The organism is Labrys sedimenti, assembly GCF_034424805.1.
Classification (GTDB): Bacteria; Pseudomonadota; Alphaproteobacteria; order Rhizobiales; family Labraceae; genus Labrys; species Labrys sedimenti.
Genome location: NZ_JAXOUF010000002.1, coordinates 108855 through 335176 on the forward strand (window position 1 = coordinate 108855; position 226322 = coordinate 335176).

Annotated in this window: 219 protein-coding genes and 3 tRNA genes (1 of these 222 only partly in view); 106 read left to right on the plus strand and 116 right to left on the minus strand. The window is 64.5% G+C overall.

Features of this window, described 5'->3' with window-relative positions:
• The 5 genes from cobN to cobJ form a co-directional block, all read left to right on the plus strand.
• Positions 1–2971 (plus strand): cobaltochelatase subunit CobN (gene cobN, locus U1R88_RS06905; RefSeq protein ID WP_322430601.1); only part of this gene is annotated, 2971 nt, incomplete at its 5' end.
• The gene (gene cobG / locus U1R88_RS06910) at positions 2968–4377 is read left to right on the plus strand and encodes a precorrin-3B synthase (protein ID WP_322430602.1); all 1410 of its coding nucleotides are present in this window, start codon (positions 2968–2970) and stop codon (positions 4375–4377) included. The genes cobN and cobG, both read left to right, overlap by 4 nt.
• A gap of 77 nt (positions 4378–4454) precedes the next feature.
• The gene (locus U1R88_RS06915; protein WP_322430603.1) at positions 4455–5084 is read left to right on the plus strand and encodes a precorrin-8X methylmutase; all 630 of its coding nucleotides are present in this window, start codon (positions 4455–4457) and stop codon (positions 5082–5084) included.
• A complete protein-coding gene (locus U1R88_RS06920) occupies positions 5081–5809 on the plus strand; it encodes a precorrin-2 C(20)-methyltransferase (RefSeq protein ID WP_322430604.1) in 729 nt (242 codons plus the stop codon). Before U1R88_RS06915 ends, U1R88_RS06920 begins: the two co-directional genes overlap by 4 nt.
• Positions 5806–6555 carry a precorrin-3B C(17)-methyltransferase gene (cobJ, locus tag U1R88_RS06925; protein WP_202908466.1) on the plus strand — a complete coding sequence of 250 codons (750 nt, stop codon included), beginning with the start codon at positions 5806–5808 and terminating at the stop codon, positions 6553–6555. Before U1R88_RS06920 ends, cobJ begins: the two co-directional genes overlap by 4 nt.
• Positions 6556–6659: 104 nt before the next feature.
• On the opposite strand, the gene U1R88_RS06930 is transcribed toward cobJ, so the two are convergent.
• Positions 6660–7403, minus strand: coding sequence for a cobalt-precorrin-6A reductase (locus U1R88_RS06930; protein WP_322430605.1), 744 nt, complete (start codon positions 7401–7403; stop codon positions 6660–6662).
• Between the two features lie 20 nt (positions 7404–7423).
• Here U1R88_RS06930 and cbiE point away from each other — a divergent pair, with 20 nt between their 5' ends.
• The 4 genes from cbiE (at position 7424) to U1R88_RS06950 (ending at position 11030) form a co-directional block, all read left to right on the plus strand.
• Positions 7424–8662, plus strand: coding sequence for a precorrin-6y C5,15-methyltransferase (decarboxylating) subunit CbiE (gene cbiE, locus U1R88_RS06935; RefSeq protein WP_322430606.1), 1239 nt, complete (start codon positions 7424–7426; stop codon positions 8660–8662).
• Positions 8659–9048, plus strand: a complete 390-nt coding sequence (locus U1R88_RS06940) for a cobalamin biosynthesis protein (protein ID WP_322430607.1) — start codon at positions 8659–8661, stop codon at positions 9046–9048. The genes cbiE and U1R88_RS06940 overlap by 4 nt, the downstream gene beginning before the upstream one ends.
• A gap of 153 nt (positions 9049–9201) precedes the next feature.
• Positions 9202–9963 carry a precorrin-4 C(11)-methyltransferase gene (gene cobM, locus U1R88_RS06945; protein ID WP_322430608.1) on the plus strand — a complete coding sequence of 254 codons (762 nt, stop codon included), beginning with the start codon at positions 9202–9204 and terminating at the stop codon, positions 9961–9963.
• A 158-nt stretch (positions 9964–10121) separates the two neighbouring features.
• Positions 10122–11030, plus strand: a complete 909-nt coding sequence (locus U1R88_RS06950) for a DMT family transporter (protein ID WP_322430609.1) — start codon at positions 10122–10124, stop codon at positions 11028–11030.
• A 3-nt stretch (positions 11031–11033) separates the two neighbouring features.
• On the opposite strand, the gene U1R88_RS06955 is transcribed toward U1R88_RS06950, so the two are convergent.
• The 4 genes from U1R88_RS06955 to U1R88_RS06970 form a co-directional block, all read right to left on the minus strand.
• Positions 11034–11921 (minus strand): DMT family transporter, encoded by an 888-nt coding sequence (locus tag U1R88_RS06955; protein WP_322430610.1) that lies wholly within the window; start codon positions 11919–11921, stop codon positions 11034–11036.
• Positions 11922–12269: 348 nt separating this feature from the next.
• The gene (locus U1R88_RS06960) at positions 12270–12797 is read right to left on the minus strand and encodes an SRPBCC family protein (RefSeq protein ID WP_068287874.1); all 528 of its coding nucleotides are present in this window, start codon (positions 12795–12797) and stop codon (positions 12270–12272) included.
• A gap of 110 nt (positions 12798–12907) precedes the next feature.
• On the minus strand, positions 12908–13255 hold the full coding sequence (locus U1R88_RS06965; RefSeq protein ID WP_068287875.1) for an ArsR/SmtB family transcription factor: 348 nt from the start codon (positions 13253–13255) through the stop codon (positions 12908–12910).
• 25 nt (positions 13256–13280) lie between these two features.
• Complete coding sequence (locus tag U1R88_RS06970) at positions 13281–13502, minus strand: hypothetical protein (protein WP_322430611.1); 222 nt, start codon at positions 13500–13502, stop codon at positions 13281–13283.
• Between U1R88_RS06970 and U1R88_RS06975 the strand changes: the two genes are divergently transcribed.
• Both U1R88_RS06975 and U1R88_RS06980 read left to right on the plus strand, forming a co-directional pair.
• Positions 13501–14478: an L-carnitine dehydrogenase gene (locus tag U1R88_RS06975; RefSeq protein WP_322430612.1), complete on the plus strand. Its 978-nt coding sequence runs from the start codon at positions 13501–13503 to the stop codon at positions 14476–14478. The genes U1R88_RS06970 and U1R88_RS06975 overlap by 2 nt on opposite strands.
• Positions 14479–14573: 95 nt before the next feature.
• A complete protein-coding gene (locus U1R88_RS06980) occupies positions 14574–15038 on the plus strand; it encodes a thioesterase family protein (RefSeq protein WP_322430613.1) in 465 nt (154 codons plus the stop codon).
• A gap of 77 nt (positions 15039–15115) precedes the next feature.
• Here the strand turns inward: U1R88_RS06980 and U1R88_RS06985 are convergent, their stop codons facing one another.
• The 7 genes from U1R88_RS06985 to U1R88_RS07015 all read right to left on the minus strand — a co-directional run bounded on the left by U1R88_RS06985 (position 15116) and on the right by U1R88_RS07015 (position 23692).
• Positions 15116–16156 (minus strand): heme-dependent oxidative N-demethylase family protein, encoded by a 1041-nt coding sequence (locus U1R88_RS06985; RefSeq protein ID WP_322430614.1) that lies wholly within the window; start codon positions 16154–16156, stop codon positions 15116–15118.
• A 128-nt stretch (positions 16157–16284) separates the two neighbouring features.
• Entirely contained in the window at positions 16285–17250 is a 966-nt protein-coding gene (locus tag U1R88_RS06990; protein ID WP_322430615.1) for a PDR/VanB family oxidoreductase, read from the minus strand.
• The gene (locus U1R88_RS06995) at positions 17247–17852 is read right to left on the minus strand and encodes a dimethylamine monooxygenase subunit DmmA family protein (protein ID WP_322430616.1); all 606 of its coding nucleotides are present in this window, start codon (positions 17850–17852) and stop codon (positions 17247–17249) included. The genes U1R88_RS06990 and U1R88_RS06995 overlap by 4 nt, the downstream gene beginning before the upstream one ends.
• A gap of 97 nt (positions 17853–17949) precedes the next feature.
• The gene (locus U1R88_RS07000) at positions 17950–19077 is read right to left on the minus strand and encodes an aminomethyl transferase family protein (RefSeq protein WP_068288288.1); all 1128 of its coding nucleotides are present in this window, start codon (positions 19075–19077) and stop codon (positions 17950–17952) included.
• 165 nt (positions 19078–19242) lie between these two features.
• A complete protein-coding gene (locus U1R88_RS07005) occupies positions 19243–21516 on the minus strand; it encodes a trimethylamine N-oxide demethylase (protein WP_322430617.1) in 2274 nt (757 codons plus the stop codon).
• A 65-nt stretch (positions 21517–21581) separates the two neighbouring features.
• The gene (locus U1R88_RS07010) at positions 21582–22118 is read right to left on the minus strand and encodes a flavin reductase family protein (protein ID WP_322430618.1); all 537 of its coding nucleotides are present in this window, start codon (positions 22116–22118) and stop codon (positions 21582–21584) included.
• Positions 22119–22279: 161 nt separating this feature from the next.
• A complete protein-coding gene (locus tag U1R88_RS07015; RefSeq protein ID WP_322430619.1) occupies positions 22280–23692 on the minus strand; it encodes an acyl-CoA dehydrogenase family protein in 1413 nt (470 codons plus the stop codon).
• 352 nt (positions 23693–24044) lie between these two features.
• On the opposite strand from U1R88_RS07015, the gene U1R88_RS07020 reads away from it, so the two are divergent.
• Positions 24045–25757, plus strand: a complete 1713-nt coding sequence (locus U1R88_RS07020) for a trimethylamine N-oxide permease (protein WP_068287898.1) — start codon at positions 24045–24047, stop codon at positions 25755–25757.
• A 61-nt stretch (positions 25758–25818) separates the two neighbouring features.
• Here the strand turns inward: U1R88_RS07020 and U1R88_RS07025 are convergent, their stop codons facing one another.
• Positions 25819–26451, minus strand: a complete 633-nt coding sequence (locus tag U1R88_RS07025) for a TetR/AcrR family transcriptional regulator (protein WP_425545392.1) — start codon at positions 26449–26451, stop codon at positions 25819–25821.
• Positions 26452–26517: 66 nt separating this feature from the next.
• Here U1R88_RS07025 and U1R88_RS07030 point away from each other — a divergent pair, with 66 nt between their 5' ends.
• Positions 26518–27696 carry a serine hydrolase domain-containing protein gene (locus U1R88_RS07030; protein WP_322430620.1) on the plus strand — a complete coding sequence of 393 codons (1179 nt, stop codon included), beginning with the start codon at positions 26518–26520 and terminating at the stop codon, positions 27694–27696.
• A gap of 85 nt (positions 27697–27781) precedes the next feature.
• On the plus strand, positions 27782–29080 hold the full coding sequence (locus tag U1R88_RS07035) for a hypothetical protein (protein WP_322430621.1): 1299 nt from the start codon (positions 27782–27784) through the stop codon (positions 29078–29080).
• A 25-nt stretch (positions 29081–29105) separates the two neighbouring features.
• Here the strand turns inward: U1R88_RS07035 and gcvA are convergent, their stop codons facing one another.
• Positions 29106–30020 carry a transcriptional regulator GcvA gene (gene gcvA / locus U1R88_RS07040; protein ID WP_322430622.1) on the minus strand — a complete coding sequence of 305 codons (915 nt, stop codon included), beginning with the start codon at positions 30018–30020 and terminating at the stop codon, positions 29106–29108.
• Positions 30021–30144: 124 nt separating this feature from the next.
• On the opposite strand from gcvA, the gene U1R88_RS07045 reads away from it, so the two are divergent.
• Both U1R88_RS07045 and U1R88_RS07050 read left to right on the plus strand, forming a co-directional pair.
• On the plus strand, positions 30145–30753 hold the full coding sequence (locus tag U1R88_RS07045) for a LysE family translocator (RefSeq protein WP_322430623.1): 609 nt from the start codon (positions 30145–30147) through the stop codon (positions 30751–30753).
• A 135-nt stretch (positions 30754–30888) separates the two neighbouring features.
• The gene (locus U1R88_RS07050; RefSeq protein WP_322430624.1) at positions 30889–31122 is read left to right on the plus strand and encodes a tautomerase family protein; all 234 of its coding nucleotides are present in this window, start codon (positions 30889–30891) and stop codon (positions 31120–31122) included.
• A gap of 18 nt (positions 31123–31140) precedes the next feature.
• Here the strand turns inward: U1R88_RS07050 and U1R88_RS07055 are convergent, their stop codons facing one another.
• Positions 31141–32574, minus strand: a complete 1434-nt coding sequence (locus U1R88_RS07055) for a DEAD/DEAH box helicase family protein (RefSeq protein WP_322430625.1) — start codon at positions 32572–32574, stop codon at positions 31141–31143.
• A complete protein-coding gene (locus tag U1R88_RS07060) occupies positions 32571–32813 on the minus strand; it encodes a DUF3297 family protein (protein WP_068287914.1) in 243 nt (80 codons plus the stop codon). Before U1R88_RS07060 ends, U1R88_RS07055 begins: the two co-directional genes overlap by 4 nt.
• A gap of 252 nt (positions 32814–33065) precedes the next feature.
• On the opposite strand from U1R88_RS07060, the gene U1R88_RS07065 reads away from it, so the two are divergent.
• The 3 genes from U1R88_RS07065 (at position 33066) to U1R88_RS07075 (ending at position 36193) form a co-directional block, all read left to right on the plus strand.
• Positions 33066–33263, plus strand: coding sequence for a hypothetical protein (locus tag U1R88_RS07065; protein ID WP_068287917.1), 198 nt, complete (start codon positions 33066–33068; stop codon positions 33261–33263).
• 243 nt (positions 33264–33506) lie between these two features.
• A complete protein-coding gene (locus U1R88_RS07070; RefSeq protein WP_202908468.1) occupies positions 33507–33683 on the plus strand; it encodes a hypothetical protein in 177 nt (58 codons plus the stop codon).
• A 338-nt stretch (positions 33684–34021) separates the two neighbouring features.
• Positions 34022–36193, plus strand: a complete 2172-nt coding sequence (locus U1R88_RS07075) for an anthranilate synthase component I (RefSeq protein ID WP_322430626.1) — start codon at positions 34022–34024, stop codon at positions 36191–36193.
• Between the two features lie 326 nt (positions 36194–36519).
• Here U1R88_RS07075 and U1R88_RS07080 read toward each other — a convergent pair whose 3' ends face one another.
• The 7 genes from U1R88_RS07080 to U1R88_RS07110 form a co-directional block, all read right to left on the minus strand.
• Entirely contained in the window at positions 36520–37719 is a 1200-nt protein-coding gene (locus U1R88_RS07080) for a glycoside hydrolase family 172 protein (RefSeq protein WP_322430627.1), read from the minus strand.
• 40 nt (positions 37720–37759) lie between these two features.
• Positions 37760–38602 (minus strand): carbohydrate ABC transporter permease, encoded by an 843-nt coding sequence (locus tag U1R88_RS07085; RefSeq protein ID WP_322430628.1) that lies wholly within the window; start codon positions 38600–38602, stop codon positions 37760–37762.
• Positions 38595–39491, minus strand: coding sequence for a carbohydrate ABC transporter permease (locus U1R88_RS07090; protein WP_322430629.1), 897 nt, complete (start codon positions 39489–39491; stop codon positions 38595–38597). Before U1R88_RS07090 ends, U1R88_RS07085 begins: the two co-directional genes overlap by 8 nt.
• Before the next feature lie 271 nt (positions 39492–39762).
• Complete coding sequence (locus tag U1R88_RS07095; RefSeq protein ID WP_322430630.1) at positions 39763–41124, minus strand: ABC transporter substrate-binding protein; 1362 nt, start codon at positions 41122–41124, stop codon at positions 39763–39765.
• 75 nt (positions 41125–41199) lie between these two features.
• Positions 41200–42204, minus strand: a complete 1005-nt coding sequence (locus U1R88_RS07100) for a LacI family DNA-binding transcriptional regulator (RefSeq protein ID WP_322430631.1) — start codon at positions 42202–42204, stop codon at positions 41200–41202.
• Between the two features lie 354 nt (positions 42205–42558).
• Positions 42559–43263 carry an anti-sigma factor gene (locus tag U1R88_RS07105; RefSeq protein WP_322430632.1) on the minus strand — a complete coding sequence of 235 codons (705 nt, stop codon included), beginning with the start codon at positions 43261–43263 and terminating at the stop codon, positions 42559–42561.
• Entirely contained in the window at positions 43256–43825 is a 570-nt protein-coding gene (locus U1R88_RS07110; RefSeq protein ID WP_322430633.1) for a sigma-70 family RNA polymerase sigma factor, read from the minus strand. Before U1R88_RS07110 ends, U1R88_RS07105 begins: the two co-directional genes overlap by 8 nt.
• Before the next feature lie 356 nt (positions 43826–44181).
• Here U1R88_RS07110 and U1R88_RS07115 point away from each other — a divergent pair, with 356 nt between their 5' ends.
• From U1R88_RS07115 to U1R88_RS07125, 3 genes are all read left to right on the plus strand, one after another.
• Positions 44182–44751, plus strand: a complete 570-nt coding sequence (locus U1R88_RS07115; RefSeq protein ID WP_322430634.1) for a fasciclin domain-containing protein — start codon at positions 44182–44184, stop codon at positions 44749–44751.
• 70 nt (positions 44752–44821) lie between these two features.
• Positions 44822–45439, plus strand: coding sequence for a cytochrome b/b6 domain-containing protein (locus tag U1R88_RS07120; protein WP_322430635.1), 618 nt, complete (start codon positions 44822–44824; stop codon positions 45437–45439).
• Between the two features lie 13 nt (positions 45440–45452).
• Complete coding sequence (locus U1R88_RS07125; protein WP_322430636.1) at positions 45453–46235, plus strand: molybdopterin-dependent oxidoreductase; 783 nt, start codon at positions 45453–45455, stop codon at positions 46233–46235.
• A 137-nt stretch (positions 46236–46372) separates the two neighbouring features.
• Here the strand turns inward: U1R88_RS07125 and fabI are convergent, their stop codons facing one another.
• From fabI to U1R88_RS07145, 4 genes are all read right to left on the minus strand, one after another.
• Positions 46373–47212 carry an enoyl-ACP reductase FabI gene (gene fabI / locus U1R88_RS07130; RefSeq protein ID WP_322430637.1) on the minus strand — a complete coding sequence of 280 codons (840 nt, stop codon included), beginning with the start codon at positions 47210–47212 and terminating at the stop codon, positions 46373–46375.
• 192 nt (positions 47213–47404) lie between these two features.
• Positions 47405–48631, minus strand: a complete 1227-nt coding sequence (fabB, locus tag U1R88_RS07135) for a beta-ketoacyl-ACP synthase I (RefSeq protein WP_068287960.1) — start codon at positions 48629–48631, stop codon at positions 47405–47407.
• Between the two features lie 442 nt (positions 48632–49073).
• Complete coding sequence (gene fabA / locus U1R88_RS07140; RefSeq protein ID WP_068287971.1) at positions 49074–49580, minus strand: 3-hydroxyacyl-[acyl-carrier-protein] dehydratase FabA; 507 nt, start codon at positions 49578–49580, stop codon at positions 49074–49076.
• A 196-nt stretch (positions 49581–49776) separates the two neighbouring features.
• On the minus strand, positions 49777–51150 hold the full coding sequence (locus U1R88_RS07145; RefSeq protein ID WP_322430638.1) for a caspase family protein: 1374 nt from the start codon (positions 51148–51150) through the stop codon (positions 49777–49779).
• A 309-nt stretch (positions 51151–51459) separates the two neighbouring features.
• Between U1R88_RS07145 and deoA the strand changes: the two genes are divergently transcribed.
• From deoA to U1R88_RS07160, 3 genes are all read left to right on the plus strand, one after another.
• On the plus strand, positions 51460–52785 hold the full coding sequence (deoA, locus tag U1R88_RS07150; RefSeq protein WP_322430639.1) for a thymidine phosphorylase: 1326 nt from the start codon (positions 51460–51462) through the stop codon (positions 52783–52785).
• A 1-nt stretch (position 52786) separates the two neighbouring features.
• Positions 52787–54001 (plus strand): phosphopentomutase, encoded by a 1215-nt coding sequence (locus U1R88_RS07155; RefSeq protein ID WP_322430640.1) that lies wholly within the window; start codon positions 52787–52789, stop codon positions 53999–54001.
• Between the two features lie 139 nt (positions 54002–54140).
• Positions 54141–54278: a hypothetical protein gene (locus tag U1R88_RS07160; protein WP_311940706.1), complete on the plus strand. Its 138-nt coding sequence runs from the start codon at positions 54141–54143 to the stop codon at positions 54276–54278.
• Between the two features lie 154 nt (positions 54279–54432).
• Here U1R88_RS07160 and U1R88_RS07165 read toward each other — a convergent pair whose 3' ends face one another.
• The 5 genes from U1R88_RS07165 to U1R88_RS07185 all read right to left on the minus strand — a co-directional run bounded on the left by U1R88_RS07165 (position 54433) and on the right by U1R88_RS07185 (position 59640).
• Positions 54433–54849 carry a cytidine deaminase gene (locus tag U1R88_RS07165; protein ID WP_068287989.1) on the minus strand — a complete coding sequence of 139 codons (417 nt, stop codon included), beginning with the start codon at positions 54847–54849 and terminating at the stop codon, positions 54433–54435.
• The gene (locus U1R88_RS07170) at positions 54849–55820 is read right to left on the minus strand and encodes an ABC transporter permease (protein ID WP_322430641.1); all 972 of its coding nucleotides are present in this window, start codon (positions 55818–55820) and stop codon (positions 54849–54851) included. Before U1R88_RS07170 ends, U1R88_RS07165 begins: the two co-directional genes overlap by 1 nt.
• A gap of 4 nt (positions 55821–55824) precedes the next feature.
• Entirely contained in the window at positions 55825–56997 is a 1173-nt protein-coding gene (locus U1R88_RS07175; protein WP_322430642.1) for an ABC transporter permease, read from the minus strand.
• Positions 56994–58511, minus strand: a complete 1518-nt coding sequence (locus U1R88_RS07180) for an ABC transporter ATP-binding protein (protein ID WP_322430643.1) — start codon at positions 58509–58511, stop codon at positions 56994–56996. Before U1R88_RS07180 ends, U1R88_RS07175 begins: the two co-directional genes overlap by 4 nt.
• Before the next feature lie 118 nt (positions 58512–58629).
• Positions 58630–59640 carry a BMP family lipoprotein gene (locus U1R88_RS07185; RefSeq protein ID WP_068287994.1) on the minus strand — a complete coding sequence of 337 codons (1011 nt, stop codon included), beginning with the start codon at positions 59638–59640 and terminating at the stop codon, positions 58630–58632.
• A 179-nt stretch (positions 59641–59819) separates the two neighbouring features.
• Here U1R88_RS07185 and U1R88_RS07190 point away from each other — a divergent pair, with 179 nt between their 5' ends.
• Positions 59820–60206: a methylglyoxal synthase gene (locus U1R88_RS07190; protein WP_068288004.1), complete on the plus strand. Its 387-nt coding sequence runs from the start codon at positions 59820–59822 to the stop codon at positions 60204–60206.
• 99 nt (positions 60207–60305) lie between these two features.
• Here U1R88_RS07190 and U1R88_RS07195 read toward each other — a convergent pair whose 3' ends face one another.
• Together U1R88_RS07195 and U1R88_RS07200 are read right to left on the minus strand one after the other, a co-directional pair.
• Complete coding sequence (locus tag U1R88_RS07195; RefSeq protein WP_322430644.1) at positions 60306–60773, minus strand: SRPBCC domain-containing protein; 468 nt, start codon at positions 60771–60773, stop codon at positions 60306–60308.
• The gene (locus U1R88_RS07200; RefSeq protein WP_322430645.1) at positions 60770–61144 is read right to left on the minus strand and encodes an ArsR/SmtB family transcription factor; all 375 of its coding nucleotides are present in this window, start codon (positions 61142–61144) and stop codon (positions 60770–60772) included. The genes U1R88_RS07195 and U1R88_RS07200 overlap by 4 nt, the downstream gene beginning before the upstream one ends.
• 398 nt (positions 61145–61542) lie before the next feature.
• Here U1R88_RS07200 and dnaK point away from each other — a divergent pair, with 398 nt between their 5' ends.
• The 3 genes from dnaK to U1R88_RS07215 all read left to right on the plus strand — a co-directional run bounded on the left by dnaK (position 61543) and on the right by U1R88_RS07215 (position 65761).
• On the plus strand, positions 61543–63444 hold the full coding sequence (gene dnaK / locus U1R88_RS07205; RefSeq protein ID WP_322430646.1) for a molecular chaperone DnaK: 1902 nt from the start codon (positions 61543–61545) through the stop codon (positions 63442–63444).
• Positions 63445–63655: 211 nt separating this feature from the next.
• Positions 63656–64792 (plus strand): molecular chaperone DnaJ, encoded by a 1137-nt coding sequence (dnaJ, locus tag U1R88_RS07210; protein WP_068288016.1) that lies wholly within the window; start codon positions 63656–63658, stop codon positions 64790–64792.
• A gap of 99 nt (positions 64793–64891) precedes the next feature.
• A complete protein-coding gene (locus U1R88_RS07215) occupies positions 64892–65761 on the plus strand; it encodes an SDR family oxidoreductase (RefSeq protein WP_322430647.1) in 870 nt (289 codons plus the stop codon).
• 202 nt (positions 65762–65963) lie between these two features.
• On the opposite strand, the gene U1R88_RS07220 is transcribed toward U1R88_RS07215, so the two are convergent.
• Both U1R88_RS07220 and U1R88_RS07225 read right to left on the minus strand, forming a co-directional pair.
• Positions 65964–66623, minus strand: a complete 660-nt coding sequence (locus tag U1R88_RS07220; protein WP_322430648.1) for an SH3 domain-containing protein — start codon at positions 66621–66623, stop codon at positions 65964–65966.
• Positions 66624–66763: 140 nt separating this feature from the next.
• The gene (locus U1R88_RS07225; RefSeq protein ID WP_322430649.1) at positions 66764–67486 is read right to left on the minus strand and encodes a pyrimidine 5'-nucleotidase; all 723 of its coding nucleotides are present in this window, start codon (positions 67484–67486) and stop codon (positions 66764–66766) included.
• A gap of 183 nt (positions 67487–67669) precedes the next feature.
• On the opposite strand from U1R88_RS07225, the gene U1R88_RS07230 reads away from it, so the two are divergent.
• Positions 67670–67948, plus strand: a complete 279-nt coding sequence (locus tag U1R88_RS07230) for a hypothetical protein (RefSeq protein WP_322430650.1) — start codon at positions 67670–67672, stop codon at positions 67946–67948.
• 6 nt (positions 67949–67954) lie between these two features.
• On the opposite strand, the gene argB is transcribed toward U1R88_RS07230, so the two are convergent.
• The 3 genes from argB to U1R88_RS07245 all read right to left on the minus strand — a co-directional run bounded on the left by argB (position 67955) and on the right by U1R88_RS07245 (position 71879).
• Positions 67955–68848, minus strand: coding sequence for an acetylglutamate kinase (gene argB, locus U1R88_RS07235; protein ID WP_068288044.1), 894 nt, complete (start codon positions 68846–68848; stop codon positions 67955–67957).
• A gap of 94 nt (positions 68849–68942) precedes the next feature.
• Entirely contained in the window at positions 68943–70427 is a 1485-nt protein-coding gene (locus U1R88_RS07240) for an MDR family MFS transporter (RefSeq protein WP_068288047.1), read from the minus strand.
• A gap of 195 nt (positions 70428–70622) precedes the next feature.
• Positions 70623–71879 (minus strand): cyclopropane fatty acid synthase, encoded by a 1257-nt coding sequence (locus tag U1R88_RS07245; protein WP_425545393.1) that lies wholly within the window; start codon positions 71877–71879, stop codon positions 70623–70625.
• Positions 71880–72212: 333 nt separating this feature from the next.
• Here U1R88_RS07245 and araD1 point away from each other — a divergent pair, with 333 nt between their 5' ends.
• On the plus strand, positions 72213–73211 hold the full coding sequence (gene araD1 / locus U1R88_RS07250; protein ID WP_425545394.1) for an AraD1 family protein: 999 nt from the start codon (positions 72213–72215) through the stop codon (positions 73209–73211).
• Positions 73212–73408: 197 nt separating this feature from the next.
• On the opposite strand, the gene dapE is transcribed toward araD1, so the two are convergent.
• Both dapE and dapD read right to left on the minus strand, forming a co-directional pair.
• Positions 73409–74578 (minus strand): succinyl-diaminopimelate desuccinylase, encoded by a 1170-nt coding sequence (gene dapE / locus U1R88_RS07255; RefSeq protein WP_322430652.1) that lies wholly within the window; start codon positions 74576–74578, stop codon positions 73409–73411.
• A 54-nt stretch (positions 74579–74632) separates the two neighbouring features.
• Entirely contained in the window at positions 74633–75499 is an 867-nt protein-coding gene (dapD, locus tag U1R88_RS07260) for a 2,3,4,5-tetrahydropyridine-2,6-dicarboxylate N-succinyltransferase (protein ID WP_068288059.1), read from the minus strand.
• Between the two features lie 177 nt (positions 75500–75676).
• On the opposite strand from dapD, the gene U1R88_RS07265 reads away from it, so the two are divergent.
• Positions 75677–76918, plus strand: a complete 1242-nt coding sequence (locus U1R88_RS07265; protein ID WP_322430653.1) for an aminopeptidase — start codon at positions 75677–75679, stop codon at positions 76916–76918.
• Between the two features lie 22 nt (positions 76919–76940).
• Here the strand turns inward: U1R88_RS07265 and U1R88_RS07270 are convergent, their stop codons facing one another.
• The 6 genes from U1R88_RS07270 to upp all read right to left on the minus strand — a co-directional run bounded on the left by U1R88_RS07270 (position 76941) and on the right by upp (position 82230).
• The gene (locus tag U1R88_RS07270; RefSeq protein WP_425545407.1) at positions 76941–77522 is read right to left on the minus strand and encodes a phosphatase domain-containing protein; all 582 of its coding nucleotides are present in this window, start codon (positions 77520–77522) and stop codon (positions 76941–76943) included.
• A gap of 100 nt (positions 77523–77622) precedes the next feature.
• Entirely contained in the window at positions 77623–78501 is an 879-nt protein-coding gene (locus U1R88_RS07275; RefSeq protein WP_322430655.1) for an NmrA family NAD(P)-binding protein, read from the minus strand.
• Between the two features lie 116 nt (positions 78502–78617).
• Complete coding sequence (locus tag U1R88_RS07280; protein ID WP_322430656.1) at positions 78618–79445, minus strand: helix-turn-helix transcriptional regulator; 828 nt, start codon at positions 79443–79445, stop codon at positions 78618–78620.
• Positions 79446–79525: 80 nt separating this feature from the next.
• Positions 79526–80857 carry an ATP-binding protein gene (locus tag U1R88_RS07285; protein ID WP_322430657.1) on the minus strand — a complete coding sequence of 444 codons (1332 nt, stop codon included), beginning with the start codon at positions 80855–80857 and terminating at the stop codon, positions 79526–79528.
• Positions 80857–81525, minus strand: a complete 669-nt coding sequence (locus U1R88_RS07290; protein WP_322430658.1) for a response regulator transcription factor — start codon at positions 81523–81525, stop codon at positions 80857–80859. The genes U1R88_RS07285 and U1R88_RS07290 overlap by 1 nt, the downstream gene beginning before the upstream one ends.
• A 75-nt stretch (positions 81526–81600) precedes the next feature.
• Positions 81601–82230, minus strand: coding sequence for a uracil phosphoribosyltransferase (upp, locus tag U1R88_RS07295; RefSeq protein WP_322430659.1), 630 nt, complete (start codon positions 82228–82230; stop codon positions 81601–81603).
• Positions 82231–82451: 221 nt separating this feature from the next.
• On the opposite strand from upp, the gene rpoN reads away from it, so the two are divergent.
• Positions 82452–83981: an RNA polymerase factor sigma-54 gene (gene rpoN, locus U1R88_RS07300; RefSeq protein WP_322430660.1), complete on the plus strand. Its 1530-nt coding sequence runs from the start codon at positions 82452–82454 to the stop codon at positions 83979–83981.
• Positions 83982–84195: 214 nt separating this feature from the next.
• Positions 84196–84669, plus strand: coding sequence for an MmcB family DNA repair protein (locus U1R88_RS07305; protein WP_082979737.1), 474 nt, complete (start codon positions 84196–84198; stop codon positions 84667–84669).
• Positions 84670–84683: 14 nt separating this feature from the next.
• On the opposite strand, the gene U1R88_RS07310 is transcribed toward U1R88_RS07305, so the two are convergent.
• Positions 84684–85361, minus strand: coding sequence for an alpha/beta fold hydrolase (locus U1R88_RS07310; RefSeq protein ID WP_322430661.1), 678 nt, complete (start codon positions 85359–85361; stop codon positions 84684–84686).
• A 241-nt stretch (positions 85362–85602) separates the two neighbouring features.
• Between U1R88_RS07310 and U1R88_RS07315 the strand changes: the two genes are divergently transcribed.
• Positions 85603–86109 carry an SRPBCC family protein gene (locus tag U1R88_RS07315; protein ID WP_068288080.1) on the plus strand — a complete coding sequence of 169 codons (507 nt, stop codon included), beginning with the start codon at positions 85603–85605 and terminating at the stop codon, positions 86107–86109.
• A gap of 15 nt (positions 86110–86124) precedes the next feature.
• Here the strand turns inward: U1R88_RS07315 and U1R88_RS07320 are convergent, their stop codons facing one another.
• Positions 86125–86979: a hypothetical protein gene (locus tag U1R88_RS07320; RefSeq protein ID WP_322430662.1), complete on the minus strand. Its 855-nt coding sequence runs from the start codon at positions 86977–86979 to the stop codon at positions 86125–86127.
• The gene (locus tag U1R88_RS07325) at positions 86976–87437 is read right to left on the minus strand and encodes an ABA4-like family protein (protein ID WP_322430663.1); all 462 of its coding nucleotides are present in this window, start codon (positions 87435–87437) and stop codon (positions 86976–86978) included. The genes U1R88_RS07320 and U1R88_RS07325 overlap by 4 nt, the downstream gene beginning before the upstream one ends.
• A gap of 83 nt (positions 87438–87520) precedes the next feature.
• Between U1R88_RS07325 and U1R88_RS07330 the strand changes: the two genes are divergently transcribed.
• Positions 87521–88192: a TetR/AcrR family transcriptional regulator gene (locus U1R88_RS07330; protein WP_322430664.1), complete on the plus strand. Its 672-nt coding sequence runs from the start codon at positions 87521–87523 to the stop codon at positions 88190–88192.
• A 110-nt stretch (positions 88193–88302) separates the two neighbouring features.
• Here U1R88_RS07330 and trmB read toward each other — a convergent pair whose 3' ends face one another.
• The 8 genes from trmB to miaB form a co-directional block, all read right to left on the minus strand.
• Entirely contained in the window at positions 88303–88995 is a 693-nt protein-coding gene (gene trmB / locus U1R88_RS07335; protein ID WP_322431352.1) for a tRNA (guanosine(46)-N7)-methyltransferase TrmB, read from the minus strand.
• Between the two features lie 121 nt (positions 88996–89116).
• Positions 89117–90313 carry a methionine adenosyltransferase gene (gene metK / locus U1R88_RS07340; protein WP_068288087.1) on the minus strand — a complete coding sequence of 399 codons (1197 nt, stop codon included), beginning with the start codon at positions 90311–90313 and terminating at the stop codon, positions 89117–89119.
• A gap of 204 nt (positions 90314–90517) precedes the next feature.
• Positions 90518–90931, minus strand: a complete 414-nt coding sequence (locus U1R88_RS07345) for a helix-turn-helix domain-containing protein (RefSeq protein WP_068288091.1) — start codon at positions 90929–90931, stop codon at positions 90518–90520.
• 230 nt (positions 90932–91161) lie between these two features.
• The gene (gene lnt, locus U1R88_RS07350) at positions 91162–92721 is read right to left on the minus strand and encodes an apolipoprotein N-acyltransferase (RefSeq protein ID WP_425545408.1); all 1560 of its coding nucleotides are present in this window, start codon (positions 92719–92721) and stop codon (positions 91162–91164) included.
• A gap of 47 nt (positions 92722–92768) precedes the next feature.
• The gene (locus U1R88_RS07355) at positions 92769–93908 is read right to left on the minus strand and encodes a hemolysin family protein (RefSeq protein WP_322430666.1); all 1140 of its coding nucleotides are present in this window, start codon (positions 93906–93908) and stop codon (positions 92769–92771) included.
• Positions 93909–93919: 11 nt separating this feature from the next.
• Complete coding sequence (gene ybeY, locus U1R88_RS07360) at positions 93920–94423, minus strand: rRNA maturation RNase YbeY (protein WP_322430667.1); 504 nt, start codon at positions 94421–94423, stop codon at positions 93920–93922.
• Positions 94420–95454 (minus strand): PhoH family protein, encoded by a 1035-nt coding sequence (locus tag U1R88_RS07365; RefSeq protein ID WP_068288102.1) that lies wholly within the window; start codon positions 95452–95454, stop codon positions 94420–94422. Before U1R88_RS07365 ends, ybeY begins: the two co-directional genes overlap by 4 nt.
• A gap of 26 nt (positions 95455–95480) precedes the next feature.
• Positions 95481–96917 carry a tRNA (N6-isopentenyl adenosine(37)-C2)-methylthiotransferase MiaB gene (miaB, locus tag U1R88_RS07370; RefSeq protein ID WP_322430668.1) on the minus strand — a complete coding sequence of 479 codons (1437 nt, stop codon included), beginning with the start codon at positions 96915–96917 and terminating at the stop codon, positions 95481–95483.
• A 185-nt stretch (positions 96918–97102) separates the two neighbouring features.
• Here miaB and U1R88_RS07375 point away from each other — a divergent pair, with 185 nt between their 5' ends.
• Positions 97103–98050: an alpha/beta hydrolase gene (locus tag U1R88_RS07375; protein WP_322430669.1), complete on the plus strand. Its 948-nt coding sequence runs from the start codon at positions 97103–97105 to the stop codon at positions 98048–98050.
• Positions 98051–98061: 11 nt separating this feature from the next.
• Positions 98062–98493 (plus strand): GNAT family N-acetyltransferase, encoded by a 432-nt coding sequence (locus tag U1R88_RS07380; protein ID WP_322430670.1) that lies wholly within the window; start codon positions 98062–98064, stop codon positions 98491–98493.
• Positions 98494–98583: 90 nt separating this feature from the next.
• Here the strand turns inward: U1R88_RS07380 and U1R88_RS07385 are convergent, their stop codons facing one another.
• The 5 genes from U1R88_RS07385 to U1R88_RS07405 form a co-directional block, all read right to left on the minus strand.
• Positions 98584–99954, minus strand: coding sequence for an RtcB family protein (locus U1R88_RS07385; protein ID WP_322430671.1), 1371 nt, complete (start codon positions 99952–99954; stop codon positions 98584–98586).
• Between the two features lie 213 nt (positions 99955–100167).
• Positions 100168–100710 carry a GcrA family cell cycle regulator gene (locus U1R88_RS07390; protein WP_068288114.1) on the minus strand — a complete coding sequence of 181 codons (543 nt, stop codon included), beginning with the start codon at positions 100708–100710 and terminating at the stop codon, positions 100168–100170.
• A 279-nt stretch (positions 100711–100989) separates the two neighbouring features.
• Positions 100990–101850, minus strand: a complete 861-nt coding sequence (locus U1R88_RS07395; protein ID WP_322430672.1) for a transporter substrate-binding domain-containing protein — start codon at positions 101848–101850, stop codon at positions 100990–100992.
• 150 nt (positions 101851–102000) lie between these two features.
• A complete protein-coding gene (locus tag U1R88_RS07400; RefSeq protein WP_322430673.1) occupies positions 102001–102501 on the minus strand; it encodes an SCO family protein in 501 nt (166 codons plus the stop codon).
• Positions 102502–102591: 90 nt separating this feature from the next.
• Positions 102592–103044, minus strand: a complete 453-nt coding sequence (locus U1R88_RS07405) for a MerR family transcriptional regulator (protein WP_322430674.1) — start codon at positions 103042–103044, stop codon at positions 102592–102594.
• Positions 103045–103565: 521 nt separating this feature from the next.
• On the opposite strand from U1R88_RS07405, the gene U1R88_RS07410 reads away from it, so the two are divergent.
• On the plus strand, positions 103566–105869 hold the full coding sequence (locus U1R88_RS07410; protein ID WP_322430675.1) for a tetratricopeptide repeat protein: 2304 nt from the start codon (positions 103566–103568) through the stop codon (positions 105867–105869).
• Positions 105870–105900: 31 nt separating this feature from the next.
• Here the strand turns inward: U1R88_RS07410 and pdeM are convergent, their stop codons facing one another.
• The 9 genes from pdeM to U1R88_RS07455 all read right to left on the minus strand — a co-directional run bounded on the left by pdeM (position 105901) and on the right by U1R88_RS07455 (position 114923).
• On the minus strand, positions 105901–106590 hold the full coding sequence (gene pdeM, locus U1R88_RS07415; RefSeq protein ID WP_322430676.1) for a ligase-associated DNA damage response endonuclease PdeM: 690 nt from the start codon (positions 106588–106590) through the stop codon (positions 105901–105903).
• On the minus strand, positions 106574–109240 hold the full coding sequence (locus tag U1R88_RS07420) for a ligase-associated DNA damage response DEXH box helicase (protein ID WP_322430677.1): 2667 nt from the start codon (positions 109238–109240) through the stop codon (positions 106574–106576). The genes pdeM and U1R88_RS07420 overlap by 17 nt, the downstream gene beginning before the upstream one ends.
• Positions 109241–109310: 70 nt before the next feature.
• Positions 109311–109664, minus strand: coding sequence for a hypothetical protein (locus tag U1R88_RS07425; protein ID WP_322430678.1), 354 nt, complete (start codon positions 109662–109664; stop codon positions 109311–109313).
• A gap of 71 nt (positions 109665–109735) precedes the next feature.
• Positions 109736–110089, minus strand: coding sequence for a hypothetical protein (locus U1R88_RS07430; protein ID WP_068288130.1), 354 nt, complete (start codon positions 110087–110089; stop codon positions 109736–109738).
• A gap of 141 nt (positions 110090–110230) precedes the next feature.
• Positions 110231–111187 (minus strand): class I SAM-dependent DNA methyltransferase, encoded by a 957-nt coding sequence (locus U1R88_RS07435; protein WP_322430679.1) that lies wholly within the window; start codon positions 111185–111187, stop codon positions 110231–110233.
• Positions 111188–111676: 489 nt separating this feature from the next.
• On the minus strand, positions 111677–112750 hold the full coding sequence (locus U1R88_RS07440) for a GlxA family transcriptional regulator (protein WP_322430680.1): 1074 nt from the start codon (positions 112748–112750) through the stop codon (positions 111677–111679).
• Positions 112734–113177, minus strand: a complete 444-nt coding sequence (locus tag U1R88_RS07445; protein ID WP_322430681.1) for a VOC family protein — start codon at positions 113175–113177, stop codon at positions 112734–112736. Before U1R88_RS07445 ends, U1R88_RS07440 begins: the two co-directional genes overlap by 17 nt.
• Positions 113178–113230: 53 nt before the next feature.
• Positions 113231–113506 carry a DUF4242 domain-containing protein gene (locus tag U1R88_RS07450; protein WP_322430682.1) on the minus strand — a complete coding sequence of 92 codons (276 nt, stop codon included), beginning with the start codon at positions 113504–113506 and terminating at the stop codon, positions 113231–113233.
• 346 nt (positions 113507–113852) lie between these two features.
• Complete coding sequence (locus U1R88_RS07455) at positions 113853–114923, minus strand: purine-nucleoside phosphorylase (RefSeq protein WP_322430683.1); 1071 nt, start codon at positions 114921–114923, stop codon at positions 113853–113855.
• 130 nt (positions 114924–115053) lie between these two features.
• Here U1R88_RS07455 and U1R88_RS07460 point away from each other — a divergent pair, with 130 nt between their 5' ends.
• From U1R88_RS07460 to U1R88_RS07470, 3 genes are read left to right on the plus strand one after another with little or no spacing between them, the layout of a single operon-like run.
• Positions 115054–116094 carry a ligase-associated DNA damage response exonuclease gene (locus U1R88_RS07460; protein ID WP_322430684.1) on the plus strand — a complete coding sequence of 347 codons (1041 nt, stop codon included), beginning with the start codon at positions 115054–115056 and terminating at the stop codon, positions 116092–116094.
• Positions 116091–117761, plus strand: a complete 1671-nt coding sequence (locus U1R88_RS07465; RefSeq protein ID WP_322430685.1) for a cisplatin damage response ATP-dependent DNA ligase — start codon at positions 116091–116093, stop codon at positions 117759–117761. Before U1R88_RS07460 ends, U1R88_RS07465 begins: the two co-directional genes overlap by 4 nt.
• A 2-nt stretch (positions 117762–117763) precedes the next feature.
• Entirely contained in the window at positions 117764–118042 is a 279-nt protein-coding gene (locus U1R88_RS07470; protein ID WP_068288148.1) for a DUF6460 domain-containing protein, read from the plus strand.
• 30 nt (positions 118043–118072) lie between these two features.
• On the opposite strand, the gene U1R88_RS07475 is transcribed toward U1R88_RS07470, so the two are convergent.
• Positions 118073–118858 carry an HpcH/HpaI aldolase family protein gene (locus U1R88_RS07475; protein ID WP_322430686.1) on the minus strand — a complete coding sequence of 262 codons (786 nt, stop codon included), beginning with the start codon at positions 118856–118858 and terminating at the stop codon, positions 118073–118075.
• 114 nt (positions 118859–118972) lie between these two features.
• Between U1R88_RS07475 and U1R88_RS07480 the strand changes: the two genes are divergently transcribed.
• The 18 genes from U1R88_RS07480 to U1R88_RS07565 all read left to right on the plus strand — a co-directional run bounded on the left by U1R88_RS07480 (position 118973) and on the right by U1R88_RS07565 (position 139997).
• The gene (locus U1R88_RS07480; protein ID WP_322430687.1) at positions 118973–119755 is read left to right on the plus strand and encodes an IclR family transcriptional regulator; all 783 of its coding nucleotides are present in this window, start codon (positions 118973–118975) and stop codon (positions 119753–119755) included.
• Between the two features lie 132 nt (positions 119756–119887).
• The gene (locus U1R88_RS07485; RefSeq protein ID WP_322430688.1) at positions 119888–120808 is read left to right on the plus strand and encodes a cupin domain-containing protein; all 921 of its coding nucleotides are present in this window, start codon (positions 119888–119890) and stop codon (positions 120806–120808) included.
• A gap of 45 nt (positions 120809–120853) precedes the next feature.
• Positions 120854–121801 carry a DUF6282 family protein gene (locus U1R88_RS07490; RefSeq protein ID WP_322430689.1) on the plus strand — a complete coding sequence of 316 codons (948 nt, stop codon included), beginning with the start codon at positions 120854–120856 and terminating at the stop codon, positions 121799–121801.
• Between the two features lie 194 nt (positions 121802–121995).
• Positions 121996–123309 carry an MFS transporter gene (locus U1R88_RS07495; RefSeq protein ID WP_322430690.1) on the plus strand — a complete coding sequence of 438 codons (1314 nt, stop codon included), beginning with the start codon at positions 121996–121998 and terminating at the stop codon, positions 123307–123309.
• A gap of 96 nt (positions 123310–123405) precedes the next feature.
• Positions 123406–124764, plus strand: coding sequence for an MATE family efflux transporter (locus tag U1R88_RS07500; RefSeq protein ID WP_322430691.1), 1359 nt, complete (start codon positions 123406–123408; stop codon positions 124762–124764).
• A 145-nt stretch (positions 124765–124909) separates the two neighbouring features.
• Positions 124910–126553: an ABC transporter ATP-binding protein gene (locus U1R88_RS07505; protein WP_322430692.1), complete on the plus strand. Its 1644-nt coding sequence runs from the start codon at positions 124910–124912 to the stop codon at positions 126551–126553.
• Positions 126550–127071 (plus strand): MarR family winged helix-turn-helix transcriptional regulator, encoded by a 522-nt coding sequence (locus U1R88_RS07510; protein WP_322430693.1) that lies wholly within the window; start codon positions 126550–126552, stop codon positions 127069–127071. Before U1R88_RS07505 ends, U1R88_RS07510 begins: the two co-directional genes overlap by 4 nt.
• Positions 127068–127766: an SDR family NAD(P)-dependent oxidoreductase gene (locus tag U1R88_RS07515; protein WP_322430694.1), complete on the plus strand. Its 699-nt coding sequence runs from the start codon at positions 127068–127070 to the stop codon at positions 127764–127766. Before U1R88_RS07510 ends, U1R88_RS07515 begins: the two co-directional genes overlap by 4 nt.
• 1 nt (position 127767) lies before the next feature.
• Positions 127768–129099: an NAD(P)/FAD-dependent oxidoreductase gene (locus U1R88_RS07520; RefSeq protein WP_322430695.1), complete on the plus strand. Its 1332-nt coding sequence runs from the start codon at positions 127768–127770 to the stop codon at positions 129097–129099.
• Between the two features lie 81 nt (positions 129100–129180).
• Positions 129181–130854: a peptide ABC transporter substrate-binding protein gene (locus tag U1R88_RS07525; RefSeq protein WP_322430696.1), complete on the plus strand. Its 1674-nt coding sequence runs from the start codon at positions 129181–129183 to the stop codon at positions 130852–130854.
• 222 nt (positions 130855–131076) lie between these two features.
• Positions 131077–132027 carry an ABC transporter permease gene (locus U1R88_RS07530; protein ID WP_068288182.1) on the plus strand — a complete coding sequence of 317 codons (951 nt, stop codon included), beginning with the start codon at positions 131077–131079 and terminating at the stop codon, positions 132025–132027.
• 110 nt (positions 132028–132137) lie between these two features.
• The gene (locus U1R88_RS07535; protein WP_322430697.1) at positions 132138–133028 is read left to right on the plus strand and encodes an ABC transporter permease; all 891 of its coding nucleotides are present in this window, start codon (positions 132138–132140) and stop codon (positions 133026–133028) included.
• Between the two features lie 10 nt (positions 133029–133038).
• On the plus strand, positions 133039–134361 hold the full coding sequence (locus tag U1R88_RS07540) for an NAD(P)/FAD-dependent oxidoreductase (RefSeq protein WP_322430698.1): 1323 nt from the start codon (positions 133039–133041) through the stop codon (positions 134359–134361).
• A 265-nt stretch (positions 134362–134626) separates the two neighbouring features.
• Positions 134627–136015 carry a transaminase gene (locus U1R88_RS07545; RefSeq protein ID WP_322430699.1) on the plus strand — a complete coding sequence of 463 codons (1389 nt, stop codon included), beginning with the start codon at positions 134627–134629 and terminating at the stop codon, positions 136013–136015.
• Positions 136015–137403, plus strand: coding sequence for a glutamine synthetase family protein (locus U1R88_RS07550; RefSeq protein ID WP_322430700.1), 1389 nt, complete (start codon positions 136015–136017; stop codon positions 137401–137403). Before U1R88_RS07545 ends, U1R88_RS07550 begins: the two co-directional genes overlap by 1 nt.
• 1 nt (position 137404) lies before the next feature.
• Positions 137405–138172, plus strand: coding sequence for an SDR family NAD(P)-dependent oxidoreductase (locus U1R88_RS07555; RefSeq protein WP_322430701.1), 768 nt, complete (start codon positions 137405–137407; stop codon positions 138170–138172).
• Between the two features lie 15 nt (positions 138173–138187).
• Positions 138188–139228, plus strand: a complete 1041-nt coding sequence (locus U1R88_RS07560) for a histone deacetylase family protein (protein ID WP_322430702.1) — start codon at positions 138188–138190, stop codon at positions 139226–139228.
• Position 139229: 1 nt separating this feature from the next.
• Positions 139230–139997: an SDR family NAD(P)-dependent oxidoreductase gene (locus U1R88_RS07565; RefSeq protein WP_322430703.1), complete on the plus strand. Its 768-nt coding sequence runs from the start codon at positions 139230–139232 to the stop codon at positions 139995–139997.
• On the opposite strand, the gene U1R88_RS07570 is transcribed toward U1R88_RS07565, so the two are convergent.
• On the minus strand, positions 139994–140680 hold the full coding sequence (locus U1R88_RS07570) for a GntR family transcriptional regulator (protein ID WP_322430704.1): 687 nt from the start codon (positions 140678–140680) through the stop codon (positions 139994–139996). The genes U1R88_RS07565 and U1R88_RS07570 overlap by 4 nt on opposite strands.
• 63 nt (positions 140681–140743) lie before the next feature.
• The gene (gene rhmD, locus U1R88_RS07575) at positions 140744–141922 is read right to left on the minus strand and encodes an L-rhamnonate dehydratase (RefSeq protein ID WP_322430705.1); all 1179 of its coding nucleotides are present in this window, start codon (positions 141920–141922) and stop codon (positions 140744–140746) included.
• Positions 141923–142107: 185 nt separating this feature from the next.
• Here rhmD and U1R88_RS07580 point away from each other — a divergent pair, with 185 nt between their 5' ends.
• Entirely contained in the window at positions 142108–142857 is a 750-nt protein-coding gene (locus U1R88_RS07580; protein WP_322430706.1) for an SDR family NAD(P)-dependent oxidoreductase, read from the plus strand.
• A gap of 7 nt (positions 142858–142864) precedes the next feature.
• Here U1R88_RS07580 and U1R88_RS07585 read toward each other — a convergent pair whose 3' ends face one another.
• A complete protein-coding gene (locus tag U1R88_RS07585) occupies positions 142865–143110 on the minus strand; it encodes a hypothetical protein (RefSeq protein ID WP_322430707.1) in 246 nt (81 codons plus the stop codon).
• 129 nt (positions 143111–143239) lie between these two features.
• On the opposite strand from U1R88_RS07585, the gene U1R88_RS07590 reads away from it, so the two are divergent.
• The gene (locus tag U1R88_RS07590; RefSeq protein WP_322430708.1) at positions 143240–144253 is read left to right on the plus strand and encodes a histone deacetylase family protein; all 1014 of its coding nucleotides are present in this window, start codon (positions 143240–143242) and stop codon (positions 144251–144253) included.
• 95 nt (positions 144254–144348) lie between these two features.
• A complete protein-coding gene (locus U1R88_RS07595; protein ID WP_068288216.1) occupies positions 144349–144540 on the plus strand; it encodes a hypothetical protein in 192 nt (63 codons plus the stop codon).
• 92 nt (positions 144541–144632) lie between these two features.
• Here U1R88_RS07595 and U1R88_RS07600 read toward each other — a convergent pair whose 3' ends face one another.
• The 5 genes from U1R88_RS07600 to U1R88_RS07620 form a co-directional block, all read right to left on the minus strand.
• On the minus strand, positions 144633–144869 hold the full coding sequence (locus tag U1R88_RS07600) for a hypothetical protein (RefSeq protein ID WP_322430709.1): 237 nt from the start codon (positions 144867–144869) through the stop codon (positions 144633–144635).
• A gap of 252 nt (positions 144870–145121) precedes the next feature.
• Complete coding sequence (gene nagA, locus U1R88_RS07605; protein ID WP_322430710.1) at positions 145122–146294, minus strand: N-acetylglucosamine-6-phosphate deacetylase; 1173 nt, start codon at positions 146292–146294, stop codon at positions 145122–145124.
• Positions 146291–147301: an SIS domain-containing protein gene (locus tag U1R88_RS07610; RefSeq protein ID WP_322431353.1), complete on the minus strand. Its 1011-nt coding sequence runs from the start codon at positions 147299–147301 to the stop codon at positions 146291–146293. The genes nagA and U1R88_RS07610 overlap by 4 nt, the downstream gene beginning before the upstream one ends.
• 14 nt (positions 147302–147315) lie before the next feature.
• Positions 147316–148098, minus strand: coding sequence for a GntR family transcriptional regulator (locus U1R88_RS07615; protein ID WP_322430711.1), 783 nt, complete (start codon positions 148096–148098; stop codon positions 147316–147318).
• Between the two features lie 80 nt (positions 148099–148178).
• Positions 148179–149081: a glucosamine kinase nucleotide-binding domain-containing protein gene (locus tag U1R88_RS07620; protein WP_322430712.1), complete on the minus strand. Its 903-nt coding sequence runs from the start codon at positions 149079–149081 to the stop codon at positions 148179–148181.
• A gap of 372 nt (positions 149082–149453) precedes the next feature.
• On the opposite strand from U1R88_RS07620, the gene U1R88_RS07625 reads away from it, so the two are divergent.
• The 12 genes from U1R88_RS07625 (at position 149454) to U1R88_RS07680 (ending at position 160896) form a co-directional block, all read left to right on the plus strand.
• On the plus strand, positions 149454–150710 hold the full coding sequence (locus U1R88_RS07625) for an ABC transporter substrate-binding protein (RefSeq protein WP_322430713.1): 1257 nt from the start codon (positions 149454–149456) through the stop codon (positions 150708–150710).
• Positions 150711–150802: 92 nt separating this feature from the next.
• Positions 150803–151735: a carbohydrate ABC transporter permease gene (locus tag U1R88_RS07630; protein WP_322430714.1), complete on the plus strand. Its 933-nt coding sequence runs from the start codon at positions 150803–150805 to the stop codon at positions 151733–151735.
• 10 nt (positions 151736–151745) lie between these two features.
• Positions 151746–152585: a carbohydrate ABC transporter permease gene (locus tag U1R88_RS07635; RefSeq protein WP_068288243.1), complete on the plus strand. Its 840-nt coding sequence runs from the start codon at positions 151746–151748 to the stop codon at positions 152583–152585.
• Positions 152586–152812: 227 nt separating this feature from the next.
• Positions 152813–153814, plus strand: a complete 1002-nt coding sequence (locus U1R88_RS07640; protein WP_322430715.1) for an ABC transporter ATP-binding protein — start codon at positions 152813–152815, stop codon at positions 153812–153814.
• 126 nt (positions 153815–153940) lie between these two features.
• Positions 153941–155104, plus strand: a complete 1164-nt coding sequence (locus tag U1R88_RS07645) for a M20 metallopeptidase family protein (RefSeq protein ID WP_322430716.1) — start codon at positions 153941–153943, stop codon at positions 155102–155104.
• A gap of 128 nt (positions 155105–155232) precedes the next feature.
• Positions 155233–155835, plus strand: a complete 603-nt coding sequence (locus tag U1R88_RS07650; RefSeq protein WP_068288252.1) for a helix-turn-helix transcriptional regulator — start codon at positions 155233–155235, stop codon at positions 155833–155835.
• The gene (locus U1R88_RS07655) at positions 155832–156794 is read left to right on the plus strand and encodes an ornithine cyclodeaminase family protein (RefSeq protein ID WP_322430717.1); all 963 of its coding nucleotides are present in this window, start codon (positions 155832–155834) and stop codon (positions 156792–156794) included. The genes U1R88_RS07650 and U1R88_RS07655 overlap by 4 nt, the downstream gene beginning before the upstream one ends.
• Positions 156795–156864: 70 nt before the next feature.
• On the plus strand, positions 156865–157653 hold the full coding sequence (locus U1R88_RS07660) for a transporter substrate-binding domain-containing protein (protein WP_322430718.1): 789 nt from the start codon (positions 156865–156867) through the stop codon (positions 157651–157653).
• Positions 157654–157761: 108 nt separating this feature from the next.
• Entirely contained in the window at positions 157762–158427 is a 666-nt protein-coding gene (locus U1R88_RS07665) for an ABC transporter permease (protein WP_322430719.1), read from the plus strand.
• Positions 158428–158436: 9 nt separating this feature from the next.
• The gene (locus tag U1R88_RS07670) at positions 158437–159171 is read left to right on the plus strand and encodes an ABC transporter permease (protein ID WP_322430721.1); all 735 of its coding nucleotides are present in this window, start codon (positions 158437–158439) and stop codon (positions 159169–159171) included.
• On the plus strand, positions 159168–159896 hold the full coding sequence (locus U1R88_RS07675) for an amino acid ABC transporter ATP-binding protein (protein ID WP_322430722.1): 729 nt from the start codon (positions 159168–159170) through the stop codon (positions 159894–159896). The genes U1R88_RS07670 and U1R88_RS07675 overlap by 4 nt, the downstream gene beginning before the upstream one ends.
• A 37-nt stretch (positions 159897–159933) precedes the next feature.
• Positions 159934–160896, plus strand: a complete 963-nt coding sequence (locus U1R88_RS07680; protein WP_322430723.1) for a threonine ammonia-lyase — start codon at positions 159934–159936, stop codon at positions 160894–160896.
• A gap of 44 nt (positions 160897–160940) precedes the next feature.
• Here U1R88_RS07680 and U1R88_RS07685 read toward each other — a convergent pair whose 3' ends face one another.
• The 3 genes from U1R88_RS07685 to U1R88_RS07695 all read right to left on the minus strand — a co-directional run bounded on the left by U1R88_RS07685 (position 160941) and on the right by U1R88_RS07695 (position 162165).
• Positions 160941–161093 carry a hypothetical protein gene (locus U1R88_RS07685; RefSeq protein ID WP_156771516.1) on the minus strand — a complete coding sequence of 51 codons (153 nt, stop codon included), beginning with the start codon at positions 161091–161093 and terminating at the stop codon, positions 160941–160943.
• A 584-nt stretch (positions 161094–161677) separates the two neighbouring features.
• Positions 161678–161938, minus strand: a complete 261-nt coding sequence (locus U1R88_RS07690; protein ID WP_068288273.1) for a GlsB/YeaQ/YmgE family stress response membrane protein — start codon at positions 161936–161938, stop codon at positions 161678–161680.
• A 35-nt stretch (positions 161939–161973) separates the two neighbouring features.
• Positions 161974–162165: a CsbD family protein gene (locus tag U1R88_RS07695; protein WP_322430724.1), complete on the minus strand. Its 192-nt coding sequence runs from the start codon at positions 162163–162165 to the stop codon at positions 161974–161976.
• A gap of 201 nt (positions 162166–162366) precedes the next feature.
• Here U1R88_RS07695 and U1R88_RS07700 point away from each other — a divergent pair, with 201 nt between their 5' ends.
• A complete protein-coding gene (locus tag U1R88_RS07700) occupies positions 162367–162795 on the plus strand; it encodes a septal ring lytic transglycosylase RlpA family protein (RefSeq protein WP_322430725.1) in 429 nt (142 codons plus the stop codon).
• A gap of 100 nt (positions 162796–162895) precedes the next feature.
• On the opposite strand, the gene U1R88_RS07705 is transcribed toward U1R88_RS07700, so the two are convergent.
• The 4 genes from U1R88_RS07705 to U1R88_RS07720 form a co-directional block, all read right to left on the minus strand.
• Positions 162896–162970: transfer RNA gene (locus U1R88_RS07705), tRNA-Gly, on the minus strand.
• A 153-nt stretch (positions 162971–163123) separates the two neighbouring features.
• Positions 163124–163723: a nitroreductase family protein gene (locus tag U1R88_RS07710; RefSeq protein ID WP_322430726.1), complete on the minus strand. Its 600-nt coding sequence runs from the start codon at positions 163721–163723 to the stop codon at positions 163124–163126.
• A 159-nt stretch (positions 163724–163882) separates the two neighbouring features.
• A complete protein-coding gene (locus tag U1R88_RS07715) occupies positions 163883–164374 on the minus strand; it encodes an acyl-CoA thioesterase (protein ID WP_322430727.1) in 492 nt (163 codons plus the stop codon).
• Positions 164375–164498: 124 nt separating this feature from the next.
• The gene (locus tag U1R88_RS07720; protein WP_322430728.1) at positions 164499–165524 is read right to left on the minus strand and encodes a hydroxyacid dehydrogenase; all 1026 of its coding nucleotides are present in this window, start codon (positions 165522–165524) and stop codon (positions 164499–164501) included.
• A gap of 110 nt (positions 165525–165634) precedes the next feature.
• On the opposite strand from U1R88_RS07720, the gene apaG reads away from it, so the two are divergent.
• The 11 genes from apaG to U1R88_RS07775 all read left to right on the plus strand — a co-directional run bounded on the left by apaG (position 165635) and on the right by U1R88_RS07775 (position 176841).
• Positions 165635–166027: a Co2+/Mg2+ efflux protein ApaG gene (gene apaG, locus U1R88_RS07725; RefSeq protein WP_068286796.1), complete on the plus strand. Its 393-nt coding sequence runs from the start codon at positions 165635–165637 to the stop codon at positions 166025–166027.
• A 108-nt stretch (positions 166028–166135) separates the two neighbouring features.
• A complete protein-coding gene (locus tag U1R88_RS07730; protein ID WP_322430729.1) occupies positions 166136–167242 on the plus strand; it encodes a PspA/IM30 family protein in 1107 nt (368 codons plus the stop codon).
• The gene (locus U1R88_RS07735) at positions 167239–167904 is read left to right on the plus strand and encodes an OB-fold-containig protein (protein ID WP_322430730.1); all 666 of its coding nucleotides are present in this window, start codon (positions 167239–167241) and stop codon (positions 167902–167904) included. The genes U1R88_RS07730 and U1R88_RS07735 overlap by 4 nt, the downstream gene beginning before the upstream one ends.
• 6 nt (positions 167905–167910) lie before the next feature.
• On the plus strand, positions 167911–169635 hold the full coding sequence (locus U1R88_RS07740; RefSeq protein WP_322430731.1) for a flotillin family protein: 1725 nt from the start codon (positions 167911–167913) through the stop codon (positions 169633–169635).
• Positions 169636–169956: 321 nt separating this feature from the next.
• Complete coding sequence (locus tag U1R88_RS07745; protein ID WP_322430732.1) at positions 169957–171189, plus strand: aspartate aminotransferase family protein; 1233 nt, start codon at positions 169957–169959, stop codon at positions 171187–171189.
• 2 nt (positions 171190–171191) lie between these two features.
• On the plus strand, positions 171192–172112 hold the full coding sequence (argF, locus tag U1R88_RS07750; RefSeq protein ID WP_322430733.1) for an ornithine carbamoyltransferase: 921 nt from the start codon (positions 171192–171194) through the stop codon (positions 172110–172112).
• Entirely contained in the window at positions 172109–173098 is a 990-nt protein-coding gene (locus U1R88_RS07755; RefSeq protein WP_322430734.1) for an Hsp33 family molecular chaperone, read from the plus strand. Before argF ends, U1R88_RS07755 begins: the two co-directional genes overlap by 4 nt.
• Positions 173099–173161: 63 nt before the next feature.
• The gene (gene argE, locus U1R88_RS07760; RefSeq protein WP_425545395.1) at positions 173162–174322 is read left to right on the plus strand and encodes an acetylornithine deacetylase; all 1161 of its coding nucleotides are present in this window, start codon (positions 173162–173164) and stop codon (positions 174320–174322) included.
• Between the two features lie 4 nt (positions 174323–174326).
• Positions 174327–174926 (plus strand): flavin reductase family protein, encoded by a 600-nt coding sequence (locus U1R88_RS07765; protein WP_068286773.1) that lies wholly within the window; start codon positions 174327–174329, stop codon positions 174924–174926.
• A gap of 144 nt (positions 174927–175070) precedes the next feature.
• On the plus strand, positions 175071–175496 hold the full coding sequence (gene mscL / locus U1R88_RS07770) for a large conductance mechanosensitive channel protein MscL (RefSeq protein ID WP_322430736.1): 426 nt from the start codon (positions 175071–175073) through the stop codon (positions 175494–175496).
• A gap of 145 nt (positions 175497–175641) precedes the next feature.
• Positions 175642–176841 carry a pyridoxal phosphate-dependent aminotransferase gene (locus tag U1R88_RS07775; RefSeq protein ID WP_322430737.1) on the plus strand — a complete coding sequence of 400 codons (1200 nt, stop codon included), beginning with the start codon at positions 175642–175644 and terminating at the stop codon, positions 176839–176841.
• Between the two features lie 174 nt (positions 176842–177015).
• Here the strand turns inward: U1R88_RS07775 and U1R88_RS07780 are convergent, their stop codons facing one another.
• Positions 177016–178242: a tetratricopeptide repeat protein gene (locus U1R88_RS07780; RefSeq protein WP_322430738.1), complete on the minus strand. Its 1227-nt coding sequence runs from the start codon at positions 178240–178242 to the stop codon at positions 177016–177018.
• A 405-nt stretch (positions 178243–178647) separates the two neighbouring features.
• On the opposite strand from U1R88_RS07780, the gene U1R88_RS07785 reads away from it, so the two are divergent.
• Entirely contained in the window at positions 178648–178857 is a 210-nt protein-coding gene (locus U1R88_RS07785) for a cold-shock protein (protein WP_068286760.1), read from the plus strand.
• 352 nt (positions 178858–179209) lie between these two features.
• Positions 179210–181333, plus strand: coding sequence for an ABC transporter ATP-binding protein/permease (locus tag U1R88_RS07790; RefSeq protein ID WP_322430739.1), 2124 nt, complete (start codon positions 179210–179212; stop codon positions 181331–181333).
• Positions 181334–181403: 70 nt separating this feature from the next.
• On the opposite strand, the gene U1R88_RS07795 is transcribed toward U1R88_RS07790, so the two are convergent.
• The 5 genes from U1R88_RS07795 to U1R88_RS07815 form a co-directional block, all read right to left on the minus strand.
• The gene (locus U1R88_RS07795) at positions 181404–181868 is read right to left on the minus strand and encodes an META domain-containing protein (RefSeq protein ID WP_068286751.1); all 465 of its coding nucleotides are present in this window, start codon (positions 181866–181868) and stop codon (positions 181404–181406) included.
• Between the two features lie 154 nt (positions 181869–182022).
• On the minus strand, positions 182023–182460 hold the full coding sequence (locus U1R88_RS07800) for an arsenate-mycothiol transferase ArsC (RefSeq protein WP_068286749.1): 438 nt from the start codon (positions 182458–182460) through the stop codon (positions 182023–182025).
• Positions 182461–182463: 3 nt separating this feature from the next.
• A complete protein-coding gene (locus U1R88_RS07805) occupies positions 182464–182952 on the minus strand; it encodes a UPF0262 family protein (RefSeq protein WP_068286739.1) in 489 nt (162 codons plus the stop codon).
• Positions 182953–183126: 174 nt separating this feature from the next.
• Positions 183127–184422, minus strand: a complete 1296-nt coding sequence (gene hisD, locus U1R88_RS07810; RefSeq protein WP_322430740.1) for a histidinol dehydrogenase — start codon at positions 184420–184422, stop codon at positions 183127–183129.
• 230 nt (positions 184423–184652) lie between these two features.
• Positions 184653–185093: a DUF2948 family protein gene (locus tag U1R88_RS07815; RefSeq protein WP_322430741.1), complete on the minus strand. Its 441-nt coding sequence runs from the start codon at positions 185091–185093 to the stop codon at positions 184653–184655.
• Between the two features lie 178 nt (positions 185094–185271).
• On the opposite strand from U1R88_RS07815, the gene U1R88_RS07820 reads away from it, so the two are divergent.
• From U1R88_RS07820 to U1R88_RS07830, 3 genes are read left to right on the plus strand one after another with little or no spacing between them, the layout of a single operon-like run.
• Positions 185272–186969: a thiamine pyrophosphate-binding protein gene (locus U1R88_RS07820; RefSeq protein WP_322430742.1), complete on the plus strand. Its 1698-nt coding sequence runs from the start codon at positions 185272–185274 to the stop codon at positions 186967–186969.
• The gene (locus tag U1R88_RS07825; RefSeq protein WP_322430743.1) at positions 186966–187430 is read left to right on the plus strand and encodes a c-type cytochrome; all 465 of its coding nucleotides are present in this window, start codon (positions 186966–186968) and stop codon (positions 187428–187430) included. Before U1R88_RS07820 ends, U1R88_RS07825 begins: the two co-directional genes overlap by 4 nt.
• Positions 187427–188029, plus strand: a complete 603-nt coding sequence (locus U1R88_RS07830) for a hypothetical protein (protein WP_322430744.1) — start codon at positions 187427–187429, stop codon at positions 188027–188029. Before U1R88_RS07825 ends, U1R88_RS07830 begins: the two co-directional genes overlap by 4 nt.
• Positions 188030–188088: 59 nt before the next feature.
• Here U1R88_RS07830 and U1R88_RS07835 read toward each other — a convergent pair whose 3' ends face one another.
• On the minus strand, positions 188089–188775 hold the full coding sequence (locus tag U1R88_RS07835; RefSeq protein ID WP_082979673.1) for a Crp/Fnr family transcriptional regulator: 687 nt from the start codon (positions 188773–188775) through the stop codon (positions 188089–188091).
• Between the two features lie 269 nt (positions 188776–189044).
• Here U1R88_RS07835 and U1R88_RS07840 point away from each other — a divergent pair, with 269 nt between their 5' ends.
• Positions 189045–190247, plus strand: coding sequence for a D-alanine--D-alanine ligase (locus U1R88_RS07840; RefSeq protein ID WP_322430745.1), 1203 nt, complete (start codon positions 189045–189047; stop codon positions 190245–190247).
• 124 nt (positions 190248–190371) lie between these two features.
• Here the strand turns inward: U1R88_RS07840 and U1R88_RS07845 are convergent, their stop codons facing one another.
• The 8 genes from U1R88_RS07845 to U1R88_RS07880 form a co-directional block, all read right to left on the minus strand.
• Entirely contained in the window at positions 190372–193110 is a 2739-nt protein-coding gene (locus U1R88_RS07845; protein ID WP_322430746.1) for a molybdopterin-dependent oxidoreductase, read from the minus strand.
• Between the two features lie 102 nt (positions 193111–193212).
• Positions 193213–194055 (minus strand): FAD binding domain-containing protein, encoded by an 843-nt coding sequence (locus U1R88_RS07850; protein ID WP_322430747.1) that lies wholly within the window; start codon positions 194053–194055, stop codon positions 193213–193215.
• Positions 194056–194172: 117 nt separating this feature from the next.
• Positions 194173–195120: a choline ABC transporter substrate-binding protein gene (gene choX, locus U1R88_RS07855; RefSeq protein ID WP_322430748.1), complete on the minus strand. Its 948-nt coding sequence runs from the start codon at positions 195118–195120 to the stop codon at positions 194173–194175.
• A 272-nt stretch (positions 195121–195392) separates the two neighbouring features.
• Complete coding sequence (locus U1R88_RS07860) at positions 195393–196592, minus strand: amidohydrolase family protein (protein WP_322430749.1); 1200 nt, start codon at positions 196590–196592, stop codon at positions 195393–195395.
• Between the two features lie 256 nt (positions 196593–196848).
• Positions 196849–198693 carry a monovalent cation:proton antiporter-2 (CPA2) family protein gene (locus U1R88_RS07865; protein WP_322430750.1) on the minus strand — a complete coding sequence of 615 codons (1845 nt, stop codon included), beginning with the start codon at positions 198691–198693 and terminating at the stop codon, positions 196849–196851.
• 229 nt (positions 198694–198922) lie between these two features.
• Entirely contained in the window at positions 198923–200563 is a 1641-nt protein-coding gene (gene groL, locus U1R88_RS07870) for a chaperonin GroEL (RefSeq protein ID WP_322430751.1), read from the minus strand.
• Positions 200564–200604: 41 nt separating this feature from the next.
• Positions 200605–200892, minus strand: coding sequence for a co-chaperone GroES (groES, locus tag U1R88_RS07875; protein ID WP_068286711.1), 288 nt, complete (start codon positions 200890–200892; stop codon positions 200605–200607).
• 208 nt (positions 200893–201100) lie between these two features.
• The gene (locus U1R88_RS07880; RefSeq protein WP_322430752.1) at positions 201101–201979 is read right to left on the minus strand and encodes a DMT family transporter; all 879 of its coding nucleotides are present in this window, start codon (positions 201977–201979) and stop codon (positions 201101–201103) included.
• A gap of 481 nt (positions 201980–202460) precedes the next feature.
• On the opposite strand from U1R88_RS07880, the gene hemA reads away from it, so the two are divergent.
• The 4 genes from hemA to U1R88_RS07900 all read left to right on the plus strand — a co-directional run bounded on the left by hemA (position 202461) and on the right by U1R88_RS07900 (position 206365).
• Positions 202461–203687 (plus strand): 5-aminolevulinate synthase, encoded by a 1227-nt coding sequence (gene hemA / locus U1R88_RS07885; protein ID WP_322431354.1) that lies wholly within the window; start codon positions 202461–202463, stop codon positions 203685–203687.
• Positions 203688–204018: 331 nt separating this feature from the next.
• Positions 204019–205053, plus strand: coding sequence for a glycoside hydrolase family 25 protein (locus tag U1R88_RS07890; RefSeq protein ID WP_322430753.1), 1035 nt, complete (start codon positions 204019–204021; stop codon positions 205051–205053).
• Between the two features lie 86 nt (positions 205054–205139).
• Positions 205140–205985, plus strand: coding sequence for an alpha/beta fold hydrolase (locus tag U1R88_RS07895; protein ID WP_322430754.1), 846 nt, complete (start codon positions 205140–205142; stop codon positions 205983–205985).
• Positions 205986–206020: 35 nt separating this feature from the next.
• The gene (locus U1R88_RS07900; protein ID WP_322430755.1) at positions 206021–206365 is read left to right on the plus strand and encodes an MmcQ/YjbR family DNA-binding protein; all 345 of its coding nucleotides are present in this window, start codon (positions 206021–206023) and stop codon (positions 206363–206365) included.
• A 280-nt stretch (positions 206366–206645) separates the two neighbouring features.
• On the opposite strand, the gene U1R88_RS07905 is transcribed toward U1R88_RS07900, so the two are convergent.
• On the minus strand, positions 206646–207149 hold the full coding sequence (locus U1R88_RS07905; protein WP_322430756.1) for a DinB family protein: 504 nt from the start codon (positions 207147–207149) through the stop codon (positions 206646–206648).
• A 92-nt stretch (positions 207150–207241) separates the two neighbouring features.
• Between U1R88_RS07905 and U1R88_RS07910 the strand changes: the two genes are divergently transcribed.
• Positions 207242–208144, plus strand: a complete 903-nt coding sequence (locus tag U1R88_RS07910) for a LysR substrate-binding domain-containing protein (RefSeq protein WP_322430757.1) — start codon at positions 207242–207244, stop codon at positions 208142–208144.
• 25 nt (positions 208145–208169) lie between these two features.
• Here the strand turns inward: U1R88_RS07910 and U1R88_RS07915 are convergent, their stop codons facing one another.
• The 3 genes from U1R88_RS07915 to U1R88_RS07925 form a co-directional block, all read right to left on the minus strand.
• A complete protein-coding gene (locus U1R88_RS07915; RefSeq protein WP_322430758.1) occupies positions 208170–208817 on the minus strand; it encodes a glutathione S-transferase family protein in 648 nt (215 codons plus the stop codon).
• Between the two features lie 95 nt (positions 208818–208912).
• Entirely contained in the window at positions 208913–210208 is a 1296-nt protein-coding gene (gene murA, locus U1R88_RS07920) for a UDP-N-acetylglucosamine 1-carboxyvinyltransferase (protein ID WP_322430759.1), read from the minus strand.
• A gap of 159 nt (positions 210209–210367) precedes the next feature.
• Positions 210368–210541 (minus strand): hypothetical protein, encoded by a 174-nt coding sequence (locus U1R88_RS07925; protein ID WP_425545396.1) that lies wholly within the window; start codon positions 210539–210541, stop codon positions 210368–210370.
• 100 nt (positions 210542–210641) lie between these two features.
• On the opposite strand from U1R88_RS07925, the gene U1R88_RS07930 reads away from it, so the two are divergent.
• Positions 210642–210716, plus strand: a tRNA-Thr gene (locus U1R88_RS07930).
• A 250-nt stretch (positions 210717–210966) separates the two neighbouring features.
• Here the strand turns inward: U1R88_RS07930 and U1R88_RS07935 are convergent.
• Both U1R88_RS07935 and U1R88_RS07940 read right to left on the minus strand, forming a co-directional pair.
• A complete protein-coding gene (locus tag U1R88_RS07935; protein ID WP_322430761.1) occupies positions 210967–211182 on the minus strand; it encodes a hypothetical protein in 216 nt (71 codons plus the stop codon).
• A 229-nt stretch (positions 211183–211411) separates the two neighbouring features.
• A complete protein-coding gene (locus U1R88_RS07940) occupies positions 211412–211660 on the minus strand; it encodes a hypothetical protein (protein ID WP_322430762.1) in 249 nt (82 codons plus the stop codon).
• A 216-nt stretch (positions 211661–211876) separates the two neighbouring features.
• On the opposite strand from U1R88_RS07940, the gene U1R88_RS07945 reads away from it, so the two are divergent.
• The gene (locus U1R88_RS07945) at positions 211877–213310 is read left to right on the plus strand and encodes a C69 family dipeptidase (protein ID WP_322430763.1); all 1434 of its coding nucleotides are present in this window, start codon (positions 211877–211879) and stop codon (positions 213308–213310) included.
• Here U1R88_RS07945 and U1R88_RS07950 read toward each other — a convergent pair.
• Positions 213267–214592: a hypothetical protein gene (locus tag U1R88_RS07950; protein ID WP_322430764.1), complete on the minus strand. Its 1326-nt coding sequence runs from the start codon at positions 214590–214592 to the stop codon at positions 213267–213269. The genes U1R88_RS07945 and U1R88_RS07950 overlap by 44 nt on opposite strands.
• Positions 214593–214846: 254 nt before the next feature.
• On the opposite strand from U1R88_RS07950, the gene gndA reads away from it, so the two are divergent.
• A complete protein-coding gene (gene gndA, locus U1R88_RS07955; protein ID WP_322430765.1) occupies positions 214847–216271 on the plus strand; it encodes an NADP-dependent phosphogluconate dehydrogenase in 1425 nt (474 codons plus the stop codon).
• 170 nt (positions 216272–216441) lie between these two features.
• Here the strand turns inward: gndA and U1R88_RS07960 are convergent, their stop codons facing one another.
• The 3 genes from U1R88_RS07960 to U1R88_RS07970 form a co-directional block, all read right to left on the minus strand.
• Entirely contained in the window at positions 216442–216657 is a 216-nt protein-coding gene (locus U1R88_RS07960) for a hypothetical protein (protein WP_322430766.1), read from the minus strand.
• Between the two features lie 249 nt (positions 216658–216906).
• On the minus strand, positions 216907–217161 hold the full coding sequence (locus U1R88_RS07965; RefSeq protein ID WP_068286673.1) for a hypothetical protein: 255 nt from the start codon (positions 217159–217161) through the stop codon (positions 216907–216909).
• Positions 217162–217349: 188 nt separating this feature from the next.
• Entirely contained in the window at positions 217350–217649 is a 300-nt protein-coding gene (locus U1R88_RS07970) for a hypothetical protein (RefSeq protein WP_068286669.1), read from the minus strand.
• Between the two features lie 293 nt (positions 217650–217942).
• Between U1R88_RS07970 and U1R88_RS07975 the strand changes: the two genes are divergently transcribed.
• The 4 genes from U1R88_RS07975 to U1R88_RS07990 all read left to right on the plus strand — a co-directional run bounded on the left by U1R88_RS07975 (position 217943) and on the right by U1R88_RS07990 (position 221525).
• Entirely contained in the window at positions 217943–219055 is a 1113-nt protein-coding gene (locus U1R88_RS07975) for a mandelate racemase/muconate lactonizing enzyme family protein (RefSeq protein ID WP_322430767.1), read from the plus strand.
• A gap of 16 nt (positions 219056–219071) precedes the next feature.
• Positions 219072–219941: a substrate-binding domain-containing protein gene (locus tag U1R88_RS07980; RefSeq protein ID WP_322430768.1), complete on the plus strand. Its 870-nt coding sequence runs from the start codon at positions 219072–219074 to the stop codon at positions 219939–219941.
• Between the two features lie 148 nt (positions 219942–220089).
• Positions 220090–221082 (plus strand): GntR family transcriptional regulator, encoded by a 993-nt coding sequence (locus tag U1R88_RS07985; protein WP_322430769.1) that lies wholly within the window; start codon positions 220090–220092, stop codon positions 221080–221082.
• Between the two features lie 233 nt (positions 221083–221315).
• The gene (locus U1R88_RS07990; protein WP_068286658.1) at positions 221316–221525 is read left to right on the plus strand and encodes a cold-shock protein; all 210 of its coding nucleotides are present in this window, start codon (positions 221316–221318) and stop codon (positions 221523–221525) included.
• Positions 221526–222005: 480 nt separating this feature from the next.
• On the opposite strand, the gene U1R88_RS07995 is transcribed toward U1R88_RS07990, so the two are convergent.
• From U1R88_RS07995 to U1R88_RS08005, 3 genes are all read right to left on the minus strand, one after another.
• Positions 222006–222082, minus strand: a tRNA-His gene (locus U1R88_RS07995).
• 131 nt (positions 222083–222213) lie between these two features.
• Entirely contained in the window at positions 222214–222663 is a 450-nt protein-coding gene (locus tag U1R88_RS08000; protein ID WP_068286655.1) for a phasin, read from the minus strand.
• Between the two features lie 665 nt (positions 222664–223328).
• Positions 223329–223709: a phasin gene (locus tag U1R88_RS08005; RefSeq protein ID WP_068286652.1), complete on the minus strand. Its 381-nt coding sequence runs from the start codon at positions 223707–223709 to the stop codon at positions 223329–223331.
• 183 nt (positions 223710–223892) lie between these two features.
• Here U1R88_RS08005 and U1R88_RS08010 point away from each other — a divergent pair, with 183 nt between their 5' ends.
• On the plus strand, positions 223893–226322 hold the 5' portion of the coding sequence (locus U1R88_RS08010; protein WP_322430770.1) for a PAS domain-containing sensor histidine kinase. The gene runs 603 nt beyond the window's last position; only the first 2430 of its 3033 coding nucleotides appear in the window; it begins with the start codon at positions 223893–223895; its stop codon lies off the right edge, out of view.

Here is a 226322-nt window from a genome sequence, read left to right on the forward strand (position 1 = left end):
TCACACTGCTACCTGCCTGGCGCGGCAGGCTGGCCCCCCCGCCCTTCCCCCCCCCCGCGCGGGCGGCTACTTTCTTGTGTGGCGGCAATCGCGGGGAGGGTATGGGAGCGCCGCCATCTTCTTCTACCGCTCGATCCTGCTCTCGGCCGACACCGCCCCCATCGAGTCCCTGGCGCGGGCGCTCGATGCCGAGGGCCTGGCCGTATCGGCCTTCTATGTCGGTTCGCTCAAGGATGGCGAAACCGCCGAATGGGTGCGCCGGCAGCTTGAGGACCTTAAGCCTCGAGTGATCCTCAATGCCACCGCCTTCTCGGCTCTGGATGATGACGGCGCTTCGCCGCTGGATGTGGCCGGCTGTCCCGTCCTCCAGGTGATCACCTCCTCCTCGGCGCAGGAGGCCTGGGAAGCCTCGACCCGTGGGCTGTCGGCCAGCGACCTCGCCATGCATGTCGCGCTGCCCGAGCTCGACGGCCGGCTCTCGGCCGGCGTGATCTCCTTCAAGGCCGAACGCGAGCAAGGCGCCTTCACCCGTCTCGCCCATGCCCCGCATGACGAGCGCATCGCCGCCGTGGCTGCCAAGGCCGTCGCCTGGGCGAAGCTTTCCACGAAGGCGCGGGCTGAGCGCAGGCTCGGGCTGATCCTCTCGAACTATCCGGGCGCGGATGGCCGTCTCGCGCACGCCGTTGGCCTCGATGCGCCCGCCTCGGCCCTGGCGATCCTGGAACGGCTTCGGGACGAAGGCTATGCGGTGGGTGATCTGCCGGAGAACGGCGCTGATCTGCTGGAGTTATTGGGCCGGTCTCTTCCTGGGATCGCAGGCATCCCTGCCTGCTCTTCCCAACCGTCTATCGGATCGCTTCCAAGAGCAGGCAGGGATGCCTGCGATCCCAGGGGGCTTTCCTTCCCGCTCGCGGTTTACCAGAGCTGGCTCGGCGCCCTTCCCATAGCCCTCCGCGACAAGCTGGCGGACCAATGGGGCGATCCATCAGCCGATCCCCTCTTCAGCGACGGTGCCTTTCACTTCGCGGGGCATGTCTGCGGCCATGTCGCGGTAGCGGTGCAGCCGGATCGTGGCTCGGCCCTCGATCGCAAGGGCGACCATCACTCGCCCGATCTGCCACCGCGCCATGCCTATCTCGCCTTCTATCTGTGGCTGCGCCAGGCCTTCGGCATCGATGCGATGATCCATCTGGGCACGCATGGCACGCTCGAATGGCTGCCGGGCAAGGCCGCCGCGCTCTCCGCCCAGTGCTTCCCTGAGCTGGCCGCAGGAGCCGTGCCGGTGCTCTATCCCTTCATCGTCAACAATCCCGGCGAGGCGGCGCAGGCCAAGCGCCGGCTCGGCGCCGTCACCATCGGCCATCTCACCCCGCCCTTGCGGGAGGCCGGCCTTTCCGGCGGTGCCATCGAGGTCGAGCGCCTGATCGACGAATATGCCAGCGCCGACGGCCTCGACCAGCGCCGCATGGCCTATCTCAGGCGCGAGATCATCGAGCGGGCCGTGGAGACTGGCCTTACCGCCGAATGCGGCATCGCGCCCGGCCTCGACGAGGACGAGACGCTGGCGCGCCTCGATGCCTTCCTGTGCGACGTCAAGGAACTCCAGATCCGTGACGGGCTGCATGTCTTCGGGCGCCGGCCGGAGGAGAGCGCTCATCTCCTCGATGTCCTGGCCGCCTCCTGCGGCGAGGAGGAGCGGCCGGTTCTGGCCGCACGCCTCGAAAGCTGCGGCGACAGCGAGATGGCCAGCCTTCTCGCCGGCCTCGACGGACGCTTCGTGCGGCCCGGCCCCGCCGGGGCGCCGACGCGCGGGCGCGCCGACGTGCTGCCGACCGGGCGCAACCTTACCACGCTCGATCCGCGCGCGGTTCCGACCCGCGCCGCCTACGCGATTGGATCGCGTGCGGCAGATGCCGTTATCCAGCGCTATCTCCAGGATCACGGCGACTATCCCAAAAATATCGTGCTCGACCTTTGGGGCTCGGCCACCATGCGCACCGGTGGCGACGATCTTGCTCAAGCCATGGCGCTGCTGGGTACCAGGCCGGTGTGGGACAACGGTTCCAACCGAGTTTCCGGCTTCGAGGTCCTGCCGCAGGCTCGGCTCGACCGGCCGCGCGTCGACGTGACCCTGCGCATCTCGGGCCTGTTCCGCGACGTGTTCGCCCAGCAGATCACGCTGTTCGACGAGGCGGTCAGGGCCGTTGCCGCCCTTGACGAAAGCGCCGAATGGAACCCGCTCGCCGCCGCGGCGAAGGCGAGCGGCCAGCGTCCGCTGCGCATCTTCGGCGCGGCACCCTCCGCCTATGGCGCGGGGATCACCGATCGCATCGCGCGCGGAGCCTGGGATGTCAGGGCCGATCTCGGCCGCGACTATCTCGCCGCCAGCAGCCATGCCTATGGTGCCGGCATCGAGGGCGACGCCGTGCCGTCGGTCTTCGCCGAGCGGGTCGCCTCCGCCGATGCCCATGTCCATGGCCAGGACCATCGCGAGATCGACATCCTCGACGATGTCACCTTCGCCGCCCATCAGGGTGGCTTTGCGGCGGCGCTGGAGGCGCTCGGCGCCAAGGCTGCCCTCTATCACGCCGATCTTTCCGATCCGGACAAGCCGCGCCTGCGCAGCCTCGGCGAGGAGGTCGGCCGCCTCGTGCACGGCCGGGCCGCCAGCCGGCGCTGGATCGACGGCATGATGGCGCATGGCTATGCCGGCGCCGCCGAGATGGCCAATGCCATGGATTGCCTGTTTGCCTTCTCGGCAACGGCCGGCATCGTCACCAATGCCGCCTTCGACCGCATGCACGAAGCCTATGTCGAGGACGAGGAGGTCGCGGCCTTCCTCGCTTCGGCCAATCCCGCCGCGGGCCGGGCGATCCGGGCGCGGCTGGCCGAGGCGATTCGCCGCGGCCTGTGGCAGCCGCGTCGCAATTCTGCGAGTTTTCTGCTCGATGAGGCTGGGAGGGCGGCGTGAGCGGATCGTCAGGCGAGGTCAAGGGCTGGTGCCCAGGGGCGCTCAGGCCGATGCGCTCCGGCGACGGCCTGATCGTGCGGGTGCGCCTGACCGGCGGGGACCTTACCCCCGAACGCGCGGCCGCGCTGGCCGAGGCGGCCCGGCGCTTCGGCAACGGCCTTGTCGACCTGACTTCCCGTGCCAATCTGCAGATGCGCGGTGTCAGCGACGACACGCTGCAACCGCTGCTCGACCGGCTCGCCGAGCTCGGCCTGCTCGATGCCAGCGCTGCCGCCGAACAGGTCCGCAACGTGATCGCGAACCCGCTGGCCGGGCTCGATCCGAGCGCGCCGATCGACATACAGCCTCTGATCCGGGCGCTGGAGCTCAGGCTGATTGGAAATGAACGTTTCCATATCCTGCCGGCCAAGTTCGGTTTCCTGCTCGACGGCGGCGGCGTGCTGTCGCTTGACGGTATCGAGGCCGATATCGCCCTTCGGGCCGAGGACGATGGGCATTTCCGCCTGGAAGCCGGTGGGGAGACCCTCGGATGGGTGAGGGTGGAGGAAGCCCTGGAGGCCGCCCTCGGCGTTGCCGAACGCTTCCTGGCCCTGCGCCAGCCCGACGAGCGCCGCATGCGCGATGTGGTACGGCGGTTGCTGAATGACGCGCAACAGCCTTCTCCACGAAGTGGTCTTTGCATTTCCGAAGGAAATGCATGGGGTGGCCCGACGAAGTCGGGTCGGATGGGGTGTGGTCCGTTGGCAACGCCCTTTCCGGTTGGGGTGCTGCTAGCGGACCACACCCCATCCGCCGTTGCTTCGCAACGCCACCTTCCCCACTTCGTGGAGAAGGCAGCTGCGCCCTCCCGTCTTGCCGGTCCCCACCCCGCCGGCTTCTTCACTGCCGCGGCTCCTTTCGGACGGCTCGATGCCGGCCAGCTCGAGGGCCTCGCCGCCATCGCGGCCCGGCATGGCGCGACATTGCGCCTGACGCCCTGGCGCTCCATCCTGCTGGCGCCGCTTGCCGTCGACGTCACCGCAGAGGTGTCGTCCCTTGGCCTCGTCGTCGATCCCGGCGACCCGCGTCTTGCCATTGCCGCTTGCCCCGGCAGCCCTTCTTGTCTATCCGGCGAAGCGCCGGCGCAGGCCGATGCCGCCAGGCTGGCGCCGGTGCTGGCCGGTTTCGTCAAAAAGGGAGCGAGCGTGCATGTCTCAGGCTGTGCCAAGGGCTGCGCGCGGCGCGCACCGGCTTCCATCACGCTGGTGGGGCAGGCAGGACGCTACGGTATCGCCTTCGACGCCGACAGCAAGGCGCCGAGCGAGGCGGAACCGATGTCTTTGGGCGAATTGACGGCGTTTTTGGCCAAGCGGCTACAGCATTTTCCGGAAAAGTTGAGCGACTTTTCGATTGAGAAAATGCGCTAGAACAAGGGGTTGGAGACGATTGCGATTCGATGGAAGCGCAGTTTCTCCGGTCGAGAAGAGTTTCAAGAGCAGTGACCATGTCTGAACGCGACTATATCCGTGACGGTGCCGAGATCTATCGCCGCTCCTTCGCGATGATCCGTGCCGAAAGCGACCTGTCGCGCTTTTCGGCCCTCGAGGCCCCCCTCGTCGTGCGCATCATCCATGCCTGCGGCATGGTCGAGGTCGCTGCCGATGTCGAGATGTCCGATGATCTGGTGGCGAGCGCACGCGCCGCGCTCAGAGCCGGTGCGCCCTTGCTGTGCGATTCGAAGATGGTGGCCAATGGCGTGACCCGCGCCCGTCTGCCGGCCGACAATGACGTGGTCTGCACGCTCGACGACCCGCGCACGCCGGGACTCGCCCGCGAGATCGGCAATACCCGCACCGCCGCCGCCATGGAGCTCTGGCGCGACCGTCTCGGCGGCGCCGTGGTCGCCATCGGGAATGCGCCGACAGCGCTCTACCATCTCATGGACATGATCGACCGTGGCGCACCGAGGCCCGCCGCCATTCTCGGCATTCCCGTCGGTTTCGTCGGTGCCGCCGAATCCAAGGACGAGCTCAAGGCCTGGGGCAAGGTGCCCTGGCTGATCGTGCGCGGCCGCAAGGGTGGCAGCGCCATGACAGCGGCGGCGATCAACGCGCTGGCGAGCGAAATCGAATGAGTGCCGGTCGTCTCTACGGCGTCGGCGTCGGTCCCGGCGATCCCGAGCTGATGACCCTGAAGGCGGCGCGGCTCCTCCGCTCGGTGCCCGTCGTTGCCTATTTCTGCAAGCAGGGGCAGCGCGGCCATGGCCGCACCATCATCGAGGGTTTCCTCGCCGATGACGTCATCGAGGAGAAGCTCGCCTATCCGATGACGACGGAAGTGCCCGCCGCCGATCCCGTCTATCACTCGGCCCTCGGCGGCTTCTATGACGAATCCGCCCGGCGGCTGGCCGACCACCTCGATGCCGGCCGCGATGTCGTGGTGGTGTCGGAAGGCGACCCCTTTTTCTACGGGTCCTTCATGCCGATCTTCCATCGCCTGGCCTCTTCCTACGAGACCGAGGTGGTCGCCGGCGTCTCGGGCATGGCAGGCTGCTGGACACGGGCCCGCACCCCCATCACCTATGGCGACGACATCCTCACCGTGCTGCCGGCGACGCTGGATGCGGCGGCGCTCAAGCGCCATCTCGAACTGGCCGACGCGGCGGTGATCATGAAGCTCGGCCGGCATTTTCCGAAAGTGCGTGCCGTGCTGGAGGAACTGGGCCTCGCCGCCCGCACCGTCTATGTCGAGCGCGGCACCATGGCCGGCGAGAAGATCATGAAGCTGCCGCCGGCCGATTTCACTGGCGCGCCCTATTTCGCCATGCTGCTGGTGCCTGGCCAGGGACGGCTGTTGTGACCGGTCGCGTCATGATCATCGGCCTCGGGCCGGGGCCGGCGAAATGGGTCACGCCGGAAGCCAGCGCGCTGCTCGCCGAAGCGACCGACATCATCGGCTACGGCCCCTATGTCGATCGCGTGCCGCCGAGCCCGGCGCGGCGCCATGCCAGCGACAACCGGGTCGAGGTCGACCGCGCCCGCCATGCCCTCGAACTCGCGACTGCTGGCGCTGATGTCGCCGTGGTTTCGGGCGGGGATCCCGGCGTCTTCGCCATGGCGGCGGCAGTCTTCGAAGCGGTCGAGGCGGGGGATCCGGCCTGGCGCGACCTCGATATCGTGGTCGTTCCCGGCGTCACCGCCGTGCTCGCCGCCGCCGCGCGGCTCGGCGCACCGCTCGGGCACGATTTCTGCGTGATCTCGCTCTCGGACAATCTCAAGCCCTGGTCCATCATCGAGAAGCGGCTGGTCGCGGCGGTGGAGGGCGATTTCGTGCTCGCCTTCTACAACCCGGCCTCCAAGGCCCGGCCGGACCAGATCGGCAGGGCCTTCGACGTGCTGCGCCGCCAGGCGGGCGAGCGTATCGTCGTGCTCGCCAAGGCCGTCGGCCGGCCGGACGAGGACATCATCGTGACCAGCCTGTCGGCGGTGAAGCCCGAACAGGTCGACATGCGCACGCTCGTGCTGATCGGCTCTTCGCAGACCCGCTTGATCGAGCGCGGCGATGCCGAGCCCTGGATCTACTCGCCCCGCCGGTGGGACGCGTGAGACCCTGGGATCGCGAACCTGGGATCGCAGGCGTCTCGCCTGCTCTTGGAAGCAGAATGCCTGCCCAAAAGGAAGAGCAGGCTGGAAGCCTGCGATCCCGGAAGCTATCCCTGTCGCTCGATCCAGGCCAAAGCCTCCTGCGCCGTCGCCACCGTCTCCACCTCGGCCGTCTTCGGCCGGCGCAGCAGGATGACCGGCAGGCCGAGGCGGCGCGCGGCGGCAATCTTGCCATAGGTGGCGCTGCCGCCGGAATTCTTGGTGACCAGGATGTCGATGGCCTCCTCCTGCATGAGGCGGATTTCGTCCGCCTCCGCAAAGGGGCCACGGGCAAGGATCAGCCTGGCGCGGGGCGGCAGCTCCTCCGGCGGATCGACCGAGCGCACAAGGTAGAAATGTTGGGGTGCGGCCAGGAAGGCGGGCAGTTCGAGGCGGCCGGTGGTCAGGAAGACGCGGCGCGGCGCGGGGCCGAGCGCCTGCATCGCAGCCCGCGCGTCCAGCACCTCGCTCCAGCGGTCGCCGTCGCGGGCCTGCCAGGCCGGGCGCTGCAGGGAAAGCAGCGGCACGCCCATGCGCCGGGCCGCCTCGACGGCATTGGCCGACATCTGTTCGGCGAAGGGATGGGTGGCATCGACGAGCGCGGTGACTGCATGCTTGTCGAGGAAGGCGCAAAGACCCTCGACCCCGCCGAAGCCGCCGATACGATGGGCGATCGGCGGCGGAGTGGGATTGATCGTCCGCCCGGCAAGGGACACCATGGCCGGAATGTCGGGGCGTGCGGCCAGCAGCCTGGCCAGGGCCGAGGCCTCGCTGGTGCCGCCGAGCAGCAGGACATGGGGATGGGAATGCATTGTCGTCTCTTGAGGGTCGGATGAGCCCTATCAACCACTCGGATCGCTGGCTGTCCATCGTCGGCATCGGCGAAGACGGCATGGCTGACCTGTCACCGCTGGCTGCCGCCGTGGTCGACAGGGCCGAACTGCTGGTCGGTGGCGCCAGGCATCTCGCCATGGTGCCGGAAGGAACGGCCGAAAGGCTCGTCTGGCCGAGCCCGCTGACCGATGCCATCGGCCCGATCAAGGCGGCCCGCGGGCGACGGGTCGTCGTGCTGGCTTCCGGGGATCCGTTCCTGTGGGGTGTCGGCGTCACGCTGGCGCGTTTCATCCCGCCCGAGGAGATCGCCTGCCATCCCGCGCCTTCGTCCTTCTCCCTCGCCGCGGCGCGGCTCGGCTGGGCGCAGCAGGATTGCGCCCTGATCTCGCTGCATGGCAGGCCGTTCGAGACGCTGATACCGCATGTCCAGCCCGATGCCCGCATCCTGGCGCTGACCTGGGATGGCCGCACGGCGGCCAAGGCGGCCGCCCGCCTCACCGAACTCGGTTTCGGTTCTTCCCGCCTGGCCGTGCTGGAGCGCATGGGCGGAAGCGGGGAAAAGATCCGCTCCGCCCGGGCCGAAGCCTTCGATCTCGACGGCATCGATCCACTCAACGTCCTGGCCATCGAGGTGGTTGCCGGCCCCGATGCCCGGCCACTGCCGCTCGCCAGCGGCCTGCCCGACACGTTCTTCGAGCATGATGGCCAACTGACCAAGCGGGAGATCCGTGCCGTGACCCTGTCGGCACTGGCGCCGCTCAAGGGCCAACTGCTCTGGGATATCGGCCTGGGGGCGGGGTCGGTCGCCATCGAATGGCTGCTGCGCCACCCGTCCAACCGCGCCATCGGCATCGAGGAGAATGCCGACAGGGCGGCCCGGGCGCTGGTCAATGCCGTCAATCTCGGTGTGCCCCATCTGCGCCTCGTTACCGGCGCGGCGCCGGCGGCGCTGGCAGGTCTTGATAGCCCCGACGCCGTCTTCATCGGTGGTGGCACGGGTGACGACGGCGTGTTCGAGGCCGCGTGGTCTGCCTTGCGCCCCGGCGGGCGCCTCGTCGCCAATGCCGTCACGCTGGAGAGCGAGCAGGCTCTCGCCCGGCGTTTCGCCCGGCATGGCGGCGATTTGATCCGTCTGAGCGTGGAGCGGCTGGTGCCCGTCGGCAGCATGCATGGCTGGCGCCCGGCGATGCCGGTGACGCAATGGAGCATGGTCAAGCCAGGAAATCCTGGACGATGAAGCCGTTCGTCGCCGCCGGACTCGGTTGCCGGAAAGGCTGCAAGGCCGAGGAAATCGCCGCTCTCGTCCGGTCGGCCCTCGGTGAGGTCGGCTTCGAGCTCTCCGCGCTTTCAGGCCTGTTCGCGCCCGCCTTCAAGCAGGGCGAGGCGGGGCTGGCGGAGGCTGCCACAAGCTTGGGCGTCCCACTCGTGCTGATCCCCCAGGCTGCGCTGGAGGCAGCCGAGCCGCGCGTGCTGACCCGGTCGGAGCGCGTGGTCGCCCTGACCGGCCTCGGCAGCGTGGCCGAGACGGCGGCACTCGCCGGTGCCGGCCCGCAATCCATCCTCAAGCGGGCGCGCATCGCCAGTGCGAATGCCACCTGCGCCATTGCCGTGAGAGAGGGCTGAGATGATGATATCCTGGGAGCGCGGACGTCCTCGTCCGCATCTTCCTCATGAAACGCAGCGCTTCCAAGAGCGGACGAGGACGTCCGCGCTCCCGGGAAATGCGCCTCGTCAACGGTTCCTACTTGTTGATATTTCGACTTTCGAGCCCCTGACATGACTGTTCACTTCATCGGCGCCGGTCCCGGCGCGCCCGACCTCATCACCGTCAGGGGCCGCGACCTCGTGGCGCGCTGTCCGGTCTGCCTCTATGCCGGCTCGCTGGTGCCGCCTGAGATCGTTGCGCTGGCACCCGCAGACGCGCGCGTGGTCGATACCGCGCCGCTGACTCTCGATTTGATCATGGCCGAGATCGAGCGGGCGCATGAAAAGGGCCTCGATGTCAGCCGGCTGCATTCGGGGGATCTGTCGATCTGGAGCGCGCTGGGCGAGCAGACGCGGCGCTTGCGCGCCCTCGGCATTCCCTACACCGTCACCCCGGGCGTGCCTTCCTTCGCTGCCGCAGCGGCCGTGCTTGGCAAGGAATTGACCCTGCCGGAAGTGGCGCAATCGGTGGTGCTGACGCGTACTTCCGGTCGGGCCTCGGCCATGCCGGAGAGTGAGACGCTGGAGGCCTTTTCGCAGACCGGCGCGACGCTGGCGGTGCATCTTTCCATCCATGCGCTGGCGCGCGTGGTGGCCGAGACGACGCCGCATTACGGCAGTGCCTGTCCGGTTGCGGTGGTCTTCCGGGCAAGCTGGCCCGATGAGCGCGTCGTCACCGGCACGCTCGGCGACATCGAGGCGAAGATCGCGGCCGAGCCGATGGAACGCACCGCCTTGATCCTGATCGGGCGCACGCTGGCCACCGAGGATTTTCGCGAGAGCGCGCTCTACGACACCGACTACAAGCGGCGCTATCGCGGCTTCGAGGGGTGACGAGCGGTCTTCACGCTCCCTCTCAGCGTGTCGGGCTTTGAAAGCCCCGAGAGGACGGTGCATTCCGGGTTAGATCGGCCAGAAATGTCGCGCCTGGACTATTGGATGTTCGCATTCCCGGCATTGTGGATGTCCTCTCTCCTGGTCGCGTCCTCGTCATGTCTTCCCGTGGCTCCCACCTGTTCGGTGCGTCCCTCGCCCTTGCGGCGGGAACGGTGTTTTCGTTCGGCAGCATCACCATTCGCGAGTCGCCGCATCTGGATGCCGTGCAATATCTGATCTGGCGCAGCTTCGGCCTGCTGCCGCTCGTCGTCGGCGTGGCGCTGCTGCAGGGCAAGTCGCCTCTGCGGCAGCTGATCTCGGGCGGCTGGCTGGGGCTCGGCGGCGCGTTGTGCATGACGATGATGGCGGATCTCTTCATCTTCGCCATGAAGACGACCACCATTGCCAATGCGCTGCTGTTCTCGAGCGCGGCACCGTTGATCGGCGCCATATTGGCCCGCCTGATCCTGAAGGAGCGCATCCTCGTCGCCACCTGGTGCGGCATCTCGATCGGCATCGCCGGCCTGCTCATCATGACCTGGGGGGAGCTGGGCAGCGGCAATGCGATCGGCAATCTCGCCGCCTTCGGCGTGGGCTTTGCCTATGGCCTCTATTCCATCATTGCCCGGCTCGGGCGCGACAGGGACATGTCGGGCGTGGTGACGGGCTGGGCGGTGCTGACCATCCTCACCTGCGGTGCCTTCATGGCCGTGAGAGGGATCACCATCGCCACGCCGATGCAGGAAAACGCCTATGCCATGATCCATGGTGCCGTCTTCATCGGCGGCGGCATGTATCTGCTCAATGCGGCGGCCCGGCATGTCGGCGCCGGACAACTCACCTTGCTGGCCCAGACCGAGATGATCCTCGGGCCGGTCTGGGTCTATCTCTTCTTCGGCGAGGCGCCGCGCCTGACCACTGTCCTGGGGGGCGCGGTGCTGCTTGCCGGCGTGCTCGTCGCGGCCCTCGGACGCAGCTTCGCCCGCGAGGAGGAAGCGGAGATGGCGGCCCGTGCCTCTGTGTGACGCTCAGGACGATCTCAGGCGCCAGCCCCCGAGAATGTGCCAGATCACAGCCGACAGCACGATGGCGCCGCCGACGATTGCGGCCGTACCCGGATCCTCGGCGAAAAGCAGATAGACCCAGAGCGGTGCCAGCACCACGTCGAGCGTAGAGATCAGACCGGCTTCTGCGGCAGGGATCCGGCGCGCGCCGGCCAGGAACATGAAGAAGGCCAGGGGGATCGAGGTGAAGGCGAACAGCGTGAGCACCACCCAGTCCTGCGCCGTGGCCGCCGCGGGCGAGGCGAAGGGCAGGCCCACCAGCGCCGTGAACAGGCAGCAAAATAGATTGACCGGCAGCATTTCTAGCCCCGGCCGGGCTCGCGCGACCACGGCCACGATGGCAAAGGAGCCGGCCATGCCGAGTGCCATGGCGTCGCCGAAGAGGTGGCCGGATCCGAAGGAGCCGCCCACCATCACGACCACGCCGACCAGCGCACCGGCAGAGGCGATCAGCGTGCGCCGGGAGACCCTCTCGCGCATGATCAGCCAGGCAAGGCCCGCCGCCAGGAAGGGCGTGGTGGCATAGATCACCGATACGTTGGCGATGGTGGTGTGATAGAGCGCACCGACGAAGAACAACATCGATAGCGAGGCGCAGGCCGCGATGACGATGCCGAACCAGCCGATCGAGCGGATGGCGGCCAGGCTGTCGGTTCGATGCACATAGACGAGACCGACCGCCATGTAGATCGCGCCGATCGCCGCGCGCAGCGATACGGTCGTCCAGGCGTCCACCGTGAGCATGCGGGCGAAGATGCCGCTGATGCTCCAGGCGATGGCGGAGGCGACGACGAGAAAAACACCGAGCCGATGAACGGAACGGGCGTCGGGCGAGGCGGTGATGGCGGACATCGGAAAACCGGGGGTGGGAGGACGCAACTCACATGATTTTCAGCGGCACTCCCAACGGGCCGATGAAGGTGTGATCCGCTGCAATCTCCTTGTTTCCGATGCTTCGTTCAAGGGAGGAAAGCTATCTTGAATGACAAGAAAAGCTTGATGACACAGGCGGCGCCTGCGCTATTTCTCCGCTGTCCCGGCATCCTTCGATTGCTCTCCGCGCAAGCGTGACATTGACAACTTCACCTATCCGATGGAGCGGCCGCAATCACTCAGAGGTCATCCCGTACGCAACGCAGCAGGCAGTGATGCGCCGCGTGTGGAATGGCTCTCATTGGTCTTCGCGGGATCATTCGTGACTCAGCCGGCGCTCATCTTGCTTTCGTAGTCGGCCTCGAGCCGCGTATGCAGGCCCCAGAAGCTCGGCGGTGCGTGTCCTCCGAGGCGGGCCGCGAGGATGTCGAGATGGGTGTGCCAGCCAGCGGCGACGCTGACCAGTTCGTCCCGGGTGAGCAGGCGGCTATGGGTGATGGTGATATGGGTGCGACCGAGCTCCGGCTTGAGGTCGATGCGCACCTGCGAGCCGTCCCCCCAGGCATATTCGATCAGGGTCGGCGGTTCGCAGGCGATCACACGCCCGTGCATTTCGACCGTGCCGTTCAGATGCACATATTTGGGCGGCGGCGGGTCGTCGGGCGACGACAGGTCGCCATTGCGGAAGACATGGTTGACCCGTCCGCCGGGCTGCAAGTCCATCTCACCGCCGGCCAGCCATTGCTGGCGCTTCTCGGCTTCGGTCAGGAAGGCCCAGACGCGTTCGATCTGTCCGGAAAGAACGCGTTCGATGCGCACGGTCTCGGTATCGATGATCACGCCGTAGTCGGACATGGTTCAACTCCCTGGAGTAAAGCGCTTTCATGAGCGCTTGTTTTCTCTGATGCTTGTTTTCCAGCCAATCCAACGGGATTGGCTGGAGCGTCTTTGCGACTGCTTCAGGCTCAGCTCCCTTGAGGGTTGGCGATCGCATCCGCGATCAGCAAGGCATCAAGCGTGTCGAGCCGCTGATTCCAGAGTTTTTCGTAGAAACGCATCCATTCCAGGCCGGCATGCAGAGGCCGCGGATTCAGCCGGCAGGTATGGGTGCGTCCTTCGACACGGCGTTCCACCAGGCCGGCCCTCTCCAGCACCTTGATATGCTTGGAGGCGGCGGCCAGCGAGATGGCGAAGGGATGGGCGAGTTCGCCCACCTTGCGGGGCTCGGCGGCGAGGCTGCGCAGCATGGCCCGCCTGGTTGGATCGGCCAGGGCATGAAAGACGGCGTCGAGCGGATCTTGATATTCAACCATGTGGTTGAATATCTGCCTTTGCCCGTTAATTGTCAACCAAATGGTTGACGACAGCATCGGACCCGATCTCGAAATCGGGTTCGATGCCGTCGGTTTGATCGTCGCATCGTTTTTCCGAAAACCGGCCTCCACTTTGTGGGTGATGCTCGATATTTCCGTCGCGTTCGGCACCTGGGATGTCGCGCCATGCAAAGGCGTTTCCGGCAAGGCCTTGTCTATTCGCCACCAGCAAGAGGGAGAATTCCATGGCCGCAGCAGCCAAGACGTCCGCAATCAAGACATTTGCAATCGTCGGAACCGGGGTCATCGGTGCCGGCTGGGCGGCCCGGGCGCTCGCGCACGGCCTCGACGTCGTCGCCTACGATCCGGCGCCGGGCGCCGAGGAGAAACTGCGTGCGGCCATCGACAATGCCTGGCCGGCCCTTCAGAAGCAGGGCTTGGCCGCCGGTGCCGACCGCAAGCGTCTGAGCTTCGCCAACTCCGTGGCCGAGGCCGCAGGCCAAGCCGATTTCATCCAGGAAAACGCCCCCGAGCGCGAGGAACTCAAGCAGGACCTGCTGGCGCAGATCGACGCCGCTGCCAAGCCCGGCGCCATCATCAGCTCCTCCACCTCGGGCCTGTTGCCGAGCCGGCTGCAGGCCAAGATGGCCGATCCGACCCGGCTGGTGGTGGGCCATCCCTTCAACCCGGTCTATCTCCTGCCCCTGGTGGAAGTGCTCGGCGGCGAGAAGACGTCGGCCGAGACGGTCGAGGCCGCCAAGGCCTTCTATGCCTCGATCGGCATGCGCCCGCTGCATGTCAGGGTGGAGATCGAAGGCTTCATCGCCGACCGGCTGATGGAAGCGCTCTGGCGCGAGGCGCTCTGGCTGGTCAATGACGGGGTCGCCACCACCGAGGAGGTCGACGCCGCCGTGGTGTATGGCTGCGGCCTGCGCTGGTCGCTGATGGGCACCTTCCTCACTTTCCATCTTGCCGGCGGCGAGGGCGGCATGCGCCACATGCTGCACCAGTTTGGGCCGGCCCTGAAGCTGCCCTGGACCAAGCTCACGGCCCCCGAGCTGACGGAAGAACTGATCGACCGCGTCGCTGATGGCTGCGAGCACCAGGCCGCCGGCCGCTCGATCAAGGCGCTGGAGCGCCGCCGCGACGACTTCCTCATCGAGGTGATGGCACTGGCGAAGAAGTACTGGCCGGAGGCCGAAGGGCTCGAAGGGCGGATTTGAGTTTCCGGGTGCGCGGACGTCTCGTCCGCTCTTGGAATCGGAAAGCTAGTTGGCAGGGGAGAGCGGACGAGACGTCCGCGCACCCGGAGACAGTCATGCATCTTCTCGACGAAACCGTCCGCCCGGAATGGATCGACTATAACGGCCATCTCTATGACGGCTATTACGCGGTGATCTTCGCCAAGGCCGTGGACGAGTTCCTCCCCCGCGTCGGCCTCACGCCGGCGGTGCGCGAGACGACGCGCCACACCATCTACACGATGGAAACCCATGTCCGCTTCCTGTGGGAGGTCAAGCTCGGCACGCCCGTCTCGGTGACCTGCCAGGTGCTGGACCTCGACGCCAAGCGGGTCCGCATCTTCCTGAGCATGTACGACAAGGTGCGCAACCTCGTGGTGGCGACCTCCGAGCAGCTCCTGATGTCGATCGACCAGACTGAGCAGCCGCACGCGGCGCCCTGGCTGCCGCAGAGCGTGGCAGTACTGGAGGGCCTGCTGAAAGAGCATGCCACCCTGCCGATGCCGAAGGATGCCGGTCGCAGCATCGGGATCAAGCGGTAGGCGACGGGACTGCTCTTGAAGTCAAGAGGCGGACGTCCCGTCCGCCTCTTTCTGTCCTGTGAGCGCGGTGCTCCGCCTCAATCCGGCCAGCCGCCGGGGCTGGTCTCGGCGCCGTCGTCATATTTCGACAGCCACTCCACCGCCGTGTCGCGGAAGCGGGTGAGGCCCTTATAGTCGACCAGTTCGGGCGGCAATGTCTGCAACACGCGATGGAGGCGCCGGCCCCATTTGGGCACGGTCACCAGTTCCTCCAGCTTGATCAGGTAGCAGCGGATCGGGAAGACGATGGCGTTGGAGCGCGGCAGGCGGAAGAAGGTCTGCAGTTCGACGCGCAGATGCAGCTTGTTGCCGATGTTCTCCAGCGTCAGCGTGGTGCGGTCCTTGCCCCATTTGTGATAGTTCTCGGGCGAGGTATCCAAGCGCGGATTGACCGTCATCGTCCAGTTGAGCCGCCGCGTGGGTGAGCCCTGGCGCAGGTTCAGCATGAATTTGAGAGCCCGCTCGAACACGCCGAGCTGGTGGGCCAGTGGCACAGGACCGTGCCATTCCATGAAGTTCATGCCGATGTCGAAATCGAGCGACCAGTCCGCCTGGGTGGTGACGATGCCCGCATCCATCCACAGATTGCCGTCGCGCTGGTCGAGCAGGCAGAAATCGCCCTGGGCCTGGCGGGTGATGTATTCCATCGGGCCATAGGGCAGGGTGGCGACGTCACCGTAGGTGAAGCGGTCGTCGATGCCCAGCGGCCGGTTGATCCAGTGCCACTGGTCGCCGTTCCGCTCGAGCGTGAAATGCTCGGGATAGGAGGTCGACATGCTCTCCATCAGGAGTTCGAGCAGATCCCAGCCTGCCAGCGTCATGTGGGGCAGGGATTGGCAGCGCAGCGGGTCTTCCTTGAGGACCTGCGCCCGGTCGGCCATTTCCGAGACATAGTGCTCGTCGACATCGATGGGGTGCTCGAAGACCGAGCCCTTCGGGCCTGCCGTATGCGGTTCGATATTGACCGCATACATGTAGTTGTCCTTGTCGAAGGGGAAAGGAAAGCGGCGGATCCCCGTTTCCGAATTGCGGAAGGTGAAGTCGTCGCGGAAGGTTTCCTGGCGGAATTGGATGCCCATGGTGAAGCTCCTGATCGTCGCAAAAAGTCGAACTCATCCGTCATTGCGAGCGCAGCGAAGCAATCCAGTTTTGTGTTGGGGGCACCGCCGGCCCCTGGATTGCTTCGCTGCGCTCGCAATGACGAGCATTACAGATCCAGCACCAGCTCCTTGCCCTCGAAGCGCGAGACGCAGGGCATGACCTTGGTGCCGGAAGCCTTGTCGGCGTCCGAGAGGTAGTGGTCGTTGTGCATGAGCGTGCCGTCGCAGGAGAGCACCCGCGTCTCGCACTGGCCGCAGGCCCCGCCCCGGCACAGATAGGGCGCATCGACGCCGGCCGCCTCGATCGCCTCCAGCATGCTCTGGTGCGGCCCGACCTGGGCCTTCTTGCCCGACTGGGCCAGGGTGATCTCGTAGGGCTTGCCGGAAGCCGGCGCGAGGAACTGCTCGTTGTGCAGGTTCTGCTCCGGCCAGCCTTCGTTGCGGGCGGTATTGAGAACCCACTTGATCATGCCGCCGGGCCCGCAGACATAGAGATGCGTGCCGAGGGGCTGGCGAGCGAGCAGGTCGACCAGCGGGATCGCTTCGCTCTTGGCGTCGCGATAGATGTGGATCCGGCGGCCATAGCGCTCGGCCAGATGGGCGAGATAGGCGCCGTGCTCGTCCGAGCGCACGGCATAATGCAGCTCGAAGGGGCGGTCCTCGTCGGAAAGCTGGGCCATCATCGCCATGAAGGGGGTAATGCCGATGCCGCCGGCAAAGAGCAGGTGCTTCTTCGCGCGCTGGTCCGGCGGGAATAAATTGACGGGATGGCTGATGCGGATGATGTCGCCGGGCCGGACCCTGCCGTGCAGGAACAGCGAGCCGCCGCGGCCATTGTCGTCGCGCCTGACGCTGATAGTGTAGCAGGCGGTGTCGCCCGGCCGGCTCATCAGCGAATAGGGATTGCGCCGGAGCGTGGAGCCGTCTTCCATCTCCACCACCACATGGGCGCCGCCCGAGAAATTGGGCAGGGGCGAGCCGTCGACGGGCTTGAAATGGAAGCGCTTGATCTCGGGCGTGACCTGATGGATCTCGCTGACGCGCACCTCGATCTTGGGCGTCTTGTCACTCATGGAAAGGCCTCCTCGGTCGGCGGAACGACACCGGGCTCTTCGGCGTCGATGCACACGCCCTGGAATGCGGCTATGCGGCGCGAATAATGGTCACGCACCAGCAGAGTCAGGCCGCAATGGGCACATTTGACCGGCTGCGTGCGCACGTGCTCGGTGATGCCCTTGCAATGCACGCATTGCACCCGACGTTCTTCCGAGCCGCGATGCTCGGTCTGGATGGAAAGATGGTCGACGCCGGCCTCGATCGCAAGCTTCATCGCCTGGCCGATCAGGCCTTCGGTGCCGGCCAGGTAGATCTGGGTGCCCATATGGGCGGTCGCCAGCGTCTGGGCCAGGCGCGGCAGGGCGGCGGCGATGCTCGGGCCCTCATAGAACATGTCGGGGCCGAGTGCCCTGAGCGCCTCGCCCAAATTCTTGGCGGCGGCTCCTGCGGGCACATAGATGATATGGGCCCTGTCGAGGAAGGCGGCCTCGGCCGTCTTGGCCGCGTCGAGGATCGCCTGCGCACCCTCGGCATCTGCCACGAACAGGTGCCGCTTGGCGCCGGGGCGGATGGCAAGCGTGCCATAGACAGGACGGCTCTTGATGCCGGATACGAGCATGGTTCTATCGAAACTCCAGCGCGAACGGAAACAGACGCAGCCAGGACCTGGCTATCACGTATGAGGGGCCCTCTCCCGTGGGAGAGGGCCAGGCACCTTACAGCGCCGTACGCTTCTTCTTCTCCGGATCGTCGAAGGTGATGGTGTGGGCGATGGCCGAGCACTGCACATTCTTGCCCTTGACCTCGAGCTTGGTGCCCTGCTTGGCAACGTCGACGGCCATGCGGGCGATCGCCATCGAGCGGTTGGTCAGGCGCGAATACATGCCGCAGGTGACCACCCCCACCTTCTTGCCACCGGCCCAGAGCTCGTCGCCGGCATCGAGGATCTTGTCGGTGTCGGCGAGGACGCCGAAGATCTTGAAGCGCTCCTTGCCCTTGAGGCGGTAATGCTCCTCGGCGCCGCGGAAACCGGTCTTGCCGGGGGAAACGGTGAAGGTGAGGCCGAGTTCCCACAGCGTGTCGCCGGGGCCTTCGTTCTCGAAGGGATACATCTGCGAATTGTCATAGGGGTAGAACAGCAGATAGCTCTCGACCCGGAGCCAGTCGAGCGCGGTGAAGGAGGCGGGCACGATGCCCATGCGCTTGCCTTCCTTCAGGATGGTGTCCCAGATCTCCACAGCGTCTTCCGACTTGCAGAAGATCTCGTAGCCGCGCTCGCCGGTATAGCCGGTGCGCGAGATCATCACCGGCTTGCCGAACAGAGTGGTCTGCATGTGGTGGAAATATTTGAGGTCCTTGATGCCGGGCACGTGCTTTGAAAGGTATTTCACCGCCAGCGGGCCCTGCAGCGACAGATCCTGCAAATCGTCGTCGAAGATGACGGCGACGTTCTTGCCGGCCGCATCCCGGGCCATGTCCTCGAAGCCGGTGCCGGAGCCATAGACCGTCATCCAGCTGTTGGGGCCGGTGCGGTAGAGGATGCAGTCGTCGGTGAACTTGCCGGCATCGTTGAGCACACAGGCATAGGCCGACTTGCCGGGCACGATCTTGCGCACGTCGCGCGTGGTCAGCCGCTGCAGCACCTGGTGCGAATGCGGGCCGACCAGATGGGACTTGCGCAGGCCAGACACGTCCATCAGCGCCGCCTTGGTGCGGATCGCCTCGTGCTCGTCGGCGAGGTCGGACTTGGTATAGGTCCAGGCCGTCTCCATCCCGTTCCAGTCTTCCAGGGTGGAGCCGAGGGCTCGGTGGCGGGCTGCGAGCGGCGAACGCCGCCAGGACATGACACTCATGGATGTTCCCTTCTTTGGTTTGTCATCCCGTGCGCGTCGCAGCATGAAATGATGCGATGCAGACACGGGACCGTCTGATTTTGTGGTGCCTTCTTGTCTTCGCGGTCCCGGATCTTCGTCGCGTCACGTTGTGTCGCTCCTCGTCCGGGATGACCGTTACATCCTCACCCTCGTCTTGTCGGGGTCGTAATGGGCAAAGCGCACGACCTTGGCCTTGAGGCGCTTCTGGTGGCCGTCGAGCTTGCCGATCTCGAGTTCGGTGCCGATCTCGGCCGAGCCGATGTCGACGCGGGCGAGGGCGATGGTCGCGTCGAGGATCGGCGAGCGCATGCCTGAAGTGACCACGCCGATGCGGGCGCGCCCGGCATAGACATGGTCGCCGTGATGGGCGGTCTCGCGTCCCTCGATCTCCAGGCCGACGAGCCTGCGCTGCGGCTCGGCCTTGCGCTTGACCAGGGCCTCCTTGCCGACGAAGTCACCCTTCTTGGAGACCAGCGGCACGGTGAAGGCGATGCCGGCCTCGAACGGATCGGTCTCGTCGGAGAACTCGTAATGGGCGAAGATCAGCCCGGCCTCGATCCGCAGCATGTCGAGCGCTTCGAGCCCCATGGGCACCACGCCGAGCGGCTTGCCGGCCTTGAAGACGGCATCCCACACCGCCTCGCCATCGCGGGGATGGCAGAAGATCTCGTAGCCGAGCTCGCCGGTATAGCCGGTGCGCGAGACCACGACGGCCGGGCCCTGGGCATGGCCGAGGCGACCGACGGTGGAGCGGAACACGCCGATCTCGTTGGCAGCCGGCTGGGCCGGCGGGGTCCAGATGATCTTGGCGATGAGATCGCGGCTTTTTGGGCCCTGCACGGCGAGATTGTGCAACTGGTCGGTCGACGAGCGGATCCAGACCTTGAAGCCCTTCTGCTCGGCGAGCTGGCGCAGATGCACGCCGACATAGGGATCGCCGCAGACGAGGCGGAACTGTTGTGGTCCCAAGCGGAAGACGGTGCCGTCGTCCAGCATGCCGCCATGCGGGTAGCAGATGGCGGTGTAGACGACCTGGCCGACCGAAAGCTTGGTGATGTCGCGCGTCACGGCGTAGTCGAGCAGTGCCTCGGCATCGGGGCCGAGCACCTCGAATTTGCGCAGGGCGGAGAGGTCGATCACTGCCACCTTTTCGCGGCAGGCCCAATATTCGGCCACTGCGCCGTCGGCAAGGAAGGAGTTGGCGAGCCAATAGCCGCGATATTCGACCATGCGGCGCGAAAGGGGAGCGACCTTCGAATGGAACGCCGTCTCCTTGGTGAAGACCGGAGGGGAATCGGGTGTCATGCGCGTAGCGATCGCCTTGGGGAATTCGTGATGTGCGTCATAGACGCGGACCTGGATGTCTGTGGGGTTCCAGCCATTGGCCGGGTCGATGTCGTCGGCACAGGAGGAGGCCGCGCAGGTGAGGTCGATCAGGGCGCGCATGAGCACATAGTCGCCGGGGCGCGACCAGGGCTCGTCGGCGCTGATGGTGCCGTCATGGTTGACCTGCGTGTTGAAGAAGAAATTGATCGCCGGCCAGCCGGGTCGGGGGGCAATGCCGTCCTGCGCCAGCACCCTGTTGAAGTTCTCCGAGCAGGAATCATGGCCCGGATAGCCCATGTCGTCGTAATATTTCATGGTGCAGGCGAGGCCGAAGGTGTCGTGCCGCCCGCAGGTATCCTGCACCACCTCGACCGTGGCGCGCATGCGCTGGTCGAAGAATTTCGAGAACAGGCCGGGACCTGGATAGGCGCGGCCCATCAGGGTGCGGGTGGCGGTGGCGTCGAGGCCGCATTCGATGCCCTGCTTGAGCAGTTCTGAGTCGAAAGCCAGGAAATCCGAGCATTGGCGCCCGTCAATGTCCATGATCTGGATATATTGGCCGGCCTTGACCTCGAAACGCTCGGCGGTGGCGGCCTTCACCCGGAAGTCCTGGACCGGTGTGGCGAGAGGGGCGGCGGGTTGGCTCTGCGGTGCCCGGTTCGCGGTTTCGTCGCTGCGGGCGATCTCCAGATGGAAATCGGTGGCCGGTACCACCGCATCCGCCGTCGAATCGCCGGCCGGCACGATGAGCACGCAGGTCATGTCGCGCTCGGCCGCCAGCGAAAGGGCCTCGCCCGCCGGAGCGTCGGGCCCCGAGATCAGGATGCCGCTGGCGCTGGCAAGGTCGTGGCCGGCGAGCTGGTGATGGGTGGCCGCGGCATTCTCATTGGCGGCGATCAGGCTCGCCAGCGCATCGCGCGGGGCGGCAGGATGGCCCGATGGCAGGCTCTCCTGCGCCGCGAAGGCATAGAGCAGGGCGTTCTGGCCGCCCTCCAGATCGGTCAGGCGCAGACGATCGCCCTTGCCGAGGGCGAAGACCTGGCTCGATCCGCCGGCGACGCGAAGCATTTCGGCTTCAGGCATGGCAAACCACTCCTACAGGCAAGCGAACGGGCAGGACGAGCCCGGATGATTGGTGATATGCAGTGCTACTCGGCTTCCTCGCCCAGCACCCGGTAGCGGCCGCCGAAGAAGAGCAGCGGCTCGCCCTCGACATTGTGCTCCATGTCGACCACCCGGCCGACGATGATGCGATGGTCGCCGCCCTCGTACTGGGCATGGTGCAGGCAGTCGAAGGCCGCCATGGTGTCCGGCAGGATCGGCGCTCCGAAGCGCCCAGCCGTGTAGGCCACATTCGCCCATTTGTCCTGGCTCTGCCGCGCAAAGCGGGCCGAAAGGGCGCGTTGTTCCTTGCGCAAGACGTTCACGCAGAACCCTGGGGCTTCCAGGAAGGCCGACAGGCTGCGTGCCGTGTTGGCGATGGAGAACAATACCAGCGGCGGATCGAGCGAGACCGAGGAAAAGGAATTGGCGGTGATGCCGATCAGCCCGGCGGTCGGATGGGCGGCGGTCACCACGGTGACGCCGGTGGCAAACAGTCCGAGCGCCCCGCGAAAGCGCAGGGGATCGATGAATTCCGGGACGATATCCGCTTTCGCCGGCTTTGTTGCAGAACCCTGGACCATCTTGCCTCATACCCTTACCGACGTCGGTGCTTGCGCTCCGACACCGGTATACCCCGGATTCGTTCGAATCCGGGAGGCGGCCGGAAACCATTGCCGCCTCGTCGGGGCGGAAACCGAAATGGACCGCATTTCCTGCCGGGGATTGCGTTTCCAGCCGCATCTTACGCCGTCTTCCGAATGGCAGGGGGATTGATTTCCGCCAGAAGCCGCTCGGCCAGAGCGCGCTTGGCGTCCACATCCATCTTCTTGATCTCGTTGTTGAGAACGCGCTCGTTGATCGAGGTGTTCCAATAGTCGACTGCCTCGAAGCCCAGCAGCGAGGTCTTGCCCACGAACTGGCGCAGCACCTCGTTGGTGGGGCCCATCACCCAGCCAGCCTTGGCGTCGCGCAGATAGCGCTCGATCTGCAGCTCGGGCTTGTAGCCGGTGCCGCCGCAGGCATGCAGCATCTTGTCCGAGACGGCGGCGACGTTCTTGGCGGCAGCGAATTTCAGCTGCCAGAGCCAGTGCAGCAGGCCTGCGCGCGGCAGGAAGGAGACATCGTTCTTGTGGATCGACCAGTCATTGTTGCCGGTGGCGTCGTCGAGCGCCTTGGCGATGAGGAAATCCATCGAGCGCACCACATTGGTGTCGATGATCGCTTCGCCGACGTAATCCTGGATGGTGGCGTAGTCGGCCACCCGCATGCCGACATCCTTGTGGGTCTTCTTGGTGGTATGCGCTTTGGCGATGTCGATCATGCCCATGGCGATGCCGCTCCAGCAGGCCGAGGAGCACAGCAGGAAGAAGGGATCGACCACCTCGTCATTGGAGCGGGCGCCGTCTCCGACCGGGCCGACCAGGCGGTTGCGCGGTACCACCTTGTTGACTTCCAGCGGGCCGGACTGGTTGCCGCGCAGGCCAAGGCCGTTCCAGCTGCCGGGATCGCTGGTGATCTCGTCGCCGAGGATGAGGAAGCAGGAGAGGTCGGCGTAGTTGCCGTTGAAGTTGGGAGAGGTCGTCTGCACGATATACCAGTCGGCGAAGCCGCCCGAGGTGGTCCAGGACGCCTTCTTGCGGACGTGCCAGCCTTCCTTGGTTTCCTCGACGCCCGAGGAGATCGGATACCAGAAATGCGATCCGGTCTCCGGATCGGAATAGGACAGGGTGCCGATCAGGCAGTCCTTGTCGAGACGGCGCAGGATGTCTTTCAGCGCCGCATTGTCGTGATGGCGCAGCAGGGCCGCCGCCACGGCGCCAGTGTGCATGGTGTAGCACATGGCGGTGGAGGCACAGCCATAGCGGGCGATGGTCTCCACCACCATGGCGACGCAGATGTGATTCTCGCCCTGGCCTCCGAGCTCCTTGGGCACGATCAGGCCCAGGAAACCGTGCTCGGCCAGGATCTGGAAATTCTTGCGCGGATAGGCGCGATTCCTGTCGCTCTCGACGGCGTTGGCGCGCATCTCCGTCTGGCACAGCTCGATGAGCTTGGCCTGCAATGCCTTCTGGCGGTCGGTCAGCATCCATTGCGGATCCCACTCGAAACCGAGGCCCCAGAACGGCTCATTCCCCCACATCTTGCGTGACGACATACGGGCATCCTTCGAATGGTTCGTCCCGCGCATTTTGCCTGCCCGGTGACGCCTGAAGTTTCCAGAGAAGAAACAAGTTTGTCCAGCAGGAAATTTTATCAGCCCGAATTCTTTTTGCTCGGTGGCGGTTGGAGGCCTCCAATCAGATTGCTGTCGTGCTCAAAAAATAGGCAGAAAATCCGTTATTTCCCGGGGAATCGCAGAAAACTAAGGGTTGACGCTTCCTCAGAGTGTGTCAATCTTCACTCGCAGTAAAAAAGAGAGACGGTGGGTGAAGACGAGAGCCGTCGTGGAACTCTCGCAGCCAGCACCGCCCCAGCATCCAGTGCAGTCGATCAGACCGGGGAACACAATGACGGCGACAACTGACGCAAATACGAGCGCAGGGGGCGAGAGCCAACTGCTGCGCCATATCGATTGGCGAGGAGCCTTCTGGGTGGCAAGCGGCGTGCCGCCGCTCGTGCTGTTCTCGATCGGCGGCATTGCCGGCACCACCGGCACGCCGGCCTTCCTGATCTGGACGGCCTCCATGATCATGGGCTTCATCCAGTCCTTTACCTATGCCGAAATCGCCGGCCTGTTTCCCAACAAGTCGGGCGGTTCCTCCGTCTATGGCGCCACGGCCTGGCTGCGTTACTCCAAGTTCATCGCGCCCCTGTCGGTATGGTGCAACTGGTTCGCCTGGTCACCCGTGCTGTCGCTCGGCTGCTCCATTGCCGCTGGCTACATTCTCAATGCCCTCTTTCCGATTCCCGTCTTCACGGACAGTTCACCCGAAGTCCTGGCCTATATCGCCGCTCATGCCGGCACGGCCCCGGCTGACGCCATCACGGCGGTGACGGCGGCGGCGACGCCTGCGATCCGGACCTGGACGCTGTTCAGCCACACCTTCCCGCTCTTCGGCTTCTCGCTCAATTCGGTCTTCTTCATCGGCGCCGCGCTGATGCTCCTGACCTTCGCGATCCAGCATCGCGGCATCCTCGGCACCGCCAATACCCAGAAGATCATCGGCCTGATTGTCATCATCCCGATGCTGATCGTCGGCATCGTGCCGATCATCACCGGCCAGATCAACTGGGCGAACTATTCGCCGCTGGTACCGCTCGCCACCGCCTATGCGCCGGCGCCCGGCAGCTGGAACGTCGCGGGCTGGACCCTGGTGCTCGGCGGCATGTTCATCGCCGCCTGGTCGACCTATGGCTTCGAGACCGCGGTCTGCTACACCAGCGAATTCAAGGATCCCGGCCGGGATACCTTCAAGGCCATCTTCTATTCCGGCCTTTTGTGCATGCTGCTCTTCATCCTGGTGCCCTTCACCTTCCAGGGCGTGCTCGGATTGAACGGCATGCTGGCGACTCCCATCGTGGACGGTTCGGGCGTGGCGGCGGCGATGGCCGACATGGTGCATGGCGGCGCCATCATCAGCCAATTGCTGGTCATGCTGATGATCCTGGCGCTGATCCTGGCCATCATGACCGCGATGGCCGGTTCCTCCCGCACGCTCTACCAGGGCTCGGTGGATGGCTGGCTGCCCAAATATCTGAGCCATGTGAACTCGCATGGCGCCCCGACGCGGGCGATGTGGACCGACCTCATATTCAACCTCATGCTGCTCGCCATCGCTGCGGCCGATGCCACCAGCTTCTTCTTCATCCTGGCCGTGTCGAATTGCGGCTACATCATCTTCAACTTCCTCAACCTCAATGCCGGCTGGATCCACCGGATGGACAATGGCCACATCAACAGGCCCTGGAAGGCGCCGACCTTCGTCATCGCGATCGGTGCCATCTTCGCCTATGTGAACGCCATGTTCATGGGCGCAGGTGCGAAGGTCTGGAACCCATTGGCATTGTGGGCGGGCTTGTGCACCGCCGCCCTCATCATCCCGGTGTTCTGCTATCGGCATTACATTCAGGATGGCGGCAAGTTCCCCGAGCACATGCTCGACGATCTCGGCCTCAGATCCGTCGACCTCCAGCAGAAGAAGGCGGGCATCCTGCCTTATCTCACCCTCGTGGCCGGCTTGGCCGTGGTGCTGCTGGCGAACTGGTACTTCGTCCTCTGACAAGGCCATACGGCCTCGACGACGAACGGGGCGCTTCGGCGCCCCGTTTTGTTTGAGCCGATCAGGCTCGATACCGTTCGAGCTGCGCGATGCCGAGCCGCGCGATGCCCGCGAGTTCTTCGCCGCTGGCGCCGTCCTGCGCCTGCACCGACATGCCCTGCACCAGGGCGCCGAGGAAGCGGGCGAGAGCTGCGGTGTCCGTGTCCGGCTTGAGATTTCCTTCCTTCACGCCGCGCTCCAGCCGTTCCCGGAACATGGCGAGCGCGCCCAGGCGCAGCGAAGAGACATGCTCGGCCACCGGCCTGTTCTCGCTGGCGCAGCGCAGCACGGCGGTGGAGATCATGCAGCCTCGAGGGTGTTCCTTGCGGGCATATTGGTCGGCCCAGGCGAGCAATATGCGCTCGAAGGCTCGGACCACATCCACCTCCTGTGCCAATATCTGCGGTCCGAAAGCACCGACATGGCCGCGATACCAGATCAGGGCCTCCCTATGCAGTTCGGCCTTGGAGCCGAAGGCGGCATAGAGGCTCTGCGGCGTGATGCCCATCGCCTCGGTGAGATCGGTGATCGACGCCCCCTCATAGCCGAGGGCCCAGAAGGTATGAGCGGCGGCGGCAAGCGCCTCTTCGCGATCAAAGCTGCGGGGACGGCCGCGGGGGCGTTTTTCAGCTTCATTATTTTTCACAATGTTCACTCTAGAAATATCCGAAGGCTTGCTGTATTCAGGAATGACCATTGTGATAATAGTGGATGCCTGCTCATGAGTCTTCAGCCAAATGTCGCAGCCCTTTCCGTCGATCCGTTCCTCGCCCGACTGGATGGCGTGATCGACCGGGCACTGGCCGAAAAGCGTATCGTCGGTACGGTCGTGCTCGTCGCCAGAGACGGCGATCGTGTCTATGAGCGCGCAGCCGGCCTGGCGGATCGCGAGGCCAGGCGGGGGATGGCGTCAGATACCATTTTCCTGCTCGCCTCGATCACCAAGCCCTTCGTCACGGTGGCGGCCATGCGCCTGGTCGAGCAGGGCGTGATTGGCCTCGACGATCCCGTGTCGCGCTGGCTGCCCGGTTTCCGCCCCCGCATGGCCGACGGGATCGAGCCGGTGATTCGCCTGCGGCATCTCATGAGCCACAGTGCCGGCCTGAGCTATGGCTTCCTCGAGCCGCAGGGCACGCCCTATCACCAGCTCGGCGTCTCCGACGGGCTCGACCATCATCCCGGCCTGACGCTGTCGGAGAATTTACGGCGTCTGGCTTTAGCGCCGCTCGCCTTCGAGCCCGGTGCCGCCTGGCGCTATTCGCTGGGCATGGACGTGATCGGTGCCGTGCTGGAGCAGGCGAGCGGGGAGAGCCTGCCGTCCCTGGTGCGCCGCCTGGTCACGCAGCCACTCGGCCTTGCCGATACCGGCTTCGCGGTGACGGACAGGTCCCGCCTGGCGACAGCCTATGCCGACGGCGACCCCGAGCCGCGATTGATCGAGGACGGCATGGACGTGCCGCTCTGGGATCAGGCGGTGCACTTCGCGCCGAGCCGGATCTTCGATCCTGAGGCCTATCCGTCAGGGGGAGCCGGCATGGCGGGGACGGCCGGCGAGGTTCTCGCCCTCCTGGAGGCGATCCGGCGGGACGGCGCTCCGCTGCTTCAGGCCGAGACGGTGCGCATGATGATGACGGACCAGATCGGCAGCGAAGCGCAGGGGCCGGGCTGGCGCTTCGGGCTCGGCTGGGCGGTGCTCGACGATCCCGGCTTGGCGCTGTCGCCCCAGACCAAGGGCACGATCCGCTGGGGTGGCGCCTATGGCCACAACTGGTTCATCGACAAGGAGAGTGGGCTCAGCGTCGTCGTCCTGACCAATACGGCCTTTGAAGGCATGTCCGGCGCGTTCTCGCTGGATGTCCGCGACGCGATCTATGGCGTCGAGCCTGCTCCAGCGCGGTAGCGGACACTGTAGGCGAATATGTGCATCCAGCCTTATATTCGCTTTGGGGCAGGGGATTCTCGCCTCGCAGGAGTTTGGGGCTGGCATGGGCAGTGAAACGACCCGTCCACCGGATCCGGTGGACAGGATCCATATTTTCCTGTCGCGGGAGGACGACGCCGAGCAGGACCGGGCAATCGGGGATTTTCGCGATTTCATTCGCAAGAGCATAAATGCCGCCGATCCCGTGCTCGAGATCGGGCCGAGCTACAATCCGGTGCTGCCGAAGGCGCGCGGCTTCAACGTCGAGACCGTCGACCACGCCGATCAGGAAACGTTGCGGCGCCTCTATGCGCCGCATGACGTCGATATCGCAGCGATCGAGCCGGTCGATCACGTGTGGACTGGCGGCCCGATTTCAGCCCTCGCCGGGCAGGGGCGATTCGAGTTGGTCTTTGCCTCCCATGTGGTGGAACACACCACCAATCTCGCCGGCTTTCTCGCCGATGGCCTGACCATGCTTTCCCGCAGCGGCAGACTGGCCCTCATCATTCCGGACAAGCGGTATTGTTTCGACTTCTTTCAGCCGCCGACCGATGTTGCCAAGGTCATGTCGGACCATGCAGCAGAGCGGTCGCGTCATAGTTTCGAGGCTATCTATCGCTGGGGGAGCATGATCAATGTCCTTCGAGGTGACAGGAAGGAGATGGCCTGGAGCCAGGAATGGGTGAGGGATTTCACCTTCGCTGCCGCCTTCGACCGTAGCCGCTATTCCTCTGCCGAGGCGACGGCTGGCGCATCGGACTATGTCGACAGCCACGAATATTACCTCACGCCGGCGGGACTGGCTCTCATTCTCCTGGAATTGCGCCAGTACGGAATATTGGACGCAACCATTGAGACGCTCACGCGAGCGCGGGGATGCGAATTCCTGGTCGTGCTCAGGAAAGGCTGCGGCCAGGCGCTGTCGCAGGACGGCTATCAAGCCGTGCGCCGCCGCCTGCAATTGCAGCTTCTTCGCGAACAGGCCGAGGCCTGGTCGATGTTCGGGCCGCTGGTGAAAGAGGAGGAGGCCACGGCGCCGGCAATGCCGCCCGACATGGCGACCCTCCATGCCCGAAGCCGGCATTCAGCCTCCGGTCCCTTCACGGAGGGAGCCGCCGTCGATTGGGTCAGGCACCTGCCAAGTCTGGAGGCTCATGTCTCGGAATTGGAAGCCCGTATCCGCATGCTTGAGCCTCGGATCGCAGATCTCGATACTCAAATCGGGAATCTGGCAGGCGAGAATGAGCGTCTGCAACGCATGGTGTCGATCATGCGGGGCTCTGCCAGCTGGCGAATGACGAGGCCATTTCGCACCGTTGCCGCGCAGCTAAAGCGATTGAAGACGCAGCAAGATCGCTGAAGGGGCTGGATGACCACGATGCGATCTATGGCGCGGTGCCCTGAACCATGAGAGCGGCTGCGGTCGCCTTGGCTTCCGCCAGCAGCCAATTGCGGAAGCGGCCCACGTCCAGGCGCCCGGCGACGGTGCGGGGATAGACCAGCCAGTAGCTGTAGTCGTTCGGCAGGATAAGATCGACCGGGCGCACCAGGCGGCCTTGCCGCAAGGCGTGTTCGGCCAGGAACAGCTTGCCGAGCGCCATGCCCTGTCCCTCGGCGGCGGCCTGCAGCAGATGGCCATGGTCGTCGAAGGCATGGCCCGCCGCAAGGGCGGCTTCGGGCTGGCCGGCATGACGGAACCAGCGAGACCAGGCATCCTTGGGCGTGTCGTGCAGTAGATGGCTGGCAAGCAGGTCCGGCGGCGAGCAGGGAGAAGGCAGCCCTGCTGCGATCGCCGGACTGCAGACAGGGCTGAGCATCTCCTGGGCGATCAGGTCGGCCTTGAGGCCAGGCCAGCGGCCGAGGCCCGAACGAATGCCGAGATCGAAGCGGTCCTCGGTGAAGGCGGAGGTTTCGGGTGAACTCGTCAGCTTCAGCTCGATATCGGGATGCAGGGCGCGAAAGCGCCCGAGACGGGGCACCAGCCAGCAGGCAGCGAAGGAGGGCAGCACCGTGATGCGCAGGGGACCATCGCGGCGGCCGCGCACGGTCTCGGTCACAGCCGCCAGGCGATCGAGCACCTCGCCGACTTCGGCAAGATAGGTACGTCCGGCCCCGGTCAGCCGCAAGGCGTGGCCCGCGCGTTCGAACAGCCGGACGCCCAGCCAGGTCTCGAGCTGCCGCACCTGGTGGCTGATCGCCGTCTGGGTCACACATAATTCGTCGGCGGCCCGGGTGAAGCTGAGGTGCCGGGCACCCGCCTCGAAGGCGCGGACGGCCACCAGGGGTGGAAGGCGACGCATGCTCGATGAATCCAATTCATGGAAGGGCTGAAAATAGATCGTTTTGTCCGGCCCGGAAAGTGGTGTTTCCATTGCTCCGCCGCATCGGCTGTTGCCCGGCGCGACGTGTTGAAATGAGATCGTCATGCTTGTCTGGAATGTCTGGATTCTCTTCGTCGGCTATGCCGTGCCGCTGGTCGTCAGCCCAGGCCCGGGCAACACCGTGCTGACCGCCATGGGGGCCCAATATGGCGTGCGCGGTTCCGTGCGCTTCTGGGTGGGGTTCGAGATCGGCAATCTGGCGCTCTGCCTGATCTATGGCTTCGGTCTCGGCGAGGTCGTTCGTGCCCATCCCAGTTTCGCATTCGGGCTGAAACTGGTGGGAATAGTCTATCTGCTCTACCTGGCCTGGAGCTTCTTCCGGTCGGCGAGCCATGCTGCCCGTCCGGAGCAAAAGCGCCAGCCGCATCTCGGCCTGGTCGACGGCATCCTCTCCGTCGCCGTCAATCCCAAGATCCATTCGATGGTGCTGGCGATGTTCACACAGTTCCTGGATTCCGCCGCCGGTGTCACCGGCACCGTCGTCCAGCTCACGGCCGGCTTCGTGGTGATCTCCGTGCTTTGTCACTTTCTCTGGATCTATGCCGGGGCCAGTCTGCTCGGGCGTTTCCGCTCCGAGCGTGCCCAGCGGGCCCAGGGCTGGACGTTCGGCACCTGCATGCTGCTGGTCGCGGCCTTTACGGCGATCAATTGAGGTGGTGCGGTGGCGTGACCGTCCGCCCCCGAGAGGGCGCCTCGTAACTGGTCCTGGCTTGGCCGGCTCAACCGGTCTATGAGCGCTGCTGGAAGCGTGCCCATGTTCGCCGGGCACCGGAAAGCGGAGACAGCCATGCCCCACCTCATCGTGAAGATGCTGCCCGGCAGGACCGAGGACCAGAAGCGCAAGCTCGCCGACGCCCTGACCCAGGCGGTGATCGAGACCTTGAACAGCCAGGACAAGTCGATCTCGGTGTCGATCGAAGACATTGCGGAGAGTGAGTGGACGCAGAAGGTCTACATCCCCGACATCCAGGACAAGCCGGATCTTGTCTACAAGAAGCCAGGCTACGACCCGTTCGCCTGAAGGCGGACATATCGGGGCTCAGCGCGCTTCGGCGGCTTCTTCGATCACCCCGGCGATGGCGTCGAGCATGGCGGTGTCGTCGCCGGCCATGCCGTCCATGTCGGCCATGCGGCCGATCACCGTGGCAGCGATGTTTTCCTCCACCGTGTCCTCGGCATAGGCGTAGTAGATAACGGCGCGCTGGCCGTCGCGATGGCAGCGCCCCTCGATCTGCTGGAGCTGGATGGCGCTGTGGCGCATGTCGTGCACCACCAGCGAGCGCTCGCGTTCTCCGCCCGGCATTTCGCCGCGATGAAGGGAGATCGACTCGGTGACGGTGAACACCACGGCATCGAGTTCGCCGCGCTGGAAGGCGAGCCTGACAGCCTCGTTTCGCTCGCCGCTCTGGGTGCCGTTGATGGCATCGACGCGCCAGCCATGGCCCTGCAGTTTCTCGACCAGGAAGGCGCTGGTTTCGAGGAAGGCCACGGATATGGCCACCTGCTGGCCATTGTCCATCAGGTCGTCGGCGAAATCCGCGGTGCCGGCGATGCGCAGGAGGCTGCCTTTCTGGCGAAAGCGCAGATCGGCGGCCCAGCCCGCCGCCCGCCGGGTCGAGCCGCCTGCCAGGCCGAGTTCCCGGCGGAATTCACGCCAGGTCGCCTCATAGAGGCGCCGGTTCTCGGCATCGAGCGCAGTCGGGGTTACCTCGCGCTGCACTTCGGGCCAACCCGCGATCTCCTCGGGCCGGCGACGCAGGCCGATGGCATCCTCTCCCTTGTAGAGCAGGGAGGACATGGTGCGGCGGTCGTCCTCGTTCGGCTCCCAGGACCAGTTCTTCCAGCGCCCCTTGGCGCGCCCGATCCCGAGCCGCTTCATCAGTGCCCGGAAGCCGTCGAGATCGGCGCTCAGGCCCTCGCCCTTCCGCCTGTCGCCCTCTTGCACGAGCAGGCGGGCGAGATAGGAAAGTTCATGCGGCGCCTGCCCGGCGGTGGCGCTCATATAGAGGGTGAAATCGGCCGCTGCCGCCATCTGGCGGCAGACCAGCCCCTGCTGCGAATTGGGATTGCGGATGCGATGCGCTTCGTCGATCACCACCAGCGGCCAGGTGCGTTTCGGCGTGCCGAGCTTGGCGAGCTCGTTGTTCTTGGCCCGGGTCGAGCGCTTGGTGCTGGTAGCGGGCGGCGCCATCAGCGTCTTCGTGCGCTCGAAATTCATCACGGTGACCGCCTTGGCGGGCAGGCCTGCTTGCGCCATGGTCAGGCGCCATTGCGGGATGGCGCCCTTGGGGCAGATCACCAGGATCTCCTCCTCGGGCATGGCGCTCAGCGCCAGCCAGGCCGACAGTGTCTTGCCGAGGCCGGTCAGGTCACCCAGCAGAAAGCCCGGCCGCCCGGCGCGGCGGGCGGCGAGGATGGCCTCGCTCGCCTCGATCTGGTGCGGGCGGGGGACGAAGTGGGGTGCCGGGCTCACGCCTCGTCGCGGAAATAGGGCTCGACCGTGCCCTTGAGCTTGATGGTCAGGGGATTGCCGCGCCGATCCTTGGCATTACCGGCGGCGACCCGGATCCAGCCCTCGCTGACGCAATATTCCTCGACATTAGTCTTCTCGGCGCCGTTGAAGCGGATGCCGACGCCGCGCTCCATCAGCGCCTGGTCGAAAAAGGGGCTGTCGGGATTGGCGGCGAGGCGGTCGGGCGGGCTATCGGTCATCACGTCTCTCTCATGAAGATGTCAGACGCCGGATTAGCGCCCTAGGGCCGGAATGCCAACGCCTGATGTGAATTTTATGCCCATCGGGCGTGCCTTTCGCCGCAAGGACGTCCAGAGCGTTTTGCGATTTGGTGGAATCACCAAGAATCGCAAAGACGCGTCGAATTATAGAGCTAGAGCAAAGCAGCGTTTCCGTCTAAACGCGCTTTGCTCTAAGGAAAAGCCTGATCTAACGAAACAAGGAGTGGCGCGATGGATGATCGGCCCATGAAGAAGGCCCGTATGCTCGCCGAGATCGCCAGCATCCAGAAGCAGGCCAAGGTCCTGGCGGTGCAGAAGAACCGCGGCGCCCATTACGAGCGCCTGGCCCGCGAGGCGGAAGAGCGCGTCGCCAAGCTGCGGGAATCGATCGCGGCCATCGAGGCGGAGCTCGCCGCCGCCAAGCAGTGAGGCCAATGCCATTGTCGTGGCAGCCTGCCGCAAAGCGCGGCACGACCTGCCTGCGAAGATGTCAATTGGATTGCCGATTTGTGTCAGGAATGCAATATTGCATACGTGTTAAGCGAATTGGTTAAGAACTCGCCATAATTGACTCATTAGCCATGCGAGCTATGCAATTCGGCATTGCGACGATGTATGTTGCACCGCAACATGAGAAGATGGATACTCCCTGGCAACAAAGGAGTAGTCATCATGATCTTCGCAAGCATCATTGCTTATTTTAAGGACCGCATGGCCAAGCAGGCCGAGTTCCTGCGCCTGCTCGATGAGATCAACAGCCTGTCCGACCGCGATCTTCGTGATCTGCGCGCCGACCGCATGGAAATGATCCGTCACGCTCGCCAGCAGGTCTACGGTGTGGCTGCCTGAACTCTGCCAGCCGTCATCGGACGAATTTCGAACGCGCCGCCTTCTTCCCTGAAGGTGGCGCGTTCTGATTTGAGGGGGGGCGGTCTTCGCCGCTGGCGTTGACCTGAGTTCGCAGCCTTTTCGTCGCGGGCGGCGGATTGCGCCGGCGCCGGTCGAATGCTAGCATCCCGCCATGCGCATTTCGTCTTTCTCAGCAAGCTGGTGGTGGCCCGTCTAAGCACGGACGGCCACGCATGATCATTGCTCATCTGGCCGTCCCGGGAGGGGCGGCTTTTGATTTTTTGAAGATCAGCGCAGGAGCACCCAACCCGAGACGGCCGTAACTCGGAGTTGGCTCCATGACGGACCATATCTACCACACGGCCGGCGGCATCCGCGTCCATTGCGCCTGCCACGATCTCGACTACCCCCATGACATGTCGCCCCTCGCAGAAAGCCTGGACCGGCAGCGCGGCGCGCTGTTCTCCTCGGGCTACGAGGTGCCGGGCCGCTACCGACGCGGGGATATCGGCTTTGCCGATCCGCCGCTCGCCATCACCGGCAAGGGCCGGCGCTTTCGGATCGAGGCCCTCAACCAGCGCGGTGCCTGCCTCCTCCCGGCGATCGAGGGCCGTCTGCGCCCGCTCGATCTCTTCGAGACCTTCACCAGCGGCGAACGATATCTCACGGGCACGGTGCGCGAAACCGAAGGCGGGTTTGCCGAGGAGGAGCGCAGCCGCCAGCCCAGCCTGTTCTCGCTGCTCCGCGCGGTGATCGATCTCTTCGCCGCGCCCGACGAGCCCTATCTTGGTCTCTATGGCGCCTTCGGCTACGACCTCGTCTTCCAGTTCGAGCCGATGAGCCTGACGCTGCCGCGGACCGAGGACCAGCGCGATCTCGTGCTCTATCTGCCCGACGAATTGGTCGTGGTCGATCATGCCCGCCAGCGGGCGCAACGCCTGAGCTATGATTTCAGCATAGACGGTCGTTCGACCCGCAACCTGCCCCGTGCCACCGAGCCCCAGCCCTATCGCCGGCTGGCCGGCCCGGACCTGCCGCCCGAGAGCGACCACGCGCCTGGCGAATATGCCGCCATGGTCGAACGGGCCAGGGCCGCCTTCGCGCGCGGCGACCTGTTCGAGGCGGTGCTGGGGCAATTGCTCGCCAAACCCTGCGCGGACAGTCCGAGTGCGGTCTTTCGCCGGCTTACCATCGCCAATCCCTCGCCCTTCGGAGCCCTGATCAACCTCGGGGAGGGAGAGTTCCTGGTGGCGGCCTCGCCGGAAATGTTCGTGCGGGTCGAGGGCCAGCGCGTCGAGACCTGCCCGATCTCAGGGACCATCCGCCGCGGCGCCGACGCCCTGGAGGATGCCGAGCGCATCCGCGAGCTCCTGAATTCCGCCAAGGACGAGGCGGAACTGACCATGTGCACCGATGTCGACCGCAACGACAAGTCGCGCATCTGCGAGCCCGGCAGCGTCAAGGTGATCGGTCGGCGCCAGATCGAGCTCTATTCGCGCCTGATCCACACCGTCGACCATGTCGAGGGGCTGTTGCGGCCGGGCTATGATGCGCTCGATGCCTTTCTCAGCCATGCCTGGGCCGTGACGGTGACGGGCGCGCCCAAGCGCGGTGCGATCCGCCATATCGAAGCTGAGGAGAAGAGCGCCAGGCGCTGGTATGGCGGAGCCTTTGGCTCGATCGGCTTCGACGGGGCCATGAATACCGGCCTGACGCTGCGCACCATTCGCCTGCAGGACGGGGTGGCGGAAGTCCGCGTCGGCGCCACCTTGCTGCATGACAGCGACCCGCAGGAAGAGGAAGCAGAGACCCGGCTGAAAGCCTCCGCCATGCTGGCCGTGCTGGAGGAGGGCGAGGCCGGGGCTGATCGGCTGATGGCCCCGGTCCGCAAGGACGGCCCTGGGCCGCGTCTGCTGCTCGTCGATCACGAGGATAGTTTCGTGCACACGCTGGCCGGCTATTTCCGCGCCGCCGGTGCCGAGGTCGTCACTCTGCGCCCGGCCTTGGCGCGGCAGAGGCTCGCGGATGGGGAGCCGGTGGACCTCCTCGTGCTCTCGCCCGGTCCCGGACGGCCTGAGGATTTTGCCATGCAGCGGACCCTGGCGCTTGCCTTGCTGCGGGGGCTGCCGGTCTTCGGCGTTTGCCTGGGCTTGCAAGGCATGGTCGAATATTTCGGCGGTCGGCTCGACCTGCTCGCAAGGCCCATGCATGGCAAGGCCTCGCGGGTGGAGGTCGAGGACGGCAGGCTCTTCGCCGGCCTGCCCGGCAGCTTCCCGGTGGGGCGCTACCACTCCATCCATGCCGATGAGCAGGTTCTGCCGGCGGAGCTGCGGGTTACGGCACGTGACGGCAACGGCGTCATCATGGCGGTGGAGCATGCCAGCCTGCCTCTGGCCGCCGTGCAGTTCCATCCGGAATCGGTGATGACCCGGCCGGAGATCGGCCTGCGGATGATCGAGAATGTGTTGGCGATGATCGGGGATGAGATGAGGGCAGTGGCAGCGCAGTGATTGACGGAGCGGGTGCGACCAGCCTTCTCCGGCTTCGTGGCGATCCGATTCACACATCGCAGTATCGCCAGTATATGGCGCTGGAAATCCTTCCCCGACTTGGGGGAAGGTGGCGATGCGAAGCATCGACGGAAGGTGGAGAGTGGCGCCATCAGACCTGAAGATGGCGAGATCGCGCCACTCTCCCCCACCCGACCCGGCGTTGCCGGGCCACCCTCCCCGAAGCCGGGGAGGGATTCGCGCGCTTTACTTGTCTCAGTTGAGGTGTGTGAATTCGATAGCCAGCTTAGTGGGGAAGGCTGGTTTCGCCCCATCCTGACCCGTTTCTAAGCCCCGTTCTCATTTCCCATGCGCAGGTTCCAGGTCTCGTAGGGGCGGCGGAAGGTGGGCAGGCGATCCTTCACGGCGGGCAGCGGCGCGAAGGGCTTGTGCGGCTCGGCCTGGTACCAGAACGCCACCGAGGAGAGGTCGTCCGAGCGCCGGTTGGCGTGGCCGTGCTCGATGCTGACCCGGATCGATCTGTGGAAGATCACCGGGTCCTCGATGTGCCAGCGATAGAGCGTCACCGGCTCGGTCCAGTTCGGGCCGCCGGCGGCGATGATGCCGTGATAGGGCGCGCTGTAGTCCTGCGTCGGGCACCAGGCCGTATTGAAGTAGTCCTCCGTGCCGGTGCCGTGCAAAGTGGGCGGCCAGGCATCGTTGGCGCCCGGGCTGCTCTCGCTGCGCGGCATGATCGGCTCGGCCTTGGACCCGAGGCGCGGATCGGGCTTGCGCACGGTGTCGGGGACCGACAGGCCTGGCTCGCCATCGACGAAGATCATGTCGTCGCCCTCGCCATACCAGTCCCACAGGTCAGAGCGCCGCCGCGAATAGACGCTGTAGAGCACGCCGACATAATGGCCGTGCCCCTCCGCCTCCAGGATGGTGTAGTTGTCCTTGCCATCGATAGTCTCGCCGCCGAACAGGAACTGCTCGTTGGCGAGGCCCGCCTCGTCCATGCCTTGGGGACGGTCCTGGCGATACTGGGCATGGAAGCGGCCGAGCCCCGGCTCGAGCTCTTCGTGCAGTTCGAGGTCGACATAATAGTAGAACAAGAGGTCGTCCTCGGCCTCGTTGGTGACCGTCAGCCTCATATGGCTGGCGAACGGCATCGGGAAATAGCAGTTGAAGGCCTTGCCGTCCTCGGGGCTGGCCTGCACCGGCAGGCTGGCGAAGTTGCGTGTGGCGGCATGGCCCATGCCGAAGAAATCGCCGATCGGCGTCTCGACGCTCGGATGCTCCTCGCCGTCCCAATAGGCCCGGAGCACGATCTTGCGCAGGAACAATTCGCTCTTGCAGGCGAGGGTGGCCCAGATATGGGTGACGATGCCGGCGCCGGTATGTTCGGCGATGACAACCGTCTGCCCCGGCTCGATATGCAGCCTGTCGTCGTTGCCGCCGGTGCGGTCATAGCTCGAGAAGCGGCGGGAGCGACCCTCGCGCAATTTGGCGAGGCCGCGCAGGGGCGAAAGTCCGGACTGGGTCATGCTCATCCCTCAAAAGGCTTTTTTGGAAATGGGGGGCGGCTCATTTCAGGCCGCTGGTCTTGATGGATTCGGTGATCTGGCGCTGGAACACGGCAAACAGGATCAGCATCGGTAGCGCGACGATGGTGGAGGCGGCCATCACATAGTTCCAGGCCCCGGCATATTGGCTGCGGAAATTGGCGATCGCGACCTGGACCACCCACAGGCTGGAATCGGAGGCGACGGTGAGCGGCCAGAGGAAGGCGTTCCAATTGGCCAGGAAGAACAAAATGGCCAGCGCCGCCAGGATCGGCCGGCTCAGCGGCAGCACGATGCTCCAATAGATGCGCCAGCGCCCGGCGCCGTCGATCAACGCCGCCTCCTCCAATTCGCGCGGCAGCGACAGGTAATATTGCCGGAGCAGGAAGATGCCGAAGGCGTTGAAGATCGAGGGCACGATCAGCCCGGCATAGGAATTGAGCATGCCCATCGCCCGCACCAGGATGAAGAGCGGCACGATGATCACCGGCAGCGAGACCAGGAAGGTGGAGAACATGGCGAGGAAGATCGCGTCCCGTCCGGGGAAGGTGAGCCGCGCCAGCGCGTAACCCGCCATGGAATGGAAGAACAGCGCGACGATGGTGACGACCGCAGAGACCAGGAAGGAATTGAGCAAATAGCGCAGGAAGGGAATCTCGGTCAGCACATAGAGGTAATTGCCGATCGTGGGCCGCTGCGGCACCAGATCGGGCAGGAATACCTCGGCGGGCGGCTTGAAGGAGACGACCAGCATCCACACCAGCGGAAACACCGTCATCAGTGCCAGGACGAGGCTGACCAGCATCCACAGCAGGTGTACGAGCTGGCCCGGCGGAGCGAGGGCAGGGGCGTTGCGCTCAGGCATGGTGGAAGCGCCCGCCCCGCGTCAGCCTGAACAGGATGAGGGTCACGGCCATCAATAGCGCCACCAGCAGCGAGGCCATGGCCGAGGCATAGCCGAAGGCGCCGAACTGGAAGGCCTGGCGATAGATGTAGACGATCAAAGCGGAGGTGGCGTTGGCCGGGCCGCCCTTGGTCATGACATAGATGAGATCGAAGACCTGGCCGCCGGCTGCCGCCATCACCACCGAGACCAGCACCACGAAGAAGCTGGTCGGACGTAGGAGGGGCAGGGTGATGTAGCGAAAGCGCCCGAGCGGGCCGGCGCCGTCGAGCTCGGCGGCCTCGTAATATTCGGCCGGAATGTCCTGCAGGCCGCCGAGGAAGATCAGCATGTAGAAACCCATCATGAACCAGACGCTGATGGCCACAAGGGTGAACAATGCCAGGTTCGGATCGCCCAGCAGGGAAAGCCCGGGCAGGCCGAGTGTGGCGAGGAGGCGGGAGAGGATGCCGACCTTCTCCACCAGCAGGATCTGCCAGACCATGGCGACCACCACGAGGCTGACCATCTGCGGGGCGAAGAACATCGAGCGGATCACGGTTTCGAAGCGCCCGCCGCGCTGCACCAGCAAAGCGAGGCCGAGCCCGCTGATATAGAGCGCGGGCACCAGCAGCGCGGCATAGAGCAGCGTCACCCTGAGCGAGGTCCAGAACAACGGGTCGCGCCACATGCGTGCGTAATTGGCCAGGCCGACGAAACGATAGCCGCCGAAGCCGTCGACCTCGTAAAAGCCGATGGCCAGCGCCAGCAGCATCGGCAGGCCGACGAACACGGCAAGGCCGAGGGCGTCGGGCAGCACGAAGAGATAGCCGGCGAGCGTATCGCGGCGGGCGGCGCGGGCGGATGTCATGACGCGGCTCCCGACCCGTGGATCAGGAGATCCGAATTGAGCGCGGAAATCCCTCCCCGACTTCGGGGAGGGTGGCCGAGCGTAGCGAGGTCGGGTGAGGGCGAGTGGCGAGATGCATGTTCATTTGAGCGGATGCGGCGCCACTCTCCCCCTTCCGTCATTTCTCCGAAATGACACCTTCCCCGAAGTCGGGGAAGGATATCCTGCGCCCTTTGCGGAGAGGGCTTCCTGCTTTCCATTGATTCTGATTGCGACAACACCACCCCAGCCCTCACAGGATCGGCGCGCCGCTATAGCCGGCGAGGAAGGCGTCGAGCTGCTGGCTGGCTGCGGTCGCCGCTTCCCGGGGATCGGTGCCGCCGAGCTGGGTCGCCTGGATCGCGTCGGAGATGATCTTGTAGACCTCCGGCGGCACACGCGGCTCGGCCCGCGTGCCCGGATAGATCTCCTTGGAGAACAGGCCCATCCTGCCGGCCTGGAAGGCGGCGGAGCCGGCGGCGAGGGCGCTAGCGCGGGGGGGCATGTCGCTTTTGGCGGTCGTGCACCAGTCGACCACCCGCTGAACCGAGCCCTTGTCCATCGAGGCCAGGGCCCAGGCGCAGAACTTGGCCGCCGCGTCCGGATTCTGGCCCTTGGCATTGGCGACGAAGGCCCAACCGCCGCCGACGGTGACATACTTCCCGCCCGCGGGAACCGGCAGCTTGAACACGCCATAGGGCGTGTCCTTGGCGTTGTTTTCCATGGCGGCGATGCCCCAGATCCCGACATTCTGCATGGCAGTGAGGCCGGCGCCGAGATTGGAGACGATGTCGAAGCCGCCGCCGACCACCTGCCGGGGTGCGGCGCCCGACTTGATGGCGTCCTGCCAGAGCTTGAGGGCCTGCACGGTCGCGGGTGAATCGAAGGCGCTCTTGCCGTCCTTGCCCTGGATCTCGCCGCCGCCCTGCCAGAGAAAAGGGTACCAGGTGAAGTTCTGGTAGTAGCCGGGCGTGGTCTCGAACAGCACGCCATAGCGGTTCGGGGTCGTCAGTTTCTTGGCGATTTCGAGGAGCTCGTCCCAGGTCTTGGGCACGTCGTTCTCGTTGAGCTTGGCTTCCTCGAAGGCCTTGACCGAATAATAGAAGGCCATCGGCTCGACCTCCATGGGCACGCCATAGATCTTGCCGTCGACCTTGCGGTTGGCGATCACGCTTTCGGGAAAGTCGGTGCGTGCGGCCTCTTCGATGTGAGGCGTGAGGTCGGCCAGCACGCCGCCATTGTAGTAGCGCAGGAAATCGCCGGGGCTGATCAGGAAGATGTCTGGTCCCTGTCCCGACGCGAAGGCGGTGGCGAGCTTAGAGCCGGAGATGTATTCGCTGTTGACGATATATTCGAGCTCGACCTTGGGGGAATGATCGGCATTCCAGGCGGCCACCAGATCCTGGAACCATTTGACCTGGGGCTTCACGTCGCCTCCGGGTGCGTAGAACTGCCAGAATTTCAGGGTGGCATCCTGGGCCTGGGCCCCGGAGCGGTTGAGATAGGGGGCATTGAGCAGCCCGCCGGCCAGGCCCGCGCCGGCAACGAGGAGGCCGCGCCGGCTGATGCCTGCCCTTACCGGCAGCGTTCCGGAAAACCTGTCCTTCACAGTCATGATTTCCTCCCTGTTGCCGGTTGTCGTGCCACCGACTTGTCGTTCTCAACGGGCGCGGCGCGTGCCGCGTTCCCGTCAGGCTGAATCGTAGGGGTGCAGGATGGACGGCACGGTCGCGGTGCGCGCCGGACCGGTGAAGCTGCCGTTCAGGCGTTCCAGCAGCATGGTGGTGGCCTGCCGGGCGAGGGTGGCCGGGCTGTTGCCCACCCGCGTCAGGCGCGGGCGGACATATTCGAGCTGAGGCAGGTCGTCGAACACGGCCACGGCGAGCTGCCCGGGCACCGAAATGCCGCTGTCGTAGAATTCGGTGAGGGCGCCGGAGGCCATCAGGTAATTGGCGAAGAACACCGCCGTCGGCAGGGCATGGCCGTGCTCGCGCCTGAGCCAGGCGGCGGCCTCGCGGCCTGATGGCGCGAGATAGCTGCCGGTGAAGCGCAGCGTGGGATCGATGGCGACGCCGTTGTCGCTCAGGGCCTTCTCGAAGCCATCTGCGCGCGCCATCGCCTCGGAGAAGAAGTCCGGGCCGGTGACATGGGCGATGCGCCGGTGGCCCTGGCGGGCGAGATATTCGCCCATCAGATAGCCGCCGCCGAAATCGTCGAGCCGGATGCTGTCGACGGCCTGGTTGGGCAGGTGTCCGATGAACACGGTGGGAACGTCGATGTCTTCAAGCACCTCATGCATGCCGTGCAGGGCGAAATCACCGACGATCAGCCCATCGACCCGGCGATTGCGGATCTGGCGCAGATATTCGCGGCCATGGTCCTGGGAATGGCCGCCCGGAACGTCCGTGTTGAAGATCAGCATATCCAGGCCGACTTGCTCCAGCTCGGACTGCGCCGTCTTCACGAGCTCGGGATAGAAGGGGTTGCGGATGTCGGGGATCAGCATGGCGATCGTGTCGGTGCGCCCAGTGCGCAAACTGCGCGCCTGGGGGTTGGGCTGGTAGCCCAGTTCGCGGATCGCCTGCTCGACGCGCTCGCGTAGCTCCTTGGAGACACGGTCGGCATGATTGATCGCATGCGACACGGTCGTGCGTGAAACGCCAGCTCTCTCGGCCACTTTTGATATCGTGCTCACCTAGGCATGATACGCAAGATGAATGCATTTGCAAATCGATTTGCATAACGGTTATGTGGGTAAGTACCCGGATGCGCGAACATCTCTTCCGCTCTTGCAAGGGTAGGGCGAGATGACCGAGTTGGCGATGGGGCTTGACGTGTGGGGGCCCTCGCCCCGTTTACGGGGAGAGGATAGAGGTGAGAGGCTTCGCAATACTTGGTTATTCAAGGTTCGCGCTGCCCCTCATCCTTACCTCTAGTCAACTCAAGAGAGTTGACGATACCCCGTAAGAACGGGGCGAAGGGGCGGCTGGCGTTGCGCCTCTCGCCTTAGGTGAGCGCCTACGAACAGGGCGCCCCTCCAATCGGAGGATCAGGGCGTAGCCTGCACTAGCGCACCCGAATAGAGAATGGGCCCGGTGGGTTGGCCGGAGGGCGAGCCGCCTTCCGGTTCCAGGGTGACGGCCAGAACCGCCTGCTGCACGACCTGCTCTGATACGTTGGACAGGCGCGCTTTCTCGACCGTGAACAGGCGGTCGCCGATTACGCCGAGCGATCGCGGGCCGGGCAATTTGTCGTTCACCAGCCACAATTCATAGGATTTGTTCGGCTGGGGCCGGGCGGCGACGGGGCGGATGGTGAGGGAGCGCGCCTCGACATTCACCGAGACGATGAAAGCGGGAGAGGCGGCATCCTTCTGCAGCACGGCAACGAAGCTGCCGGGCTGTTCCGGCGTCCGCAGCCGAGGCGTGATGGCGAACAGGGCCAGGGCCGCCGCCAGGGCGCCGATGCCCAGCGTCGCCAGACGCCAGCGCCGCAGCCGGCGTTCGAGCGTGGTTATCAGTGGGTCCGCGCCGGCATCGAGCCGCGCGAGGATGCCCGGGAAGGTCGTGGCAGGCGCCTCCACGGGCGTGATGGCCTCAGTCAGCGGGGCGAGACGGCGTTCCCAGGCCGTGATGGCGGCATCGAGATCGGGCTCGCGCCGCCGCCGGGCCGCGACGGCGGCCCGTTCGGCCGCATCGAGTGTGCCGAGCACATACTCGCCCGCAAGGAGGTCGAGATCGTCGCGCTCAGTCATGGCCGAGGCACTCCCGCAGCTGGGCGAGGCCGCGATGCAAGAGCGTCTTCACCGTGGGTACCGGCCGCTCGAAACGCCGGGACAGAGCCTCGCGCGTGGCTCCGCGATAATAAGCAAGCAGGATCATCTGGCGCCGCTCCTCGTCGAGGCCGGCAAGGCAGGCGAGCAGGCGCTGCAGTTCCTCGCTGCGATGACGGGCCTCGAGCGGTTCGCTCGTTTCGGCCGGCAGGTCCTCGATCTCCTGGGCGTCGGCACCGGCCGCGGGCCGCGAGCTGCGTAGCAGGTCGATGGCACGGTTGCGGGCGATCGTCGCCATCCAGGTCCTGGCGGAGGCCTTGTTGGGATCGAAATCGGCCGCCTTGTCCCAGATCCTCACGTAAATCTCCTGCAGTGCATCGTCGGCCTGAGCCCTGTCACGCAGGATACGAAGGACCACCCCGTAAAGTTTCGTCTGGGTCGCATCGTAGAGGCGTCGAAATGCAGCCCTATCGCCCGAGGCGACGGCGCGCAGCAGGCCCTCCAGCGACAGCTCTTCCTTCTCGTCGACACCTCTGCTGCTCAAGCCGATTGCCCCGGTTTCTCACCTGACCTGGACTGGTCGCCCATCTCAATCAAACAACAATTCGCTGTGCGGTGAAACGGAATTCCATCCTGGAAACCGGCGAGCGGGTGCGTACGTTGCAGCTGCACAAAGGTTTCATCGGGCGGTGCAAATAATTTTATGCGCCGAAACGAAACCTTATGATTAGCGCATCGTATATGTATATTTTGCAATTATTCATATATGAAAAATAAAATCGAAGAATAATTTTTGAATTCTGAAACTCGTGTGAAATCGAGGCGTAGATCTTCACGAGATGCGGACATTCCCGTGCTCCACCGCTCGGAACGACCGGTGCAACCTTCCGGAGATCTATCATGACCCGTCGCACCTCCTCTTACGCCGCCGTCATCGGTGTGGTTCTCGCCGCCTCGGTGTTCTACACGGGCGCCGCCTTTGCCGAGACCACCGTCAAGGTCGGCGGCGCTCTGATGTATCCTTCCAAGAACATCATCGAGAACGCCGTCAATTCGAAAGACCACACCACGCTGGTTGCAGCCGTCAAGGCCGCCGGCCTGGTCGATACCTTGATGACCCCCGGCCCCTTCACCGTGTTCGCGCCGGTCAACAAGGCCTTCAACAAGCTGCCCAAGGGCACCGTCGACACGCTGCTCAAGCCCGAGAACAAGGGCACTCTGACTGCCGTGCTCACCTATCACGTCGTGGCCGGCAAGCATTCGGCCGCCGAACTGATGTCCGAGGTGAAGGCCGGTGGCGGCAAGGCCACGCTCAAGACCGTGCAGGGCGGCACGCTTACCGTCGTGCAGGACGGCCGCAAGCTCGACATCATCGATGCCAAGGGCGACCGCTCGACCGTCACCATCCCCGACGTCAACCAGAGCAACGGCGTTATCCACGTGGTCGATACCGTGCTGCTGCCGCAGTGATGGTTTGCGCCGGACCGCGGGCGTGCTCCGCGGTCCGGTGCCTCTGCTTCAGTTCAGGGAGCCCATCGCCATGACACAATCTCATACCCTGCCGGTCCCGGCCGCCGCGCCGATCCATCCGGTGATCGTGCGGATCACCCATTGGACCAATGCCGCGGCGATGCTGACGATGATTTCCTCAGGCTGGGCCATCCACAATGCCTATCCCACGCTGCCTTTCCTGTTTCCGGCCGCGATGACCCTCGGCGGATCGCTGATCGGCGGGTTGCAATGGCACTTCGCCGCCATGTGGCTGGTGATGGCCAACGGCCTGATCTATGTTTGTTACGGCCTGGCCTCGGGGCGGTTCCGGCGCAAATTGCTGCCGATCTCGCCGCGGTCGGTGTTTTCGGATCTGAAGGCGGCCTTGGCCGGCCGGCTCGGCCACGAGGATCTCAGCCGGTACAATGCGATCCAGCGCCTACTCTATCTCGGCGTGATCGCCGATGGCGTGCTGGTGGTGGTGTCGGGCCTCGCCATCTGGAAGCCGGTGCAGTTGCGCCCGCTGGTGATGCTGCTCGGCGATTTCGACACGGCCCGCCTGATCCATTTCGGCGCCATGTCGATCATCGTCGCCTTCCTGGCCGTGCATGTGGCGATGGCCCTGCTGGTGCCACGCAGCCTGCTCGCCATGATCCGTGGCCGCTGAGGGGAAGGGCGCCATGTTCCGCCAGCCTAAACCGCCCCATCCCGATACCGGCGTGATCCTCAAGGAGGTGGCCGGCCGGCTCGATCTCACCACGCGGCGCCATTTTTTGCGCCGGGTGCTCGGCTTGGGAAGCCTCACTTTGCTGGCCGGCTGCGACGTCACCGACGGCCTCAGCGCCGAGGCCATGCTCGGCCGGGTCTCCGATTTCAACGACCGCGTCCAGGCCTGGCTGTTCTCGCCGGCGCGCCTGGCCCGGGAATATCCGGCAAGCCTGATCACCCGGCCCTTCCCCTTCAATTCCTTCTACGAACCCAATACGCCGGACCAGGCGCCGGTGATCGATCCCGAGACCTACCGGCTTGATGTCACCGGTCTGGTCGAGCGTCGCGAGCACTGGACGCTGTGTGAGCTCCACGCTTTGCCGCGCGTCACCCAGGTCACCCGCCATATCTGCATCGAGGGCTGGAGCGCGATCGGCAGCTGGTCTGGCGTGCCCTTCTCGCACTTTCTGCGCCGGGTCGGTGCCGACCTGACCGCAAGCTACGTCAATTTCCGCTGCGACGACAATTACGTCACCAGCATCGACATGCCCACCGCCCTGCATCCGCAGACGCAGCTGAGCTTCTGGTTCGATGGACAATTGCTGCCGCGTACCTATGGCTTCCCGATGAAACTGCGCGTGCCCACCAAGCTCGGCTTCAAGAACCCAAAATTCATCGGCGAGATCGAAGTGAGCAACGACTATCTCGGCGGCACCTGGGAGAGCCAGGGCTATAACTGGTTCAGCGGGCTGTAATCGCCATTTCCTGGAAATGCCAAGGTCCTCAATGTACCTGGAAGCTCTGTGCTCATGGAAAAGAAAATGCGGGCGACGACGCCCGCATGTCCATGGATACTTCGCTTCCAGTGCTTCCGCTACGCGGACAGGCTGACCTATTCGGCGGCCGCCTTCGTCGTCACGCTTGCTTCGGCGGCTTCCTGGGCCTTGAGGGCTTCGGGATGCGGCATCGAGATGATGTTGTAGCCGGAATCGACGAAATGTACTTCGCCGGTGACGCCGGTGGACAGATCCGAGAGCAGGTAGAGCGCCGAACCGCCGACTTCCTCGATGCTCACCGTGCGGCGCAACGGGGCGTGCGCGCGCTGGTAGTTGAACATCAGCCGGGCATCGGAAATGCCGGCGCCGGCGAGGGTGCGGATCGGGCCGGCCGAGATGGCATTGACCCTGACGGCCTGCGGGCCAAAATCGGACGCGAGATAGCGCACCGATGCCTCGAGCGCAGCCTTGGCGACACCCATGACATTGTAGTTCGGCATCACCCGGGTGGAGCCGCCATAGGTGAGGGTAAGGATCGAGCCGCCATCATGCATCAAATCGGCGGCGCGCTTGGCGATCTCGGTGAAGGAGAAGCAGGAGATCACCATGGTCTTGGCGAAATTGTCACGCGTGGTGTCGGCGTAGCGGCCCTTGAGCTCGCTCTTGTCCGAATAGGCGATGGCGTGGACGAGAAAGTCGATCTTGCCCCATTCCCGCGCCAGCGTGGCGAAGACGCCGTCGACGGAAGCGACATCCTCGACGTCGCACGGCACCAGCAGGCTGGAACCGACGCTGTTGGCCAGCGGCTCCACGCGCTTGCGCAGGGCCTCGCCCTGATAAGTGAATGCCAATTGGGCGCCTTGGTCGGCGAGGCTCTTGGCGATACCCCAGGCGATCGAATGATCATTGGCCACGCCCATGATCAGACCGCGCTTACCTTGCATGAGCCCTGTCATGGCCTGCAACTCCAAATCCTGGTCATCAGTCATTCGGGGCGCAATCAGACCAGAATCGGCCGATCAGCCCGCATTTCCGCCTCTTTACCACGTTTTGACAAAGCAGCCGGGGATTTGCTTGGTTCCCGGATCACTTTATCTGTCTCTTTGTTACGCGATATACCGACCGGAACAGGCGGGCAGGAACGGGTCTCAGGCGTCGAGCCGCTTGAAGACCAGGGCCGCGTTGGTGCCGCCGAATCCGAACGAGTTGGAAAGGACATGGCTCAGCTTGGCATTGTCGATACGCTTGCGGACGATCGGCATGTCGGCAAAGGCCGGATCCAACTCCTCAATATGCGCGCTCTCGCAGATGAAGCCATTATTCATCATGAGAAGTGAATAAATTGCTTCCTGCACGCCCGTCGCGCCCTGCGAATGGCCGGTCAGCGCCTTGGTCGCGGCGATCGGGGGGCATTTGTCGCCCGAGCCGAACACCTTGCGGATGGCCTCGATCTCAGGCGGATCGCCGGCCGGCGTCGAGGTGGCGTGCGGATTGATGTAATCGATCGGCGCCTTGATGTTGGCGAGCGCCATACGCATGCAGCGCTCGGCGCCCTCGCCCGAGGGGGCGACCATGTCATGGCCATCGGAGGTGGCGCCATAGCCGGCGATCTCGCCATAGATGCGGGCGCCGCGGGCCTTGGCGTGCTCCAACTCTTCCAGCACCAGCACGCCGGCACCGGCGGAGATCACGAAGCCATCGCGATTCCTGTCATAGGGACGGGAGGCCGTGGAGGGGGTATCATTATATTTCGACGACATCGCGCCCATGCCGTCGAACAGCACGGCCAGCGTCCAGTCGAGTTCCTCACAGCCGCCGGCGAACATCACGTCCTGCTTGCCGTACTGGATCTGCTCATAGGCATTGCCGATGCAATGGTTCGAGGTCGCGCAGGCCGAGGAGATCGAATAGTTCGTGCCCTTGATCTTGAACCAGGTCGAGAGCGTGGCGGAGGCCGTGGACGACATCGCCTTGGGCACGGCGAAGGGGCCGACCTTCTTGGAACTGCCCGACTCGCGCGCCTTGTCGGCAGCCTCGACGATGGTGCGGGTGGAGGGGCCGCCGGACCCCATGATGATACCGGTGCGCTCGTTGGAAACTTCGTTGGCTTCGAGGCCGGAATCGAGGATGGCCTGCTCCATCGCCACATGGTTCCAGGCGGTGCCGCCGCCATGGAAGCGCATGGCGCGGCGATCGACCACCGAGGCGGGGTCGAGCGTCGGCGCGCCATAGACTTGAGAGCGGAAGCCGTATTGGGCGAACTGCTCGGCGCGCGTGATACCGGATCTGGCCTCGTGCAAGCTGGAGAGAACCTCCTGCGTCGAGTTGCCGATCGAAGACACGATACCCATGCCGGTAACGACGACACGTCTCATGGCGATCCCTTCCAGTTTCGTGACCGCCCCACGATCCTCTCCGAGGAGATCGCCAGGCCGGCACTGCGTTCCCTAGAGAAAAGCGCGTTCAATGTGAACGCTCACTTGCCCTAGCTCCTTGTTTCCAAGCCAATCCGACGGATTGGCGGGAGCGTCCCTGCGATTTGAGGCAATTGCATCTCATCGCAAAACGCTTGAGCAGAATTTCGCAAGCGACCCGGTTTTGGGCAAGCTCGGAAATTATGCTCGCTGCCTGCGGACGGGCAGGACCCGGACACGGACAGCCTAACAAAGCATCGACCCCGTCAGCGCGTCGAGCGTCGTCGGGGCCGCATCCTGCGTTCTCAAAGCACATCGTTAAGGGCAAGCCAATGCGGGCATGCCTGAAAATGCGCTCAACCGGCGCCGCACTCGGGCCAGAAATCAGGCTCGGTACCAGAAATCAGGCCTGGAACAGGCCGACGCGCAGATCCTTGGCCTCATAGATGGTGCGGCCATCGGCCTTTAGCCAGCCATCCGCAATGCCGAGAATCAATTTACCCTTGAAAACCCGCTTGAGGTCGACGCCATACTCGACCTGTTTGACGCTGGGCAGCACCTGGTCGGTGAATTTGACTTCGCCGACGCCAAGGGCGCGGCCGCGTCCGGACTGGCCGAGCCAGCCCAGGAAGAAGCCGGTCATCTGCCAGAGGGCATCGAGGCCAAGGCAGCCCGGCATCACCGGATCGCCCTGGAAATGGCAGGAAAAGAACCAAAGGTCCGGTTTGACATCGAGGGTGGCGCGTACGCAGCCCTTGCCGTTTGGACCGCCGGTCTCGGAGATTTCCGGGATGCGATCGAACATCAGCATGGGGGGGAGGGGCAATTGCGCATTGCCGGGGCCGAACATCTCGCCACGCCCGCAGGCCAGGAGATCTTCGTATTCAAAGCTCGAACGGCGTTCCGCCATTGCGTCTCAGTCCTCATCGACCAGTCAAAACCGTGTGGCCGGGCAGGCGAGCCTGTCCGCTCCACGGCCTCCCCTTAACATAGCAATCCCGCAGCCGAAAGCGGGGGAAGGGTCGCGGGGGCGATGTTGCCCCCTTAAAAAGGACTCAAGCGGCTTTGTCGGACCACGGACAGGCCGGCCGGGCGGGCTATGCCTGCTATCGCGCTGCCGAATCGTAGCGGAATACCAGCGTGTCGTCGCGCCAGCCGGTCTGCGCGCAATCCCTGGCGCGCCGGGGAGCCTTCCCGCGCAGAGTGATGGTCGGCGGCTCTCCGGCCGCCGAGCCCTCGACGCGATAGGAGATCGGCCCGCACTCGCGCGAGAAGACATAGGCCTGGCCGCGATAGACGCTGCCACTGGCCGTCCCCTTGAACAGCAGTGCTCCCTTGCGCACCCCGACCTCGGCCAGGCCCGGGCGGGGCGCCTCGTAGTAGAACAGGCGGTTGCCCTCGCTCGCCGATAGCGCCACGCGCGAGCCGTTATGGTTCCAATAGCTCGAGACCGTATAGGGCGGCGGATCGGATTGGGCGCGCGCGGACGCGGGTGAGGCGGAGATCGGCGCCGGCCCAGCCGCGGGCTTGGCCAGCGCTTCCAGCCGCCGGCGCACCGAGGCGGCGCAATAGCCCTTGGGGAAATTGTCGAGATAGGCTTCGAGCTTGATCGGGGTGGGATCGGTACCGAGATCGGTGCAGGCCGCCATGTCCGCCTTGTCGGGGACCGGGCTTCCCGGCGCCGGGGATGGCTGCTGCGTGGCGATGGGGGGCGAAGCGGATATGGCGGTGCCCGACAGATAGAGATCACCGAGCAGCGCTTCATCGACCCAGGGCGTCTGGCGCTGGTTCGTGGCGGCATGGACGTCCTGGCGTACCAGCGCCAGCATGCGACGGATCTCGATGCCGGCCTCCGGCAGTCGCTTCAGCAACGCGGCCGCGAAGGGAGAATGGCCATTGTCCCCATCGTCGGCGACGGCATTGGGGCCGGTGGCGAAGGCGACCAGCGTGCCGGTGCTGGCGGCATCGAGCCGGGCGAGGCCGCGCGAGGCGCCGCGGCTTGCGCTCGCCGGCAGGGGATTGTTGCGGCAGGCATCCACCAGCAGGATCTTGGCCTTGGCGCCGGAGGCGCTCAGGATGTCGCTGATGTCGTCGAGCTTGATGGTCTGCGTGGCGAGATCGACGCGGCTCTTGATGTCGGCACCGACGGGAATGAGGAAATTGCGCTGGTCGACCTGCATGCCGTGGCCGGCATAATACACCAGGGCGATATCGGCATCGGTGGCCTCGTTGCCGAATTCGGCCATCGCCTTGAGCATGGCGGCATGATCGACGTCGCTGGCGCGGATCACCTTGAAGCTGAGCTGGCCGCCGGCGAGCAGCGTGGCGATGGCGTCGGCATCGGTGACGGGATTGGCGAGGCGGCCGAGCGTGCGATAGTCGCCATTGCCGATGACGAGGGCGACACGCTTGTCGGCGAGCGCGACGGTGACCCCGGCCAGCCAGAACAGACACAACAACATCAAGCAACGCCGGATCATCGCCCCATCCCGGATTCACGGCAGCACCGCACCGATTGTGGCACGCCCGCCAGACGCTGGCCAGTTCGCGGGGAACAGGGGGGGACGCCAGGGCACCAGGCCGTTACCTCCCCGCAATGGATTTGTAAGCGCTCGCACACTTTCCTCCGCATGGCTTTCCTTCGCGGATCGTGGAGGCTATCGTCGCGGCCCGAAATCGAAAGGCCACGCAGGGACGGGGCCGCCAAGGCGTCTTGCCATCCGGCTGTCGGCCAGGAATCGCAAAGACGCCTACAGCTTGACCGCGTTCTGCCCCAGGGAGCCCGATCCGTGACCCTTCTTCCCCAGGAAATCATTCGCAGGAAGCGCGACGGCGCTGCCCTGTCCGCAGCTGAAATCGAGAGTTTCGTGCAAGGGCTGGTGGCCGGCAGCGTCACCCATGCCCAGGTCGCGGCCTTTGCCATGGCCGTATTCTTCCGCGGCATGGCGATGGACGAGCGCATTGCCCTGACGCGGGCGATGACCCAATCGGGCACCGTGCTCGACTGGCGCGGGCTCGACCTGCCGGGGCCGGTGGTGGACAAGCACTCGACGGGCGGCGTCGGCGACAATGTCAGCTTGATGCTCGGGCCGCTGGTGGCGGCCTGCGGCGGCTTCGTACCGATGATTTCGGGCCGGGGCCTGGGCCATACCGGCGGTACGCTCGACAAGCTCGATTCGGTGCCGGGCTACACCACCCAGCCCGATCTCGACCTGTTCCGCCGGGCCGTGCGCGAGGCCGGCACCGCCATCATCGGCCAGACCGCCGACCTCGCCCCGGCCGACAAGACCGTCTATTCGATCCGCGACGTCACGGCCACGGTCGAATCGATCCCGCTGATTACGGCCTCGATCCTGTCGAAGAAGCTCGCGGCCGGGCTCCAGGCCCTGGTGATGGACGTGAAGACGGGTTCCGGCGCCTTCATGCCCGCCTTGGAGGGCTCGCGCGACCTGGCCGAATCGATTGCGACCGTCGCCACGGGCGCCGGGCTGCCGACCACTGCCCTGATCACGGCGATGGACCAGCCCCTCGCCAGCGCTGCCGGCAATGCCCTGGAGGTCCGGAATGCCGTGGATTTTCTCGCCGGTGCACATCGGGACCTGCGCCTTCTGGAGGTCACCGTCGATCTCTGCGCCGAGATGCTGGTGCTCGGCGGACTTGCCCGCGATACCGCCGAAGGCCAGGCGCGCATCGAGCAGGCCCTTGCAAGCGGCCGGGCGGCCGAGCATTTCGCCCGCATGGTCTCGGTGCTTGGCGGGCCGGCCGACTTCGTCGAGCGGCCCGAGCATTATCTGCCCGCTGCACCTGTGATCAAACCCGTCTTCGCCGAGCAGGCAGGGCAGGTCGGCAGCATCGATACGCGGGCCGTCGGCCTCGCGGTTGTGGCGTTGGGCGGCGGGCGCACCCGCCCGCAGGATACGATCGACCATGCCGTGGGCCTTACCGGCCTTGCCGAACTCGGTGCCGAGGTCGGGCCTGACCATCCCCTCGGCTTCGTGCATGCCCGCAGCGACGCGGCGGCCGAGGCCGCCGCCGCCAGCCTGCGCGCAGCCTATCGCATCGGCGAGGGCGAGGAAGCCCTGCCGCCGGTACTCGAACGCATTGGAGGAAGCTGAGATGGGTCGCGCGTTCCTTCTGGTGATGGATTCCTTCGGTATCGGCTCGGCTGACGATGCCGAGCGCTATGGCGATGCAGGGGCGGATACGCTCGGCCATATCGCCGAGGCCTGCGCGGCGGGCCGGGCCGGCGAGAACGAGCATCGCACGGGCCCCCTGCGCCTGCCCGTGCTCACCAGCCTGGGCCTTGGTGCGGCTGCACAGGCGGCAACGGGCACGCTGCCGCCGGGCTTGGAAGGCGGTGTGGCGGAGGGCTTGTGGGGCTATGCGGCGGAGATTTCCAAGGGCAAGGACACACCGTCTGGCCATTGGGAGATTGCCGGCTATCCCGTGCCGTTCGACTGGGGCTATTTCCCCAGGGAGGCGCCTTGTTTTCCGCCCAAGCTGATCGCCGCCATCGTCAAGGAAGCCGGGCTTGCCGGCGTACTCGGCCAGTGCCATGCCTCGGGCACGCAGATCATCGCCGAACTTGGTGCCGAGAGCATCGAGACCGGCAAGCCGATCTTCTACACTTCCACCGACAGCGTGCTGCAGATCGCCGCCCATGAGGAAGCGTTCGGGCTGGAAAGACTGTTGTCCCTCTGCGAGATCGCCCGCCGCCATGTCGATCACCTCAATATCGGCCGGGTGATCGCCAGGCCCTTCGTCGGCGATGCCTCGGGCGGTTTCACCCGCACCGCCAACCGGCGCGACTATGCCGTGCCACCGCCGGCCGACACGCTGCTCGACGTGGCCGAACGCGCCGGGCGGGGCATCATCACCATCGGCAAGATCGGCGACATCTTCGCCCATCGCGGCACCGGCGAGATCGTCAAGGGCCCGAGCAACGATGCCCTGATCGATCGCACGCTGGAGGCCATGGGGCGCCTGCCCGATGGTGGCCTGCTCTTTGCCAATTATGTCGACTTCGACACCCTCTATGGCCACCGCCGCGACATTCCCGGCTATGCCGGTGCCCTGGAGCAGTTCGATATGCGCCTGCCGCAGATCCTCTCCCGGCTGGCCGAGGATGACCTGCTGATCATCACGGCCGATCATGGCTGCGACCCGTCCTGGATGGGAACGGACCATACGCGCGAATTCGTGCCGGTGCTGGCGCGCCTGGGCAAGCGTACGGGACCGATCGGCCGGCGCGACAGCTTCGCCGACATGGCCGCCAGCGTGGCGGAGCACCTCAGGCTGGATTGGCAGGGGGCAGGAAAGTCATTTCTGTAGTCCTGGATGCGCGGGCGCCCGGACGCCCGCTCACCTCTTCTCAACCATGATTCAAGACGGCGCGGCGAAATCGCGCCGCGTTAACGCCCGAGCACCCGCGACGCCTCCATTATGACCCCCGTTTCGAGGTGGGTCGGTTATGATCGAGCGTATGCATATGGTGTTGAAGGGCGGCATTTCCGCCGAGGACAGGGCGCAGTTCTGGGTGGGGCTGACGCTGGCCGTCGCCACCGTCGTGCTGCTGTGCGCCAGCTTCCTCGACCTGGTCTCGATCTGATACCGACTATTGATGCTCGACCGATCGAGCACCGTCATTGCGAGCGCAGCGAAGCAATCCAGCGTGCAAAAACGCGGTGGCCATGGCACCTGGATTGCTTCGCTGCGCTCGCAATGACGCCTGAGTCAAACATCGTGACTATTGGTATGAGGTTCTATCCCAGATTCTCCGGTCCGAAGCTCTCGGGCAGCAGTTCGTCGAGCGTGAAGCTGCGGCGGATGCCCTCGGGCCCGGCGACATGGATCGGTGTCGACGGCCTTGCGAATTCGCGGATGCGCTGGCGGCAGCCCCCGCATGGCGTGGTCAGGCCGGGCGCGTCGGGATGGGCGTCGGTCCAGCCGAGCACCAGGATTTCGGCGATTCCCGTCTCGCCATCCGCCACCATCGCCGAGATGGCGCCGCCTTCGGCACAGGCACCGACCGGATAGGCGGCATTCTCGACATTGCAGCCGGCATAGATCCGGCCCGAGCGGCCGCGTATGGCCGCTCCCACCTTGAAGCGCGAATAGGGCGCGTGCGCCTTCTCGCGCACCGCCCTGGCGGCTTCGAACAGATCGGCGAGCGCGTTCATCAGCGTTCCTTGAGATAGGGAATGCCGGCGGCCTTGGGCGGCGTCGCCGCGCCGACGAAGCCGGCCAGCATCAACACGGTGAGGATGAAAGGCAGCGCCGAGATCAGCTCGGAGGGCACCAGCATGCCCGCGATGACGAAGCCCGACCCCATGCGGATCGAGATGGCGTCGAGCAGGCCGAACAGCAGGCAGGCGCCGAGCGCGGGCCAGGGCCGCCATTTGGCGAAGATCAGGGCGGCCAGGCCCATATAGCCGCGCCCGCCCGTCATGTTCGAGACGAAGGCGGCCGAGTCGGCAGTGGAGAGATAGGCACCGGCGATGCCGGTCAGCAGGCCGCAGATCAGCACGGCCCGATAGCGCAGCCACGCCACCGAGATGCCGGCAGTGTCGACGGCCTGCGGGTTCTCGCCGACGGCGCGCAGGCGCAGGCCGAAACGGGTCTTGTAGAGCACCCAGGCCGTCACCGGCACGCAGACGAAGGCGAAATAGACCAGGATCGAATGGCCGGAGAGCACGTCGGCGTAGAGCTGGCCGATCACCGGCACGCCCTTGATCGCCTCTGCCCCCGGCAGCTCGATCGGCTGGAAGCGGGCATCGCCGCTCAGGCTCGGTGTGCGACCGCCTTCGCCATACCAGGCATTGCCGATGAAGGCGGTCAAGCCGAGCGCCAGGATGTTGATCGCGACGCCCGAGACGATCTGGTTGCCGCGATAGCGGATGGAGGCGATGCCGTGCAGCAGCGCAAAGCCGATGGAAACGATGATGGCGGCTACCAGGCCGAGCCAGGCCGAGCCATAGGTCGCAGCAGTGACCGCGGCGGCGAAGGCACCCGCCAGCATCTTGCCTTCGAGCCCGATGTCGACGATGCCCGAACGTTCCGAATAGAGGCCGGCGAGGGCACAGAGCAGGTAGGGCGTGGAGATGCGGATGGCGGCGGCGGCCACACTGGCCAGCATGATCACGGTATCCATGGCGTCATGCTCCCTTGCCGGCGGGGGTGAACAGTTGGAACAAGGCGGCGAGCTGCGGGCGGAACATGGTTTCCAGAGCGCCGACGAAGAGAATGATGATGCCCTGGATCATCACGATCATGTTCTTGTCGAACACCGGGTTTTCGAAGGAAAGCTCCTGACCGCCCTGGATCAGAGCTCCGAACAGGATGGAAGCGAGCACGATGCCGGCCGGATGGGAGCGGCCCATCAGCGAAACGGCGATGCCGATGAAGCCGGCGCCGGCCGTGTAGTCGATGATCATGCGGTGTTGCTCGCCCATCAGCACATTGGCGCCCATCAGGCCGGCCAGGCCCCCCGAGATCAGCATCGCGACGACGATGATTTTCGCGGGTGAGATGCCGGCATAGACGGCGGCCGTCTGGTTGTGGCCGACCGTGCGCATCGCATAGCCGAGCCGCGTTCGCCAGATCAGGGCCCAGACCAGTACGGCGGCGACCAGGGCGATCGGAAAGGCGAGATTGACGAGGGTGAGGTCGAGCTGGATGCCGAGCCCGGCCAGGAGATCGCTGAGCAAGGGCATGCCCGTCGAATCGGGAAAAAGCTCGGACTTCGGCTCGCCGGAGCCAGGCTTCATCATCACATTCACCAGGAGATACTGCACCAGCGCGGTGGCGATGTAGTTGAACATGATGGTTGTGATGACGACATGGCTGCCGCGCTTGGCCTGGAGGTAGCCCGGAATGAAGGCCCAGGCGGCGCCGAAGAGCATGCCGGCGGCCATGCCGAGCGGGATGGCGAGGGGCCAGGGCAGGCCGCCCAGATGCAGGCAGGCCCAGGCGATGCCGATGCCGGCGATCTGGCCCTGGCCGTCCACGCCGATATTGAACAATCCGGCATGAAAGGCGACGGCGACGGCAAGGCCGGCGAAGATGAAGGTGGTCGCGTAATAGAGGGTGGTGCCCACGGCGTTGGCATCGCCGAACGCGCCGCCGATCATGGTGACGCCGACGGTCAAGGGGTCGGCGCCGACGATGATCCACACCGCGATGCCGGAGATGATGAAGGCCACCAAGACGTTGAGCAGCGGCAGGATGATGGTGTCGGCCCACCAGGGCAGGGTGATCAGGCTGGCGCCGCTGCGCCCCGAAAAGATCGCCCCCAGAAAGGCCCCGGGCGTGGTGGTCTGCCCGCTCATGCCGCTTCTCCCGAAACGCCGGCCATCAGGAGGCCAAGGCCGTTCTCGGTGGCGTCCTTGGCCAGGCACTCGCCGGTGATGCGCCCGCCGCACATCACCAGGATGCGATCAGAGAGGCCCATGATCTCGTCGAGCTCGACCGAAACCACCAGGATGCCCTTGCCGGCGTCGCGCATGCCGATCAGGCGGCGGTGAATGAACTCGATGGCGCCAATGTCGACGCCGCGCGTCGGCTGCCCCACGATCAGCAAAGCCGGGTCGCGCTCCATCTCGCGGGCCAGCACGATCTTCTGGGCATTGCCGCCCGAGAAATTGGCCGTCTTCAGTTTTGGATCGCGCGGGCGCACATCGAAACGCTCCATCTTGTCGGTGAGGTCGGCGATGATGCGGCGGTAATTGAGGAAGGGGCCGCTGCCGAGCTTGCGATCCTTCTGATAGCCCAGAATCGCGCTTTCATAGGCGGCGAAGGGCTTGACCAGGCCCATCTTCATGCGGTCTTCGGGCACGTGGGCCAGGCCGAGCTTGCGCAGCTCCGCCGGGTCCGCGGCCGCGGCATTGCTGCCCCGCAGCCGGATCTCGCCGGAAAAGACCGGCCGGATGCCGGCAATGGCTTCCAGCAGCTCCGATTGGCCGTTGCCGGCGACGCCGGCGACGCCGACGATCTCGCCGGCCCGCACGGTGAAGGAGACGTCATCGACGCGGGTGATACCCTTCTCGTCCTTGACGGTGAGGTTCTTCACTTCGAGGATGACGTCGCCCGGCTTGGCCTCGGCCTTGTCGACACGCAGCAGCACCCGGCGCCCGACCATCAGCTCGGCGAGCTCGGTGGGATTGGTCTTGGCGGTATCGACGGTGGCTACCATCTCGCCGCGCCGCATCACCGAGACGCGGTCGGTGATCGCCATGATCTCGCGCAGCTTGTGGGTGATCAAGAGGATGGTCTTGCCCTGCTCGCGCAGGACCTTGAGGATTTCGAAGAGCTGGTCGGCTTCGGACGGGGTCAGCACGCCGGTGGGCTCGTCCAGGATGAGGATGTCGGCACCGCGATAGAGCGCCTTGAGGATCTCGACGCGCTGCTGGGCGCCGACAGGCAGTTCGCCCACCACGGCATCCGGATCGACTTCCAGGTGATAGCTCTTTTCCAGCCGTGCCAGTTCGGTACGGGCATGCTCGCGCCCCTTCGCCAGCAGGCCGCCGCCCTCCGCGCCGAGCATGACGTTTTCCAATACCGTGAAGGGATCAACCAGCATGAAGTGCTGATGGACCATGCCGATGCCGGCATCGATGGCATCCTGGGAGGAGCGGATCGCCTTCACGGCGCCGTTGACGTGAATCTCGCCGCTGTCGGCCTCGTAGAAGCCGTAGATGATCGACATCAGCGTGGATTTGCCGGCGCCGTTCTCGCCGATGATGCCGTGGATGGTGCCTCTCTCGACCACGAGGTCGATCGCCTTGTTGGCGTGGACGGGGCCGAAACGTTTATCGATTTGCTTCAGTTCGAGGGCAGTTGCCAAAGGGAGCCTCGCGGGAGCAATAGGGGCCGATCCCGGATCGGCGAAGACGGCAGATCATTGGCGAAAGGCAGGTCTACGGACCTGCCTTTCGCACTACGGAAAGCAGTCTGTCGCCTGCTCAGTTCACCGGGCAGACATTGTCCTTCTCGTAATTATGCACCACCACCTTGCCGTCGGCGATGTCCTTGGTCACCGCCTCGATGGCAGCCTTGTTGGCGTCGGTGACCAGGGGCTTGTTGTTGTCGTCCATGGCCAGGGCCACGCCGCTATCCTTGATGCCGAGCACATGGGTGCCGGCCTTGAACTTGCCTTCCTCGCCGTCCTTGAAGCCCTGATAGATCGCCTCGTCCACCCGCTTGAGCACCGAGGTCAGCACCTTGCCGGGATGCAGGCCGTTCTGGTTGGAATCGACGCCGATGCCGAGCTTGTCGCCGTCGGCGGCCGCCTGCAGCACGCCCAGGCCCGTCTGGCCGGCGGCGGCATAGACGATGTCGGCGCCTTGCGAGATCTGCGCCTTGGTGAGTTCGGCGCCGCGGCCGGGGTCGTTCCAGGCCGCCGGCGTGGTGCCGGTCATGTTCTGGATGACCTTGATCTGCGGATTGGCGGCCTTGGCGCCCTGGACATAGCCGCAGCCGAAATTACGGATGAGCGGCACGTCCATGCCGCCGATGAAGCCGATCGTGCCTGTCTTGGTGGTCTTGGCGGCGAGGTAGCCGGCGAGATAGGAGCCTTCGTCGGCGCGATAGACGTAGGAGGCGACGTTGGGCAGGTCGACGACGCTGTCGACGATGCCGAAATGCACCTTCGGATAAGCCTTGGCCACCTTCGCCAGCACGTCCTCATAGGCAAAGCCCATCACGATGATGGGATCGTTGCCGTCCTTGGCGAAGCGGCGCAGTGCCTGTTCGCGCTGGGAAGCATTGGTGATTTCGAAGTCGCGATAGGTCTTGCCGCTTTCCTTCTTCCAGCGCTCGGCGCCGTTATAGGCTCCCTCGTTGAAGGACTTGTCGAATTTGCCGCCGAGGTCATAGATGACCGCCGGGCCCGGCTTGTCGGCTGCCTGTGCCGCGCCAAATCCCGCAGTGCCGGCCGCCAGAATGGCAGCCAGGCCAAGAAGGGTCGATTTCATCACGCTCTCCCGCGCTCGTTCTCGCTCTTGGATGGGGGCCGCGCGGGAAAGGCTTCCCGTGCAGACCTTATGGTCAACATGGCATGCCGATTGCGCTATTGAGAAGAGGCGTTGTGCGGTTGCCCCTGATTTTCACATGGAATCAGGTGGGAAACGCCGGTTGGAAATGAGGATATGAGATGGCAAAGCTGGTCCGGCGCACTCTGGCACTCGTCGCGCATGATCTGAAGAAGGACGAAATGGTCGAGTTCGCGCGCACGCACCGGGCCATTCTGGCGCGCTTCAATCTCGTCGCCACCGGCACGACCGGCAGCCGCATATTGGCCGCCTGCCCGGAACTGTCGCTGACACCGCTGAAGAGCGGTCCGCTCGGCGGCGACCAGCAGATCGGCGCCCTGATCGCCGAGGGACAGGTGCATGGCCTGTTCTTCTTCGTCGATCCGCTCTCGCCCCTGCCGCACGATGTCGACGTCAAGGCCCTGACCCGGCTGGCGCTGGTCTACGACATCCCCATGGCCCTCAATGCCTCGACGGCGCACATGATCGTGGGCCAGTTGGTGGATTGAGGAGGGAGAGGCAAAGGCTTGGCGGGCGAAGGGGCGCGAATGTCGCACTCTCGCATCGAAGCCTTCATCTCGCCCGACCCTTAAGGTCAGCATCGATCCTCACAAAATACCCTCGAGCCGGGCATAGCTGGCTTCCATGCCATGCTCCATGCCGGTCGCCAGCATCTGCTCGCGCACCTCGGCGCTGGGAAGGGTCATGCGCAGGGTCATCAGCGTGCCCGCGCCGTCCGCCGCGAAGCGGGTCTCGACATGGCTGTCCGGCGTGGGATCGGGCAGATGCATGCGCTCGACATGCACGATGCGACTATGGGGCTCGAGCTCGACATATTCGCCCGTCAGGTAGAAGCCACCGCTCCCCGAGGCGTCCCGCCATTCGAAGCGGATACTGCCGCCGGGCCGGGCCTCGCTGATACAGACGGGCATGGTGTAGCCGTCCGGTCCGAGCATCCATTGCTGGATGAGCTTGGGTTCGGTGTGGGCCCGGTAGACCGCCTCGGGCGGGGCGGCGAAGCGCCTGGTCACCACGACATGGGTTTCGCCTTCGGTTCGGATCGCAAGCTTGGTCATGGGATTTCCTCTTCCTTTTCGGGGAGTCCAGGTTTTTTAGGTAGTCCAGGTTTTTCAGGCAGTTCTTGAGCCAGCAGCGCGTCCAGCCGGTCGTAATTGCGGGCCAGGGCCTCGCGCAGTAGGCCCAACCACTGGTCGATGGCCGCGATGCCCTCCGGGGCGAGCCGGCACGGCCGTCTCGTTCCCTCGGCGCGGCGGACGATCAGCCCGGCGCCTTCGAGAACCTTGAGATGGCGCGAGATGGCGGGCTGCGTCATCGCGAAGGGTTCCGCCAGCTGCATCACCGTCGCTTCCCCGAGTGCCAGGCGGCTGAGGATGGCCCGGCGGGTCGGATCGGACAGGGCGGCAAAGGTATGATCGAGGTCGAGCATGGCGGTTGCGCTTTCTTGATAACAAGTTTGTAATATAACAATATTGTTATGATCAAGGTGATTTTCGCCTGCCTTCGTCGTGAGGGCAGGCAGGCGAAATCGAGTGACCGGGGATGCTGGCTGATGTATCGCTATACGGCCTGTTGGCTTGCCTCGGCCGGAGACGGCCGGCCCTTCGTCCAAGAATTGTGACGAAGACGCAAATTCCTTAGCGGACAGGCAGCTTTCGCGCCTTGCGGCCTGTGAAAGCCCCCCTTATATACCCGCCGAACCCGTGATTAATCCAACGTCAGTCATGGGGTTTCCGATAGGGACCGGCCGGGTTCCTGAGGGCTTTCCCGGCCTAGGCGCTGCTGCTTCGGGGCGCGCCGGTCTGCTGAATAGGAAGGATGAGAACTATGGCTAAAGTTATTGGTATCGACCTCGGCACCACCAATTCGTGCGTGGCCGTCATGGAAGGCACGAGCGCCCGGGTCATCGAAAATTCCGAGGGCATGCGCACCACGCCCTCCATCGTCGCCTTCACCGACGATGGCGAGCGCCTCGTGGGCCAGCCGGCCAAGCGCCAGGCTGTGACCAATCCCGAGCGCACCTTCTTCGCGATTAAGCGCCTGATCGGCCGCACCTATGACGATCCCATGACCAAGAAGGACATGGGCCTGGTGCCCTACAAGATCGTCAAGGGCGGCAATGGCGACGCCTGGGTCGAGGCGGACGGCAAGTCCTACTCCCCGTCGCAGATTTCGGCCTTCACCCTGCAGAAGATGAAGGAAACGGCCGAGGCTCATCTGGGCCAGCCGGTGACGCAGGCCGTCATCACCGTTCCCGCCTACTTCAACGATGCCCAGCGCCAGGCCACCAAGGACGCCGGCAAGATCGCCGGCCTGGAAGTGCTGCGCATCATCAACGAGCCGACGGCGGCTGCGCTCGCCTACGGCCTCGACAAGAAGAAGGCCGGCACCATCGCGGTCTATGACCTCGGCGGTGGCACTTTCGACGTCTCGATCCTGGAGATCGGCGACGGCGTGTTCGAGGTGAAGTCCACCAACGGCGACACCTTCCTCGGCGGCGAGGACTTCGACATGCGCCTGGTCGAGTATCTGGCGGATGAGTTCAAGCGCGAGCAGGGCATCGACCTCAAGAAGGACAAGCTCGCTCTCCAGCGTCTGAAGGAAGCGGCCGAAAAGGCCAAGATCGAGCTGTCCTCGACGGCCCAGACCGAGATCAACCTGCCCTACATCACGGCCGACGCTTCGGGTCCGAAGCATCTGGCTCTCAAGCTCTCGCGCTCCAAGTTCGAAAGCCTGGTCGATGATCTCGTTCAGCGCACTGTCGAGCCCTGCCGCAAGGCCTTGAAGGATGCCGGCCTGGCTGCTGGCCAGATCGACGAAGTGGTGCTGGTCGGCGGCATGACCCGCATGCCCAAGATCCAGGAAGTCGTGAAGCAGTTCTTCGGCAAGGAGCCCCATAAGGGCGTCAACCCGGACGAAGTCGTGGCCATCGGTGCCGCTGTCCAGGCCGGCGTGCTGCAGGGCGACGTCAAGGACGTGCTGCTGCTCGACGTGACCCCGCTGTCGCTGGGTATCGAGACGCTGGGTGGCATCTTCACCCGTCTGATCGAGCGTAACACCACGATCCCGACGAAGAAGAGCCAGACCTTCTCGACCGCCGAGGACGGCCAGACGGCCGTGACCATCCGGGTCTTCCAGGGCGAGCGCGAAATGGCGCAGGACAACAAGGCCCTCGGCCAGTTCGATCTCGTCGGCATTCCGCCGGCGCCCCGCGGCATGCCGCAGATCGAGGTCACCTTCGACATCGATGCCAACGGCATCGTCAATGTCTCGGCCAAGGACAAGGCGACCGGCAAGGAGCAGCAGATCCGCATCCAGGCTTCCGGTGGTCTTTCCGATGCCGACATCGAGAAGATGGTCAAGGACGCCCAGGCCAACGCCGAGGAAGACAAGAAGCGGCGTGAGCTCGTCGAGGTCCGCAACCATGCGGATGCGGCGGTGCACCAGGCCGAGAAGTCGATCAAGGAGCTTGGCGACAAGATCTCCGAGGCCGACAAGTCGACCGTCGAGTCCGCGATCACTGCCCTGAAGTCCGCGCTGGAAGGCGAGGATGCCGAGTTGATCAAGACCCGCACCAACGACTTGCAGCAGGCTGCCATGAAGCTGGGCGAAGCCCTGTATCAGCAGCAGCAGGCCGCTGGCGAAGCGGGTGCCGAGGCCGGCGCGAAGAATGACGATGTTGTTGATGCCGACTTCGAAGAAGTCGACGACGACAAGAAGCGTGCGTAATCTCTGACGATCGTGTGCGAGCCCTCGCCAAACGGTGCAAGCCAAAGCTTGCACCGGACATGGCGGGGGCTTTCGTGCACCTTCGGGAGCAAGGCGCGTTCAAGCGGAAGCGCCCTTCGCTCGAATTGGTTGTTTCAACACGTCTTGGCGAGCGCCGGTGATCTGCCGCCCTTCGCAAGACGCTTTCGCTGGGATGCTTTGAGCGATTCCTATGGCCAAGCGTGACTATTACGAAGTGCTCGAGGTTACTCGCGAAGTAACCGAAATCGAACTCAAGGCTGCTTTCCGCAAGCAGGCGATGAAGCATCATCCCGACCGCAATGCCGGCAACAAGGATGCCGAGGCCAAGTTCAAGGAAGTGAACGAGGCCTATGAAGCCCTCAAGGACCCGCAAAAACGCGCGGCCTATGATCGCTTCGGCCACGCCGCCTTCGAACAGGGCGGCGGTGGAGGCGGCTTCGGCGGAGGCGGGGGCTTCGGTTCCTTCTCCGACATCTTCAACGACATCTTCGAGGATCTGGCCGGGCGCGGCCGCGGGCGCAGCAATTCGGGCGGGCGCGAGCGCGGCGCCGATCTGCGCTACAACATGGAGATCACGCTGGAGGAGGCCTTCAACGGCAAGACCGCCACCATCAAGATCCCGACCTCCGTCACCTGCGATGCCTGTTCCGGCTCGGGCGCCAAGGCCGGATCGAAGCCCAAGACCTGCGGAACCTGCGCCGGCCATGGCCGCGTGCGCGCCACCCAGGGCTTCTTCTCGATCGAGCGCACCTGCCCGACCTGCCAGGGCCGCGGCGAGGTCATCGATAATCCCTGTCCGTCCTGCGGCGGTGCCGGGCGCACCACGCGCGAGCGTACCCTCTCGGTCAACATCCCGGCTGGCGTCGAGGACGGAACGCGCATCCGCCTCGCCAATGAAGGCGAGGCCGGCTCGCGCGGCGGGCCGGCGGGCGACCTCTACATCTTCCTGTCGCTGGCGCCCCACGAATTCTTCCAGCGCGACGGTGCCGACCTGCATTGCCGGGTGCCGATCTCGATGGTGACGGCCGCCATCGGCGGCGAGTTCCAGGTGCCGACCGTCGACGGCGGCAAGGCCAAGGTGGCGGTGCCCGAGGGGACGCAGACCGGCCGGCAGGTACGCCTGCGCGGCAAGGGCATGCCGGTGCTGCGCTCGCGCGAGCATGGTGACATGTATGTCCAGCTCTTCGTCGAGACGCCCAAGAACCTCACGCGCCGCCAGCGCGAATTGCTGGCCGAGTTCGACGCACAATCGTCGAAGGAAACCCAGCCCGAAAGCGCCGGCTTCTTCGCCAAGGTCCGTGATTTCTTCGACGGATTGGGGCAGTAAGCCTGGGAGCGCGGGCGTCCTCGCCCGCTCTTCCTGTCCGGCATCTCCAGCGTTTCCAAGAGGCGGACGGGGACGTCCGCGCTCCCAGGAATGGTCTCCATGAATCTCCTGATCTTCGGCCTCGGCTACACCGCCTCGCATTTCGCGGCCCGCTATGGCGAGCGCTTCGCCAAGATCACCGGCACTTTCCGCTCAACGGCGCCGCATGAGAAGCTGCCGGACCTGCCTGGTGTGACGCGCCTCTCTTATGACGGCCTTGCCGGTTCGCCGGCGGTCGAGGCTGCGATTGCCGAGGCGACGCACATCCTCACCTCCATTGCGCCCGACGATGATGGCGATCCCGTCCTGCGGCATTTCGGCTCGGCCCTCCGGCAGGCGCCGAAGCTGCAATGGATCGGCTATCTCTCCACTGTCGGGGTCTATGGCGATGCCGGCGGTGCCTGGATCGACGAGACCGCGCCGCTGCGCCCGACCATGGCCCGCAATGCCATGCGGGTCGACGTCGAGAAGGAATGGCTCGAGCTTGGCCGCGGCAGGGACCTGCCGGTGCAGCTTTTCCGCCTGGCCGGCATTTACGGGCCGGGGCGCAACGCCGTGGTCAATCTCAAGCGCGGTTCCGCCCGGCGCGTCGTCAAGCCGGGGCAGGTGTTCAACCGCATCCATGTCGAGGACATCGCCGGTGCGGTCGCCGCCGGCATGGAGAAGTCCGGGGCGGGGCCAGCCTTCAACGTCACCGACAACGAGCCGGCCCCGCCGCAGGACGTGGTCACCTATGCCGCCGAGCTGCTCGGCATGACGCCGCCGGTCGAGATCGCCTATGACGAGGCCCAGATGACACCGATGGCCCGGTCCTTCTATGGCGAGAACAAGCGCGTCTCGAACCGCCGGGTCCGTGAGGAGCTGGGTTATGCGCTGCGCTATCCGACCTATCGCGAGGGCATCCGCGCCTGTTTCGACGCGGATGCGTGATCGTTCTTGAACCGATCTTCTTTCCGATTTGCAGCGTAGGAAACGCTGGTCTTTGCCATGCCCGGGCTTGATCCGGGCATCCGGAACGCCGCTATCCGTTAGAAGGGAAGGGGGCTGGATTGCCGGTCAGGCCCGGCAATGACAAAGGCGGCATTCATTTCCGTCCGTTGTCGAGTGTGGATTCGACCAGCCAATGCTCCGCTCATTGCGGAATGATCGGCCGTGTGCTGCCGATCGGCCGTCCCGGCCGGCCGGGACGGAAGACCGGCTTCGGACGTGGGCCGCCATGATGGGGAGGCCTCACTCCGGGCGGACGAACGCCGGGTGGGCGGCCTCCAGGCGGACGGACCACTGGCGGGCGTGTCCCGGGCGGGCCGATGACGGGCGGCCGTGGGCGCCAGCCCGGCCCGCGATGGGGCGGGCGTGGCCGGCCATGGCCCCACCAGGTGTTGTACCAGGGACGCCGCACATAATAGCGATCCCAATAGGCATAGCTGAAGACGATGGCCGGTATCGCCAGGGCGCCGATGCCGACATTGCGGTTCGCGGCGGCGGACAGATATTTGTTCGCCGACCAGCCCCGCTCGCCGCGTACGGAAATATCGCACCAGGAGCGATCGCTGAGGCAGCCATGGATGAGGACTGATTCGCCCGGGCGCAGCGTGGTGACGGCGGGATATTGGGTGCCGGGACCGGCACGCAGATTGACATTGGCGGTGGCATAGCCCCGCACGGCCGCCTGCGCGCCGCCCGCCACCAGGAGGACGCCTCCGCCGGCCAGGATGGCGATGAGCAAAGTCCGGACCAGGAGCTGGATACGGATGAGGAGGCCCGGGATATCGAGCTGAGGTGAGGGCATCATGCAACCCCATGCAGTGGAAGCCGCCCCGCAGAAAAGCCGGGGCGGCCTGACGCACCTGACAATGCAACGCGCAGACCTCTTCGCCAAGCGGGCAAGCCGAATATTCCGGTATTATTCGGTAGATTGGTCATGATGGCGGTTTAGAGCGAAGCCGACAGATCCGTCAGGAAGCTGGCAATGTCGTCCGTGACATAGTCGACATGCTCGGCCTGCACGCGCTCGACTTCCCAGGCGTCACGCACGATCTCGGCATCGAGCCTAGGCAGAACCAGCACGGTGCGCATGCCCCGGTCATGCGGCACGATCAGATTGCGCGAAAGATCCTCGAACATGGCAGCGCGGCTGGGGTCGACGTCATGACGAGCGAAAAAGTTCGCATAGGTGTCGGCGGCGGGCTTGGGCAGGTAGTCGGCCGAGACGATGTCGAAGACGTCGGCGAAATGCTCCTCCACGCCCAGGCGTTTGACGATGTTCAGGGCATGCCGGGTGGTGCCCGAGGTGAAGATCAGCTTGCGCCCGGGCAGCAGGCTGAGCGCGGTGCCGAGCAGCGGGTTGGGCTCCAGCGGGGAATGGTCGATGTCATGCGCGAATTCGAGGAAATGCGCGGGATCCACGCCTTCGTCGATCATCAGGCCACGCAGCGAAGTCCCGTAGCGCTGATAGTAATATTTCTGCAGCCCGCGCGCGGTGAGGCCGTCGACACCATAGTAATTCGCCATCCAGGTTGTGATGCGGTTGTCGACCTGCTCCCACAAATTGGCGTGGTGAGGGTAAAGCGTATTGTCGAGATCGAAGACCCATGTGTCGACATGGGCGAAATCCGCTGACAGCTTTTCCCTGATTGTGGCTACGCTCTGATCCATGCTCGTCTCTATCATCCTTATGCCAGCATCGAGTGGCAAAGTTAAGGATGGATTGCCTGGCGGCCGGCCAAATCTCCGAATGCGGATAGCCAGGAACCTTCGCCTGTAACAACGCTTCTTCTCCCGACGTAGCAGGTTGAGGTTGTGCCACGTCCTCTCAGGTCGGTCGAAAGGTTTCACGCCATGCAGGCGGCCCTGCTCTATGTCTTCCGCAAGAACGCCATCCTCACCTTCGCTTTCATGGGCATCTTCGGCGGGATGTTCGCCGTCAGCTCCTACAACCTGCTGGAGCTGTTCCGAGCCAATTTTGACTACATCACGAGTTATGGCGTCATGGGTCTGATGGAGGGCGGCGCGCGGCAGTTTCTCGAGCTGGTATTCTATGGCTATACCGGCATTGCCTGCTACATCCTCTTCAAGGGCTGCCTCTATGGCCTGCTGGACAGGGTCAGCAGGCACTGACACATCTCAGCGCCGGATCAGCGTACCCGCGCCGTGATTGGTGAGGAGCTCCAGCAGCACGGCATGCGGCACCTTGCCGTCCATGATCACCACGGCCTCGACGCCCTTTTCGAGGGCATAGATGCAGGTTTCCACCTTGGGGATCATGCCGCCGGTGATGGTGCCGTCGGCGATCAGGCGGCGAATACCTTCCACGTCGATCTCTTCGATCAGGTTCTTGTCCTTGTCGAGGATGCCCGGCACGTCGGTCATCAAAAGGAGGCGGGTGGCGCCGAGCGCCCCGGCGATGGCACCGGCGAACGTATCGGCATTGACATTGAAGGTGCCGCCATCCTCCGACGCCGCCACCGGCGCCAGCACCGGAATGATCTGCGAATGGATGATCTGGTCGAGCACGGTGGTGTCGACCTTGTCGGGCTCGCCCACGAAGCCGAGATCGACCACCTTCTCGATGGCGGAATCGGGATCGTAGACCGTGCGGGTCGCCTTCTTGGCGGTCAGCATGCGGCCGTCCTTGCCCGACAGCCCGACAGCGCGCCCGCCCGCGGCATTGATGAAGCCGACGAGCTGCTTGTTGATCGAGCCGGCCAGCACCATCTCCACCACCTCGACGCTGGCGGCGTCGGTGATGCGATGGCCGGTGGCGGCGAATTCGGACTTGATGCCGAGGCGCTGCAGCATTTCGGAGATCTGCGGGCCGCCGCCATGCACCACCACCGGATTGAGGCCGGCCTGTTCGAGCAACACGATGTCGCGGGCGAAATCGCGGGCGAGCTGCTCGCTGCCCATGGCATGGCCGCCATATTTGACGACGATGGTGGCATCGTCATGCTGCTGCATGTAGGGCAGGGCTTCGGAGAGGATTTCGGCCTTGTCGTGGACGCTCAAATTAGGGCTCATGGCTACGGGATCCGAAAGAGACTGGAAGCGCTTTTACAGCATGCTGCGGGCATGAAAAGAGGCGATTGCGCCAAATCGCAAGATGCCAGGGCAGTCACTCCATCGCCACCGAGGCCGGTTCGACCTTGGTTCTGAGCGGCCGCTCTTCCATGCGCAGCAGGGCGCAAAGCGTGGCGAGCGACCCGAAAGCGGCGGCCAGGAACACCCAGCGGAACACCGAGCCGATGTCGCTGCCGGCGGCAGCGATCGACTTCGCCAAGGTCTCGATGGTGACGTTGGCGGCGAGGTCGGCCGGCAGGCCGCCCATCACGATGGCGCCGAACACCGCGACGATCAGGGCACCGCCGAGCGAGCGGAAGAAGTTCATGGCGCCGGTGGCCGTGCCCATCTGGTGCTGCAGCACGGCGTTCTGGATCGCCACCGTGGTGACCGGCAGCATGGTGCCGATGCCGAGGGAGGCGAGGGTCAGCAGGATTTCGAGCACCACCAGAGGCAGGGCCTGCGGGTTGATCGAGATCAGGGCGAAGGCGACGGTCGAGACGGCGAGGCCGATCAGGGGTGGGCGCTTGTAGTGCGTGATACGCGCCATCAGGCGGCCCGACAGCGTCGCCCCCGTGACGGTACCGACCATCATCGGAATCAAGGCGAGGCCCGATTGGCTCGCCGTCAGGCCATAGACGCCTTCCAGGAGGATCGGCATGTAGATCGTCATGCCGATGAAGACGCCCATGCCGAAACAGGCGGCGATGGTGCCCGCCGCCACCACCGGATTGGCAAGGATCTCGGTGGGGATCAGCGGTTCGGGCGCCGTACGCAGGCGAATGATGAAGCCGACCCAGAACAGGACGGAAAGGCCGAACAGGCCAAGGATCGGCGCCGAGTTCCAGGCATAATGCGGCCCGCCCAGGCTGAGGGCGAGCAACAGGGCGATGGTGGCCACGGCCATCAGCGCCGAGCCGAGAAAATCGAGCCTGTGCGGCCTTTCGTGGCGCGGCAGCTTCTTGAGCACCGAATTCGTCATCCAGAAGGCGAGCAGGCCGAGCGGCAGATTGATCCAGAAGATCACCGACCAGTGGAGCTTCTCGGCCATGAAGCCGCCGAGGACGGGTCCCGCGATGCTGGAGGAGACGAAAACGGTGGCGAAATAGGCCTGATAACGAGCGCGCTCGCGCGGCGGAATGATGTCGGCGATGATGGTTTGTGCCAGGGAGATGAGCCCACCGCCGCCGAGGCCCTGCAGGGCTCGCGCCAGGATCAGGGTCAGCATGGTCGGGGCGAGGGCGCACAGGATCGAGCCGGCCACGAAGGTGCCGATCGCTACCAGCAGCGTCACGCGCCGGCCGGCGATATCAGCCATCTTGCCATAGAGCGGCGTCACCGCCGTCGAGGTCAGCAGGTAGATGGTGACGACCCAGGGCAGGTTCTCGAAATCGCCGAGTACGCGGCCGATCGTCGGCATTGCCGTGGCAACGATGGTCTGGTCGAGCGCTGCAAGGAACATCGCCACCAGCACGCCGATGATGATCGAGCGTATCTCGTGAGGGCTCAGCGCGGAACTGGCCGGTTCGGACTGGGTCATAACTGCTTTCCGGAAGCTCGGTCGGGGCTTCCTAATCTATGCAAACTATATTGCACATTCCTCCTGATCACGGGTTTGGACGACAAAGAGGGACGTGCCTGGAGCGGAAAGAAGAGGCGGGCCCGAAGACCCGCCTCTTCTTGCAAATGGCCTGAATGGCGTTCTTCAACGACGCGCCATCGATAATCGGCAGGGCTATTCGGCTGCCTCGCGGGTTGGCGCGGGGACCGGCTGCAGGTCGAGCGGCAGGCGCCGCTCAGCCTCGCCGATATAGTCGCGGGTCAGCGGTACGGCGTTGACGGACTTCGCCACCTGGATCTGGAAGACCATGTGGCCACCCCAGCGGAAAGTGGCCTCGGAAGCGGCCAGATACATGTCCCACATCCGGCAGAAGCGCTCGTCATAGAAGGAACGGATCTGGTCGCGATGATGGTTGAAGCGCTCGCGCCAGTGCTTGAGGGTCTCCGCATAATGGATCCTGAGGATCTCGATGTCGGTGACGACAAGCCCGGCACGTTCGATTGCCGGCAGCACTTCCGACAGCGCCGGCGAATAGCCGCCGGGGAAGATATATTTTTGGATCCACGGGTTGGTGGCGCCGGGCCCGTCGGAACGGCCGATGGCATGCACGAGGCCCACGCCGTCCTCGTTCAACAAGGCGGCGATCTTGCGGAAATAAGCATCGTAATGGTTGACGCCGACATGCTCGAACATGCCGACGGAGACGATGCGGTCGAATTTCCGGTCGAGGGCTCGGTAGTCGATCAGCTCGAAGCGCACGCGGTCGGCGATGCCGGCGGCCTGGGCCCGGGCGTTGGAAACCCGGTGCTGCTCCTCCGACAGGGTGATGCCGGTGACATCCGCCTTGGTCACGTCGGAGATGTAGAGGCCCATGCCACCCCAGCCAGAGCCGATATCGAGCACCTTCACGCCCGGCTTCAGCAACAGCTTGGCGGCGATGTGCCGCTTCTTGTAGGCCTGTGCTTCTTCCAGCGTGATATCCGGACTGGGAAAATAGGCGCAGCTATACTGTCGATCCGCATCCAGGAAGAGATCGAACAATTCGTCCTTCAGGTCATAATGATGGGCGACGTTGTTCTTCGACTTTCCGGCCGGATTGTATTGGGCGATGCGCCGGCTGATCTTGCGGGCGGTGGAAGCGATGTTGCTCAGCGGGCCGATCGAGGTAGACCAGCCGATATTCTGCATGAACAGGGCGAGCATGTCGTAGACATCGCCCTTTTCGATGACGAGGCGCCCGTCCATGAAGGCTTCGCCCGCTTCCAGTTCCGGATTGGTGAGAAGCTTCCAGGCCGTTGCCTTGTCTACAATTCGAATAGTGCTCGAAAAATCCTGGCCGGATCCGTAGGTGTGAACGTGGCCTTCGGGATCAATAACCGTAAGTGCACCCTTTTTAATCAGGCGCTTCAACATAGTATCGAGAATAAACATCTGCAAAAACCCCAGCGGTTTCGCATCGCGGGAGCCCTTTCGGTCGCCTGCCGCTCTCATCACGCAGGGAGGACCACCACTTGCCGGCTGGCAGATTCGACACGAACCGTTCCCAAATTGAACGCAATTTGAGCAGGGATGCAATTGTTTTTCTGCCCACCCTAAACAAAATCAAAAAGCGCGGCACGATGCTGCCTTCGAATATTTTCCCGGAATCAGAATTCGGCCTGTCGGCGCGGGCCGGCAATTGATGGCGCAGCGAATTTTACCGTTGCGCTCTGTCGAATGCTTTCTATGATGCGCGTCCGCTAATTTGTCTGAGGAATGCGCCGCGTGTCTCCTACTCCCCTCCGCCTTGCCCAATTGCGCCATCAGGGCCGGCGCGTCGTCGTCGCCACCAGCGAGGGCGTCTCGCGCCTCATTCGCGATACTGCGACGGTGCTGGACCTCGCCAATGCCGCGATCGCTTCGGGTCATAGCCTGCGGGCCGAGATCGAGAAGCGTGGCCTGGGCGAAACCGTCGACCTCGCTGCCGCGCTTGCCGCCGGCGAGGTGCTGGCGCCGATCGATCATCCCGACCCCAGCCATGTCATGGTCGCCGGCACCGGCCTGACCCATCTCGGCAGCGCCGAGGGCCGCGACAAGATGCATCAGGACTTGGCTGACCTGTCGAAGGCCACCGACTCCATGAAGATGTTCCGCATGGGGCTCGATGGCGGCCGGCCGGCACCGGGCAAGGAGGGCGTGCAGCCCGAATGGTTCTACAAGGGCGATGGCTCGACGCTGATCGCCCCGCAGGGCAGCTTGCCGTCACCGTCCTTTGCCCTCGACGCCGGCGAGGAGCCGGAACTGGCCGGCATCTATGTCAACGGGCCCGACGGCACGCCCTGGCGCATCGGCTTCGCGCTCGGCAACGAGTTTTCCGATCACGTCACCGAACGGCAGAACTATCTCTATCTCGCTCATTCCAAGCTGCGCGTCTCCGCCATCGGGCCGGAGCTCTTGGTCGGCGAGGCGCCTGCCGATATCCGCGGCACCTCGCGCATCCTGCGCCAGGGCAAGGTGATCTGGGAAAAGCCCTTCCTCACCGGCGAGGCGAACATGTCGCACACCATCGCCAATCTCGAAGGCCATCACTTCAAGTACCAGCTCTTCCGCCAGCCCGGGCAGGTGAACGTGCATTATTACGGCACGGCGACGCTGAGCGTCTCCGACGGCGTGGTGACCGAGCCCGGCGATGTCTTCGAGATCGCGGCCGAGCCGTTCGGGCTGCCGCTCGCCAATCCGATCGGGCGTGTGGACGCGCCATGGCCGACGGTGAAGGCTCTGTAAAGGAGCAGGGACATCGCGACAGGTGAGCCTGTCGCGATGTCCGTTCTTTCTTCCCAAAGCGGGGGACAAGAGCGGACTGGAGCGTTTTGCGATTAGACGGAATCATCTCGAATCACAAAGACGCGTCGAACCAAAGAGCGAGAGCAAAACAGCGTTTCCGTCTAAACGCGCTTTGCTCTAGAAGTCCGTGCTCCAATTCAGCTGAAATATTGCCCGAGAATGCGCTGGTAGATCCGGGTCAGGCTTTCCAGGTCGAGGATATCAACGCGTTCGTCGATCTGGTGCATGGTCTTGCCGACCAGGCCGAACTCCACCACCGGGCAGACATTCTTGATGAAGCGGGCATCCGAGGTGCCGCCCGAGGTCGACAGCACCGGGCGGCGGCCGGTTTCGGCCTCGATGGAAGAGACGATAGCATCGACGAAGGCGCCGGGCGGGGTGAAGAAGGATTCGGAAGCCGAGCGCTCGAAGACGAGGTCGTAGGCCACTTCGTTGCCGGCGGCGCCGTCGAGCTTGCCGCGCACCCATTCTTCCAGGCTTTGCCGGGTCCAGCGGTCGTTGAAGCGGATGTTGAAGGTCGCGCGGGCATCGGCGGGAATGACGTTGAAGGCGGGGTTGCCGACATCCACCGACACCACTTCGAGATTGGAAGCATCGAAGTGATCGCTGCCGTGGTCGAGCTCGCTCTGGGTGAGGGCGGCGAGCAGGCGCACCATCTGCGGCACGGGGTTCATGGCCAAGTGCGGATAGGCGACATGCCCCTGCTTGCCATGCACGGTGATGATGCCCGACAGCGAGCCGCGCCGGCCGATCTTGACCATGTCGCCGAGGGCGTCGGGGTTGGTCGGCTCGCCCAGGATGCAATGGCCGATGCGGTCGCCCTTCGCGACGGCCCAGTCCAGCAGTTTCACCGTGCCGTTTATGGCCGGGCCTTCCTCGTCGCCGGTGATCAGGAAGGCGATCGGCGCCTCGGGATGGGCGTCGAGATGACGCAGGCTTGCCGCAACGCTGGCGGCGACGCCGCCCTTCATGTCCACTGCGCCACGGCCGTAGAGCTGACCGTTGACGATGTCGCCCGAAAAGGGCTGATGGCGCCAGCGTGCCTCATCGCCCGGAGGCACCACGTCGGTATGGCCGGCGAACATCAGGGCCGGCTTGTCCGGCGCTCCGATGCGGGCATAGAGATTGACGACATCAGGCGTATCCTCGTCGCTGAAAGGCACCAGATGGACGGCAAAGCCGTTTGCCTGCAGCACCTCGGCCAGCAGCGTCAAGGCGCCGCCTTCGGCCGGTGTGACGGAGGGGCAGCGGATGAGGGCCTGGGTGAGGGCGACGGGATCGCGGGGATCGAAGCTGAGATCAGTCATGACGTTCCCTTTACCCTCCCTTTCGGGGGGGGGTAAAGCGGGGCGTTGCCAGGATCAGTGGTTTCCGTCGCGCAGCAATTCGTTGATGCTGGTCTTGGAACGCGTCTGCGCATCGACCGTCTTGACGATCACGGCGCAATAGAGCGAGGGGCCGGGGCGGCCGTCCGGGAGGGGCTTGCCGGGCAGGTTGCCGGAGACCACCACCGAATAGGGCGGCACATAGCCCTTGTAGGTCTGGCCGGTGGCCCGATCGATGATGGTGGTGGAGGCGCCGATATAGACCCCCATCGAAATCACCGAGCCTTCGCCGATGATGACGCCCTCGACCACTTCCGAACGAGCGCCGATGAAGCAGTCGTCCTCGATGATGGTCGGGTTGGCCTGCAGCGGTTCCAGCACGCCGCCGATGCCGACGCCGCCGGACAGATGCACGTTCTTGCCGATCTGGGCGCAGGAGCCGACGGTCGACCAGGTGTCCACCATGGTGCCGGTGGAGACATAGGCGCCCAGATTGACGAAGGACGGCATCAACACCACGCCGGGCGCGATGTAGGCCGAGTGGCGCACCACGCAATTCGGAACGGCGCGGAAGCCGGCCTGGCGGAATTCCGTCGTGCTCCAGCCCTCGAACTTGGAGGGGACCTTGTCCCACCACAGGGTGCCGCCCGGGCCGCCGGCGATGGTGGTCATGTCGTTGAGGCGGAAGGACAGCAGCACCGCCTTCTTCAGCCATTGGTGGGTGTGCCAGGATTCACGGCCGGTCGCGCCGGGAACCTTCTCGGCCACGCGCAGCTTGCCCTCGTCGAGCAGACCGAGCGTATGATTGACGGCTGCCCGGATCTCGCCCTTGGTCTCGAAATTGCACTGGGCCCGGTCTTCCCAGGCGGCGTCGATCACGGTCTGCAGGCGGGCGATTTCCATGGCGTCTCCTCACATAATTCAGCCGCAAATGCCGCGCGAAAGCCGGCACTGTCAAGTTCCAGACCGCCCTGAATTGGCCTAATCTTCCTCTCGCCGCCGTCGTGCCGACAAAGGGCTTGACGGCGCAGGGCATCATTGCTGGTCTGCGCGCTCGATTGTTTCCTTTTGAGGTTTGTCATGTCCAGTCCCTCCGAGAGCCATTCCAAGCGTCTCGACAAGCTCGCCGAGACGGCCGTGAAGGTCGGCCTCGGCCTCGCGCCCGGCCAGGAATTGGTGATGACGGCCTCGATCGAGGCCCTGCCCCTGGTGCGCCGGATCACCGAGCACGCCTACAAGGCGGGCGCCAGCCTGGTCACCACCCTGTTTTCCGACGAGGAGTCGACGCTGGCACGCTATCGCTTCGCGCCGGATGCCGCCTTCGACACCGCCTCGGGCTGGCTGTTCGACGGCATGGCCGCGGCCTTCGACCGGGGGGCCGCCCGCCTCGCCATCGCCGGCGAAGACCCCTCGCTGCTGGCAGGCCAGGATCCGGCCAGGATCGCGCGGGCCAATCAGGCGCGCTCGGCCGCCTACAAGCCGGCGCAGAAACGCATCGTCGGCTTCGACATCAACTGGAACATCGTGTCCTACGCCTCCGCTGCCTGGGCAAAGGCCGTGTTCCCCAATGAGGCGGAGGAGGTTGCCGTCGCCAAGTTGTGGGACGCCATCTTCGCTGCTTCGCGCATCGATTCGAACGATCCGGTCGCGGCCTGGGCCGAGCATAACCGCAACCTGCATGCCCGTGCCGCCTATCTCAACGACAAGCGCTATGCCGCGCTGCATTACACCGGCCCGGGCACAGATCTCACCATCGGTCTCGCCGACGGGCATGAATGGCTCGGGGGCTCGTCCAAGGCCAAGAATGGCATCACCTGCAATCCCAACATCCCGACCGAGGAAGTCTTCACCACGCCGCATCGCGACCGGGTGAGCGGTCATGTCTCCGCCACCAAGCCCTTGTCCTACCAGGGCACGCTGATCGACAAGATCGCCGTGCGCTTCGAAGAGGGGCGGATCGTCGAGGCCGATGCCGCCACCGGCAAGGACGTGCTCGCCAAGGTGCTGGATACCGATGCGGGCGCGCGGCATCTCGGCGAAGTCGCGCTGGTGCCGTTTTCCTCGCCCATCTCCCAGAGCGGCCTGCTGTTCTACAACACGCTGTTCGACGAGAATGCCGCCAGCCACATCGCGCTCGGACAGTCCTATAGCCAGTGCTTCGTCAATGGCGGCTCGTTGAGCCCCGAAGAACTCGCTTCGCGCGGCGCCAACAACAGCCTGATCCATATCGACTGGATGATCGGTTCGGGCGAGATCGACATCGACGGCATCGGCGCCGACGGCAAGGCCGAACCCCTGATGCGCAAGGGCGAGTGGGTTTAGGCGATCTCGCGGGTGGACGGCCTCAGCTTTTCGTATAGCCGAGGCTCGCCTCGAGGTTCTCGAAGGTGTCGTCCATGGCATAGCTGCGCAGGAAGGGCAGCGAGAAATGCCCGAAGCGCAAGGACATCTGGCTTTCCGCCTGCGCTTCGCTCGCCTTGCTGATCGCTGCCAGATAAAGCGCGGCGGCGAGGCCGCTGCGATCCGCCCCGCCTTCGCAATGGATCAGGATGGGTTTTTCCGCATTGCGCAGCACTTGCACCAGGGCGTCCGCCTGCAGGCCGTTCAGTTCACGTGACGCGGACATGGCGAAATCGACATGGGTGACGCCGAGCCGGGCCGATTCGGCGATCTCGGCGTCGTACCAGGCAGTGCCGGTGTTCCTGCCGCGCAGATTGATCACGGTTCTGATGCCTGCCTCGTGGACATAGTGCCTGAGCCGCCCGGGCGTGGGTTGGCCGGAGCGATAGAGTTCACCGGCCACCACGGTGTGGAAATTGCCGCCGAGATATTGCAGGCCCAGATAGGTTGCGCCAGCGGCCAGGATGGCGGCGCCGCTTAGGCTCATGGCCAGAAGAATGCCCCTCAACCGGGCGGCAGCCGCCATGCCGCGCCCGGCCAAGGATTTGTACACAGAACCGCTACGCAACCTTCGCCTCCGACCATCTGTCGTTGGCGTGTTCTAACCCTGCAGACTTAGGGCAGACTTAGAGGGGGCTGCCAAGCATGGCCGCCAGGACCTGGCGCAGGCCGGTCTCGCCACGCCGGACACTCCCGCTGGCCGCCTCCACCTCGATGTGCCCGGCATTGTGGGCATCGTACATCTCGGCGACGAGCTCGGCGTAGCTCGCGCTCAGGCCGCCCTGAACCAAGGCGGGAAGCCATTGGGCGCGAGGCAGCTCCCGCGCCGCGATCTCCCGGCCGGTGAGGCTGGCCAGTGCCGAGGCGACATCCACCGTGCTGTAGCGTTCCGGGCCTTCGGCGTGAAAGACACGAAGCTCGCTGTCGAAGCCAGTCGTCAGCAGCTGGGCGGCAATTTCTCCGACGTCGGCAGCTGAAACCGTGGGAAACAGCTTGGTGACGGGATGATGCAGGCTGGCCAGGACACCGGTTTCGATCGCGCGCGGCAACAGCCGGGCCCAGTTCTGCATATGCTCGGCCGATCTCAGCACGGTCAGGGGCAGGCCAAGGCCGCGAAGAGCCTCCTCCAGATGATGAAAGGTCAGGGCGATGCCGGTCTTGCTGGCATGGTGGGCGCCATAGTCCGAAATCGCCAGGACGGATGCCGGTCGGGTTTCGGCCAAGGCTGCGGCGATCGCTTCGATCGATGCCTGCATTTGCGCACCGGCATCGTCGCTGCGCGGGCTGATGGGACAGATGACCTGAACCGCCTGCGCGTCCCGCAGGGCATGACGCAGAGCCAGGCCGTCATGGATATCGGCCATGGCAACGTCGCAGCCAAGGGCGCGCAGGGCCGCGGCATGATCCGCGTTGCGAATGATGGCTCGCACGGGTGCGCCGAGCCGGCGGAGCATTTGGATCGAATGGCGGCCGACTTTGCCGTTGGCGCCCAGAATGACGAACATCGTATTTGTCCTCGCTTGCTGTCGAGGCACGATTGGAGAAGCTTCGGCCGGCTTCGTCGCACGCGAAAGGATCGCGCAAAGCAGAAAGGGATGGAAAATATGTGCTTGCTCGCCCCTTAGGCTGCTTGTTCCCGTCTTAGGCGGACGAGGCCGGCCGGCGTTATACCCAGGACCCGCTTCATGGCATGGGCGAGATGGCTTTGGTGGGCAAATCCCGCACTCAAGGCAACCTGGCTGATCGGCAGGTCGCCGTTCACGAGCAGGCGCCTGGCCTGTTCCACCCGGCGCCGGATGACATATTGGTGCACCGGCAGGCCGAACGAGCGCCGGAACAGCACCTTGAGATGTGGCACGCTGATGCCGACAACCTGCGCCACCACCGCGAGGGAGAGATCATGGTCGAGGTGGCTTTCGATGAATTCGATCAGATGGTCGCGCTGTCTTGCTGACAGGGTCTGCCTTGCCGAAATGGCGGCCAGCCTCGCATGTCCGTCGATGAGGCGGACGGCCAGGGCCGAACCGAGACCTTCGGCAACCAGGCGGTCGGTCGGAGTCCGACGTGCCGGCTCGGCCAAGGCTTTGGCGATATATTCGATCTGGGCGTCGCGGCACTGGAAACGCGGTATCAGCCGGACCCTTTCGGGATCGATCTCCAGATCTTCGGCAGCCTTACGCAAGAGGGCCGGGCTCACCCATAGACGCAGGATGGTGCAATCGGCGTCGTCCTCCCATTCGCCGTCCAACCCAGCCGGAACGATGTCGATGTCGCCTTCCGACTGGATGCGGATGTGGCGCTGGCCGTCACAACGGCAGGAGGCGTTGACCGGCCTGCCGACATGGACACCCAGCCGGTGGAAGGGCGAGGCGGGCACATGGGTGAGGCCGGCGGCGATGTCGCGCCGCTCGACCGCAACGCCGATGGTATCAAGCCAGTCCGCAACCATGCCCGCTCCAATCGCCAAACCGGATATGTCGACTATGTGGCCATGAAAATGGCTTGCGACCAGCCCGGCTACCGCATTTTTCACGACCCTGCCGAAGCACCCGCGATCTCCTCGTCAGGGTGAGGCGAAACCAGGAGTTCGGCCACCAGCCCGCTGCGGTCCGCCCGATTGGCAAGGGTGAGGGCAATGCCGTGGCCGGTGGCGATGGACCTGGCGATTGCCAGCCCCAGTCCGGTTCCCTCGACATGCTGTGGTGCGGACCGGAAGAAGCGTTCGAAGACGCGTTCGAGCAGGCCTGGATCGAGTCCCGGCCCGCTATCCGTGATGCGGATGCCGCGCCTGCCATCATCGAAGGTCTCGACGGTGATCGCGCCTCCCGAGGGGGTGTAGTGCAGCGCATTCTCGATCAGATTGGTGAGCAGCGTCCGCAATTCCCTGGTATCGCCGACAAGCGGAACCTCACCGTGCCGCCGCATGCTCAGGTGCAGTCCGCGGGCCTTGGCGATCGGTTCGAGATCGGTAACGCAAGCCTCGGCCAGTACGCCGAAGTCCAGGGGCGTGCGGTCCTGGCCGCCCGTGCCGGCTTCCAGGCGGGCGAGCTGGAGCATCTGGTTGGTGAGATGGGTGGCGCGCCTGGCACCTGCCTCCAGGTCGTCGAGCCTTGTGTGCAATGCCGCACCGCGGGAAAGGGGCCTGAGATTGCCGATCTGCAGGGTGAGCGCGGCAAGCGGGGTGCGCAACTCGTGCGCGGCATCGGAGATGAAGCGGCGCTGGCGTTCCAGCGTCTGTTGCAGGCGGGACAGCAATTGATTCATCGCAGCGACGAGCGGCAGGACCTCGGATGGCACCCCGGCTGCCGGAATAGGCGTGGTGTCGGCGGCCGATCTCGCGGCCAGGGTGGTGGCGACACGGCCAAGCGGTTTCATCACCCAATAGATGACCAGGCCGAGAAAAAGCCAGGCGACCGGGATGAGGATGATGATCGGCAGCACCGCGCCGAGGGCCGCGTGCTCGGCCAGTTCCGTGCGCGCTTCGATCTGCTGGGCGATCTGGACGGTGCGCTCGCCCTCGACCAGGGTATAGACCCGCCAGTCATGGCCGGCGACGGTCTCGTTCGAGAAGCCGGTACCGCTGCTGCGTGGGATGGCGATGGCGGGATTGGTCGAGCGCATCGGCGCGTCGGCGCCGTCCCAGACCTGAACGAGGAGATCATCCTCGCGATTGCGTGTGCTTTTGATGGCGGGGCGCAGGCTGCGGGCATCGAGAGCGTAGACGGCGACCTGCTGCAACTGCTTGTCGAGGAAGCGATGGGCCTCGCGCCGCACGGCAAAGTAGGAGGCGAGGGCGGCGCCGATGCCGACCACCAGCAGCACGGCGGCGATGGCGATCAGGCTCGACCAGCGCAGCGACATCAGGGAGCGTCCTTTGCAATCATCCAGCCGGCTCCGCGCGAATTGCGAATGATATCCTTGCCGAATTTCTTGCGGATGGCATGGATCAATACCTCGACGGCATTGCTTTCGACTTCCTCTCCCCAGCCATAGAGGCGCTCCTCCAGCTGGCTGCGGGAGACGATCGCGCCGGGACGCTCCATCAGCGCCAGCAGCAGGGAAAACACCCGCGCGGTCAGCACATGGCTTTGGCCGCGATAGGTGACGCGGTGGCTTTCGAGGTCGAGCTCGAGGTCGCCATGGACCAGCGTGGAGACGGCCTGGCCGCCATGGCGGCGACGCAGTACGGCGCGGATCCGGGCCTGCAGCTCGCGCATCTCGAAGGGCTTGACGATGTAGTCGTCGGCACCGAGGTCGAGACCATCGACGCGATGGTCGAGGTCATCCCTGGCGGTGATGATCAAAACGGGTGTGGTGTCGCCGGCCCGCCGGAGATCGCGCAGCAGTTCAAAGCCGCTCTTGCCGGGCAGGCCGTTGTCGAGCAGCACGACGGAATAGCCGTGTTGCCGCAGGGCCGCTTCACCGTCCGGGCCGTCGCGGACCCAGTCCACCGCCATGCCGGCATCGCCAAGCGCCTGCAGCAGCGCCTTTCCGATCATCGGATCGTCCTCGATCAGAAGAATGCGCATGCGGCCGCCGTGGAAACAATGTGAACTCGGCGAGGATGGCAAGCAATTAAGGGCTGATCAAGGAAGCGGCCCGCCTCACTTCGTTCCGTAGATACGGTCGCCGGCATCGCCCAGCCCCGGCACGATATAGCCGTGGTCGTTGAGATGGCTGTCGATCGCCGCCGTCCAGATCTTCACGTCGGGATGGGCCTCGCGCAGATGCTTGATGCCTTCGGGCGCCGCGAGCAGGCAGACGAAGCGGATATCCTTGACGTCGCGCGCCTTCAGCCGCTCGATGGCGGCGACGGCGGAGTTGGCCGTGGCCAGCATCGGGTCGAGCACGATCACCAGGCGCTCCGCCACGTCGGGCGGCGCCTTGAAGTAATATTCCACGGCCTTCAGTGTTTCGGGGTCGCGATAAAGCCCGATATGGGCGACGCGGGCCGAGGGCACGAGGTCGAGCATGCCTTCGAGGAAGCCCTCGCCGGCACGCAGGATCGGCGCCAGCACCAGCTTCTTGCCGGCCACGCGTGGCGCCTGCATCTTGGTCAAGGGCGTCTCGATCTCGACCATTTCCAGCGGCAGGTCGCGGGTGACCTCGTAGCAGAGCAGCCGGCCGATCTCGTTGAGCAACTGCCGGAACCCCTTGGTCGAGCGATTCTTGTCGCGCATCAAAGTGAGCTTGTGCTGCACCAGCGGGTGATCGACGACGATGACGCCTTCCATCGGAGTTTCCCTTCTTCACATTCCACCCTTACCTAGCCGATTTCTCGGCTGGGGTAAGGCATCATAGCGCGCCTTCCACGCCTTTCGTCACGGCTTACGCTTAAGGTTTTCCGTTTTTGCAAGCTTGCGCATCGAAAAATCTGGCGTGAAACTTGCTTCTGGCCGCGGTCCATGCAGGATGCTGCCCGCAACAAGACCAATAATCAGGATCGTCCGCGTTCATGGCGTTGTCGCAAAGGCTTGAGTTCCGCCAGACCCAGTCGCTGGTGATGACGCCGCAATTGATGCAGGCGATCAAGCTTCTGCAACTGTCCAACCTCGATCTCACCGCCTACGTCGAGGCGGAACTGGAGCGCAACCCGATCCTGGACCGCGCCGATGGCGAGACCGCGCGCGAACCCGAGACACTCGCGGCAGCGCCCGCCGATCCCGCTGCGGGCGATTGGCTCAAGGACGACATGGCCCCCTCCCGCGAGGCGATGGAAGCGGGGCTCGGCACCGATCTCGACAACGTCTTTCCCGACGAGCTGCCGGCCGACAGGCCGGAAGCGCCGGCGGCGATCGAACAATTGGCCGGGAGCGACCCCTATGTCTCGTCCTGGTCGAATGTCGGCGCGGGCGGGCATGGCGGTGGCGACGACGTCAATTACGAGGGCATGGCCGCGGCCGATCTTTCATTGGCCGATCATCTGGAGACGCAGCTCGCTCTGGCGACCCGCGATCCCAGGCGCCGGCTGATCGGCCATTTCATCATCGATATGATCGACGAGACCGGTTATCTCGTCGGTGATCTCACGGAACTCGCCGAACGCCTGGGGGCATCGCTCCAGGAGGTGGAGGCCGTGCTTGCCCTCGTGCAGGGCTTCGAGCCGAGCGGCGTCGGCGCCCGTTCGCTGAAGGAGTGCCTGGCGCTCCAGCTCAAGGAGCGCAACCGGCTCGATCCTGCCATGGCGACGCTGCTCGACAATCTGGAGCTGGTGGCCAAGCGCAACATCCCGGCCCTGCGGCGCCTGTGCGGCGTCGACGAGGAGGATGTGGCCGAGATGATCGCCGAATTGCGTGGCCTTACCCCCAAGCCGGGCCTGGCTTTCGGCTCCACGCCGGTTCAGCCGGTGGTGCCGGACGTGCTGTTGCGCGCTGCACCCGACGGAACCTGGATGGTGGAGCTCAACCCCGATACCTTGCCGCGCGTGCTGGTCAACCAGAACTACTATGCCCGGGTGGCACGCACGGCCCGCAGCGAGGCCGACAAGACCTTCCTGACCGAGGCGCTGCAGACGGCGAACTGGCTGACCCGCAGCCTGGAGCAGCGTGCGCGCACCATCCTTAAGGTCGCCACCGAGATCGTGCGCCAGCAGGACGCCTTCTTCGCCCTCGGCGTGCAATATCTGCGCCCGCTCAATCTCAAGACCGTGGCCGATGCCATCGGCATGCATGAATCGACAGTGTCGCGTGTTACCGCCAACAAGTTCATCGCCTCGGCCCGCGGCCTGTTCGAGCTGAAATATTTCTTCACCGCCTCGATCTCGAACGCGGAAGGGGGCGAAGCGCATTCGGCCGAGGCCGTGCGCCACCGCATCCGCCAGATGATCGACGCCGAAGCACCCGATGCCATCCTGTCCGACGACACCATCGTCGCGCTGCTGCGCAAGGACGGCATCGACATCGCCCGGCGCACCGTGGCCAAATATCGCGAATCAATGCGGATCGCTTCCTCGGTGGAGAGGCGACGGGAAAAGGCGGGACGATGAGGCTGATGCTGATGCAGCCCACTTGGGGAGGAAAAACGCCGATTTGTCATAGCCGGGCTTGACCCGGCTATCCAGAAGGCACGGGCGCAACCGGCAGGAAGAGCTGGGTTGCTGGGTCAAGCCCGGCAATGACAAAGTCGTGCAAACTTGTAGGCGCTTGAATGAACTGCATCGGGCCGATGAGGCCGGTTTTTCGAAGCGAGGGAACCTGACGGTGTCGCTGCCGGTCCTGCCCATTGATGGCCGCCAATCCGCGATGGCCCTGACGATCCAGCGCGGGGCCAGCCGGCTGCTGCGCCAATACGGCCTGACGCCGGTGCCGGAGGTGACGCTGCCCAACGGCCGCCGTGCCGATCTCCTCGCGGTGGGGCGCAAGGGCGAGATCTGGATCGTGGAAATCAAGTCCTCGGTGACGGATTTCCAGGTCGACCACAAATGGCCCGATTATCTGGCTTATTGCGACCGGCTTTTCTTCGCCGTCGGGCCGGATTTTCCGCTGGCCCTGCTACCCGAGGAGGCCGGCAGCATCGTGGCCGACGCCTATGGCGGCACGCTGCTGCGGGATGCCCCCGAGCAGCGCCTTGCCGCGCCGACGCGCAAGGTCCTGACCCTGCTGCTCGCCCGGCTGGCAGCCGGACGGCTGCATCAGGCCATGGATCCCGAAGGTGCGTTCGGTTTCGGCGAATGACGCGCCCGAAGGTGCTATTGCCCGGCAAACGAGGTGATGAGCGAGACCAGTTCCGCATCCTGGCCGTTGAAGCCGTGATGCGCGCGGGATCGGCAGGGATTGCCGGTTTGCCGGCCGCCCTCCAGCCATGTCACCGTGACCCGCTCGCCGGCCCAGGCCTGGAAGGGCGCGACGCCGGCCGGCTTGGTGAAGCGGCAGCCATCCTGCCGGTGATGCACCACCAGGGTGGGAGGCAGCAGCCTTGGGGAACCGAGGATGGCCATGACGCTCGGCGAGGGACCGGACTCCTTGCTGAGGAAGCCTGAAGTCAGCACCAGCCGGTCCGGCTTGGCTCCCCTCGCCAGGCCCTCGGCCGTTCGCGGCGTGCCGGCTGAGGTGGCCACGACCGTGACCGGCCGTTTCAGGCCCGCCATGGTATCGACCGCCGTGACAAGGTTGGTGCCCTTGTCGACCAGCAGGACATTATAGCCCCTGGCCGCAAAGCCATCGCGATTGCGGATGAGGACATTGTCGGCGCCGGTGCGAAACTGGCCGTTGGGACCGACTTCGAGCCGGCCATCGCCGCCGGTGAGCAGGATGATGCTGCCTTTGGCTTGGGGATGCCGGATCAGGATGTTCTCGATGCCGGCGATGGTCACGGTCTCGCCGCCGCTGGCGATGGGAGCCGTCTGGGCGAAAACGGGACCATTCATCAGCAACAGGCCCAAGAAACCGCGTGCTACGGCTGCCCGTCCGCCAGGGGATATGTTTCGATTCATGATTCGAACTGTCCTCGTTGTGGCCTACCGATAGGCAACAAGGGTTGCGGCTGGATTACGGGAGGCCGGGCGTGACGACAGCAGGCATCATCAAATTTACATCCTTGCCTTGCTCCCTGGCAGCCGGTCATGATCTATGAAGCAAAAGGGCATATGGCCCGGGAGGAGCAGTTCCATGGATATGAGCGGTTCGCAGCGTATCGAGGCCTCACGCGAGAAGGTTTGGGAAGGCCTGAACAATCCCGAGATCCTCAAGCAATGCATTCCGGGCTGCGAAGCGATCGAACTGGTCTCGCCGACCGAGATGACCGCCAAGGCCGTGCTGAAGATCGGTCCGGTCAAGGCCTCCTTCAACGGCAAGGTGACACTGTCGGATCTCGATCCGCCCAACGGCTACACCATTTCGGGCGAGGGCCAGGGCGGTGTCGCCGGTTTTGCCAAGGGCGGGGCCACCGTACGCCTCGAGGCCGATGGCGAAGACGCGACCATCCTCCACTACGAAGCCAAGGCCGATGTCGGCGGCAAGATCGCCCAACTCGGCGCCCGCCTGATCGACGGCACCGCCAAGAAGCTGGCCGGCGACTTCTTCGAGAAGTTCGGCCAGGCGATCTCGCCCAAGCCGGAAGGCGAGGAGGCCCCGGCCGAGCCGGAAAAGAAGGGTTGGTTCGGCCGCAAGAAGTGAGCCGGTCGCCCGTTCTCACGCCGGTATGAAGGGAATACCCCGCAAGGCCTGGACGAAGACGAAAAGGGTGGCCGCGCCATAGGCGAGCGCGGCGGCGCAGACGATGAAAGAGGCTGTGCGGCCTCGCGCCCAACGCTCGGCGACAAGGCCCAGGACAGGCATGATCTGCAGGGCGTGCAGCCCGAGGAAGTGGGCCACCCTGAGGTCGCCGCCGGTGCGCGACCAGCCGAAGACCGGCACGCCCGTCGCATCCGTGCGCACGCCGCCGATCCAATGGCCGTTGCCGGCGGAAAGAACGCTGCCGGAGCCCACCCCGAGCATGAAAGTGAGCGTCAGCCCGAGCAGGACCGACAGCCAGAACGCCGTCGACCAGGCTTGGGGGCGGTGTCGCAGCAATAAGACCGCCAAGGCAGGGCTTGCGGCTGTCAACGTCACCGCACCGATGCCCATCAATGTGTACATCAGCTGGTGGAACGGATCGGCCACATTGTAATGCGAGGCAAGACCCCTGGCGGCCTGGAGAGCGATGTAGCCGATCTCGAAGGTGCTTGCGGCAAGGGCGAGGGTGACGAGGATCCTGACCGTCCGCCCGCGGCGCGTCTCTTCGGGCAGGGCGCCGACGAACCAGGCCAGGGTCAGGAGATAGAGGGCGACGGAGAACTGGAATTTCAGCGGCTTGATCCAGACGGAGATGCCGTTGAGTGTCCTGTCGTCGATCCCCAGCGCTATGAAGGTCGGGGCCATCAGCGCCAGGAGGATGAAGCCGCCTTGTGCCAGCAGGCGCTCGCGTCTCAGCAGGTCATCCATCACGGCCCGGGCAAGCACATGCGGGCGATAGGCAAGGCGAAGGCTTGGCGTGTTCGTCGTCATGCGAGCTCTCCTTGGCGGCGGGAGTGGCCCCGAAGCCAGGCGCTGCGCAGGACCAGGAACGTGAGGAAACCGACGGGACCGAACAGGAAGGTGAGGGCGAGACAGGGCAGGACGGCCAGATGCGGCAATCCGGATTGTCTCGCCTCGCGCACCTCCCAGGCTCCGACCAGCAGGTCGAAGGCGAGGTAATGCAGCCAGCCGGCCAGGAGCAGGCCGCGATGGCTGAACAATGCGGCGACATCGCCGAGAGAGCCGAAGCCGCCTGCAGCCTCGCCCCAGAAGTGAAAGAGCAGGACGGCATAGGCAAGGCCGAGCACGATCGGAACGAATCTGGCGGCGATCAGCTGGGCGAGGGCCGGACGCAAGGGCGACAGGGCAAGGACGATCCAGCCGCAGAGAGCGAGCATTCCGGCCCAGGAGAAGGCCTGGTCGAGCGTGAAAGCTTGGTCGAGAACCATGTCGATATCCTCAACTTGACAGTGTCAAGATTAGGATGGCAGTTATTTTGACATTGTCAAGATCGTGGTCGATAGTAGGGTCGGTGCCGAGCAATGGAGCGGCGGTGCCGGTGATGCGGAGCGGGAAGGAAGTGGAGCAACAGGGATCGGCGGCGCATAAGGCCGGCTATCATCATGGTGACCTCCGGGCTGCGCTGCTCGCTGCCGCCGAACTCGTCCTGGCCGAACGCGGTGTCGAGGGTTTCACGCTTCGCGAGTGCGCCCGCCGCGCGGGTGTCTCTCACGCCGCGCCCGCGCATCATTTCGGTGATGTTGCGGGCCTGCTGACCGCGGTGGCGGCGCTGGGGTTCGAGACGCTCACGCTCTTCATGCGCCAGGCCCGCGCCGGCATCGACGAGCCGGAGGCCCGGTTGCGGGCGATCGGGCGCGGCTATGTCACCTTCGCCCGCCAATATCCGGAGAGATTCCGGCTCACCTTCAACCGGCATCGGCTCAATATCGCGGATCCGGTCCTAAGGGATGCCGGGCAGGAGGCCTTCGCCGAACTCGAGACCGCCATTCGTCTGGTAACCAAGGCCAGTGACGGGCCTCTTGAACGCGACCAACTCGACATCTTGCTGCAGACTTGGTCGGTCGTGCACGGCTATGCCCATCTCCTGCTGATGGGGCAACTCGACGGGCCCCTCAAGGGCGGAGGCGACGCTGCGGCGGATGCTGCCCTGGAAGGAGTATTGGCCCGATTGACAGCGCGATAGGGCTCGCCTGGAGAAATCCTCCTGGGACCGTCGGCATCATTGCTGCATGCTGGTCATCGTCAGGCGTCGGGCATCCAAGAGGCCCGCGGGTTGCCGGCGATCCCGGCGGGCTACACCCGCCTGAAGGTGAAATAGGCGCCGCGCCGGCCTTCCCTCAACGCCTTGGCTTCGTAGCGGGTGGAGCGCCAGCCTTCCCAGGGCGTCAGCCAGTCGGCCTGGCGCTCGGCCGTCCATTCGAACTCGGACGAGCGCGCCACGCGCGCCAGGGCATAGGCGGCGTAATCGTCGATGTCGGTGGCAAAGCGCAGCTCCCCGCCCGGCTTGAGAATACGAGCCAGGCGCGTCAGCATCTCCTCGCCCAGAAAACGGCGCTTGCGATGGCGCCGCTTGGGCCAGGGGTCGGGATAGAGCAGATAGATGCGTGCGATCGAGCCGGCCGGCAGCCAGTCCACCACTGCCTTGGCGTCGTCGTCCCACAAGCGGATATTGGCGAGCCCGTTCTGTTCGATCTGCGCCAGCATCTTGGCGGTGCCGTTGACATAGGCCTCGCAGCCGATGAAGCCGATTTGCGGATTCTCGCCGGCGCGTTGGGTGAGGTGCTCGCCGCCGCCAAAGCCGATTTCGAGCCAGATCTCGCCAACGGACCCCGGGAACAGGGAGCCAAGATCCGTGGGAGCCGGGGCGGTGAGGTCGAGACGCAAATGCGGCAGCGAACCGGACACCAAATCGGCATGCCCTGGCCGCAGGGTCTTGCCCTTGCGGCGGCCGAAGAAGGCGCCATGGCCGCGAGGCGGGGCATCCATGCCGTTGCCGAACTTGTCCTTGTCGTCTTCAGTCACGACCCATACCCACCGAAGCAAAGCCTTATGAAAAAAGCCCCTCCCGGCAAGCGGGAGAGGCTTTGTGTCGATTGTCGGTTTCGGATCAGGCGCGCACGGCCTTCTTGATCGCGTCGGCGAGATCGGTCTTCTCCCAGGAGAAGCCGCCGTCGCGGGCCGACTTGCGGCCGAAATGGCCATAAGCGGAGGTGCGGGCATAGATCGGCTTGTTGAGGTTGAGGTGTTCGCGGATGCCGCGCGGCGTCAGGCTCATCACGTCACGCAGCGCCTTCTCGACCTTCTCCTCGGAGACGTTGCCGGTGCCGTGCAGGTCGACATAGATCGCCAGCGGCTCGGAAACGCCGATGGCGTAGGCGAGCTGGATGGTGCAGCGATCGGCCAGCTTGGCCGCCACCACGTTCTTGGCGAGGTAGCGTGCCGCATAGGCGGCCGAGCGGTCGACCTTGGTCGGGTCCTTGCCGGAGAAGGCGCCACCGCCATGGGGGGCCGCACCGCCATAGGTGTCGACGATGATCTTGCGGCCGGTCAGGCCGCAATCGCCGTCCGGACCGCCGACCACGAACTTGCCGGTGGGGTTGACGTGCCAGACCGTGTCCTTGGTAACCCAACCTTCCGGCAGGGTCTTGAGGATATGGGGCTCGACCAGTTTCTTGATGTCGCCGGAGGTCAGCTTCTCGTCGAGATGCTGGGTGGAGAGCACGATCTGTGTCACGCCGACCGGCTTGCCATTCTCATACTTCACCGTGACCTGGCTCTTGGCGTCGGGGCCGAGCATGCCAAGCTCACCCGACTTGCGGGCCTTGGTGATGTCCTCAAGGATCTTGTGGGCGTAATAGATCGGAGCCGGCATCAGCTCCGGCGTCTCGCGGCAGGCATAGCCGAACATGATGCCCTGGTCGCCTGCGCCTTCGTCCTTGTTGCCGGAAATATCAACGCCCTGGGCGATGTCGGGGGACTGGCCGTGCAGCAGGACCTCGATCTTGGCCTTCTTCCAGTGGAAGCCGTCCTGCTCATAGCCGATCGCCTTAACGGCGCGACGGGCGGCGCTCTTGATCTTGCCCTTGGTGACGGTCTCGGGACCGCGATATTCGCCGGCGATCACCAGGCGGTTGGTGGTGGCGAGGGTTTCGCAGGCGACGCGCACCTGGGAGGGGTCCATTCCGGTCTTCGCCGCCTCGCGGTAGAACAAGTCGACGATTTCGTCGGAGATGCGATCGCAGACCTTGTCGGGGTGGCCTTCAGCGACCGACTCGCTGGTAAACAAATAGTCGGAACGGGACACGAATGTTTCTCCACGCCAAAATGGAACTTGGTATCATCCCGTTTTGGCGAGGGGAGGCTTCGTCGTCAAGCGGCAAATCGTACGTTTTGTTCGTTTAAAGGAACGCTGGAGCGATTTTTCGTCACTCTGCCCGGTCTGGCGATATTGCCAAACCAGGCAGAGTGCAACGAAGCCGGAAGGGCACCTTCAGGCCCGTTCCATGGCTCAGGCCGCGTGTTCCTGGCTGAGCGTGGAGACGAGGTCGACGACCCGGCGGCGCACCTTCGGATCCTTGATGCGGGCAAAGGCCTTGTTCAGCTGCAGACCCTCGGTGGTCGACAGGAATTCGATGACGTGCGAGGTATCGCTCTCGTCGGCATGTTCAGCCGTGTGCACGGCGCCGGTCTCGGGTGGCAGGCCTTCGAAGAAGAAGGAAATGGTGACGCCCAGGATCGAGGCGATCTGCTGCAGCCGGCTCGCACCAATGCGATTGGTGCCCTTTTCATATTTCTGTACCTGCTGAAAGGTAAGGCCAAGCGCCTCGCCGAGCTTCTCCTGGCTCATGCCTACCAGGACGCGCCTGATACGGACGCGGCTGCCGACGTGCTGATCAATGGGATTGGGTACTTTCTTGATCATAATATTAACTCCAGATCACTAGTAAATATTTGAAAATACAGCGACGAATTTGAAAATGAATTGCGGCCGCAACGTGGCGGAAGCGCGATATGCCAGAGATACAATTACGGCAGCGCAATCTGAAGTAGTTCAAATGCATCCTGCAACCAGGCGGGTGACTATACCTCCTTATGCGGGAAAATCCAGTCGGTCTCGCGCTTTCCGCTTGGCGCTGATGTAACAAATATGTGTTACCGCAGCTGTCGGCGATGGTTTCGGCAACCAAGGCCGGCACCGATTAAGGCAATCAGAAACAATCCGGCAACAATACCGGTGCCGGCCGCGGCAAACACAGGTGGCGGCAAGGTGGTGGGAAGGCGCGAATCGAGCACGCCGCTGGTGCCGAGCGGCAGGCTGGCGACAATGCGCCCCACCGGATCGATCACGGCAGAAATGCCGTTGTTGCCGGCGCGGACCACGGGAAGCCCTTCCTCGATCGCCCGCGCCCTTACCTCGGCGAAATGCTGGTAGGGCCCCGGTGTGATGCCGAACCAGGCGTCGTTGGTGACGTTGAGCAGCCAGCCCGGACGATTGGCCGGATCGATCACCTCGCCCGGAAAGATCGCCTCGTAGCAGATCAGGATGCCGGCGGGCGGCGCGTTGGGAATGTCGAGCGTGCGTAGGCCGGGGCCGGTCGAAAAGCCGCCGCGCTGCTTGGTCAATTGCTCGAAGCCGAGGGATTCGAGCAAGGACTGATAGGGCAGATATTCGCCGAAGGGGACGAGGTGCACCTTGTCGTAATTGCCGATGATGGTGCCGGTGGCGTCGATGACATGCAGGGAATTGAAGAAACGCCAGCTGCCGTCGTCGAGATTCTCCTCTGCCCGGCCGGCACCCGTCAGCAGCACGGCCTTGGGCGCGACCAGGTCGCCGAGTACCTTGAGGGCCTCGGGATCCTGCGCCACCAGAAAGGGAAAGGCCGATTCCGGCCAGATCAGGTGGGTTGTTTTGGCAAGGCCGTCGCTGCCGTCGGCGGCCGGCCGGCGCGACAATGCGAGATAGCGCGTCAGCACTTCATTGCGCAGGGCGGGATTGAACTTGGCATCCTGCGGCAGGTCGGGCTGCATGATGCGCAGCTGCACCCCGTCGACGAAGCCGGTGGGATGTTGGCCGAGGCGCCATACGCCGAAGGCCGCCATCGCGACGAGGACAGCGACGGACAAGGCCGGCCAGCGCCAGCCGCCGCGCCGCACCAAGGCGACAGGCGTGGAGAACAGGATGAGCGCCACGAGAGTGAGCCCATAGGCCCCGATCAGGGACAGGCTTTGCGCCAGATGGAGTTCCTCTGCGAGCGCGTAGCCGAACAGGTTCCAGGGAAAACCGGTCAGGATATGGCCGCGCAGCCATTCGACAGCGGCCATGGCAACGGCGAAGGCGAGGATTCGGGCCGTGCCCCGTGACCATAGCAGGCGCGCCAGCGCAAACCCGGCGGCATGGAAGAAGGCAAGGCCGGCGGGCAGGAGTATGACGGCAAAGGGCAGCAGCCAGGCGAACTGGTCGGCATCGACGAGGAAGGCATTGCCGATCCACCACAAGCCTGCCAGGAAATAGCCGAAGCCGTAGCACCAGCCGAGCCGAGCCGCCGAGCCGATACTGTGCCAGAAACGGCGGGGCGGGTTCTTCGGAGCGGGGAAGGCGACACCGTCCAGCAGCCAGATCGCTACCGGAAAACTGACGGCCAGCACCGGAAAGGCATTGAACGGGGCCATGGCCAGCGCCGCAACGGCACCCGCCAGGAAGGCGATGGCCATGCGCCGCCAGCCCCGCAGCCCGGCCAGACGGGACGCAAGTGCAGCGATCACGTGGCGCCGTCGCCGCTGGTTTCGTTCGCCGGGGTCCTCTCGCCATCGGCGGCTGCGGCCGCTTCATCGGCAGGGGACACCACCTTCTTCTCGCGCTTTCGCCCGTCGCGCGGGCGGGTGATGCCGCTCCCGGCCGTATGGATGCGGACCCGCTTCACCCGGCGCGGATCGGCGTCGAGGATCTCGAATTCGAGCTGGCCTGGTCCCTGCACGATCTCGCCGCGCACCGGCACGCGGCCGGCCAGTGTCACCAGCCAGCCTCCGAGCGTGTCGACATCGGCCTCGATCTCGTCCTCGTGCATCTCCAGGCCGATGGCGGCAGCGACGTCCTCGAGATCGGCGCGGGCATCGGCGGTGAAGATGCCTTCGCCGGAGGCGACGATCATGTCGCCGTCATCCTCGTCATGCTCGTCCTCGATGTCGCCGAGCACGATCTCGACGATGTCCTCCATCGAGACCAGGCCGTCCGTGCCGCCATATTCGTCGATCACGAGAGCAAGCTGGGTGCGGGTGGCCTGCATCTTGGCGAGCAGGTCGATCGGGGGCATCGAAGGCGGTACGAACAGCACGTTCCGTGTCAGGGACTTCACCGAACTGAGCGGCGTCGACAGGGTGATGTTGCCCAGGGCGAGGGCCGCTTCCTTGGGCGAGGGCTTGGCAGTCTCGCCGTCCTTGGCGGCGTCGCTCTCGCGGACTTTGCGGCTCCGGCGTGCGGCGATGGCGGCTCGCGACGCCAGCCAAGCCACGAAATCGCGGATGTGCACCATGCCGCGCGGATCGTCCAGCGTCTCGTTGTAGACAGGCAGGCGCGAATGGCCCGCCGTCTGGAACACCTTGAGCAGGTCGCCCAGGGAAATGTCGAGCGGCACGGCCACGATGTCGGCCCGGGGCACCATCACATCGTCGACGCGCTTGCCGCGCAGGCCGAGGATGTTCTTGAGCATGGCGCGCTCCTCCGGGGAGAAGCTGGAATCCTCCCCGGCGCGCGTATTCTCCAGCGCGTCGGCAAGATCCTCGCGGATGGAGGGAGCCGATTTCAGCCCGAGAGCGGACTTGATCCGCCCGAACAGGCCTTCATGCTGGGCCTCCTGGGAAGCACTGGGTTGGCTGCTACTTCGATCGTTGCTGTCGGACATGGCTCTGCGCGCTAGCTGGCTTCGCGCAACAAGGGCGCGTCGGCATAGGGATTGGCGATACCGAGATCGGCAAGAATGCGCACTTCCAGCGCTTCCATCACCTCGGCTTCGGCATCGTTCAAATGATCATGGCCGAACAGATGCAGGAGGCCGTGCACGGTGAGGTGACTGAGATGGTCGGCAAAGCTCACGGAGGATTCCTCGGCTTCCCGCGCGATCGTCTCATGCGCGAAGATGATGTCGCCCAGCATCGGTACCGTCGCGATCGCGTCTCCCACGGCCTGCGGGAAGGACAGCACGTTGGTGGCCTTGTCCTTGCCACGCCATTCGGCATTGATCTGTCGGATGGAGGCATCGTCGGTCAGGACGATCGAGAGTTCGGCTCCCGGTGCATGGGCAAGTGCCGCGACATCGACGCTCCTGGCCACCGCACGCGTGATCAGGGCTTCGATGGCATCGGCATCCTGCCAGAGATCGCTCTCCTGAGCGATCTCGATGGTGACGGCATTGCTCATGACTTGGCTTCGCCCGAGGGCTTGCTGGAATCCTTCGCCTCATAGGCCCGCACGATCTTGGCGACCAGTTCATGGCGCACGACATCGGCAGCGTTGAATCGGCAGATGGCGATTTCCGGGATGTCTTTCAACAGGTCCACCGCTTCGATCAGGCCAGATTTCTGGCCGGGCGGCAGGTCGATCTGGGTCGGATCGCCGGTGATGATCATGCGCGAGCCTTCGCCCAGGCGCGTGAGGAACATCTTCATCTGCATCGAGGTGCAGTTCTGGGCCTCGTCCAGCAGCACCACCGAATTGGCGAGCGTGCGCCCGCGCATGAAGGCGAGCGGCGCCACCTCGATCATGCCCGAGGTCAGCCCGCGCTCGACACGCTCCGGCGGCATCATGTCGTAGAGCGCGTCATAGAGCGGCCTGAGATAGGGATCGACCTTCTCGCGCATGTCGCCGGGCAGGAAGCCGAGCCTCTCGCCCGCCTCGACGGCGGGGCGGGACAGGATCAGCCGGTCGGCCTCGCCCTTCTCGATCAGCGCCGCGGCATGGGCCACGGCCAGATAGGTCTTGCCGGTGCCGGCAGGGCCGGTGGCGAACACCAGCTCATGCTTCTGCAGCGCCCTGATATAGGCGTCCTGCGCCGGGGTGCGGGCGGCAATCGTCTTCTTGCGGGTGCCGACGGAGGCTGCGCCGCCGGTCGTGGCCACTTTCGGCTTGCCTTCCGGCGTGAACAGCACGCCTTGCGAGCCGGCCATGCGCAGGGCGCCGTCGACATCGCCCAGCGCTATCTGCTGGCCGGAGCGCAGGCGCTGATACAGGCTCTCCAGCACGCGCTTGGCCTGCTCGACGCTATCCCGGGCGCCGCGCAAGGCGACATGATTGCCCCGGGCCGTCGCCTCGATGCCGAGCTTGCGCTCGATGAAGGCGAGGTTCTGGTCATGCTGGCCGAAGAGGAGCGTGGCGAGCCGGTTGTCCTCGAAGGCCGTGACGATTTCCGCGGTGGTGTCTGCCGTCGGCAGGGATGGGGATTGCGTTGTCATGCGTGTCCGTCGTTCCTCGTCCACTTTCAAGCAACGGCCTCCCGGAGATCGGCGCCGGATAGTGCGCCATGCAACGACCAGGCGCCCGTGGCCGTGATCTCGACGGGCGCCACCGTGCCGATCAGGCTGTCATCCGCCTCGATCTGCACGGCCTGGAGATAGGGAGTGCGGCCGGCGATCTGGCCCGGGCGCTTGCCCTTGCGATCGAACAGCACGTCCATGGTGCGGCCAATGCTGGCCTGGTTGAAGGCCTTCTGGTGGTTTTCGGTCAGGGCCTGCAGCCGTGCAAGGCGGGCGGCCTTTACCGCTTCGTCGACCTGATCCGTCATGCCTGCGCCCGGCGTGCCCGGGCGCGGCGAATATTTGAACGAATAGGCCGACACATAGGTGACCTCCCCGATCAGCCGCAGGGTCGCCTCGAAATCGGCATCGGTCTCGCCGGGGAAGCCGACGATGAAGTCGGAAGAAAATGCCATGTCGGGCCGGGCCTGCCGAATCTTCTCGATGAGCCTGAGATAGTCGGCTGCTGTATGCTTGCGATTCATGACATCCAGAATGCGGTCCGAGCCCGACTGCACCGGAAGGTGCAGGAAGGGCATCAGCGCCGGCAGGTCGCGATGGGCCTCGATCAGGCTGTCGTCCATATCGCGCGGATGCGAGGTGGTGTAGCGCAGACGCACCACCGGTTCGATGCGGGCGAGGCGATGCACGAGCTGGCCCAGCGTCCAGGCGCGCCCGTCCGGACCTTCGCCATGATAGGCGTTGACGTTCTGGCCGAGCAGGCTGATCTCGCGCACGCCGGCATCGGCCAGGCGCTCGACCTCGGCGACGATGGCGGCAACCGGCCGCGAAGTCTCGGCACCGCGCGTATAGGGCACCACGCAGAAGGTGCAGAACTTGTCGCAGCCTTCCTGCACGGTAACGAAGGCGGAAGGGCCGCGTGCGAGGGTCTTCTCCCGGCGCGGTGCCGGCAGGATGGTGAATTTATCCTCGACCGGAAAGTCGGTATCGACGGGCTTGGCCGTACCGTCCGCCTTGGCGAGCAGCTCCGGCAGGCGGTGATAGGCCTGGGGCCCGACCACCAGGTCGACGGCGGGCGCACGCCTGAGGATCTCCTGGCCCTCGGCCTGGGCGACGCAGCCGGCGACGGCGATCTTGAGGTCGCCACCTTGCCGGCGGCGTTCGTCGCGTGCCACGCGCAGGCGTCCGATCTCCGAATAGACCTTCTCGGCGGCCTTTTCGCGGATATGGCAGGTATTGAGAATGACGAGGTCGGCCTCGTCGGGATTGGTGGTCTCCACATAGCCCGTCGGCGCCAGCGTGTCGGCCATGCGCTGGCTGTCATAGACGTTCATCTGACAGCCATAGGACTTGATGAAGACGGTTTTGGCGCGAGTATCCCCGGAGCCGGCGTCACCATGCGGGTTCTGCGGGCGTTCGATCTCTGTCTCGTCAGGAATCATGGGTCTCGCTATTGCCACCTTTCAAGGTGCTAGGGATAGCGGTTTTCCGGTCCGATGAGAAGGGTTGAGTTGCCGCGCCCGGGTCCTTCCTGTTGCGAAAGGCCACGCGAGGGGGGCGGCGGGGGCCTTGCCGACCTTGCCGGTTCCCGGCACTGTGCGCCATCCTATCAAGGCGATTCAAGCTCATGCCCTCTGTCGACCCTGCCGTGTTTGCTCCCGATGCCGTGGCCGAGACCACGGCGGCGCTCAATGCCGACATCATCGCCAAGATGAGCGCTCTGCCGGATCTGTGGTCCTTCCCGCCCGAACTGATCCGCGAGACCCGGCGCCAGGGCAAGGGAATCTTCCCGCTACAGGGCAAGAGCGCCCGGGCAGAAGTGCTGGAGATCGACGGCAAGCAGGGCAAGGTGCCGCTCCGCATCATCGCACCCGAGGCGCCGACCGGCGTCTATCTGCATATCCATGGCGGCGGCTGGATGTTCAACCAATCCGACTTCCAGGACGAGAGCCTTGAGAAGATCGTGGCGGCCACCGGCATGGCTTGCATTTCGGTGGAATATCGCCTGGCGCCGGAACACCCCTTTCCCGCCGGACCGGACGATTGCGAGGCGGCGGCGCTGTGGCTGGCGTCAGAAGGCAGCCGGCGTTTCCGCACCAAGCGCTTCTTTATCGGCGGCGAGAGCGCCGGCGCCCATCTCTCGGCGCTGACGCTGCAGCGCCTGCGCGATCGGCATGGCCTCACGCCCTTCGCGGGGGCCAATCTCATCGCCGGCTGCTACGATCTCGGCATGACGCCGAGCGCGCGCAGCTTCGATCGCGGCAAGCTGATCCTGACGCCGCGCGACATCGCGCTGTTCGTGCGGGCCTGCGTGCCCGATGGCGTCGATCTGCGCTCGCCCGAGGTTTCCCCGCTCTATGGCGATCTGAAGGGCATGCCGCCGGCCCTGTTCTCCGTCGGAACCTATGACGCCCTGCTGGATGATAGCGTGTTCATGGCGGGACGCTGGGAAGCGGCTGGCAATGCCACGACGCTCAGGCTGTGGCCGGGCGGCTGCCATGTCTTCCAGGGCTTCGACTTTCCAATGGCGCAGGAGGCCTTCGCCGACGAGATCGCCTTCTTCAACGAACATTGAAGGCAAAGTCCATGCCTGACGAGGGCCCGATTTCGGTTTTCGACGATCCTGTTCCCTCAGATCTCCAGCGGCTCGACGATCTGCTGGACCAGGACAATATCGAACGCACCGGCATCCGCGATGCACGGATCCTGGCCATTCTGCTGCGCTCTGCCGAGGGAGAGCTTTATGCCGGGCTGCACGGGCATAGTTGGGGCGGTTGCTGCGAGATCAAGACGCTTTGGGTCGCCGAAGACCGTCGTCGGCAGGGGCTCGGTGTGCGCCTCCTGGCGGCGGCCGAGGAAGAGGCGCTCCGTCGGGGCTGCTGTCAGATCGTGCTGACGACCCACACCTTCCAGGCGCCCGCCTTCTACGAGAAGTACGGGTTCCGGCGGCTGGCATCGATCGAGGACTATCCGCGGGGACATGCCAACATCATGATGGTGAAACCATTGAAACGATGATGCGGCCTGCCACGCGGCATCTTGTCCGTTTTTCCCGCGCGGAAAAGGCAAGGGTGCAGGAACGGGCAAGATGCCGGCGAGTTCGCAGTCTCAACTCCGCTTCTTGCGCCAGGGTGCGTCCTGTTCCCAGTCGCCGGCCATGATCGAGCCATAGGGCAGGACCTCGTCGACCACCTCGGCGAGGCCGTATTTGTCGATCTGGGCCCGCACCGCGGCGGCATTCTTGTAGGCCTGCGGCAATTCGGACAGATCTGCCTTGCCGCAATAGAAGCGCACGTCGATGCCCTCGGGCAGGTCCGGCTTTTCCTGACGCAAAAAGGCCGAGCGGCTGAGATTGCGGCCCGCCCCGTGCGGAGCGAAACCGAGGGCCTCCTTGCGGTCGCGATGCGCCGTGATCAGGATCGGTTCGGCCATGTTGAGCGGGATCAGCGTGCGGCCGTCATCGTCCGGCGAGAAGCCGGGCCAGGACGGCGTCGCCCCCTTGCCGTGATAGTAGAGCCCGTCATTGCGCCGGAACACGAAATTGTGCTCGTTCCAGAACCGGTCCGCTACGGCATTGCCGAGCGACCTCGCGGCCAGGTCGTGAATGGCGAAATGGCTGGCCTTGGTCCAGCTCCGCGCGAATTGCAGGGCTTGCCAATAGGCCCGCCCCTCTTCGCTCGAGGCCTTCAGCCAGGCATTGTGGGCCGGCACCCGGGGCGCCACGATCTGGGTGTGCTTGCGGGCGGCCGCCATGCCGCGCTTGTAGAGCTGGGCACCAAGTCCGCGCGAGCCGTGATGGGTCACCAGCGCCGGCTGGCCGCTGGAGCTGAGATGGCCGACATAGGCAAAGTGATTGCCGTCGCCCTGCGAGCCGAAATGGCCGAGCACGATGTTGCCGAGCCCGTGCAGGAAGGGATTGGCCTGCAGCGTGGCATCGATATCGGGCGCGAAATCCGGGACGATCATCGCCTTGCGACCGCCGGGGCCGAAATGGGTCACCGCCTGGACGGCATCGAGGATGCGCCTGGGATCATCCTTGCGCGCAAACACGGTGATCGCCACCGAGCAGCAGATATCGGCGGAATGAAAGCCGGGATGAATGGCGTCCTCGCAGGCGACCGCGCCGCCGACCGGAATGGTTCCGAGAGCGGTGCCGGAAGGGCAGGCGTCGGGCATCACGGCGCCGGCAACGATGGTCGGCACCCGCATGAGTGCGTCCATATGCGCGGTCACGGCGGCGAGGTTGGCCTGTTCGAGCTCGCCTTCGGCGTCGAGGAAGATGCCATAGGGCATGCCATTGGTGCGCAGCAGGGTCTCGACCGGCTGCATGGCCTGCAGGGCGGCGAAGATGGTATCGTCATCCGCGCCGGCCCGGCGCAGGCGATTGGCCTCGGCCAGGGCCGGGCCGAACCACCTGCCGGGCTGAAAGCCCCAGGCAATCAGCGTCGTGCCATCGATGGCGCCTGTGGTTGCGGTCATGTCGGGAGATGCCCCGTCCACATTCCGTGTCATTGCTCTGGTTCCGGTGTGTTGTCTTGCAACGCCGCGCAACAAGAGTTTGGGGCGAACCGGCGTTTAGGCCGATGCGCCGCTAAAAGCAAGTGGATTTCCCTTTGGGAAAGGTACCAGTACGACGCAAAGAAAAAGGCAGGGAAATCCCTGCCTTTGAATGGATCGGATGAAATCCTGCGATCAGGCGCGGGCGGCGCGGCGCTCCTTGTCGCGGTCCCGCCGACGGTCGAGTACCGGCTGGTAGGCGATCGAGGCATGATGGGGGCAATAGGGGCCGGAAGGCCCGACACGGCTGCCGCAGAAACGGAAGTCCTCACGCCCGGGATCGCCCAACGGCCAACGGCACATATGCTCGCGCAGTTCCATGATGGTGACACGCTCGGACATCGGGATGACGACTTCCTCGACCGGACGCAAGGCGGGTTCGGGGCGTTCTTCAATGGCGACGAGCGGCATGATCTGCGGAGCGAGGGCGGTATTGCCCCGCACCACCGGCGCGGAGGTCTGGGTGCGGAGCGGATGCGAGGGAGCCCGCGTGGGCTTGATGCGACGCTGTGGTGCCGGCGCAGGCGCCTTGGCCCGGCCAGACAAACCGAGTCTATGCACCTTGCCGATCACGGCATTGCGTGTGACGCCGCCAAGTTCTGTGGCAATGGCGCTAGCAGACAGACCTTCTGACCACAGCTTTTTCAGAAGTTCTACCCGCTCGTCTGTCCAGTGCATCAGCCTCTCCTGCCTTCCGCCTTGTTTTCGCCCGAATTCGCTACGCCGAATCCTTTCCCATCAGCCACGATGTCGACAGAACATCGTTGCGCATGCACGCCATGAGCTGACAGGAGTTATGAGACGCCGCACGAGATGTCGTGCTTAACGAAGCCTTAACTACAATAGGCAGTGACTCTCGCGCAAGAGTCCTGCTGACGTGGGGTGCGTTTTCCCCAGCTTCGGCGACAAAGTGAGTCTTTTCGGTAACAGCGGAGGGCGTGCAGGTTTCCGTTTACGTCACGGAAGGCCTGCAAAGGGATCGACAGGAAACCAGCGGCGCACGAGATCGGCATAGACGCCCTGTTCCCAGATCTGGAAAAGGGCGTAGTCGATGGCCTGCTTGAGATCCCCGTCCTCGCGTCGCATGGCCATGCCGATGCCGTCACCGAAAAAGTGGCCGTCGAGATAGGGAGCGCCCGCAAAGCTGCAGCAATTGCCGGCGTCCGAACCGTTGAGCCAGAGCGACAGGCCGATGCCGTCGGCGAAGGCCAAGTCTATTTCCCCGCGCTTGAGGGCTTCGCGCAGCGCCGCGTCATTGGCGAAGGATACCAGGCTGGCGGTCTTGAGATAGGCCTTGGCATAGGCGGCATGCGCCGTGTCGGCGACGACGCCGATGCGGCGACCGGCCAGCCCCTCCGGCGTGAGGGCCGGTGGCGGCTCCTGGCGCCGCATGGCGAAGCGGGCAGGGCGCATGTAATAGGGGCGGGAGAACTGCAGCCTTTCGCGAGCTTCCTTGCTCGGCACGAGCGAGGCGGCGATCACATCCGCCTGTCCCTCCTCCAGGGCTGCGACGATGGTGTCCCAGCGCCGGGCCTGGATGGTGCAAGGGACCTTCAGTTGCCGGCAGATCGCGCGGGCGAGGTCGACATTGAAGCCTTCCAGGGCGCCGCTGGATCCCTGGAAGTCGAAAGGCGGAAAATCGTCCTCGGTCAGGAAGCGGATCCGCCTTACCGATTTCAGATCCGGTCGTTCCGGGCGCCGGTGTGGATCCCACAGGCCGTAGGGGCCGGTGGAGGTCGGGGCCGCCATGCCGTCGCCATGGGCGGGGATGGCGAGCATCAGTCCGAGCAGGAGCGTCCAGAGGGCACCGAATTTCAACAGGCCATATTCCTATTGCAGCGGGGTCGGGCAGGGCTTTCCGGCGGGGTCCATGGATGCGTCCACGGATGTTTCCCGGAGTTGGCTACAGCCCTGGCAGGGAATGCCCGATCCGTTCCCGGGTGCAAGGCCAATCCTCGATCTCGCACTTTATCGGGCCTGCATGACAGTCTCCAGAAGAGCGACTACTTCGTCTGACGAGACATGCAGGTCGAAGCTCGATTGTACGCGACCTTCCTTGTCGAGTATGAATACAGTGTCGGTATGGTCGATATTGTAGTTCTTGCCTGTCCCAGGCAAGATATTTGCATCTATGCCGTAGATGTCGCGTATCGAGGCAAGTTGTGCGGGGTCGCCGGTCAGGCCGCGCAGGTGAGGATCATAGGCGGCGAGGGTGGTCTTCAATTGCTCGGGCGTGTCCCGGTCGGGATCGACGGTTATGAAGAGGGCGTTGATCCGCGAGGCGCCCGGCCCGAGTTTCTTCAGCACCTGCGCCAGCAGGAACAAGGTCGTCGGGCAGATGTCGGGGCAGTGGGTGAAGCCGAAATAGACCAGGCTAGGCTTGCCCTGCAATTCCTTGGAGTCAAAGACGCGGCCTTCAGCGTCCGTCAGCTCGAACGGCCTGTCGATCAGGCCGACGGGCTTGTGCATGAAAAGGAAGAGGGCCCATAGACCAAGGCCGGCAAACACAAGGAACGCCGCGCTGCCGATCAGGTATTTTCGACGTGGGAATACGGCCACTTAGCGCGGCAGGGCGTTGGCCAATCCCTCATAGCTGCGGCGCAATTCGACCAGGGCTTCATCGATCTCGCGGCGCTGACGTTCCAGATGCTCGATCTGCTCGCGGACGGTGTTGGCGCTGATGTCGAGACTCGCCGTCTTGCCCTCACCGTGATGCGCAATCATCTCGCCGATTTCTACCAGGGTAAAACCCAGCCGCTTACCCTTAAGGATAAGTTGCAGATGCTCCCGATCACGTGCACTATAGAGCCGAGTCAGGTTGTCGCGCGTAGGATTGAGGAGACCCTTGTCCTCGTAGAAGCGCAAGGTTCGCAAAGTAACGCCAAATTCTCGCGCAAGGTCACCTATTGTATAGGTGGTCGTGCTATTCGTAGCGTTTTCTGTCTCTGCTACGAATACCGTCACCGGTTGGCCTTTTGTGTTTGTTGCCGACCTGGCTTCCAACTTTGACATGGTCTCTCTCTCGCGCCCGTTACAGGCTAGCAGCGCCGCTACTCATTCGTTGCAACAGGTACCATAATACGAAATCCGGGGGGCGTCAGCAATTAATATATTACCAAGCGAACGCCCAAATCTCCAGCAGGGAGATCATAGCCCTCGCTCTGCTTCCTTTCAAGGGTAACGTATTAAATTAGGGCGCGTTGAGCGTTTCGAACAACACGAGCGTCAACAGAATTCTGACCTTGTTGCAAAGTCTAATGTCGGTTCCTGCAAGGTATCTCACTTTCCCGTCTGCTCTGCAGTTTGGGTAGCAAGGTTTTTAGTAAAAAAAGCGCTTTGGATGCTCTACAATGTTGTTGCTACCGGGAAGAGCGCTAGGGCAGTGAGGGTTAACAGGATATTTACCCTGTTGCGCGAAACCTGCTGTTGCGGGCACTGCGTGCCGCCCTCTCCACTTGTTCCCGACCCGGTTTTCCGGGGCGGAGGCAGGGAGAGGCGTGAGAATCAGGCCGTTCGCCGGCACGGGAAGCCAAATGAACCAAGCAGCCTCATGGAGTGTCGAGGGCGTCGATTCCCAGACGCGCGAGGCTGCCGCCGTCCTGGCAAGCCGCTCGGGCATGACGCTTGCACAATGGCTCAAATCCACCGTTGCCGAGCAGAAATTGCATGAACCGTCGCTTTTCGAGACGCTGAGCGACCTGCCGGAATCACCCTTGGCGGCGATTGCTCGGAAGCTGGCCGCGACCCGTGAGAGGTATGTTGGTAGTGGTTCCGGTGATCCGAAACGAAAGATCCAGACGGTAGAAGTCAGTGCGGCGGTGCTCGCGCGCCATATCCGCGCGAGTGAAATCAGAATGGCGGGGCTGATCGAGCAACTTATCCACAGGCAGGAGCAGAGCGAGGTGCAGATGGCTGCCCTGGTCGATGCCCTTGTGGATGGTTTTGCGTCCCGACCCGCCCCTGCGGCACCGGTCGGCGAGGTCGATGCTCTCGATGACCTGGCGCGGGATCTGGAGCAGCGCATCGCCGGCATGGCCGACAAGATCGGTTCGGCTGCATCCGCACCGTCGGTTCCGCCTGCGCCTCGCGACGATCTGAGCGAGCAGATTGCGGCGCTGACGCGGGAGGTCGCCGAACTCAGGCGCAGTCATCCCTCGGCCGCATCCGGCCAGGAGGATCTCGCCGGACTGCGTGCGGAGATGGCGGATCTCAGCCGGCACGTGGCCGACATCCGCTCCCCGGAGCAGTTTGCGCGCCTCGACAAGAAACTCGATCTGTTGGCACGCCAGGCCCAGGATCCGGCCGTGCTGGCCACACTCCAGCGCGAGACGGCCGATATTCGCGCCCGCCTTGGCGATCTCGTCCGCCAGCCCGAGGGCACACACCAGCTTCATGAAAAGATCGATGCCCTGCGCCAGGCCGTGGACGAGGCGCAGTCCTCGACCAATGCCTCCTTCACGGGGTTGATGGCCAGGCTCGAAGGCCTGGATGGGCGTGTCGTCGACGAGGCGGCTTTCTCCGCCTTGGAGCGGCAGATCGCGGCCATGGCCGGCAGCATCGAGGGGTTCGCCGGCGGCAGGCCTGGCGCTGCGCAACTGCGGGAGGCTTTCGGCGAGGCATTGGCCGGATCGGCGCTGGCCGCCTTGCCGGAGGAATTGCAGCGGATCTATCGTGAGCTGCGCCAGTATCAGCAGGACGATGTCCGGGACACCCGAAAGGCTCTCGACGCCTTGCAATCGCTGCTGCACCAACTCGGCAATCGCCTTGCCTCCGTCGAGGAGGTGGTCAGGAGCCGGGGCGGAGCGGTCGTCGCCGGACCGCCCGATCTATCGGAGGTCCCGCCCTTGTTCGGCCGCGAGCGACCCGACGACATTGCCTGGTCGGATGACTTGCCGCGATCCCTTGCGGGTGATGGGCCCCGCAGTTCTTTCACGGACACGCCGCACAATACCGGCCGTCCCAGCCAGGTTTCGGCACTCGGGGCAGGCGGCTCGCCGCCACCGGGCGGAACGCGCAGCGCCTTCATCGCCGCGGCGCGGCGGGCGGCGCGTGCCGCAAACGAGGCCGAGGGGGCCATCACGCGCGAGGAGAACGATCCCGTGACCGGAGGTGAACCATTCTACAAACGGCACAAGCGCCCGATCCTGCTGGGTCTGGCGGCCGTGACCATGATGCTGGGCGCGCTGCAGGGCGGCAAGGCCAGCGCGGCACCTAGCAGCCGGCCCATGACGCGCCTGAACACGTTGGCAATGCCTCAGACGCGGCCGGAGATAGCGATACCCAAGCCCGAGCAGGCCGGCCAGGCCTTGGCCTGGTTCGAGGAGGCACGCCGGCTCGATCGGCCTGACGCCTCCACCCAGGATCTCGCCAAGGCGGCCGGGCTTTATCGCCAGGCGGCCCAGATGGGCTATACGCCGGCCTTGTTCCTGCTGGGGCTGGCCTATGACAAGGGCAGGGGAGTCGGCCAGGATGCCGTGCTGGCGGGGCTGTGGTATCAGCGCGCGGCCGAGCATGGTTCCGTGAACGCGATGTACAACCTGGCCGTGCTCTATGCCAATGGCGCCGTCATGGGCGCTCCAGACTACGAACAGGCGGCTCGCTGGTTCCACCAGGCCGCCGAGAAAGGCCATGTCGCCAGCCAGTATAATTACGGCCTGCTGGCGGCCCGCGGCCTCGGCACGCCACGCGATCTTGCCGTTTCCTACCGCTTCCTCGCCCTCGCCGCGGCGGCCGGCGATGCGGACGCGCTGGAAAAGCTGGCGGAAATCGAGACACGCCTGACGCCCTCGCAGCGCGCGTCGGTCGAGGGAGGCAAGGCCGGACGGCATCCTTGCTGAGGGGAGCCGTGAGGAGAAGGCTTGTCGCCCCTCATCCGCCCAGGCACCGCGCTCTCGGGAAGGCGAAGACGCGCTCGTCGCCCATCAGATGCGCGGTGAAACCATCGGGAAACAGGGGGGCAAAGGCGGCGTCGCGCACGTTCAGCCCACCGGCATAGGCGCCGAAGGCCGGCAGGATGGCGCGCTTGCCGTCACCGGCGAAGCAGCGCCGCCTTAGCGAGCGCCCGCGTGTTGCCACCCTGGCGACCGGGTGCAGATGGCCGGCGATCTCGCCGGGTTCCGCCCTGGCCGATGGCTCGTGGCGGAACAGCACGGAGCCGATGGCGAGCTCCGGCGTTGCGGTGCCGCCAAGGCCCGTCGGCGGATCCGGATCGTGATTGCCGGCGATCCAGAATATCTCGCGCCCATGGATGCAGCGCTGCAGCGCCTCGCGGTCGCCGGAGGCGAGGCGGGTATCGGCACGGCGGTCGTGGAAACTGTCGCCGAGGAAGACCAGTCGCTTCGCGCCGAAGCGGGACAGGAGCCGCGCCAGGCGCTTCAAGGTCTCGGCGGTATCATAGGGTGGCAGAAGTACGCGGCGTTCCGCGAAGGAGGAACCCTTTTCCAGATGCAGGTCCGAAACGACGACCAGGCTTTCCTCGAGCCAGACCAGCGCACCGTCGGCGGTGGCGAGGAATTCGACGCCTGCGACGGCCAGCACGGCTTCATCCCGCCGGATCATCTCGGGCGCTTTCTCTGTCGTCGGGTCGATCCTGCCGTCCAACCATGGCCTCCGCGATCAAATCATCCGCTGCCTCGGCGAGGACGCTGTCCGTCGCCTCGCCATAGACCGGCTCCCGGCCGATCTCCAGCATGATCGGCACCGCCAAGGGCGAGATGCGATCGAGCCTCTTATGGATGATTCGGCCCCTGATGCGCGAGAGCATGCCGGAAAGGCGCTGGAGGTCGAGCAGGCCGGTCCGCGCATCGTCCCAGGCGGCGCGCATCAGGATGTGGTGGGGTTCGTGCTGGCGCAGCACGTCATAGACAAGGTCGGTCGACACCGAGATCTGGCGTCCGGTCTTCTCCTTGCCGGGCGCACGGCGCTCGATCAGGCCGGAGATGATGGCGCAGGTGCGGAACATGCGCTTCATCAGGGCCGATTCCGCCAGCCATTCCTCGAGATCGTCGCCGAGCATGTCCTGGTCGAAGAGCTGGTCCATGGCGGCCCGGTGCATGTCGGAAACGCCCCATACCGCCAGCGCATAGTCGTTGGCGACGAAACCCATCGGCTTGAGCTTGGCCCGTTCCAGCCGGCGGGTCAGCAGCATGCCCAGCGTCTGGTGGGCGAGGCGGCCCTCGAAGGGATAGCAGACCAGGTAATGGCGGTTGCCGCGCGGAAATGTCTCGACCAGGAGGTCGCCGGCCGGCGGCATGCGGGAGATGTCGCGCTGCAGGCGCAGCCAATCGGCAACCTGGCCGGGCAGGCCGGTCCAGCTGTCGGGATCGGCCAGCATGGAGCGCACGCGGCTGGCGAGATGGGTGGAAAGCGGAAACTTGCCGCCGGCGAAGGAAGGGATCTTCGGATCGCGGCCGGGCGGAGCGCGGGTGACCAGCACATCTTCTTCCTGGATGCCCTCGAACCGCAGGATCTCCCCGGCGAACAGGAAGGTGTCGCCGATGGAAAGTCCCTCGGCGAAATATTCCTCGACCTCGCCGAGCACGCGGCCGAAGCCGCGCCGGGCCGCCGTCTCACCCGGCTTGCGCTTGGGCGGGCCGGAGGCCTTGGGATCCATGAACCAGGGCAGGTAGGGCGTCGGCTTGTCGGCGGCCATGCGCGTTGGCTCGCGTGGACCGCGATTGGAAAGGCGCACCTTGAGCAGCGCTTCCTCGACGATGGTGCCGACATTGAGCCGATAAGCCTGCGCCACCATGGGATTGGCGACGCGCCAGAGGCCGTCCTTGCCCTGCCGGATCTTGGCGAAGCGGTCATAGGTCTTCAGGGCGTAGCCGCCGGTCGCCACGAAGGCGAGCACGTCGTCGAAGGTCGGGCGGTCGAGCCCGGCATAGGCCTCGGCAGAAGCGATTTCCCGATAGAGCGCATCGGCGTCGAAGGGCGCCCCGCAGGCGACGCCGAGCACGTGCTGGGCCAGCACGTCGAGGGCGCCGGTGCGGGCGATCGGCGTGTCCTGCTCGCCCGCTTTTGCCGCATCGACGGCGGCCTTGCATTCCAGCACTTCGAAACGGTTGGTCGGTACCAGGATCGCCTGCGAGGGTTCGTCCAGGCGATGATTGGCGCGGCCGATGCGCTGCAGCAGGCGGGAAGCCCCCTTGGGCGCGCCGACATTGATGACGAGATCGACGTCGCCCCAATCGATGCCGAGGTCGAGCGTGGAGGTACAGACCACGGCCTTGAGCCGCCCGGCCGCCATGGCTTCCTCGACCCGGCGGCGCTGGCCGACTTCCAGCGAGCCGTGATGGAGCGCGATGGCCAGATTCTCCTCGTTCACCCGCCACAGTTCCTGGAACACGAACTCGGCCTGCATGCGGGTATTGACGAAGACGAGCGTGGTCTTGTGAGCCTTGATCAGGGCGTAGAGCTCGGCCATCGCGTGGCGGGCTGTATGCCCCGCCCAGGGCAGCCGCTCGGCGGTTTCGAGGATGTCGAGCACCGGCGCCGCGCCGCCCTCGGCGATCACTAGGTCGGCCATGGCCGGGTGACCCGGGGACTGGGGCACGATCCAGCGCCGGAGTTCATCCGGGTCTCGTACCGTGGCGGAGAGGCCGACGACTTCGAGATCCGGCACGAAATGCCGCAGACGCGCCAGGCCGAGGGCAAGCAGGTCACCGCGCTTGGAGGTGACGATGGAATGGAGTTCGTCCAGCACCACCCGCTTGAGACCGCCGAAAAGGTCGGTGGCCTCCCGGCTCGCCAGCAGCAGAGCGAGCTGCTCGGGCGTGGTGAGCAATATGTCGGGCGGGTCGCGCTTCTGGCGCTGGCGCTTGGCCTGGGGCGTGTCTCCCGTGCGGGTTTCGATGCGGATGGGGAGCCCCATCTCACCGGCCGGGCGTTCCAGGTTGCGGGCGACGTCGACGGCCAGCGCCTTCAGCGGCGAGATATAGAGGGTGTGGAGACTGGCGGGCGCATTCGCCCGGCGGTGCTCGAGGTCGATCAGGCTCGGCAGGAAGCCCGCCAGGGTCTTGCCGGCACCGGTAGGAGCGATCAGCAGGGCCGAACGCCCATTGCGCGCCTTCTCGACGAGCTGGAGCTGATGCGGCCGCGGCGTCCAGCCGCGCGCAGCGAACCAGTTTGCGAAGATCGCCGGAAGTGTTGGGAGCAGGGCTGTGGAGATTGGATCTCCGTTCTCCCGCCTCCCGCTTTGCTCATTCATGCCGCTATCGCCAATGCCTGCGGAGATATTGGCGTGCCGCGGTCAGATGTCCACTGTCGAGCTGAACTGTCTAGCGGCAATCATAGATCGCCATGATGGTATAGGCCGAGACATAATTGCCCCATCGCCCCGTGAGACTGCGGCGGATCGGCGGCAGGCCTCCGGCACAGCCTTCACGGCGGGCGCGTGCATCGAAATCCCGCAGGATGGCCGGGGTGATCGGCTGCGACCGGCGCCAGTAATAGAAATTGGAGACCATGAGGCCGCCGGCAAAAGCGCCGCCGTCGATGCGCGAGATGCGCTTGACCACTTCGCCCCGTGCTGTGTCCTGCGAGGTGCGGGTGATCAGGTTCAGGTCGCTGCGGCCGGCGCAACTGGCAAGACCGAGGCCCGAGACAGCCACGATGAGAAGTTTCGCGTACATGGTCTTTCCTCCGGGAAAGGCTGTGTCTTGGTTGAAGGCTGTTCGCGGGGCGTCTTGCACCGCCAGGGCGTTCAATCGCAGTCGTAATGGCCGATGATGCGATAGGCCGAGGTGTAGGTGCCCCAGCGGGCGCTGACGCTGCTGCGCGTCGGGGCATTGCCGTCGAGGCAGCCAGCACGGCGGGCCCTGATGTCCATGTCGCGCAGGATCGGCGCCGTTACCGGTTGCGGGCGATTCCAGTAGTAGAAATTCGACACCATCAAATTGCCGGCCAGGATGCCGTTGGTGATGCGGGTGGTGTTCTTGATGACCCGGCCGCGCGGCGTCTGGTCGGCCGTGCGCGTCAGGGTCTGCAATCCGTCGCTGGTGGCGCAGCTCGCGCAGGCGAGACCAGCCAGGACGACTGTGGAAATTTTTGAAAACATGATGCCCCCTTCAAGCGCATGACTCTCCTCTGGCTGGCAAGCAGCCAAGTCCCCCAGGCCATCCTTACGTTTGGGAAGTCATTTTGCCAAGGCGTGCGGCGTACCGGGAGCAGCGCAGTGGTCTTTTGCCCCCAGGCCCGGCTATCGCTCGAGCACGGCGACAAGGCCCGGCACCGGTACTCCCCGGTCGGTGCGGGGCGAGGCGTGATCGAGATGACGCAGGTGCAGACCGGCCGCCGCCGCCCAACCTGCAAGGCCCTCGCGTGAATGGGCGTACCGCAAATCGTGATTCAGGATGAAGGCGGCGGGCCCGCTGTGGCTCTGGACCGTAAAGACGAACAGGCCGCCACGCACCAGCACGCGCGCGGCCTGACGAAAGATGGTATCGAGATCACCGAGATAGATGAAGACGTCCGCTGACAGGATCAGGTCGGCGCTATCAGCGGCTTGTCGGAAGAGAAAATCGGCGATCTCCGCCTGCTCCAGCTGCCGATAGACCTGCTTGGCCCGTGCCTTGGCGAGCATGGCACCGGACAGGTCGACGCCGACGATATCCTGGCAAAGGGTGCGAAAGGCCTCGCCCACAAGGCCGGTGCCGCAGCCCAGATCGAGGGCGCGTTCGAACGGTTTGCTCCGGCCGATGCCGTCCAGGGCCATGCGCAACAGGGCAGGCCCGCGATAGGAGAGATCGGCGACGAGGGAACGCTCGAAGCGCGGCGCGTATTCGTCGAACAAGGCGGCGATGTGGGCCGGCGTCATGGCGCCGTCGGGCGGCATCTCGCCGAGCCGGGCAAGGCGTGCACCGGCGCCGGCTTCATCGGCCGGGTCGAGGCGGAGTGCTTGGCGATAGGTGTCGATGGCTTCGTCCCGGCGTCCGAGCATCTCGTTGAGATCGCCGAGGGCGAGCCAGCCGGCAGCCCAATCCGGCGCTTCATGGAGGGCCTGCGTCACCAATTCGGCGGCCGAAGCGGGGTCGCCTCCCGCCTTGTATTCCATGGCATAGGCGAAGCGGCGGTCGGCTATGGCATTGCCGGAGGAGCGGGCTTTGAGCATGGCACGCCTATAGGCCAGGACCTGCGGCAAGAAAATAGACGCCACGGCCAGGGGCGGCTCAATCCGCGGCCCCTATCATATTGCCGTTGTCACCCAGGTCCATCGGCGCCTGATCGGGGGGGGGGGCGTGCCAGGCGTGTTCCGCCGGATCCCGGGCAGGTTTTCTTCCGCCGGGGGTGGCAGGGAGACCCCGAGATGATGGCCGCAATCGGTGGAGCGCTCCATATGGAACCTTTCGCCGACTCGGAGCAGGCCAATGTCCCGGAGACCACGGTCGTTCATCGCCACCAGCATGCGGGTATGGCGGATTTGTTCACGATGGCGGGCGATCGCGGCAGCGCCGAGGCGGGCGGCCGCGCGGACCCTGGACGCAAGCCATCTCAGGGCTGCTGGTTGAGCGCCCATGCGGGACCTCCGATGAGGTTGAGGATGTCTGGAGCAAAATGCATTCAAGCCCGACCGCTTGTTTGCTCTAACTCTTTGTTTCGACGCGTCTTTGTGATTCGAGGTGATTACGTCTAGTCGCAAAACGCTCTAGGCCCTGCGGCCGGCGACCAATTCGCTACGGTCGAAATTCATATGTGTGAAGCGCCGTCGATACTCTGCCGGCGTCATGCCGGTGTGGCGCTTGAACAGACTCCTGAAAAACACGATGTCGGCATAACCCGTCTTGGCGCAGACCGCCTGGATGGATGTCGCTCCGGCTTCGAGCAGATCCTTTGCCGCCGATATGCGCAGCTTCTGGAGATAGGCGCCGGGCAGGGAACCGGTCGCAGCCTTGAAGCGGCGAATGAAGTTGCGCGGACTCATACCGCTGCGCCCCGCCAGCGTATCGATCGACACGTCCTCGTCGAAATGCGTGCGCAGATATTCCTCCGCCTCGCGAACCCTGCCATCCGCATGTGGGCGCGAAAGGGGAAGCACAGCATAACCGGATTGGCGGCCGCGCGGCATGCTGACGAGAAGGGACTTGGCGCATTGCAGGGCGATCTCATGGCCGCAGAACTTCTCCACCAGATAGAGACTGAGGTCGATTGAGGCGTAGACGCCGCCGCTGCACAGGATATGGCCGTCCTCGGTGACGAATTGCTCGGTCTGCCAATGAACCTGCGGGTAGCGCTGCCGCAGCATGTCGGCAACACCCCAATGCGTGGTTGCGATCCGGCCATCGAGCAGCCCGGCCTCGGCCAGGAAGATGACTCCAGTGCATATGCCGGCGATATAGGCGCCGCGCCCATGCCATTTGCGCAGCCAGGTGAGGAAGGCCTCATTGCCGATGAAGCGATCCTGGATGTCCCAGCCGGAGGCCGGTACGATGACGATGTCCGCGTGCTCGATGTCGTCGATCGACAGTGTCGGCACCAGGCCCAGGGCGCACAGGCTGGTCACGCCCTTGCCGTCGATGGAGACGGTCCGAACCCGGAATGGCGGCCTCGGGGTCTCGCCATGAAGCCAATTCCACAGCGAGCCGGCCGAGTGAAAAACCTCAAGCGGGCCAATGGCGGTTGAGGCATAGCCACCATCCAGCAGCACGACCGTGACCTCGATCGGCTTGACCCCCAGCTTGGCCGATGCCGGATCGCTCGAGGCTTCAGCCTGCGTCGGCATCAGGGCCCTCCGTGAAGCCTGCGTCGAGCGGCTCCCACAATCCGACCAGTGCGCCGACCGCATCGAGGATGAGGGCGATCCGCGCCAGCCCTGGCGCGTTGGCGGCGCGGACGATCACCTCGCCACCGAGAGAGACGGCGCGTGCGAGGGCTTTCTCGAGATCGTCCACCTCGAAATAGGGCGTCCAATGCGAGGGGACGCCCCGTGCACGATGGGCATGGCTGAGCTGGTAGACGGAGCCGAAATCCATGCCGGACACACTGAATCGGGTAAATTGACCGCCATTCATCGCTTCTTCATTCCGTCTCCAGCCGAACATGCCGGCATAGAACACCTCGGCGCTCGCAATATTCGTCGCTGCGAGATCGACCCAGCGCAGGAAGCCAGGGCGCGGGCCGTCGGGTTCTGGAAATCGGGGATTTCGCATCGGCCTGCTCCAACCGAGAACGGGCGCCGCCCGACCAAGGCGGCGCCCCGGTGTCAGGAATTGGCAGTCATCGGCTCGACCACGCTGCGAACCTCGGTGATCCTGGTCGCCGGAAAGCCACTGAGCTTTGCATGTTCGCGGACAGCGTCCTCGTCTTCGGCCAGGTAGACGCAGAAGGTCTTGTCATCGACCACATAGGACTGCAGCCATTGGGCCCGACCTTCGAGCTTGGCCAGGGCGGCGTTCGAGGTGCGGGCGACATCCTTTAATTGGTCCCGGTTCAGGCCGCCCACCCCGGGAATGTCGCGTTCGATCACATAGCGTTTCATCTCTTCGCTCCTTCCGGTTTCTTGAGGAAGGCAAGGATCGTCCGGTTCCCATCGGCAGGACAGGCGGCAGTTTCGACAATGTCGGATGGTGATCGTGACAATCGAACAAGCCGTCCTCAGGCCTGCGCATCCTAGCCGGCCGGCATGGGGCACGGGCGACGAAGTCCCCACCAATCGCGCCAATCGGGCGGCCCATGCGGAGTGCAGCCGGCGTGCCGAGGCGGCTACAGCCTTTTTGGACTTTTACGCTCAGAGTCTCAGGTAAAGGTGCAACAGCTATCGACGGCCCTTTTCGCAGGGGCCGCGCGAGCACGATCCGATGAAGCGGACTATTCCGGCGAAGCGCTTATTTGATCCCGGCAGACCAGGTCGGCCAATCCTTGATGACAGTATCGGCAAAGGCCGAGCCGACGCGATAGGCGTTGGCGACGGAGGGGCCGAAGCCGCCGGATTTGGCCGAGAGCGATTCCGCCGCGCTCTGGCCGGGTGCCTCGCGATCGAAATTGGAAGCGGTGCGCAGCACCGCGATACGCTCGAAATCGAGCAGGCCGGCATCGGCGCCCCGCTTGAGGGCGGTCAGCGTGGCATTGTCTTCCATCTGGGTGGTGCAATAATTCGCCTTGCCGTCCGTGGCATGCCTGGCCCAGCGCTCCATGGCATCGCCGATCTTCGATCCGTGCCAATAGGTGTCGATCGAGACGGTATCGCACAGCTTCACCGCCGGCTTGGCGCGGGCGGCCTCGTCCTGGTAGCGGGCGCGATAGTTCTCGGCCTCCTTGCCGTCGGCGAGTTCGACGGAACGGGTCAGTTCGAAGGCCTTTTCCGCCAGTTTGGCATTGAGCGCATAGACCTCGGTGCCGGCGCTCCAGCCTGCCTTGTCGCTCGGCTTGGCGGCGCCGAGCGGCAGCATGCCGTCAGGCCAGTCGGAGGGGATCTGGCGCGGGTCGATGTCGTGGCGCAGCCCGCCATCGATGACATAGCGTGCCCACAGCGCCGATCCCAGCGTGCCATCCTTTGGATCGACGCCGGCGATGCCGTCGATCAGGAAATAGGTCTGTTTCAGATCGAACTTGTCGCCGAGGACGAGGGCTGCCGTCGAGCTGGCCGCGTTGGCATAGCCCATGGCGGTCGTCATCACGCATAGGCCCTCCGTATCGCAAGCGACGTCAGGGTACTCCTTCGACAGGCCGGGGACCTCGATCTTCGTGGTCAGCTTCCGGGCTTCCAGCCAGGGCTTGGTTTCTTCCCCGAACATGGTGATCACCATCACCTTGGGGGCGATCCGCTCGGCGGCGCTGGCATGGGCGCTGCCGATGAGGGCGAGAGCTGCCGCAAGGCCGGCGCCGACGAGATGTGTGCTGGTGGATGATACCCGCGATCGGGCATTGGTCAGCGTCGGCTTCCGGTTGAACAGCATCGGGATTTGGTCTCCAGGGTCGCTTCTTCCGGTATCGTATGGAGGCGGCAATGTCATCCTGTCCCCGTCGCCAATACCCCGCAAAGATCGAGGCTGCCCGAAACAGGGTTGCCGGCAACACCTTGGCCCCATGCCGGTTTCACCCTATGTTCTCGCCATGCGGCCCTCGGACTTGCTGATTCCGACGCCGTCGGGGCTGTACTGCCCGCTGGCGGACGTCCATGTCGATCCTGTGAGGCCGGTCGAGCGGGCCCTGATCACCCATGCCCATTCCGATCATGCCCGCGCCGGCCATCGCCAGGTGCTCGCCACCGCCGAGACGCTGGCGATCATGGCGGCGCGTTATGGTGAGGATTTTTGCGAGGCGCGCCAGACCGCCATCCTGGGCCGGAAGCTCGGTCTCGGTGGCGTCGATGTGACCTTCCATCCCGCCGGCCACGTCCTGGGCTCGGCGCAGATCGCCTTCGAGGCGAAGGGCCTGCGCATCGTCGCCTCGGGTGACTACAAGCGCCAGGCCGATCCGACCTGCCTGCCCTTCGAGCCGGTGCCCTGCGACGTCTTCATCTCGGAAGCCACCTTCGCCCTGCCGGTGTTCCACCATCCCGATCCCAGGCATGAGATCGGCAAGCTCATGGATTCGCTGGCCCTGTTTCCCGAGCGGGCCCATCTCGTCGGCGCCTATTCCCTCGGCAAGGCGCAGCGCATCATCGCCATGGCCCGCCACGCCGGTCATCAGGCGCCGATCTATCTGCACGGCGCCATGGAGAAGGTGACGCGGCTCTACCAGGATTTCGGCATCGAGCTCGGGACGTTGCAGCTGGTGCGCGACGTCAAGCCGGCCGAGCTGGCCGGTGCCATCGTGCTCTGCCCGCCCAGCGCAGCCCAGGAAGTCTGGTCACGCAAGATGCCGGATCCCCTCAGCGTGTACGCCTCGGGCTGGATGCGCATCCGGGCACGGGCGCGCCAGAGTGGTGCCGAACTGCCGCTGGTGATCTCCGACCATGCCGATTGGCCCGATTTGCAACGCTCGATCCTGGAAACGGGCTGCTCGGAACTGTGGGTCACCCATGGCCAGGAGGATGCGCTGGTGCATTGGGCCCGCAGCCGGGGGCTGAAGGCCCAGCCTTTGCACATGATCGGCTATGGCGACGAGGAGGCGGAGGAGGCATGAACCGCTTCGCAGAATTGCTCGACCGCCTTGCCTATGAGCCGGGCCGCAATGCCAAGCTGCGGCTGCTGACGAGCTATTTCCGTGAGACTTCCGATCCGGACCGCGGCTATGCGCTGGCGGCGATCACCGGGGCGCTGTCCTTCCGCAATGCCAAGCCCGCCCTGCTGCGCGAGTTGATCGGTGAACGCGCCGATCCCGAGCTCTTCGCGCTGTCCTACGACTATGTCGGCGACCTTTCCGAGACCATCGCGCTGATGTGGCCTGTTCGCCCGGGCATGAACCATGCGCCCAGCCTGTCCGAGGTGGTGGAGGCCCTGAGCCAGGCCGGGCGCTCGGAGATGCCGGCCCTGATCGCCCGCCATCTCGACGCGCTTGATGAAACCGGGCGCTGGGCCTTCCTCAAGCTGATCACGGGGGCGCTCAGGATCGGTGCTTCCGCGCGTCTCGCCAAGAGCGCCGTTGCAGCACTGGGCTCCCTGTCTCCTGATGATATTGAACTCGCTTGGCCCGGCCTGCAGCCGCCCTATGAGAGCCTGTTCGCCTGGGCCGAAGGCAAGGGCGAGTGGCCGGAAAGCGGCAATCCTGCCCCGTTCCGGCCGGTGATGCTGGCCCATGCCCTGGAAGAGGGCGACCTCGCGGCCATCCTGCCGGACAGCCATGTGGCGGAATGGAAATGGGACGGCATTCGCGTCCAGGCCGTCGGGGTGCGCACCGCGAACGGCCCCTTGCTGCGCCTTTATTCGCGCACCGGCGAGGATATCGCACCGGCTTTTCCCGATCTCGTCGAGGCCCTCGATTTCGAAGGGGCCATCGACGGCGAATTGCTGGTGCGGCGTCTCGGCGAGGACGGCGAAGGCCGCATCGAGAATTTCAATGCCCTCCAGCAGCGGCTGAACCGCAAGAGCGTGACGGGAAAGCTCATCGCCGACTATCCGGCCCATATCAGGGCCTATGACCTGCTGGCCGAAGGGGACGAGGACTTGCGGGATCTCTCCTTCATCGAAAGGCGCGCCCGGCTGGAGGCCTTCGTGGCGCGCCTTGCGTCGCCGCGCCTCGACCTCTCGCCGCTCGTGGTCTTCACCGGGCCGGAGGCTTTGGCGCTGGCCCGCGAGAATCCGGGCGGAGCCGGTGCCGGTGCTGATGCGGAAGCCGTCGAGGGATTGATGCTGAAGCGGCGCGACAGCCTTTATGTGCCCGGCCGCCCGAAGGGCCTGTGGTTCAAATGGAAGCGCGAGCCGTTCCGCATCGACGCCGTGCTGATGTATGCCCAGCGCGGCCATGGCAAGCGCTCCTCCTTCTATTCCGACTATACGTTCGGCGTGTGGAAGGGCGAGGAGTTGGTGCCGGTGGGCAAGGCCTATTTCGGCTTCACCGACGAGGAATTGCGCGACATCGACCGTTTTGTCCGCAACAACACGGTGAACCGCTTCGGGCCAGTGAGGGAGGTTGTCCACACCGCCGAGAAAGGCCTGGTGGTGGAAGTCGCCTTCGAGGGCCTGGCGCGTTCCAGCCGCCATAAATCCGGCGTCGCCATGCGCTTTCCTCGGCTGGCGCGCCTGCGCTGGGACAAGCCGCCCGGCGAGGCGGACAGGCTGGAAAGCCTCACCGCCCTGCTTGACCGCGCGGCCGTCACGCCCGAAATAGGGGCTGACACGACAGGAGAATAGGCATGGCTGGGCTGGAGAAGTTCATGGGCGGCTCGGTAATGGGCACGATCATCAAGCTGGTGGTGGTTTCTGTAGCTGTCGGCCTCGTGCTGGCCTGGCTCGACCTGACGCCCTGGGAGCTCCTCGCCAGGCTTCGGCACTTTCTCGAGCGCCTTTCGGCGCAGGGGTTCGGCATGGTCAAGGACCTGTTCGGCTATTTCCTGCTTGGGGCGGTGATCGTTGTGCCGGTCTGGATCGTGCTGCGCCTGCTGAAATCCGCGCCCTCGGGCGGGCGCAAATAGAGCGGAGCAGGTTCTTGTTGCCAGGTGCCGTTACGCGGCGAATTCCTTGGCAAAGCTACCCAGGCTTTCGGCCGCTGCCTTGCGCATGAAGGCCTGGTCCGAAGCCATGATGAAGGCGGAGGCGCCCAGGGCATGGTAGCGCCTTGCTTCGGCAGCGTTGGCCACCATCATGCAGACGGGCTTGCCGGCCCGTCCGGCCGCGGCGCAGATCGTCTCGACGGCGGCCTGGACAGGGGGGGCGTCGGTGCTCTCGGCCTGCAGCGCCACCGTAAGGTCGCCCCGTCCGATGAAGACGGCGTCGAGGCCCTCGGTTGCCAGGATGGCATCGATCTCCGCCAGCGCTTCCGGGTCCTCGATCATCGCGATCAGGCTGACATGCGCATCCTGCCGGTCGACATGCGGCCAGATGCCGAGGCCGCCATAGCGCCCGGCGCGCGGCGAATTGGAAAAGCCTCGCCGGCCACCGCGATAGCGACAGGCCGCGGCGGCTTCTCGCGCCCTGCCTGCGGAGGAAATGTGCGGGACCAGGACGCCCGCCGCTCCATCGTCGAGGGCGCCGAGGATGCGGGCGATCTCGGGTACGCGGACGATCGCGGCGGTACCCGCCGCGCGTGCGGCCAGCAAGATCAGTTCGGTCTGGCCGCGATCGAAGGGGGCATGTTCCTCATCCACGACAACGAAGTCGAAACCGAGATCGCCGAGGATTTCGGTCGCGTGGACGGTGGGTGTCTTGAGGAACGATCCGAGCAGGGTCTTTCGCGACAGCAGGCGCTGACGGAAGGCTTCAGCCGGGCGTGCGGGGACGTTGTCGTGCATGGCGGTCAATTTTTCTTGTTTCGTTAGTTGAAACATTGTTTCTATAATTAGGTTCAACCCAAAGGGCGTCCGTGTCAATGGCCGGGCTTGCCTTTGCTCATGAAGGAAAGAAGAATGCCTCGTGTCAGCGGCCCGGGCGGTGACGGCGTGCAGGCGGTGGTTCTGGCCATGCGCATCCTGGAGCTGCTGGCGGAGGAGGGCCGGCCCATGGGCGTGTCCGCCATGGCCGTTGCCCTGGAAACCACCAAGAGCCGGATCTGGCGCTATCTGCAGACGCTGGTGCAGCACGGCTATATCGTCCAGCTGCCGGAGACGGAGCGCTACCAGCTCGGCAGCCGCCTGATCAAGCTGGGGCAGGCCGTGGGAGAGGGGCGCGACATCGTCTCGGCCAGCGCCCGGGCCCTGCGGGAATTGCGCGACAGTCTTGGCCATTCCGCGGTGATCGCCCAGCTTGAGGCAGAGGGGGTGCGCGTGCTCACCACCGTCCCGGGCAAATCCACCGTCGAGATCGGTGTCCGGCCGGGATCCCTGCTCGAGTTTCACTGTTCGGCCCAGGGCAAGATCGCCCTTGCCTTCGGCAACGACGCCTTGCGGGCCACCGTGCTCGGCATGCGCCTGGAGCGTCGCACGCAGGCGACGATCGTCACGCCCGGCGGTTTGCGCAAGGAGATCGAGCGCGTGCGCCAGGCCGGTTGGGCGATCGCGCCGAACGAGATCCTGATCGGCCTGAATGCACTGGCAGCACCGGTCTTCGATGCCGCGGGGTCCCTGGTCGGGACGCTGGCGATCGTCGATTCCGTGCAGTTCATCACCGAGACGCCCACCACTGAGCAGATCGAGCGGACGGTCAGGGCCGCAAAGCAGGTTTCCGAAGCGCTGGGCTACGTGCTCGATTGACGGCCGTTGGCGGCCCTCTTGACAAGGGAGGGCTTTGCTTCAAGAATAAACGGAACAACGTTTCAACTAGTGAAACAAAAAAACGAAGCGGCAGATTTGGTGCGGGCCGCGCCGGGCCGCTGGGAGGTTGCCATGTATGATGCTTCGGATCCGCGTTCGACTTTGGCGTCAGTCCAGGCCGGGCCGGTGGCGACCGCGTTCGCCGGCGCCGATTGCGGCAAGTTCTATGAGACCGCGCCCCAGGAGGACGATGCGAATGGCCGCAGCTGGTACATTCGCAGCCAGCATTGCGTAGTCGCCTACAGCGAAGCGCGGGATGGCGCCTGTTTCACCCGTTCCGCCCAGCCCGACGAATATGTGCTGCTGCTGCCCGATGCAGGCGTAAGCGCCGAGGTCGAGACCGCCGATGGCAAGCAGCTCGTGCCGGGCTATTCCATCGCCTTCATCCCGCCCGGCCCGAGCACGATCCGGATCGTGGGATCGGGGCCGGTCGTGCGCCTGTTCACCGCCAGGGTCGGGGATCTCGTGGCCCGCTGCGCGAACGCGGCATCCTATGACACGCCGCACCCCAATGTCGCGGCGTTCCAGCCCTGGCCGGAAGCCACGGGCGGGTCCCGGCTTCATGTCTATTCGCTCGACGTGCCGGACGAGCCGGGGCGGTTCGGGCGCATCTGGCGCGGCTCGACCATGATGGTCAACGTCCTGCCGGCGCAGCACGGGCCGCGCGACGTCACCAAGCTCTCGCCGCATCATCACGACGATTTCGAACAGGTCTCCCTCGCGCTGGAGGGCGCCTTCACCCACCACCTGCGCTGGCCCTGGACCACGGATCTCAACGCCTGGCGCGACGACCAGCACGAATATTGCGAAGCGCCTTCGGTGATGGTGATCCCGCCGCCGGCGATCCACACCTCCCGCGGCATGCTCGCCGGGGTGAACCAACTCGTCGACATCTTCTGCCCGCCGCGCCTGGATTTCTCGCTGAAGCCCGGCTGGGTGCTGAACGACGCCGACTATCCGATGCCGGCCGAGGGTGCCGGGACGCCGTCCTGACGCACCGATCGCGCAGTCGAGCAGGCAGGACAAGGAGGCAGTACCATGGACGCACTTACCATCGATGCCGGATCGGCTGGGGATATCCGGCGCATCGACGCGCTGCTCAAGGGAGCGATCGATCCCCATGTGCATAGTGGTCCCTCGATCGCGCCGCGCGCCCTCGACCATCTGGAACTGGCCCGCCAGATGTCGGAGGCAGGCTTTGCGGCGGTGGTCACCAAGGACCACGACTATGCCGGCGTGGCGACGGCGGCCCTGATTTCCCGCCACCATCCGGAACTGACCACCAGGGTCTTTTCAGGCATCGTGCTCAACAATGTGGTGGGGGGCATCAATCCCTATGCCGTCGAGCATACGGCGGCGATGGGCGGCAAGATCGTCTGGATGCCGACACTGGCCGCCGAGAACCATCTCGAATGGGAGAAGACCTCCTCCTGGTCGCATCCGGCCTCGACCCAGAAGATGCGGCCGGCCCGGGCGGTTCCGGTCCTCGATGCCAACAGGCAGGTGCTCGACGATATCAAGGAAGTCCTCGACGTCATCGCCCGCAACCGCATGGCGCTCGCCAGCGGCCACCTGCATGTCAGCGAGACCTGGATCCTGTTCGAGGAAGCGCGGCGCCGCGGCGTCGAGCGCCTAATCTTCACCCATCCGGAGGACATCGTCGGTGCGAGCCTGGATGACGTGAAGGAGATCGCCGCCATGGGGGCCTATGTGGAGCATTCGCTTTGCATGTTCCTGGAAGGATCCAAGTTCAAGACCCGCTCGGCGGAGGACCTGCGCCAGCAGATCGAAGCGGCCGGTGTCGACCGCACCATCCTGTGTTCGGACCTCGGGCAGGTCGGCGTGTTCAGTCCGTTGGAGGGCTTCCGGCGCGGCGTTCGCCTGTGCCTGGAGCTCGGTTATTCCGACGAGGCGATCCGGCGGATGGTCTCGACCAACACAGCGCATGTGCTCGGGCTGGAGGAGCTCGTTTCCCAGCCGGCCTGAGCACATGCCTGGCGCCGGTTTGAGTTTTGCAATGAGTTTCGGCGGCACTTGCGGGCCGCCGAATGCAGACGCGTATCCGGTGCTCGCGCGGTGCCGGTTCAAGGCCTATCGACATAACCGGCCCCATTGCTCGCTTCTGCCAGGACGGTCGGACGCGCAGCCTCCAATATAAGGCCGGAAGCAGGGAGGAATGCATGTTCACCTGGTTCACCAGTCTGGATCGTACCGAACGCAAGACGCTCTATGCCTGTTTCGGCGGCTGGGCCGTCGATGCGCTCGACACCCAGCTCTACAGCTTTCTCATTCCCACCCTGATTACGGTGTGGGGCATGACGAATGCGCAGGCCGGCTTTCTCGGAACCTCGGCGCTGATCTCCTCCGCCATCGGCGGCTGGGCGGCCGGCATCCTGAGCGACCGCATCGGGCGCGTGCGCGTCATGAAGATTGCCATTCTCTGGTTTTCGCTGTTCACCGTGCTGAGCGGCTTCTGCAATTCCTTCGAGCAACTGCTCGCCGCCCGCATCCTGTCCGGCATCGGCTTCGGTGGCGAATGGGCTGCCGGCTCGGTGCTGATGGGCGAGATCATCCGCTCCGAATATCGCGGCAAGGCGGTCGGCACCGTGCAGAGCGCCTATGCAATCGGCTATGCCATTGCGGCGATCCTCTCTTCCATCCTGTTCGCGACCCTGCCGGATACGCAGGCCTGGCGCTGGATGTTCTGGCTCGGCGCGGCACCGGCCATCCTGGTCCTGCTCGCCTTGCGCGGCGTGCCCGAGCCGGCGGTCTTCCTGGCGGCCCGGGAGAAGAGGGTGAAGGCCGGGGAGGCGCCCGTCAGCCCCTTGATGATCTTCCACCGGCGCTATCTGCGCACCACCTGCCTGACCTCGCTCCTGGCCTTCGGCGTGCAGGCGGGCGGTTTTTCCATGGTGATCTGGCTGCCGACCTTCCTGAAGACGGTGCGGGAAATCTCCACGGTGGGCGTGGGCTATCACATGTTCGTCCTCACCGTGGGCTCCTTCGTCGGCTATATCGTCGCCGCCTATCTGTGCGATGCCATCGGCCGCCGGCGCAATTTCCTGCTCTTTGCCTTGCTGAACTGGATCTTCATTCCGGCCTTCCTCTATCTGCCGGGAGGCGGCGCGGTGATGTTCGCGCTCGATTTCGTGCTCGGCTTTGCGGCTTTGGGCATCTACAGCGCGCTCGGGCCCTATTTCACCGAATTGTTCCCCAACGCTATCCGGGGCAATGGGCAGGGCTTTGCCTATAATTTCGGCCGGGCCGCCGGCGCGTTCTTCCCGACGGTGATCGGCCTGATGACCGCAAGCGGCCACCTGCTGCTGCGCGACGCCATGGCCGTCACGGCGGTCAGCGCCTATTTCTTCGTGCTCCTCGCCATCGCCCTGCTGCCGGAAACGCGGGGCCGCGAACTCACTGAGGAGGCGGAGAAGGACAATACGGGGCAGGGGACGCTTCACCTCGCGCAGCCTGCTCCCGGAAGAGGCGCCTGATCGGAACGAGTAAAACCGGCTGGGGTGGACATTGGGGCGGGCACCTTGGAATGACTCTTGATTGGGGCTACCAAGGCGTGAGGAAAATTACCGCCCATGCCCGCCGCTTCGATCGATACCCCCATCCGTCCCGTTCCGGTCAGCCACCGTATCGTCATCGGCATTGCCGCGCCGATGACGCTGGCGCATCTGTCCACGCCGCTGCTCGGGCTGGTCGACACCGCCGTGATCGGCCAGATCGGCAGCGAGGCCCTGCTCGGGGCGGTGGCGCTCAATGCCCTCCTGTTCGATTTCCTGTTCTGGGGCTTCGGTTTCCTGCGTATGGGGACCGCCGGCCTGACGGCACAGGCCGTCGGCGCCGACGACAGGCTGGAGCAGCGGGCGGTGTTCCTGCGGGCGCTGGTGATGGCAGGCGTGCTGGGCCTCGCCATGGTAGCGCTGCAGCGTGTCATTGCGATGATCGCCTTCCCGCTTCTCGGCGCTTCGCCGGAAGTGACCCATGCGGCCGAGATCTATTTCGCCATCCGCATCTGGTCCGCCCCCTTCGCCTTCGCCAATTATGCCGTGCTCGGCTGGCTGATCGGCCTGGGGCGCACCACCACCGGCCTGTTCCTGCAGATCGGCATCAACATCGTCAACATCCTGCTCTGCGTCCTGTTCACGCTGGGGATGGGCTGGGGCGTTACCGGCACGGCCTGGGCCACCACGCTGGCGGAGACGGCCGGTGTCGTCGCCGGCCTGGCCGTGGTGATTGCCCATTTCGGCGGTAATCTGGGCGTGCCGCGATCCCTTGTCTTCGACAGGGCCAAATTCGTGCGGATGATCGCTGTCAACCGCGACATCATGCTGCGCACCTTCGCCCTGCTGGCTGCCTTCGTCTTTTTCGGGCGCCAGGGGGCGCTGGCCGGCGACGTCACGCTGGCCGCCAACGCCATCCTCAACAATTTCTTCCTGGTCGGCGGCTATTTCCTCGACGGCATTGCCACCGCGGCCGAACAGCTCAGCGGGCGCTCGATCGGCGCCAACAACCGGCCGTCCTTCGAAAAGGCCGTGCGCTATTCGGTGATCTGGAGCCTGGGCCTGGCGATCGGCATGTCGGCCGTGCTGTTCGCGGCGGGCGGGGCCTTCATCGATTTCATGACCACCAGCGCCTCGGTTCGCGAATTGGCCCGGCAGTTCTTGCCCTATGCCGCCGTCACGCCCATAGCCGGTGCGCTCGCCTTCACCTTTGACGGCGTCTATGTCGGCGCCACCTGGAACGCAGCCATGCGCAACCTGATGGCGGTGGCGCTCGCCTGCTATTTCGGGCTGTGGTGGCTGCTGCAACCCCTCGGCAATCACGGGCTGTGGCTCGCCTTGATCGGCTTCCTGGTGGCGCGCGGCGCCGGGCAGGGGCTGGCCTATTTCCGCCTGTTGCCGGGCTCCTTTTCCGGCATCCAGACCAAGACCGCCTGAGCGGGCTGCACCGGATTGCGGCAACGCGATACCTTCGCTGCCTGAAATTTTCGCTTGGCCTCGCCGGCAAAATTAGTTGTAATCGTCCACTATATCGAGGGCAGGGCGCGGGTGCTCCGCCGGATGATTGGGAAGGATGGTCACGATGCTGGTCTCCGACGCCGAGCCGAAAGCCCCGGGCGCCACCATCCTGTCGGTCGAGAAGCTCACCGTCAGCCTGCCGCGCAACATGGAACGGCCCTACGCCGTCGAGGACATCTCCTTCGAACTCAAGGCTGGCGAGATCCTCTGCATCATCGGTGAATCCGGCTCGGGCAAGTCCGTCACCGCCAACACGATCATGGGACTGCTGTCGTCATCACTGACGGTGACGGGCGGGCGCATCCTGTTCAAGGGCATGGACCTGCTGGCGACCCGGGAAGAGCAGTTGCGCGATCTGCGCGGCCGGGCCGTCTCGATCATCTTCCAGGATCCGCTCTCGGCGCTCAATCCGCTGATGACCATCGGCGACCAGATCGCCGAGGCGATGGAGGCCCATGGCGTGGGCACGCTGGCCACGCGGGAACAAAAGGTCGTCGAGCTCCTCGGCGAAGTCGGGCTGCCCAACCCAACCACCATCCGCCACCAATATCCCTTCCGCCTCTCGGGCGGCCAGCGCCAGCGCGTGATGATCGCCATCGCCCTGGCCCTCGATCCGGACGTGCTGATCGCCGACGAACCGACCACGGCGCTCGACGTCACCACCCAGGCCCAGATCCTCGAGCTCATCCGCAAGATCCAGCGCCGCAAGGGCATGAGCGTGATGTTCATCACCCATGATTTCGGCGTGGTGGCCGAGATCGCCGACCGTGTCGTGGTGATGGAAAAGGGGCGCCTGGTGGAGCAGGGCACTGCCGCCCAGGTCCTGCGCGACCCACAGCACCCCTATACCAGGACGCTGATCGCGGCTGTGCCACGCATGGCGGCCGATGATGCCGCGCCTGCCGCTCTGCCCCCTGTCATCCTCGAGGCGGAGGGGATCAGCAAGACCTATCAGGGGCAGGGGCGCTTTTTCGCCAAGGGCACGCCGGTACGTGCCGTCGACGATGTGAGTTTTTCCATCCGGCAGGGCTGCACGCTGGGGCTGGTCGGGGAATCGGGTTCGGGCAAGTCCTCGCTGGGGCGGGTGCTGATGAAGCTGATGGGCAGCGATGGCGGCCGCATCCTGTTCGAGGGGCGGGACATCGCGCCCTTGCGCGAGGACGAGTTCCGGCCGCTGCGCCCGCGCATCCAGATGATCTTTCAGGATCCCTACGCCTCGCTCAATCCCCGCCATACCATCGGGCGCATTCTCACCGTCGGCCCCATCGCGCAGGGCATGGCCGCCGGCAGGGCCAAGGAGAAGGCGGTCGGCCTGCTCGCTCGCGTCGGTCTCGATGCCGGCGCCTATGACCGCTTTCCCCACGAATTCTCCGGCGGCCAGCGTCAGCGCATCGGCATTGCCCGGGCGCTGATGTTCGATCCCGTCCTGCTGATCGCCGACGAGGCGGTCTCCGCGCTCGACGTCTCGATCCAGGCCCAGATCCTGCAATTGCTGGCCCGTATCCAGAAGGAGATGCATCTGGCGATGATCTTCATCACCCATGACCTGCGTGTGGCCAGCCAGATCTGCGACGAGGTCGCGGTGATGTTCAAGGGCCGGATCGTCGAGTCCGGCCCGCCGGCGCAGGTCTTCAGGAAACCGCAGAACGACTACACCAAGCGCCTGGTGGCAGCCATTCCGGGCAGCGAGTGGGAGCCGGCCGCATGAAGGCAAAACGAGCCAGGCCGCCGACGCTGCCCGCGCATATTGATCTCGATGTGCTGGAGGATACGCTCAGCTTCTATATCCGGGTGATCAGCCTGGCCGTATCGCGCGATCTCGATGAATGGCTCGACGGCCTCGAAGTGGCCAAGGGCACCGGCAAGGTCACCACGCTGCTGCTGGTCGACAGCCATCCCGGCATCCGCCCCTCGGTGATCGCCCATTTGGTGATGAAGGACCGCTCCGCCATGGGGCGGCTGGTCGACCATATGATCGAGCAGGGGCTGCTCACCCGCCGGATCTCGTCCGACGACAGCCGGGCCCACGAACTTTACATCACGCCTGATGGCGCGGAGCTGGCCGCCAAGGTGCGCGTATTGGCGACGGAGCAGTCGAAACGCTTCTTCGACTTCATTCCCGAGCATGAGCAGAGACAGGTCATGGACATCCTGAAGCGGGCCTATTGCCGTTTCGTGGGCATGCCGCCTCACAACAGTGCCGATAAGGAAGGACAGGTGGCATGAGCGAGCAGAGGGTGGCCCTGATCTCGGGCGCCAATCGGGGCATCGGCCAGGCGGTCGCGGCTGAACTCGCCAGCCGGGGATGGCGGCTTTCATTGGGCATGCGGCGACCGGAGCAACCCGCCTGGGCAGATCGGGACCGCGTGCATCTGCAGGCCTATGACGCCGCCGATCCCCGGGCGGAGGCGGCCTGGAGCGCGGAGGCCCTGAAGCGCTTCGGGCGCATCGATGCAATCGTCGCCAATGCCGGCATCATGATCCCCAAGAACGTCATCGAGGCCGAGGACGAGGATCTCGACGCGATGCTGGCCGTGAACGTCAAGGCGCCGCGGCGCCTGGCCAAGGCAGCCTGGCAGGCGCTCTCCGAAAGCGGGAGCGGGCGGGTGATCGTCATCGCTTCGCTGTCGGGCAAGCGGGTCAAGTCCTCGCGGGCCGGGCTCTATTCCATCTCGAAATATGCGGCCGTCGCCCTGGCCCACGGCATCCGCCACGAGGGCTTCGAGCGCGGCATCCGCGCCACCGCGATCTGCCCCGGCTTCGTCGCCACCGACATGGCCCTCGGCCTGACCGACCGCGCGGCCGAGAAGATGACCTCGCCGCATGATCTTGCCCGCATCATCGCCATGCTGATCGACCTGCCCAACGAGGCCAGCGTCGCCGAATTCACCATCAACTGCCAGCTCGAAGAGTCCTACTGACATGCCCGGCCCCACTGTCATTCCCGTTCAAGGCGATGCGACGCTGCCCGCCAAGGTCGATGTCGTCGTCATCGGCGGCGGCATCATCGGTACCTCGACGGCGCTCGAACTGGCCGAACGGGGCCTCAAGGTCGCGCTCTGCGAGAAGGGCGGCATCGGCCAGGAACAGTCGAGCCGCAATTGGGGCTGGGTGCGCATTTCGCGCCGCGACCCACGCGAAGTGCCGCTGATGGCCGAGGCGCTGAGGATCTGGAAGACGCTCGACCAGCGGGTCGAGGGCGACACCGGCTATACCCGCGCCGGCATCATGTTCACTTGTGAGAACGACAAGGAATATGCCGACCACGAGCGCTGGAACCGCAATCTCGACGGCTACCAGCTCGACTCGCGCATGATCTCGGGCACCGAATACAAGCGGATGTTTCCGGGCACCACCATGGACATCAAGGGGGCGCTGTTCACTGCCGAGGACGGGCGGGCCGAGCCGCAGCGCGCCGCCCCCCTGATCGCGGAGGCGGCCCGGCGCAAAGGGGCTTCCATCCTGACCGAATGTGCCGTGCGCGGCATTGAGACGTCGGGCGGGGCGATCAGTGGCGTGGTCACCGAACGCGGACCGATCGCCTGCAGTGCCGTCGTCCTGGCCGGAGGTGCCTGGTCGAGCCTGTTCTCCGGCCGTTTCGGCATTCGCCTGCCACAGTTGAAGGTAAAGAATTCCGTCCTGCGCACCAAGCCGCTCGAAGGCGGGCCGGGGCCGGCGATCTGGTCCAACGGCTTTGCCGTGCGCAAGCGCGCCGATGGCGGCTACACCATCGCCTCCGGGCACGAGAACGTCGTTGACATCGTGCCCAACAGCTTCCGCTTCTTCTTCGATTTCCTGCCGGCGCTGCGCAAGGAATGGCGTTCGCTCAATCTGAGAATGGGTGGCCGCTTCTTCGAGGAAGCGCGGGTGCCCAAGCAATGGGCGATGGATGAGGTCAGTCCCTTCGAACGCTGCCGCGTTCTCGATCCCGAGCCGGCGAAGGAATTGACCGATGTCGCTCTGGCCAATCTCACCAAGGCCTTTCCCGTCTTCGCCAAGGCGGAGATCGCCCAGCGCTGGGCCGGCTATATCGACGTTACGCCGGATGCCGTGCCGGTGATCTCGCCCGTCGAAGCCATTCCCGGCTTCCATATCGCCACCGGCTTCTCCGGCCATGGCTTCGGCATCGGCCCGGCCGCCGGCAAGCTGATGGCGGACCTCGTCACGGGTCGGCAGCCCCTGGTCGACCCGGCCAATTTCCGTTTCTCCCGCTTCTCGGACGGATCGAAGATCGAGCTGATCAGCGGGTTCTGAGCCTGCCGGCCCGGGAGATCTCGGACCGGCAATCGACTGCAACAACAATAAAAATATCGTTACTCTCCAGAGGAAGTCATCATGTCGAAACAAGAGCGGAACCAGTTCCCCCACCCCAATCGCCGCCAGGCCCTCGGCCTGATGGCAGCGACCGGCGCCTCGGCGCTGCTGATGCCGGCCCTGCTCGGGCGGGAGGAGGCCCTGGCGGCCGGCAAGGACAAGCCGTCGGGCCAGATGGTCATCAGCTTCTCGCAGGAGCCGACGGTCTTCAATCCGCATCTGCTCCACATCGAGGTGGACGAGGGCATCCATTACAGCGTGTTCAATCCGCTGTTCGATGTCGATCCGGACGGCAAGTTCACGCCATCCCTCGCCGTCGAGGTGCCGAGCGTGGAGAATGGCGGCATTTCCGCCGACGGCCTCAATTGGAAGGTCAAGCTGCGCGACGGCGTCAAGTGGCATGACGGCAAGCCTTTCACGGCAGAGGATGTCAAGTTCACGCTGGAACTGATGGTCGACCCCAACTTCCGCAGTTGGCGGCGCACCGGCCATGAGCATGTGCGCGACATCAAGGTGGTGTCGCCGACCGAGATCACCTGGCGCCTGGAAAAACCCTTTGCGCCCTATCCCTCGATCCTGGCCTCCACCTTCATCGTGCCCAAGCACATCCTGGCCGAGGCTGCGGACAAGAACACCGCTCCCTTCAACAACGCGCCGGTTGGGACCGGGCCGTTCAAGTGGAGCAAGCGCGTCGCCGGCGATTATATCGAGCTCGCCGCCAATGAGGACTATTTCGGCGAAGGCCCTTATCTGGAGCGCGTCGTCTACAAATACATTCCCGACATGACGGTGATGTACACCCAGTTCAAGACCGGGGACGTCGACCTCGTCGGCCTGCAATGGATCACGGCCGATCATTATGAAGAAGCCAAGACGCTCGAGGGCAAGATCGTCACCGTGGTGCCGACGGCGACCATCGAGTCGGTCGCCTTCAACATGGAGCGCCCGCAGTTCAAGGACCCTGCCGTCCGCAAGGCGCTCTATCATGCGCTGGACAAGAAGACGATCATCGAAGCGCTGTATTACGGCCTGCCGACGCCGACCGAATCCTACATGCCGCAGCAGTCCTTTTATTACAATCCGGACCTGCCCAAGCAGGAATACGATCCCGAAAAGGCCAAGAAGGTGCTCGACGAGGCCGGCTGGGCGCCGGGTGCCGACGGTATCCGCGCCAAGGACGGCGTGCGCCTGTCCTTCAGCAACTCGACCACGGCCGGCAACCATCTGCGCGAGCAGGTGCAGCAATTCATGCAGCAATCCTTCAAGGATATCGGCGTGGAGATGACGATCTCCAACCTGCCGCCCGCCGTGATGTGGGGCGACTATTGGATGATGTCGAAATTCGACAGCGTCGTCGTCGGCCTGAACTTCCTGACCGGCCCCGACCCCGACACCTCCGACTATTTCATGTCCACCTCGATCGGGGCCAAGGGCGGCAACGGCCAGAACACCTGGCAATATGCCAATCCCGAAGTGGACAGGCTTCTGAAGGAGGCCGGCAACCTCTTCGTGCCGGAGGAGCGCCGCAAGCTTTATTTCAAGATCCAGGAGATCATGCGCACCGATCTGCCCTTCTTGCCGATGTATCAATACGCCACCGTGCGCGGGCGCAAGAAGGGCGTGGAAGGCTTCCTGCCCAACATCAACAACCGTATCGACAGCTGGAACGTCAACACCTGGCATTGGGCCAAATAGGCCACTCGGAAACGGGCCTGTCTGCCGATCTGAGCGGCACGCAGGCCCGCCACCCCGCCGACAGCCGGCCGACAAGGCCGGCCCGGAGCGTTTTGCGATGAGCGGGGCTGGCCTGGAATCGCAAAGACGCTCCGGCCAATCCGTTCGATTGGCTTGGAACCAAAGAGATAGAGCAAAAAGCGTTCGATCCTGAACGCGCTTTGCTCTTGTGGAGACGATCCCATGCTGCGCTATCTCGCTGGCCGGCTGTGGCAGAGCCTCATCCTGCTGCTGCTGGTCTCGGTCATCGGCTTCGCGGTGCTCAATCTGGCGCCCGGCGGACCGCTTTCGCAATATACGCTCACGCCGGGCATGACCAAGGAGGCGCTCGATCGCATCGCCGAGCAGATGGGCCTGAACCGCCCGCTGCCGATCCAGTATCTCGACTGGTTCTGGCGCTTGGTGCAGGGTGATTGGGGCCGGTCCTATCGCGACGGCCAGCCGGTGCTCGCCATCATCGGCGGGCACCTCTTCGCCACCCTGTTGCTGATGGGCTTTTCAACCCTGATCTCCATCATCCTCGGTACCTGGATCGGCGTGATGGGCGCCACGCGCCGCTATTCGCTGTTCGACACGCTGGCGACGGTGGGGGCGATGGTGGCGCTTTCCATTCCCACCTTCTGGTTCGGGCTGGTGGCGATCTACCTCTTTTCGCTGAAGTTGAAATGGCTGCCGGCGGGCAACATGTTCACGGTGGGTGACGGCAGCTTCGCCGACTATGCCATCCATCTCATCATGCCCAGCATCGTGCTGGCCCTGGTGAATGTGGCAGTGTGGAGCCGCTACATGCGCACGGCCACGCTCGACGTGATCAACCAGGATTTCGTGCGCACGGCCAAGGCCAAGGGGCTGAAGCCGCGCCGCGTGCTGGTCAAGCATGTGATCGGCAATGCCCTGCTGCCGATGATCACCCTGGCCGGCCTGCAGATACCCACCATCCTGAGCGGGGCGCTGGTGACGGAGACCGTCTTCACCTGGCCGGGCATGGGCCGGCTGTTCCTCGATAGCCTGGGCTACAGCGACTATCCGGTGATCATGGGGCTTTTGATGTTCTCGGCGATCCTGGTGCTCATCGGCAATCTGATCGCCGATCTGCTCGTCGCCTTCGTCGATCCCCGTATTCGGCTTGGCTAAAGCGTTTTGCGATTTGGCGGCATCGCCAAGAATCGCAAAGACGCGTCGAAACAAAGAGTTAGAGCAAAGAAGCGTTGTCGCGAAACGCGCTTTGCTCCTGGGAGAAAAAGATGGCTTCAGTAACCCTTTCCCCCGCATCGCCCTCGCCCAAGCCACGCTGGTGGCGCAACCGCACGGTGCGGCGCTTCTGCCGGCATCGGCTCGCCATGGTCGGCCTGGCGATGATCATCCTCCTGACGCTCGCCTGCATCCTCGGCCCGCGCCTGCTGCCCTATGACGAACTCTTCATCGATCTGAGGGCTCGTTTCGCGCCGCCTTTGACCGGCTACCACATCTTCGGCACCGATCCGCTCGGCCGCGACCTTGCCGCCCGCCTGTTCATGGCCGGGCGCATCTCGTTGCTGGTCGGCTTCTTCGCCATGCTGCTGAGCACAGCGCTCGGCACGGTGATCGGCGTCACTGCCGGCTATTATGGCGGTCTGGCCGGCTCGGCCCTGATGCGCTTCGTCGATGCTTTCCTGTCCTTCCCGAGCATCTTCCTCTTGCTCACGCTGGCGGCCTTCATCAAGCCGAGCCCGCTGATGATCACGGTGATCATCGCCGTCACCAGCTGGATGGAAGTGGCGCGCATTGTGGAGGCGGAAGTGCGCTCGCTGCGCGAGCGCGATTTCGTGCTGGCGGCGCGCATGGTGGGGCTGTCGAACAGCTGGATCATGTTCCGCGAATTGCTGCCCAACGTCATCGGGCCGATCATCGTGGCGGCGACGCTGACGGTAGCCCGCGCCATCCTGCTCGAGGCCTATGTGAGCTTCCTGGGCTATGGCATCCAGCCGCCGCTGCCGAGCTGGGGCAACATGCTGAATGGCGCCCAGCAATATCTCGCCAATGCGCCATGGCTCGCCATCGTGCCGGGCGTGGCGATCACGCTCGCCGTCACCAGCTTCAACTTCATCGGCGACGGGCTGCGCGACGCCCTCGATGCCCGAAGCGACCTGAACTGAGGGGGCTTCCATGTCGAAATTCTCTCCCTTCGACGCGACGCTCTGGTATGCGACGGCCGCTCCCGCGCCGCAGACCGCGGCCTTGGCCGGGCGCGTCCAGGCCGATGTCTGTATCGTCGGCGCCGGCTATACCGGCCTGACGACGGCGCTCGAACTGGTGCGCAAGGGCGTCAGCGTGGTGCTGCTGGAAGCGGAGCAGGCCGGTTTCGGCGGATCCGGCCGCAATGCCGGGCACTGCACGCCGACCTTCACCCATTTCAGCCTGCCCGAGTTGCGCAGGCTGCTCGGGGAGCCCTGGGCCGAGAGGTTGATCGCCCGGCAGACCCAGGCCAATGCCCGTGTCAGCGCCATGATCGAGCGCTACCAGATCCAGTGCGAATGGCAGCAGAACGGCTATGTCCAGGCGGCGGCCCGCCCGGGTGCCATCGACGCCATCAAGCATAAGGTCGAGCAATACAACGCCGCCGGCGCCCGCACCCGTTTCGTCGACAAGGCGGAAGTGGAGGCGATCACCGGCAGTCCGCGCTTCCATGGCGGCTGGTTTCATGGCGAGGCGGGCCATCTCAACCCGCTCGGCTATGCGCGTGGTTTGGCGCGCGCGGTGCAGCAGGAAGGCGGCGTGCTGCATACGGGATCGAAGGTGACCAATGTCACGCGCGAGGGCTCGCGCTGGGTGGCCCACACCGCCGATGGCAGCGTCGTGGCCGACAAGGTGATCTTCACCACCGGCGCCTACACGGTGGAGGGGTGGCCCAAGCTCGACCAGAGCTTCAAGATCATGCGCGTCTTCGTGGCGGCGACGCAGCCGCTCAGCGAGGAGGAGCGCCGCTCCGTCCTGCCCGAGAACACTACCATGCATGACGGCCGCGGCGACATCTATGTCTACAAATACAATGCCGAGGGCCGCATCGTCGCCTCGATGTTCCCGATGGGGCGGCGCGGACGCGACCTCGCCTATACCCACCAGGTGATGAGCGATCGCCTGAAATGGCTGCACCCACAGATCAGGCAGGAGATCCGCTGGGAATATTTCTGGTTCGGCGAGCTCGACATGCAGGCCAGGACCATCCCCCGTCTCTACGGCCTGGCACCCGGCGTCGTCGCCCTCACGGGCCTGTCCGGGCGGGGCGTACCCACCGGCAGCATGCTCGGCGGCATCCTGTCGGAATGGGCGCTGGACGTGCCGGAGCAGGAGCTCTCGCTCAAGGTCGAGCCCCTGCATAAGGCGCCGTTCTATATGAGCTTCGGGCCCCAACTCACGCTGCGCTACTACCGGGCGCGCGACTGGCTGAAGACCCGCATGGACGGCGTTCCACTGCCGCCGCACGCCTGAGCGGAATCCCCCGATTTTCCATTGTAGATCGCTGAAGGGCTCGACCGCTGGTTCGCGCCTGAGGCTGCTTGGACCGCCGTTCGGGCCCATCCTTCCATCGGCAAGTGAGGAGCTTCAATACAATTGTCATAACGTGATCACAATTTATGAATATGACCGGATATCGGTTGACAATATAGCTTTAATTCTGCTGATTGTGATCACAATGGCGCGCGATGCCGCATGGCGATGAGCGGTGCCACAATCCACTCAGCGGAGGTTCCTCGTGTCCAGCACGCCGATCGACAATGCAGCCATCGAGGCGCGGGTGAAGACCCTGCTGCCAGCGGAACGGCAGCTTTATGCCGAGCGCCGTCCCAGGGCACGGGCGATGGCGGAGCGCAAGGGCAAGGGCCTCTTCGACAATGTGCCGATGCACTGGATGCTCGACTGGCCGATGCCCTTCCCGATGGTGATCGAGCAGGCGAGCGGCGTGCACCTCACCGACATCGACGGCAATGCAGTGGTCGATCTCTGCCTCGGCGATACCGGCGCCATGTTCGGCCATGGGCCCGAGCCGATCCTGGAGGTGCTCAGGGCCGTCGGTCATCGCGGCCTGACGACGATGCTGCCATCCGCCGATGCCGAGATCGTCGGCGAACTGCTGGCCGCCCGTTTCGGCCTGCCGCATTGGCAGATCGGCGCCACGGCGAGCGATGCCAATCGCTTCGCCATCCGTGTGGCACGGGCCGTGACAGGGCGGCGCAAGATCCTGGTCTTCGATGGCTGCTATCACGGCGCTGTCGACGACACGCTGGTCGATCTCGTCAACGGACGCACCTTCTCCCGCCGCAGCCTGCTGGGACAGGTGGTCGATCTCGGCGAGACCACCATCGCCATTCCCTTCAATGACGAGGAGGCGCTGCGTCGGGCTTTGGCTTCGGGCGAGGTCGCCTGCGTGCTGGCCGAGCCGGTGATGACCAATTGCGGCATGATCCTGCCCGCGCCCGGCTTCCACGACACGCTGCGGCAGCTGACGCGCGAGCATGGCACGCTGCTGCTGATCGACGAGACCCATACGATTTCCACCGGTCTCGGCGGCTACACCATGCTGCATGGGTTGGAGCCGGACCTGATGGTGATGGGCAAGCCCATCGGCGGCGGCGTGCCGGTGAGCGTATGGGGCATGAGCACCGCGGTGGCCGAGGGCCTCGATCGGGCGCGGCGCGCGCGCGACAGCCACGGCCATTCCGGCATCGGCACCACCCTGTCCGGCAGTGCGCTGCAGTTGGCCTGCCTCAGGGCCAGCCTGGAAAGGGTGATGACATCAGAGACCTATGCCACCATGGCTGCGCGCACCGACATCATCGAGGCGGGCCTCATCAAGGCCATAGGGGCGCAGGGGCTGCCCTGGCATGTCACGCGCGTCGGCGCCCGGCTGGAAGTGGTGTTCAGCTCCGAGCCGGTGCGCAACGCGGCTGAGGCCCGGGAAGCCGCCTCCTCGGTCATCGAGGAGGGCCTGCATCTCTCCCTGCTCAATCGCGGCTTCCTGCTCACCCCCTTCCACAACATGATCCTGGTCAGCCCGGCCTTGGCCGAGGCGGAAGCCCGCGCGCTGGTTGCCGCCTATGGCGAGATCCTCGCCCGCTTCTGCCAGGCCGGGGAGGCGGTGTGATGGCCGACGCCCTGTCGACGCGGCCGGCCCAGGCGGCCGATATCGCCGAAGCCGAGGCCTTCCTGGCCGATCACCCCGAGATCGGCGCCTTCGATCTGGTGCTGATCGATATCAACGGGATTGCCCGCGGCAAGATCATCCGGCGCGAGGAATTGCTGCCGCTGTTCCGTGGTGGCCGGCATCTGCCCGGCTCCATTCTCGGCCTCGACGTCACCGGCGAGGATGTCGAGGAAACCGGCCTGGTCTGGTCGGATGGCGATGCCGACAGGCGCGCCTGGCCGATCGCCGGCTCTCTGGTGCCGCTGCCCTGGACCTCGCCGCCGCGCGGCGAGGTGCGCCTGTCGTTGTTCGAGCTCGACGGCTCGCCGATGGCCGCCGACCCTCGTCATGTCCTGGCCGGCCAGCAGGCTCTGCTGCAGGCCGAGGGCAGGCAGCCCGTTGCGGCCTTCGAACTCGAGTTCTATTTGCTCGACCGCGAAACGGCGAATGGTCGGCCCCAACCGCTCCGCATGCCGCTGACCGGCGAAAGGCTTGATGGCATCCATGTCTACAGCGTCGACGAGCTCGATCGTCTCGAGCCTTTCGTTGACGCGGTCTATCGCGCCGCCGAGGCCCAGGCCTTGCCGGTGCAGACGCTGATCTCCGAATATGCGCCGGGCCAGTTCGAACTGACCCTGCGCCATCGCGAGGATGCGCTGCGCGCCGCCGACGATCTCATCATGCTGAAGCGGCTGCTGCGGGCGCTCGCCGTGCGCCACGGCATGAAGGCCTGCTTCATGGCCAAGCCCTTCGCCGGCCGTGCCGGTTCGGGCATGCACGCCCATGCCAGCCTGACAGGCCGCGACGGTGCCAATCTCTTCGCCGACCGGAATGGGGAGCTTGCGCCGGCCCTGCATCACGCCATCACCGGTCTGCTGGAGACCATGACGGAGAGCATGCTGGTCTTCGCGCCCCACCTCAATTCGTGGCGACGCTTCGCGGCGCAGAGCTATGCGCCGACGGCGCCGAGCTGGGGCGTCAACAACCGGGCCGTCGCCGTGCGCGTTCCCGCGGGCTCGCCGGAAGGCCGGCACCTGGAGCAGCGTGCCGCCGGCGTCGACGCCAATCCCTATCTGGTCGGCGCGGTCGTCCTGGCGGGCATCCGCCGGGGCCTTGCCGCCCAGCGCGATCCGGGGGCCCCGGCCACCGCCTATGCGAGCGCGGCCGACGATGTCCTGCCGGCCGATTGGCGCAGCGCCATCGAGGCGGCGGCAGGCTCCGCCTTCCTGAAGGAAGCTCTGGGCGAGCGCCTTCATCACGTGCTGCTGGCGCTCAAGCGGGCTGAATACCGGCGTTTTGCCGCCGATATCACCGCATTGGAGCTGCAGCTTTATGGAGAGATCGTCTGAGATGGCCAGGCGGAACGTTCTGATTGCCGGCGGCGCCGGTGGAATGGGTCTGGCGACGGCCCTGCGCTTTGCCCAGGATGGCGCGCGCGTGGTCCTGGCGGATCTTCCCGGCCCGCGTCTCGAAGAGGCTCGGGCGAGGGTGGCGGATGCGGGTGCCGAGGTGCTCGCCTTGGCGCTCGACATGCGCTCCGCCCAGGCCTGCCGCGAGGCGGTGGCGAGGGCAACCGAGGCCGACCGTCTCGATGTGCTCGTCAATGCGGCGGGCGTCTGGCTGGAAGGCCCCGCCACGTCGGTCGGTGAGGAGGACTGGGACCGCGTGCTCGACGTCAACCTCAAGGGTGCCTTCTTCCTGATCTCGGCCGCCATTCCCCATCTCGCCGTCTCTCGCGGGGTGATCGTCAACATCGCTTCCGATGCCGGGCTGGTCGGCAACAACGGGGCGGCCGTCTATTGCGCCTCCAAGGGCGGGCTGGTGCTGCTCAGCAAGGCCCTGGCGCTGGAACTCGCGCCGCAGGGCATCCGCGTCAATGCGATCTGCCCCGGCGACGTCGCCACGCCGATGATCGAATACCAGGCCGCGACCTATGGCGACGGCGATCCCGACGCCTATAAGCGGCGGCTGCTCGGCAACTACCCGCAGGGCGAGAACGCCCGTTTCATCAAGGCCGAAGAGATTGCCGGCCTCATCCATTATCTCTGCCAGCCCGGCGCAGCACCGATCACCGGCGCTGCCCTTTCCATCGATTTCGGTATCACCGCAGGCTATTGAACCCGAGCTTTTGGCATGAAGACCTTCTACACCGCCGACCACCATCTCCATCACAGCGGCATGGAGCTTTCCTTCGGCAAGATCGTCGAGACCTTCGAAAAGCCGGAACGGGCCGAGATCATCCTGGCTCGGGTCAAGGAAGTGGGGCTCGGCCCGGTGCTGACTCCGCAGGACTATGAGATAGCGTCGATCAAGCGCATCCATACGCCTGACTATGTCGATTTCCTCAGGGGCGTGTATGAGGAATGGCGGGCGGCTGGCCGCGACGGCGAGGTCTGGCCCTATAGCTGGCGCCACCGTTCCATGCCGCCTATCGACAAGGCGCCGAGTGGCCTTGATGCCCGTCTTTCCTATTATTCCTTCGACATGGCCGGCTCGATCACCGCCACCACCTGGCGGGCGGCCAAGCGTGCTGCCGACACCGCGCTCGCCGGCGCCGATGCCGTGCTCGGCGGCGAGCGCACGGCCTTCTCGCTGTGCCGCCCGCCCGGCCATCATGCGGGCCGCGATTTCTTCGGTGGCTATTGCTACCTCAACAATGCCGCCATCGCCGTGCAGCGTTTCCGCGATGCCGGTCGTTCCCGCGTTGCGGTGCTCGACGTCGACTATCATCACGGCAACGGTACGCAGGAGATCTTCTATGATCGCGCCGACGTGCTGGTGGCGTCCATGCATGGCGATCCCGATTTCGAGTTTCCCTTCCATCTCGGTTATGCCCGCGAGCGCGGAGAGGGAGCGGGCGAGGGCTTCAACTTCAACTATCCGCTACCATCCGGCACGCAGTGGCCGGAATGGTCCGTCGCCTTCGAGGACGCCTGCGGCAGGATCGCGGCCTTCGATGCGCAGGCTCTCGTGGTTTCGCTCGGGGTCGACACCTACAAGGACGACCCGATCTCGCAATTCAAGCTCGACAGCCCGCATTTCAGCGAGATCGGGGCACGGATCGCGGCGCTGGGGCTGCCGACCCTGTTCGTGATGGAAGGCGGCTATGCCGTCGGGGCGCTCGGGGTCAATGCCGTCAATGTCCTCACCGGCTTCGAACAGGCGGGAGGGTGAGATGGCTTCGGGATCTTTCGTCCGCTCGCGCTCCGTCTTGGTCACGGGGGCTGGCTCTCCCGACGGGATCGGATTCGCCATTGCCAGGACCTTCGGGCGGGCCGGCCTTTCGGTGGCGATAACGGCCTCGACCGACCGCATCTACCGCCGCGCTGCGGAACTCGAGGCCGAGGGCATCGAAGCCTGGGCGGCGGTTGCAGATCTGACGCAGCCCGACGCGGTGCGCCGATTGCGGTCGGCCGCCGGCGATGTCGACATCCTCGTCAACAATGCCGGCATGGGCAGCGTGTCGCAGCCGGCGGTGCAGAAGCGCTTCGTCGATCTCGACGAGGCTGAATGGAGCCGGGGCATCGACGTCAGCCTGAAGACAGCCTTCCTGGTGACGCGGGCCTTCCTGCCGGCCATGATCGCCAAGCGACATGGGCGCATCGTCAATGTCGCCTCGGTCACCGGCCCCTATGTCTCCAATCCCGGCGAGGCTGCCTATTCGGCAGCAAAGGCCGGCATGGTTGGGCTGACCCACGCCCTTGCCCTGGAAGTGGCCGGGGATGGCGTGACCGTCAATGCGGTGGCGCCAGGCTGGATCGAGACGGGTTCCTCCACCGAGGAGGAACGTGTCGCCGCCCGTGCTACGCCACCTGGGCGTGCTGGAACGCCCGACGAGGTCGCCGTCGCAGTGGCCTTCCTGGCCTCCGACGGCGCCAGCTACGTCAACGGTTCCGTGCTGGTGGTGGATGGCGGCAACATCCTGCAGGAGCGCAAGGCCTAGTTCGCGCCCAGGCCGAGGGTGTGCCGCAGCAGGTACATGCCGTCGAGAATGTCGGCCTCGATGGCGGTGCGCAGCGAATCCGCATCGTTCCGGCGGATCGCCTCGATCGCCATCTTGTGCTTGTCGATGATCTCGGCGCCTTCGACCACGTCATAGATGGTGCGCATGAACGGGCCGAACTGCACCCAGACGCTTTCGAGCAGCGGCACCAGCACGTCCGAATTGCCGGCGCGATAGAGCTCGAAGTGGAAGTTGTAATTGGCCAGCATGTAGACGTCGGCGCTGCCGGTCTTGTAGTTCCGGTTCATCGTCTCGTCATGGGCGATCATGCGCTCCAGCCTGTCGCCATCGACAAAAGGCAGGGCACGCCGGGCGCAGAGCGGCTCGAGGGCGAGCCGTGCGCTCATCAGCTCCTCGAAGCGGGCCACGGTCAGATGCGGCACGCAGACCCGCCTGTTCTGCTGGACTTCCAGGGCGTTCTCGGCGGCGAGGCGGCGGATCGCCTCGCGGCAGGGCATCACGCCCACGCCCAGCATATCGCTGATGCCGCGCAGGCTCATGCTCTTGCCGGGAGGGAAATTACCGATGATCAACTGCTCGCGCAGCGTCCTGTAGACCTGCTGGTGCAGTGGATTGGTCGCGGTGTCGGCCGGTTCGACGGCAGCGAGACTATCGTTGCTCATCCCAGACTGTGATCACATTGGCGTGCCGAGAGCAAGCGCCGAAGCAGGGCTGGGCGTGCCCTGCTACATCCCGGCCTCGACCAGCACCGCCGCGGGATTGCGGGTGAGGCCGAAGCCCGGGGTATCGGGAACGTCGAGGCGTCCGTTCTTCGGCACCGGCTCGTCGCTGAAGAGGGGCCCGAAAACCGGCAACACGTCCTGGCCGTCGGCACTGTTGGCGACATATTCGCAATAGGGCGAATGGGGCTGCGACATCACGAAATGGTAGCTGAAGGGGCCGCTGCCATGCGGGACGACGGGAACGTCGTAGGCGCTGGCATGGGCAGAGATCCGCAGCAATTCGGTCAAGCCGCCGACCCACATCACATCGGGTTGCAGGATGTCGATGTGGCGGCCTTCGATCAGCTTGCGGAAGCCATAGCGCGAATATTCATGCTCGCCCGTCGTCCATTTGGTTGCCGGCAAAGCTCTCTTGAGCAGAGCATAGCCGTCGACATCGTCGGGATGCAGAACCTCTTCCCACCAGTAGATGTCGAGGTCCTTGCAGGCGGTCGCGAGTTCGATCGCATAGGACACGTCAAGTGCCATGTAGCAATCGACCATCAGCGGATAATCAGGCCCGATGGCTTGCCGATGCGCCGCGAGGAAGGCGACATTGGCGCGCAGGCCGTCGATGCCGTCGGACGGGCCGTGGGGCAGGGGCACCTTGCCGCCCCAGAAACCGAGCCGGCGGGCCGCTTCCGGCCGCGGCCCGGTGCAATAGAAGCGGATCTCCTCCTTGGTGCGTCCGCCGATCAGCTTGTAGACCGGCTCCTCCCTCATCTTGCCGATGAGATCCCACAGGGCGAGATCCACTACCGAGATGGTGGCGAGCGGCAGGCCCTTGCGGCCGTAATATATCGACGCCCGGAACATCTGGTCCCAGAGGCGATTGAGGTCGCGCGGGTCGGCGCCGTCGAGGAAGCGGCGGAAATGGTGCTGGATCAGCCAGCAGGCAGGCTCACCGCCAAAGCCCGTGGCGAGCCCGACATGGCCGCTTTCCGTCTCGATCTCCACCACGATCGAGCCCATGACGTTGACGCCCCAGCTGGTGCGCGAGGCCTTGTAGTCGGCATAGCCGGACATCGGATTGGCGATCAGCGTGTCGATCAGCCAATGCCCCTGCTTCTGGCTGAAATAGTCGCCACCACCCTCGCTGCGGACCAGATAGGTCCTGACCTGCTTGATGCGGGGAGATGCCATGCCTCGTCCTTCCTGCGTTGGGTTGCGTCGAATAGTGACGCAAGAAACTTGTCAGTCAAGTTTACAAATTCCTGAAAACGCACTCCCTTGTTGTCAGACAAATAATCCGATATCACCCGGGTGCCCCGGAAAACGCGGAGGCGCCGGCGGGACGGCCGGCATTTGGAAGGCAGGGAAGGACCGGCATGACCACGATCATTCGCTTCGAGGGCCGCGGCGCCATCATCACCGGCGGAGCCTCCGGCATCGGCCTCAAGACGGCTGAGCGCATCGTGGCCGAAGGCGGCTCGGTCTCGATCTGGGACGTGGATGCCGCCCGCATCGAGACGGTTCGCCAGGCCTTGGGGCCACGGGCCCATGGCATTGCCATCGACATCACCGACGCCGCTGCCGTGGAAAAGGCGGCGCTGCAGGCCGAAAACCAGCTCGGTCGCATCGACGTCCTGGTCTGCTCCGCCGGCGTGGCCGGCAAGAACGAGTTGCTGGTCAATTATCCGATCGAGGAATGGAAGCGGGTCTACGACATCAACGTCAACGGCCTGTTCTATTGCAACCGCTTCGTTGCGCCGCTGATGCAGAAGCATGGCTATGGACGCATCGTGAACGTCGCCTCCATCGCCGGCAAGGAAGGCAATCCCACGGCTTCGGCCTATTCCTCGTCGAAGGCAGCGGTGATCGGCCTGACCAAGTCGCTGGGCAAGGAACTGTCGAAGGAGGGCATCACCGTCAACGCCATCACGCCGGCGACGGTCGACACGCCGATCTTGCAGCAGGTCAGCCAGGCCCATATCGACTACATGCTGTCGAAGATCCCGATGGGCCGCTTCGGCACCGTGGAGGAGTTGGCCGCCATCATCACCTGGCTTGCCAGCGAGGAATGCTCCTTCACCACCGGCGCCGTGTTCGACATTTCGGGCGGTCGCGCCACCTATTGATAACGTGTCAGGATCGGCGGGTCATCAGCGCCCGCACCAACACCACGGCGAGCGTCGCCAGCCCGATGGCGGCGGCCGCGACGATGACCGCAAGGCTCGTCGTCACATAGCAGGGGGCAGAATTGGCAGGATTCTGTTGGCAGGGAAACCGGTTGTCGAACAGACGTGCCAGATAATGTCCCTGCGTCTCGAGAAAGACCAGCATGGCGCAACCGAGAGCCAGCAGCGCTAGGAAACCGGTACTCGGACGCATGACGGAAGTCCTCGGGGAAAGAGCGTCCATTTTTCGCACCGGTTGATCCGCGTGGCAGTTTCGCCGGTCACAGCCAGATCGGCTAAACAGGGAGCGGATCGAGTCGCAGCGGGCGGAGGAATGGCGGGCATGAAGGTCGTATTCAGTGAAACCCAGAGGCGCCACGATCCGACCTTCTTCCTGTCGAGCGGCACGCAACGGCCCAATCCGGAAGTGCCGCGCCGCTGCGATATCCTGCTGCAGGCGGCCCTTGGCGCCGGGCTGACGCAGATCGCCCCCGACGATGCCGGGCTGGCGCCTGTCGCCGCGGTGCACAAGCCCGACTACATCCATTTCCTGCGCCATATCCATGCGCGCTGGAGCGAGATCGATGGGGCTTCGGCCGAGGTAATCCCCAACATCCATCCCGATCGCCGCAATGGAGCCTATCCCGCTTCCGCCGTAGGGCAGGCGGGCTATCACATGGCCGATACGGCCTGCCCGATTTCGGCGGGGACCTATGAGGCGGCCCTGGCCAGTGCCCACACCGCCTATCATGCCGCCGGCCTGGTGCTCGGCGGCGAACGCGCCGCCTATGCGCTTTGCCGTCCGCCGGGCCATCACGCCTTCGCCGACCTTGCCGGCGGGTTCTGCTTCTTCAACAACAGCGGCATCGCCGCCCAGGCCCTGCGCAGCCGTTACGACCGGGTCGCCATTCTCGATGTCGACCTGCACCACGGCAACGGCACCCAGGGCATGTTCTATGGCCGCCCCGACATCTTCACCGTTTCCGTCCATGCCGATCCCATCCGCTTCTACCCCTTCTTCTGGGGACATGCGGACGAGCGCGGCGAAGGCGAGGGGCTGGGCTACAACCTCAACCTACCCCTGCCGCGCAAGACGGGGGACGAGGGCTTCCTCGCTGCCCTCGACGTGGCCCTGGACCGTATCGCCGCTTTTGCACCGGGCGCGCTGGTGGTGGCGCTCGGCCTCGACGCTTTCGAGGGCGACCCCTTCCAGGAATTGATGGTGACCACCAAGGGTTTCGCCCGTATCGCCGCCCGCATCGCCAGCCTCGGGCTGCCGATGACGATCGTGCAGGAGGGCGGCTATGTCTGCGACGCCCTCGGCGACAATCTCGCCAGCTTCCTCTGGGGGCTGTAAGGCATTTTTCCAGCATGCATGGGTTACGACATCAAAATGCCGGGGTCGGGGCGTAGGTTCGAGACTGGTTTGGGACGATTGAGGGAGTTGTTCCGATGACCAGTCTCGCTGTCGATGCCAGTGCCTTGCTGGCAGCCCTCTGGATGCCGGCCCTGTTCAAGGTTCTCGCCGCCGATATTGCCATCGGCGCGGTCATCCTGTCAGGCTATCTCTGGCACAGGAAACAGGAACGCTGCAACGCCGAGCTGTCCGAGCGTAAATGGGGCAGGCGGCATCTGCATGGTTGAAGTCGCCTTCGCCGCTATAAACGGTCTGCTTGAACTTCTCGCCTCGATGCTTTCTCTCAAGCGAAAGTCTGCCGGCTTTTCGGCATGACAGCTCAATGCACGATGGCACCGGCCGCATTGCCCTTCGACATCCATACCACCAAGGCATCGTTGAAGGAGGCCACGGCATCGCTGGCGATGGGGATGCGGATGATCGCTCCATCCGCGAATTCGAATTCGGCCACGGCAAATTGCCGATGTTCCGGTGAAGTCAGGCCGCGAAATTTCGTAAGAAGCGGCGTGACGACCGAGCCGTCTCCACTTCCGAGCGGGTCCGAAGGATCGCTCATTCAACCATCCAATGCCAAGTCCAATAATTGCCTTCCCTATGACGAAAGGCTGTGACATGGGCGTGATACGAAATATATCATCTGAGAATTTTTTTGGGCCAATGACAAGCAGAGATATCATGCTGACGCAAAGGCATAAAAAATATGTGAGCCGGTTTCCGTTATAGAGTCCGGCTGTAATATAGAAATGGAAACGCTTCCTAGGCAATTTTTGCCAGGAAGCGTGTGATTATGAGTCTATTCTCTATTGTATCAACGTGGCATTCTTGATCGGAAAGCCGCCGATCCGCCGATCCAGACCGAGGTTATCGCCAGATCATCCGTCAGCACAACCATGTCGGATCGGCTCCCTCGGCCCAGGCGGCCATACCGCAGGTCCATGCCCACGGCCATGGCCGGGTAAAGCGAGGCCATGCGCAGGGCTTCGCCGAGATCGAGGCCGATCCGCTCATGCATGAAGCGCACGGCCGAAATCATGTCGAGGTCGGCGCCTGCGAGAGTGCCGTCATCGAGGGTCAGGCGGCCGTTTTCGCGTTTGATCACGCGGCCATTGAGCGTGAACTGCCGCATATCCGTGCCGATCGTGGCCATGGCGTCGGTGACCAGGAAGATCCGGCCGGGGTGCCGCTTGGCCCGTAATGCGATGTCGATCGTGATGGGGTCGACATGGATGCCGTCGGCCACCAGCCCGGCGGAGAGACCACCGAGGGCGATCGCCGTGCCGGCAAGCCCCGGCTCGCGATTCTTGATCTGGCTCATGGCGTTGAACAGATGCGTGGCCATGGAGGCGCCGGCCTCCGCCGCCGCGACCACGTCGCCATATTCAGCGTCGGAATGGCCGATGCTGACGATCAGGCCGGCATCCGCGAGGCGCCGGATCTGGGCCGGCGTCACCGATTCCGTCGCGACCGTCGTGAGCAGGACGGGAACCTGGCTTCTGGCGGCGACCAGCCTGGCGAGATCGGTCTCCTCCATCGGGCGGATCAAGTGCGGATCATGCGCGCCCTTGCGCGAGACGGCCAGATGCGGCCCCTCGATATGCAGGCCGAGGAAACCCGGCACCTTCCGTCGCTGGGCCTCCGCGCCGGCCTCGAGGGCCTCGGTGGTGATATCGGGCGTGTCGGTGATCAGGGTCGCCAGCAGCGCCGTGGTGCCGAACTGCGCGTGGGCCGCGCAGATGGTGGCGATGGTCTCGGCGTCGCGGCGGTCGTTCAGCATCACGCCGCCGCCGCCATTGACCTGGAGGTCGATGAAGCCGGGGGCGATGAAGCCCGTCTCGATCGTCTCGACCGCGATTCCCGCCGGCACGGCGCTGCGGGGCACGATCGCCTCGATGCGCTCGCCGTCGACGATCACGGCGGCATCCTGGTGCCAGGCCTCGCCATCGAAGATGCGTGGGGCCAGCAGGGCCGATTGCGTGCTCATACCGTCTCCGTGACCTTGCGCAGATTGCGGGGCTCGTCGGGATTGAGGCCGCGACGACGGGCGAAGGCCTCGACGAAGGCGTAGAAGGAAGCGATCAGCACCAGCGGGTCGGTCAAGGGGTGGCCGGTGGCTGCGAAGGGCAGGCGTGCGGCTTGCTTTGCGCCGTCGGCGGTGATGAAGGCGGCCGCTCCCTTGGCCGCCAGTGCGTCGGCGGTTCCAATGATGGAGCTTTGGGCCTTGTCGCGGGCGGCGAGGGCCAGCACGGGGAAGCCGGGCCCGACCAGCGCCATCGGCCCATGCATGACTTCGGCGCCGCTATAGGCTTCCGCGTGCACCGAGCAGGTCTCCTTGAATTTCAGCGCCACCTCGTTGGCGATCGCCAGGGCGGGGCCGCGGCCGAGCACGAAAACGGAGGAGGTGCCGTCCAGGGCGTCGGCCAGGGCAGTCCAGTCGCAGGCGACCGCCTGTTCCAGGTGGCGGGGCAGATCCTGGAGAGCGGCGAGCAGTGCCTTGTCGCCGGCCCAATAAGCGAGGACGCCGAGGCCGGCCACGGCGGAATTCACGAAAGTCTTGGTGGCAGCAACGCTCTTCTCTGTGCCGGCGGCGATATCGATGGCATGATCGGCCGCGAGCGCCAGGGGCGAGCCCGCCGTGTTGGTGAGGGCGATGGCGACGGCGCCGCTATGGCGCACCGCTTCCGCCATGGCGACGATGTCGGGGCTCTTGCCCGATTGCGAGATGGACAGGCTGGCGGCGCCGGCGAGCTTGAGCGGCGCCTGGTAGATCGAGGCGATCGAAGGACCGAGCGAGGCGACCGGCACACCGGTGGTCAACTCGACCGCATATTTGACAAAGGAGGCGGCATGGTCGGAGGAGCCGCGGGCCACGGTGACGAGGACGCTCGGATCGACGGCCTTCAGCGCAGTGCCCGCCCGTTCCATCTCGGCGGCCGATTGTTCGAACAGGCGTGCGACGGCCTGGGGAATTTCCAGCACCTCGCGGCGCATATGGGTCTCTGTTGTCACAGTGCTTCTCCTTCGCTGGGCTCGGCCAGCCGCAATTCAGCTACGAAATCATAGGTATCGCCCCGGTAGATCGACCGGGTGAATTCAACCACCTTACCGCTCGGCAGATACGAGACGCGCTCGATGTTGAGGCTGGCGGCTCCGGGAGGCACGCGCAGCAACTGGGCATCCTCCGGCCCGAGATTGGCGGCGGAGATGCGCTGGACGGCGCGCACCGGCTTGTTGCCGTACTCGGCAAGGGCGGCGTAGAGCGAGGAACCGACCGCTTCCGGGTTCGGCAGCAGCGAGGCCCCGATCGAGGCGCGTTCGATCGCGACGGCGGCTTCATTGGCAAAGCGCAGGCGATTTACGCGTGCCACCATCTCGTTGGCGGTCAGGCCGAGAATCATCGTCTCTTGCGGTGAGGGTACATAGAGACCGCGCTCGAGCCAGACCGAGTGCACCAGCTTGCCGCGCCGTGCCATGTCTTCGGTGAAGGATGTCAGGCGCGACAGCGACTGCTCGACGCGTTCAACCCGCGGCGCCACGAAGGTACCGGAACCGTGGCGCTGGATCAGCACCCCCTGTTCGACCAGGTTTTGCAGCGCCTTGCGCACGGTGACGCGTGAAATATCGGCCTTCATGGCGATATCACGTTCGGAAGGGAGCGCGTCGCCGGCGGCCAGGACACCGTCCCGCACCGCTTCCTCGATCGATTTGCGCAATTGCAGATAGAGCGGCGCATTGCTGCCCTTGGCATCGGCGAGGGAACGGAAGATGAGGTCGACGGCGTCACTCATGGCTTGCCTTTCCAAGCCGAATTCCCGGGCCTGTTCCTTATAGGAGGGCAAGAGTTCGGCGTAACTCAACGGCCTGGCGATCATGGCTGCATCAGTCCCGGTTTGCCATCCGACAATGACCGCTCGAGGCCGAATAGTCGGGCAGCCATGGATACTGCGCCTCCCAGCGCGTCCTGCAGAGGAGGCACGAGCCGCTCCCGGTGTTTCGGGGGCAGGCGAGGTCCGATCAGCGTTGCCAGGCCGCCCAATAAGCAACGGGGTGTCGCATTGGCAAGCGCAAGCGCGTCCAGGGATGCCTCCACCGCTGAAACGGCCCGACCTACGATCCTCTCCGCCGCCGGGTCGCCGCGATCGAGATAGTCGAAGATCATCGGTGCGAAGGTGCCGAAATCACGCGGCTGGGCGGATTTGGTGAACTCGACGATCGCCTGTGGATCGTTGTGATGTGCCGCCAGCACGGCGGCCAGCAGAGGCGTGAGAGGAGCCGTGCCGTCATGGGCGAGCAGCGTCTCCTCGAGCAGATCGCGCCCGATCCGTGCGCCGCTGCCCTGGTCGCCGAGCAGGAAGCCCCAGCCGCCGAGGCGGCGGATCTCGCCCGACTGGCGCGCCAGATAGTGGCTGCCCGTGCCCAGGATGCCGATGGCGCCGTCTCCCGCGCCGATCGCGCCTTCCAGGGCGATGAGCACGTCGGACTCGATCAGGCAGCGGTGAAAGGGCAGGCGAGTGCGCAGCTCGGCGGCATAGGTTCCGATATTGGCGCCCGCCAGGCCGAGCACGACGGGGGTGTCGGGAATATGGGCCGGATCCTGGCCGGCGGTGGCGAAGGCCTGGCCGACGGCTGCCATGATGCTCTCGCATGCTCCGTTCAAATCCGTGCGGATATTGGCCGACCCGACCTTGGCGCGGCCGATGATCTGGCTTTGGGCTGTCGCGAGCGCCGCCCTGCAGCTTGTGCCTCCGCCATCGACGCCAAGGATCATCATTGTAGTGTCCTCCCTATACGAAAACAATACCAATAAGCTACCACTCGTCAAGAGGCATTCTGGGCAAAAAATTTAAACTAAACAAAATCAGGTACTTACATGAAATATGACAACTTGGAGAGAAAAGTTATGTGAGACCACTAGACAAGTGGTATTTATTTGGTATTGTCCGGCGCATCGGGGAGGCGGGGTCGGACCTAGGCCGGCGCTGCCGAGCGGAGGCCTGCGGGCGTGCAGGTTCTTCGGGTCTCCGGGCAGCAGACCAGTTGCCGGCCGGGAAAGGCTGCATGAGCGGCGCATCCCGGTGGAGTTGGATACCGCAAGGTTGACCAGAGCCGGCCCGGGCAGTGGCCGGTACAGGGAGGAAGACGGATGAAGAAGCGACTTTTGACGGCCCTATTCCTGGGCACTACTTTTCTCAGCGCGACGGCCGCCTGGGCCGAGGACGCTACCCTCACCATCGAAAGCTGGCGCAATGACGATCTTGCCATCTGGCAGGAAAAGCTGATCCCGGCCTTCGAGAAGGCCAATCCCGGCATCAAGGTGAACTTCACCCCGTCGGCGCCGCCGGAATATAATGCCGCGCTCAACGCCAAGCTTGATGCCGGAACCGCCGGCGATGTGATCGCCTGCCGTCCTTTCGATGCCTCGCTCGAGCTCTACAAGAAGGGCCAGCTGACGGATCTGTCGACCCTGCCGGGCATGGACAATTTCACCGACACGTCCAAGTCTGCCTGGCAGACCGACGACGGCAAGGCCACATTCTGCGTGCCGGTCGCCTCGGTGATCCACGGCTTCATCTACAACAAGGATGCCTTCGACAAGCTCGGTCTCAAACCGCCGCAGACCGAAGAGGAATTCTTTGCCACCCTCGACAAGATCAAGGCGGATGGCACCTATGTTCCGATGGCGATGGGCACCAAGGATCTGTGGGAAGCGGCCACGATGGGCTACCAGAACATCGGCCCGAACTACTGGAAGGGCGAGGACGGCCGTCTGGCGCTGATCAAGGGCTCGCAGAAGCTGACGGACGCCGATTGGGTCGAGCCCTTCGTCACGCTGGCCAAGTGGAAGTCCTATCTGGGCGATGGTTTCGAAGCGCAGACCTACCCCGACAGCCAGAACCTGTTCACCCTCGGCCGCGCCGCCATCTATCCGGCAGGTTCCTGGGAGATCTCCCCGTTCGGCGCGCAGGCCCAGTTCAAGATGGGCGCCTTCTCGCCGCCCGTGCGCAAGGCCGGCGACACCTGCTATATCTCCGACCATAACGATATCGGCTTCGGCCTGAACGCCAAGAGCAAGAACCCGGAAGCAGCTAAGAAGCTGCTGGCCTGGATCGCCTCGCCTGAATTCGCCACGCTCTACGCCAATGCTTTGCCGGGCTTCTTCAGCCTCGCCAAGAGCGAGGTGAAGCTCGAAAATCCGCTGGCGCAGGAATTCGTGTCCTGGCGCAACAAGTGCAAGTCGACCATCCGCTCGACCTACAAGATCCTGTCGCGCGGCACGCCCAATCTCGAGAACGAGACCTGGGTGGAATCCGCCAATGTGATCAACGGCGTCGACACGCCGCAAGCTGCTGCCGAGAAGCTCCAGAAGGGGCTCGACAGCTGGTATAAGCCGGCTAAATAAGATCGGCTCGGCCGCGCCTCGATGACGGCGCGGCCATCCTCCCCCTCATCGCCATCTCCGACAACAGCAACGCACATGCGAGGATTGCTGCAATGTCTCTCGAAGATTCACCAAGTAGAAAAGCGTTCCGCTGGCACATTCCGGTTTTCCTGGCGCCGGCCGTCATCATCTACACGCTCGTGATGATCCTGCCGCTGATCGGTACCCTGCAGTTTTCGCTGTTCCGGACCGTCGATGGTGTGTCGCATTTCGCGGGGCTCGACAATTTCCGCACGCTGTTCGGCGATCCGCGCTGGGCCTCCAGCTTCTGGAACGCCCTGCGCAACAATTGCTGGTTCTTCCTCATCCACATGGTGGTGCAGAACCCGATCGGCGTCGTGCTGGCGGCGCTGCTCTCCCATCCCAAGCTGCGCTTCGCCGCCTTCTACCGCACGGCGATCTTCATTCCGACCGTGCTGTCCTTCGTGATCGTCGGCTTCGTGTGGAAGCTGATCCTTTCCCCGCTCTGGGGCGTGGCGCCCTCGATGCTCGACCTGATCGGCCTCAAGAGCTGGTTCACGCCGCTGCTCGGCAAGGAAGCCTATGCGCTGACCACGCTCGGCCTCGTCTCGGTCTGGCAGTTCGTGGGCATTCCGATGATGCTGATCTATGCCGCCCTGCTGTCGATCCCCGACGAGGTGATCGAGGCGGCCGAGATGGACGGTATCACCGGCATCGCCCAGTTCTGGAAGATCAAGCTGCCGCTGATCCTGCCTTCGATCGGTATCATCTCGATCCTGACCTTCGTCGGCAACTTCAATGCCTTCGACCTGATCTATTCGGCACAGGGCGCGCTGGCCGGGCCGAACTACGCCACCGACATTCTCGGTACCTTCCTCTACCGCACCTTCTTCGGCTTCCAGCTGCAGCTCGGCGATCCGAACATGGGCGCCACCATCGCCTCCATGATGTTCTTCATCATCCTGGCCGGCGTGTGCGTCTACCTCTTCGCTATCCAGACGCGGCTGCGGCGGTATCAGTTCTGAGGAGATCGACATGAGCAAAGCTACGCACTCACCGGCCCGGTCGATCGCCGCCCACGCGGTGCTGATCGCCTACACCGTGATCGCCCTGTTCCCGGTGATCCTGATCCTGATCAACTCCTTCAAGTCGAGGGATGCGATCTTCCGCTCGCCCCTGACACCGCCGGGGCCGGCGACCTTCGATGCCATCGGCTACAAGACCGTGCTCGCCCAGGGCGACTTCTTCCTCTACTTCCAGAACAGCATGATCGTCACGGTGGTCTCCCTGTTCTTCGTGCTGCTGCTCGGCGGCATGGCGGCCTTCGCGCTGGCCGAGTACCGCTTCAGGGGCAATACGCTGATGGGGCTTTATCTGGCTCTGGGCATCATGATCCCGATCAGGCTCGGCACCGTCGCCATCCTGCAGCTCATGGTCGCCACGGGCCTGGTCAACACGCTGACGGCCCTCATCCTGGTCTATACGGCGCAGGGCTTGCCGCTGGCGGTGTTTATCCTGTCCGAGTTCATGAAGCAGGTCTCGGACGATCTCAAGAATGCCGGTCGCATCGACGGATTGTCGGAGTACCGCATCTTCTTCCGCCTCGTCCTGCCGCTGGTGCGGCCGGCCATGGCCACCGTCGCGGTCTTCACCATGATCCCGATCTGGAACGATCTGTGGTTCCCGCTGATCCTGGCACCGGGCGAAAAGACCAAGACCATCACGCTCGGCACCCAGGTCTTCATCGGGCAGTTCGTCACCAACTGGAATGCCGTGCTGGCGGCACTGTCGCTCGCCATCCTGCCGGTGCTGGTGCTCTATGTGATCTTCTCGCGGCAACTCATCCGCGGCATCACCTCGGGCGCCGTCAAGTAGCGGCCCAGTATTGAGCCGGCTTACGGCGGCCGGCTCCCCTCAAACGGCAATGAAACCTCATCACCGTCCGCGGCAAGCGGATGAAGAAGCGCGCGTGCGTCCCACAGGCAAATCATGAGCAAAGCGCGTCCAGACGCAAACGCACTTTGCTCAAGCTCATCATTTGAACGCGTCTTGGCGATTCTCGGTGAAACCGCCAAATCGCAAAACGCTATAGGGGAAGTATCATGGGTTCGCTGAATATCGAGAATGTGAAGAAATCGTTCGGTTCGGTCGATATCCTCAAGGGGATCAACCTCGAAGTTGCCGACGGCGAGTTCGTCGTCTTTGTGGGGCCGTCGGGCTGCGGCAAGTCCACGCTGCTGCGCATCATCGCGGGGCTCGAGGACACCACCTCCGGCGCCGTCAGGATCGACGGCCAGCGCGTAAACGACGTGCCGCCGGCCAAGCGTGGCATCGCCATGGTGTTCCAGAGCTATGCGCTCTATCCCCACCTCACCGTGCGCAACAATATGGGCCTGGGCCTCAAGCAGGCCGGCGAGGCGGCGGCCGAGATCGACAAGCGCATCAAGGCTTCCTCGGCCATGCTCGCGCTCGAACCCTATCTGGACCGCCGGCCGTCCGAACTCTCCGGTGGCCAGCGCCAGCGCGTCGCCATCGGTCGCGCCGTGGTGCGCGAGCCCAAGCTCTTCCTGTTCGACGAGCCCCTGTCCAACCTCGACGCGGCTCTGCGCGTCAACACCCGCATTGAGATCGCCCAGCTCCACCAGCGCCTCAAATCGACGATGATCTATGTGACGCATGACCAGGTCGAGGCCATGACGCTGGCCGACAAGATCGTGGTGCTGAATGCCGGCCATATCGAGCAGGTCGGCGCTCCCATGCATCTCTACAACGACCCCGACAACACTTTCGTCGCCGGCTTCATCGGCTCGCCCAAGATGAACTTCGTCGATGGCGGGCGCCTTGGCGAGAGCGTCAAGACGATCGGCGTGCGGCCCGAGCATGTCACCGTCAGCCGGGAGACCGGCGACTGGAAGGGCACTGTCGTCTATGCCGAGCATCTGGGTGCCGACACCTATCTCTATCTCGATACCGAGAAGGCCGGCTCGATCACCGTGCGGCTCTCCGGCGAGTATCAGGTCGAACCCGGCGCCACCATCTACGCCACGCCCGATGCGACGAGGACCTTGCGCTTCGACGAGAACGGCAAGCGCCTGCGCGGCTGAGGCGCGGTTCGGTGTGCCGGTCTTCAGACCGGCATACGGACCCGCCGTCGTTTCCCGTACATGTAGACAAAACATTCATTGTGGACTAATTCGTCTATGCTTGCCATTTGACGGATGAATCCTGCAATGACCGACATCGTCGAAGATGCCCTGCCTCGCCTGGTCGCAATGCGGCATGACCTGCATCGCCATCCGGAGATCTCCCGCGAAGAGGCCTGGACCTCGGCGTTCGTTGCCGAACGCCTGACCGAAATGGGAATTCCCGTCCATACCGGCGTCGGCGGCTATGGCGTCGTCGGCGTCGTCCAGGGGAGCGGGGAAGGGCCCGGCGTGGCCCTTCGTGCCGACATGGATGCCCTCGCCATGGATGAGCACAACACCTTCGACCATTGCTCGCAGATCCCCGGCGCCATGCATGCCTGCGGCCATGATGGCCACATGACCATGCTTCTGGGGGCGGCGTCCTATCTCTCGCTCACCCGCCATTTCCGGGGGACGGTCTACCTGGTGTTCCAGCCGGCGGAGGAGCGCTATGGCGGCGCCCAACTCATGTTGGATGCCGGCCTGCTCGAGCGTTTCCCCGCGCGCAATATTTTCGGCCTGCACAACTGGCCGGATGCGCCGGCCGGCGAGGTCATCGTCCATGATGGTCCGGTGATGGCAGGCGCGGGGGAATTCACCCTGAAGTTCAAGGCGGCCGGCGGCCACGCCGCCATGCCGCACATGACCGGCGATCCCGTCCTGGCCGGCAGCCATTTCGTCACCGGTATCCAGCAGGCAGTGGGCCGCGCCGTCAACCCGCTCGAGGCCGCCGTCGTTACCGTCGGTTCGTTCCAGGGCGGCTTCGCCCAGAACGTGATTTCGCGCGAGGCCACTTTGGCCGGCACCTTCCGTGGCCTGCGCCCGGAGATCCTGGCCCTGTTGAGGGGGCGGGTCGAGGAGATTGCTCAGTCTGCTGCCAGGATCGCTGCGACCGAGGTCGAGATCGGTTTCGACGACCTGCCGAGCCCGCCCGTGGTCAACACGCCGGCCGAAGCCGAGATCATGCGACTAGCTGCGCGCTCGCTGCCCGGCGGCCCCGCCTTGCATGTCGGCGTGCCGACCATGGCGGGCGACGATTTCGGCGCCTTCCTCGAGCACCTGCCTGGCGCCTATGCCTGGATCGGCAATGGTCCGTCGGAGCGGAATGGCCGGCTTCACCAGCCCGATTACGATTTCAACGACGCCATCATCGGCACCGGCGTCCGCCTGCTTTCGGCCACGGCGGAACAGGCATTGTTGTGGACATAAAATCTCTTGTAGACTTTTTTGTTCTCGTGACATAAAGGGTGCGACCAAGGTGGTGATGGCATGGCGAGCTTCATCGAGAAGCCCGCCAATCGTCGCGGATAGGGGATGGACGCTTGGATCGGATGCCCATGGACAGCCTTCACCGCTATCGTCCAATCTGCGATGCCATCGCGGCGCTATTCCAGCCCTATGTCGAGGTGGTCCTGCACGAGCTTGCCACCGACAAGGCTGTCTACATCGCCGGCAATTTCTCCAAGCGCGTGCTGGGCGAGCCCTCGCTGTTGCACGAGGTCGATTTCGACAGCCAGAATCCGGTGATCGGTCCCTATGAGAAGGTCAACTGGGATGGCCGGGCTCTCAAGTCGATCACCGTCGTGCTGCGCGACGAAGCGGGTGCCCCGCTGGGCGTGATGTGCATCAACGTCAACGTCTCCGATTTCCATGCCGTGATGCAGACGCTGTCGGCGCTGGTGCGCGTGCCCGAGCCGCATTACCGGCCGGATGCCCTGTTCAAGGAGGACTGGCACGAACGGATCAACGAGTTCATCCGGCAATGGACGCAGGGGCGCAACGTCACGATTTCGTCGATGACCCATGCTGACCGCAAGGATCTGGTCGTCGCGCTTGCCGACAGCGGCGCGTTCAGCGGCAAGAACGCTGCCGCCTATATTTCGCGCGTGCTCGGCATGGGGCGCGCGACCGTCTACAAATATTTGAGAAACGAGAAATGATTAGCCTTTCGCTGGCCCAGCTCCAGGAGTTGGTTTCGATCGACGCCGCCGCCATATCAGCCATCACCGATGCCTATGTCGCCACGGCGGACGGCCGGGCCAATGTGCCGCCGGTCGGCTATCTCGGGCTGCCCGCACAGAATGCCGATTGCCACATCAAATATGGCTATATCGCCGGCGATCCGATCTTCGTGGTCAAGATCGCTTCCGGTTTCTACGACAATCCCAAGCGCGGCCTGCCATCCAGCAGCGGCATGATGATCGCGATATCGGCCGTCACCGGCGCCACCGTCGCCATCCTCAACGACGAGGGCTGGCTCACCAATCTGCGCACCGGCATCGGCGGTGCCGTCGCCACCTTCGCCCTTTGCCGCCCCGACAGCGAGGTGTTTGCCGTGCTCGGCACCGGTACGCAGGCGCGCTTCCAGATCCGCGCCGCCGCAGCGCTGGCCAAGCGTCCCATACAGTTTCTGGTCTGGGGCCGCTCTGCGCAGAAGGCCCGGGAACTCATCGCCGAATTCGCCGACTCGCCGATCCAGGTATCGCATGCGCCGGATCTGGAGGAGGCCTGCCGCTCGGCCGACGTGATCATCGCCACCACGCCCTCGACCGCGCCCTATGTTGCGAGCGAGTGGATCACGCCCGGCACCCACGTCACTGCCGTCGGAGCGGATGCGCCCGGCAAGCAGGAGCTGGATCCGGCCCTCATCGCAAGGGCCGATTTGCTGGTCGCCGATCTGGCCGGCCAGAGCCTCGACCATGGTGAATTTGCCACAGCCTTCCAGGCCGGCCTGTTCCGGCGGGAGGACTGCCTCGAACTCGGCGCCATCCTCAATGGGTCGAAGCCGGGTCGCAGCTCGAGCGATGCGATCACCATCGTCGACCTCACCGGTCTTGCCACCCAGGACATCGCCATCACCAGGACAGCCCTGCAGCGGGTGCCCGATCTGGTGATGTGAGGGGATTTCTCATCGACTGGGCGGCCCGTTGCCATGCCCGCAACCATTCGTTTTTCTAGAGGGGACTGCCGTGAAGAGAGTATTGTTGGTTTCGCTCGCTGCGTTGCTGAGCGTTTCGGCTGCGAAGGCGGAGAGCCTGCGCGTCGCCTCCAGCGCGGATTTTCCGCCCTGGGAGTCGGTCGATGCCGCCAATGAAATTGTCGGCTTCGATCGTGACATCGGCAACGAGGTCTGCAAGCGCATCGGTGCCGACTGCAGCTGGGCCAACCAGGCTTTCGACGGCCTGCTACCGGGCCTGCAGGTCGGCAAATACGATCTGATCATCTCGGGCCTGTCGATCAATGATGAGCGCGAGAAGCAGGTCGGTTTCTCGGCACCCTATGCCGATGCGCCCAACAACATCGTCGTCGCCGCCGGCAGCCCCGTCGCCCAGGCCAAGGACACCAAGGCCCTGGAAGAGGGACTGGCCGGCAAGGTGATCGGCGCCCAGACGGGCTCGACCCACGAGGCCGTGATCCGGGCCCATTTCAAGGACGCCGACGTGCGTCTCTATGACCGGGCCGAGCAGGTTGCCGACGATATCGTCGCCGGCCGGCTCGATGCCGGCCTGATGGAGCGCTCGGCCTGGGAAGGCATGATGGCGTCCCGCAAGGACAGCGGCATCACCATTGCCGGTCCGCTGATCACCAGCGCCGACTATGCCGAGTTCGGCCGAGGCCAGGCCATTGCCCTGAAGAAGGGCAAGGATGATCTGAAGAAGCGGATCGACGAGGCTGTGAACGCCATGCTCGCCGATGGCACCGTCGCCAAGCTTTCCGAGAAGTGGTTCAAATACGACGTCTCCTTCAAGAAGAAATGAGCGTAGGCGCCGCTGAGCGCCGCCTTGAGCCGATGTGATGCTCGCTGCCCTCCCTTTCGGGGGGGGCAGGACCAGCACTCCAGCGCGCTCCCGAGCGAGATTCCTTCAATGTCCGTGATTTCAGCCTATTTCCCGCAACTCCTACAGGGGCTCCTGGTTACCCTGGAGGTGGCTGTCGGCAGCTTCCTGGTGGGGTTTGCTCTCGCTGTGGCTGGCGTCTTCGCCTGGAGTTCCGGCCCCAAGCCGGTGCGCTGGCTGGTCGCGACCTATGTGACCGTCATTCGCGGCCTGCCGGAACTGTTGGTGATCTTCCTGGTGTTCTATGGCGGTACCGTGCTGCTTACCAGTCTGGCGGGGGGCTATGTCGAGGTCAGCGCGCTGGTGGCGGGCATTGCGGCGCTGTCCTTCGTGTCGGGCGCCTACCTGACCGAAATTCTGCGCGGCGCCCTGCAGACCATTCCTGCCGGCCAATGGGAGGCGGCGCGCAGCCTCGGGCTGAAGCAGGGCCTGTTGTTCCGCAAGATCATCCTGCCGCAGATGTTCTCCCACGCGCTGCCAGGCCTCGGCAACCAGTGGCTGGTCATTCTGAAGGAGAGCGCTCTCGTCTCCATCGTCGGACTGGAGGAACTGATGCGCAAGGGCGTGGTGGCAGCCGGCGCTACCCACCAGCCGATGACTTTCTATCTCATCGTCGCCGCCCTGTTCATCCTGATCACCACCGTCTCGACCGCGTTGCTGAGCTTCGGCAGCAGTCGCCTGACCTGGATGCGATAGGAGAGCGCCATGTCCCTGGAAATGCTGCTGCGTGCCATCCCCGTCGTCCTGACGGGACTCAAGCTGACACTGCTGATCACTTTGGCAGCCTTTGCGTTGGGGCAGGCCGTCGCACTGCCGATCGCCCTCGGCCGGGTCTCGAAGTTCCGCCTGCTGCGCGGCCTGACCTGGCTCTACACCTTCCTGCTGCGCGGCAGCCCACTCCTGGTGCAGCTCTTCATTCTCTATTACGGCCTGGCGCAGTTCCCTGCCGTGCGCAGCAGCGTGTTCTGGCCAGTTCTGCGCGATCCGGTCTACTGCGCCATCCTGGCAATCGGCATCAATTCCTCGGCCTATGTCGCCGAGGTGATCGCCGGCGGCATCCGCAAGATCCCGGCCGGGCAGTTCGAGGCTTGCGTCTCGCTTGGCCTGACGCGGCGGCGCACCTTCATCGACGTCGTGCTGCCGCAGACCTATCGGGCGATCTTTCCCTCGATCGGCAACGAGATCATCCTCGTGCTGAAGGCGAGCTCGCTGGCGAGCGCGGTGACCGTGATGGAGATGACGGGCGCGGCGCGGGCCTTTACCGCCAAGACCTATGCGCCCTTCGAAGTGTTCATCGTCGCCGGCCTCGTCTATCTCCTGGTCGGCTTCGTCTTCAGCCTCATCTTCCGGGTGAGCGAGAGTGCGCTGTTCCGCTCGACCGGTCCCGGTTCCAGCAAGGCAGCGGTGACCGGCCGCCGGCCCGCGGAGATGACGTCGTGATCCAGGCCGACAATCTGACCAAGTCTTATGGTCCCCATGCCGTGCTCAAGGGCGTCAGCCTGTCGATGAAGGCGGGCGAGCGGGTGGTGTTGTGCGGTCCGTCGGGTTCGGGCAAGTCCACCTTCATTCGCTGCCTCAACGGCCTGGAGACGCGCAGCGGCGGCGATATCCACATTGCCGGCCATGCCTTGGCGCGGGATTGCTCCAACGTGCTCGATCTCGCCGGCGAGGTCGGCATGGTGTTCCAGCAGTTCAACCTGTTCCCGCACAAGACGGCGCTGGAGAACCTGATGCTGGCACCCCGCCGCGTACGCGGGCTCGGCCGCAAGGAGGCGGGCGATCTCGCCATGGCGATGCTGGAGCGCATGCGGCTCGCCGACAAGGCCGCTTCCTATCCCGGCCAGCTCTCCGGCGGCCAGCAGCAGCGCGTGGCGATCGCCCGGGCGCTGTCCATGTCGCCCAAGGTGATGCTGTTCGACGAGCCGACTTCCGCCCTCGATCCCGAAATGGTGAAGGAAGTGCTCGATGTCATGGTGGACCTGTCCCGCGCAGGCCTCACCATGGTCGTGGTGACCCATGAAATGGGCTTTGCCAGGAATGTGGCCGACCGCGTCGTCTTTCTCGATGGCGGCCGGATCGTGGAGAGTGCAGAGCCGCAGGCATTCTTTGAAAATCCGCAACATGCCCGCACCCGGGACTTCCTGCGCCAGATCGCTCGGCATTGAGGCCGGGCGCGGCGAATAGGCCAAGGAGAACAATGTCATGAACCCCGACGTTCTGGCCTCGGCCGCCCGCTCGGTACAGGCGCGCCAGCGCATCAAGGCCCATATCTATGAGACGCCGTTGCTGCCGTCGCGGCAGATCGGTGCTGACATGGGCAGCCGGCTCTTCTTCAAGGCCGAGAACTTCCAGCTGACGGGTTCCTTCAAGATCCGCGGCGCCAGTGCCAAGATCTCCGCCATGGCGCCAGGCCGTCATCTCGTCACCGCTTCTTCCGGCAATCACGGCATCGGTTCTTCGCAGGCCGCCCGTTCCTTCGAAAGGGGCCTGACCGTGGTGCTGCCCGAGACAGTTGCTACCGCCAAGCTCGCCCGCATCCGTTCCTATGGCGTGGAAACGCTGCTGCATGGCGCCGAGACCTGGTATGCGGAGCAGCACGCCCTCGAGCTCGCCCGCGACAAGGGCTATGAATATATCTCGGCCTATGACGATCCCGACGTCGTCGCTGGGCAGGGCACCATCGGGCTGGAACTCCTGGAACAGTGCCCCGACATCGACAATGTCTTCATCGCCATGGGGGGCGGGGGCCTGATCAGCGGCATTGGCAGCGTGCTGAAGAGCTTCCTGCCCCATGCGCGCATCTATGGCGTCGCGGCCCGCAACTCCTGCGCGCTCGCCCTGTCGATGGCAGCGGGCAAGGTGGTCGAGACCGAGCATCTGGAGACGCTGGCGGATGGCGTCGCCGGCGGACTTGCCGAGGAGACGATCACGCTCGACCTGGCACGGGCCGTGGTGGACGAGACGATCATCTGCTCGGAAGAAGAGATTGCCGCCGCGCTCCGCGACCTTGCTTTCAAGGAAAACATGCTGGTGGAAGGCTCGGCCGGCCTGGCTCTGGCAGGGGTCGCCAAGGTCGCGCATGCCTGCCGCGACCAGGTCAATGTGGTGCTGCTGTGCGGGGCCAATTACGACAGAGACAAGCTGGTAAAAGCAGTCTTCGGCTGAAGAAGCGGCCCCAACTCGTGGATTGAGCCGGGGCCGTTGGCGCATTAGACGAAGGAACCCGCACTGTGTGCGGCTGCGTGGGCCTGGTTCTGCGTGACGGCAGTGCTGTCGCCTGCAGGCTCAGCCGATACCGACGTGAGCGTAATGGCGGTGACGGCGCTAAGAAATAGAAAAATAGACGTAATGATGATCTTCATTTCTGGAATCTCTTGAAAATATTGGGGGCAATACTTCCGAGGAGGAAGCTTCTGCTCCTCAAGCGCGATGAAATTTCACGCAAGCTAAAAATTAAATATGATTTCGTTATTGAATAAGAAATGCACCGATCTCAGCCTGATCGACGCATGCTCAAAACATACGCAATGCAGACAGAAAGATCCCTGTTTCGCTGGCTATTGGAGCCCTTGAAATCGGCGAGAACCCCCTTCCCCCGAAAGCCTCCTGATTCTCCATCGATGTTACTTACCGGTAACACCCAGGGGCGAAATAGTCAAGGCCGCAGCGACATGAGGCGGATATTTCAAGGCCGAATCGAGGATAGGCCAGCGGGAAGGCCGCCTTCATTGCGAGCAAAATCTTCAATGGCTTCCGATTCCTCCGAAGTGAAGAGCCGACGGTCAGGCCGAAATGCCTCGGCATTTTCGAAGATCACCCAGGACTTCGGTCGTTCGTATGCCGACAAACTGCAGATCCGGCGCAAGTCCGACAGCCCCAAGACGTTTCCTCCGTCATCTTCCGCGAGAGCCAGATGGGGTGGCATTCACCCCATCTGGCCTCATCATCAGACGCGAGAACCGCTTAGCATTCGCGCGAGTGCAATGAGGATGCAGGCGCCGATAAAGCCCGCGATGAGGTAACCCAGCCACCCGCCGAAGCCCACGCCGAGCAACCCCAGCAGAAAGCTGGCGAGGGCCGCACCGACGATGCCAAGAATGATGTTCATGAGAACGCCGGTGTTGCTCTTCATGAACATCTCAGCCAGCCAACCGGCCAAGCCGCCAATAATGATCGCGGCGATCCAACCAACCTCGGGACGATCCATTACTTCACCTCCGCTTCCATCAGATTGTCTGGGATTTACGCCTTGTCGATTACCGACTTGACTGCGTCCTTCACCTTGCCTTTGGTCTCCTGAAGCTCTCCCCTGGCTTTCTGAAGCGTGCCTTCGGCTTCCATCTCCTGGTTGCCCATGGCCTTGCCGACGCCTTCTTTGACCGATCCGGCCACTTTGTTGGCGATACCCTTCACCTTGTCCGTCGTGCTGCTCACTCGGTTGCTTCCTTGAATGCAGACCCCCAACTCTCACAACGCCGGTGTCCTTTCGAGGTTCCGTAGTGATTTTGGCTTATGGATTAATGCATTGCAGTAGGCGAGTGACGGCAACGTCATTGCTGCAATCGATAGATAACAAAATCGAAACCTTTCGATTCCTACCGTAATTAATCGCCAATTACAGAAGGAATTGACTGGATGGGTATGCGCCTCATAAGCGGCATTTTCACCTTTTCCATGATAATTATCTTCATGGCTATGGTCTCTGGACATGCAGAAACCCTGGGTACAGCATCCTTTTACGGCAAGGAGCTGAAGGGATACCGCACCGCCAACGGAGAACGCTTCAATCCGGCAGGGTTGACGGCTGCCCATCGGTCCCTGCCTTTCGGAACAACGCTGCGCGTTACCAACCTTAAGAACCACAAGAGCGTTGTCGTCCGCGTCACCGATCGAGGCCCTCATAAGCGGGGCCGCATGATCGACCTCTCCTATGGAGCGGCCAAGGCCGTCGGCATGCTCGACACGGGCACGACGAGAGTTTCAGTCGCTAGGATTGCGGCGCCTTCCCAACAAGCCTCGGATAAGGGCAACTCGCCGCTAAGGCTCCCGCCTCGTCGACGATAGCCAATGGCCGCATCGACGGACCTTTTGCGTCTGGGACTTCGTGCAACTGGCTTCTCCCCGACTCGCAATGGCTACTTGACCATTGTTTCTAAGGGATTTTTGGAGCGGGCGATGGGAATCGAACCCACGACATTCAGCTTGGGAAGCTGACGTTCTACCTCTGAACTACACCCGCGCAGCGATTGCTGCGATCTTGTAGCCTGTTTCTCAGGGATGGATCAAGGCCGCCCTGCGCTTTTCATTGAATGTGACAAGGCCCGGCTCAAGGCCGGGCCTGACGATCTCGCAACTATCAGCTCATTGCGCCGGTTCGCGGCGCCGGCTGCCCTCAGCTGTAGACCTTGAAGCGGTCATTGTCGTTCATGAAGCTCTTCTCGGGGAAGGGCTGCTCATTGGAGCCGAAGGGCATCTGGGCGCGCAGCTTCCAGGACTTCGGCACATGCCATTCCTTCTGCACGGCCTCGTCGACCAGCGGCGCGTAATGCTGCAGGCTGGCGCCGATGCCATGCTCGGCCAGCGCCGTCCACACGGCGAACTGGGCCATGCCGCCGGACTGCTCGGACCAGATCGGGAAGTTGTCGGCATAGAGCGGGAATTTATCCTGCAGGCTCTTCACCACGTCCTGGTCCTCGAAGAACAGCACGGTACCAGCGCCAGCGGCGAAGGAATCCATCTTGGCCTCGGTCGAGGCGAAGCCGTCGGCAGGCACGATCTTGCGCAGGATTTCCTTGGTCAGGTGCCAGAACTTGTCGCTCTGCTTGCCGAACAGGATCACGGCGCGCGAACTCTGCGAATTGAAGGAGGAAGGCACATGCTTGATCACATCCTGGATCAGCAGTGAAATCTCTTCCTCGCTCTTGGGCAGCGTCTTGCCCAGGGCATATTGCGTGCGGCGGGTCTTGACGTGGTCGATAAAGGTCTTGGACATGAGAAGAATTTCTCTCTCAATGAAAATTTGCCAAAGCGGAAGAGGAGCCCGAATGCAGCCTCGACTGCAAATCTGCATGCCCTGAAATGGACATGCCGAAAACCTGCATAATCTCGATCGTTACGTTCGATGAAATTGACATGCCGATCGCGACGCCCGTCAGCCCCCGCTGTCGACACCTGTCTCGGCCACAGCCTCCAGGCGGGCGGCGATCTCGCGGCGTAGGGTCCGGCGCAGTTCCGCCGCCCGATAGCGTCGTTCCTCGGTCGGTCCCTTCACGTCCAGGGCCGGTACGGCCGAGGGGCGGCCCTCATCGTCCACCGCCACCATGGTAAAATAGCAGGAGTTTGTGTGGCGACGGGTGCCGGAGCGGATGTTCTCCGCTTCCACCCGGATGCCGACCTCCATCGATGTCCGCCCGGCATGGTTGATCGAGGCCAGAAAGGTGACGAGTTCACCCACCTGGATCGGCTCCTTGAACATCACCTGGTCGACGGACAGCGTCACGGCATACTGGCCCGAAAAGCGCGAGGCGCAGGAGAAGGCGACGCGGTCGAGCAGGTTGAGCAGTGCGCCGCCATGCACCTTGCCGCTGAAATTGGCCATGTCCGGTGTCATCAGCACGGTCATTTCGAGGCGGCGGCGATCCATGGCGTTTTTCCCGGCTAGGTTGTTCGCCACCGAGTGTAATAGAGAAATTTGCAGGACCTCAAATGCGTGCGACGTTTCCTGAGATTGGCCCCAGGCATGGGCAATGGCCGGAACTTTATCTCGGTCAGGTCTTGCTCACCGGCTGGGAGCGCAGGCGGCTGGCGATGGACGGGTCGGCGCGGCGGCAGAGCTGCGGCGATAGTCCCTTGAGGATGAGTTCGAGATCGGCGACCGCCATGCTGCCGATCTCGAACAGGGCATCCCTGGTGCCGCCGGTGCGATGGGCCGAGAACACCATGTTCGGCGTTGTCCGCACCGGATCGTCGGCCGGAACCGGCTCGACCGGGAAGACGTCGGTGGCCACGCGGATATGGCCGCTGCGCGCGGCCGCGATCATCGCCGGGAAATCGACGACGGCGGCCCGGCTCATCAAGAGGAAGGCCGAGCCCTTCTGCATGCGGGCAAATTGCGGGGCGCCGATGAAATGGGCGTTTTCCGTGGTAGGGGCGGCGAAAACCACGACGAAGCGGCTATGTTCCAGCAGCGTGTCCAAATCGCTTTGCCGGCAATCCAGGCGCTCGATCGTCTCCGCGGGCAGCCAGGGATCGTAGACCCTCACCTCGTTGCGGAACGGGCGGATGAGTTCTCGGAATTTGCGGCCGAGGTCCCCGAAGCCGATGATGCCGATCGGGGCGCCTTCGAAGCGGATCGTGTCGAGATTGGCCTCGAGGCCATAGGTCTCGGTACCGGCCCGGAAGGCCCGGTCGGCGGCGCTGATGCCGCGGGCGAGGTCGAGGGCGAGGCCGAGCGTGGCTTCCGCCACAGGGGCCGCGAAGGCGGAGGCCGGTGTCAGCACCCAGATGCCGCGCGCCTGGCAAGCGGCATAATCGATATTCGGCAGGAAATTCGTCTCGACATTGATGATGGCCTTGAGCCGCGGGGCCCGCTCGAGCCTTTCGGCGGACATTGCCGTCTGCCCGATGATGGCCACGGCATGGGGCAGCAGCGCCTCGATCTCGTCGTCGTTCATCGGCCTGGCCTCGCTGATGACCAGGCGTCCGAGGCGTTCGAGGCGGGCTCGCACCGATGGTGCCATGATCTGTTCGAGCGTACGAGGCAGGGGATCGACGAGAATGACGGGCGTGGCCATGGCAGGTCCTGTGCACGGAAACCCGCAAAGCATGAAGGGTCGCGACGGAGTCTGCAATGGTCAGACCATAAGGGTTTGACGGCAGAGCCCGTGAATGCGTAAATCACAACATGTACAGCGCCACCACGCGGCATATCAAAGTGACGGTCCGCCCCCGTTTCCTTGCCGAGGAATCGCGGCCGGCGGATGGGCGTTATTTTTGGGCCTATACCGTCGAGATCGCCAATATGGGCCCGGAAACGGTGCAGCTGCGGTCGAGGGCCTGGGAAATCACCGACGAGAATGGTCGCCGCGAGGAAGTCAGGGGCGCGGGCGTTGTCGGCGAACAGCCCGTGCTGGAGCCCGGCGAGCGCTTCGAATACACCTCCGGCTGCCCGCTGGGAACGCCGTCCGGTCTGATGGTCGGCACCTATTTCATGGTGGCCGACAGCGGCGAGACTTTCGAGGTCGCCATTCCGGCCTTTTCTCTCGACAGCCCCTACGCCAAGCGCAGCGTCAACTGAGATGCGGGGCGGCCTTAGGCCGGTGTTCATGCCTCGATTTTGACCTAGTACGCCGAAAAACCAGGCCTTGCCGTTGAAAGCAACAAGGAAGTGCTTTATATATTCAGCATGACCGGAAAGCCTGATGCCACCATGGTTTTCGTCCTGGTGCCGACCGCCGAAGATCGCGGCGCGCTGCAGGCGACTCTCATTGCCTACCGCCAGGCGATGGCCATTCTCGACGGAACCAAGGGGGCCAATCTCGTCGCCCTTCACGAGGAGGCTTATGAGGAGATCCGCCTGAAGACGGGTCTGCCTTCGCGCATGGCGACCTTGGCCCTGCGCGACCATAGCCGGCGGCAGCCGGGCTCGCCGATCGACGACATTCCGCTCGACTCCAAGCTGTTCGCCGTGAAGGGGCCGGACAGCGTCAGCATCGCCACCATCGATGGCCGGGTGGTCATACCCTATTCGGTGAGCGGCTATCACAGTGGCTGGGATGATTTCGCCGAAGCCCGCCTCGTCTTCGAAGGCCCGTCGCTGCGTATCGATGTCGGCGTGCAGGCCGGCATCCACCCTCAAAAGGAGACCCCGATGTCCAATGAAGGTATTCTCGCCCGGCTCGGGCGGGTCATCGCCGGTGTCGTCAACAATGCGGTCGATACGGCGGAAGCAGCCAATCCCACCGCCGTCGCCCAGCAGGCCGTACGCGAGATCGGCAAGATCGCCGAAGAGGCGCGCGCCGCGCTCGGCGTCGCTGTCGCCGCCGGGCACCGCCTCAAGGCGAAGGCCGATGATCTCGATGCCGAGATCCGCGACCTCGACGGCAAGATCAGGATCGGCCTGGAGAAAGGGCGCGAGGATCTCGCCCGAGCCGCGACCGGCGTCCAGATCGATCTGGAAGCCCAGCGCGAAGCGCTTTCCAAGGCGATCGCCGAGAATGCGGGGGAGATCGCGGAGGCCGAAACCACGCTCCGCAGCATTGCTTCGGCCCGGGCCGACGCCCAGAAGCGGCTGGAGGATGCCAAGCGGGCGGAGCGCGCGGCACCCGCCGCCGTGACGCCCTCGCAGCGCAATGATCAGCGACTCGCCGACGCGCTGGCGGCGGTGGAGCGCGTGACCGGCGTGCCAGTCAAGCCGACCACCGGCGCCGCCGAAGTCGAAGAACTCGGCCAGCTGCAGCGTCAGGATGCGATCGAGGCGCGGCTCAGAGCCTTCAAGGATGGCCAGCGATGATGGACAGCCTCGTCCAGCCGGGTACGGCACCCTTCTGGGTGGCATTGCTGACAGTGGTCGGCCTCGGTGTGGTCGAACTCGTCTCGATGCTGCTGGGCGCCTCCGTCTCGGCACTGCTCGATGACGGTCTTGGTTTTCATGGTCCGGGCGATCACGCGTTCGGCGACCACGACACCAGCTTGCTCGGTGCCTGGGCCTCCTGGCTCAATGCCGGCGGCGTGCCTGTGCTGGTGCTGATCGTCATCCTGCTTTCCGCTTTCGCCGTGTTCGGTTTTGCCATTCAGGCGGTGGCCTCCAGCCTCGCCGGGCCATTGCCGGCGGTGATCTCGGTGCCCGGCGCACTGGCGGCCGCGATCCCCGCCACGCGCTGGCTGGGCCGGGGCGTCGGCAGGATCATCCCGCGCGACGAAACCAACGTGCTCAGCCAGGACGAGTTCATCGGCCTGATCGGCACCGTGACCATCGGGCCGCTGGACCAGGGCAATCCCGGTAGCGTGCGGGTCAAGGACCGCTACGACAATTTCCACGCCCTGCGCGCGAAAGCCGCGCCAGGGCATGTCATCGAGACGGGTGCGCTGGTGCTGATCGTGGACGGGGTCGACGGCCTCTTCCAGGCCATTCCCGCACCGCAGGCACTCGCCAGCGACAGCAACAGGAGCTGAACCATCATGGATTTCTTCTCAGTGGGGCTCATTGCCGGTGTCATCGTAACGGCGATGGTCGTCATCGGCGTGATCATGACGACGCTCTACACCAGGTCCACGCGCGACAAGGCCTATGTGCGGACCGGGCTCGGCGGCAAGAAAGTGGTGCTCGACGGCGGCTCGGTCATCCTGCCCATCTTCCATTCCTATTCCTGGGTGTCGCTGAGCACGCTCAGGCTTGAGGTCAAGCGCTCCGAATATGAATCGCTGATCACCAAGGACCGCATGCGTGCCGACATCACCGCCGAGTTCTATGTCCGGGTGAAGCCCGATGCCGAGAACATCGCGCTGGCTGCACAGACCCTGGGCGATCGCACCAACGACGCGGATGCTCTCAAGACTCTGGTGGAAGCCAAGTTCGTCGATGGCCTGCGCTCGGTGGCGGCGACGATGTCGCTACGCGACCTCCAGGAGCAGCGCGCCGAATTCGTCAAATCGGTGCAGGCGGCGGTGGCGCATGATTTGCAGTCCAACGGCCTCGAGCTCGAATCGGTCTCGCTCACGCGCCTCGACCAGACCGACATCAAGCATTTCAATCCGAACAACAGCTTCGACGCCGAGGGCCTGACCGCGCTCACCAAGATCACCGAGGAACGCAAGCGCGAGCGCAACCAGATCGTGCGCGACAACGAGGTGGAGATCGCTACCAAGGACCGGGAGGCAGTCCTGAGGCGCTTGACCATCGAGCGCGAGCAGCGTGACGCCGAACTGACCCAGGAACGCGATATCGCCAACAAGACGGCGGAAACGCGCGCCGAGACGGCAAAGGCAGAGCAACTGGCACGCTTGAGCCAGGAAACCGCCAGGCTCGATACCGACCGGGGTATCGCCGAGCGCGATGCCGAGGCCCGCCAGGCCCGCGAGGCGGCACGCATCGGCGCCGAGCAAGGCATCGCCGAGCGCGAAGCCGTGGCCCGCAAGATCACCGAGACCGCCCGTATCGACGCGGCGATCACCGTGGCCCGCAAGATCGAGGAAGAGCAGGCCGCTCGTGCCAAGGCCGATGAGGCGAAGGCAGCCGCCATCACTGCCGAAGAGCAGGTGACCACGGCCCGCGAGGTCGAGATCGCCGAGCGTGCCAAGCGCATCGCCGTGATCGATGCCCGCAAGGCCGCCGAGCAGGCGGCGACCGCCATCACGGTCAAGGCTGAGGCGGAAAGGCAGGCGGCCGAGAACGTGGCCGCCGCCACCAAGATCCAGGCCGATGCCGAGGCGCAGGCCGCCAAGATCCGCGCCACCGGCGTGATCGAGCTCGGCGAGGCCGAGGCGCGCGCCGAGCGGGCCAAGAACGAGGCGCGGAATGCGCTGGCCGACAGCGTCATCGGCTTCGAGCTCGCCAAGGCGCGTGTGGCGATCGTGCCCCAGGCGCTCGAACAGGCGATGAAGCCGATCGAGAAGATCTCGGACATCCGAATCTTCAGCGCGGGCGGGCTGGCCGGTGCTGTTGGCAATGGAGGAAACGGCGAGGCTGGTCATCCGATCGGCGACCTGTCCAGCCAGCTTCTCAGCTTCACCGCCCAGAAGCCTATCCTCGACGAAATCCTGGCCCAAGCCGGTTTCAAAGGTAGCGATCCCACCCAGGCCCTGCTGGCGGCTTCACTCGGAAGCGCGGGGCACAAGACGCCTTCCACCGGCCGCCCCGACGGGATCATGCCGCCGGCCGTGGATGACGCCCAGCACAAGGGCTGATAGGCAGGATCTGGACGAGGACATCGCGCGGGCTTGGATCGCCCGCGCTCGCCGTCACAACGCCACCATTGACAGCATCGCCCTCGCGCCTAATATATTTTTCGTCGAAACAGCCGCCCTCAAGCAGCAACCTTGGGGCGGCGTTTTGATTTTTTGGCCCATGCGTTCAGCGATTTGATGGCTTCGCCATCAATCGCAAAATGCGTCGGAACCAAGAGTTGGAACAAAGTGCGGTTTCGCCGAAGCACGCTTTGCTCTTGTCATCATGATGTTCCAGGACTGTCTCAAACCTCTAGAATTGCCAACCTGAAAGCCACACCCGTGAACGCCTCTGTCAAACCTCAGCCGTCCCATGATTCCGCCCCATCGGCCATCCTGCCGACTTATGCCCGAGCGGACGTGGCTTTCGAGCGAGGCGAGGGCGTGTGGATGATCGGCTCGGACGGCGAGCGCTATCTCGATTTTGGCGCGGGTATCGCCGTCAATTCGCTCGGCCATGCCCATCCGCATCTGGTGTCAGCGCTGACCGAGCAGGCCCAGAAGATCTGGCACACCTCCAACCTGTTCCAGATGCCGGGCGGCGAGAAGCTGGCCCGCCGGCTGGCGGATGCCACCTTTGCGGACAAGGTCTTCTTCACCAATTCGGGGGCGGAAGCGCTCGAATGCGCCATCAAGATGGCCCGCAAATACCAGTCGGCCAACGGTCATCCCGAGCGCTTCCGCGTCATCACCTTCGAGGGGGCCTTCCACGGCCGTACGCTGGCGACCATCGCGGCCGGCGGCCAGGCCAAATATCTCGAAGGCTTCGGCCCCAAGGTCGATGGCTTCGACCAGATCGCCTTTGGCGACCATGAGGTGCTGGACCGGGCGATCACGCCGGAGACGGCCGCCATCCTGGTGGAGCCGATCCAGGGGGAGGGCGGCATCCGCACTCTGCCCCAGGCCTGCCTGAAGGGCATGCGCCAGCTCTGCGACGCCAAGGGCCTGCTGCTGATCTTCGACGAGGTGCAGACCGGCGTCGGACGCACCGGCAAGCTGTTTGCGCATGAATGGGCGGGCGTAACGCCCGACATCATGGCGGTGGCCAAGGGCATCGGCGGCGGCTTCCCGATGGGCGCCTGCCTCGCCACCGACGAGGCGGCCAAGGGCATGACTGCGGGCGTGCATGGCACCACCTTCGGCGGCAACCCGCTTGCCATGGCCGTGGGCAATGCGGTGCTCGACGTCGTGCTCGAGGAGGGATTCCTGGAGCATGTCGCCAGGGCCGGCCTGCTGCTGCGCCAGCGCCTGGCCGAACTCAAGGACCGCTTTCCCGACATCATCGAGGAGATCCGCGGCGATGGCCTGATGCTGGGCTTGCGCACGCGTGTGGCGCCGGGCGAGTTCGTCGGTGCCCTCCGGGCACAGAAGCTGGTGGCCATTCCGGCCGGCGACAATGTCACGCGGCTATTGCCGCCGCTGATCATCTCGGATGAGGAGCTTCTCGAAGGCGTGCGCCGAATCGAGGCTGCCTGTGTCGCCCTCTCGCACAAGCTCAAGGCTGCCGGACATTGACGATGTTGAAGCATTTTCTCGATCTTTCCGATCTTCCCACCCAGGACCTCAGGGCCGTTCTCGATCTCGCCGCCTCGATCAAGGCCAAGCGCGTCAAGGGCAAGGTGGCAGGCGAACGCCCGCTCACCGGCAAGGTGCTGGCCATGGTGTTCGAGCAGCCCTCGACGCGGACCCGCGTCTCCTTCGATGTCGGCATGCGCGAGCTCGGCGGCGAGACCCTGATGCTGACCGGTGCCGAGATGCAGCTCGGCCGCGGCGAGAGCATCGCCGACACCGCGCGCGTGCTCTCGCGCTATGTCGATGCGGTGATGATCCGCATGCTCGACCACGCGGCGGTGCGCGAGCTGGCGGCCAATGCCTCGATCCCGGTGATCAACGGCCTCACCAAGCTCTCCCATCCCTGCCAGATCATGGCGGATATCCTGACCTATGAGGAGCATCGCGGCCCGATCAAGGGCAAGACGGTGACCTGGACGGGCGACGCCAACAATGTGCTGACCTCCTGGATCGAGGCAGCGCAGCGCTTCGACTTCACCATGCGCGTTGCCGCCCCCCACGATCTTTCCGTGCGCAAGGAGGTCGTCGACTGGGCGCGTGCCAACAAGGCCCGGCTGGAAATCGGCACCGACCCCCGCGAGATGGTCGAGGGAGCCGACTGCGTCGTCACCGATTGCTGGATTTCGATGGGTGATTCCGAAGGCTATCGCCACAATCTGCTGCGGCCCTACCAGGTCAACGCCAAGCTGATGGCGCTTGCCAAGCCCGACGCCCTGTTCATGCACTGCCTGCCCGCCCATCGCGGCGAAGAGGTGACGGACGAGGTGATCGACGGGCCGCAATCGGTGGTGTTCGACGAGGCCGAGAACCGCCTGCATGCCCAGAAGGGCGTGCTCGCCTGGTGCTTGGGGCAGGCTGCGGCATGAGCGAGTCCCATCTGATGGAAGACGATCACATCCTGCCCTTCCAGGCCGAGGGCCTGGACGTGCGGGGCCGTGTCGTCAGGCTCGGCCCCGCCATCGATACCATTCTGCGGCGCCACGATTATCCGGCGCCGGTGTCGCGCGCGCTCGGCGAGGCGACGGCTTTGGCGCTGCTGCTCGGCACCACGCTGAAATTCGATGGCCGCTTCATCCTGCAGACCCGTACGGACGGGCCGGTTCGCATGCTGGTGGTCGATTTCCAGGCACCGGACCGGGTCCGGGCCTGCGCTACCTTCGACAAGGAGGCGGTGGCTGCCGCCATCGACGCGGGCAAGACCAGCACGATCGAGCTGCTCGGCAGCGGCCATCTTGCCATGACGATTGATCAGGGGCCGGACATGGCGCGCTACCAGGGCATCGTCGCCCTGGAGGGTGAGAGCCTGGAAGCGGCGGCAGACCAGTATTTCCGCCAGTCCGAGCAGATTCCCACCCGCGTCCGCCTGGCCGTGGCCGAGAATTACGTGGCCGGGGAGGGCACGAGCTGGCGCGCCGGCGGCATGATGATCCAGTTCCTGCCGTCCTCGCCCGAGCGCATGCGCATGGCCGACCTGCCGCCGGGCGATGCGCCCGAGGGCGCCGAGGTGCTGCAGCATCGCGACGGCGATGTCCAGGAAGACGATTCTTGGGTGGAAGCCAAGCTGCTGATGGGGACGGTGGAGGATCACGAACTCACCGATCCCAACGTACCGGCCGAGGAATTGCTCTATCGCCTCTTCCACGAACGCGGTGCCCGCGTCTTCGAGAGCTCGGCCATCATCGAGAAATGCCGCTGCTCGCGTGAGGCTGTCACTACCATGTTGCGCAACTTCTCGCAGCAGGATCGCCGTGACATGGTCGCCGACGATGGATCGATCACCGTGACCTGCGAGTTCTGCAACGCCCGTTACGATTTCGACAAGGCCGAGACGGAAGAACTGGTGAACGCGTAGGGTGGGAAAGAAAGAGCGGACGGGACGTCCGCCCCAAGGAAACGTCTTGCTCCCAGGATGAACATGCCCCTTCGCTATACGCCCGCCGAACTCACCGCCAAGCTGGTCTCCTTCGACACGGTGAGTTCGCGTTCCAATCTGGCGCTGATCGATTTCGTCGCCGATTATCTCGCGGGACATGGCGTCGAGAGCATCCGCCTGCCCAATGCCACCGGCGACAAGGCCGCTCTTCTGGCTACTATCGGCCCGACGGATCGGCCGGGTGTGGTGCTTTCCGGCCATGTCGACGTGGTGCCGGTGGAGGGCCAGGCCTGGACGGCGCCGGCCTTCGAGGCGCGGCTGGAGGGCGAGCGCCTTTACGGCCGGGGCACCTGCGACATGAAGGGTTTCGTCGCCACTGCGCTTGCCCTGGTGCCCGACTTCCTGGCGATGAAGCTCAAGGCACCCATTCACATCGCCATCTCCTATGACGAGGAAATCTCCTGCCTCGGCAGCCTCGACATGATCGCCCGCTTCGACCGGGACCTGCCTTTGCCGCGCGCCTGCATCGTCGGGGAGCCGACGCTGATGGAAGTGGTGGATGCGCAGAAATCGCTCGCCGGCTATCTCACCCGCATCACCGGCCGGCCCGCCCATTCGGCCATGCCGGCCCTCGGCGCCAACGCCTTGCATGCGGCCGCCCGTATCATCAGCCATCTCGACGACATCGCCGACGAGCTGCAGGCGGCCGGCGACCCCTCGGGCCGGTTCGAGCCGGGCTATTCCACCGTGCAGGCCGGCCTCATCCAGGCCGGCAAGGCCATCAACATCGTGCCGGACGAGGCGCGCATCGTCTGGGAATGCCGTGGCCTGCCCTCCCTGCCGGTGGAGTTCGTGCCGGACCGGATCCGTGCCTTCAGCCAGGAAATCGTGCTGCCGCGGCTGAGGCGCAACGCACCCGAGGCGGATATCGTCACCGAACTCGACGTGGCGGTGCCGGCGCTCTCGCCCGAGCCCGGCTCCTATGCCGAGACGCTGGCCCTGCGCCTTGCCGGGCGCAACCGGACCCAGGCCGTTTCCTACGGCACCGAGGCCGGTCATTTCCAGCTCGCCGGCATTCCCACCGTGATCTGCGGTCCGGGCTCGATCAAGCAGGCACATGGCGCCGATGAATGGATCGCCCTGTCCGAGCTCGAGGCCTGTGCCAGCTTCCTCAGGCGGCTCGGCCAGACGCTGGAGGTTTGAGGTGATGTTCTACGAGCCGCGCAAGGGCGACCACGGCCTGCCCCATGATCCGTTCAAGGCCTTGGTGACGCCGCGCCCGATCGGCTGGATCACCACGATGTCGGCCGCCGGAGCCATCAATCTGGCGCCGTTCTCCTTCTTCAACGCCTTCCAGTCGCGCCCGCATCTCGTCGGCTTCGCCGCCGATGGCCGCAAGGACAGCGTTGTCTTCGCCGAGGAGACGCGTGAATTCGTCTGCAACCTCGTCACCGAGGATTTGATCGACGCGATGAACGCCACCTCCGCGAGGCTGCCGCGCGGGCAGAACGAAATGGAGCATGCCCGGCTCGAAGCCGCGCCCTCGCGCCTGGTGAAACCGCCGCGTGTGGCGCGGGCTGCCGCCGCGCTGGAGTGCCGCTGGACCCAGACGATCCATCTCGTCGATGCGGAGGGCGGCCCGAGCGACGCCTGGCTCGTGTGCGGCGAGGTGGTCGGCATCCATGTCGACGACCGCTTCATTCGCGATGGCCGCGTCGATACCGCCGCGATGCGCGTGGTCTCGCGCCTGGGCTATCGGGACTATTCCGTAGTGGAAAGCACGTTTGAACTGGAGCGCCCGGCCTAGCGCTCGCTTGCATCTTCAGTGGTGGGAGGTAATTGTTACCTCTCTATAGTGACGAATCTTGGGGCGGGCGCTGGTATGATCGGGGGCCGACGCAAGATGTTGGTTGCGTTGACGTCGATCCAGTTACGCACAAGCGGAGGCTCCATGCTCAAGGAATTCAAAGAATTTGCCCTCAAAGGCAATGTCGTCGACCTTGCCATCGGTGTGATCATCGGTGCGGCGTTCGGTCTGATCGTCACCTCGCTGGTCGACGACATCATCATGCCGGTGATCGGTGCCGTCATCGGAAACGTCGACTTTTCAAATTTGTATGTCCGCCTGAGTTCCGCGATTCCTGATGGCTTGTCGCTCGATGATGCGCGCAAAGCCGGTGCTGTCTTCGCCTATGGCAAATTCATCACGGTCACAGTTAAGTTCCTCATTATAGCCTTCGCGCTCTTCCTGGTTGTGAAAGGCATCAACCGCGTCAAGAATCTGAAGCCTGCGGCCGAGGCAGCTCCTGAGGCGCCTCCGCCGCCGGCCGACATCCAGCTGCTGACGGAAATCCGCGACCTGCTCGCCAGAAGGTAGGCCCATCATGCGGCAGCCTTTTCCGTACGTCGGGAGAGGCTGCCGGCATTCATGCATGCCGGCGATGGAAACCATTCCAAGTTTTGGTTTCTGCCGCTTGCACTGATGTCATAAAGTCCGGCATTCCCATTGCAAGGATGATGCCGTGACTGCCGCCGTCGAGACGATTCCCGCCGCCCCCTCCTTCCTCGATGGCCTCAGGCCGGAAGCGCTCGACGCACCGGAAAGCGGCATCGTCGAGGTGATGAATTACGGGCGTACGCGCCAGGGCATGATCCCGCTCTGGGCCGGCGAGGGCGACGTGCCGACGCCGGCCTTCATCACCGAGGCGGCGACACGGTCACTGGCCGCCGGCGAGACTTTCTATACCTGGCAGCGCGGCATTCCCGATCTGCGCGAAGCCCTGGCACGCTACCATACCAATCTCTTCGGCACGCCGTTCTCGGCCGACCGCTTCTTCGTCACCCAGTCCGGCATGCATGCGATCCAGACCGCGGTTCGCCTGATCGCCGGGGTCGGCGACGAGGTGATCGTGCCGACACCGGCCTGGCCAAATTTCGCGGCGGCCATCGGCGTGGCTGGCGCCAAGCCGGTGATGGTGCCCCAGATCTTCACCGAGCAGGGCTGGAAGCTCGATTTCCAGCGCCTCGCCGATGCCATCACGCCGCGTACTCGCGGCATCTTCATCAATTCGCCGTCCAATCCCACCGGCTGGGTCGCCACCGCGGAGGATATCGCCTTCGTGCTCGATCTGGCGCGCCGGCACGGGCTGTGGATCTTTGCCGACGAGATCTATACGCGTTTCCACTATGCCGGCGGCCGCGCCCCTTCCTTCCGCGACATCCGCACGCCGGAGGATCGCATCATCTTCACCGACACTTTCTCCAAGAACTGGGCGATGACGGGCTGGCGCATCGGCTGGATCGAAGCGCCGCCCGAACTCGGGCAGACCATCGAGAACCTCCTGCAGTATTCCACCTCGGGCGTGGCCACCTTCCTGCAGCGTGCCGGCATCGCGGCATTGGAGCGGGGCGAGAGCTTCGTCGAGCACCAGATCGCCCGCGCCCGCCAGGGCCGCGACATCGTCATCAACGGCCTGAGCGCCACCGGCAAGGTGCGCTTCGCTCCGGCGAGCGGCGCCTTCTATCTGTTCTTCTCCGTCGAGGGGAAGCCGGATGTGCGCCGCCTGGGGCTAGAGATCGTCGATCAGGCCAATGTCGGCCTTGCGCCCGGCACGGCCTTCGGGGCCGGCGGCGAGGGTTTCATGCGGCTGTGCTATCTGCGCAGCCCCGAGCAGGTCCAGGTCGCCACTCAGCGCCTGGTCGACTGGCTGGAGAAGATCTGAGGAGCGCAAGAGGCGGACAAGGTGTCCGCGGTCCCAGCCGCGCCGTTTCCTGCGTGACCTCGGCAAGGTTTGCGCTGCAACCGCCAAGGCTGGGACCGCGGACGTCCCGCCCGCCTCTTGCTTTCCCACAAGTCCGGCACTCCCGGAGGTGGCCGAGGTTCGCTCTTGCCGGATTTAAGGTTTTGCCCCGAGCCGGGACAGGCCGCCCTTGGCCGGCTTGTTGGCGGGGTCGAGCTCCAGCGCCTTGTTGAAATCGGCAATGGCGTCGTCACGCTCGCCCCGGCTCTCATGGATGCGCGCGCGCGTGACGAAATAGTCGGTGACGTGGCTGTCGGCGGCGATGGCGGCGTCGGCATCGCGCAGCGCCTCGTCATAGCGATCGGCGGCAAGGTAGGTCAGGGCTCGTTCATTGAGGGTGTCGGGCTTGTCCTTGGTGAGCTCCAGCGCCTTGGCAAGGTCCGACAGGGCATTGTCGTAGTCCCCGAGCTCGCGCCAGATGATGCCGCGCGAGACATAGGCCTGGTCGCTGCTCGGTTGTTCGCGGATGGTCTCGTCATAATCGGCCATCGCCTCATCATAGCGATGCAGGGCGGCGAAAAGCTGTCCGCGTTCCAGGCGGGCGGAAGGGAAATTGGTATCGAGCGCGAGCGCCTTGGTATAGTCGGTGATGGCGGCTTCGGTATCGCCGAGCTGCCACTGCACGAAAGCGCGGCTGAAATAGGCGGAATCGAACTCGCTGTCGAGGTCGAGCGCCTTCTGCAGGTCCTCCAGGGCACGGGTATAGTCCTTCATCTCGATGAGGGAACGGGCCCTGGCGTAAAAGGCGTTCTTGTAGGTCTTGTCGAGCCGGATGGCCTGCGTGTAGTCGTCGATGGCGGCCATGTGCTCCTCGAGGGCGCGATGGGCATCGCCACGGCCCTTATAGGCCTCTTCCTCGCGGCCGTTGAGTGCGATGGCCGCATCGAAATCCTTGATCGCCTCCTCGTTGCGATCGAACTGGAGCAACGCAAAGCCGCGATTGATCAGCGGAAGCGCCGAGCGCCGGTTGACGGCGATCACGGCAGCATAATCGGCCAGCGCGGCATCCATTTCCCCGAGGCGGGACTGGGCATCGGCCCGCGCGGTCAGGCTGGCGGCATCACGCGGGCGCAATTCCAGCGCGGCACTGAAATCCGCCACCGCCTTGGCGTCGTCGCTGTTCTCCGCATAGGCCTGCCCACGCCGGAAATACACCAGCGCGCGGGTCGACTTGGCCAGTTTCCGGTCGAGCAATTGCGTGCAGGCGGGAATGCGCTGCTCGGACGCTCCTTTCGAGCAATCCCTGTCGGCGCTGTCGGCGAGAGCGGGCGTGCCGGCGCAAAGGGCAAGCAGGACAAGGGCGGGGCGCAGAAAAGCGGTCATACCGGGCACGGTTCCACTGGCGGGGAGAGAAGGAAAAGCTGGCACAGCCTCTATAGCGTTTTGCGATTTGACGGAGTCATTTCGAATCGCAAAGACGCGTCGAAACAAGGAGCTAGAGCAAAGTGCGGTTCGGAGAAACCGCACTTTGCTCTAGACCAAGCCGTGGCAGCTGGGAATGGCAGAACTGTGATCTTTCCCGCCTCTTAAGCCTGCTGAGGCCACGCCCTTGTGAATTTCGACAAACCTGTGTTATCGATTTAGCGTCATTTGGCCGGACGACTGGGCCGGTGCGTTCATGTTCGAGCAGGGCGCACGTTCAGGACACCTCCCCAAATTTCGCAAAACCGGGCGGAGCACGGATTTCCGTGGGACGCCCATGCTTTGGAACGAAGTAAAGGACTATCGATGAGCACGGGAACCGTAAAATGGTTCAACACCCAGAAGGGTTACGGCTTTATTCAGCCCGATGACGGGGGGCGCGACGTGTTCGTGCACATCACCGCCGTCGAGCGCGCCGGTCTGCCCGAACTGCGTGAAGGCCAGAAGATCGGTTACGAGATCCTGACGGATCGCAAGACGGGCAAGGCGGCAGCCGGCAATCTCAAGGCTGTGTGACCCGACAAGCATCTTCAGGCGGAGGGGTTACCGGTTCGCGTGAAGGCAATCGACGATAACAAGAATGGAGAGCCTCTCCGCGTCGCATGACCGGAAGTCCTCTCACTCAATCCCATTCAGAGGCGCGCTCCGGCGCGTCTTTTTTATTGGCTGCAGCACCGTGTGCCGAAAATAGCGCTTCACGAAGTGCTGAACCACCTTACCATTTGATCATTTGTGATGGCCGGCAAAGGATGCTCAATATCCTTTCGCTTGGGGGCGGACGAGAGGGTTGTATTAACCTTAATTCCGCATGGTCGAAGGCAATGGATTCCTCGCCTGGCCGATGGCGTATTTCTGAAAGGCCGTCTTCATGATCCGACTCCTCGCGGGCCTCTCTGGTCTCGCTACCCTCACTTTTGTGGCCGGCAGCGTATTGGGGGCGGTGCCCTTCTATCTGCCCATCCTATCGTTGGTAGTCACAGGGGTATTATTGGTCGCGGATGGTGCGCTTGTATCGACCAGCCGCGTACCGTTGGTGATGCGCTTTTTGATCGGGCTGTTCGCTTTTTCCTTCATTGTGCTGGCCGGCCTAGTCTGGGCCGATGAAGCAGGCTTGGTGTCCGAGGCGTTGCAGTCGTTTCTGCCGCGAACTTCGTCGCCCATTATCGCAGCAATCCTGGTAATCGTGCATCTGCTGATCTGCTACGTCCCGGTGGTCCGTCGGATCATCGACATGGCCAACCCATTTTTCGAGGCCGGAACTCCGACACGGCTGAGCATGGGCTATCTCGGTTCCTGGCCGATGAGCCTGCGTACCCTGGGTCTCGGCCTATTCGCGATCATCATCGTTCTCAATGTCATCCAAGTCTATCTGTTGGTGCGGTTCAACTATTGGCAGAATCTGTTCTTTACCGCGCTCCAACAGAAGGACGGGCCTGTATTCTGGACGCAGTTGGCCGTTTTCTCCATGCTTGCAACAGTGTGGGTTGTCCGCGGCATGCTGGAAATGTATTTTACGGGCGTATTGAAACTCTATTGGCGGCAGTGGCTTTCAGAACGGTATGTCGCACAGTGGCTTTCGGACAAGGTTTCCTATCGTTTGGCACTGGATAGGAAATCGACTGATAACCCAGATCAGCGTATTTCTGAGGATGTTAGGGATTTTATCGATCAGGTATTTGATTTCTATGTAAATATATTTATGACGGCTCTTAGCCTATATGCTTTCATACAAATACTATGGCAAATATCGGCGAACTTTCCCTACGGCATTGGCAATTTTGATCTGAGCTCCATACCCGGTTATCTGGTTTGGGTGGTGTTGATCTATGCAATTGGCATAACCTATCTCACGCATTTGGTGGGGCGCCCGCTTATCGCCCTGCAGTTCCGGTACCAGAAGGTCGAAGCCGATTTTCGTTACAACCTCGTGCGTGTCCGCGAGAACAGCGAGCAGATTGCATTGCTCCACGGTGAGGAGGTGGAGCAGAGGGGTCTCAAGGAGCGATTCGGCGCCATATTTGGGACTGGCCTCAGCGTCCTCTACCGTCGGATCAAACTGACTTGCGTGACCCTGGCCTATGCCCAGGCCAATGTCGTGCTGCCATATCTTCTGCTAGCACCGGCTTATTTTGCCACTCAAAACATGACATTCGGTGTTCTATCGCAGACCTCCGATGCCTTTGGTAATGTTCAGAGCGGGGTCTCGTTCTTCATCACCTCCTATGCCTCGCTTGCTGTCTTCAAGGCCGTCGTCGACCGCCTCACCACTTTCGATCATGCCATCGAGCAGGCTGACGCGGCGCGCAATCAGGGGGTCAAAATCGAGCGTGCCGCTGATGCCAACGCCTTGTCTGGCAGCGCCGTCGACATTTTGCTTCCGTCCGGCGAAACGCTGCTGGAGAAGGTCGGTTTCGATATTCGAAAAGACGAACGCACTCTGGTGACAGGCGCTTCGGGCTCCGGCAAGACCACTTTGTTCCGAGTGCTTGCAGGCATTTGGCCATACGGCAAGGGCAAGATCTCGGAGCCGGACGAAGACGCCATTATGCTGCTCCCGCAACGTCCCTATTTCCCACTGGGTACACTGGCCAGGGTGATGGCCTACCCGCTGAATGCGGATTCCTTCAGCAAGCAGGAACTTGCTGAGGTGTTGAAAAAAGTGGGGCTGTCGCATCTCACCGACATGCTGGATGTTGAGCAGAACTGGGCAGGCGTGTTGTCCGGCGGCGAACAGCAGCGTGTGGCAATCGCACGGGCAATCTTACGTAAGCCCAAGTGGCTCCTCCTGGACGAGGCAACCTCGGCGATGGATGAGAAAAGCGAAGCAAGTGTCTACAACCTGATCAGAGACGCCCTACCTGAAACCACGATCGTTTCCATTGGCCATCGCTCGTCCCTAGCGGCACATCACGACCGGCGGTTGGACGTGGTCCGGGAAAACGGTCAATCACGTATCGAGGAACAGCCATTGGCTGCATTCGGAGCAACTTAAAGCAGAGGACACAGCGACAAAAAAGGCCGGTCGAAAGACCGGCCTTTTCAATTCTACCCCAAGCCTGTCCCTACGCTGCCGGCTGGAACTTCATCTCGCCATAGGGGCCGCGCAGGGTCAGCGTGTAGCCGTCATAGGACCAGTCGGTCGAGGTGCGCATCACGAACAGGAAGACCTGCTCGTTGTGCATCAGGCGGTCGGCGCATTTGCGCTTGCTGATGGCGACGGGGCCGATGGCCATGCGCTGGTCGGCGCGCGGAATGATGGTGGCGGACCAGTTGTTGCAGGCCGAGAAGCCGGTGCCGCGATAACTGTCGGAGACCAGGATGGTCGGCCGGTCGTCCTTGAAGGTCTGGTCCTTGTAGGAGATGGCCGCGAAGGTCCGGTTCATCGGGAAGGGACGGGAGGCCTTACTGTCCATGGGCTTGGGCAGAGTCGGCGGCACGTTGTTCGGCGGCACCGAGCCGAACATCGAACAACTCGTCAGGGTCACGGCCGACAGGGCGGCAAGGGCAAGGGAACGCAGAACGCGCATCAAATCCTCCGGTTCATTGCCGCGCACGATAGAGGCGGAGCTGAAAAATCGCAACGCGGCTTATACAGGATACACGGCCTGGAGAGAAAGATGTTCGCCGCCTTCGCACTGTATCCGCCGGAACAGGCCGAAGTCGGGCGCGGCAGCAGCGGTCTCAGCCCAGTCTCTCGGTGATCTTGTCGATCAGGCTTTCACGCAGGGCGCGGTAGGCGTCGAGCTTCTGCTCGCGGTTGCCGCTGGCGATGCTGGGGTCCGGCGTCGGCCAATATTCGACGTCGGCGGCCAGGGTGCGCGTGAGGTCGAGCGCCTTGTGGTGGGCCTGCGGGGCGAGGGTGATGATCAGGTCGAAGTTCAGCCCTTCCAGTTCTTCCAGATCCTCGAAGCTCTGGGGCCGGTGCTTGCCGAGCGAGATGCCGATCTCGTCCAGCGCGGCGGCGACGAAGGGGTCGGGTTCGCCCGGCCGCACGCCGGCCGAGCCGAAAAAGATCGATCGCCCGAAATAATAGCGCCCGATCGCCTCCGCCATGGGCGAACGGACGACATTGTGCGCACAGGCGAACAGGACCGACTGTGGACGGCGGCCCTCCTTCACGCCTCAGCCTTTCCAGTAGAGCGCTGAAACAAGGGTGAACAGCCGCCTGGCAGTGGAGAGATCGAGGGCGATCTTGCCCATCAGCCTCTCGCGCAGGATTTCCGAGCCTTCATTGTGCAGGCCGCGCCGGGCCATGTCGATCGTCTCGATCTGGGAGGGCGTGGCGCTGCGGATGGCCGCGTAATAGCTGTCGCAGATGGTGAAATAGTCGCGCACCACGCGCCTGAGCGGCGTGAGCGAGAGGATATGCACTACCACCGGCCGGCTGTCGGCATCGCGGATGTCCAGGACGAGGCGGCCGTCCTGCAGGGAGATGTGCAGTCCGTAGGGGCCGGAATCATAGCCGACCGGCGAGAATACATTCTCCTCGATGAGGTCATAGGCGGCGACCCGCCGCTCATGTTCTTGATCCTGGCTGCCGCGCCCGATGCTGCGCTCATCGAGATGAACGGCGATCAACCGGCAGGTGGGGCTGAATTCCTCATTATCCATGACATCTCATAGCACGGTGCATGGGGTCTCATAGAGCAAAGCGCGCCGAGCGGCACGCCCTATAGCGTTTTGCTCTATAGCGTTTTGCGATTTGACGGAGTCACCAAGAATCGCAAAGACGCGTCGGAACAAAGAGTTAGTGCAAAGTGCGGTTCGAAGAAACCGCGCTTTGCTCTAGATACGATTGCTGCGGATCGAGATCGAACGGGCATGGGCGGCGAGGCCCTCCGCCTCGCCGAGCGCGATCGCGGCCGGGCCTATGGCCGCGAGCTGCTCGGGCCCGCATTTGAGGATGGAGGTGCGCTTCATGAAGTCGAGCACGCCTAGGCCCGAGGAGAATTTGGCCGAGCGCGCCGTCGGCAGTACGTGGTTGGAGCCGCCGACATAGTCGCCGATCGCCTCGGGCGTGTGGCCGCCGAGGAAGATGGCGCCGGCATTGCGGATGCGTGCCGCCAAAGCCTCGGCATCCCGGGTGATGATCTCCAGATGCTCGGCAGCGAGGCGATCCGCCAGCGGCGGGGCCTCGGCCAGCGAGGCCAGGGTAATGACGGCGCCATAGTCGCGCCAGCTCGCTCCGGCAATCTCGGCACGGGGCAGGGTGGCGAGCTGGGCTTCCACTTCGCGCTCCACCGCCTCCGCCAGTGCTGGGCTGTCGGTGATTAGGATCGACTGGGAGGCGCTGTCATGCTCTGCCTGGGCCAGCAGGTCGGCCGCGATCCAGGCCGGATTGGCACTGTCGTCGGCGATCACCAGCACTTCCGAAGGGCCGGCGATCATGTCGATGCCGACATGGCCGAAGACGCGGCGCTTGGCGGCGGCGACATAGGCATTGCCGGGCCCGGTGATCTTGGCGACGGGCGCGATGGTGGAAGTGCCATAGGCCAGGGCGGCAACGGCCTGGGCGCCGCCGATGCGATAGACCTCGTCGACCTCGGCGAGCTTTGCCGCCGCCAGCACCAAGGGATTGAGGACGCCGCCCGGGCTTGGCACCACCATCACCAGGCGAGGGCAGCCGGCAACCTTGGCGGGGATGGCGTTCATCAATACGGAAGAAGGATAGGCAGCCGTCCCGCCGGGTACATAGAGGCCGACGGCCTCGATCGCCGTCCAGCGCCAGCCAAGCTCCACCCCGAGGGCGTCCTTGAAAAGTGTGTCGGCAGGCTTCTGGCGTTCATGATAGGCGCGGATGCGGCTGGCCGCCAAGGCCAGGGCTTCGAGCGCGCCGGCATCGCACTGGCCCTGCGCCGCCTCGATCTCCGCGGCGCTGACGCGCATGGTTTCAGGGCTGAGCGTCAGTCGGTCGAAGCGGGCGGTATAATCGATCACCGCCGCATCGCCACGTGCGACCACATCCTCGATGATGGCGCGCACGGAGGCGTCGACATCTTCCGAGATCTCGCGCTTGGTGGCGAGAAGGGTGGCGAAGGCGTTGGCGAAATCGGCCTGGGCGCTGTGGAGCCGAACCGGCATGGCATTTCCTTGTGCGGCGGGAAGCGTTTAGCGATTTGGCAGTTATGCCAAGAATCGCAAAGACGCGTCGAACCAAAGAGTTAGAGCAAACAAGCGTTTCCGTCTAAATGCGCTTTGCTCTAGGAGAAACGAAGTCAGCGGGCCGCTAATGACAAGAAACCGAGCCCGGCTTCAAGAGAAATGCGTCGGGCGGCCATCCCGTGTCGGGTTCTTGTCGCGTGAATGAGGCGCTATACCCGGGCGGGTGGCGGGGAGCCGCAGGGCCAAGCCGGGCCGAGATCGGACATCGCCGCTTCCAGGCACTCCACCTCGAGGCGGATGGCGGCGCCGCCCTCGAAATAGAGCGTCACCAGCCCTGCCGGATCGTCGCTCACCTCGAAGGAGATCGACAGCAGTACGGCCTTCCGGCTGGCATTCTGCTCGAAATGCGAACGCTTGACCCCGAGAACCCGCTCGAAATGCAGGCCCGAGCGCCGCCTCGTGCGTTCGCCGCTCTGGGCGCCGCACCAGTCATAGCGGTCCATCACCAGGGCGAAGCGTTTCTCGTGCGGCAGGAAGGCGATTTCGGCCGGCGCGACGGCGGCATCCTGGAGATGGGTGGAGATGACCTCCAGGTCCTCTCCATCGAAGGCAAGCAGCTTGAGGGGTTCGGGCGACAGCATGAAATGCATGTAATGTTCCACGGGCCGCGCGGCAAGAGGTCGCGGAAATCGAGGCTTCCAGGATGCGCCCTTCGCAACAATGTCGGTACCGATGACGAGATGCCGAGGCTGCCCGGAAGAATGGCGGTTCCACGAAGCAGTCGCCCGGCGTATGACAGGGATGACCCATCCAAGAGTGCCAATGCCCATGTCGGTGTCCAAAGTAGAGCCCAGCTCCGAGTCCCAATCCCGCAATGGTGGCCGCCTGATCGTCGATGCACTGGTGGCGCAGGGTGTCGAACATGTCTTCTGCGTGCCGGGCGAATCCTATCTCGCCGTGCTCGATGCCCTGCATGATGCTCCGATCAACGTCACGGTCTGCCGCCAGGAAGGCGGCGCGGCCATGATGGCCGAAGCGGCTGGCAAGCTCACCGGGCGGCCAGGCATCTGCATGGTGACGCGCGGGCCCGGCGCCACCAATGCCTCCCATGGCGTCCATATCGCCATGCAGGATTCCACGCCGATGATTCTCTTCATCGGCCAGATCGAAACCGGCATGCGCGAGCGCGAGGCTTTCCAGGAGGTCGACTACAAGGCTTTCTTCGGCTCGATGGCTAAATGGGTGGTGGAGATCGACAAGGCGGAACGCATCCCCGAATTGGTGACCCGCGCCTTCCGCGTCGCCATGCAGGGGCGTCCGGGGCCAGTGGTGGTCGCCCTGCCGGAGGACATGCTGGTCGAGGCCGCCACGGTTGCCGATGCGGCCTTCATCGAGCCGGCGCAAACCTGGCCGGGCCGGGACGAGATGGCTCGCCTCGAGGCCCTGCTCGGCGAAGCGAAGAAGCCTCTACTGATCGTCGGCGGTTCGGGCTGGTCGCAGGCGGCGGTGACGAGCCTCGTCCGCTTCGCAGAACGCTTCGACCTGCCTGTCGGTACCTCTTTCCGCCGCCAGATGCTGTTTCCGGCCGATCATCCCAACTATGCCGGCGATGTCGGCATCGGCCCCAATCCCAAGCTGGCGCAGCGCATCAAGGAGGCGGATCTCCTGATCCTGGCGGGTGGGCGGCTTTCCGAAATGCCGTCCTCCTCCTATTCGCTGGTGGACATTCCCACCCCTCGTCAGAAACTCGTCCACATCCATGCCGGTGCGGAGGAATTGGGGCGGGTCTACCAGCCCACCCTCGCCATTCACGCGACGGCCCAGGCTTTCGCCTCGGCGCTGGAGGAACTGCGGCCGCCCGGCAGCCTGCCTTGGTCGGCCGAGACGCGCCAGGCGAACCGGGATTTCCACGACTGGACCGACGAGCCCAAGCCCATCCCCGGCACTTTCCAATATGGCGAGGCTTTACTCTGGCTGCGCGACCGCCTGCCCGAGGATGCGGTGATCTGCAACGGCGCCGGCAACTACGCCATCTGGGTGCAACGCTATCTGCGCTTCCGCCGCTTCGGGACGCAGCTCGCGCCGACATCAGGCTCGATGGGCTATGGCGTACCGGCGGCCGTGGCCGCCAAGGCCCTTGACCGTGCGAAGACCGTGGTCTGCTTTGCCGGTGACGGCTGCTTCATGATGAACGGCCAGGAATTCGCCACCGCCGTGCAGTACGACCTGCCGATCATCGTGGTCGTCGTCGACAACGGCATGTACGGCACCATCCGCATGCATCAGGAGCGCGAATTCCCCGGGCGCATTTCGGCGACGAAGCTCAAGAACCCGGATTTCGCCGCCTATGCCGTCGCTTTCGGTGGGCATGGCGAGACGGTGACGACGGCCGCCGAATTCGGGCCGGCCTTCGAGCGGGCGGTGGCCTCCGGCAAGCCCGCCATACTGCATTGCCGCATGGATCCGGAAGCGATCACGCCGATGACCACGATCACCCGGATCCGCGAGCAGGCCTTGGCGAAATGACGATATCTTCCTGGGATCGCAGGCTTCCAGCCTGCTCTTCCCTCTCTCTAGGCTCGGTATTTTCAAGAGCAGGCTGGAAGCCGGCGATCCCAGGGATCCTCACCCTTCTCCTTCTGGCATCGCCTGCCTTCGCCGGCGATGCCGTCAAGGGAAAGGCTGGTTTTGCGCGTTGCGCGGCCTGCCACCGGGTCGGCGAAGGCGCCAAGAATGTCGTGGGACCCCAGCTCAACGGCGTTGTCGGACGTCCCGCCGCCACCGCGCCGGACTATGTCTATTCGCAAGCGATGAAGGCATCGGGCAAGACCTGGGACGAGGCCTCCCTGCGCATCTTCCTCGCCCATCCTTCGGCTGTCGTGCCCGGCACCAAGATGACCTTTGCCGGCATCCGTGACGCCGCCACGGTGGAGGATGTCATCGCCTATCTCGCGACCTTCGACGCCGAAGGGAAGGCAAAGCCATGAGCCGCCCGCTCCAGAACCGTGTCACGCCCTTCGGCGACATCGTCGCCATACCGGCGCGCGGCACGATGATGGGCATTCGCGGAGGCCGGATCCATGACGAGACCAAGCGCCTGACGCGCCGGCGCTGGACGTCCAGGCGCTGGATCTGCTGCGAGCTGTCGTTCAAGGGGCGATGGCGGGAGGTCATGGGCCCCGGCTACACGCATCTGTTCTTCTTGGACGAGGTCACGGCCTTGGCGGCCGGCCATCGCCCCTGCTTCGAATGCCGTCGGCCTGACGCGCTGGCATACCAGGCCGCCTTTCCCGAGCCTGGGGCAGGCGCCGATCGCATGGATGAGATCCTGCACGCGGAGCGCCTTGGCGAACATCAGATGGAGGACACCGCGAACCTCCCCGACGGTGCCGTCTGGACCGATGGCGAAGATGCCTTCACACGCCGCGAGGGCAGGGTGCTGCGCTGGTCTCCCGAGCGCTGGGAGGAGGGGGAGTGGCGGGGTCGGCCTGCACGGCTCTTGACGCCGCCGGCGAGCGTCGCGGCCCTGCGCAACGGCTTCAAGCCAAGATGGCACGATACCGCTCAAGGTGTGCCAATCTCCTGATCGGCCGGGGGCACAGGGCTGGAAGCAAGAAATGCCGATCTTGAGATCGGCACACCCGATCAGTCCGCCAGGGCCGCCGAGATCCGCTTGTTGAGCTCTTCCGGATTGACCAAGGCGAGAGCCCCGCGGGTCTTGCTGACCAGGCCTTCCTTTTCCAGCGCCGAAAGCTCGCGCGAGACCGCCTCGCGGCGGCAGCCGATGCGGGCGGCGAGGTCGTGGTGGAAGGGCGGCGGTGAGAGCACACGCTGCCCCGGATGGCTCGCGCGAGGCTGGGAGAGGCGGATGAGCTCGGCATAGAGCCGGTGCTTGGTCTGCAGGAAGGAGTGCTCGGCCAGCTTGGTGTTGAGCGCGCGCACGCGGCTGGCGAGCAACTGCAGGATTTGCTTGCAGACAGAGGCGTTCTCGGTGAGCAGCTCCATGAAGACCGGGCCGGAGATGATGCACATCTGCGAGCGGTTGAGCGCGGTCACGTTGGCCGAGCGTCCGACGCCGTCGATGGCCGACAATTCCCCGAAGAACTGGCCGCCGCCGAGCTCGGCCAGGATCACTTCCTTGCCGGTGATGGTGCGGTAGAGCACGCGCACCTTGCCGGAGATCAGGAAATAGACGTCGTTGGAATTGTCGTCATAGTCGACGACCAGCTCGTTCTCCTCGAACTTGGCCCAACGCACCCGGCCGTCGAAGGCCTTGATCGTGGCTTCGTCCAACGATTGGAACAATGGAATCTGGGACAGGGTATTCGACATCGTTCCTCCGCTGAAGCGCCTGCCGAGCCGTAGAGCAAAGCGCGTTCATTCCATGAATGTCACGATCGGAATTCGATCGTGGCGGGCCTCCATCGCCGCGCAAAGTGCTTCATGGCGCGCTTCGTGGCAAGTCTGCGCATCCAAGATCCTGCTACCACCAACCTGGCCACGGAATTTCCATGGAATGGCGACGAGATCGCAATTTGCCTGGTCGCCTGCAGCACCTTATTTTCGAGGCAACGATTCGGTTCAATATTCAAGGAAACACGATGTCGAAAACGCGCGTCGCGGTGCTGTTCGGTGGGCGCTCGCCCGAGCATGACGTCTCCATCGTTTCAGGCCTGCAGGCGCTCAATGCGCTCGACAGTTCGAAATATGAGGGCTTTCCCGTCTATATAGCGGGAGATGGGGCCTGGTTCACCGGCGATGCCCTGCGCAACCGCGCCAACTACATCCCGGACGAAGAGGCTCGGCGCGGGCTGACACGGGTCGATCTCGATTTGTCGGCCGGCAAGGGGCTGCTGATCCCGCGCGGCAAGACCGGGCTTTTTGCCAAGAAGCCCGTGCCGATCGAGTTCGACGTCGCCCTGCTCGCCTTCCACGGCAATATCGGCGAGGACGGCCAGATGCAGGGCGTGTTTGAGACCGCCAACGTGCCCTATACCGGCGCGCGCACCCTGGCTTCGGCCGTCCTGATGGACAAGGCCATCACCAAGCGGGCCTTTGCCGGACGCGGTATCGGCATGCTGCCGGATGTGGTGGTCTCGCGCCCCGCGACCGGCCTGGTGCCCGACAAGGCGGGCCTGGAAGCCGCGCTCAAGAACATCGCCTTCCCTGTGATCGTCAAGCCGGCGCATCTGGGATCTTCGATCGGCGTCGCCAGGGCCGAGGACGTCGACACCGTGCGCCAGGTGCTGCCCGGCATCTTCAAGTTCGACACCCACGCGATCATCGAGCCTTTCGTCGAGAATCTGGTCGAATACAACGTCGCCGTGCGCCGGGAGAAGGGCGAGATCGTCACCTCGGCCATCGAGCGGCCCAAGCGCGAGACAGACCTGCTCGACTTCAAGACCAAATACATGTCCGGCGGCTCCAAGAAGACCGGCGGCGGCAAGCAGCCGGGGGCTTCGAGCCAGGGCATGCTGTCGCTGACGCGCGACATCAATCCCGACCTGCCGGCGGCCATGGAGAATACGATCCGGCAATGGGCGACGGAGGCCTTCGACGCCGTGAACGGCACCGGCGCGCCGCGCATCGATTTCCTGTCCAATGAGCGGACGGGCGAGGTCTGGCTGAACGAAGTCAATCCCTGCCCGGGTTCCTTCGGCTACTTCCTCTGGGAGGCCGCGGCCAAGCCGGTGCTGTTCACCGCCCTGCTCGACCAGCTCATCGAGGAAGCCAAGGCCTGCCACCGCGCTGCCCAGCTGCCGAGCGACCCGACGCCGACGGATGCGCGGCTGTTCAAGCGGTGATTTAACGCGTTCCCGGGTGCGCGGACGTCCTGTCCGCTTCTTCCTCTCCTGCAAGCGCGATGTTTCCAAGAGCGGGCAAGATGCCCGCGCACCGGAAAATCCTGCTTCAGGATCGGTCCGAATCTCAGCGCTCCAAAATCGCGGCCCGGACCCGGTCCGGTGTCGCCGGTACCCGCCGCAGTCTGATTCCGGTCGCGTCATGCAGCGCGTTGAGGATGGCCGGTGCGGTGGGAATGAGGGCCTGCTCGCCGACACCCTTGGCGCCGAACGGGCCGACGGGCGAGGCATCCTCGATCAGGATCGTCTCGACAGGCGGCACGTCGCCGATGGTGGGAATGAGATAGTCGTGCAGGTTCTCGCCGCGGCCGGGATGGAATTCCTCCATCAGGGCAAGGCCGAGGCCCTGGGCGACGCCGCCTTCGATCTGGCCTTCCACCAGAGTGGGATTGATGGCGCGGCCGACGTCATGCGTGGCGGTGATCTTCAGCACCTTGATGGTGCCGAGCTCGCAATCGACCTCGATCTCCGCCATATGGGCGCCGAAGCCGTAGAGCGCATAGGGGTCGCCCTGGCCATCGGCGTCGAGGGGGCTGGTGGGCGGATCGAAGGTCTGCTCGGTCGCCAGGGCGTAGCCGAGCTCATCAGCCGCCAGGTCCGCTAGTGAGAGCGTGCGCACCCTTTCGCCGTCCTCCACCGTGAGCACCGCATCGCCGAAGCGGATCGTGGCCGTCTCGCCGGCATTGGTCTGGCGCAGGATCTGCGCACGCAGGTCCCGTCCGGCGAGTTCCGCCGCCTTGCCGGTGACGAAGGTCTGGCGCGAGGCCGAGGTCTTGCCGCAATCGGGCGACAGGTCCGTATCGGCGGAGACGAGGTCGAAGGCCTCCACCGGCGCACCAAGCGCCTGCGCGCAGATCTGGGTGATCACCGTGTTGGAACCCTGGCCGATATCGACGGCGCCCTGGTGCAAGGCCAATCGCCCATCGGGCTTGAGTCCGAGCCGGATGGTGGAGGGATTGGGCAGGGAGGTGTTGCCGCAGCCATACCACATGCCGGCGACACCCACGCCTCGCCGAAGCGGGCCTGCCTGCTGCGTGCCATTGAAGGCGGCGGCCTCCTCGCGCGCGCGCCGCCAGGGATCTCGCAACGCCTCGAGGCATGTCTTGATACCGACGCCCTTGCCGAGCACCTGGCCCGTCACGGTCGGCAGTTCGTTGGTGAGGGCGTTGAGGATGCGAAATTCCAGCCTGTCGATGCCGAGCCTGTCGGCAAGCGCGTCATAGAGCTGTTCCTGCGCGATCGAGGATTGCGGCACGCCGAAGCCGCGAAAGGCGCCCGCCGGCACCAGATTTGTGTGCACGGCACGCGCGACGGCGCGGTAATGCGGGATGTAATAGGGACCGGAAGCGTGGACCGGCACCCGGTTTGCCACCGTCGGCCCCCAGGAGGAATAGGCGCCGGTGTTGAAGTCGCCGGAAAAATCCATGGCGGCGAGCTTGCCGTCCCTGGAGGCGCCGATCCGCACTTTCATCCGGGCTGGATGCCGCTTGGTGGTGGTGGCGATCGATTCGGCGCGCGAATAGACCATGCGAACCGGGCGGCTGAGCTGCCAGGCGGCGACGGCGATGAAAGGCTGGATCGACAGATCGAGCTTGGAGCCGAAGCCGCCGCCCACCGCGGTCGGGATGATGCGCACATTTTCGGGCGGGATGCCGAGCAGGCCGGCAACGTCGTCGCGATCCATATAGGGCGCCTGGGTACATGCCTGGATCTCGATGCGGTCACCCACGCGGCGGGCAAAGCCTGCCTCCGGCTCGATATAGGCGTGCTCGACGAAGCCCGTCTCGAACTCCCCCTCGACCACGGCATCGGCGGTGGCCAGGGCGGCCTCGACGTCGCCGCGCGCGACACGTCCGCGCGTGAGGATGTTCTCGGGGCGGGCAGGGTGGAGGAGTTCGGTCGAGGCGAGGGCCTCGTCCATGGCGGTAAGGGCCGCGAGCGGTGTCCAACTGACCGGGAAGGCCGAAAGGTCGAGGGCCTGAACGGCTTCCGGCTCGCCGACCACGGCGGCGACGGCCTCGCCGCGAAAACGGGTCTCGCCGCTGGCGAACACAGGTTGGTCTGCAAAGGCCGGAATGACGCCGAAGCAGTTGCGGCCGGGCACGTCCCGGGCCGTGAAGACCCTGACGATACCGGGATGCGCGGCGAGGAAGGCGTCGATGTCGCCGATCTCGAAGGCGGCACGATGATGCGGGCTGCGTATGGCGCGCAGGGCCAGGAGATCGCGCGGCGTCTCGTCGGCCCCGAAAATGTCGCGCCCTTCCACCTTGGCTGCGCCGTCGAGACGATCGATGCGCGAGCCGACCGGGCTATCAGGGCTGGAAGGGGCGATGGTTGCGGGGCCTTCAGCCACGGCCAGCACGGCGGCGATGATCTTGCGATAGCCGGTGCAGCGGCAGAGCACACCGCCGAGGGCATCGGCGACGCTGTCTTCCGTCACCTCGGTTCCACGCTGCAGCAGGGCCGTCGCGGCCGTGAGCATGGCCGGCGTACAGATGCCGCACTGAGCCGCGCCATATCGCAGGAAGGAGGCCTGCAAGGCCCGGGTGAGCGGGTTGCTGCGGGTGAGCCCTTCGATGGTGTCGACCCGGCGCCCCTCGACCTGCGCCGCGGCAACCAGGCAGGAACAGGCGGCCTCGCCGTCGAGCAGGACCGTGCAGGCCCCGCAGTCGCCGGCGTCGCAGCCGACCTTGGTACCCGTCAGCCCGAAGCCTTCGCGCAGGATTTGGCTCAAACGGGTGCCGGGCACTGCCGCGACCGTGGCGGTTTCGCCATTCAGTGTAAAGCCGGGCAGCCGCTGGTCCATCCGCCTCTCCTCGAGCAAGGCACCTTGGCAGAAGCGCCGTTTTGCTCTCTTTTTGTTTCAACGTTTCGACGCGTCTTTGCGATTCTAGGTAAGACCGCCGAATCACAAAACGCTTTGTTGCAAGGCCGCGTCGAGCGCACGGGCGATCAAGGTCCTCACGGCGTCGTGCCGATACGCAGCGCTGGCCCTGACATCGTCGATCGGCGCAAGACCGGCAAGATGTTCAGGCTGGATCATCGCCCCGAGGCCAGGGTTCGCCTTGGCGCCGACAAGAGCCGTCTCCAGGACCGTGAGGCGCCGGGCGACTTCCGAACAGGCGCCGACGGCGATGCGCGCTTGGCGGATGATACCATCATCGTCGCAAGCAATGATGACGGCCACCATTGCAATCGAGATGACCAGATATTTGCGGGCCCCGAGCTTCAGGAAAGCCGAACGGCCAGCCTCGATGCTGCGCGGTACCAGGATCGCGCTCACCAATTCGTCGGGGCGCCGGGCAGTTCTGCGATAGCCCGTGATGAAATCGGCCAGGGCGAGCTCGCGCGTGCCCTTTGCCGAGCGCAATTCCACGCGCGCATCGAGTGCGAGCAGAGGCGGCACGCCATCGGCCGCGGGTGAGGCATTGCACAGGTTGCCGGCTATGGTTCCCGTGTTCTGGATCTGGATGGCGCCCACTTCGCGGGCGGCCTGCTGCAGGGCATGCAAAGCCGGCGGCAACGCAGCCCTGGCGATGGCCGACCAGGTCGTACGGGCGCCGATGCGGATGATGTCGACACCGAATGCGATGCCCGACAGCCCTTCAATGGCGGACAAGTCGAGCACGGCTCCGGCGAGGGGCCGGTCTCCCAGGGCGGGGAAGATGTCGGTGCCGCCGGCGAGAATGCGCATAGGTTCGGCTGCGAGGGCCTCGCAGGCTTCGTCCACCGTTCTGGGGCGCAGATACATCCCCACCTCGCGCAGTGAGAAATTGTTAGTGTACTAATAAATTATCGAGGTCCCGGAGTCTGTCAAGTGAAGGTTGAAGGGGGCAGGTGCCGCGCGCCCGCCCGTCGATCTCTGGCCTTACAAACCGAGGCTTCTCCGGATAGCCGGCAATCCGGCTTGCCCGTCGAAGGTGGTGACACCCGTGAGCCAGGTTTCCAGCACGCCGGGATTGCCCTTGAGGTATTTTTCCGCCGCCGCCGGGCCATCCAGGCCGTCGCCGGTGATCATCTGCATCATCTGGTTCTCGAGTTCGACCGTGAACTTCAGGTTGGCGATGAAGCGGGCGGCATTCGGGCATTGTTCGGCCCAGCCGGCCCGCACATTGGTGTTGACGACGGCCTTGCCGTAATCCGGCCCGAATGTGTCATCACCGCCCGTAAGATAGCGGATCTTGAAGTTGACGTTCATGGGATGCGGCGCCCAGGCCAGGAAAACCATGTCGTCCTGGCGTGCGACGGCTCCTTGCAACTGGGCCAGCATGCCCTGCTCGGAGGATTCGACGACCTGGAAACCTTTCAAGCCGTTCTTGTCGGCATCGATCAGGCCTTGCACGAGGCGATTGCCGTTGTTGCCGGGTTCGATGCCATAGATCTTGCCCTGCAGGCTGTCCCGGAAGCGGGCGATGTCGGCGAAGTCGTGCAGGCCCTTGTCATAGGTGTATTCGGGCACGGCCAGGGTGTATTTCGCACCCGCCGGCAGGTTAGCGCCGATCGCCGCGATCGACTTGTCTTCCAGATAGGGCTTGCGATCGTTTTCCATGCTCGGCTGCCAGTCGCCGAGATAGACGTCGATATCCCTTGCCTTCATCGAGGCATAGGTGACGGGGATGGAGAGTACGGTCGTCTCGGGCCTATAGCCCAGTCCCTTGAGGATGAGCGAGGCGATGGCGGTTGTCGAGGTGATGTCGGTCCAGCCGACATCGGAGAACCGCACCGCCCTGCAGGTTTCGGGATCGGCCGCGTGGGCAGCTCCTGACGCGCCCACCAACAGCGCGACCATGGCGAATATCGTGCCGACATGCTTCATTTTACCCCTCCTGGAGCCGATAAGGCTCTCTCCTGTCTTGACCCGCTGCGCGACACGGCACGCTGGGACCCCGGAACAGGGATGCAAGGGGATACAGGCATCGAGGGCGCGCGGGCCCTCAGCCAAGCACAGTACCTGCGTACCGCCTATGTGACTGGAGGCACCCTTGTTGCCGCGGAAGCGCCGCTGTTACGCTGAGGCGGACCATGTCGCTGGCGCTGCCATGGCAGTGACATGATCCGCGGTCTTCCGCCGGCGCGCGACGCGGACCCTCAGGGCCCGACGATCACCGGCATCTTGGTTGCAGGCGGCGTGTTGCGGCTGCGCTGGGTGCGCACCACCCCATCGATCACCGTCATGCCGATGCCGGGCAGGTCTCCGAACTCGATGCTCTCGAGCAGGTTCTTGCCTGCCGAATGCTGGGCCTTGTCCATCAGCACGAAATCGGCGGCACGGCCGACTTCGATCAATCCGCAGTCGAGCGAGCGCATGCGGGCGGTGTTGCCGGTGGCAAAGCACAGGGCGATCTCCGCCGGCACGTCGCCGAGCGAGGACAGCATCGAGACCATGCGCAGGATGCCGAGCGGCTGCACGCCCGATCCGGCCGGAGCATCCGTGCCGAGGATGACGCGTTCGAGCTGGTTCATCTCGCGCGCGGTGCGCAGCGTGTAAAGCGCGGCCCGTTCATTGCCGTTGTGCACCAGTTCGAGGCCGCGGCCGCAGCCCTCGCAGATGCAGCGGATCTGGTCGAGGGGCAGGGCGGTATGCCCGCCATTGATATGGCCGACGACGTCGGTATCGGCTTCCAGCACGACGTCCTTGTCGATCAGGCCTGAGCCGGGGATCGAGGGGCCGCCGGTATGGATGGTCGATTGGATGCCGTATTTGCGGGCCCAGCTCACCATCTTGCGCGCCGTGGAGCCGTCCTTGACGCCGCCGAGACCGACCTCGCCGAGCAGCTTGACGCCGGCGGCGGCGAGTTCTCTGAAGTCGTCCTCCACCATGTCGGGTTCGATCACCGGTGCGCCGGCATGGATTTTCACGCCGCTGGGCCGGAAGGCGGAGAAGGTACGCTGGGCGTAGATCGCCATGGCCTTGAGGCCGGTGACGTCGCGCGGCCGGCCGGGCGTGTGCACTTCGCCGGCCGAGATCATGGTGGTGACGCCGCCATGGAGGTTCGATTCGATCCAGCCGAGCTGGTTCTGTCGGGGCGTCCAGTCGCCGGCGACGGGATGGACATGGCTGTCGATCAGGCCCGGCGTGACGGCTGTGCCGGAGGCGTCGATCACGCTGGTGGCACCGGAAAGATCGAGATCCTTTTCCCTGCCGATGGCGGCGATGCGGCCGCCGACCGCCACGATCGTGTCGGCATCGAGGATGGGATTGGCGATGTCGCCGCTCAAGAGCAGGCCGATATTGCGAATGACGAGCTTGTCATTGGCCCCGCCGTTCCTAGCTTCCTCATGCGCCATGATGCGCTCCTCCCGATGGTTTGAGATCGTTAGTCTACAAACAATTCGGGAGAGCTCAAGCTTCGAACGGCAGTTGCGTTTGCATGAGGGAGTGTAGGATGCGCGGAGTGTCAGCCTCCGGCTGACATTCCACATCTTGGCGGACCGCAAGCGTTTGGCTCTCAAGATATCAGCCGGAGGCTGACACTCCCAATCTCGCTGGATGCGGCTGTAGGGCCATGTCCTGCACGATCTCCAGGTGAAGGAGCAGCACCCCTCAGCCGGTCTCTTCCTCTTCCTTCGCCTCCTCGGCCGCGTCGATGGCTTCCTTGTTCAGGGTGACACCGACGGTGTCCGGACGCTCCAGCGGCTCGGGCTTCATCAGGCGCTTGGAATTGACCAGGTCCATGCCGGCATAGATGCCGCCCTGCTGCTGCGCCACGATGCGCCTTGCATCCCGGTCGCGCACGTCCTCGATGATCTCCTCGGCCTCGAGATTGTCGACGCCGAGGGCTTCCAGGGTCGATCGCCCGAAGGCGAGGGCGCTCTCATAGGTCTCGCGCATATGGAAGTCGACGCCGGCGCTCAGCAGGGCCAGCACGTGCTGGCGGTCATAGGCGCGGGAATAGACCTCGGTGAGCGGAAACTCGGCCTTGACCATCTCGACGATCTTCACCGCCGTGGCACGGTCGTCGATCGCCACGCAGATCACGCGGGCCTCGCCGGCGCCGGCCGCACGCAGCACGTCCAGCCGGCCGCCATCGCCGAAATAGACCTTGGCGCCGAAGCGGGCGGCGACGTCGATCATCTCGACATCCTTGTCGATAATGGTCGTCTCGATGTCGGCGGTACGCAGGACCTGCGAGACGACCTGGCCGAAGCGGCCGAAGCCGATGACCAGGGCCTTGCCATGGGCGTCGGAAAAATCCTCTTCCCGGGTCAGCTCCGCCGGCGCGAAGCGGGTGAGCAGGCGCTCGGAGCCGGCCGCGATCAGCGGGCCGAACAGCATGGTGAAGGCCGCCAACGCCTTGACGAAGCCGGCCTGCTCACCCTGGAGGAAGCCATAGGACAGCCCGAGCGGGATCAGGACGAAGGCAAATTCGCCGGCCGGCGAAAGCAGGATGCCGGAGCGGATGGCGTCGAGCTTGGTGGAGCCGGTGAGGCGGAAGACGGCGGCGACCGAGACGGATTTGACCAGGATCAGGCCAAGGGCCGCGATGATCAGGGCCAGCCAGTGCTGCAGCACCAGCGCACCGTTGATATCCATGCCCACGCTCATGAAGAACAGGCCGAGCAGCAGCCCGCGGAAGGGCTCGATGTCGGCCTCGAGTTCGTGGCGGAAATTCGATTCGGCCAGCAGCACGCCGGCGAGGAAGGCGCCGAGGGCCATCGACATGCCGGCCCATTGCATCAGGAGGGCGGTGCCGAGCACCAGGAGCAGGGCAGCGGCCGTCATCACCTCGCGGGCGTCGGTGGTAGCGAGGATGCGGAACAGCGGGTTGAGCAGATAACGCCCCGCCAGCACCACCACGGCGATCGAGCCGATCATGATGCCGGTGCGGGTCCAGCCGCCGCCGTCACTGGCCGCATGGGCGGCTTCGACGGCGAAAAGCGGGATCAAGGCCAGGATCGGCACCACCGACATGTCCTGGAACAGCAGGACCGCGAAACTGCGCTGGCCATAGGGCGCCTGCAATTCGCCGCGCTCGCCCAGGACCTGCAGGGCAATGGCGGTGGCGGAGAGGGCGAGGGCAATTCCGGTGAGTGCTGCCCCCATCACCGACAGGCCGAGTGCATGGGCGATGCCGCCGATCACCAAGGCGCAGACCACGAGCTGCAGGCCGCCGAGGCCGAAAATGTCCTTGCGCATGGCGAGCAGGCGCGAGAGCTGCAGCTCAAGCCCGATCACGAAAAGCAGGAGGACGATGCCGATCTCGCCGATATGCTGGATGGTGACGGTGTCGGTGAACAGCGCGAAACCCGATGGGCCGATGGCGAGCCCGGCGATCAGATAGCCGAGAATGGCGCCGAAGCCGATGCGCTTGAAGATGGGAACCGCGATGACGGCGGCACCCAGGAAGAGCAGAAGGCTGGGGAGAAAACTGGCGTTGGAATGTTCCATGAGCCTTCATGCAATTGGAGAGCGGCGAGGTCAATTCTTTAGGGACAACCAGTGTCCGGAAAGGAATTGGAGGTGTGCAGGGACGGCAGGAAAAAAACAGAATATCTCCCAGACTTAATCTCCCCGCATGCCGGTTCAAGAGCGGCTCTCGATCGGCTTGCTTAGGCAAAGAAAAAAGGCGGCGCCTTGCGGCACCGCCCTCTCATAATCAGCCGGTTGGCTGGACTTCTTAGAAGTCCATGCCGCCCATGCCACCGCCCGGCATTGCCGGAGCCGCAGCGGCCTTGTCCTTCGGCGCTTCGCCGATCATCGCTTCCGTGGTGATCAGGAGCGAAGCCACCGAAGCGGCGTCCTGCAGCGCGGTGCGCACGACCTTGGCCGGATCGACGATGCCCTTCTCGAGCAGGTCGACATATTCCTCGTTCTGCGCGTCGAAACCGAAGGTCTTCGACTTGTTCTCGAGGATCTTGCCGACGACGATCGAGCCTTCGACGCCCGAGTTCTCGCAGATCTGCCGGATCGGGGCTTCGAGAGCCTTCTCGACGATCTTGATGCCGGCGCGGATGTCCGAGTTGTCGGAGGTGAGCTTGGCGACCGCAGCCTTGGCGCGGAGCAGAGCCGTACCGCCGCCGGGGACGATGCCTTCCTGAACGGCCGCGCGGGTGGCGTTCAGAGCGTCATCAACGCGATCCTTCTTCTCCTTGACTTCCACTTCGGTGGAACCACCGACGCGGATGACGGCAACGCCGCCGGCGAGCTTGGCCAGACGCTCCTGGAGCTTCTCGCGGTCGTAGTCGGAGGTGGTCTCTTCGATCTGAGCCTTGATCTGGGAGACGCGGCCTTCGATGTCCTTCTTCTTGCCGGCGCCGTCGACGATCGTGGTCTTCTCCTTCTCGATCGACACCTTCTTGGCGCGGCCGAGCATCTGGAGGGTCACGGTCTCGAGCTTGATGCCGAGGTCGTCGGAGATCACCTGGCCGCCCGTGAGGATGGCGATGTCTTCCAGCATGGCCTTGCGGCGATCGCCGAAGCCCGGAGCCTTGACGGCAGCGATCTTCAGGCCACCACGCAGCTTGTTGACGACGAGCGTGGCGAGAGCTTCGCCTTCGACGTCTTCAGCGACGATGAGCAGGGGCTTGCCGGTCTGCACGACGGCTTCGAGCACCGGCAGCATGGCCTGGAGGCCGGAGAGCTTCTTCTCGTGGATGAGGATATAGGGATCCTCGAGGTCCGCGATCATCTTCTCGGCATTGGTGATGAAGTAGGGCGACAGGTAGCCGCGGTCGAACTGCATGCCTTCGACGATGTCGACTTCGGTGTCGAGGCTCTTGGCCTCTTCGACCGTGATCACGCCTTCATTGCCGACCTTCTGCATGGCCTTGGCGATTTCGCCGCCGATGAAGGCGTCGCCATTGGCCGAGATGGTGCCGACCTGGGCGATCTCGGAGGAGTTCGCGACCTTCTTGGAACGGTCGGCGATATCCTTGACGGCAGCCTGGACAGCCAGGTCGATACCGCGCTTGAGGTCCATCGGGTTCATGCCGGCGGCAACCGCCTTGGCGCCTTCGCGGACGATGGCCTGGGCGAGAACCGTGGCGGTGGTGGTGCCGTCGCCAGCGGTGTCGTTGGTCTTGGAAGCGACCTCGCGCACCATCTGGGCGCCCATGTTCTCGAACTTGTCGGCAAGTTCGATTTCCTTGGCGACGGTGACGCCGTCCTTGGTGATGCGGGGCGCGCCGAACGACTTTTCGATCACGACGTTGCGGCCCTTCGGGCCGAGCGTGACCTTGACGGCATTGGCGAGAATGTCGACGCCGCGCAGCATCTTGTCGCGCGCGTCGGTAGAGAATTTGACTTCCTTGGCAGCCATGTGGGTGTCCTCAGAATGAATGGGAAAGTGGTAGCTGCCGCTTAGGCAACGATACCCATGATGTCGGATTCCTTCATGATGAGGTAATCCTCACCATCGAGCTTGATCTCGGTGCCGGACCACTTGCCGAACAGGACGCGATCGCCAGCCTTGACATCGAGGGGAGTGAGTTTGCCGGAGTCATCGCGGCCACCGGGGCCAACGGCGACGACCTTGCCCTCCTGGGGCTTTTCCTTGGCGGTGTCGGGAATGATGATGCCGCCCTTGGACTTTTCTTCGGCATCGACGCGCTGTACGACCACGCGGTCGTGGAGCGGACGGAACTTCATGGTTGTCTTCCTCTTGTGCGAGGGGCTTGGCCCCTTGGTCCACATCGAAGGGATTTTATGATAGACCGTTAGCACTCAGCAGAGGTGAGTGCTAACGACTGACCCGGATTTAGTCAGCCCCCCGCGGACTGTCAAGGAGCGCCCCTGCAAACAATTTCGACCAAAGTGAATTTGGTGAATGGGGCCGGGGGCGAATCCCGGCCCGATCTCAGGCCGGCCGAGCCCGCGGAGCGGTGAAAGTGGCGAAGAGGCAGGCTGCCATGATCAGCGTAGCGCCTGCGAGCGTCCAGTTTGTCGGTACTTCGGCGAAGATATAGTAGCCGAAGATCATCGCCCAGACGAAGGCCGTGTATTCCATGATGCCCAGACGTGCCGCATGGCCGCGCGCATAGGCCCAGGCCAGGCACAGATGCCCGAAAGTGCCGAACAGGCCGACCGTGGCGGTGATCAGCCAATGCTCGAGCTTGACCGGCTGCCATTGCCACGCACCGGCCGGCAGCACGAACAGGAACGCGAAGCAGTTGGAGAGCAGCACGATGGTCAACGTCGAATCCTGGCTCGATTGCTGGCGCATCAGCACCATGGACAGGGCATAGAAGAAGGCGCAGCCGAGCGCCGCCATCAGGCCGATCACGTCGAAGGCGTGGGCCCCGCTGGCTTCCTGGCCGCGCGCGATCACCAGCACGCCGGCAAAGCCGACCAGGATGGCGACCAGGGCCCGCACGGCGATCGCCTCCTTCAGGATGATGCGTCCCAGCACCGCCATCAGCAGCGGGGCGAGGAAGGTGAGGGTGATCGCCTCGACCAGAGGCAACCGCGAAATCGCCGTGAAGAAGCAGGCCGCCGTCGCCAGCACCACCATGGCACGCAGGGCATTGCGCTTGAAGGCGGCGGGACTTGGCCAGCCCTTGGCGAAGAGAAGATAGATCACCAGCGCGATCACGGCGCCGGCGCCGTAGCGCATGGTGATGGCCTGCATGAGGGGATAGGTGGTGGAGATCACCTTCATGCCGGTGTCGAGAAAGGCCAGGAAGGTGACCCCCAGCCCCGACATCAGGATGGGGCGCAGCGAAGCCTCGTTCCTCATGGCCGCACCGGCCCTTGGAGTTTTGCCGGGAAGCCGGGCTTGGCGACAACGCCATCCCTTTCGCGGACTTCACGGGTCTCTATAGTGGGGAGGAACACGGGGGTAACCGCTGTGCATCAGGAAATCTTGTTTCCTTTCATTAATAAGGATGGGGGTGAATCGTCCATCGGGCGCCGAAAATATTTCTTTGTCCTCGACCCGTTCTCACTCCTGCCGGAAGCACTTTCCAGCAATCGGAGGAAGACGGCCCGGCACCTTTGTCTTAATTTTGCGTCGTGAGGTTGCGTTGCGTGCGAAAGCGCAGGGACCCGCGACCAATCGCCGTCTTTACTGTCCATCATGGTGCATCGGCCAGAAATCCGGGTTATGACTGAGCCAGATTGGAAGCATTCGAAGCGAGCGACGGCCTCTTGGGGCCGGCAACGCCGGATATTGACCGTCGCCGGCCAAGGCCGGCCGAAGGCGAGTTTGGGTTGAGATGATGAACTATACTGCGATTTTCGAAACGGCCGTCGACGCTCTCCGGCGCGAGAAGCGCTATCGTGTCTTCGCCGACATCGAACGGATCGCGGGGCGTTTTCCCCATGCCCTGTGGCATGCGCCCGATGGCCCGCGCGAGATCGTGGTGTGGTGCTCGAACGATTATCTCGGCATGGGCCAGCATCCCGCCTCGATCGCGGCGATGGTGGAAGCCGCCCAGCAGCTCGGCGTCGGCGCCGGTGGCACCCGCAACATCTCGGGCAACAGCCATCAGGTGGTGACGCTGGAGAACGAGCTCGCCGATCTTCACGGCAAGCCGGCAGCGCTGGTCTTCACCTCCGGCTATGTGTCCAACCAGACCGGCATCTCCACCATCGGCCGGCTGCTGCCCGACGGCCTGATCCTGTCCGACCAGCTCAACCACAATTCGATGATCGAAGGCGTGCGCCAGTCCGGCCGCGAGAAGGCGATCTTCCGCCACAACGATCTCGAACATCTCGAGGATCTCCTGCGCAAGGCCGGCAAGGAGCGTCCCAAGCTGATCGCCTTCGAGAGCGTCTATTCCATGGATGGCGACATCGCACCGATCGGACGGATTTGCGATCTGGCCGAGCGCTACAATGCCATGACCTATCTCGACGAAGTCCATGCCGTCGGCATGTATGGCGCGCGCGGCGGCGGCATCGCCGAGCGTGACGGCGAGATGGGACGCGTCGACGTGATCGAGGGCACGCTCGCCAAGGCTTTCGGTACGCTCGGCGGCTATATCGCCGCGGATACGCCCATCGTCGACGCCGTGCGCTCGCACGCGCCGGGCTTCATCTTTACCTCGGCGCTGCCGCCGGCGGTGGCGGCAGCGGCGCAGGCTTCGGTCCGTCACCTCAAGACCTCGCAGAGCGAGCGCACGGCCCAGCAGGCCAATGCAGCCCGAACCAAGGCGGCGCTGGCGGATGCCGGTTTGCCTGTGACGATCTCGCAAACCCATATCGTGCCGGTGACCGTGGGCGACGCCGAACGCTGCAAGGCGGCCAGCGACCTGCTGCTCGCCGAGCACGGCATCTACATCCAGCCGATCAACTATCCCACCGTGCCGCGCGGCACTGAGCGCCTGCGCATCACGCCGACGCCTTTCCATGACGAGGCCTTGATCGCCGAGCTGACGAAGGCCCTGGTGGCGGTGTGGCGCAAGCTCGACCTGCCCTTCCGGCTGCGGGCCGCTGCGGAATAATAACAAAGGGCATTGAGATCGACTCTTCCTGGGATCGCAGGCATCCTTGCCTGCTCTTCCATTCCTGAAGGTACCGCGTTTCCAAAAGCAGGCAGAGATACCTGCCATCCCAGGAAGCCATGGTGGGACGGGGCCGAAAACAGGCCGTGGCGGTAACCATGATTGCTAGCGCAAAAGTTACCATATTCCGGGAATGGCGCGCCTTGTGGCCCGAAATCAACGGCTGCGCCTTTTGATTCAATCTTTGTTGGCGATTTACGCACAAACGTTTCGTTACGGCTTCCGGGGGGACTGGGGCCGATCGTTCCGGCGTTTGTTGACGTGAGTATCCATGCGCGTACTGGGTCTGCCAGCCATTCTCGTCGCCTGCCTCGCCCTCGCGAGCTGCAGTGCCATCAGCGGCGATCCTGACCGGCCCATCCGGCCGCCGGAGACCACGGGCTCGGTCGCTTCCTCCATTCCGGCACCGCCGGAGCCGGAACCGATCCAGCAGCCCCTGCCCGAGGGCGTGCCGCCGGATACGGTGGCCATGGTGCCGCCGCCGATCTCCAAGCCGCCGCTGCGGCCTGTCGCATTACCCGCCGAGCCGGTGGCGGCGGTCATGGCGGCGCCGATGGTCAGGTCGGGGCCGCGCGAACGCATCTATGGCCGCCGCTTCCGCGATGCCAAGCCGATCAATTTCGGCAGGGCTTCGCCGCGGGCCTTCGCGGTCCATGGTGTCGACGTCTCGCGCTGGCAGGGCGACATCGACTGGCAGACCTTGCGCCAGCAGGGCGCCAACTTCGTCTTCATCAAGGCCACCGACGGTGGCGACCATCTCGATCCCATGTTCAAGCGCAATTGGCGCGGCGCGCATGAGGCGGGCCTGCGTCGCGGCGCCTATCATTTCTTCTATTGGTGCCGCAGCGGCGCCGAGCAGGCACGCTGGTTCATCCGCAACGTGCCGCGCATCCCCGGAGCGCTGCCGCCGGTGCTCGATGTCGAATGGAACGCGGATTCGGCCTGCAAGCGGCGACCTTCGCCCAGCAACATCCGCGATAACATGCAGGCCTTCCTGACCATTGTCGAAAGACATTACGGCCAACGGCCCATCATCTACACGGCGCCCGGCTTCTACCACGACAATCTGGAAGGGGCTTTTCTCGATTACCCGTTCTGGCTGCGCTCCGTCGCCCGCCATCCTTCTCAGGTTTTCGAGGGCAGAAAGTGGGTGTTCTGGCAATATTCCGGCTCGGGCCTTTCGCAGGGCGTCGGCGAGAAAATCGACCTCAACGTCTTCAATGGCAGCGCCGAGGCCTGGTATCGCTGGCTCGGGACGAATGCGGACGGAGGTGGCGCAGGCCAGGATCGGTATGCATCGCGGTAATAGCTTACAATTTTAATGGACTTTGACGTCGCCGCCTAAATGATTGATCGTCGGCTCGATCGGATTTCGAGTCGATGGATCTTCCAATGCGCATCATCCTTGCCGCCTTTTCCGCCTGCTTCCTGGTTTTCGCCTCGCTCGGCGCGGTCCTGGCGGCCGAGCGCTGGGAGACGCTGCCGCCGACGCCGGCACCCGTCGCCAAAGGCGGCTACGCCGACATCAACGGCATCAAGCTTTATTACGCAACCCTCGGCAAGGGAGCGCCGGTCGTGCTGCTGCATGGCGGCCTGGGCAACTCGGACTATTGGGGCCTGCAGGCCAAGGCCTTGGCTCGGCGCCACAAAGTGATCCTCGTCGACAGCCGCGGCCATGGCCGCTCGAGCCGGGACGCCAAGCCCTATGGCTATGATTTGATGGCCGACGACGTCGTTGCCCTGCTCGACAAGCTCAAGATCAGACAAGCCGATATCGTCGGCTGGAGCGACGGTGCCATTCTCGGTATCGATCTGGCCATCCGCCATCCCGACCGTGTCAACAAGGTCTTCGCCTTTGCGGCCAACACCGTGACGTCAGGCGTCAAGGACGGCGTCGACAAGAATCCGACGTTCGCCGCCTATATCGAACGAGCCGGCAGAGAATATGCCAAGCTGTCGCCGACCCCGAAGGAGTATAAGGCCTTTGTCGGGCAGATCGGCCAGATGTGGGCGACCCAGCCGAGCTGGACCGACGTGCAACTCAAGGCGATCAAGACACCGGTGCTGGTGGTCGATGGCGACCGCGACGAGGCGATCAAGCGCGAGCATACCGAACATATCGCCGCCACCATTCCCGGCGCCGGCCTTTTGATCCTGCCCAATGCCAGTCATTTCGCCTTCCTGCAGGATCCGGCCCTGTTCAATGCGGCGCTCCTGGGGTTCCTCGACGGGAAGTGAGGCAAGAGGGCTGTTCGGAGGTTGGCGGAGGACGGATGATGCCGATCGACTGGAATGAGGCGGTCGCTCATGCCTTGTCACTTCCTGGCGCCGAGATGTCGACGAGTTATGGCAAGCCGGCCGTCAAGGTGAACGGCCGGGCCTTTCTCACCCCGGGGCACGAGGCGGATTCCTTTTGCCTCCAGATCGACAAGGACAGTATCGAGATGCTGCTGGCACTCGATCCCGAAACCTATTGGCAGAGCGCCCACTATGTCGGCTGGCCGGCCGTGCTGGTACGCGAAGCGACGCCGCATGCCGACCACGTGCTGGGCATGATCGGCAGGGCTCACGCCTGGAATGCATCACGGCCGGCGCCGCGTAACCGCAAGAAGGCGTGAGCGGCGCCTAAGGCGATCGGCTACGACGGTCGGGAGGCGACGGCGGCGTCCCCCTCACGATCGCCTCCAGGCATTGCAGGAACAGATGAAGCATGCCCGGTTTCGGCCCTTTGTCGGTCTCGATCAAGAAGCCGTTACGTCTCGGGGCTTGGCACCAATGGCGGCCCCAGGGATCATCCTGATATTCGGTGCTGGACATCGTCGAACTCCGATCACCGTTGTTCGACATAGTATAGGATCTGTCTGCTGACCGCAGCCTGTCAGCAATCGATGCGTCCCGCTATGCCCGGCGTTCCGGCTCCGAGCGATGCAGGTAGCCGGCGAAGACATCCACCGAAGCCGCTTTTGCGACCTGGGGCAGCAGGCGGCCGATCTCGCCGCGATGATAACCGCCATGCGTGATGACATGCGCCAGCATTTCCTCGCGCGACATCCGTCCCGGCTGCCCGTCCGTGAACCTGAAGCGAAGGGGTTCCTGCAATCCTCCCGTCGACAGGCCTGCGACATAGTCGAGATAGGCCTGGTCCGTCTGCCGAACATCCGTGGCCGGGCCCGTCAAGGGCGGCGGGTCGATGGGCTCGTTGTCGTCATAGCCATGGCTGTGCCCCTGCAGATGGGCCAGGAAGATGCGATCGACGATATGGGCATGATTGAAAAGGCGGAGCGCCGCACCGAAATCGGCAGGCGGCCCGGCCCGATCGACTTCGATCAGAGCATCGAGCAGCAGGCCGTCTGCCCAGGCCTTGTAGCGATACAGAGATGTCAGAAGGGACTGCGCGCCCATGCGCTTTCTCCATCTTGCCCGATCACACCAGACTTGCATTGCTCGCGCATTCGTACAAATTCAAATTTGACCCTCAAGAATAAGCAGATGTTATGAAGCCTTCGATCAATCTCAGGCAGGTGGAAGCCTTCAGGGCCGTCATGCAGACCGGCCGGATGACCTTAGCGGCGGAGCTGATGGCGGTGACGCAGCCGGCGGTCAGCCGGCTCGTCGCCGATCTGGAGCGCGCCACCGGCCTCGATCTGTTCGAGCGCAGAGGCAACCAGATCCGGCCGACACGTGCCGCCATCGATCTGATGCGGGAGGTGGAGCGAGCCTTTGTCGGCCTGGATCGGATCGCCGCGCTCGCCGGGGAAATCGGGCGGCAATCGGCCGGCACGTTGCGGATCGCCGCGATGCCGGCCTTGGGCAATGGCCTGCTGCCGCGTTTTCTCGCGCGCTTCCTGCGCGACAAGCCCGGACTGAGTGCCTCCTTGAATACGCTCCCTTCCGCCATGGTGATCGAAGCGGTGGCGGCTGGCCAGGCCGATATCGGCTATGCGGACGAGCCGCTCGAGCGGGGCGGCTTCCTCATCGAGGCTCATCCGGCGGCTGCGATCGTGGCCATCCCGGCGGGCCACCGGCTGGACGCCAAGACGATGATCGAACCCGGCGACCTTGCCGGCGAGCGCGTCATCAACCTGGATCCCGGCACGCTGTTTTCCATGCGGGTGGAACAGGCGCTGGCGGGCGTGCCGCGGCTCGCCGCGCTCGAAGCCCGGCTCTCCTACTCGGCCCTGACCCTGGTGGCCGAAGGGGCCGGCATCGCGCTCGTCGATCCGGCCTCGGCGAGCGAATTCGCTGGGCAGGACATCGTTTTTCGGCCTTTCAGCCTCTACATCGATGCGGGCTTCCAGATGGTCCGCTCGGCGAATCAAGCGCGTCTCGAAGTGGCGGAGCGCTTTGCGGTCGAGTTCAGAGCCTATCTGAACGAGCACCTTGGCAAAACGCGCTAGCCAAGCTCGGGGGGATTACGGCTTTTCAATAAGCGAGGCGGCCTTTGAGATCGTCGAACGGGATCATGACATGGTCCCGATAGGAATCACGCTCGCTGAGCCGCCCGTACCAGGCCTGCACGTTCGGGATGTCCGGTCGCGGAATATCGAGATTGAAATAGCGATAGAGAGTGGTGCCGGCAGCGATGTCCGCCAGGCTGAGATCGGTGCCCAGCATGTGGAGCCTGCCTTCCAGCCAGCGGTCGAGCAGCAGGAAATGGGCATTGCAGCGTTCGATGCCGCGATGGATGCGTGACCAGTCCCGTTGTGCTTCCGGCGTACGGTAGAAGCCCCAGAACACCTCGGAAAGGAAGGCGGGTTGCAGCGTGGTCTGCGACCAGTCCATCCAGCGTTCGAATTGCGAGCGCTCGCCGGCATCGTCCGGCCAGAAATGCGCGCGCCCGAAGCGGGCGGCGAGATAGCGCAGGATCGTGTGCGATTCCCACACTGCATTGCCCGCATCCTCGATCAGCGGCACCCGGCCATGCGGATTCAGCGCCAGGAATTCGGGCCGATCCAGGCCGCCGAAACTGCCACCGGCCGGAATGTGCTCATGGGCGATGCCGAGTTCGCCGACCAGCCACATCACCTTCTGGACGTTGAAGGAATTGCGGCGTCCCCAGATCTTCAGCATGCCCGGCGGTCCCTGATGCCAAAGGGGCGCGAACCGGCATGGTCGCGCCCCATCAAAAGATTGCAAGGCTGGGTCCGCTGCGAGGCGGAACAGCCTCAGCCCTCGCCGGAGATGCGCTCGATCTGGGCGCCGCAGGCGGCGAGCTTGCGTTCCAGGTTCTCGAAACCGCGGTCGAGGTGGTAGATGCGATTGACGACGGTGTCGCCCTGGGCGGCGAGGCCGGCGATCACCAGCGACACCGAGGCGCGCAGATCCGTCGCCATCACCGGGGCACCCTTGAGGGTCGAGACCCCCTCGACGATCGCCGTCTGGCCGTCGAGATGGATATGGGCGCCGAGGCGGGCCAGCTCCTGCACATGCATGAAACGGTTCTCGAAGATCGTCTCGGTGATGCGCGACTTGCCCTTGGCCTTGGTCATCAGGCCCATCAGCTGGGCCTGCAGGTCGGTCGGGAAGCCCGGGAAGGGCTCGGTGGTCACGGCGACCGGATCGATGCCGTGGCCGTTGCGGCGCACGCGGATGCCCTCATTGGTGGCGGCGATCTCGGCGCCGGCCTCACGCAGCACGTCGAGCGCGTTCTCGAACAGCTCGGGCTGGGCGCCTTCCAGCATGACGTCGCCGCCGGCCATCGCTACGCACATGGCATAGGTGCCGGCCTCGATGCGGTCGGAGATCACGCGGTGATGCGCGCCCTGCAGGCGGGAGACGCCGGTGATTTCGATGGTGGAGGTGCCGGCGCCCTTGATTTTGGCGCCCATCTTGATCAGGCAGTCGGCGACATCGACGATCTCGGGTTCACGCGCCGCATTGTGGATGACAGTGGTGCCTTCGGCGAGCGTCGCCGCCATCAGCGCGACATGGGTGCCGCCGACGGTGACCTTCGGGAAATCAATCTCGGCGCCCTTCAGGCCGTTCTTCGCCTCGGCGACGGCATAGCCGTTCTCGATCTCGATCTTGGCGCCGAGCCGCTCCATCGCCATCAAGAGGAAGTCGACCGGGCGCGTGCCGATGGCGCAACCGCCGGGCAGGGAGACGCGGGCATGGCCCATGCGGGCGAGCAGCGGGCCGAGCACCCAGAAGCTGGCGCGCATGCGCGAGACCAGTTCGTAGGGCGCGGTGGTGTCGACGATGGAGCGCGCATCGAGGCGCACGGTCTGGCCGGTCAGCTCCAGTTCGCCCGGGCGCTTGCCGGCAATGGTGACGTCGAGGCCGTGATTGCCGAGGATGCGGGCAAGCAAGGCGACGTCGGCCAGGCGCGGCACATTGGTGAGGGTGAGCACGTCTTCGGAGAGCAGGCTCGCGATCATCAGCGGCAGGGCAGCGTTCTTGGCGCCGGAAATCGGAATGACGCCGTGGAGCGGCGTGCCGCCGGTGATCTTGATTCGATCCATGGTCGATCCTTCGGAATGGCTTCGGCCTCGCCTGTAATCGGCGCAGTGGCGGCCGGGAGGCAAGCAGTCGAGCAGCGTAAGAGATAAGGTTAACCGGTTTGAGTAAACGAAGCGCAAAGGCCGGACAAGGGCGAAGCCGGGGCAGAATCGCGGCGGGGCCTATTCGCTGTCGTCCTGTGGCATTTTCGCATCGGCATCGGCGGTTTCCCGGCCTTCGTCCGATAATGCATCACGCCCGGCGTCACGCCCGCGCGACTGGCTCTTGCGCCGGCCGAGATTGGCGCGCAGGGCCTTGGCCAGGCGCTCGGCGCGTTTTTCGGCTTCGGTTTTCACGGGTGTTTTCATCAAATGACGACTTTATGCAGCAACCGGCTTGCGCCGGAGCCTCCCTTGTGGCACTAGAGCGCCGCGCCGGGCAAGTCCCTCGGCAGAAGCTGCAGTAGCTCAGTGGTAGAGCACTCCCTTGGTAAGGGAGAGGTCGAGAGTTCAATCCTCTCTTGCAGCACCATCCCAATTTCCGAAATGTTTGGTTGTTCGCGCTGCCGCTTCGGCGGTCTGCGCGTGCTTTCGGGCCGTCACACCTTGATGAGGTTCGCCGAAATCGGAAAGGCAGCGCTACGCTCCGGGGGGCCCTTCTTCAGGCAAGTGGATTCGTGGAAAACACCTTCGGCGGGGGAAAGGCGGACAAAATGAAACGGGCCGGATATCCGGCCCGCATAAGCACTGTCCCCCATGGCTCGGCGAGTGCCGATCCTTCCTCAAATCTCCGGGCGGACCAGCTTCTTGGCCGGCGGGCGCAGGTCGTAGATCGCTTCCAGTTCTGCCAGCATGTCCGGCAGGCTCCTGGCGCCGGCCGCGAGAGAGGGGGCTTCTTCAGTCACGTCGCCGTTGCGGACATGCTCCTGCCACTGGGCTTCGCTCATCTGGCCGGAGAGATAGCAGGCGCGAAGAAGATTGGCTTGTTCGGTAGTCATTGCAATCGATTGGTTGAAAAGAAAACGGGTAACGCCATGATAAAGCGAGGCGTCACGCGGCCAAGTCAGCAATTAGGCGTTGGCCTGCGCCGAAAGAATTAGGCTGAAGGGGGTACGACTGGTCCGGGGCCGCGATGAGGCCGCATCAAGGAAAGTCTGTGATTCCAGGTGCGATGGCGGCGAGGCGGAAGGGCTGGCCCGAAGGAGAGGGCAGCCCGATTGTTTCCGTTCAGGCGAGTGCCGCTGGACGTATGGCGATGCCAGGCAGGCGCGTTTCAATCTTTTCCGGCGCCATTGAAGTTGTTGTCGTGGTTGACGTTGCGTTAATCTTTCGCTCGTTCAAGACGAACCAGCGATGTGCAATTAGAATTACGAGAGCTACAATAAGGTCGAGGACGATCATGCTGAGCATGGTCGAATTAAAAAAATAACTGAACCAGTCGCTGGAAATCTGAGCGTTTTGCGAAATATCTGTCATTCCCTGGTTGAACTCCAGTTCACCTGCAGCGCCCCGCCGCCCGGTAGCCTTACGCTAGGGATGATTAGGTTGCACAAACGTTAACGCATGTCTCGTTATTCGACCGTGACGAAGCGCACAGGCTGCGCGGCACGATGCCGCGCCGCTGGCGGCGGGATAGCGGCCTACCTTGTCGATGCCCGGCATGGGCATTGAGTGCCACAACGGAGACGTGCGGTGAGCTACGGACTTTATATCGGGCGGAACCATACGGCGGACGGCATCGCCTATCTCGCCGGCTATGGCGACGAGCCTTCGAGCCACTGGCTCGAGCTCTTGCCTCGCTGCCGGCATGAGGCCGATGCGCGCATCCCGGTCGGCGTGACGCCGCAGGCCGATCTGCCCGGACGGATGGGCGCAATTCCGCAGGTTTCCGAAACGGCGCGGCACCTGCGCGTCAGCTACAGCTACTACAAGGGCGTGCCGGCCCCGCTCACCAATGGCGGGCTCAACGAGCATGGCGTCGCGGTGCGCGACATCTGGTCATCCTCGCGCGCCGAACTGGTGGCGATGACGCCGCCGGATCAGACCGGCCCCAATTACAGCGACCTTGCCCGTCTCGTGCTGGAGCGGGCGCGCACGGCCCGCGAAGGCGTCGAGATCATCGCCGACCTGATTGCCCGGCATGGCTATGCCGATTACGGCGGCAATTCGCATCTGATCGCCGATGCCGAGGAAGCCTGGGTGGTGATCGAGTTCTCAGGCGGCCGCGGCCTGTGGGTGGCGGAGCGGCTCGGGCCGCACGCCATTCGCGCCTCCCGGCCCGGCTATGTCGGGCTGGTACCGGTCGAGGATCCGGCACGGAGGGATTTCCTCTATCCGGCGCACTTCGTCTCCTTCGCGCAGGAACAGGGCTGGCATCGGCCCGGCACGCCTTTCGATGCCAATGCCGTCTATGGCGACGGCAGGGGCCGCTGGGCCGGCGTGCAATGGATCGAAGCGGAAATGGCGGCGAGGGCGGCTCGGCCGGAGAAGATCAGCCTTGCGGATATCTTCTGGGCCGTGCGCACGGAAAGGCTGACCGGCGACACCGCCGGCTATGGCCAGGTGGTGCCGCTGCTGGGCGTGGTTCCCGACGCCTTGCGGCTCATATGGCATACGCAGGTCGGCGCAGTGGCGGCGCCGTTCGTGCCCGTGTTCCTGGGCATCGAGAGCGTGCCGGAGGAATATCGGCAACACCGCTATCTCAGCGACGGCGAAGCCTCACGCTTTCTCGATAGCCGCCATGCCGAGAACGGGCGTCCACAGACGCTGTCGGCTGTACCGCAGGGTATCGAATCGACTCGCTCGGCAGGCCTGGCCGGCAAGCGCCTGCTCAACCTGCTCTTCCAGCACGACGAAACCTTCCTGCCCGAAGCCCTGGCACTGTGGCGGGCGATCGAGGCGACGCTCATCGGGGAGCAGGCGCGAATCGCGCGTAGCGCTGCGGTGCTGCTCGAAGCCGGCGAGCCGGACCTCGCCGCACATCTCCTTACTTATTTCACCGGCACGGAGTTGCGGCGCGCCCTCGATGTCATGGAGCAGCTGGCGCAAGCCCTGGAAATCCGGACGCGCTATCTCTTCGGCTTCAGGGCCGAGCCCACTCCGCGAGCCCCGGCGCAGATCTGGTGACAGGGCCGTTGCGCGCCAGCATCGCCGCCATCCCCGCAATGCTCAGCACCAGGGCGAAGGGGATGAGGCGGAAGGTGAAAGAGGCATGCTGGATGGTGTGGTTGGCCTTGAGCTCCACCGCCAGCATCGGCAGGAGCGTCAGCGCCAGAACGGCGAGCGCGCCGGCCGCCCGGCCGCGCCGCAGCGCCAGCGAGAACAGCACGAGCCATGCCAGGAGGCAGGCCGCGATCGGCCACCAGCCCAGAGGCATGGCCGCGCTTTCCAGGAGCATTTCGTAGAGGGCCCGCAGGGGCCGGTAGATCCCGTCGCCGCCGCCGAACCAGCGGGCGAAATCCTGGCTCGGCACCGAGGTCTGTTCCCCGAAGATCCGGCCGGCGAGGACCACCAGGCCCCATTTCGTCGCCCACATGGCGAAATAGCCGGCGATGACAATGGCCTGCAAGAGGATCGCCTGCATCAGGCTGGCCCCGAGCGGGCGCTGCTCCGCCAGCACGGCGCGCAGCAGGAAGGTCCAGCCGAGCACATAGGCCAGCAGGTCGGGATTGTAGAGAAAATCGAAGAAATTGTAGATCGCGCCCATGGCGAAGGCCCAGGGCGCGAAGCCAAGCAGTTCCATCGGCCCCCGCTTGCGCAAGGCCACCGCCCAGCACAGCAGGAGGACCGAGAGGGAAATCATATGGGTCGGCGTCAGGCCTGATATCGGCAGGTCCGTCATCACCAGGCCCAGGGCCGTCACGGCGACGAGCGTGGCGATCCGCGCCGGGCTCGCCGTGCCCCGGAGGACGGGAGGCAAGAACGGTGCCAGCACCAGAAAGGCGCACAGGAAGAGGAAGGCGCCGCCCCAGAGCTGCAGGCTGTGATAGGAAAAGAACGACAGGAACGGTTCGGTAATGAGGCGGTAGCCGTGCCAGTAGCGCGAATAGGGATAATGCGGCTGCTCGGTACCGGCGAGTTGGTCGCGCAGGCTGTCGCAGATTGATTTCGGCGGCTGCCACAGCAGGGCCGGGGACTGCAGCGTGAAGGTGATCGGATTGGCCGCGCCTGGCGCGATCGCCGTCGAGAGGCCGATGCATTCGCTGAAATGGCTGAGCCGATGCCGGCCGATGCGCTCGAACGCCTCGTGATCGCCGAAGGTCTGGCTGGCAAAGGCCTGCCTGACGGCATCCTTGATGGCCTCGGGCCGGCGCAGGCCATCGGCCAGCCCCAGCGAGAGACAGGCCAGCACGACGATCACGGCAAGGGCCGTGAGCGCCCGCGCGAGGGGTTTGGCGGTCGGATCCAAGCAGAGAACCCCCGAGTTCCGGTAGCAACGCGCCGGAACTGGCGGCAAATGCTGCATCTTGTCAATTCGTTCCAGATGCCTCGCGAACAGGCAGGCGGCCTGCCGATTTGCTGGAAGGGCCTTATGACACAATTGCCCAAATATTGGGCGCTTCCTGAGAACGGGAGGCCTGTACATCCGGAGCCAAAGGCGGCATAGCGCAAGGAAAGGATCGATGTGCTCGGGACTCCCGGGCAAACAGGGAGAAGCCGAAAGTGGCACAGGCAGATATCGCAGTCATCGGCATGGCAGTCATGGGGCGCAACCTCGCCATGAACATTGCCGAGAAGGGTTTCAAGGTCGCCGTCTACAACCGCTCCTCGGCCCGTACCGACGAGGCCCTGGTCGAAGCCGGCGATCTCGCCGGCAACATGATCGCCTGCCGCTCGATCGAGGAACTGGTCGCGGCCCTCAAGCCGCCGCGTGCGCTGCTGCTGATGGTGAAGGCGGGCGCCGCCGTCGACGAGACCATCGCCCAGCTCAAGCCGCATCTGGCCAAGGGCGACATCATCATCGATGCCGGCAATGCCAATTACCGCGACAGCGTCGCCCATGACCAGGCCCTGTCGGCGGAAGGCTTCGAGTTCCTCGGCGTCGGCGTCTCCGGCGGCGAAGAAGGCGCCCGCCACGGCCCATCGATCATGGTCGGCGGAAGCCAGAAGGCCTGGGAGCGTGTCCAGCCCGTGCTGACGGCGATCGCCGCGCGTTATCAGGGCGAATCCTGCTGCGCCTATATGGGCCCGGCCGGCGCCGGCCATTTCGTCAAGACGCTGCACAACGGCATCGAATATGCCGACATGCAGATGATCGCCGAAGCCTATGGCCTGATGCGATCGGGCCTCGGCATGACGCCATCGGCCATTGCCGACGTGTTCGAGGGCTGGACCAAGGGCCCGCTCGCCTCCTATCTCACCGAGATCACCGTGCAGGCCCTGCGCACCGCCGATCCCGCCACCGGCAAGCCGCTGGTCGACGTCATTCTGGACAGCGCTGGCCAGAAGGGTACCGGCCGCTGGTCGGCCATCGAGGCGCTCGATCTCGGCGTGCCGGCGAGCGCCATTGCCGCGGCGGTCGAGGCGCGCGGCCTGTCCGGCATGCGCAGCCTGCGCCAGGCCGTGAAAGGCGCCCTCGGCGATGCCGAGCGGGCGGCCATCGGCACGGCGACGCCTGAGGTTATTGCCGAGATCGAGAAGACCCTGCTCACCGGCAAGATCCTGGCCTATGCCCAGGGCTTCGATGTCCTGGCTGCCGGTTCCAAGCAGTTCGGCTGGAACCTGCCGCTCGCCGAGATCGCCAAGATCTGGCGCGCCGGCTGCATCATCCGTTCGCGCATGCTCGACAGCATGTCGCGCGCCTACTCGGCGACGCCGGCACCGGAATCGCTGATCCTCGATCCGGATTTCGCGGGCGAGCTCAAGGCGAGCCTGCCGGCTGCCCGCAGGATCCTCGGCCTTGCCGTCGCCAATGGCCATCCGGTTCCCGCGCTGACCTCGGCTCTCAATTATCTGCAGCAGCTGCGCGCCAGCCGGGCTACCGTGGATCTGGTACAGGCCCAGCGCGACATCTTCGGGGCCCATGGCTTCGAGCGCATCGACCAGCCCGGCGCCCATCACGGCCCCTGGCACACCGGCGCCGAGTAAGCCGGGGCAAAGTGCGATTTCCATACGTCGCACTTTCTCTCGAATGCTTCGTGTTGGTGCGTTTTCTGGTCGAGAAGCCGCTCGGCTCTTCTGGAAGATGTTCATGAAAAAGGGGGCATGGTTCGCCATGCCCCCTTGCAATGCGGGTGTCGGATAGCCGACGCCTTTTTTCAGAAACGATTGGGAACGCAGCGCCGGCCGGACGGGGCGGGATGTGTGCCGCGAGGGCAGGCCGGGCGGCGATAGGCCGGGCCGGGACGCTGGAAGCGGTCCGCGCGGCGGATTTCGCAGCGCCCGAAGCGGTTGCGCTCCATGCCCGGACCGCAGCGGAAGGCAATTTCGTTGACGACCAGCGAGCCCTTCGTCATCTGTGGGGAGGCAGGCATGGCCTGCGCAGCTCCCGATGCTGCCGCAATAAATCCGAGGGCGGCAGCAATCTTTACAATTCTTAACATAGTATCCGTCTCCGTTGGTGAATATTAATAGCCGCCCAGCCGATGTAACGTAGGGGAATGTTACGTTGTTGGGTATATGGAGGTGGGCGAAAAGTGTCAATGCACACCGATTGATCAGGCGTGAATGTACACACGCGCCGGCGCGCGTGGTAAATTTTTGGTATTCTCGTCGAGGGCTACCTATTTGTTTGGGCTGGCCATTTTCTTGAACACGCTGTCTATAGCGTTCATCAGCAGCATGTCGGGCTGGTGCCGACAGACGCCCTTCACCGCCAGAATGATGCCGTTGCCATCCGTGCGACTGCCGACCCAGTGATTGTCGTTGCGGCTGTTGAGCCCGGTCCACCAGCCGAGAATCCAGCTATTGCCTTCGCCTTCGAGGCGCGTGGTGGAGAGCCAATATTTGCATGGCATCGTGCCGACGCCGAGCGCCATATAGTCATAGGCCCGGGCGGACGATGCGGTGATTAAGGTAGCAGCTGCTGCCAGGCAGAGTACCCCGACGTGGCCCCTGCGGGGACCTCGTCGGGGTACTCCAGAACAGTCTGGTCGCTTGCAGATCCCTTCTGGTCGTGTCCATGGCCCGATCAGGAGGAGCCTGTCTAGAATCAGATGGAACTTCCTCACCCTTCATTCCCGTCGCTGACATGATCGAATTGCGCCCCTTGCAGCAGGCGATGCCGAGCCAGGCGGACGCCGACGCCCCGGCCATGTTCAGAGATGAACTCCACCCCGCCGGTCTCGAGCGCCCGGCGGATGGCCGCGGCGTTCGCACTGGTGATCTGCGGAACGTCGTCGAAGGCATCGGCTCGCCGGATCGTCGCCACGCCGAGGCTGGAGGCATCCGCCAGCTTCTGGGCAGTCCAGCGCAGCAGGGCACGGCCGGCCCGAATCTGCGCACCGGTAATCGGGGTAGCATGCATCACGTCAGTCCCCTCTCTTATCGGATGATCGGATAGCGCTCACGACTATACGCCGCCGGCTGTTGGGACGGAACCGGCTGCATGGCCCGCGCGCCAACAAATCCGCCGAATCCTGCGGGTCCGTCTTGGCGACATTTCTATAATGCATATTCCATGCACTATGCTTGACATTGCCCGGACAGGCCGTTCTGATGACCCGAAGAGAAAGCCAGGCCGTATTCCTGTTCCGGCCGCGTTCCTGCGGCTGGGATCAGGAATATGCGAATGCCTCGGCGGGATACAGGGAGCCCAGCATGGCCAGGATCGAACGCATCGAATTGTCGATGGTGGTGCTCGAGCCCAAGGTGAAGCGCGTCGATGCCATCCAGTCCTTCGTGGCACAGGAGACGCCGATCGTTCGCATCTTCGACAGCGATGGAGCAATCGGCATCGGCTACAGCTATACGATCGGTACGGGCGGGCATTCGGTCCTGGAACTCCTGGCGCGCACCTTCGCGCCGGCCCTGATCGGGCGCGAGGCCGCCATGGTCGAGCAGATCTGGCGCGACCTGCTCTTCCTCAGCCATGCCACTTCGGTGGGAGCCATCACCTCGCTCGCGCTTGCCGCGGTCGATACGGCGTTGTGGGATCTGCGTTGCCGCAAGGCCGGCCTGCCACTGCATGTCATGGCTGGTGGCGCCCAGGACAGGGTCCGGCTCTACACCACTGAGGGCGGCTGGCTGCAGCTCGACACGGCGGCGATCGTTGCCGATGCCCTCCAGGCCAAGGCCGATGGTTTCGGCGGCTGCAAGATCAAGGTCGGCAGGCCGGTGCGCGAGGATGTGAGCCGCCTCGTCGCCGTGCGCGAGGCGGTCGGCGAGGGCTTCGAGATCTTTACCGATGCCAACCAGGCCTTCGCGGTGGACGAGGCGATCCGGCGCGCCCATCATTATCGCGAGGCGGATATCGGCTGGTTCGAGGAGCCTCTGCCGGCCGACGACGTCGACGGGCATGTCAGGCTGGCGGCCTCCACCTCGATCCCGATCGCGGTCGGGGAGAGCATCTACAGCCCCTCGCATTTCCGCGACTATCTGCAGCGGCGCGCTTGCTCGGTGGTGCAGGTCGATGTCGCCCGCATCGGCGGCATCACGCCCTGGCTCAAGGTGGCGCATATGGCGGAGAGCTTCAATGTCGCCGTCTGCCCGCATTTCCTGATGGAATTGCATGTCGGCCTGTGCTGCGCTGTGCCGAATGCACGTTGGGTGGAATATATTCCCCAGCTCGACGGCGTGACGGGCAAGGCGATGCGGATCGAGGGCGGCTATGCCCTGCCATCGCAGGAGCCGGGCCTGGGGATCGACTGGGACGAACAGGCGCTCGCCGCCTTGCAGGCGGAGGACTCGGCGAGGCGGATCACGGCTCGCTGATGGAGGGAGGATCGTCATGGCAAGCCGGCTGAAGCTGCAATTCATCGCCGTGACCTGTGAAGAGGATTTCTTCCGCCCGGTCCGCAAGGGCATGGCGGATGCAGCCGCGATGATGGATGTCGAGGCAACGTTCACGGGAACGAAGGGGGTGGACGCCGGGGAGATGGCAGCGCTCGCACGCCAGGCCATGGCTGATGGCATCGACGGGCTGGCACTGGTCGCCTTCGACGGCGCCGCCTTCGCGCCGGTGGTGGCCGAGGCCCATGCCAGGGGCGTTCCGGTGGTGGCTTTCAACATCGACCAGGGCAAAGGCCGTGCCGGTACGCTCAGTGGCATCGCGCAGGATTTCGACGGCGCCGGACGGACTCTCGGCCGGCGCGCGGCAGAGGCCATCGCGCCGGGCAGCCGCGTGCTGCTCACCCTCCATGATGCCGGCATCTCGGCGCTGGAGGAGCGCCGCGACGGCATCAAGGCTGCCCTGGAGGGACACGGCATCGCGTGGGTCGAGACGATAACGGGGCATCAGGTCGAGGAAGCCGCCCGGCGCATCCTGGCAGTCCTGGCCGGAGAGCCCGGCATTTCGGCAATCCTCGCCACCGGCCAGGCCGACACGGAGGGCGCCGGGTTGGCGGCCGAACGGGCGGGCCGCATGCTCCATGCCGCAGGCTTCGATTTGTCGCCTGGCATATTGCGTCTCGTCGAAGCGGGACATCTTGCCTTCACCATCGACCAGCAACCCTATGCCCAGGGTTTCTATCCGGTGGTTCAGCTCGCGCTCAATTTGCGCTATGGCTTGATGCCGGCAAGCCTTGATGCCGGAGCCGCCATCGTCGACCGAGCCAATGCATCCCGGATTCGGGCTCTGTCGGAAGCAGGTTATCGTTGAGGGGCCGAGGCCAGGCGGCTTCCTTCGATCGCGTCACGAGTGTAATCGAGAGGGCGCTGTAGGAATGTCGAACATGACGGGCTTTTCGGGCAGGTCCACGGTGGACCCTCATGGGAAAAGCCTGCTTGGAGGCGAGGGGAGGGGCGGCATGGGCATGCCGGCGACAAGACGGCGATTGAACGAGATCGTCGGCGAAACGCTGGCCTCCCATATTCGCTCGGGCGCACTGCCGGCCGGCTTCGTCATCCGGGAAAAGGCGGTCACCGATCTCTTCGGTGTCGGTCGCATGCCGGCCGTCGTCGCCCTGGCCCGTCTAGAGGCCGAACGCCTGGTCCATCGCAGGCCGGCATTGCGTGGGCTCGTCGTGGGCCTCAGCCGTACGGTACCGGCGAGACCGGGCGATCTTGCCGGGCATGTCACCCTGCCGGAGGGCCTTGGGCACGAACTCGGGCAGCGCAATTGGCGAAGCCTGATTTATCCCGCCCTGGAGCGCCAGGTGGCCTCTTGCCTGCTGTTCGGGCGCTTCCAGATCCGCACCCCGGCGCTCGCCGAGCATTTCGGTGTCAGCCGGACCATCGCCCACGAGCTCCTGCTGAGGCTCGAGCGCGTCGGCCTGGTGCGCCAGGAGGTCAATGCACGCTGGTATGCCGGCCCGCTGACCGCCGCCCGAATCGATGAGCTCTACGAAATGCGCATCCTGCTGGAGCCGGCGGCTCTGCGGCAGGCGGTACGGGGGCTCGAACCATCGGTCATCGAAGAAAGGCTCGAACGGGTGTCGCAGGCCCATACCGCCGAGGCGCGGTCGGATGCGTCCCTGCTTCACCGGCTCGAAACCGATCTGCATCAGGACGTCGTGTTGCGCTGCGCCAATGAGGAGCTGCGTGCCACGCTCTATCGCTGCCAATTGCCGCTGATTTCGGTGCATCTGTCCTTCGGCAGCTATGGCGAGCGCACCGACATTCCCCAGATGATCGGCATGCACAAAGCCGTGCTCGAGCACCTTGCCGAGAGGCGGGTGGAAGAGGCGGCACTCGCCCTCGAAAGCCACTTGCGCCGTTCGCGGGACGACAATCCGGCGCGCCTCGCCGATCTGCCCGCACTTGCTCCGTCGCAGTTACACCCCTATCTCGACCCGATTTGACCCTAAAACGGCTCAAATTGACGTAAATTCAATGTCAAATATGACGGGCGCGGCTGCGCTTGCATTTCTGCGCCGATGCCAGCATAAAAGCCCATCGATCTCGGCCGGACGTTTTGGCTGTGTGGTCACATGGCCACGCTTGCTGATGACCTTCCTACCAATTTCGACCCATGGAGCTTCGTGCCGCCGGTCGGTTGCAGGAAGTTCGATCGTGCCCATAGGAAAGGTTCGTCATGAGCACAGGTACTGTTAAGTGGTTCAACTCCCAGAAGGGCTACGGCTTCATTCAGCCGGATGATGGCTCGAAGGACGTTTTCGTTCACATCAGCGCGGTGGAACGCGCCGGCCTGCGCGACCTGCAGGAAGGCCAGAAGATCACCTATGAGCTGACCGAGGACCGTCGTTCCGGCAAGCTGGCAGCTGATCGCCTGCAGGCTTCCTAAGTCCTGCGGCCGCGTCCCGGGACGCGCCTGAATTTGAGTTAGGATGGGTGAAAGCCCATTTGACGCCTCCGGTCGCACCGGGGGCGTTTTTGTTTGAAAGGGGGCGCTGGATCGAATGGCTCGACGGCAACATGCTGCGAGGAGCGGTTGTCGACGAGTGCGAGCGATAAGGACTATGGCAGCGGAAATGGCACTGCTGGGCCGTTCGATGATCCGAGGATGAAGGTCCGTATTTTTGCCGAATGGCCAGCGGAGATGGCGAGGAAGGCGGGCCAGCCTTCAGGGCAGCGACATGAGTCGCGAGAGCGGCAAGATTGAGCCGGTGGCCATATCTTGGCATCGCGTCCGGTGCCGCCACGAATCGTGCGTTCGAGAAACCCTATGACCGGGTCGGCACAATCAACCTGACAGTGTCAGGGCGAGCAAATTCTGGGAGCACGGAATCAAGATCAGTACCATCACGGCACCAAGGCCTTGCGATGGTACAGTTGGGTGGACTCGAACCACCGACCTTCGGAGCCACAATCCGACGCTCTAACCAACTGAGCTACAACTGCATCTGGGCATGCGTTTAGCGGGATCGTTCCGCTATTTCAAGTGTGCAGGCAGGGGATTTTTTCATTCACCCCCAACCAAAGAAAAAGGCCCGGACCAAGTCCGGGCCTGAAAACGTCAGCGAAGCTGGAAATCAGGCAACGCTCTTGAAGGTCTTCTCGACCTGAGCCTTGACCGGAGCGATCGTCTCGTTGGCGACCTTCTGGGCGAGCTCGCCATATTCCTTGGCCTGGGCCGAGAAGGTCTCGGCCTGCTTGCGCAGGAAAGCGGTGTTGAGCTCGATCACGTCCGAGAAGGTCTTCACGCCGAACAGGGCGATGGCATGGTCGAACGAAGCGTTGGTGTTGGTGCGGGCGGACTCCAGGACCTTCAGGCCGAGGGTCGAAACGCCCTTGGAAGCGGTGCTGTAGGCGCCTTCGAAAGCGCTGGAGGCTTCCTCGGCAGCAACCTTGATCTTGGCATAGGTGTCCTTGGCCTGGGCGGCGCCCTTTTCGGCAAAGTCACGGACGGAAGCTGGGATTTCCAGCTTGGAGAGATTTTCGAAGGCCAGTTCAGTTTCAGTCTTGTTCTTGGCGGCAACCATAGAACGCTCCTTGGGAGTAAGGGTGAAATTGGATCAGTGGACTTAACGAAACGTCTTGAGGAGCCTTCGGCATGACATGCCGCGATGTGGGGCGACCTCACCTGCCACAATCTATATCAAATGCCCTTGTGCGATGCAATAACTATGTTGCAGTGCACAACCATCCGATAAAAGCTCAAATTTTAAGCGATTCATGCCCAAAATTACGCCTATCGGTGAATTTTTGCGGGCGGTCAAAACTGCAGGGATTGACGGAATTTTGCTCGATATTGCGTTGCAATAGGCATTTTTGTGACAATTCCCCGCCAAATTGGTGCTCTTCGTGTCCAGAAGCCAAGCCTGGCATTACGCGGGGGAAAGTATTGCTGACCGTCCCGACGAAGAGATATGCCGTGATTGCAAGACAGGGCTGTCTTTTTGCGGTGACGGCAAGAATAGTTCAGTTGTCTGGAATTATTAACCCGCAGGTCCCAAGCAATATTTTACCTCGCGCCGGGCAAGCTTTCATGCCGAAAGCCCAAAATCGGCGCTTGCGTTAGGCCTTTCCCGCATCTTCCGCGTAAAAACGAGAAAGGATCCCCCACATTCCGCGGAGTCGAGGCAAGGCCACAGCTTTGCCGGGCTGCCTCGATGGGGCAATCCCGGCAACGCGATTCGATGGGGCTCTATTTCTTCGGCTTGGTGACGTCGGAGGCCAGCTTGCTCGCCGTGGCACCGATATCCTTGGCTTGCTCGCCGAAAGACTGGAGCTGCGCCTTGATGAAATCGCTCTGCAGTTGCAGCACTTGCTGGGGGTCCTTGGCCTTGACCAGGCTCGAGGCGAAGTCCAGCGCGGCCGCGACGTTCTGCTCGGCATAGGTCAGGGCCTTGCGGCCGATATCCTTGCCGCCGGTTTGGATGGCATCACTGGTGCCTTCGATGGTACCGGCAGCCTTGTAGGCCGCGCCCATGAAACCGTCGAACGCCTTCTTGGCCTGATCGACGCTCTTTTCCGCCAGGTCGCGCATCTCGGACGGAATTTCGAAGTTCGGCGGCTTGGTTGTCATAGGCGTCTCCTCCGTTGCCCCCGTCCCCAGGCCGGTGACGGTGCGGGTGACGATAGCGCAGGCTTGCCGTTTTAACCATGCCCCAGATCAGCGGGGGATGACGGAGCGGCGGCGATTTACCCTTTTGTTTTCCATCTGTATTCATACTTTGTTAGTCATTTCGGCAGGTTCTTGGAAAACGGCATGATCGAGGCGATGTTGCGGACGGCTTTGATGGCCGATCAGCGCCTGCAGGCGCTGATGGATGACCCGCGCCCGGCCTTTGTCTGGCATCTGGACGGGCGTGCGCTCGCGTGGGCCAACCGCGCCGGAGCCCAGAGCCTGGGCCTGCTGCCCGCCGATATCCTGCGCCAGCAGTCGAGCCCAGCCCTGGTCTCGCTTTCCCCCCAGATCGCGGCCATAGCCCGGAAACTGCCGAGGCCGGGCGCCATGCGGCTCGACCGCCTGCGCCTGCCCGGCATGGGCGCGCTCGACACCCTGTCCTGCGCCTGCCGGTCCTTTGACGGTCCGGAAGGATTTCTCGGGCTGCTGGTGCAATCGCTCGATCTTCCGCGCGGACGGCGCCAGCACAGCTGGGCCCCGCCCTCGGTGGCGGACACCTTGCCGCCCTTGCCGGGTAGCGAACCGGCTCCCGCCCCATCCAGTGAAACGCCTGCCGCCAAGCCCTTCGAGCAGAGCGGTGCCTGGCGCTGGGTCGAGGCCGATGGCGAACGTGCCGAACCGGTGAGGCCCGATGCACCGCTGTCCTCGCCCCCGGAGCCCGCGCGGAGCGAGGCATCCGAGCCGACGCCGGTGGCGCGCACCAAGCCCTTGCGCTTCGTCTTCCAGACCGATGCCGAGGGACGTTTCGTTTCCGTTTCGACCGAATTGGCGCAGGCCCTGGGCCGGAAGGCCGCAGACTGGACTGGCCGGCGCTTCGCCGACATCGCTGCGGCGCATGGCCTGCGTGACACGACGGCCATCGCCACGGCCTTTGGCGGCCAGCGCACCTGGACGGGCCTGTCCTTCCTGTGGCCCGATTCGGCCGCGCGCCTGGAAACGCCGATCACTTTGAGCGCATCGCCGCAATTCCAGGGCGAGGGGCAATTTGCCGGCTTCCGCGGCTTCGGCATGGCGGGCCTGCAGCGGCCGCTATCGACCCCGGTCGAGGCCGTAGCACCGCCGCCGAAAGCTACCATCGTCTGGCAGGACGCCGATCCGGTGGAGGAAGAGGAACCGGCGCCAGCGCCAGTTCCGGAGGAACCGAAATTTCGCATACCCGCGGGGAACGTCGACAGCAATGTCGTGCGCTTGCCGAGCAAGCCTTCCCAAGAAAGGCAGGCCTCCGAGCGGCCAGCGTCTGAAAGATCCGCATCCGAGCGGTCGGCCCTCGAACGGCACAGCCTGACGCCAACAGAACGTATCGCTTTCCACGAGATCGCCAAGGCCCTGGGAGCACGTATCGAGGGCGAGCGCCGCTCGGAGCCGGCCAGGCAGGAACCGCCCCCTGTGGCGGCGCCGGATGATGGCGATCGGGAGAAGCCTGCAACTGCGTCGGAACCGGAAACGCGCGCCGAAAAGCCTGCTACGGCGATTCCTCCTGTACAGGCGGGGCCCAAGCCGGCCGAACCCACTGTCGCGCCGGCCTTGAGTGCCGACGAGATCCGCTGGCTGGAGGATGCCGCTTCGGAGCCGGAGACGGCTCCGGGCGAAACGGGGCCGGCAAGCGAGCCGGAACCGGCGGCGCGCTCGATCAAGCTCGGCCGTCTCGACAAGGTGCCAGTCGCCCTGATCGACCGGCTGCCGATCGGCATCTTCATCGCGCGCGGCGAGGAACTGCAATTTGCCAATCGGACCATGCTCGAACTGCTCGGCTATCCCGATGTGGAGGCGATCCGCCAGGCTGGCGGCCTCGACCATGTCTTTGCGGGCAGTGACCCCGTCCCCCCGGGCGAGGAGGCCAATCCCGGCGTACTCCTGAAAACCGCTTCGGGCGAGACCATTGCCGTCGACGGCCGCGTGCAGACCACCCATTGGGATGGCGAGAGCGCTCTGCTCATTTCCGTGCGCCGTCCCCTCGGTGAGGTCGGCGCCGACAAGCTGCATGCCGCGGAGCGCCGGGCCGACGAGCTCCAAGCGGTGCTCGATACCGCCACGGATGGGGTGGTGATTCTCGACGGGCAGGGGCGCATCGTCAGCGTCAACCGCAGTGCCGAGGCGCTGTTCGGCTATGAGCAGCGCGAGATCGTCGGCAAGGACCTCCTGCTGCTGTTCGCGCCGGAGAGCCATCGGGCCGCCTTCGATTATCTCGACAGCCTGCGCTCCAACGGCGTGGCCAGCCTGCTCAACGATGGTCGTGAGGTGATCGGGCGCGTGCGCCAGGGCGGTTCGGTGCCGTTGTTCATGACCATCGGGCGTCTCGGCGGTGAAAGGAATGGCGAGGAGGCCAAGCGTTTCTGCGCCGTGCTGCGCGACGTCACCAGCTTCAAGAAGGCCGAAAGCGAGCTGACGGCGGCCAAGCGCCAGGCCGAGGAGGCTTCCTCGCAGAAGTCGGACTTCCTCGCCAAGATCTCGCATGAGGTCCGTACGCCGCTCAATGCCATCATCGGTTTTGCCGAGGTGATGATGGAGGAG

Bases quoted from the DNA above. Each gene is read 5' to 3' on its own strand.
- U1R88_RS07500 (WP_322430691.1), top strand. From the start codon at position 123,406: ATGCCCGCCGCTTCGATCGATACCCCCATCCGTCCCGTTCCGGTCAGC.
- U1R88_RS06920 (WP_322430604.1), top strand. From the start codon at position 5,081: ATGAGTGCCGGTCGTCTCTACGGCGTCGGCGTCGGTCCCGGCGATCCC.
- U1R88_RS07310 (WP_322430661.1), bottom strand. From the start codon at position 85,361: ATGAATGGTCCCGTTTTCGCCCAGACGGCTCCCATCGCCAGCGGCGGC.
- gcvA (WP_322430622.1), bottom strand. From the start codon at position 30,020: ATGCGTCGCCTTCCACCCCTGGTGGCCGTCCGCGCCTTCGAGGCGGGT.
- groL (WP_322430751.1), bottom strand. From the start codon at position 200,563: ATGGCTGCCAAGGAAGTCAAATTCTCTACCGACGCGCGCGACAAGATG.
- U1R88_RS07430 (WP_068288130.1), bottom strand. From the start codon at position 110,089: ATGTTTTCAAAAATTTCCACAGTCGTCCTGGCTGGTCTCGCCTGCGCG.
- U1R88_RS07940 (WP_322430762.1), bottom strand. From the start codon at position 211,660: ATGACAGATATTTCGCAAAACGCTCAGATTTCCAGCGACTGGTTCAGT.
- U1R88_RS07820 (WP_322430742.1), top strand. From the start codon at position 185,272: ATGTCGGTGTCCAAAGTAGAGCCCAGCTCCGAGTCCCAATCCCGCAAT.
- U1R88_RS07380 (WP_322430670.1), top strand. From the start codon at position 98,062: ATGCCTGACGAGGGCCCGATTTCGGTTTTCGACGATCCTGTTCCCTCA.
- U1R88_RS07740 (WP_322430731.1), top strand. From the start codon at position 167,911: ATGGATTTCTTCTCAGTGGGGCTCATTGCCGGTGTCATCGTAACGGCG.
- U1R88_RS07245 (WP_425545393.1), bottom strand. From the start codon at position 71,879: ATGTTTATTCTCGATACTATGTTGAAGCGCCTGATTAAAAAGGGTGCA.
- U1R88_RS07155 (WP_322430640.1), top strand. From the start codon at position 52,787: ATGGGTCGCGCGTTCCTTCTGGTGATGGATTCCTTCGGTATCGGCTCG.
- U1R88_RS07145 (WP_322430638.1), bottom strand. From the start codon at position 51,150: ATGATCCGGCGTTGCTTGATGTTGTTGTGTCTGTTCTGGCTGGCCGGG.
- U1R88_RS07620 (WP_322430712.1), bottom strand. From the start codon at position 149,081: ATGATGATCCTTGGCGTCGATGGCGGAGGCACAAGCTGCAGGGCGGCG.
- U1R88_RS07075 (WP_322430626.1), top strand. From the start codon at position 34,022: ATGACGGACCATATCTACCACACGGCCGGCGGCATCCGCGTCCATTGC.
- U1R88_RS07170 (WP_322430641.1), bottom strand. From the start codon at position 55,820: ATGGATACCGTGATCATGCTGGCCAGTGTGGCCGCCGCCGCCATCCGC.
- U1R88_RS07120 (WP_322430635.1), top strand. From the start codon at position 44,822: ATGACACAATCTCATACCCTGCCGGTCCCGGCCGCCGCGCCGATCCAT.
- U1R88_RS07835 (WP_082979673.1), bottom strand. From the start codon at position 188,775: ATGTCGAATACCCTGTCCCAGATTCCATTGTTCCAATCGTTGGACGAA.
- fabA (WP_068287971.1), bottom strand. From the start codon at position 49,580: ATGGCGGAACGCCGTTCGAGCTTTGAATACGAAGATCTCCTGGCCTGC.
- U1R88_RS07535 (WP_322430697.1), top strand. From the start codon at position 132,138: ATGGCTTCAGTAACCCTTTCCCCCGCATCGCCCTCGCCCAAGCCACGC.
- groES (WP_068286711.1), bottom strand. From the start codon at position 200,892: ATGAAGTTCCGTCCGCTCCACGACCGCGTGGTCGTACAGCGCGTCGAT.
- U1R88_RS07105 (WP_322430632.1), bottom strand. From the start codon at position 43,263: ATGACTGAGCGCGACGATCTCGACCTCCTTGCGGGCGAGTATGTGCTC.
- mscL (WP_322430736.1), top strand. From the start codon at position 175,071: ATGCTCAAGGAATTCAAAGAATTTGCCCTCAAAGGCAATGTCGTCGAC.
- U1R88_RS07095 (WP_322430630.1), bottom strand. From the start codon at position 41,124: ATGACTGTGAAGGACAGGTTTTCCGGAACGCTGCCGGTAAGGGCAGGC.
- U1R88_RS07525 (WP_322430696.1), top strand. From the start codon at position 129,181: ATGTCGAAACAAGAGCGGAACCAGTTCCCCCACCCCAATCGCCGCCAG.
- U1R88_RS07645 (WP_322430716.1), top strand. From the start codon at position 153,941: ATGACCGACATCGTCGAAGATGCCCTGCCTCGCCTGGTCGCAATGCGG.
- U1R88_RS07850 (WP_322430747.1), bottom strand. From the start codon at position 194,055: ATGTATCTGCGCCCCAGAACGGTGGACGAAGCCTGCGAGGCCCTCGCA.
- U1R88_RS07730 (WP_322430729.1), top strand. From the start codon at position 166,136: ATGACCGGAAAGCCTGATGCCACCATGGTTTTCGTCCTGGTGCCGACC.
- U1R88_RS07700 (WP_322430725.1), top strand. From the start codon at position 162,367: ATGGGTATGCGCCTCATAAGCGGCATTTTCACCTTTTCCATGATAATT.
- U1R88_RS07560 (WP_322430702.1), top strand. From the start codon at position 138,188: ATGAAGACCTTCTACACCGCCGACCACCATCTCCATCACAGCGGCATG.
- U1R88_RS07015 (WP_322430619.1), bottom strand. From the start codon at position 23,692: ATGTCGTCACGCAAGATGTGGGGGAATGAGCCGTTCTGGGGCCTCGGT.
- U1R88_RS07270 (WP_425545407.1), bottom strand. From the start codon at position 77,522: ATGGCGGCTGCCGCCCGGTTGAGGGGCATTCTTCTGGCCATGAGCCTA.
- U1R88_RS07670 (WP_322430721.1), top strand. From the start codon at position 158,437: ATGTCCCTGGAAATGCTGCTGCGTGCCATCCCCGTCGTCCTGACGGGA.
- ybeY (WP_322430667.1), bottom strand. From the start codon at position 94,423: ATGAGCAATGCCGTCACCATCGAGATCGCTCAGGAGAGCGATCTCTGG.
- argF (WP_322430733.1), top strand. From the start codon at position 171,192: ATGTTGAAGCATTTTCTCGATCTTTCCGATCTTCCCACCCAGGACCTC.
- U1R88_RS07910 (WP_322430757.1), top strand. From the start codon at position 207,242: ATGAAGCCTTCGATCAATCTCAGGCAGGTGGAAGCCTTCAGGGCCGTC.
- U1R88_RS07460 (WP_322430684.1), top strand. From the start codon at position 115,054: ATGCCGGTTTCACCCTATGTTCTCGCCATGCGGCCCTCGGACTTGCTG.
- U1R88_RS06980 (WP_322430613.1), top strand. From the start codon at position 14,574: ATGCATCTTCTCGACGAAACCGTCCGCCCGGAATGGATCGACTATAAC.
- U1R88_RS07465 (WP_322430685.1), top strand. From the start codon at position 116,091: ATGAACCGCTTCGCAGAATTGCTCGACCGCCTTGCCTATGAGCCGGGC.
- U1R88_RS07485 (WP_322430688.1), top strand. From the start codon at position 119,888: ATGTATGATGCTTCGGATCCGCGTTCGACTTTGGCGTCAGTCCAGGCC.
- U1R88_RS07020 (WP_068287898.1), top strand. From the start codon at position 24,045: ATGACGGCGACAACTGACGCAAATACGAGCGCAGGGGGCGAGAGCCAA.
- U1R88_RS07045 (WP_322430623.1), top strand. From the start codon at position 30,145: ATGCTTGTCTGGAATGTCTGGATTCTCTTCGTCGGCTATGCCGTGCCG.
- U1R88_RS07825 (WP_322430743.1), top strand. From the start codon at position 186,966: ATGACGATATCTTCCTGGGATCGCAGGCTTCCAGCCTGCTCTTCCCTC.
- U1R88_RS07785 (WP_068286760.1), top strand. From the start codon at position 178,648: ATGAGCACGGGAACCGTAAAATGGTTCAACACCCAGAAGGGTTACGGC.
- U1R88_RS07475 (WP_322430686.1), bottom strand. From the start codon at position 118,858: ATGCACGACAACGTCCCCGCACGCCCGGCTGAAGCCTTCCGTCAGCGC.
- U1R88_RS07780 (WP_322430738.1), bottom strand. From the start codon at position 178,242: ATGACCGCTTTTCTGCGCCCCGCCCTTGTCCTGCTTGCCCTTTGCGCC.
- U1R88_RS07890 (WP_322430753.1), top strand. From the start codon at position 204,019: ATGCGCGTACTGGGTCTGCCAGCCATTCTCGTCGCCTGCCTCGCCCTC.
- U1R88_RS07935 (WP_322430761.1), bottom strand. From the start codon at position 211,182: ATGACTACCGAACAAGCCAATCTTCTTCGCGCCTGCTATCTCTCCGGC.
- U1R88_RS07710 (WP_322430726.1), bottom strand. From the start codon at position 163,723: ATGTCCAAGACCTTTATCGACCACGTCAAGACCCGCCGCACGCAATAT.
- argB (WP_068288044.1), bottom strand. From the start codon at position 68,848: ATGAGCCCTAATTTGAGCGTCCACGACAAGGCCGAAATCCTCTCCGAA.
- argE (WP_425545395.1), top strand. From the start codon at position 173,162: ATGCCCCTTCGCTATACGCCCGCCGAACTCACCGCCAAGCTGGTCTCC.
- U1R88_RS07445 (WP_322430681.1), bottom strand. From the start codon at position 113,177: ATGCGAAATCCCCGATTTCCAGAACCCGACGGCCCGCGCCCTGGCTTC.
- U1R88_RS06970 (WP_322430611.1), bottom strand. From the start codon at position 13,502: ATGGAATTCTCCCTCTTGCTGGTGGCGAATAGACAAGGCCTTGCCGGA.
- U1R88_RS07515 (WP_322430694.1), top strand. From the start codon at position 127,068: ATGAGCGAGCAGAGGGTGGCCCTGATCTCGGGCGCCAATCGGGGCATC.
- U1R88_RS07125 (WP_322430636.1), top strand. From the start codon at position 45,453: ATGTTCCGCCAGCCTAAACCGCCCCATCCCGATACCGGCGTGATCCTC.
- U1R88_RS07845 (WP_322430746.1), bottom strand. From the start codon at position 193,110: ATGGACCAGCGGCTGCCCGGCTTTACACTGAATGGCGAAACCGCCACG.
- U1R88_RS07230 (WP_322430650.1), top strand. From the start codon at position 67,670: ATGCAGGCGGCCCTGCTCTATGTCTTCCGCAAGAACGCCATCCTCACC.
- U1R88_RS07175 (WP_322430642.1), bottom strand. From the start codon at position 56,997: ATGAGCGGGCAGACCACCACGCCCGGGGCCTTTCTGGGGGCGATCTTT.
- U1R88_RS07555 (WP_322430701.1), top strand. From the start codon at position 137,405: ATGGCCAGGCGGAACGTTCTGATTGCCGGCGGCGCCGGTGGAATGGGT.
- lnt (WP_425545408.1), bottom strand. From the start codon at position 92,721: ATGGCCATCGCCTTCCTGGCGGGTGCCGTTGCGGCGCTGGCCATGGCC.
- U1R88_RS07650 (WP_068288252.1), top strand. From the start codon at position 155,233: ATGGACAGCCTTCACCGCTATCGTCCAATCTGCGATGCCATCGCGGCG.
- U1R88_RS06950 (WP_322430609.1), top strand. From the start codon at position 10,122: ATGTCTTCCCGTGGCTCCCACCTGTTCGGTGCGTCCCTCGCCCTTGCG.
- hemA (WP_322431354.1), top strand. From the start codon at position 202,461: ATGAACTATACTGCGATTTTCGAAACGGCCGTCGACGCTCTCCGGCGC.
- U1R88_RS07585 (WP_322430707.1), bottom strand. From the start codon at position 143,110: ATGCGTCCGAGTACCGGTTTCCTAGCGCTGCTGGCTCTCGGTTGCGCC.
- U1R88_RS07590 (WP_322430708.1), top strand. From the start codon at position 143,240: ATGAAGGTCGTATTCAGTGAAACCCAGAGGCGCCACGATCCGACCTTC.
- U1R88_RS07915 (WP_322430758.1), bottom strand. From the start codon at position 208,817: ATGCTGAAGATCTGGGGACGCCGCAATTCCTTCAACGTCCAGAAGGTG.
- U1R88_RS07290 (WP_322430658.1), bottom strand. From the start codon at position 81,525: ATGCGCATTCTTCTGATCGAGGACGATCCGATGATCGGAAAGGCGCTG.
- U1R88_RS07840 (WP_322430745.1), top strand. From the start codon at position 189,045: ATGTCGAAAACGCGCGTCGCGGTGCTGTTCGGTGGGCGCTCGCCCGAG.
- U1R88_RS07240 (WP_068288047.1), bottom strand. From the start codon at position 70,427: ATGACCCAGTCCGAACCGGCCAGTTCCGCGCTGAGCCCTCACGAGATA.
- rhmD (WP_322430705.1), bottom strand. From the start codon at position 141,922: ATGGCATCTCCCCGCATCAAGCAGGTCAGGACCTATCTGGTCCGCAGC.
- U1R88_RS07480 (WP_322430687.1), top strand. From the start codon at position 118,973: ATGCCTCGTGTCAGCGGCCCGGGCGGTGACGGCGTGCAGGCGGTGGTT.
- U1R88_RS07285 (WP_322430657.1), bottom strand. From the start codon at position 80,857: ATGTCGCTGCGCTGGTCGAGCCTGATCGCCATCGCCGCCGTGCTGCTG.
- apaG (WP_068286796.1), top strand. From the start codon at position 165,635: ATGTACAGCGCCACCACGCGGCATATCAAAGTGACGGTCCGCCCCCGT.
- U1R88_RS07655 (WP_322430717.1), top strand. From the start codon at position 155,832: ATGATTAGCCTTTCGCTGGCCCAGCTCCAGGAGTTGGTTTCGATCGAC.
- U1R88_RS07275 (WP_322430655.1), bottom strand. From the start codon at position 78,501: ATGTTCGTCATTCTGGGCGCCAACGGCAAAGTCGGCCGCCATTCGATC.
- U1R88_RS07450 (WP_322430682.1), bottom strand. From the start codon at position 113,506: ATGAAACGCTATGTGATCGAACGCGACATTCCCGGGGTGGGCGGCCTG.
- U1R88_RS06975 (WP_322430612.1), top strand. From the start codon at position 13,501: ATGGCCGCAGCAGCCAAGACGTCCGCAATCAAGACATTTGCAATCGTC.
- U1R88_RS07565 (WP_322430703.1), top strand. From the start codon at position 139,230: ATGGCTTCGGGATCTTTCGTCCGCTCGCGCTCCGTCTTGGTCACGGGG.
- U1R88_RS07385 (WP_322430671.1), bottom strand. From the start codon at position 99,954: ATGACCGCAACCACAGGCGCCATCGATGGCACGACGCTGATTGCCTGG.
- U1R88_RS07080 (WP_322430627.1), bottom strand. From the start codon at position 37,719: ATGACCCAGTCCGGACTTTCGCCCCTGCGCGGCCTCGCCAAATTGCGC.
- U1R88_RS07060 (WP_068287914.1), bottom strand. From the start codon at position 32,813: ATGACCGATAGCCCGCCCGACCGCCTCGCCGCCAATCCCGACAGCCCC.
- U1R88_RS07455 (WP_322430683.1), bottom strand. From the start codon at position 114,923: ATGCTGTTCAACCGGAAGCCGACGCTGACCAATGCCCGATCGCGGGTA.
- upp (WP_322430659.1), bottom strand. From the start codon at position 82,230: ATGGAAGGCGTCATCGTCGTCGATCACCCGCTGGTGCAGCACAAGCTC.
- U1R88_RS07865 (WP_322430750.1), bottom strand. From the start codon at position 198,693: ATGGAACATTCCAACGCCAGTTTTCTCCCCAGCCTTCTGCTCTTCCTG.
- U1R88_RS07990 (WP_068286658.1), top strand. From the start codon at position 221,316: ATGAGCACAGGTACTGTTAAGTGGTTCAACTCCCAGAAGGGCTACGGC.
- dnaJ (WP_068288016.1), top strand. From the start codon at position 63,656: ATGGCCAAGCGTGACTATTACGAAGTGCTCGAGGTTACTCGCGAAGTA.
- U1R88_RS07010 (WP_322430618.1), bottom strand. From the start codon at position 22,118: ATGGTCCAGGGTTCTGCAACAAAGCCGGCGAAAGCGGATATCGTCCCG.
- fabB (WP_068287960.1), bottom strand. From the start codon at position 48,631: ATGAGACGTGTCGTCGTTACCGGCATGGGTATCGTGTCTTCGATCGGC.
- U1R88_RS06985 (WP_322430614.1), bottom strand. From the start codon at position 16,156: ATGGGCATCCAATTCCGCCAGGAAACCTTCCGCGACGACTTCACCTTC.
- U1R88_RS07755 (WP_322430734.1), top strand. From the start codon at position 172,109: ATGAGCGAGTCCCATCTGATGGAAGACGATCACATCCTGCCCTTCCAG.
- U1R88_RS07765 (WP_068286773.1), top strand. From the start codon at position 174,327: ATGTTCTACGAGCCGCGCAAGGGCGACCACGGCCTGCCCCATGATCCG.
- U1R88_RS07720 (WP_322430728.1), bottom strand. From the start codon at position 165,524: ATGGCCACGCCCGTCATTCTCGTCGATCCCCTGCCTCGTACGCTCGAA.
- U1R88_RS07280 (WP_322430656.1), bottom strand. From the start codon at position 79,445: ATGGTTGCGGACTGGCTTGATACCATCGGCGTTGCGGTCGAGCGGCGC.
- U1R88_RS07980 (WP_322430768.1), top strand. From the start codon at position 219,072: ATGGCAAGCCGGCTGAAGCTGCAATTCATCGCCGTGACCTGTGAAGAG.
- U1R88_RS07505 (WP_322430692.1), top strand. From the start codon at position 124,910: ATGCTGGTCTCCGACGCCGAGCCGAAAGCCCCGGGCGCCACCATCCTG.
- U1R88_RS07680 (WP_322430723.1), top strand. From the start codon at position 159,934: ATGAACCCCGACGTTCTGGCCTCGGCCGCCCGCTCGGTACAGGCGCGC.
- U1R88_RS07595 (WP_068288216.1), top strand. From the start codon at position 144,349: ATGACCAGTCTCGCTGTCGATGCCAGTGCCTTGCTGGCAGCCCTCTGG.
- U1R88_RS07070 (WP_202908468.1), top strand. From the start codon at position 33,507: ATGATCTTCGCAAGCATCATTGCTTATTTTAAGGACCGCATGGCCAAG.
- U1R88_RS07805 (WP_068286739.1), bottom strand. From the start codon at position 182,952: ATGGATAATGAGGAATTCAGCCCCACCTGCCGGTTGATCGCCGTTCAT.
- U1R88_RS07550 (WP_322430700.1), top strand. From the start codon at position 136,015: ATGGCCGACGCCCTGTCGACGCGGCCGGCCCAGGCGGCCGATATCGCC.
- U1R88_RS07220 (WP_322430648.1), bottom strand. From the start codon at position 66,623: ATGATGCCCTCACCTCAGCTCGATATCCCGGGCCTCCTCATCCGTATC.
- U1R88_RS07520 (WP_322430695.1), top strand. From the start codon at position 127,768: ATGCCCGGCCCCACTGTCATTCCCGTTCAAGGCGATGCGACGCTGCCC.
- U1R88_RS06965 (WP_068287875.1), bottom strand. From the start codon at position 13,255: ATGGTTGAATATCAAGATCCGCTCGACGCCGTCTTTCATGCCCTGGCC.
- U1R88_RS07410 (WP_322430675.1), top strand. From the start codon at position 103,566: ATGAACCAAGCAGCCTCATGGAGTGTCGAGGGCGTCGATTCCCAGACG.
- U1R88_RS07970 (WP_068286669.1), bottom strand. From the start codon at position 217,649: ATGCATGCTACCCCGATTACCGGTGCGCAGATTCGGGCCGGCCGTGCC.
- U1R88_RS07325 (WP_322430663.1), bottom strand. From the start codon at position 87,437: ATGGTTCTCGACCAAGCTTTCACGCTCGACCAGGCCTTCTCCTGGGCC.
- U1R88_RS07320 (WP_322430662.1), bottom strand. From the start codon at position 86,979: ATGACGACGAACACGCCAAGCCTTCGCCTTGCCTATCGCCCGCATGTG.
- U1R88_RS07795 (WP_068286751.1), bottom strand. From the start codon at position 181,868: ATGCGCGTTCTGCGTTCCCTTGCCCTTGCCGCCCTGTCGGCCGTGACC.
- miaB (WP_322430668.1), bottom strand. From the start codon at position 96,917: ATGATTCCTGACGAGACAGAGATCGAACGCCCGCAGAACCCGCATGGT.
- dnaK (WP_322430646.1), top strand. From the start codon at position 61,543: ATGGCTAAAGTTATTGGTATCGACCTCGGCACCACCAATTCGTGCGTG.
- U1R88_RS06915 (WP_322430603.1), top strand. From the start codon at position 4,455: ATGTCTGAACGCGACTATATCCGTGACGGTGCCGAGATCTATCGCCGC.
- U1R88_RS07880 (WP_322430752.1), bottom strand. From the start codon at position 201,979: ATGAGGAACGAGGCTTCGCTGCGCCCCATCCTGATGTCGGGGCTGGGG.
- U1R88_RS06940 (WP_322430607.1), top strand. From the start codon at position 8,659: ATGAAGCCGTTCGTCGCCGCCGGACTCGGTTGCCGGAAAGGCTGCAAG.
- U1R88_RS07685 (WP_156771516.1), bottom strand. From the start codon at position 161,093: ATGAAGATCATCATTACGTCTATTTTTCTATTTCTTAGCGCCGTCACC.
- nagA (WP_322430710.1), bottom strand. From the start codon at position 146,294: ATGAGCACGCAATCGGCCCTGCTGGCCCCACGCATCTTCGATGGCGAG.
- U1R88_RS08000 (WP_068286655.1), bottom strand. From the start codon at position 222,663: ATGGTTGCCGCCAAGAACAAGACTGAAACTGAACTGGCCTTCGAAAAT.
- U1R88_RS07030 (WP_322430620.1), top strand. From the start codon at position 26,518: ATGAGTCTTCAGCCAAATGTCGCAGCCCTTTCCGTCGATCCGTTCCTC.
- hisD (WP_322430740.1), bottom strand. From the start codon at position 184,422: ATGCCGGTTCGGCTCCACAGCGCCCAGGCCGATTTCGCCAACGCCTTC.
- U1R88_RS07470 (WP_068288148.1), top strand. From the start codon at position 117,764: ATGGCTGGGCTGGAGAAGTTCATGGGCGGCTCGGTAATGGGCACGATC.
- U1R88_RS07615 (WP_322430711.1), bottom strand. From the start codon at position 148,098: ATGAGTGACGCCGTCGACCTCATCTTCCGTTCCCTCGCCGATGCCAAG.
- U1R88_RS07985 (WP_322430769.1), top strand. From the start codon at position 220,090: ATGGGCATGCCGGCGACAAGACGGCGATTGAACGAGATCGTCGGCGAA.
- U1R88_RS07510 (WP_322430693.1), top strand. From the start codon at position 126,550: ATGAAGGCAAAACGAGCCAGGCCGCCGACGCTGCCCGCGCATATTGAT.
- U1R88_RS07440 (WP_322430680.1), bottom strand. From the start codon at position 112,750: ATGCCGACGCAGGCTGAAGCCTCGAGCGATCCGGCATCGGCCAAGCTG.
- dapD (WP_068288059.1), bottom strand. From the start codon at position 75,499: ATGGAAATCGCCCGCCTGCAGACCGTGATCGACGCCGCCTGGGAAGAC.
- pdeM (WP_322430676.1), bottom strand. From the start codon at position 106,590: ATGATCCGGCGGGATGAAGCCGTGCTGGCCGTCGCAGGCGTCGAATTC.
- cobM (WP_322430608.1), top strand. From the start codon at position 9,202: ATGACTGTTCACTTCATCGGCGCCGGTCCCGGCGCGCCCGACCTCATC.
- U1R88_RS07640 (WP_322430715.1), top strand. From the start codon at position 152,813: ATGGGTTCGCTGAATATCGAGAATGTGAAGAAATCGTTCGGTTCGGTC.
- U1R88_RS06990 (WP_322430615.1), bottom strand. From the start codon at position 17,250: ATGAGTGACAAGACGCCCAAGATCGAGGTGCGCGTCAGCGAGATCCAT.
- U1R88_RS07905 (WP_322430756.1), bottom strand. From the start codon at position 207,149: ATGGGCGCGCAGTCCCTTCTGACATCTCTGTATCGCTACAAGGCCTGG.
- U1R88_RS07355 (WP_322430666.1), bottom strand. From the start codon at position 93,908: ATGTCCGACAGCAACGATCGAAGTAGCAGCCAACCCAGTGCTTCCCAG.
- U1R88_RS07345 (WP_068288091.1), bottom strand. From the start codon at position 90,931: ATGATCAAGAAAGTACCCAATCCCATTGATCAGCACGTCGGCAGCCGC.
- U1R88_RS07830 (WP_322430744.1), top strand. From the start codon at position 187,427: ATGAGCCGCCCGCTCCAGAACCGTGTCACGCCCTTCGGCGACATCGTC.
- U1R88_RS07065 (WP_068287917.1), top strand. From the start codon at position 33,066: ATGGATGATCGGCCCATGAAGAAGGCCCGTATGCTCGCCGAGATCGCC.
- U1R88_RS07165 (WP_068287989.1), bottom strand. From the start codon at position 54,849: ATGAACGCGCTCGCCGATCTGTTCGAAGCCGCCAGGGCGGTGCGCGAG.
- U1R88_RS07215 (WP_322430647.1), top strand. From the start codon at position 64,892: ATGAATCTCCTGATCTTCGGCCTCGGCTACACCGCCTCGCATTTCGCG.
- U1R88_RS07390 (WP_068288114.1), bottom strand. From the start codon at position 100,710: ATGCACTGGACAGACGAGCGGGTAGAACTTCTGAAAAAGCTGTGGTCA.
- U1R88_RS06995 (WP_322430616.1), bottom strand. From the start codon at position 17,852: ATGCTCGTATCCGGCATCAAGAGCCGTCCTGTCTATGGCACGCTTGCC.
- U1R88_RS08005 (WP_068286652.1), bottom strand. From the start codon at position 223,709: ATGACAACCAAGCCGCCGAACTTCGAAATTCCGTCCGAGATGCGCGAC.
- U1R88_RS07625 (WP_322430713.1), top strand. From the start codon at position 149,454: ATGAAGAAGCGACTTTTGACGGCCCTATTCCTGGGCACTACTTTTCTC.
- U1R88_RS07005 (WP_322430617.1), bottom strand. From the start codon at position 21,516: ATGCCTGAAGCCGAAATGCTTCGCGTCGCCGGCGGATCGAGCCAGGTC.
- dapE (WP_322430652.1), bottom strand. From the start codon at position 74,578: ATGACTGATCTCAGCTTCGATCCCCGCGATCCCGTCGCCCTCACCCAG.
- U1R88_RS07540 (WP_322430698.1), top strand. From the start codon at position 133,039: ATGTCGAAATTCTCTCCCTTCGACGCGACGCTCTGGTATGCGACGGCC.
- U1R88_RS07630 (WP_322430714.1), top strand. From the start codon at position 150,803: ATGTCTCTCGAAGATTCACCAAGTAGAAAAGCGTTCCGCTGGCACATT.
- trmB (WP_322431352.1), bottom strand. From the start codon at position 88,995: ATGGATGCCCCGCCTCGCGGCCATGGCGCCTTCTTCGGCCGCCGCAAG.
- U1R88_RS07085 (WP_322430628.1), bottom strand. From the start codon at position 38,602: ATGCCTGAGCGCAACGCCCCTGCCCTCGCTCCGCCGGGCCAGCTCGTA.
- U1R88_RS07690 (WP_068288273.1), bottom strand. From the start codon at position 161,938: ATGGATCGTCCCGAGGTTGGTTGGATCGCCGCGATCATTATTGGCGGC.
- U1R88_RS07610 (WP_322431353.1), bottom strand. From the start codon at position 147,301: ATGCGCCGCGAGGTGCTGGAAATTCCCCAGGCCGTCGCACGCCTGTTC.
- U1R88_RS07975 (WP_322430767.1), top strand. From the start codon at position 217,943: ATGGCCAGGATCGAACGCATCGAATTGTCGATGGTGGTGCTCGAGCCC.
- rpoN (WP_322430660.1), top strand. From the start codon at position 82,452: ATGGCGTTGTCGCAAAGGCTTGAGTTCCGCCAGACCCAGTCGCTGGTG.
- U1R88_RS07050 (WP_322430624.1), top strand. From the start codon at position 30,889: ATGCCCCACCTCATCGTGAAGATGCTGCCCGGCAGGACCGAGGACCAG.
- U1R88_RS07735 (WP_322430730.1), top strand. From the start codon at position 167,239: ATGATGGACAGCCTCGTCCAGCCGGGTACGGCACCCTTCTGGGTGGCA.
- U1R88_RS07115 (WP_322430634.1), top strand. From the start codon at position 44,182: ATGACCCGTCGCACCTCCTCTTACGCCGCCGTCATCGGTGTGGTTCTC.
- U1R88_RS07570 (WP_322430704.1), bottom strand. From the start codon at position 140,680: ATGAGCAACGATAGTCTCGCTGCCGTCGAACCGGCCGACACCGCGACC.
- U1R88_RS07035 (WP_322430621.1), top strand. From the start codon at position 27,782: ATGGGCAGTGAAACGACCCGTCCACCGGATCCGGTGGACAGGATCCAT.
- U1R88_RS07860 (WP_322430749.1), bottom strand. From the start codon at position 196,592: ATGGCGCATGAGGAAGCTAGGAACGGCGGGGCCAATGACAAGCTCGTC.
- U1R88_RS07160 (WP_311940706.1), top strand. From the start codon at position 54,141: ATGATCGAGCGTATGCATATGGTGTTGAAGGGCGGCATTTCCGCCGAG.
- U1R88_RS07815 (WP_322430741.1), bottom strand. From the start codon at position 185,093: ATGCATTTCATGCTGTCGCCCGAACCCCTCAAGCTGCTTGCCTTCGAT.
- U1R88_RS07790 (WP_322430739.1), top strand. From the start codon at position 179,210: ATGATCCGACTCCTCGCGGGCCTCTCTGGTCTCGCTACCCTCACTTTT.
- U1R88_RS07495 (WP_322430690.1), top strand. From the start codon at position 121,996: ATGTTCACCTGGTTCACCAGTCTGGATCGTACCGAACGCAAGACGCTC.
- U1R88_RS07400 (WP_322430673.1), bottom strand. From the start codon at position 102,501: ATGCACAAGCCCGTCGGCCTGATCGACAGGCCGTTCGAGCTGACGGAC.
- U1R88_RS07635 (WP_068288243.1), top strand. From the start codon at position 151,746: ATGAGCAAAGCTACGCACTCACCGGCCCGGTCGATCGCCGCCCACGCG.
- U1R88_RS07200 (WP_322430645.1), bottom strand. From the start codon at position 61,144: ATGCTCGACCTCGATCATACCTTTGCCGCCCTGTCCGATCCGACCCGC.
- U1R88_RS07405 (WP_322430674.1), bottom strand. From the start codon at position 103,044: ATGTCAAAGTTGGAAGCCAGGTCGGCAACAAACACAAAAGGCCAACCG.
- U1R88_RS07225 (WP_322430649.1), bottom strand. From the start codon at position 67,486: ATGGATCAGAGCGTAGCCACAATCAGGGAAAAGCTGTCAGCGGATTTC.
- U1R88_RS07425 (WP_322430678.1), bottom strand. From the start codon at position 109,664: ATGTACGCGAAACTTCTCATCGTGGCTGTCTCGGGCCTCGGTCTTGCC.
- U1R88_RS07895 (WP_322430754.1), top strand. From the start codon at position 205,140: ATGCGCATCATCCTTGCCGCCTTTTCCGCCTGCTTCCTGGTTTTCGCC.
- U1R88_RS07580 (WP_322430706.1), top strand. From the start codon at position 142,108: ATGACCACGATCATTCGCTTCGAGGGCCGCGGCGCCATCATCACCGGC.
- U1R88_RS07090 (WP_322430629.1), bottom strand. From the start codon at position 39,491: ATGACATCCGCCCGCGCCGCCCGCCGCGATACGCTCGCCGGCTATCTC.
- U1R88_RS07365 (WP_068288102.1), bottom strand. From the start codon at position 95,454: ATGACAACGCAATCCCCATCCCTGCCGACGGCAGACACCACCGCGGAA.
- U1R88_RS07000 (WP_068288288.1), bottom strand. From the start codon at position 19,077: ATGTCCTGGCGGCGTTCGCCGCTCGCAGCCCGCCACCGAGCCCTCGGC.
- U1R88_RS06955 (WP_322430610.1), bottom strand. From the start codon at position 11,921: ATGTCCGCCATCACCGCCTCGCCCGACGCCCGTTCCGTTCATCGGCTC.
- murA (WP_322430759.1), bottom strand. From the start codon at position 210,208: ATGGATCGAATCAAGATCACCGGCGGCACGCCGCTCCACGGCGTCATT.
- U1R88_RS07265 (WP_322430653.1), top strand. From the start codon at position 75,677: ATGTCCAGTCCCTCCGAGAGCCATTCCAAGCGTCTCGACAAGCTCGCC.
- U1R88_RS07665 (WP_322430719.1), top strand. From the start codon at position 157,762: ATGTCCGTGATTTCAGCCTATTTCCCGCAACTCCTACAGGGGCTCCTG.
- U1R88_RS07185 (WP_068287994.1), bottom strand. From the start codon at position 59,640: ATGAAATCGACCCTTCTTGGCCTGGCTGCCATTCTGGCGGCCGGCACT.
- U1R88_RS07375 (WP_322430669.1), top strand. From the start codon at position 97,103: ATGCCCTCTGTCGACCCTGCCGTGTTTGCTCCCGATGCCGTGGCCGAG.
- fabI (WP_322430637.1), bottom strand. From the start codon at position 47,212: ATGACAGGGCTCATGCAAGGTAAGCGCGGTCTGATCATGGGCGTGGCC.
- U1R88_RS07900 (WP_322430755.1), top strand. From the start codon at position 206,021: ATGATGCCGATCGACTGGAATGAGGCGGTCGCTCATGCCTTGTCACTT.
- U1R88_RS07195 (WP_322430644.1), bottom strand. From the start codon at position 60,773: ATGACCAAGCTTGCGATCCGAACCGAAGGCGAAACCCATGTCGTGGTG.
- U1R88_RS07965 (WP_068286673.1), bottom strand. From the start codon at position 217,161: ATGGCGCTCGGCGTCGGCACGATGCCATGCAAATATTGGCTCTCCACC.
- U1R88_RS07315 (WP_068288080.1), top strand. From the start codon at position 85,603: ATGGATATGAGCGGTTCGCAGCGTATCGAGGCCTCACGCGAGAAGGTT.
- U1R88_RS07600 (WP_322430709.1), bottom strand. From the start codon at position 144,869: ATGAGCGATCCTTCGGACCCGCTCGGAAGTGGAGACGGCTCGGTCGTC.
- U1R88_RS07190 (WP_068288004.1), top strand. From the start codon at position 59,820: ATGGCAAAGCTGGTCCGGCGCACTCTGGCACTCGTCGCGCATGATCTG.
- U1R88_RS06930 (WP_322430605.1), bottom strand. From the start codon at position 7,403: ATGCATTCCCATCCCCATGTCCTGCTGCTCGGCGGCACCAGCGAGGCC.
- U1R88_RS07960 (WP_322430766.1), bottom strand. From the start codon at position 216,657: ATGCCTGCCTCCCCACAGATGACGAAGGGCTCGCTGGTCGTCAACGAA.
- U1R88_RS07490 (WP_322430689.1), top strand. From the start codon at position 120,854: ATGGACGCACTTACCATCGATGCCGGATCGGCTGGGGATATCCGGCGC.
- U1R88_RS07530 (WP_068288182.1), top strand. From the start codon at position 131,077: ATGCTGCGCTATCTCGCTGGCCGGCTGTGGCAGAGCCTCATCCTGCTG.
- U1R88_RS07715 (WP_322430727.1), bottom strand. From the start codon at position 164,374: ATGGATCGCCGCCGCCTCGAAATGACCGTGCTGATGACACCGGACATG.
- U1R88_RS07420 (WP_322430677.1), bottom strand. From the start codon at position 109,240: ATGAATGAGCAAAGCGGGAGGCGGGAGAACGGAGATCCAATCTCCACA.
- cbiE (WP_322430606.1), top strand. From the start codon at position 7,424: ATGAGCCCTATCAACCACTCGGATCGCTGGCTGTCCATCGTCGGCATC.
- choX (WP_322430748.1), bottom strand. From the start codon at position 195,120: ATGAAGCATGTCGGCACGATATTCGCCATGGTCGCGCTGTTGGTGGGC.
- U1R88_RS06960 (WP_068287874.1), bottom strand. From the start codon at position 12,797: ATGTCCGACTACGGCGTGATCATCGATACCGAGACCGTGCGCATCGAA.